Below are 162,072 nucleotides of genomic sequence, written 5' to 3' on the forward strand. Positions count from 1 at the left end.
TACTGCTCATCGGTCTGCCACCCAAGGCTGTGGTGCTCCACGGCCGTGACCATGAGATCCCACTCAGGGTGGTCGTAGCAGAACATCTCGAAGTCGATCAGGATCACACGACCCTGGTCATCCACCATGAGATTCTGCACATGGGCATCCCCGTGCACCGGTCCCTTGGCCGACTCGAACCGCAACTCGGCGTACTTGTCGCGCAGTTCGTTCCACCGCTTCCGCAAGAACACCTTGTCATCGTCCGGGATAGCCGCCCGATCGAGCCTCAGCGCCTGCTTGTCGAAGGGGTCATACGACGGCAGTACAAGCCCGTCCGGCACGGTCATGGAGTGCAGCTCCCGCAGGACACCGCCCAGCTCCCCGTACGTCGCCTTACGGTCCCCCTCGGTGATCAGATGCCAGAACGTCACCGGATGGCCATCGATCAAGAGAGGCTGCTCCAGATCCTCGACGATGCGAGCAGCCGGAAACCCCTCCTCTGCCAGCCACCGTGACACGCCCACTTCTACGCGGGCCTTGGGCAACCACTCCTTCCCCCGCGCCACGCGCACGATGACCGGCGCCGAAGCCAGCCGGAACAGCGCGTTCTCCCCGAGACGGATCAACTCTGCGTCTCTGTCATCGAGCCCCGCAGCCCGGCACGCGGCAGCCATCACCCGCGTAGCCCTCGCCGACGTGAACCCCTCCTGAGATCGAGCAGCGTCAAGCGCCATGCCCGTACCAGCTCCCCTAGTCGCGCGCGATCAACCAGCGCACGCCCACGGGTGACCAACCCGCCGTGCACCAGACACGACCTCGACCGTACCCGGGGCAGCATCAACCTATGACTGCATCACGACATACTCTGACCTTGCACTCATGCAACGATCTTGATCGCCAAGGACGACAGAGACCACCAGCCCAGCGTCAGAATTCTTGATTAAACCAAAGTCGTTCGCTGGCGAGTTTCAACATGCTAAAGTCTCCGACCTTCCGCGAATTTTCTAGCTTAAGTTCAGCCAGCGTGAGAAAATCGACCGGATAAAGGCCTGGATTCTGCAGGATAAGCTCAGCCTCATCTATCGTCATGCGAGACCGCAACGCTGCAAAAATAGTAGATGAGAGGTCGCGCATACCTACAGCCTCACTCCTAGCTAGAGGGAAGTACTGCCGAATGATGTGATGACTCTCATCTCGCCCGCTCCTCCTAGAAAGGCGCTTCATCGCACGCGACACAACGTATCCAGCGGTAAATTCACAATGGACCTCACACATCACTTCCGCTTCAAGGCACGCATCAAGCTCCCATTTGGCGCTCACCCCCATCCGAAATTCCAAGACGGATAGCAAGCAGCTTGAAGGGATATTAGATAGTGAGTGCACATCCTTCACCACTATCCGAACCCTCTTGTGTATGTTATGAGAGAATTCTTGGGACGCAACTGCCTGGACAAACCTCCTCGTCTGAGAAAACTCCCAACTTGCGATGTTCTGACAAACGCCAGGAGTTGCTTCCAGGACACCAGTTAGAACGTCGGCGGGAGCCCACGCCAGCAAACCTGCCATGACTGCCATCCTGCGTCCAGGGTGATCCAATTCATTGAGGCAGTCGTTCCAATACCTCGGGTCCTTCCTGTGATTCCACATGTAAACCGCTCGCCTGGACAGGGATCCTTCATCGCGACTCACATCGGAAGAGCGATTGAAAGGTGCAGCAAACATGGCAATACGCCATGCAACCCAGGGTTCATTATAGAGCTCGCCAATTATGTCCGCTCTTTTCGAGAGACCCGCCGGAGTTTTAGGCAAGTCCTTAAGGGCATATTCAAGCTCATATAGCCTCTCAAGTTCGCCAATGGCGGTCGCGCTCCCTTGAAAGTCCGGAGCAACCCTCTGGGGTTCATCGAAGGTCTCACCTGAGAGTGGACTGGTCACCGTGGAAAGCAGAATTGCATGAGTGAAATAATCGAGGAACTTCATAAAGCGGCCGCGTGATCGTCCGAGAGGACTGTACCCGCGCATCAGAGCATCAACGAAATGAGGCATACGGGAACCAACCAGTGCAACATCAAGCCGACCAGCCTCTACACAGCGAATCCACCGCAACGTGTCAGCCTCTTCTGAGAAGATCGGAAGAAGGTTCTCGACCGGCGCGCCGTCGAAACAGAATCCGATTACACCGCGCCTTAGCCAGACCTCGCGGCCTCCCTCATCCTCAGGTACGCCACCTAGCCACCAATTCCATCTTTCGATCTCCGGTATGTTCCGTATTAGGCGAGCCAGCTCATAAACGATTTCGTCGGGCAGTGGCAGGACGTAACGAGCCTTTACACCCTCCAGTAGGACCGGAAGTCCAGAATCCCGCGGAATCAACTCACCCGCATCCGCCCCTTGATGTCGCTGTGTGTACTGATCATCGAGAAGTTGACGCACGCTCAATGGATCTGTCAGGAAACCCGCCAGTTTCCGTGTCGCCCTAGGTGACGCTGCCGGCACGTAGTCCCTGAGTAGGTAGGCGACGAGTAGGCACACGTGCAATGAATATCGATACTGTTCATCCTCTCTCAGATCCTCGATCCTCTGTACCAGGTCTGCTAGCTCCCCGACGTCATACCATCCGCAGAAAAAGCGCGCCACATTGAGCCAGTAGGGACTTCTAATTAGCGCCTCAAGACGTTCAGGTCGAGAACCGGTTACCTCGACGGCATTCGAATGATAGGGGGCCGTTTTATACAGATGCCGTGCAGCAAAGAACTCACGTAGAGGTTGCACCTGGAACTCGTGCTTGCCCTGGATGCGATCCACAAGGATGAAAACCCTGCGGATACCTTCGAAGACTTTCGATACTGTTTCGCTAGGTACGCTTTCACTTGAGTCTTGTTTCCCTTCCAGATACTCCCAGATCGTGCGCTTCAGGTCAGCTGTTCCTATATCGCCAGCACCAGTACCTTGAGCGCCGTCCTCGCTTCGTGCGTGCAGAAACCAGCCAAGGTAGCCGTGCATCTCAAGGAGAAGATCACGATATTGTCGGACCGTCGGGCTCTTATCGGCTTCCCGGTCGAAAACAGTTCTGACGTATTCTTCGTACAGTGCTGTCCGCTTATCAGGAAGGTTCCACCCCCGTGTATGTACTAGCCATAGCAAAATCGCCAATTGCATCGGCGTGCGCGCCAACTCGGAAATATGCGGCTGGTTCAAACAGCCACCCAAAACACGCTTCAACTCGGAGGCTTGATCGTCCGGAAGTGACCGGCGCTTCACCCATGAATTCGTATATTTTTCAGTCAGCTCGATCGAGAGGTCGGTAAGCTGACAGTACAGAAAATCATTCCGCGCAAAGATTGGGGCTCTTGCTAGCGAGGACGGACGACTCGTCGCTACCACTTGAACTTGAGCACCCAAGGAATTCATGTCCCGAATGAACGATTCCACGGTTGTGACAACGGTTTCCCTGAGCGAAGTATCCGCTACCTCATCCAACCCATCGAGCAGCAACAGCATGGGCGTACGGGAGGCGATGGCCACCAAGTCCTCACTGGTGAATCGCATTCCCGTAACATACTGCACATGGCTTGCGACGTAGCCGTGCAAGGAAGGTACGCCAGCATGATGGGTAATTTTCTCCTCCCGAGACCAAGGAGAAATACCCTGCAACCATTTTCCCAAATGCCGCAATTCGACTCGTATTGGGAGCCGCAAAGCGGATTGCGTGAGGTGAGATGGTAGGCGGTCGAGGTCCTCCGTTCTGTCTAGTATCCGAGCCCTATGGATTTGCCCAATAAACTGAATAAGAGTGGACTTACCTTGCCCTGGCCCAGCCTCGATTACTACTCTATCCAGGCTAATGATGTCCTGATCAATTAGGAGTGCACTTGCAGCTCCCGGCAATTCCATAGATGAATTCGACACGCTTGGCAGGTAGCCGGATTCTTCCTCGGGCTCCGATCCATGCCTTCTGGTGATTTCTTCAGCAAGTCGCCAATACGAAATTCTCATTTCAGGATGTTCACGGAATATCTTCCCGTTCAATTCGAACTGAACATCCACGAATGAGTCAATCAACGGCGCGTCCAGATGAGCTTGCTTGAATCGAAGCGTGGACTCCTCTTCGTATTGACGTGCGAGATAAAGAAGCAACGTCGAAACGGCTGGGTTGCGAGTCGAGTACTCTATGCCGGAGGAATCGGGTTCATCGCGGGAGGGCGACTTATCCAAAATTCTTGCCAAGTAGGCGTGTACAGAGTCGGGGCCACGGAACAGCATAAACCGAAAGACAAGCGCCGGGTTCCGATCTAGCCTTGCGTCGAGGTCTTCGCGCCACCAGATAAATGCAGGCAAGGGAATATTTTGCGTAACCCATTGCTGGACTCTATCTCGAAGGCCTACGTCAAGATGGCCGCTAGCGGGCACGTTAGTGATGAATACGAACTCCCGCGCCCCCCTGTCTTTTAGTTTAGCCAGCTTTTTTCTTTCCGTGCCGAGATGCCCAATGAGCCAATCGTATAGATCATTTGTCGATGGAGTTCCCATCGGGCTTTGCTCTCGATATTTGACCTGGTAAATGACGACATCGCTCAACTTGCCAGTTACGTCAAACTCAAGGCCTACGGCATCGCGTCCGCCGTCTGGACCGGCGATTGGAAGGCACTGGGTCCGCGGTCTCTCGATTGTAATGAGCGACTGTGCCAACCGTTGAAATCGTCGACCATCAAGCTGCTCGTACGGATACGTCTCCCCCACCTGCGCAGCCCTCCTTCAGGGTATCTCGCCATTGTGACGCACAATCAAGATCAAGAAGGGGAAACGGCAGTTTTGTCCCATCGCGCCTATGGGGTGTTGCCACAGCCCTCCGCGCTCTGCATCTCCCTTGTGTGGACGGGTTGTTAAGGGCTGAGCGGATGCGGATCGAGGACGGCACCCTGATCCTTGTCCGGGACCGGAACATGGCGACATCCAGCAGTACCTATCGGTTGTCGGCGAACGTGTGAGTCATCGTGGACGCCGACACCAGGCTGGCGATAGAGGCCGCCCGACCGGTGCTTGAGGCGACGGTGGGTGCCCACGCTTGGCGGGAGTCAGGGCTGAGCCGGCTGCTCGGCTCTCCTCCCACGTGCCCAGCGCGCGCAGCGGGACCGCGGAACCCCTCACCAGGTCTGCGAGCGTGCACGCGGTCGCGAACAAGTAGGCCTACGTGGCGCTGAAGCCCAGCGGACAGTACTCCCCGACGGTGCACCTCGGCGCGGCCTACAGTAGAAGCCGCCTTCCTCTCCCTCTGCGGACACATACCGCAGTCGACGCGGGCGCTTGTGGTACATGCAGTAACGCGTTGACTCCAACGGTTCAGGCGCTACAACTCAACTTGGGGTCATGATCGGCGGGCACGCCTGCAAGAAGCGGACCCCACCCACAGTCTGCGACTTGCAGGCTCGACATCACTGGGCCCCGCCTTGATGAGGGGAAGGCCCTTGCTGCACGCGCTCTATCCCCGATCGTGATCAGTCTTCTACAGGGGCGACCCCGATGGGGCAGGAGACGCCTGTTCCACCTAGCCCGCAGTACCCATCCGGGTTTTTGCTGCTTGAAAGATACTGCTGGTGGCAGTTCTCGATCGGGAAGCGGTTGGTCGCTCCCCGATCGCGGTGTCAAAGGCCGGCGGGGTTTCGGGGGAGCCAGTCTTGGTGGCTGTCACGTATTCGGTCGCGTTCCGCGGAGCTTGTTGCGATGACGTCTGCGCCGCCGTCGTAGGGGTGGTGGATGCGGCTGAGGCCGCTGTCCGTGACGATCACTCCGCTGAGTACGTCGGCTGCGACTTCGCGGAGGATGTTGTCGAGCATGCCTGGTTGCCAGGGGCGGCGGTCGGCGTAGAGGTGTGTGTAGCTGTGCAGTTCGGGGTCGGGATCGTCGTCGTACGCGAGTGTCGTCCATCGGGTGCCTTGGGGGTGCAGCTCGTGCCGCTCCGGCGGGAGTTCCGGTCCGGTCGGCTCCCATGACCAGGCCACGGTGATGACGTAGACGTCGGTGCCTGCGAAGAGTTCGTCCAGGACCGTGTTGTACCGGTGGAGCACGATGGCGTACTCGTCTTCGGACTCCGGGTAGCGCTTCGAGTCCGGGAGACTGTGGAAGCGTATCCAGCGGTCGCTGTAGGCGGTTCGCAGTTCGTGGGCGATGGGAGGCCCTTTCGGATACTGGTGCTGCCACAGTGCGGACAGACGGTCTCTGCCGAGGTCGCTGCTCATCCGGCTGCCGGCGCCACGCCGATCGGGCAGGACACGCCCGTCCCACCTAGCCCGCAGTACCCGTCCGGGTTTTTGCTGCCTGAAAGGTACTGCTGGTGTCTTGGCTCGGCAGTCATGAAAGGAGCTGCTCCCTGATGACGGGGAGGGCGTAGCTGGTGATCGTGGCCATGACGGAGCGAGCCGTGCGGCTCGGGTCGGTCGTGGGGGCGATCGTCCACCAGGTGTCCTGGGCTGTGGGAAGGAGGCTTCCTATGCGGCTGTGCCAGGCTGCTGAGCCGTAAACGACGTTGGGGTTGGGCCGGGCGGGCAGATGCGGTAGGCGCTCGCGCGCCTGCGCCCAGGAAGTCTTGCCGGCGGCGGTGACGTTGACCGTGAACTCGACATGCCCCGCCGTGTTGTACGCGGACTTCTGGAAACCGAGGAGAGCCCACGACGCCGGATCGGGGCAGTTCGAAGATCTGCCCCGATCCCTTGAAGCCGAGCGCCCGCAGAGCAGGGGCGATCTGGGTGCGCAACATGGAGGCGAACACCTCCTGTGCCGTGGGCAGCGAACCGTCAGCCATCGGCCGGTGCCACGCCGATCGGGCAGGACACCCCGGTCCCGCCCAACCCGCAGTACCCGTCCGGGTTTTTGCTGCCTGAAAGGTACTGCTGGTGGTAGGCCTCCGCGGGATAGAAGGGGCGGTCGGTGGCCGGGAGGAGTTCTGTGGTGATCGGGCCGTGGCCGGAGCGGGTCAGGAGGTGCTGGTAGGTCTTGCGGCTTGCCTCGGCCGCGGCCGCCTGTTCGGGGGTGTGGGGGTAGATCGCCGAGCGGTACTGGGTGCCGACGTCGTTGCCCTGGCGGAAGCCCTGGGTGGGGTTGTGGGACTCCCAGAAGGTCTTCAGGAGGCGGTCGTACGAGATCAGCTTCGGGTCGTGGACCACCCGTACGACCTCGGTGTGGCCGGTGAGGCCCGAGCAGACCTCCTCGTAGGCGGGGTTCTCGGTGTGGCCGCCCTGGTAGCCGACGAGCGTCGTCCACACGCCTGCCGGGAGCTGCCAGAACTTGCGTTCGGCGCCCCAGAAACAGCCGAGGCCGAAGTCGGCGACCTCCAGCCCCTCGGGATAGGGGCCGAGGAGCGGGGTGCCCAGGACGGTGTGGCGGGCGGTGGCCTGGAGGACAGGTGTGGGCCGGCCCTTGAGCGCCTGTTCGGGGGTGGGGAGTTGCGGCGTGCGACTGAAGAACATGGGGTCTCCCAGGCGTGGCGGAGCGGAGCGGGGCGGTTGCTTTGCGGCGGCCCGCTTCGAACAACGTGGTGGACTGTCCTTGGATTCCGTCCGCGCCGGACCGGTCACGCCGGCTGCGGGGTCGGCGGGAGCAGCGCCCGCAGGAGGGCGGTGTCGGGGTGGTCGGCCAGGGCGGCCGTCACCGCCGCGCGGAGCGTGGCCTCCGTGCCCGCCTCGCCGTCGAGGTCGGACGCGGAACCGGGCAGCCGTACCGCCGCCGGCCGCGACCAGGAGAACTCCCAGTTAAGCAGCGACCGCGCGCTGAACTCGGCCAGCACCATGCTCTGCAGCGAGTCCCGCAGCACCGGCCGTACGGACTCCCGGAACTCCCGGTCCGCAGTGCCGGCCGTAGTGCCGGCCGCCGCCCGGCCCGGCAGTGGCAGGCACTGCGCCAGCTGCCACAGCCGGCCGTCGTCGATCAGCCGGAGCAGCGCGGGCAGTGTCGGCCGGTCCTCGGTGTGGAGGGCGAGGGCCCGGTGCAGCGGGGTGTCGAGCGAGGCCAGCCCCACGGCCATCGACGAGCTCAGCAACTGCTCCCACTCCCCGGCGCGCTCGAACTGCCGTACCTCGTCGGTCAGTACCGCGTCCTCGAGTGCGGCCAGCGTCCGGGCCGGGTCGGTGAGCAGCGCGAGGGCCGGGCCGCCGTCCTCGGTACCGCGCCCGTCGGCGGGCAGCGCCTCTGTCCTCCGCACCCGGTCGGCGATCGGCGGATGCGAGTCGTACGGGGAACCCGGCTCCGCCGGCAGGTCCGCCCGCAGTCCCGCCAGCTCCGTCCCACGCGCCGTCAGCATCCGGCCGAAACCGCCGAAGAACTGTCCACGCGGCGGCAGTTGCCGGGCCGGCAGGCCGAGTGTCGCGTACGAGTCGAGGTAGAAGTCGTGGGCGGCGGACAGCACGGGGATCTCGCGGAGTGCCGAGGCCGTGGCGTCCCGGCCGGCGATCCGCGCGGCGGCCAGGTCGGCGGCGTACTCCTGCGCGCGGGCCGTCGACAGAGTGGCCCGCATGTAGAGCTTCGCGTACGCCGTGTAGACGGCCGCCATCAGCCGGTACGTGATTCCGGCCCCCGCGGTGTCGATCTCCTTGGTCCGCTTGCCCTTCGCGGTCCGCTTGGCGGCGGCCTGCTCCTGGCGGGCGCGCTCGGCCGCCTCCTTGCCGTCGGCCCGCGCGTGGAAGTGCCCGACGGTCCGCGCGATCTGCACCCGGCCGCGCACGGCGAGCGCCGAGAGCCGGGTGTCGCCGCCGGTGAAGTGCCCGTACTCATGGGCGAGTACGGCCTTGAGCTGGGCCTCGGTCAGCCCCGTCAGCAGCGGCACCCCCAGGTAGAGGCTCCGCGGTCCGGGGCGGAGGCCGAGCAGCCGGGGCTCCTCGCTGACCGCCGCGTTGACGTCACCGGTGAGCACGACGGCCTTTGGCGCGCGCGTGCCCGTGGCCGCCGCGAGCTCCCGCACCAGCGCCCACAGCCGGGGCTCGTCGGCCTCCGTGACCGGCAGACCGGGCGGGTCCTCGCCCTTCGGCGTGCGCAGCATGAACATGCCCCGTACGACCGGGACCGCCAGCAGGAAGGAGACGATCACGATCTTCCCGGCGAGGGCGTCGGGCGCCCACGTCACCGCCGCCACGTCGATGCCGGCCGCCACCGCCAGCAGAACGAGACTCAGCAGATAGAAACCACAGAGCAGGACAAGGGCGCGCAGCGCCCGCAGAGTTGCGCCCATCGGGCAGATCCCCCACCTACGGAAAACGAACGGGACTCAAGCACCCCGTAAGGGGCGCGGGGAACTGCGCGGCCGGCCCCCACCGGCCCGCAGCCGACACGCGACCTGTCTTTTCGTCGGCCCCTTCAGCTGTGCAGCGTCGCCGGGCTGCCCCCGTTCGCCTCGTAGCCGGCCACCGCCAGCGCGCGGTAGAGGGCGAACTCGGCGGCCGGGTTCGCGGACAGTGTCCAGGGCAGGGCCCCCACGTGCCCGTCGACGTGCATCAGCTCGCCCATGGCCTCCGACCAGCGCTCCGAGCGCACCAGGAAGAAGACCAGCAGATGACGGACGTGCGCGAGTATCGGGTCGTCCTGGCGGGCCGAGTGCACCGCGTGCAGGGCACCGTGCACGGCCTTGGTGACGACCTCGCTCTGGTAGAAGCTCGCCACCAGGTTCACCTCGGGCAGGTGCTCGAAGACCGCGAACAGCGGCATCGCGGCCAGCAGCGAGCCCTGCGGGGCGCGGGCGGCGGCGGCCTCGGCGAAGGAGTACGCCAGCTCGCGCGAGCCGTGCCACTTCTCGCACCAGTAGTGCAGCGCGGCCAGGTGCGCCCCCATGTGCGTGGGCGCGCGGTCCAGGATCTTCAGCCACAGCTGCTCGAACTCCGGCTGCGAGTAGTTCAGCCCGCGTGCCACCGACAGCTCGATGACGTACGGCACCGGGTCGCCGGGGGAGAGCAGCGCCGCCTGCCCGCAGGCGTCCCTGGCCTCCTCCATGATGATCCGGAAGTCGTCGGTGCCGGGCGTCGACGTCCGCCACGCCTGCTGGACCAGGAACTCCGCGTGCACGGCGGCACCGCCGGCGTCCTTGGGCTGCTCGGCCCGCCAGACCCGCAGCCACTGCCCGCCCGGCGTCTCGCTCACCCCGCCCGGCCGCTCCCTGAGCTCCAGCGCCGCCGCGCCGGCGAAGGCCTGCACGCGCTGCCAGCGCAGCTCGCCCGCGATCTCCGTGCCCGCCAGCAGCTGCGCGGCCGCGCGGTAGTCCTGGGTGCGCTGCACGACGTCGAGGACGTCCAGCAGGTCCTGGTCGGGACCGGGCATGCGGATGTCCAGGTCCTCCTCGCGCACGAAGCCGTAGTCCGCCGGGTCGGCGGCGTCCGGGTGGCCCGGGTGGACCTGCTCGATCATGCCGCGCCGCCGCCGCAGGACGGGGAGCAGCGCGAAGCCCAGCAGGAGCAGCGCCATCAGGGTCCAGAGAATCGCCATGCGTCAAGCGAACCAGACAGCGCCGACAATTGGCCAACCGGTGCCCTGACCTGTGGACAACCCCGGCCGCGGCCTGTGGACAACGCATGCGGGCCGCCGTAGCACTAGGCTCGTCCACCATGAGCGACAGGCACCACATCAGTCAGCACTTCGAGACGCTCGCCATCCACGCGGGCAACACGGCGGACCCCCTCACCGGTGCGGTCGTACCGCCTATCTACCAGGTCTCGACCTACAAGCAGGACGGCGTCGGCGGCCTGCGCGGCGGCTACGAGTACAGCCGCAGCGCCAACCCCACCAGGACCGCCCTGGAGGAGAACCTCGCCGCCCTCGAAGGCGGGCGGCGCGGTCTCGCGTTCGCGTCCGGGCTGGCGGCCGAGGACGCCCTGCTGCGCACGCTGCTCAGCCCCGGTGACCACGTGGTCATCCCGAACGACGCCTACGGCGGCACGTTCCGGCTGTTCGCGAAGGTCGTCTCCCGGTGGGGCGTGGAGTGGTCCGTCGCCGACACCAGCGACCCGTCCGCCGTGCGGGCCGCGATCACCCCGAAGACCAAGGCGGTCTGGGTGGAGACCCCCTCCAACCCGCTGCTCGGCATCACCGACATCGCCGCCGTCGCCCAGGTCGCGCACGACGCGGGCGCCCGGCTGGTCGTCGACAATACCTTCGCCACGCCCTACCTCCAGCAGCCGCTCGCGCTCGGCGCGGACGTCGTCGTGCACTCCCTGACGAAGTACATGGGCGGTCACTCGGACGTGGTCGGCGGCGCGCTGATCGTGTCGGACCAGACGCTCGGCGAGGAGCTGGCCTACCACCAGAACGCGATGGGCGCGGTCGCCGGGCCGTTCGACTCGTGGCTGGTGCTGCGCGGTACCAAGACGCTCGCGGTGCGCATGGACCGGCACAGCGAGAACGCCACCAAGGTCGCCGACATGCTCAGCCGGCACGCGCGCGTGACGCGGGTCCTGTACCCGGGCCTGCCCGAGCACCCGGGGCACGAGACCGCCGCCAAGCAGATGAAGGCGTTCGGCGGCATGGTGTCCTTCCAGGTCACGGGCGGCGAGGAGGCGGCCGTCGAGGTCTGCAACCGTGCCAAGGTGTTCACGCTCGGCGAGTCCCTGGGCGGCGTCGAGTCCCTGATCGAGCACCCGGGGCGGATGACGCACGCCTCGGCGGCCGGTTCCGCCCTGGAGGTGCCCGCCGACCTGGTGCGCCTGTCCGTGGGTATCGAGAACGTCGACGACCTGCTGGAAGACCTCCAGCGGGCCCTCGGCTGAGCGGTTCACCAGCCGACGATGGGCGGGGTCGTCGTGGACGGCGGCTCCACCCACGGATGGGCCGTCGCCGCCCAGACCGTGAACGCCACCGCCGCCGCGCACAGCAGCAGCCACAGCAGGCGGCGGGCCCGGCGCCGGTGCCGCAGCATCCGGCCGCCCCGGCGCAGGACCTCGCCGTAGAGGTCGGGCGGTACCGGGGGCGGGGTCCGTTCCATGATCCGGCGGGTCGCGGCCTCGCGTTCCAGGCGGTTCACGACGGTGCCACCTTCGCCCCCAGTACCGTGGCCGCCGCCTTCCGCGGCGGATGCAGCAGGGTGGCCGTCGCCCGGTCGCAGAGGGCGTGCACGCGCTCCGTGGGCATGCCGAGCAGCGCCGCCGTCTGCTCCTCGGCAACCCCTTCGTACATCCGCAGCACCAGGATCAGGCGTTCCCTGGGGGTGAGCGCGGCCAGGGCGCTGCGGGGGTGCGGGCGGGTGCGGCTGAGCGGGCCGCCGTACTGGTGCCAGGCGGAGTTCGCGAAGCGCAGGGCGAGGTGCTGACGCGCCCGGTCGTACGGATCCTCGCCGCGCAGCCGGTCCCAGTACGCGTACGTGTGCGCGAGCGCGAGGGTCAGCAGGCGGCGCGCGCGGGGGTTGTCGTCCGGCGCCTCGGCGGTCAGCAGGGTGGCGGCATGCAGCAGCCGTCCTGCCGCGCCCGCGACGAACGCCTCGAACTCCCGGGCCCGGCGGGCGTCCTGCAACGCCTGCCGATCGCGCACCGTGCCTCCCCGACTGCCGGGCCCCGCACACGGGTACGACGGGGCCCGGTCTCATATGAGGCCAGGGGCGGGCCCACGGTCAAGAGCCGCGCGCCACGCGCGCGTGGCGGATGCGCGGATACCGCGGATACCGCGGATACCAGGGGAAGCCCCGGGGTTGTACGTGCCCGCCGAAAGACCGGAAGGCCGAAAGGCCGGGACCGGGGCCTCAGGGCCGGCAGGCCGGGACTGAGGCCGGGGGACCGGAAGTCCGGGGGCCGGAGGGTCGGAAAGCCCGAGGCGGCGTGGAGGGCCGGTCAGGAGGCCGGGGTGGTGTCCGGGCTCGGCGGTACGGCCATCCGCGCGGACAGCGCGCTGTTGAAGCGGGTGAGCAGCGCGCAGAACGTCTCGCGCTCCGCCGGCTCCCAGTCCTGGGTCAGCTCCGCCATCAACTGGCGCCGCGACGACCGCACTTCCTCCAGTCGCGACAGCCCGCGCGGGGACAGCTGGAGCACCACGGCCCGGCCGTCCTCGGGGTGCGAGGTGCGCTTGACGAGCCCGGTGTCGACCAGCGGAGCCACCTGCCGGGTGACCGTGGACGAGTCGATCCCCATGCTCGCGGCGAGCGCCTTGACCCCCATGGGGCCTTCCTTGTCGAGACGGTTGAGCAGCAGATACGCGGCGCGGTCCATGGAGTTGCGCACCTGGCCGACGCCGCCGAGCCGGGTCTGTTCGGCACGTCGGGCGAACACCGCCACCTCGTGCTGAAGCGTGTCGAGAAGACCGCTGTCACCGACGGTCGTCATGTCCATCGACATTTCAGGTGTTGTGGGCATGGCGGGGGGCTCACTTCATGAAAGGAGTGCTGATGTGGGGGACAGAGTACGCGGACAGGGGGCGAGCCGTACCGGCGCTGCGCAAACCGGTCTCGGAGCTTGGTCACACCCGCGCCATCGGCCTGTGAACTGCGAGACTTGAGTCATGAGCTACAGCACGGCTGACTCCTTGCGTCCCGTCACCCTCGACGATGTGCGCGGTGCCCAGAAGATGCTCACGGGCGTGGCGCGGGTGACCGCGATGGAGGGCAGCAGGCATCTGTCCCGGCTGGTCGGCTCGCCGGTGCACCTCAAGTGCGAGAACCTCCAGCGGACCGGTTCCTTCAAGCTGCGCGGCGCCTACGTCCGGATCGCCGGCCTGCTGCCGGAGGAACGCGCCGCCGGAGTCGTGGCCGCGAGCGCCGGGAACCACGCGCAGGGCGTGGCGCTCGCCTCGTCGCTGCTCGGTGTGCACTCGACGGTGTTCATGCCCCAGGGCGCCCCGCTGCCCAAGATCAGCGCAACCCGGGAGTACGGCGCCGAGGTGCGGCTGCACGGCCAGGTGGTCGACGAGACGCTGGCCGCCGCCCAGGAGTACGCGGCCGAGACCGGCGCGGTGTTCATCCACCCCTTCGACCACCCGGACGTCATCGCCGGCCAGGGCACGGTCGGGCTGGAGATCCTGGACCAGTGCCCCGAGGTCGGCACGATCGTCGTCGGTGTCGGCGGCGGCGGACTCGCGGCCGGGATCGCGGTCGCGGTGAAGGCGGTCAGGCCGGACGTGCGGATCGTCGGCGTCCAGGCGGCGGGCGCGGCCGCGTATCCGCCCTCGCTGGCGGCCGGGCGCCCGGTCACCGTGGCGCACCCGGCGACGATGGCCGACGGCATCAAGGTCGGACGGCCCGGTGACGTGCCGTTCGCGATCGTCGAGGAACTGGTCGACGAGGTCCGCACGGTCAGCGAGGACCATTTGTCCGCCGCGCTGCTGCTGTGCCTGGAGCGGGCCAAGATGGTCGTGGAACCGGCCGGGGCCAGCCCGGTCGCGGCGCTGCTCGGCGAGCCCGGTGCCTTCGCCGGACCGGTCGTCGCGGTGCTGTCCGGCGGCAACGTCGACCCGGTGCTGCTGCAGCGGGTGCTGCGGCACGGCATGGCCGCGCAGGGCCGCTACCTGGCCGTGCGGCTGCGGCTGACCGACCGTCCCGGCGCCCTCGCCGCGCTCCTCGGAGTGCTGTCGGTGGCGGACGCCAACGTCCTCGACGTGGGCCATGTCAGGACCGACCCCCGGCTCGGGCTCACCGAGGCGGAGGTGGAGCTGCTCCTGGAGACCAAGGGACCGGAGCACTGCGTCGAGGTCCAGCAGGCTCTGCGCGGGGCCGGATACACGGTCATCGACTGAGGGGCACGTCCAGGCCGGTCCCTGTTCATTCACTCGTTCGAGAAAACCTGTCGACGGACGCGATACATCGCGTTATGGTGTGTCGCGTGGTCGTGGCTGCCCACGCCCACGCCTCCGCCCGCCACTGCTCCGGCGGAAAACCATAGGCGGGCCGAGGGCCGCACATCTACCCCTTTCTCGCAGAGACCCCGACGACGTGGAGACCCATATGCCAGGCGCCATCTATGCCGAAGGCCTGGTCAAGACCTTCGGTGACGTAAGGGCTTTGGACGGCGTCGACCTCGATGTCCCCGAAGGCACGGTCCTGGGACTGCTCGGGCCGAACGGCGCGGGCAAGACGACGGCCGTCCGCTGCCTGACGACCCTCCTGCGCCCCGACAGCGGCAGGGCGGTCGTCGCGGGGGTGGACGTGCTCGGACATCCGGACGCCGTGCGCCGTTCCATCGGCCTGTCCGGACAGTTCGCGGCGGTCGACGAGTACCTCACCGGCCGCGAGAACCTCCAGATGGTCGGCCAGCTGTACCAGATGCGGGCCAAGCAGGCCAAGGCCCGCGCGGTCGAGCTGCTGGAGCAGTTCCACCTCACCGACGCCGCCGACCGCCCCACCAAGACCTACTCCGGCGGCATGCGCCGCCGCCTCGACCTGGCCGCCGCGCTGGTCGTCTCCCCGCCGGTGATGTTCATGGACGAGCCGACCACCGGCCTCGACCCCCGCAACCGCCAGCAGCTGTGGGAGGTCATCAAGCAGCTGGTCTCCGGCGGTACGACCCTGCTGCTCACCACCCAGTACCTGGAAGAGGCGGACCACCTCGCCCACGACATCGCGGTCGTCGACCACGGCAAGGTCATCGCCCAGGGCACCTCCGACGAACTCAAGGCCCGCACCGGCGGCGAGCGCGTCGAGGTCGTGGTGCACGAGCGCGAGCACATCAGCACCGCCGCCGAGGTGCTGGGCGGCTTCGGCAAGGGCGACACCACCGTCGAGGAGCACACCCGCAGACTCACCGTGCCCGTCACCGGCGGCGCCAAGCTGCTCGCCGAGGTCATCCGCGAGCTGGACTCCCGGGGCATCGAGATCGACGACATCGCCCTGCGCCGCCCCACCCTCGACGACGTCTTCCTCTCCCTGACCGGTCACGTGGCCGAGGAGAAGCCCGAGGGCAACGGCGAGCAGGGCAACAAGCAGGGCAACAAGAAGAACACCCGCAAGGAGACCGCGAAGTGAGCGCAGTGAACGACTCCATGGTCGTGGCCCGCAGAAACCTGATTCGCATGGGCCGGATCCCTGAGATGCTCATTTTCGGGCTGATCCAGCCGATCATGTTCGTGGTGCTGTTCACCTACGTGTTCGGCGGCTCGATCACGGTCGGCTCGTCCACCTCCACCCAGGCCTACCGTGAGTTCCTGATGGCCGGGATCTTCGCCCAGACCGTCACCTTCGCCACGGCGGGCGCCGGCGCGGGCATAGCCGACGACATGCACAAGGGCCTCATCGACCGGTTCCGGTCGCTGCCGATGGCCCGTGGTGCGGTGCTGACCGGGCGGACCCTGGCCGACCTGGTGCAGACGGCGCTCACCCTGGTGGTGCTGGCGGTGGTCGCGCTGACAGTCGGCTGGCGCACGCACGAGAACATCGGCAAGGTGCTCGCCGGCTTCGGCCTGCTCCTGCTGCTCGGGTACGCGTTCTCGTGGATCGGTGCGCTCATCGGCCTGACCGTGCGCACCCCGGAGGCGGCGACCTCGGGCGGTCTGATCTGGCTGTTCCCGCTGACGTTCATCTCCAACGCGTTCGTCGACGCGAGCCACCTGCCGACCTTCCTGCGGCACATCGCGGAGTGGAACCCGTTCAGCGCCACCGTGCAGGCGTGCCGTGAGCTGTTCGGCAACCTTCCGCCGGGCTTCAACGCGTCCAGTGCCTGGCCCATGCAGCACCCGGTCTGGGCCTCGCTGATCTGGTCGGTCGTGATCATCCTGGCCTTCCGCACGCTCGCGGTCCGCAAGTACCGTCGGGCGGCCGGCTGAGCACAACTCTCCTGAGAAGCCGCTGCCACTGACGGTGGTGCCTCAGTCGTCGTGGGCGACCGGCTCCGGAGCGGCGTCGCGCGCATCGAGCGCGTCGAGTACCGCGTCGCCGTGCGCCCTCGCCCACTCGGTCAGCATGTGGATCGGATCGATCAGCGTCGCCCCGAGCGGGGTGAGTTCGTACTCGACACGGGGCGGCGCCGCGGCGTAGGCGTGGCGGCGGACGAGGCCGTGCGCTTCGAGCCGTCGCAGCGTCTGGGTGAGCATCTTGCGGGAGATGCCGCCGATCAGCTCGATCAGCTCGCCATGGCGCACCGGGCCCTCGCTGAGGCCGTAGAGCACGACCACCGTCCACTTGTCGGCGATCAGCTCGACCGCCAGACGCGCCGGGCAGTCGGCGAGGAACGGATCACCGGGACCGAAACCGCTCATGGCGCCCAAGGTACCCGCGCCGGAGGCACCTGCCGGTGCCTGTCGGGTTCATAGCCTGGGTTCTCGTCTTCCTCCGCGAACTCCACAGAATCCAGGAGAGTCATGCGAGTCATCACCCAGGAGAGGCTCGGCGGTCCCGAGGTGCTCACCGTCGTGGACGCGCCCGAGCCCCGGCCCCTTCCGACCGAGGTCCTCGTCCGGGTCCGGGCGATCGGGCTGAACCCGCTGGAGGCGCGTCTGCGCGCCGGGGAGTTCCCGCTGATCGGCCGGCCGCCGTTCGTGCTCGGCTGGGACATCAGCGGCGTGGTCGAGGACGCGGCGGGGACGTGGCGGTTCCGCCCCGGCGACGAGGTGTTCGGGATGCCGCTGTTCCCGCGGGCGGCGGGCGCGTACGCCGAGGTCGTGTCGGCACCGGCGTTGCACCTGGTGCGCAAGCCGGCGTCGCTCTCGCACGTGGAGGCATCGGCGCTGCCGGTCGTCGGGCTGACGGCGTGGCAGGGCCTCGTCGACCTCGGCGGCGTGGGGGAGGGAGACCGTGTCCTGGTCCACGGCGGTGCCGGCGGGGTCGGTCATGTCGCCATCCAGATCGCGAAGGCGCTCGGCGCGCACGTGATCACGACCGCCCGCGGGAGCAGGCGGAAGTTCGTCGAGGAACTCGGCGCCGACGAGGTGATCGACTACACGGCGGTCGACTTCACCGAGGCGGTCCGCGACGTCGACGTCGTGCTCGACACGATCGGCGGCGACACCGTCGCGCGGTCGCTCGAAGTGCTCCGACCGGGCGGGCACCTGGTGACGGCGGTCGCCGAGGAGGACGCGGCACTCATCGCCAGGTACGAGGCGGCCGGCATGCGCTTCAGCGGCATCGGGGTCGACCCCGATCCGGTCGCCCTGCGAGGTCTCGTCGGACTCGTCGAACAGGACAGGCTCCGGGTCCACGTGCAGGAGACGTTCCCGTTCGAGCGTGTCGCCGACGCGCACCGGCTGCTCGACGGCGGTCACCTCCAGGGCAAGCTCGTCCTCACCGTCTGAAGACGACATCGGGCAGGGCCGGCCGCGCCAGGGGGACGATCCGCGGGCGCCGCCGGTCAGGGCAGCGTCCAGAACCGCACCGTGACCAGGTAGAAGACCACGGCCCAGAAGACCATCGTCGCCGCGACGACACCCAGGCCGCGGAGATCGCTCCGGACCGGCGCCTCGTCCGGCGGTCGCCGCAGCCAGCGCCCGAGCAGCGGGTTCACGTAGTAGGGCATGGTCAGGAAGCTCATGAGGAAACTCGACAGCAGGTTTCCCACGAGCAGGCCGATCCACAGCCGCAGATGCAGCGGGGACAGGGCCAGCGTCAGCAGCACGACGGTCGGGTAGAGGCCGACCCAGATGGCGAGGGAGGTCCTGGTCTCGGAGGGCGGTGGCGGTTTCTCCCTGCCGTTGCCCTCGAAGGCGAACCAGCTGCCGAACGAGTTGTCGATCGTCCGGAGCTCGAAGTCGCTGAACTTCTCGCCCTCGGCCAGGACCTCCTGCCGCTCGGGCGACGTCAGCCAGGCTTCGAGGTGCTCGGCGCTGTCGTAGCGGTACAGCGTGGTCCAGTCCTCCTGGAGACCCTCGATGGGCCGGAACAGCTCGGTCCCGCGAAACCCCTCGAACCTGCTCTCCGCCTGGACCATGCGCCGCTGCCAGTCGAGGAAGTCGTCTACCTGGTTCGGGCGGACGCGGTGCGTGACCACCACGGTGACCAGCGGATCCAGTGACCGGGTGCCGCTGCTGACCACCTGCTGGGTCGCCGGGCCGTCGAAGTACTGGGCGCCGGCGTCGAGATACGTCTGCCGGGTCCCGCTGTTGATCCACGCCTGCAGATGGGCCACCGAGTTGAACCGGTACACGATGACCCAGTCGGGCTGCAGCGGGGTCGGCGGGGAGATCTCGGCGCCGAGGAACCCGGGGTAGTAGGCGGCCGCGGTGTTGAGGTCCTCCTGCCACGACTCGAACTCCCGCTCCCGTCCCGGCAGGACCTTCTGGCCGATGATCGCCGTCGCCGCGGAGGCCACGTTCTTCTCGGTGTTCATGGTCGTCAGCCCGTCGACACCGACTGCTCCGCAGGGAGTCGGCCGTACACGCGTTCCGGGGTCAGCGGCAGCGCGCGGTAGCGGACGCCCGTGGCGTCGTGCACCGCGTTCGCGAGGGCGGGGGCGACCGGGTTGATACAGCACTCCGCCATCCCCTTCGCCCGCATGGGGCCCACCGAGTCCGTCGAGCCCACCAGGAGGACGTCGGTACGGGGGATGTCGGCATAGCTGGGGATGCGGTAGTTGCGCAGGTTCGGGTTGGTCATGACGCCGTTGCCGTCGATGTGGTGGTTCTCGGTCAGCGCGAAGCCGATCCCCTGCGCGACACCGCCCTCTATCTGGGCCCGGACCTGCGCCGGGTTGATGATCACCCCGGCGTCCGCCGCCTGCACGCTGTACAGGATCCGGATCTCACCCGTCACACGGTGCACGGCGACCCGGAACCCCTGGGTGTTGGAGGTGACGCTCCGGGGCGAGCCGTACGCCTTGCGGGCGGCGGTGAAACGGATGCCGCGCGCGCGGGCCGACGCGACCAGTTCGGCCAGCGACACCCGCCGGTCCCCGCAGACGACACCGTCGTCGTCCAGGGTGCACAGCACGACATGGACGCCGGTGTACGCGGCGGCGAAGTCCAGGATCCGGTCGCGCACGGCGCCTGCCGCCCGCAGGACCGCGTTGCCCGCCACGAAGAGGCCCGCGCTGGCGAAGGCGCCGGTGTCGAAGCCGGTGCGGTCGGTGTCGGACTGCACCAGACGGATCCGGGACGGCGTCGTGCCCAGCTGGCCGGCCGCGATCTGGACCTGGGCCGTGGAGGTGCCCTCCCCGAACTCGACGGTCCCGACGGCCAGTTCGTAGACGAGATCGTCGCCGAGGGTGACCCAGGCCTCGGAGACGTGTTCCGTCGGGGGTGCGGTCTCGTGCAGGGAGCTCGCCGCGCCGGCGCCGACGAACCACTCCGGGCCGGGGGGCGGCCGGCGGGCCGTACGGGCCAGTGCCGCGGCCACCAGGTCGATGCACTTGGCCAGTCCGTCCTCGGTGAAGACCACGTCGTCGGGGCCGTCGTGCAGGGCGACCAGGGGCTCGCCCGGCCGCACGATGTTGCGGCGGCGCAGCTCCAGCGGGTCCAGGTGCAGGGCACGGGCCAGCTCGTCCATCGCCGACTCCACGGCGAACGCCGGCTGTGTCATCCCGTAGCCGCGCAGGGCCCCGCTCGGCACGGTGTTCGTGTAGACGGAGTACGCGTCGTACTTCTTGTTGGGGCAGCGGTAGATCATGACGGCGGCGCCGCCCGCGTACAGGGTCTCGCCGCCGTGGTTGCCGTAGGCGCCGGTGTTCGAGACGTTGCGCACCTGGAACGCGGTGAGCGTGCCGTCGGCCTTCGCGCCGAGCCTGACCGTCAGGGTCATCGGATGCCGCGGCGAGGCCGTGGTGAACTCCTCCTCGCGGGTGAACTCCAGACAGACGGGCCGCCCGGTGTCCAGGGCGGCGAGCGCGACCAGGTCCTCCGTGATCACCTCCTGCTTGCCGCCGAACCCGCCGCCGACGCGCTTGCAGAACACCCGCACCTGGTCCGGGCGGAGCGCGAACAGGTACTCCAGCTTGACCTTCGCGATCGACGGCGACTGCGAACTGGTGCGGACGTGCAGCCGGCCGTCCGCCAGCCAGGCGATCGAGCCATGGGTCTCCAGATGCGCGTGCTGCACCCGCGGCGAGGAGTACGTGCCCTCGTGGATCACGTCCGCCGCGGCGAACCCCGCGTCGACGTCGCCGATGTGCGAGTGGAGTTCGAGCAGGACGTTGTGGACGGGGTCGCGGACGAACGGATCGTCCGAGCCGTGCACCTGGGGCGCGCCGTCGGCCATCGCCGCCTCCGGGTCGAACACCGCCGGCAGCACCTCGTACCCGACCGCGAGCCGCCGGCAGCCCTCCTCGGCCGCCGCGACCGTGTCGGCCAGCACCGCGGCGACCCGCTGCCCGACGAAGCGGACCGTGTCGTCGAGGATGTAGGTGTCGTCCGGGTCGACCAGGTGGTCGGTGTGGATCGCCGTGGTGAAGCGTCTGCGCGGCACGTCCTCCCAGGTGTAGACCCGGTGCACGCCGGGCACCGCGAGCGCGGCGAGCTTGTCGACCGAGAGGATCCGGGCGTGCGCGTGCGGGGAGTGCAGCACCTTCAGGTGCAGCATGCCCTCGATCCGGGTGTCCATGGTGAACTCGGCGTGCCCGGTCACCACGTCACGGCCCGCGGGCGCGCCCACGCTCGTCCCGACCGCCTTGCCGGGTGCCGCCGTCTCCACCCCGCGGACGCCCTTCACGGCGTCCTCGATCGCCCGGTACCCGGTGCAGCGGCACAGGTTGCCCTTCAGCGCCCGGGGCAGATCGGCCTTCTGCTCCTCGGTGAGGGCCGCCGACGTCATGATCATCCCCGCGGTGCAGAAACCGCACTGGAACCCCGGGGCGTCCTCGAACCGCCGCTGCACGGGGTGCGGGGCGCCGGGCCGGCCGAGCCCCTCGATCGTGGTCACCGGCCGGCCGGCCGCGCGGAACGCGGGGGTGACGCAGCTGTGGACGGGGACACCGTCCAGCCACACCGTGCAGGCGCCGCAGTCGCCGGCGTCGCAGCCCTTCTTGACGCCGAAGTGGCCGAGTTCGCGCAGGAAGGTGCGCAGACACTGGCCGGGGGCCGGCTCCCGGTCGAACTCCGCGCCGTTCACGAGATAGCTCATCACAGGTCCCCAGCCTCCGGTTCACAGGTCCCCGGCCATCAGTTCGTGGCGGATCTCCTCGGCGAAGTGCCGGGTCAGATGCCGGCGGTGGTCAGGGGTCCCGTTGGGATCGGCGAACCAGACGTCGGCCGGCAGGTCGTCGATGCTCTGCCGCAGGGTCCGGGCATCGGGCAGGGAGCCGTAGGCGATGCGGACCGGTCGGACGGTGCCGGCGGAGACGGTGAGCAGCAGGTCGTTGCCGCCCGGCCGCTGCGTGCCGACGAGGAACACCGTCGAACGGCCGAGCCGGGTCAGCGTGAAACGGCGGTGCGCGGTGCGCCTGCGCAGGGCGTGCCCGGGGACGACGACGCGCCGCAGGATCTCCCCGGGGGCGAGCACGTTGCGGTGGTCGCCGGTGACGAAGTCGAGGGCGTCGACGAAGCGCACGGAGCCGTCGGGCGCCCACAGCTCGTACCGCGCCTGCAACGCCACCGTCAGCGTGATCATCGGACCGGCGGGCAGGGACAGGCAGATGTTGCCGCCGACGGTCGCCGCGTTCCAGACCTTGAACGAGGACAGGAACGCCTCACAGCTTCTCCGGAAGAGGTCCCCGGCGGTCCAGCTCAGGGGCCACGGGAAGGCGTACAGCTCGCGGATGGTGCAGGTGGCGCCGATCTCCAGTCCGTCGTCCCTCGGGACAAGGGGTTCCCAGCCCAGGGCCGTCAGATCGAGCAGCCGTCGCAGGTCCGGCTGCTCCGTGGAGTAGAGCCACGTACCGCCCGCGAGCCAGGCGTCGCCCTGCCGCCACTGCGTGCCCGGCCGCTCGGGCGGTCGCCGGACGACTTCGGTGATGGTGTTGAGGTCCATGGGAACCCTGACCTACGGGACAGACGGGCACCGAAACCTTTGCCCCAGTTTACCCCCGTGGTACGACAACGCCCCCGGCGTCCCGTGGACGCCGGGGGCAGGTCTCTGTCCGGGTCAGCCCGAGTAGGGCTCGGCCTTCAGGATCCGCACCGAGGCCTTCTTGCCGTTCGGCAGCTCGTACTCCGCGTCCTCGCCCACCTTGTGGCCGATCACCCCGGTGCCCAGGGGGGACTGCGGGGAGTACGTCTCCACGTCGGCGCTCGCGTACTCGCGCGAGGCCAGCAGGAAGGTCATGGTGTCGTCCTCGTCGCCGTCGAAGGCGATGGTCACCACCATGCCGGGCGCGACGGCGCCGTCCGCGGACGCCGGGGCCTCGCCGACCTTGGCGTTCTCCAGGAGCTGGGTCAGCTGGCGCACACGGAGCTCCTGCTTGCCCTGCTCCTCCTTGGCCGCGTGGTACCCGCCGTTCTCGCGCAGGTCGCCCTCCTCGCGCGCGGCCGCGATCTTGGCGGCGATATCCGTGCGCGCAGGACCAGACAGGTACTCCAGCTCGGCCCTGAGCTGGTTGTACGCCTCCTGGGTCAGCCAGGTGACGTTCTCGCTGGTCTGGGTCACAGGTGCTCCTCGTCGGTACTGGGAATACAAAGCATCGCCCTACCCAGAAGCATGTTCCTTCATGGATGGGCGAAACCACGAGCCTAACAATTCAACGGCGGAAGGGGGAGGACATAAGCCATCAGAATCACGTCAACGCAGGTCAGTGCCTACGTATTCAGGCTGACGTCAGTCGGCGTGGCAGCCGAGCAGCTCCGCCGTGGTGCCCCGGGCCGTCGTACGGAGCGTGACCAAACGGTCGATCTCGGTCGCGGAACCGGTGAAGTGGAAGTCCGCCCGGCCCACCTCGGAGCCGTCCGCGGCCTGGGAGCGCAGCGTGCAGTAGCCGGAGGCGCCGGAGTCCTTGTGGACCTCCAGATGTACCTTGACCGCGTTGTCCGAGGCGTCGAAGGTGATGACCTGGGCGCTGATCTTGTTCTGCACCACGTAGTGGTAGGCCAGGTAGCCGACCAGGACGACCAGCAGGGCCCCCAGGACCGCGCCGGCGACCTTGAGTCTGCGGTCGGCGCGCTCGTCCGAGGAGCTGCCGTAACGGCCCTCGGGCAGCCGCGTGCTCGCGGTACTCATGATCGTCCTCCGGACCCCGGAATTATTCGCCCCCCGATTCGGTCACTATAGAAGCCGCCGATCGCCCCCGAGCTACCGGGGCGCCGAGTTACCGAGGATTGAGTCTTGACTGACCAGCTGCGACTGATGGCCGTCCACGCCCACCCCGACGACGAGTCGAGCAAGGGCGCGGCCACCATGGCGAAGTACGTGTCCGAGGGGGTGGACGTGCTGGTCGTGACCTGCACGGGCGGGGAGCGCGGCTCCATCCTCAATCCCAAGCTCCAGGGCGACGAGTACATCGAGGAGCACATCCACGAGGTCCGCAAGAAGGAGATGGACGAGGCCCGGGAGATCCTCGGCGTCAAGCAGGAGTGGCTCGGCTTCGTCGATTCGGGTCTGCCCGAAGGCGACCCGCTGCCGCCGCTGCCCGAGGGCTGCTTCGCCCTGGAGGACGTCGACAAGGCGGCCGGCGAGCTGGTGCGCAAGATCCGCGCGTTCCGCCCGCAGGTGATCACCACCTACGACGAGAACGGCGGCTACCCGCACCCCGACCACATCATGACCCACAAGATCTCGATGGTGGCCTTCGACGGCGCGGCGGACGCCGAGAAGTACCCCGAGGCCGAGTTCGGGCCGGTCTTCCAGGCGCGGAAGCTGTACTACAACCAGGGCTTCAACCGCCCGCGCACCGAGGCGCTGCACCACGCCATGCTGGACCGCGGCCTGGAGTCCCCGTACGGGGACTGGCTGAAGCGGTGGAGCGAGTTCGAGCGCACCGAGCGCACGCTGACCACGCACATCCCGTGCGCGGACTTCTTCGAGATCCGGGACAAGGCGCTCATCGCGCACGCCACGCAGATCGACCCGGAGGGCGGTTGGTTCAAGGTGCCGATGGACCTCCAGAAGGCGGTCTGGCCGACCGAGGAGTACGAGCTCGCGAAGTCGCTCGTCGATACCTCCCTCCCCGAGGACGACCTCTTTGCGGGCATCCGCGACAATGCCTGACATGAGCGCAAGCCTGGCACTGACGCACCTCGTCCCCCTGGCCAAGGAGGTCGACGAGAACAAGGTCACCCCCGGCGTCCTCGGCTTCATCGTCTTCGCGGTGATGGCCCTGGCGGTCTGGGGTCTGATGAAGTCCATGAACAAGCACATGCAGAAGGTCGACTTCAAGGAGTCCGCCCGCAGCGGGGCGGACTCCGGGACCCCGGCCGACCGCAAAGGCTGACCGCAGGGGCCGACCGCAGGGGCTGACCGGCGTCACGCCCCGGCCGGTACCGGCACGCCCATCACCTCGCGGGCGTGCCGGTTCGGCACCATGCCCAGCCGCCAGGCCTGCCAGCCCGACTCCAGGTGCACCCCGCGCTCCAGGAGCACGCCGTACGCGGTGACGTACTCGGTCAGCTTCTCGTCGCGCAGCGGATGGGCGGCGCGGGCGAGCTGGGCCAGCTCCTCCTGGGCGACGGCGGTGCCCACCTCCACGCCGCCGGGCGCGGCGTAGGGGAACAGGGTGCAGCGCAGGAAACGGGCCCAGTCCTCGCCGCGCAGGTCGCCGTACGACGTGAACAGGGCGACCGCCTCGTCGCACAGCGTGAGGGCCTGCTGGGTGCGGGTGTTGCCGGCGTCGACGACGGCCAGCTCCAGGCAGGTCCAGGCCTCGCCGTGCACCACGCCGATGCGCTGGAAGTCGGTACGCGCGTCGACCAGGAGCTGGCGGGCGAAACCGGAGTTGCGCAGCGAGCCGGTCTGGGCGGCCCGCTGGTCGCGGGTGACACGGGCCGAGTGATGGCGGGCGCAGGCCAGGCCGTAGACGTCCCGCATCCGGGAGAACATCGTGCGCGAGCGCTCCAGCTCGCGGACCGCCTGGTCCAGGGTGCCGGTCTCCTCCAGGGCCTGGCCCAGGTAGTAGACCGTCCAGGCCTCGCCCCGCGCGTCCTCGTTCTCGCGGTGCCGCGCAGCCGCCCGGCGCAGGCCGTCGACCGCGGGCGAGGCGTCACCGTCCACCAGCCGGGCCCGGGCCAGCTGGGTCAGCGCCCAGGCCTCGCCCCGGGCGTCGCGGGTACGGCCGTAGCGGTCCAGCGCGGCTGCGAGCTCCCGCTCCGCGCGCGGTACGTCGCCCATGCGCAGCACCAGCTGACCGAGCTGGAAGTGTGCCCAGGCCTCGCCGTGCACCGAGCCGCCCTCCCGGTGCAGGACGAGCGAGCGGGTGAGCAGGTCGAGGGCCTCCGGCAGCCGGGCGCGGTCGCGCTGCACCGCGGCCAGGGCGTGCATCGTCCACGCCCGGTCGGTGGCCAGTTCGGGGACGGCCTGGAGGTCCAGGGCCTCCTGGAGCTTGGCCGCCGCCTCGGTGAGGTTGCCCTGGTGGTGCAGGGTGATCCCGAGCGAGCACAGCGCGCGGGCCGCGCCGGCGTCGTGATGCGCCTCCAGGTAGAGGTCGACGACGGAGGTGAGGGTGGTGCGGGCCTTGTCCAGTTCGCCCAGCTGACGGGCCGCGATACCGGTACGCCACTGCACCGAGCGGACCAGGAGACCCTGGTCGACGGTCTGGGCCAGCTCGCTGATCTCACCGAGCCGGTAGAGGTCGCCGCGCAGCAGGCAGTAGTCGCACAGCGCGCCCAGCAGGTTCTGCACGGCCGCCTGGTCGACGCCGTCCGCGTGCCGCAGGGCCGCCGTGATGAAGCTCGACTCGTCGTCCAGCCAGCGCAGCGCCTCGTCGAGCGAGGTGAACCCGTGCGGGCTGAACCGGTCCGAACGGGTCGACATGTTGCCGTCGACCAGGCGCAGCACGGAGTCGGCGAGTTCCGCGTAGTTCACGATCAGCCGCTCCTGCGCCGCCGTGCGCTCGGCCGGGGTCTCCTCGTCCAGGAGACGGGCCTGGGCGAAGGAGCGGACCAGGTCGTGCAGGCGGTAGCGGCTGCCGCGGACGTGGTCGACCAGTCCGGCCCGGCTGAGCGTGACCAGGTGACGGGTCGCCTCCGCCTCGTCCGCGCCCAGCAGGGCGGCCGCGGCCGCCGCGCCCATCGAGGCCCGGCCCGCCAGCGCCAGCCTTCTCAGCAGCCGGCGCCCGGTCTCCGGCTGGTCGGTGTACCGCAGCCACAGCACCCGCTCCACCGGCCCGACCGGACCGTACGCGCCCAGGTCGGTGGCGAGCCGGAGCGGTGAACGCGAGCCCAGCGACGAGCCCGCCACCCGCAGCGCCAGCGGCAGCCCGCCGCACAACTCCCGGATCCGGTCCGTGGACTGCGCGTCGTACGGTCCCGACGTGTCCTGGGCCGCCGCGTCCAGCAGCTCCTCCGCGCCGGCCGCGTCCAGCGCCGTGACCGGCAGCCGGTGCACCCAGGCCGGCAGGTCTGCGGGGAGGTCGAGCCGGTCCCGGGCGGTGACCAGGACCAGGCTGTCGGAGCGCTCCGGCACCAGGGTGCGCACCTGTTCGGGGTCCGAGGCGTCGTCCAGCACGATCGTCACCGCGAGACCCGTGAGGTGCTGGTGGTACAGCTCGCTCAGCCGCTTGACCTGCTGGTCGGCGGAGGAGCGCTCACGGAACAGCAACTGCTCGCGCGGCGCGCCCAGCCGGTTGAGCAGGTGCAGCAGGGCGTCCCGGGTGGGCAGCGGCGGCTCGTCCTGGCTGTCGCCGCGCAGGTCCACGACGACCGCACCCCGGAAGAGGTCCTTCAGCTCGTGGGTGGCCCGGACCGCGAGGGCGGTGCGGCCGGAGCCGGACTCGCCGTGCAGGACCACGACCGTCGGACGGGTCTCGGTGGCCGCGCGGGCCGCCTGCGCCCACTGCCGGATCCGCGCCAGCTCCTGCTGCCGGCCGGCGAACGGACCGTCCGCGTCGGGGAGCTGGCCGAACGACTGCTGCAGGACCGTACGCCTGCGGGCCGCCGCGCTCTTGTCCGCGCCGCGCAGCCCGGGACTCTGCTTCTTGGGGCCCGTGGAGGCGCTGAGCATCCGCTGCTGGTCGAGGAACGGCCGGATGCCCCGCACCTCCAGCGCGGTCAGCCACTGCAGCCGCAGCTGCTCGGGACCGCCGGGCTGACCGGCCGCGCCCGCGTGGTGATGGGCGGCGGGCAGATGGGAACCGGCGACCTTGACGACCGTGGCGGCCGCGCCGATCACTCCGACGGCCACGCCCGCGCCCAGGGCGGTGGCCGCCCCGGTGCCCAGGGAGAGGTCGGCGACGGTGGCGGCGACCGCCGCGACGGCCGCGACCAGCAGGGGAGTTCCGGCGCCCTCCTTGGCGTAGCGGCGGCCGAAGCTCGGCCGGCCCGCCTCCGTCTCGTCGAGTGCGTGGGTGTACGCCGTGTACTCCTCGGCGGCCGTCCGCTCCATCTCCTCCAGCCCGCCGCGCGCGCGGGACAGCAGCACCTGTCCGTCGACACGGCCGCCCGAACGGCGGACCTCCTCCTCCACGGCCCGCACCAGCAGCCGATCGGCTTCCGCCCGATGGGCGTCCCGCATGTCCCGTCCCCCTCCGGCAGCAACTCCTTTGTCTACAAGTGTCCTTGCGAAGGGTTCCGATGGCGAGGGGGCGACGATCAGGCGATCGGTGAGGGTTCGGTGGTGGTGCCGGCCGCCGGACGTCCCGGCTATCGGGCGGTCTCGCCGGGGCGGCCGGTCATCCGGCCCCATCCCTTGGACAGCGCCAGGTACACGCAGGCCGCCGCGAGCCCCGCCTCCGCCACGGCGCTGGCCAACGCCTCCAGCAGCTCCGTGCCCACCGCGGACGTCGTTATGTCGAACCACGCGTCCAGGAGTGAGACCGATGCCGTCGCCGACGCCGTGAGGCGGGCCCGGGCGTCGCCCCGCAGGCCCAGCACGGCCGTCGCCGCGCAGCCCGCCGCCATCAGGACGTCCAGCCCGATCCAGGCCACCGACCAGTTGTGCACCTCGGTCCTGGTGGGCAGGGTCAGCGCCAGCACCACCATCCACGGCACGAGCAGCACGGCGGACGATCCGAGAAGGATCAGTGCCCACCTCTTCAGCAGCCTCGTCCGCTTCATCCCGTGCGCCTTCGTCGTCGGCCTCCCCGCGAACCACCTCAACATCCGAGCCCCCTCGTCCTGTTCCGGATGCGCGGATGCCGTGGATCACGCGCCATTGCTTTCACGCTAGACCGCAGAGAAAATTCTGCAAAGGAAATTCGGCGAACATCGGGGGAGGCTCAGGGATGTCTCAGGGTTCTCAGGGTTACGGTGGCCGCATGACCGACGGCACGCCCCCGACGGGCGGAGCGCCCGACCCCGCCGCAGACCCCGAGACGCCCGCCGCACCCGCCGAGCTGACCGACGTACCCGGCGAGCTGACCGGCCTGGAGCGCACCGCCCTCTACAAGTCCCTCGGCAACCCCCTGCGCCGCCGGATCCTCGACTACCTCGGCCGGCACGGCGAGGCCAACTCCACGGTGCTCGCCCGCGAACTCGGCGAGAGCTCCGGCACCACCAGCTACCACCTGCGCAAACTCGCCGAGCAGAGGCTCATCGAGGAGATCCCGGAGAAGTCGGGCGGCCGGGAACGCTGGTGGCGGAGCCTGCCGTTCAGGCACACCACACCCGACCCGGCCACGATGGCCCCGCAGGAGTACGCGGCGGCCGAGCAACTCGCCCTGCTGAAGATCGAGCTGGACACCCGCCTGTTCCGCCGTGCCCACCGGGAGTACCGGGGACCGGACGGCTGGGCCCAGGTCCGGCGCGCGGGCACCTGGATGACCATGGACGAACTGCACGCCTTCGTCCGCGGCTACCAGGAACTCCTCGACCGTTACGGCCACCCCGGCGAGACCGCCCCCGGCGGGGCGCGCCGGGTCAACCTGCGCTTCTATGCGGCGCCGGACCCCGTGGGAGAGTGGGAGGGTGAACCGACTGGCCCATGAGACGTCCCCGTACCTCCTCCAGCACGCCGACAACCCCGTCGACTGGTGGCCCTGGTCGGCCGAAGCCTTCGAGGCCGCGCGGACCGCGAACAAGCCCGTCCTGCTGAGCGTCGGGTACAGCTCCTGCCACTGGTGCCATGTGATGGCCCACGAGTCCTTCGAGGACGAGGCCACCGCCGGCTACCTCAACGAGCACTTCGTCAGCGTCAAGGTCGACCGTGAGGAACGGCCGGACGTCGACGCCGTCTACATGGAGGCCGTGCAGGCCGCCACCGGGCAGGGTGGCTGGCCCATGACCGTGTTTCTCACGCCGGACGCCGAACCCTTCTACTTCGGCACGTACTTCCCGCCCGCTCCCCGCCACGGCATGCCCTCCTTCCGGCAGGTGCTGGAGGGGGTCCGGGCCGCCTGGAGCGACCGGCGGGACGAGGTCGCCGAGGTCGCGGGGAAGATCGTCCGTGATCTGGCCCAGCGGGAGCTCGGGCACCAGGGCGGCCGGCCGCCCGGTGAGGGGGAGCTCGCGCAGGCGCTGCTCGGGCTCACCCGCGAGTACGACCCGCAGCGCGGCGGATTCGGCGGCGCCCCCAAGTTCCCGCCGTCCATGGTCATCGAGTTCCTGCTGCGCCACCACGCCCGGACCGGTTCCGAGGGCGCGCTGCAGATGGCCGTGGACACCTGTGAGCGGATGGCCCGCGGCGGCCTCTACGACCAGCTCGGCGGTGGCTTCGCCCGCTACTCCGTCGACCGCGACTGGGTCGTACCGCACTTCGAAAAAATGCTCTACGACAACGCCCTGCTCTGCCGGGTGTACGCCCACCTGTGGCGGGCGACGGGGTCCGAGCTCGCCCGCCGGGTCGCCCTGGAGACCGCCGACTTCATGGTCCGCGAACTGCGCACCGCCGAGGGCGGGTTCGCCTCGGCGCTGGACGCCGACAGCGACGACGGGAGCGGGCGGCACGTCGAGGGCGCGTACTACGTGTGGACGCCCGCCCAGCTCCAGGAGGTCCTCGGCGAGGACGCGGACCTCGCCGCCCAGTACTTCGGCGTCACCGCGGAAGGCACCTTCGAGCACGGCCAGTCGGTCCTGCAACTCCCGCAGCAGGAAGGCGTGTTCGACGCCGAGCGGATCGAGTCCGCGAAGCGGCGGCTGCTGGCCGCCCGCGCGGAGCGCCCCGCACCCGGCCGTGACGACAAGGTCGTCGCCGCCTGGAACGGCCTCGCCGTCGCCGCGCTCGCCGAGACCGGCGCCTACTTCGACCGCCCCGACCTGGTCGAGGCCGCGGTCGGCGCCGCCGATCTCCTCGTACGGCTCCATCTCGACGACCATGCGCGGCTCACCCGCACCAGCCGGGACGGCAGGGCCGGCGCCAACTCGGGTGTGCTGGAGGACTACGGCGATGTCGCCGAGGGCTTCCTCGCGCTCGCGTCCGTGACCGGCGAGGGCGTCTGGCTGGAGTTCGCCGGGCTCCTGCTCGACCAGGTGCTGGCCCGTTTCACCGACCGGGAGAGCCCGGAGAGCGGTGCCCTCTACGACACCGCCGCCGACGCCGAGCGGCTGATCCGCCGGCCGCAGGACCCGACCGACAACGCCACGCCCTCCGGCTGGAGCGCCGCGGCCGGCGCGCTGCTCGGCTATGCGGCCCACACCGGCTCCGAACCCCATCGCACCGCCGCGGAAAGGGCGTTGGGGATCGTCCGGACGCTCGGACCGCGCGTGCCGCGCTTCGTCGGCTGGGGGCTCGCGGTCGCCGAGGCGCTGCTCGACGGTCCGCGCGAGGTCGCGATCGTCGGACCGGGCGACCGGGACGGCGGTGCGATCGCCCTGCACCGTACGGCGCTTCTCGGTACCGCACCCGGTGCGGTCGTCGCCGTGGGGACTCCGGAGAGCGATGAGTTCCCGTTGCTGGCCGGCCGACCGCTGGTCGGTGGGGAGGCGGCGGCGTACGTATGCCGGAACTTCACGTGTGACGCGCCGACCACTGATCCGGAGCGGTTGAGGGCGGCACTCGGGGGCTGATGCCCGCGGAAGTCCGAGGGGGGTACGTTGTCCGGCTGCGGGTGGGTGGGGGTTGCTCGCGCAGTTCCCCGCGCCCCTTTCGGGGCGCGTCTGACGGGGCGTGTCTGACAGCGCCCGTCCGGCGGGGCGATCGTCGTCCTGAAACATGTCATTGATCAGAAGAGTTCACACTCTTCACATAGTCCTCATAGGATCCACCTCGTGCTGTGACGGGTGTGACGCACCATCACAGTTGGGGCGGGGTAGGCGTGAAGACTTCGTGAGTGAAGTTAGCGTCATGTGTGATCGCTGTTCACCCAAGGGCCCCTAGCATCGCTGGAGCAGTGCCCGGTTCTGTCTTGTTTCGGGCCGTGGCAGTCATGTTATGTGGGGGGGGAGAACGCAACAGTGTCCGAGTTCTTCGACCAGGTCTGGTCGTGGATCGTCGAGGCTGTGGGGGAAACATCGTGGCGAGAGCTGATGCCGCTGGGGCTTGCCGGACTGTTCGTCTGGGCGCTCTGGCTGTACCGGGCAGTGCTCTCCCGATTCGCCAAGCCGGTCGTCAACGACTTCCGTACCACCGTCTCCGTCGTGGTCCCGGCCTACCGGGAAGACCCGGAGATCCTGCTGGAGTGCCTGGAGAGCTGGCTCGCCCAGGATCCGGCTGAGATCATCATCGTTCCCGACGTGGAGGACCACGAGGTACTGCACCGGCTGTCGCTGGTGGAGGATCCCCGGGTCCGGGTGCTCGCCTTCGAGCACAGGGGGAAACGTTCCGCCTTGGGCGTCGGCATGCGCGCCGCCACAGGCGAGGTCCTCGTCCTGGCGGACTCCGACACCCGCTGGGAGCCGGGGCTGCTGGACGCCGTGCAGATGCCCTTCGCCGATCCGACCGTCGGCGGGGTCGGCACCCAGCAGAACGTCCACCAGCGCACGACCAGCGTCTGGCGCCGTATCGCCGACTGGCTGGTCAACCTCCGCTACTACGACTACGTTCCGGCCATGGGCCGGGCCGGTGCGGTGGCCTGTCTGTCCGGCCGTACCGCCGCCTACCGCCGCGCGGCGGTCATGCCCGTGCTGGAGAACCTGGAGAACGAGTTCTTCCTCGGCCGCCGCTGTGTGGCGGGCGACGACGGCAGGCTGACCTGGCTGGTGCTCGCCTCGGGCTACAAGACCGTGCACCAGTCCTCCGCGCGGGCGATCTCCATGTTCCCGTCGTCCTTCCGGGCCTTCGTGAAGCAGCGCGTCCGGTGGAGCCGCAACTCCTACCGGTGCTACCTCACCGCGGTGTACAAGGGCTGGCTATGGCGGGTCCCGCTGGTCACCAAGATCACGGTCCTGCAGATCCTGCTGACCCCGGTCACCATGGGCATGGCCCTCGGCTATCTGCTGCTGAGCCGGCTGGACTTCAGCGGCCGCGGCATCGTCCTCACCCTGATCTGGCTGCTGCTGGGCCGTGCCGTCCGGGGCTACTCGCACCTGCGCAGGCACCCGCAGGAGATCCTCCTGCTGCCGCTGACGGCCCTCGTGATCATCATGATCTCGCTGCCGATCAAGCTGTACGCCTTCGTCACCATGAACAAGCAGGGCTGGCTCACCCGCAGCAGCACCAGCATCGGGGGCGAGGGCCAGAGCGCGGCCACCCTCTCCGGATCCGCCGGCGGCGGTCAGAGCCACTCCGCCCTCCAGCCCGAGGTGATCTGACGCCATGGCAACCCCCCGCACGACGGATCCCCTCACGGATCCCCTCACGGATCCCCTCACGGATCCCCTCACGGATCCCCTCACGGATCCCCTCACGGATCCCCTGACTGATCTGGCCACGAAGAGAAGACCCGGCGCCGGCACCCGGCTGCGCCGGGCCGGTGCCGGAGCGGCGGCCGTGCTCGGCGCCTTCGCGGTGGCGGCGACGCTGCTGCTGGGCGCCTCGGCCACGGCCCACGCCGACGGGGACGGCGACAGGAAGCAGAAACTGGCCGGCCAGGACGCCGAGACCCAGGCCGCGCTGGTCGCCGACGAGGACCACCGGCTCAACCAGGTACGGGCCTTCACCTCGGTGGCGCCCTTGCAGAGCACCAAGTGGACCGTGCCGTACCGGCTGGACACCGACAACGGGTACACCCTGGTCCTCACCGAGCGCAGAGCCGCCTACACGGTGGCCGACCTGCTGCGACTCGCCCCGCAGACCTTCGTGCGGCGCAAGGACGGCTCGTATGTGCTGACCGAGAACATCTACCTCAACGTCGGCGCCAAGCTGAAGCTGTCCAACCCGGGCGGCCTCACCCTGCGGATGGCCAGCAACCGCAGCGGCTTCGTCTCCATCGTCTCCTTCGGCGGCGAACTGTCCCTCCAGGGCACCGCGCAGGCCCCGCTGACCGTCACCAGCTGGGACCCGCAGGCCAACAAGGCCGACACCGACGTCCGGGACGGCCGCGCCTACATCCGCACCATCGGCGGGCAGTTCGAGATGACGCACGCGAAACTCTCGAACCTGGGCTTCTGGAGCGGCCGCACCGGCGGGCTCAGCCTCACCGGCACCGACCGGCCGAACACCGGTTCGCTGGAGGACACCGGGCAGGTGCACGGCAAGACCGCGCGCGAGCGCGAGCGGGCCGACGCACAGGACGACCGGAGCACCAGCAGCGGTGACGTCATGGCCATGCCCTCGGGCGCGCTGACCACGCCCGACGCCCGCTTCTCGACCGCCGGTCTCTCCTACGTCTCCGGGTCGATCACGCACTCGACCATCACCGGCAACGCGTTCGGGATCTTCATCTCCAGCGCGACCGGCATCGAGATCAGCGACACGACCGTGGCGGACAGCCTGGAGGACGGGGTGGTGCTGCACCGGTTCGTCTCCAGCTCGCTCGTGCAGCGCACGGTCGCGAAGGACAACGGCGGCGACGGCTTCATCCTCTCCCGGGCCACCCAGCAGGTGCGGATCAGCGGCTCCACCGCCGAGGGCAACGGCGGCAACGGCTACACGCTCAGCGGCAAGCCGCTCGCCGACGGCCCCTCCGCCTCCGGGCAGGCCGTCGACAGCTACGGCTCCAACTCGGTCGCCAACAGCGTGGCCAAGGACAACGGCCGGTACGGCGTCGAGGTGCTGGGCGGTTTCGACGTCGGGGTCCAGAACAACCGCATCGAGGGCGGTGACATGGGCATCGTGGCCCGCCTGGCCGCGGACAAGGTGTCCATCACCGGCAACCGCCTGACCGGCCAGAACCGGCAGGGCATCTCGGTGCGGGACGGCGTCAGCGACGCCACGGTCACCGGCAACATCATCGACGGCCCGGAGACCGGCGTGTACGTCCGCGATTCCGCCGCCGAGATACGCGGCAACACCGTCCAGGACGCCACCAACCACGGCGTCAGCCTGGTCGGGGGCGTGGACGGCACCACGGTCTCGTTCAACGTGATCGCCGGGGTCGGCCCCAGCGCGCTGGACTCCAGCCGCTCGCACGGCGGTGCCTCCATCAAGGAGAACCAGACCTTCGCCTGGTACGACACCAGTTCCTTCTGGGTCAAGGTCAAGCACTACGCGAGCCCGATGACCCTGCTGTGGACGGGCATCCTGCTGCTCATCCTGTTCTCGGCCGCCATGGGCCGGCGCCGGCGCCGGGCGAGCGGGCGGGGCGCCGGCATCGTCCACCCGTACTCCGACAAGGCCCCGCTGCCCGCTCCGCCGCCGGACGAGATCGCCGTGGCAGGCCGCCGACGGGAGCCGGTGATGAGCGAATGAGCGACGACACCCCGACGACACCGGCCGCCGAAGACCCCGGCGCGCCCCACGACGACGGCGCGCCCCGCGATGGCGGTGGCCTGGGCGGCGGCAGTGTGCCAGGCACTGGTGGCGGCCCGGATGGCGGCGGTGTACCGAGTGGCAGCGTGCCCGGGGGTGGGCGTGGACCGGAGGGTGGTGGTCCGGGGGGTGAGTCCGTTGTGGAGCGGTTGCGCAGGGGGTGGGTCACCGGTGGGCCGCCGGTCTGGATCGCCTCGGCCGCTCTGGTGATCTCGGTGGTGGCGCTGATCGTGGCGGGGGTCTCCGCAGGTGACGGCCGGCCCGTCGTGTACGGCGCCGGTCCCACCGCCGGTCCCACCATCCCGGTCGCCGAGCCGACCGACGACACGGACGGAACGAACGGAACGGACGGCGCGGACGGCGCGGACGGCACCGGCGACCCCGGTGCCACCGCCTCCGGCGACCCGGCCTCGCCCACTGCCACCGCCACCGCGACCGGCTCGGCCGCCGTCGTGGCCTCCGGGCCGGTCAAGTGCCCGGCCGCCACCGTCACCGTCGGCGACGCCAAGTCCCTGAAGACGGCGTTGGACCAGGCCCGGCCCGGCGATGTCATCCAGATGCGGGACGGGGTCTACGCGGACCGTTTCACCGCCGCCACCCCCGGTACGGCGGCTCGTCCGATCTTCCTGTGCGGCGGTCCCGGCGCGGTGATCGACGCGGGGGACGTCGACGGCGGCTACGCCTTCCACCTCGACGGCGCCAGCCACTGGCGGCTGATCGGGTTCACCGTCCGCAACGGCCAGAAGGGGGTCATGGCCGACGCGGTCCAGGGCACCGTCATCCAGGGCCTGACCGTCGAGAACATCGGCGACGAGGGCATCCACCTGCGCGACTTCAGCTCCGGGAACGTGGTCCAGGACAACACCGTCCGCGCCACGGGGAAGCGCAAGGAGACCTTCGGCGAGGGCATCTACGTCGGGTCCGCGGAGTCCAACTGGTGCACCGTCACCGACTGCAAGCCGGACAAGAGCGACGACAACGTGATCCGCGGCAACCATGTCAGCGACACCACCGCCGAGTCCGTCGACGTCAAGGAGGGCACCACCGGGGGCTCCCTGCTCGGCAACACCTTCGACGGCGCAGCCCTCAGCGGAGGTCACAACGACTCCTGGGTCGACATCAAGGGCAACGACTGGCTGATCAAGGGCAACGTCGGCCGCCACTCCCGTGAGGACGGCTTCCAGACCCACCAGATCCTCGACGGCTGGGGCACCGGGAACGTCTTCCAGGGCAACACCGCCCAGGTGGACGGCCCCGGCTACGGCTTCCACTTCGCGCCCGCCGAGAACAACAAGGTCACCTGCGACAACAAGGCCACCGACGCGGCCAAGGGCCTCGCCAACGTCGCCTGCTCCTCCTGACGCCGCGGGGCCCGGCCGCACCCGGGCCCCACGCGGCCGCAGTTCCCGCTCCTTCCACCCACCCACACGCGCTTCTTCGGCATGCGCGTCTTCCGCTCGGGAATCCCCTCGGAGGCATCATGGACACTCTTCTCGACGGCACCGCCGCTCCCCGTCTCACGGTCATCGGCACCGGCTACCTGGGCGCCACGCACGCCGTGTGCATGGCGGCGCTCGGCTACGAGGTGCTCGGCGTCGACGTCGATCCCGGCAAGATCGAGCTGCTGAGATCCGGGCAGGTGCCGTTCTTCGAGCCAGGGCTGCCCGAACTCCTCGTCAAGGCGCAGGAGTCAGGCCGGCTGCACTTCACGACCAGCCTCGTGGAGGCCGCGGAGTTCGGCGACATCCACTTCGTCTGCGTGGGCACCCCGCAGCAGCCCGGTTCCTATGCCGCTGACCTCAGCCACGTGGAGGGCGCGGTGACCGAGCTGGCCCGGCATCTGCGCCGCCGGGCCCTGGTGGTCGGCAAGTCGACGGTTCCGGTGGGTACCGCGGCCCGTCTCGCGGAGCTGGTCCGGAACACCGCGCCGGCCGGGGACGCCGTGGAGCTGGCCTGGAACCCGGAGTTCCTGCGGGAGGGCTTCGCGGTGGACGACACCCTGCACCCCGACCGGCTGGTGTTCGGCACCGAGTCCGCGTGGGCGGAGCAGCAGCTGCGCGCCGCGTTCGCGCCCGTCATCGCGCAGGGCACCCCGGTGGTGGTCGCCGACCTGCCGACCGCCGAACTGGTCAAGGTCGCCGCCAACTCGTTCCTGGCCACGAAGATCTCGTACATCAACGCCATGGCGGAGGTCTGCGAGGCCACCGGCGCCGACGTGCACCTGCTGGCGGAGGCGCTGGCCTACGACGACCGGATCGGGGGCCGGTTCCTGCGGCCGGGTCTCGGCTTCGGCGGCGGCTGCCTGCCCAAGGACATCAGGGCGTTCATCCACCGTGCCGAGGAACTGGACGTCGCCCAGGCGGTCGCCTTCCTGCGCGAGGTGGACGCGATCAACCAGCGCCGCCGGGCCCGCACCGTGGACCTGGTCCGTGAGCTGGTCGGCGGCGATCTGGCCGGGACGAAGGTGGCCGCGCTCGGGGCGGCCTTCAAGCCCGACTCCGACGACATCCGGGACGCCCCGGCGCTGGACGTCGCCGCCGCCCTGCACCGGGCCGGCGCCCTGGTGACGGTCTACGACCCGGTGGCGATGGACAACGCCCGCCGCGTCCACCCCGAACTGACCTACGGGACGGACGCGTTGCAGGCCGCGACGGGCGCCGACGTGGTGGTGCTGCTCACCGAGTGGACGCAGTTCCGGGAGATCGACCCGGAGGTGATGGGCGCCGTGGTGAACCGGCGCCGGGTCGTGGACGGCCGGCACGCCCTCGACCCCGCCCAGTGGCGGGCGGCCGGCTGGGAGTACCGGGCGCTGGGCCGCAACTGACCCGGGAACGGGGCCGGTTCGGACGGGCCGTTCAGGCGAACTCGGCGAGGGCGCGCGCCACGATGGCCTCCAGCTGCTGGTGGTGCGCGCCCTTCCAGTACGCGCGACCGCACTCCGCGCACCGCGCGAAGACGTCGTACGACTTCTGGGTCCCGCCCTTCAGCTGGTCCGCCACCTGCTCCTTGGTGGCCTCCTGCAGCAGGCCGTTGCAGGCCGTGCAGCGGGTCCAGGGGCGCAGCTCGGGGGCGAACCGGTCGAGGATGTCGCGGAGCTGCTCGTCGGGTCCGGTGCTGTAGACGTAGGCGCCGGCCCAGATTTCACGGCGGCGCAGCAGGCCCCGGTCGCGGCTCAGCAGCACGCGCCGCTCGGCCGCCGAGCGGGCCGCGAGGGCCGGGTCGCCGATGTCCGTCGACTCGTACGCCGTGTCCACGCCGAGGAGGCGCAGCCGGCGGGCCAGGGTGCCGAGGTGGACGTCGAGGAGGAAGCGCAGCGGAGCGCCGGGCACCCGCTGGGGGCGGGCGACCGGGCGTACGGTCACCCGCTCGCCCTGTGCCGGGACGTGGGCGACGGGGACCTCGCGGCCGTCCACGACCAGGGCGCCCACCTCGGTGAGGGGGACACCCAGGGATTCGATCACGTGGCCCAGTGTCGAGACGCCGTCGACGGCGAGCGGGTGGACGCCGACGCGGCGGGCGTGCGCGACGAACAGGGCCAGCTCGGGGGCGACTTCGACGTGGATCTCGGCGGTGTTCACCTGGTCAGGATGGCACGGGAGAGGGCCGTGACCTCAGTGGTTTTCCGGGGGCAGGCCGTGCTCGATGACGTTCAGGGCGCGGTCGACGAGGGCGTTGAAGTCGGGCTCGTGCTCCTGCTCCGCCCAGTACATCGAGGTCTCCATCAGTCCGCCGACGATGGACATCGCGTAGACCCGTACCTCCAGGCTGTCCGGGTCGCGGCCGGTGCGCTCGCCGATGGCCCGGCGGAGCATGCGGCCGGTGCTCGACATGCTCTCCATCATCCGTGAGCGCACCGCCGGGACCTCGACCATCAGCCGGGTGCGCAGCCGGGAGACCACGGGGTCGTCCTTCGCGCCCAGCCTGATCGCCCGGTGCATCACATGGCGGAGGGAGACCGGCCACGGCTCGTCGGCGGGCCGTGCCCGGAGCTCCTCCAGGATGAGCAGGTCGTACTCGTCCGTGAGGACGATGTCCTCCTTGGTCGGGAAGTACCGGTAGACCGTCGACGGCGACACCTCGGCCCGCTCGGCGATCTGCTCGATCGTCGTCGCGTCGTACCCCTGCTCCGTGACCAGCGCGTACATCGCGGTGCGGATCGCCTCGCGGGTCTTGATCTTCTTGCGTTCGCGCAGGCCGAGCCGGGGGTTGTCGGCGGGGGAGAAGGAGGTGTGCGGTGCCGTCATGCCGGTCATTGTCCGGCATCGGCGGTGGCGGGGGCCACGGCCGGGGACTCGTTCCCTTCGGTACGGCGCTCCACGGGGGCGTTGGGCAGCAGCGCGGCGGCCAGCAGGGCGGTGGCGAGCGCGGCGACCCCGCAGACCATCAGGACCAGGCCCATGCCGTGCACGTACGAGGCGTTCGCGGAGGCGGCGAGGTGGGCGGAGCCGGTCTGCCCGGCGACCAGGTGGGCGGCGACCACCGACTCACCGGCGGTGTGGCCGAGCGGGGCGGGCAGGCCGGTCACGTCCAGGCGGTCGCGGAAGGCACCGGCCAGCAGGCTGCCGAGCAGGGCGATGCCGATCGCGCCGCCGACCTGGCGCGTGGTCATCAGCAGCCCGGATCCGCTGCCCGCCCGGTCCGCGGGCAGGGCGCCGAGCGCGCCGTCCATCGAGGGGACCACCGAGAAGCCGAAGCCGAGGCCGGCGATGGACAGCCACAGCGCGGTGAAGCCGTAGCCGTCGCCCACCGAGGTACGGCTGCCGAGCAGGGCGGCGAAGGTGAGGACGACCAGGCCGGCGGCGACCACGGCGCGGGCGCCGAAGCGGGCGACGACCGGCTGGGCGGTGCGTGCGGCGATGACCAGGCCGCCCATCATGGGCAGCAGGCGCAGGCCGGTGCCGAAGGCGTCGTTGCCGAGGACCGCCTGGAGGTACTGCGGCAGCACGAACAGCAGGCCGGAGAGCACGAACATCACGAGCGTCGCCGCGAGGGTGTTGAGCAGGAAGCCGCGGTGGGTGAGGAGCTCCATGTCGAGCATGGGACGGCGGGCCCGGCGTTCGCGCAGCACCAGGGCGGTGACGAGGACGACGGCGACGGTGAACAGGGCCAGCACCAGCGGGTCGCCCCAGCCGCGGTCGGGGGCCTCGATGATCGCGTAGACCAGGGAGCCGAGGCCGATCGCGGTGAGCGCGGTGGACAGGACGTCGACCTTGGGGGAGGCGGGGTCGCTGGTCTCGGGGAGCAGGAAGACGCAGGCGGCGACCCCGATGGCGGCCATCGGCACGTTGATCAGGAAGACCGAGCCCCACCAGAAGTGGTTCAGCAGGAAGCCGCCGATGATCGGGCCGAGCGGCAGGCCGAGCGCCGAGGCGGCCGAGACGATACCGACGGCCCGGGTGCGCTCGCCGGGCCCGAACAGCGAGGGCAGCACGGACATCGCGAGCGGCATCACCAGCGCCGCGCCGACCCCCATGGCCGCGCGGGCGGCGATCACCCAGTTCACGTCGCCGGCCAGCGAGCCCAGTGCGGACCCGGCCAGGAAGATCAGCAGGCCGACGACGAGCATCCGGCGGCGGCCGAAGCGGTCGCCGAGCAGTCCCGCGGGCAGCATCAGCGACGCGAAGACGATGACGTACGCGTCCGCCATCCACTGCTGCTGGCTGGTGGTGGCGCCGAGCTCCCCGGCCATGGTCGGGAGCGCCACGTTGAGGATCGTCGTGTCGAAGCCGAGCACCAGCATGCTCGCGACCAGGGCGCCCAGGGCCCACCAGCGGCGGGGGTTCTGGTGTGTCTCATCGAGGTGAGTGACAGTAGCCATGAAATGAGAGTAGCTCTCAAAATCTAGTGTCTGTCAATAGCGAGGCGATGTCGTAACATGTTGGAGGGCATGAAAAAAGCGGCCACGGCTCGGAAGCCGTGGCCGCTCGGGTGAGCGGTGCCGGGTCTACGCGTGCTGGTAGGCCACCAGGGAGATGCCCACGTAGTGCACGACGAACGCGGCCAGCGTGAGGGAGTGGAACACCTCGTGGAACCCGAAGTAGCGCGGTGACGGGTTCGGTCGCTTGATGCCGTAGATCACGCCGCCGGCGCTGTAGAGGAGACCGCCGACGATCACCAGGACCAGGACCGCGATACCGCCGGTGCGCATGAAGTCGGGCAGGAAGAAGACCGCCGCCCAGCCCATCGCTATGTAGCAGGGCGTGTACAGCCAGCGCGGTGCGCCGACCCAGAAGACCCGGAACACGATCCCCGCGGCCGCCGCGCCCCAGATGCCCCACAGCAGCCACTGCCCCTTCGCTCCGGGCAGCAGCAGCATGGTCAGGGGTGTGTACGTGCCCGCGATGATCAGGAAGATGTTGGCGTGGTCGAGCCTGCGCAGGATGCCGTCCATGCGCGGGGTCCAGTTGCCCCGGTGGTAGAGCGCGCTCACGCCGAACAGCAGACATGCCGTCAGGGCGAAGATCCCGCAGGCGATCCGGCCGCGCGGTGAGTCGGCGAGCGCGGTCAGGACCAGGCCCGCGACGAGTACGGCCGGGAACATGCCCAGGTGCAGCCAGCCGCGCAGCTTGGGCTTGACCTGTTGCGACAGGGCGGAGAGCGCGGCAGGGGTGTGGCCGGCGGCCGGCGGGTCCGTGGGCTCGTCGGGGGCGGACGCAGTCATGAAGGGCATCGTACCTACGGAACCGTAAGTTACGGATCAGTCTCGCCCGATGACCGTCACGGAGTGGCCATCGTCTCACGAGCCCCGGTCGCGCTCGCGGCGGGTGGCAAAAAGACCTTGAGGCGAACTCAATGTGGACGCAAAGAAACGCAGGTGGGCGCAGAAACCGTGGCCTTCCTCACGTCGCTCATCTGTGACTCCCTCTGGACAGATGGGTGATCGAGTCGGAGGATCAAATGAGTGCGGTCGGCACCGGATGAGCGGCTACGAAGCATCCGGGTCGCGGCCCCCACGGGGCAACAAGGCCTGAATCAGGGCCACAAGATCAAAAAATCCCTCATTTAGGAGCAATCGTGGCGCGCGACAACGCGGCTCCCACCGTCATCCCCACCCACCATCAGGAACTGATCTCGTGGGTCAACGAGATCGCCGAACTGACGCAACCGGACAGCGTGGTCTGGTGTGACGGATCCGAGGCCGAGTACGAGCGCCTGTGCGAGGAGCTCGTGGCGAAGGGCACCTTCAAGAAGCTCGACCCCATCAAGCGCCCCCACTCCTACTACGCCGCCTCCGACCCGACCGACGTCGCCCGGGTCGAGGACCGTACGTTCATCTGCTCCGAGCGCGAGCAGGACGCCGGCCCGACCAACCACTGGAAGGCCCCCGCCGAGATGCGGGAGATCTTCGCGGGCGGGAAAGGCCTGTTCCGCGGCTCGATGAAGGGCCGGACGATGTACGTCGTCCCGTTCTGCATGGGCCCCCTCGGCTCGCCGCTGTCCGCGCTCGGCGTGGAGATCACGGACTCCGCGTACGTCGCCGCCTCCATGCGCACGATGACGCGCATGGGTCAGGACGTCCTCGACGAACTCGGTGACCAGGGCTTCTTCGTGAAGGCCGTGCACACCCTCGGCGCCCCGCTCGCGGCGGGCGAGGCCGACGTCCCCTGGCCGTGCAACCAGACCAAGTACATCTCGCACTTCCCCGAGTCGCGCGAGATCTGGTCCTACGGTTCCGGCTACGGCGGCAACGCCCTGCTCGGCAAGAAGTGCTACGCCCTGCGCATCGCGTCCGTCATGGCGCGCGACGAGGGCTGGCTCGCCGAGCACATGCTGATCCTCAAGCTCACCCCGCCGCAGGGCGAGTCGAAGTACGTCGCCGCGGCCTTCCCGAGCGCCTGCGGCAAGACGAACCTCGCCATGCTGGAGCCCACCGTCTCCGGCTGGAGCGTCGAGACGATCGGCGACGACATCGCCTGGATGCGGTTCGGTGCGGACGGCCGCCTCTACGCGATCAACCCCGAGGCCGGTTTCTTCGGCGTCGCGCCCGGCACCGGTGAGCACACCAACGCCAACGCGATGAAGACCCTGTGGGGCAACGCCGTCTTCACCAACGTCGCGCTGACCGACGACAACGACATCTGGTGGGAGGGCATGACGGAGGAGACTCCGGCCCACCTGACGGACTGGAAGGGCAACGACTGGACGCCGGCGTCCGACACCCCGGCCGCCCACCCCAACGCCCGCTTCACCGTGCCCGCCGCCCAGTGCCCGATCATCGCGCCGGAGTGGGAGGACCCGAAGGGCGTGCCGATCTCGGCGATCCTCTTCGGCGGCCGCCGCGCCACCGCCGTACCGCTGGTGACCGAGTCCTTCGACTGGAACCACGGGGTCTTCCTGGGCGCCAACGTGGCCTCCGAGAAGACCGCCGCCGCCGAGGGCAAGGTCGGTGAACTGCGCCGCGACCCGTTCGCGATGCTGCCGTTCTGCGGCTACAACATGGGCGACTACATGGCCCACTGGATCGACGTGGCCAAGGACAAGGACCAGGCGAAGCTGCCGAAGATCTACTACGTCAACTGGTTCCGCAAGAACGACCAGGGCAAGTTCGTCTGGCCGGGCTTCGGCGAGAACTCCCGGGTCCTGAAGTGGATCGTGGAGCGGCTGGACGGCAAGGCGGACGGTGTGCAGACGCCGATCGGTGTGCTGCCGACCCGGGACGCCCTCGACACCAACGGGCTCGACCTCGACGACAGCGACCTCGACTTCCTGCTGACCGTCGACAAGGAGGTCTGGCGGGAGGAGGCCGCGCTGGTCCCCGGCCACCTCGACACGTTCGGCGAGCACACGCCGAAGGAGCTGTGGGCCGAGTACCGGGCGCTGGTGGAGCGGCTGGGATAGGCCCCCCTCCGAAAGACTCCGCGGCCGGTTGGGGGATGTGCCCTGACCAGCGATCGTCACGACCGGCCGCGGTGTGAACCGGCGAGGCCGCGCACAACGGCGTGTGCGGCCACAGGCCTGCCGTCACCCGCCTCCGTCCGCCCCGACGGCGGCGGGGACGGCAGGCCTTCGCCTGTGTGGGTGGGGTCCCGGTCGCCCGACGGGCTGATTTCCTGCGGCCGGTGGGCGCAAGGCGGCTCGTGGCGAGGCGACCCGGGGACCGGTGCCGGAACGCTGGCGCCCATGTTCACACCTAATGTTCGATCGATCACACCAGGTGTTCGATCGCTCACGGTCCGAGCCGGAGCCGTGACGGCCGCCCTCCTGGCGCTCGTCCTGGCCCTGCCCGGCACCGCGGTCGCCGCCCCCGGCGATCTGGACACGGGATTCGGCAGCGGCGGCACGGTCCTCACCGACGTCGGCGGCACGGACGCGGCGAACGACGTGGCGGTGCAGCCGGACGGCAAGATCGTCTCCGTCGGCTCCTCCGCCGACGACTCGGTGCCGGAGAGCGACTTCGCGCTGACCCGGCACAACCCCGACGGCACCCTGGACCCGGGCTTCGGCGGCGACGGCAAGGTCACCACCCCCGTCAACAACATGATCACGGACGGCGACCTCCAGTGGAGCGAGGCCCACGCCGTGGCGCTGCAGCCGGACGGCAAGATCGTGGTGGCGGGCGGCAGTTGGCGCGGCTACGAGAACTGCTGCTGGTTCACCGTGGCCCGCTACAACACGGACGGCACGCTGGACACCGGCTTCGGCGGCGGTGACGGCCGGGTGTTCACCGACTTCGGCACCCCCGAAGAGGCCATGGACGTCGCGGTGCAGCCCGACGGCAAGATCGTCGCCGCGGGCTATGTCGGCGGCCAGGCCGCGGTCGCCCGCTACAACCCCGACGGCAGCCCGGACACCGGGTTCAGCGGCGACGGCATGGTCACCACCGCCCTGGGCACCTCCTCGCAGGAGGGCGGCGACGTGCGCGCCCTGGCCCTCCAGCCCGACGGAAAGATCGTGGTCGCGGGCCAGGTCGGACAGACCCGCTTCGACTTCGTGCTCGTCCGCTACAACGCCGGCGGCACCCTCGACACCGGGTTCGGCAACGGCGGCATCCAGCGCACCGACTTCGGCGACTACGACACCGCGGAGGCGCTCGCCGTCCAGCCCGACGGCAAGATCGTCGCGGCCGGCGGGGGCGGCGGCGGGGTCGCGCTGGCCCGCTACAACACCGACGGCACCCTGGACCCGAGCTTCGACGGCAACGGCCTGGCCGTCACCCCCGGCGGGTCCGGCCAGGACGTGAAGCTGCAGAGCGACGGACGGATCGTCGTCGCCGGCAGCGGGACCGGCGGGTTCAACGTCTGGCGGTACAACACCAACGGCGGCCTGGACAGCGGCTTCGGCACCGGCGGCCGGGTGGCCACGGGCTTCGGCGGCACCGACGTCGCCCACGGCGTGGCGATCCGGTCCGACGGCAGGATCGTCGCCGCCGGCCAGGGCGGACCGGGCGACGACTTCGCACTCGCCGGCTACCTGGGCGGCGGCGGCACACCCCCGCCCCCGCCCAGCGCCGACCTCTCGGTCACCAAGAGCGGCCCGGCCTCCGTCACCCTCGGCGACCGCGCCACCTACACCGTCCGCGTGACCAACGCGACCGCCTCCACCGCGACCGCCACCGGGGTCACCCTGACCGACACCCTCTCCGGGGCGGGCGCGACCCTGATCTCGGCCACGCCCTCCCAGGGCAGCTGCACCACCACCGCCACCGGCGCCACCTGCGCCCTGAACACCCTGGCCGCGGGCGCGAGCGCGACGGTCACGGTGGTCGCCGAACCCCGGGCCGGCGGCACCCTCCGCAACACCGCCACGGTCACGGCCGCCCAGACCGACCCGGCGACCGGCAACAACACCGCCACGGCCACCGGCACCGCCACCAACTCCCGGGGCTGCACGATCATCGGCACCAGTGGCACCGACACCCTCACCGGCACCAGCGGCACCGACGTGATCTGCGGCCTGAGCGGCAACGACACCCTCCGCGGCGTCGACGGCACCGACACCGTCTACGGCGACTACGGCAACGACACCATCGACGGAGGCAACGGCAACGACACCCTCTACGGCGGGCCGGGCAACGACACCGTGAACGGCTCCGCGGGCAACGACCGGGTGGTCACCACCGACGGCGTCTCCGGCAACGACACGGCCAACGGCGGCATCGGCTTCGACACCTGCACCACCGACCCGGGCGACAGCCGCATCAGCTGCCCCTGAGTCTCCCCGGGGGAAGGGGGGGCCGGGATGGGGCGGTCGTTCGGCTGCGGCGCCGTCGTGGCTGGTCGCGCCCACGCGGCGGAGCCGCTCATCGGACGGGGCCTCGCGCCCCTATGGGGGCACAGGACCCGCTCAGTTGTTCCGGTCCTCCAGATACCGGGTGTGCGTCTCCTGGCGGCAGGCCTCGGCGTCCCTGAGGCCGGCCGCCAGCCGCTCCGCCTCCTCCTTCAGGAGGTCCAGCTGGCGCTCCAGGTGCCGTTCCGGCGGCTCCTGCCCGGGGGCCAGGCGCGTCCACCACCGGGTGCGGACGAAGCTGTCGACCGCCTCCGGGATGTCCTGCCGTACCGTCCGCGACAGGACATGGACGCCCTCCGGGTCCTGGGCCAGGAGTTCGGCGGGCCGGCCGGGGTCCAGCAACGCCGTCAGCAGGTCGGTCAGTTCGGCGAGCCGGGCTTCCGTCGAGGCGGGCAGGCCGACCTCCGCGAGGTAGGTCTCCAGCCGGCCGAAGTCGGCCCGTACCTCCTCCAGTTGGGCGGACGGGGTCGGGAACTCCGGCAGCGGCGGGCGTTCCGGCGGGGCGATCAGCGCGCCCGCGCCGTACAGGCCCGCCACCACTACCGGCCAGTACGGGCCCGCAACACCGGTGAAGGTCAGGACCAGGCCCAGCAGGCCGCCGGCCGAACCGGTGAGGTTCTTGCGGGACTCGAGGTAGGCGAGGGCCTTACTGGTAGCCACGGATCTCCTCGAAGGCGCCGTCCAGGGAACCCTGCCGGCCGTCGAAGAGACGGCCGCCGGTCAGGTCGGCGATGTGCTGGAGTTCGGCACGGGAGGAGTCGCCGAAGAGGATGGGGAAGACCGGGATCTGCTGCCGGTCGGCGGAGAGCTTGTCGTAGAAGTCGTCGAAGTCGCCGACCTTGGCGCCCGTGGTGTTCTCACCGTCGGTCATCAGCACGATCGACGTGAAGGTCTCCTGGGAGGGCTTCAGCTGGGCGTACGCCTTCTCCAGTGAGGTGTAGACGGCCGTGTCGCCGTCGGCGTGCAGGGCGTCGGTGTCCTTGCGGATCGCGTCGAGGTCGGCCTTGTCGTCGACCACATGGGTGCTGACGCTCTTCACGGCCGAGCCGAACGGCATCAGGGTGACCTCCTCGCGGTTGCGGAAGTCGCTGGTCAGGCCGGTGAGGGCCGCCTTCAGGCGGGAGAGGCGGTCGCCCTCCATCGAGCCCGAGGTGTCCAGGACGTAGACCGTGCGGGAGGGCCGGCGCAGGTCGTTCTCGTAGGCCGAGATCAGCCCGTCGGCCACGGACCGGCTGCCGGGGAAGGGCAGTTCGCGGCGGCGGCTGGTGTCCAGACCGGCCGCCGGGGCGACGGAGGCCACGACCGGGCGGCGGTGCGTGGTGTCCGTGATGAGCTTCTGCACGGCTGTGGTGCGCAGGTCCTCCGTCACCCTGCGGACGTCCTCGCGGGTGGCGGCGGAGGTGGAGGCCAGCGAGGAGAACGGGTAGTCGGCGGTGATCACGCCGTCGCTCGGGCGGATCACGGTGAGACCGGGGATGCCCTGGAGCACGGACTCGTAGTTGAGCAGGGCGTCCACGTTGCCGCGCCGCTGGTAGGCCGAGGCCAGCCAGCCGGAGGAACCGGAGGTCAGGGTCTGGCCCTTGAAGAACTTCTTCAGCCGGGGAGTCGCCTTGGTGACATCGGCGTCGGTGAGCGCCGACTGGGCCCCGGAGAGCGCGGAGGCCACCGAGACCAGCGTGGCGAAGCCCGAGTTGGAGCGGGCCGGGTCGGTCATGCCGTACGTCAGCCGGCCCGCCTCGACGGCCTGCTCGACCTGGGACCAGGTGACGTCGGCCGGCTTCCAGCCCAGCGACCGGACGGCGGCCGTCCGCACCCCGATCGCGACCGGGCTGGACATGATCGACGTCTCGGAGACCACCTTCTTCGCCGCCTCCGGGCGCAGCCGCAGGTAGTCGTCGGAGGACAGCCAGAGCGCGTCGTACCTGCCGTCCGCCTTCCCCCGGGCCACCAGGTCGATGGCGTCCAGGGTGCCCATGTAGGTGGGGCGGACGGTGACCCCGGTGTCCTTGCGGACCCGGTCGAGGACGGCCGTCATGTCGCTGAGTTCGGAGGAGGCGAGGACCCGCAGGGTGCCCGCCTTCGGGGCCGTGGAGTCGTCGTCGCCGTGGCCCTCGGAGGTGCAGCCGGTCAGGACGACGGCCGCCGTGGCGAGGAGGGCGAGGAGCGGACGTCTGTTCATGCCGGACCGCCCTCCAGCGCGCCCTTCGCCCGGCTGCGCTCCAGGTAGGCGCTCGCCTGCTGGAGTTCGTCGGTGAGGGACTGCACGGTGTTCGCCATCGCCTCGGTCGCCTGCACCTTGTAGGTGTCGATGGCGTCGAGGGTCCGGTAGATCTGCTGGAACGCGGCGCGCAGCGTCTCGGCGCCCACCGCCGGGTCGGCGGCGATGCGCTGGATCTCCCCGCTCTGGGTCGCGAGCATCTCGGCGTTGCCCCGGATCAGGTCCTCGGTCGTCCCGCGCAACGCGTTGACCTGCTCGATCACCTTCTTCTGATGGTCGAGCGCGGAGGCCAGCATCACCGAGATGCGCAGGGCGGAGACGGTGGTGGTGGCGGCGCGCTCGACGCCCTTGATCAGCTCGTCGTTGTTGCGCCGTACGACATCCATCGCGAGGTAGCCCTGTGCGGACACCGCGAGCTGGGTGAGCAGGTCCTGGTGCTTCTGCCGGACCGGGAAGAGCACGTCCGCCCGTACCGCGTCGGCCTCCTGGGGGTCCGCGAGCCGGCCGGCGTGCTGCTCGACGGCGGTGTCCAGCGCCTGGGTGAGGACGACGTACTCCTGGAGCTTGCCCATGGTCTCCCAGAGCCGTACCCGCTCGGTCTGCAAGGCCGCGTTGTCCCGCCGGAGTTCGTCCTGGCCGCCGCGCAGCGACCCCACGATCTTGTTCAACGTGCCCTGCGCGGAGGCGTACTTGGCGACGTGGTCGCGGAGCTTGTTGCCGCCCGGCAGCCGGGAGAGGAACTTGCGGCCCTTGCCCGCGGGCAGGTCGCGCGGGTCCAGGTCCTCGACGACCCGGCGCAGTTCGACGAGCGAGCCGGCCACCTTGGCCTGGGCGTCACCGCCCTTGTCGGGCAGGCTGCGCACCGCGCGCTCCAGCATGCGGTTGGACTGCGAGGCGGCGGTGCGCATCTCGCCGGCGCCGAGGCCGGTGATCTCGCCGACCTTGCTCGCGAACTCCGGTGACCGGGCGTCCAGGGCGGCGAGATCCCGGACGTAGTCGGAGGCCTTGCGCGCCATGTCCGTGCGGACACCGTCGTCGACGGGCACCAGGCCCCCGGCCCGCTCCCGTGGCACCGGCGCGACCGCCTCCGGCGGGGTCAGCGTGAAGACGTCCTCACCGCTGAGCGTGGGCGGGTGCGCACCGCCGCCCGGCACCGTCTTGTCGAAGTTGCTCACAGGATCCCCCCGTCAGCCGCGCGCCCGGCGGGCCATCTCGTGCAGCACCGCGAAGGTGGGCACGGGCGCCTGCCGGACGCCGGTCAGTGTCTGGTTGAGGTAGGCGGCGCGGTCGGCGGTGGCCCTGACGAACTCCGCGGAGTCGCCCTGGGGCCGGAAGCCGTGCTTGACGGCGAGCCCGCGCAGGGTCGGGTCGGTGCTGAGGAGTTCGCCGAGTGCCCGGCCGGCGTCGTCGAGCGGCACGATGGTGTGGTCGCTGTTGACCGTGGTGTCCGGGTAGAGCACCACGAGGTCGCTGTCGGTGCCGTGCCGCCCGCTCTGTTCGCCGAGCAGCGACACGACCTGCGACTCGTACAGGCACACCAGCGGGTTGCCGGCGCCGCTGATGAAGTCCCTGAACACCGAGTCGCTGCTGGGCTGTTGAGCTCCCTGCACACTGACCAGCTTGCGCAGCAGCGGCGCGGTCCGGGCGACGTCGGCGTCACTCGCGACCACCCGGCCGCCGTTGGCGACGTAGGAGGCGGCGGCGAGGTAGAGGGCGCCGGAATTGGAGGTCTCCGGATCGGTGCTGGTGATGTACAGCGTCCCGGTCAACTCCCCGTGCGCCGCGGCCCCCTTGAGCTGCTGCCAGGTCCGGTCGTGCCGGGCGGCGTCCAGGTAGGCGGCCATCTTCAGGGTCCCCTTGCCCTTGCCGTCGAGCACGGCCAGGCCGCCTGCGGCCAGCACCTGGGCGGCGCTGCGGTGCGCCACGACGACAAGGGGAGAGTAGAAGGGCCGGGGGAGGGGCTGGCGGGCGTGGTACTTCTCGGCCAGCGCGTCGGCGGGCGCCGAGCTGGACGGGAAGGCGAAGTCATAGCCCTTCAGGTCCAGTCCGTCCATGGCCCAGGAGCCCGACGCCTCCGTCTTCACGGTGTAGCCCTTGGCGGCGAGGGCCTTCACCACATCGGGATCGGCGAAGAAGTCCGACTTCTCCGAACCGATCACACCACGCACGGTCTTCGTTGCCGTGCCCTTGTCGTCCCCCTGCCGGCCTGCGACGACGGCAGCCACCACGCCACCGATCAGCAGCACCGCGAGGACGATTCCCGCGATACGTCTCACGAGGTGGAGAGTGCTCCCGGAATCCCTCAGTCCTGGGTGGAACGGGTGAACGGGGGGTGAAGGGGGCGCCCCGGAACGAAACCGGAGCGCTGAGCTCCGCCGGGCGCCCTCGGACGGGGGCGTTCCCGGCCTCGCCGTGACGGCGGAAGGCAGGGGTCTTCACCCGCGTACCGGCATGTGGCAACCCGGTCCGCGCGTCGCTGCGGGAGCGCGCGGACCGGGGCCGTTCGGGGGTGGGTCAGCTCGCCGTGGTGAGTGCGGCGTGCGCGTCCATGCGTTCCGCCGCGAGGATGGCCGCCGCGGTGTCCGCGCGGGACGCCGCGACCACCAGGGCGCGGCCGGCGAGCGCGTGGGCGCGATCGTGGAGCGCGGTCGGCTTCTGGACCGCCGTCAGCGACGCGCGGACCGGTGTGCGTCCGCCCCGCAGTCGGGCCACCTGCTCGGCCAGCCGGGTCGCGGCCGCGTCGAGGTCGGTGGACGGGGTGAGGGCGCGCAGCTCGTCGGTGACGGCCAGCAGCGCCGCGAGATGTCCCGCGAGCTGGATGTCCAGCTCCTCCTCGCGCGTCCGGTGAGGGAAGTCGGAAGGCGTGCCGGCCATCGTGCTGTGGACAGAACCCTTGCGGGGAGCAGGGGTGCGGATCGGTTCGTACATGGGAGATGGCCTCCTGTGCTCTGACAGGAAACCATCCTAGCTTGGATTCCGTCTAAAGTTGACCGGGCTCACGGACGGCCCCGCACCCGGCTGCCTACGGCTGGCCGTACCCGTCCAGGAACCGGCCGATCCGGGTGATCGCGTCCCGCAGGTCCCCGACCGTCGGCAGGGTCACCACCCGGAAGTGATCCGGCTCCGGCCAGTTGAAGCCGCTGCCCTGGACGACCATGATCTTCTCCTGCCGCAGCAGGTCCAGCACCATCTGCCGGTCGTCCTTGATCTTGAAGACCTGGGGGTCGAGGCGCGGGAAGAGGTACAGCGCGCCCCTGGGGCGGACACAGCTCACGCCCGGGATCTGGGTGAGCAGGTCGTAGGCGAGATCCACCTGCTCCTTCAGCCGCCCGCCCGGCAGCACCAGGTCGTTGATCGTCTGGCGTCCGCTGAGCGCGGCCACGACACCGTGCTGGCCGGGCATGTTCGCGCACAGCCGCATGTTCGCGAGGATTGTCAGGCCCTCGATGTAGGAGTCGGCGTGCGCCCGGGGCCCGGAGACGGACATCCAGCCGACCCGGTAGCCGGCCACCCGGTACGCCTTGGACATGCCGTTGAAGGTGAGCGTGAGCAGGTCCGGGGCGACGGCGGCGGTCGGCGTGTGCGTGGCGCCGTCGTACAGGATCTTGTCGTAGATCTCGTCCGAGCAGACCAGGAGGTTGTGGCGGCGGGCGATGTCGGTCAGCCCGCGCAGCACCGCCTCGTCGTACACCGCGCCCGTCGGGTTGTTCGGGTTGATGATGACGATCGCCTTGGTGCGGTCGGAGACCTTGCGCTCGATGTCGGCGAGGTCGGGCATCCAGTCCGACTGCTCGTCGCAGCGGTAGTGCACGGCCGTACCGCCGGACAGGGAGACGGCCGCGGTCCACAGGGGGTAGTCCGGGGCGGGTACGAGGACCTCGTCCCCGTCGTCCAGGAGGCCCTGCATCGCCATCACGATCAGCTCGGAGACGCCGTTGCCGATGAAGACGTGCTCGACGTCGGTCTCGATGCCGATGGTCTGGTTGTGCATGACGACCGCGCGCCGGGCGGCCAGCAGGCCCTTCGCGTCGCCGTAGCCGTGTGCCGTGGAGACGTTGCGGAGGATGTCCTCCAGGATCTCCGGCGGGCACTCGAAGCCGAAGGCGGCCGGGTTGCCGGTGTTGAGCTTGAGGATGCGGTGCCCCGCGGCCTCGAGCCGCATCGCCTCTTCGAGAACCGGCCCCCGGATCTCGTAACAGACATTGGCGAGCTTGGTCGACTGGATCACCTGCATGACGGTGAGCTTACGGGGCGGTAATGCCCGCCGGACGGTGTTTTCCGCCACGTGAGACACATGTGGGGGACACCCGGGGGCGGAACCGGGGTCGGGGTGAGGTCGGGCCCGGGGTCGGTGATTTGGCCTGTTATCGCCGGTAGCTGTCTCAAAGGTGCCTCCGCTCCCTACAATCCGCGTCCATGCCGAGACCTGCCGAGGACGAGACCGGGGCGCCCAGCGTCTACCGACCCGAGGGCGCGCCGGCCCCCGCGTACGAGGAGTACCGGGATCCGGCGACCGCGCACGGCTGGCTCAACGCGTACGACGAGACGCGTGAACTGCCCCGGATCGCGCCCGGCGCACCGGTGGCCGCGTCCGTGCCGGTGGCGGGGCGGGCGGACCGGCGGCGGGCGGCCCGTGGTGCGCGCGGCCGGCGTGGCACGTACGTGGTGGCCGCGGTGGGGGCGGTGGGTGCCGCCTCCGCGCTCGCGCTGATCACCGGCCTGCCCTTCGCCTCCTCTCCGGGCGGCGGCGCGCAGGGCGGCCAGGACCGCACGAAGCGCACGGCCGGCGAGTCGTCGGCCGCGGCGGCGCCGGAGCGGAGTGCGGGCGCCGCGTCCGTCACCGCCTCGCCCGAGTCGGCCGCCCCGGCCGCACCGGCGACGACATCGCCGTCGGCCGGGACCGGCGCGTCGGCGAGCGCCTTGCCCGGCGCCTCCCCGAGTGTCACCGAGACCCGCGCGACCGGCCCGACACCATCGCCGACCGCCACTGCCACCGCCACCGCCGGTACGACACCGACGCCGACGCCGACTCCCACGGGCGGGGGGCACGGGTGGGGGCACGGAAGAGGTGGCGGCGGCGGGTCCCACTAGCGGGTCCCACTAGCGGGTCCCATCGGCGGCACGGCCCGTCGGGGCGCGAGGTGTGCGGGCGGCGCGCCGGCGTGCGCGGCACTCCACCGGCGCGGGATCGCGCCATCACACCGACCGGAAACAGCTCCTTGCCCACGCGTGCGCTTGTGATGAGAATGTGCATGACAAAAACAGGTGACCGGAAGATCTCCGGTCACCTCGTCGTACAGAGGGGACCCCCACATGAACAAGCCTCTCGTCGCCGCGCTCGCCTCCCTGGCCATCACCGGGATGGGTGTGGCACCGGCGGTCGCCGCGCCCCGACAGGCCGCGGCGGTGACCGTCGACTTCGCGGGCACCGTCTCGCTCAGCAACTGCTCCGGCTCGGTCATCCGCTTCCCGAACTCCGCGGACAGCGACCCCGCCCTGGTCCTCACCAACGGCCACTGCCTGGAGACCGGCTTCCCGGACCCCGGCGAGGTCATCACCGGCCAGTCCTCCAGCCGTACCTTCGGCCTGCTGAACTCCGCCGGCACGAAGGTCGCCACGCTCCGCGCCAACCAGGTCGTCTACTCGACGATGACCGACACGGACATCACGATCTACCGCACCACCACGACGTACGCGGCGATCAAGAGCTCCTACGGCATCAGCCCGCTGACCGTCAGCGCCACCCACCCCGTCGCCGGCACCGCCATCAAGGTCGTCTCCGGCTACTGGAAGACGATCTACAGCTGCAACATCGACGGGTTCGTGTACCGGCTGAAGGAGGGCGACTGGACCTGGAAGGACTCGGTCCGCTACACCTCCGCGTGCAACACGATCGGGGGAACGTCGGGGTCGCCGGTCATCGACACCACCACGGGCCAGGTCGTCGCCGTCAACAACACGGGCAACGAGGACGGCGAGCGGTGCACCGTCGACAACCCGTGCGAGGTGGACGAGAACGGGACCGTGACGGTCCGGCAGGGGATCAACTACGCCGAGGAGACCTACCTGATTCCGGCGTGCTTCACGACGGGGAACGTGCTGAGCCTGAGTGCGAGTGGCTGCGCCCTGCCCAAGCCGTAGGGGGTGCTGGTGGTCGGTTTTCGGGTGCGGGTGAGTGGGGGCCGGTCGTGCGGTTCCCCGCGCCCCTAAGAGCATCGGGGTGCGCGTCGGACGGCACGTCCGGCCAGTTCGAGGGTTCTTCGGCCGTCCTCGATCACGAACCGGCCGTCGATCAGGACGTGCGGGATGCCCGTCGGGAGGGTGCGCGGGCGTTCGAACGTCGAGCCCGCCGCCACCGTCTCCGGGTCGAAGAGGACGAGGTCGGCCCGGTAGCCCTCGCGCACCAGGCCGCGGTCCGGCAGGCGCAGCCGGGCCGCGGGGCGGGCGGTGAGATGGGCGACGCACTCCTCCAGCGAGAGGACGCCCAGCTCCCGTACGTAGTGGCCGAGGTAGTGCGGGAAGGTGCCGTAGGCGCGGGGGTGGGGCTTCGTGCCCTGGAGGATGCCGTCCGAGCCGCCCGTGTGGACGGCGTGCCGCATGATCGTCCGGACGTTCTCCTCGTGGCCCACGTGCTGGAGGATCGTGGTGGCCAGCCGGTCGGCGAGCAGGAGGCGGCGGGCCGTCGTCCAGGGGGACTCCCCGCGGGCGTCCGCCGACTCCCGGACCGTACGGCCGACGAGGTCCGCCAGGGCCGGGTCGGCCACGCCCGAGATCTCGATCGTGTCCCACTCGACGGGCACGCCGTGGCAGCCGTCGGAGCCGACGGACTCCAGCTGGTGGCGCACGCGCTCGGCCGTCCCGTCGTCCGCCAGCCGGGCCAGGGCCGCCGCCGGGCCGCCCTCGTTCGCCCAGCTCGGCAGGATCGCCGCGAGGGTCGTGCTGCCGGGGGTGTAGGGGTAGGTGTCGAGCGTGATGTCCGCGCCGGCGGCCAGCGCCTCGTCCAGCAGCGACAGCAGCTCGGGCGCCCGGCCCTCGTTCACGCCGAAGTTCATGGTGGCGTGGGCGAGGTGGAGCGGGCAGCCCGCCTCCCGGGCGAGGGCCACCATCTCCGCGTACGCCTCCAGGGCGCCCGCGCCGTAGGAGCGGTGGTGCGGGCAGTAGTAGCCGCCGTACTCCGCCACCACCCGGCACAGCTCGGTCAGTTCGGCGTCCGGCGCGTACATGCCGGGGGTGTAGGTGAGCCCGGAGGACAGGCCGACCGCGCCCTGTGCCATGCCCTCGGCCACCAGCCGGCGCATGTGGTCCAGTTCGGCGGGGGTCGCCTCGCGGTCCTCCCAGCCGACCGCGAGCGCGCGGACCGTGCCCTGGGGGACGAGATAGGCCGCGTTGACGGCGATGCCGCGGTCGAGGCGGTCCAGGTACTCGCCGACCGACCGCCAGTCGAAGTCGATGTCGTCGCCCGCGCCGTTCCAGCCGGCGATCGCCCGGCGGACCTCAGCCAGCGTGCGGTCGTCGACCGGGGCGTACGACAGCCCGTCCTGGCCCAGCACCTCCAGGGTCACCCCCTGCGCGGCCTTGGCGCTGTGGTCGGGGTCGCGCAGCAGGGCCAGATCGCTGTGGGCGTGCATGTCGATGAAGCCGGGGGAGAGGACCAGGCCCTCCGCGTCCAGCTCGCGCACCGCACGCGGACGCTGGCAGCCCGCCGCCGCTGCCTCCTTCACGATCGACACGATCCGGCCGCCGTCGACGACCACGTCCGCGCGGTAGGAGGGCGCGCCGCTGCCGTCCACGACGTCGGCGTCCCGGATGACCAGATCCTCCACGACAGTCTCCCTAGTCTTCCCTGGGGCCGGATCTAGAAGTAGGTGCGGATGTAGTCGACGACCGTTCCGTCCGCCTCGGCGACCGGGATCAGCTGCCACTTGTCGAACGACGTGCACGGATGCGACAGACCCAGGCCGATCCAGTCCCCGACCTCCAGATCCGCCCCGGGGTCCGTGCTCAGCCAGGCGTGCTGGTCGGACAGGCCGGTGACCGAGACCCCGGTCGCCGGGCGCTCCGTGCCGCCCCGGCGGATCACCTGGGCGACGGGCAGGTCGAGGTCGTGGGCCGCGTCCCGCTTGCCCGCGTTGGCGAAGGCCTGCCCGGGGGAGGGACGGGAGACGATCTGCGCCCAGAGCCGGAAGGCCGGCTCCAGGGCACCCTCCTCGGGGACCCGGTTGAAGGGGGTGACCTCGCGGTAGCGGCCGTCGTCGTGCGAGACGTAGGCGCCCGAGCGGAGCAGCTTCAGGACCGGGAGCGAGAGTTCGGGGATCCCGGCGAAGACGTCCGCGACCGCGTCGAACCAGGCGCTGCCGCCGGCGGTGACGACGACCTCGTCCAGGCCGGCGAACCGGCCCGCCTTGTCGAACTCGACGGCGAGGGCGACCAGCCGGCGCAGATAGGCGTGCACCCGGTCCGGGTCCGCCCGCGGGACCTCGCCCTCGTACCCGGCGACCCCCACCAGCCGCAGGGTCCGCGTCCCGGCCACCGCGTCGGCGACCGCCGTGCACTCCGCCTCGGTACGGACGCCGGTACGGGCACCCTCCCCGGCGGCGAGTTCGACGACGACGTCCACCGGGCGCGAGACCCCCGTCGGCCGCAGCGCCGCGTCCATCAGGCCGACCCCGCGCACCGAGTCGACGTAACAGACGAAGCGGAAGTCCGCGTCCCGCTCCAGTTCGGCGGCGATCCAGCGGAGCGCCGCCGCGTCCACGAGTTCGTTCGCGAGGAAGACCCGCCGGGTGCCGAACGCCCGTGCCACCCGCACCTGGTGCGGCACGGCGAGGGTGATGCCCCAGGCCCCGCGCTCGGTCTGCCGGTGGAAGAGCTGCGGAGCCATGGAGGTCTTGCCGTGCGGGGCGAAGGCGAGGCCGTGCCGTTCGGTGTACGTCTCCATCAGCGCGAGGTTGTGCTCCAGGCGCTCGGCGGACAGGACCAGCACCGGGGTCGGGAAGCCGTCCGTGAACAGGTTGCGGCGCTGTGCGGCCAGTTCGCCGACGGTGAGGCCCTCGGCGTCCGGGGGGAGGCCCTTGAAACGGTGGTCGACGCGTTCCTCCGCGAGCCGGGCGAGTGCTTCGGTGCCGGTGTCGAGGGACACGGAGCCTCCCTGTTCAGGTCGGTTGCACAGGCTGCAACGTTCATTGCGTATATCGCTTACCGCTGTCTAACATCCACGCCAACGCCGGGTCAATGGAGCCCGCAGCGCCCCGGGACGACGAGGAGCCACGACCATCGTGAAGGCCACCGGCGCCGTTGACGCCGTTGACGCCGTCGACTCCACGGACTCCACGGACTCCGCGGACGTCATGGACGTCGTCGCGCTCGGCGAGTCCATGGTCACGTTCCTGCCCACCCGGCCGGGGCGCCTCGCGGACGTGCCGTCCTTCGACCGCGCGATCGGCGGTGCGGAGTCGAACACGGTGTGTGCGCTGGCCGCCACCGGGCACGCCGTGCGGTGGGTCAGCCGGGTCGGCGCGGACGGGTTCGGCGACCATCTGGTGCGGAGCGTCGCGTCGCACGGCGTCGACGTCTCGTACGTGGGCCGCGATCCGGTGCGGCCCACGGGGGTGTACTTCCGGACGGCGGGGGACCGGGCGACGGACGCGCACGAGGTGGCGTACTACCGGGCCGGGTCGGCGGCGTCCGCGATGTCGGTGGCGAACGTGGACCTCGGCGCGGTGCGTGCGGGCCGGGTGCTGCACCTGTCGGGGATCACCGCGGCGCTGTCGGAAGGGTGCCTGGGGCTGCTGCGCGAGCTGACGGCTCCCGCCGGGGGGCGGCCGGTGGTGTCGTTCGACGTGAACTTCCGGCCGGGGCTGTGGGGTTCGGGCGACGGCCCGCACGTCCTGCTGGAGCTGGCCCGCCGGGCCGACATCGTCTTCGTGGGGGAGGACGAGGCGGAGCTGGCGTGGGGGGTGACGGGAGGGCCGTCGGCGGTCCGGGAGCTGCTGCCGGAGCCGGAGGTGCTGGTGGTGAAGCAGGGCGGGGCGGGAGCGACGGCATTCGTGTCGGCCGCGGACCGGTGGGGGCCGCTCGCGCAGTTCCCCGCGCCCCTCACGGGGCGCTGCAGTCGCCGCGTCTCCCCGGCCGCGGGCAGCCGCACAGCTACTCAGCCGCGGGCAGGCGTGCCGCAGGGCGATGGGGGTCCCCCCGCTCGCGCGAAGCCGAGAGTGGGGGAGGGCGGGCGCGGCGGCACCCCGCGAGCGCGGGCGAGTGAAACCCCGCCCCCGGACGACACCCACGGCACCTTCGAACCCGCCCCCGTCGTCGACGTCGTGGCGGCCGTCGGTGCCGGTGACGCCTTCGCCGCCGGGTTCCTCTCCGGCCTCCTGCGCGGCCTGCCGGTCGGACGGACGCTCAGGCTCGGCCACCTCTTCGCCGCCGCCGCCCTCACCACCCCCGCCGACCTCGCCCCGCCTCCCGGCCCCGACACCACCGACCGCCTGACCGCCCTCGACGACAACGGGTGGGAGAGACTTCGACTCGGCCCCGGCTGGACGCAAGCCGACGCGGCCGAAGAGGAGGTACGCACCCCATGAGCCAGACCGTCGACCGAGCGCTCAGCATCCTGCCCCTGCTCGCCGAGGGCCCCGCCGACCTCGGCCAGGTCGCCGACCGCCTCGGTGTGCACAAGTCCACCGCGCTGCGGCTGCTGCGCACCCTGCACGAACACGGCCTGGTCTACCGCCAGTCCGACCAGCGCTACCGCCTCGGCGCCCGGCTCTTCGCCCTCGCCCAGGAGGCGATGGAGAACCTCGACGTCCGCGAGATCGCCCACCCCCACCTGGCCCGCCTCAACGCGGCCTGCGGACACACCGTGCACCTCGCCGTGTTCGAGGAGGGCGAGGTCCTCTACATCGACAAGGTCGAGAGCCGCTACCCGGTGCGCATGTACTCCCGGATCGGCAAGCCCGTCGCCATCACCGTCGCCGCCGTCGCCAAGCTGCTCCTCGCCGACCTGCCCGAGCCCGAGCGGCGGGCCCTCGCCGACAAGCTCGACTACCCCATGTACACGGCCCGTTCGACGCCGAACGCGGAGGCCTTCCGCAGGGAACTGGCCAAGGTCCGCGAACAGGGCTGGGCCACCGACCTCGGCGGCCACGAGGAGTCCATCAACTGCGTGGCCGCACCGATCCGCGGTGCCGACGGGCGGGTCGTCGCCGCGATGTCGGTCTCCGCGCCCAACGTCGTCGTCACCGCCGACGAACTCCTCACCCTGCTCCCGCAGGTGCGCCGTACGGCGGACGCGATCAGCGGCGAGTACTCAGGCAGAACCCCGATCAAGGAAGCCGGCACCCGATGACCGAGAAGACCGCCCTCACCCCCTCGACCCACACCACCCCGCCCGCGAAGTTCTCGCACGGAGTGAAGAAGGGCAACATCCTCCAGGTCGCCGGCCAGGTCGGCTTCCTGCCCGCCGAGGAGGGCAGGCCCCCGACCCCGGCCGGCCCCACGCTGCGCGAGCAGACCCTCCAGACCCTCGCCAACGTCAAGGCGATCCTCGAGGAGGGCGGCGCCTCCTGGGACGACGTGATGATGATCCGCGTCTATCTGACCGACGTGGACCACTTCGCCGAGATGAACGGCATCTACAACACCTATTTCGAGGAGCAGCGCCTCAGCGCCCCGCCCGCCGCCCGCACGACCGTGTACGTCGGTCTGCCCGCGGGCCTCCTCATCGAGATCGACGCCCTCGCCGTCCTCGGCTGAGCCCGGCACTCCCCCCCGACTCCCCCCCCGACTTCCGCACCTCGTACGGCTGTCACGGCACGGCGCCCGCCCAGGGGCCGTGCCGCGATCCCCCCTGCCCGAAAGCACGACGTCCCCGAAGAGGCCCCCCACATGTCGCTACCGCTCGCCGCGACCGCACCTGCCGCGCCACCCCACACCGGAGGGCTGCTGCTCCTCCTCGACGGCACCGCCGGACTCCTCACCGTCGCCGGCATCGGCATCGCCCTGCTCCTCTTCCTCATCATCAAGGTGCGGCTGCAGCCCTTCGTGGCCCTCCTCGCCGTCTCCATAGCCGTCGGCCTGCTCGCCGGTCTCTCCGTCACCGAACTCTTCGGCACGGTCCAGCGCTCCGACGCCGTCTCCACCGTCGAGTCCGGCATGGGCGGCATCCTCGGCCATGTCGCGATCATCATCGGCCTCGGCACCATGCTCGGCGCGATCCTCGAAGTCAGCGGTGGTGCCGAGGTGTTGGCCTCGCGACTCCTCAACCTCTTCGGGGAGCGGCGGGCACCGCTCGCGATGGGCCTCACCGGCCTGGTCTTCGGCATCCCCGTCTTCTTCGACGTCGGCATCTTCGTGCTGGCCCCGCTCGTCTACGCGGCGGCCAAGCGCGGCGGCAAGTCGATCCTCCTCTACTGCCTCCCGCTGCTCGCCGGCCTCTCCATGACCCACGCCTTCCTGCCGCCGCACCCCGGCCCGGTGGCCGCCGCCGCGCTGCTGCACGTCCAGCTCGGCTGGGTCATCCTGATGGGCGTCGTCTGCGGCATCCCCGCGGTGCTGGCCGCGTGGGCGTACTCGGCGTGGATCGGCAGGCGGATCTTCGTCGCCGTACCGCAGGACATGGTCGAGGCCGCGCAGGAGGCCAGGCAGGCGGTGCTGGCGGAGCAGCGGGCGGCCGGGGTGACACCCCAGGAGCGGCCGGTCCCGCTCGCGACGGTCCTGGCCATCATCGGCACGCCCCTCGTCCTCATCCTCGCCGCGACCTTCTCCTCCATCGCCCTGGACCCCTCCACCGGCCGCTCGGTGCTGGAGTTCTTCGGCACGCCGATGGTCGCCCTCACCATCGCCCTGGTCCTCGCCTACTACCTGCTGGGCATCCGGCGCGGCTGGTCCCGCAGGTCCCTGGAGACCGTGTCCACCGCGTCGCTCAAGCCGGTCGGCAACATCCTGCTGGTGGTCGGCGCGGGCGGGATCTTCGGCGCCGTACTGAAGGCCAGCGGCGTCGCCCAGGCCCTCTCCGACACCTTCCACGGCGTCGGGCTGCCGGTGATCGTCCTGTCGTACCTGATCTCGGTGGTGCTGCGGGTCGCCCAGGGCTCCGCGACGGTGGCGATCGTGACCACGGCCGGCATCGTCGCCCCGCTCCTCACCGGGGGCGACCACTCCCAGGCCTTCGTCGCCCTCGTCATCATGGCCATCTCGGCGGGCTCGATCTTCGCCTCGCACGTCAACGACGGCGGCTTCTGGATGGTCGCCAAGTACTTCGGCATCAGCGAGCGCGACACCCTCAGGACGTGGACCGTGCTCGAAACGGTGTTGTCCGTGGCGGGGTTCGGGGTGGCGGGTGTGCTGAGCGTGTTCGTGTAGGCGTCTGATAACGAAGTCGGGGCTGGCTGTGTCCGGCACAGGTTCTTGGACCATACTGCCCGCTGTGGAGCAGCGCATAGGAGCCAACAGCCAGCCCCTGGAAGGCGCCGGATTCGACCCGGCCTTCATCCCCGGGCTCACCTCACCCGCGGCCGCCGAGCCGAAGGACGCCCGGCCGGAGGAGAAGGCCGAGGACGTGGAGGCGGCGGCGGAACCGGTGGCCGTGGCCGAGGCGGAAGCCACGGCGGACGCGGCCGCCGACGAAGCCGCGGACGGCGAGGAGACCTCCGAGGAGACCCCCGAGGGGCCCGCCTTCGAGGCCGCCGACCGTCGTGCCCGGATAGTGGCCGACCACCAGGGCGTGCGCCTCAGCCTCGACGAGGAGAAGTGCGAGTTCCGCTGGGACGAGATCGGCGCGATCGAGACCGAGGCACCGCGCTTCGGCAAGCGCTTCACGATCACCGTCCACACCCCGGACCGCCGCTGGTACCCCATCGAGATCGAGGCGACGTCCCGCTCCCGCTTCAAGGAGTGGGAGGAGCAGCTGGACGAGGTCCTCGACGCGTACTTCGACGACGGCGAGAAAGCGGAAGCCGCCCCGGAGCCGGACGCCGAGGACAAGCCCGAGGACAAGCCCGAGGACAAGGTTCTCGACGAGGAGTAGTCGCCGTCCTGCCGCTCCGGCCCAGGTGGCTGCCCCCTGGGCCGGAGCGGCATTCGGCTCTTCCGCCGACGCCCCGGCCGGCTAGCCGCAGTACTGCGCTTCCTTCCCGATCGACCGGTACATACAGTCCGCGTTCTCCAGCAGCTGGAACACCGCGTCCCGGTTCCGCGAGGTCTCCCGCTCGATCACCTCGTCGGGCGGGTAGAAGCCACCCCCGGAACTGGACGTCGGGTACATCTCGAAGGTGTAGTCGAAGATCTTCTGGGTGCCCCACAGATAGTCGTCGATCGAGCCGTCGGTGATGTACAGGTCGCTCGACTGCTCCGGCGTGTAGCCGTTGCTCGCCGCCATCTTCTGCCCGACCGCCTTGAACGCGGCGGCGTCGTCCGCGGTCATCCCGGTCGCCGTGTCGGCCGTCGTGTACCCGAACGGCCACAGCACCAGCTCGCTGTAGGTGTGGAAGTCGATCCCCGCCTTGATCTGCTGCTTGCCGCCGACGATCCGGCTGCGCACGAAGTCGGCGACCACCTTGACCTCCGGCGCCGACTCGGCGGCCGCACCCCGGTAGGTCTCGGACGACGTCGAGCCCGACGACCCGCCGCAGCAGCCCCACTTGTAGTTCCAGTTCCGGTTCAGGTCCGTACCGACGTACGAGGAACCGGAGTTGGGCTGCCGGTTCTTGCGCCACGAGCGGTACGAGCCGGTGGCGATGTCGTACTCCCCGCCGTCGGGGTTGAGGTCCGGGACGATCCAGATCTCCCGGCTGTTGACGATGTCCGTGACCCGGGAGTCCGATCCGTACCCGGCGCCCAGCTCCCGCAGCAGGTACAGCGCCATCTCCACCGTGAGGTGCTCGCGCGCGTGCTGGTGGAAGGTGAGGAGGACCTCGGGCTCGTTCTCGTCCGTCGCCACGTTGTCGCTGACCTTGATCGCGACGATGTCCCGGCCCTGGTACGACTTGCCGATCACCTGCTTGCTCATGATCGAGGGGTAGGCGGCGAGCCGCTGGTCGATCTCGGCGTTCGCCTCGGCGTAGTTGTGGTACTTCGCGTCGGCGGTCGGGAAGTCGAAGAGCCGCAGCTGGTCGGCGGCGGACGACCGGTCCGGGGCCGCGCCCAGCGGCGTGACCTCGTAGCCGAGGCGCTTGAGCGCGGTGATCTGCGCGGGCCGTCCGGAGACGACCACGGTCTCCTCGTCGGCCTCGTCCACGGAGACGCCGGTCCGCTGGATCGCGGCGCGGGTCACCGGGGTGGTGCTCTGGTGGATCTCGTACTGCCGGACGTCGTCGGCCGAGGGGGCGGAGGGGCGGGCGCTGTCGGCGGTCGCGTGGGTCGCGGTCGCCGAGACGGGGGCCGCGAGGGCGAGGGCCAGCAGGGCGCCGAGCGCGGCGGTCCGTCTGCCGCCGCGGGTGCCGGAGCCACGGGTGCGAAGTCGCATGAAGTCTCCTGGGGGAGAGGTGGGGGTGGTTCAGTGCGACGTGCCTGTGCGGATGTTGTGTGCGGGCTGTGCGGTCCGTGCGAGTGCCGCCCATCGTCCAAGTAATGGCATGAACAGGTCAAGATAGTAAAACCGGCCGCGCAGTGTACGCGCGTACCCGCCACCGCACGCGGCCCTCGCCGAAGTGCACCCGCGCGCGTGACGTCCGTGTGCGTTCTCCGGGTCGGGCGGGAGACGGTGGTCGGACGGCCAAGAGGGAGGGCTGGCTGATCATGGGCGGATCGGCGCCACGTGGGGGCTGCCATCTGCCGGTCGAGACGACCAGCTTCGTCGACCGGAGAGACGAACAGGCCGCGGGCCGGGAGCTGTTGGCCAGGGCCCGCCTCGTCACGTTCACCGGCCCCGGCGGGGTCGGCAAGACCCGGCTCGCGGCGCATGTCGCGGCCCGCGTCGAACGCGCCTTCCCCGACGGCGTCCGCTACGTCGCCCTCGCCGGTCTGTACGACCCGGCCCTCGTCCCGCTGGCCGTCGCCGACGCCCTCGGCCTGCACGACCACTCCGAGCGGCCGCCGCTGGACACGCTGGTGGAGCAGCTCCGTGACCGGCGTCTGCTCCTCGTCGTCGACAACTGCGAGCATCTGCTGGCCGCCTGTGCCGCCCTCGCCGCGGCCCTGCTGCACGGCACCACCGGCGTCCGCATCCTGGCCACCAGCCGGCACCGCCTCGGCCTTACCGAGGAACACCTCATGGAGGTACGGCCGTTGCCGGTCCCCGACCCGGACGGCGACCTCTCCGCCGCCGAGTCCCACTCTGCCCTCGCCCTCTTCGCCGACCGTGCCGCCGCCGTACTCCCCGGCTTCCGGCTCACTCCCGCCAACCGGGCCGCCGTGGCCCGCCTGTGCCGCCGCCTCGACGGGCTCCCGCTCGCCATCGAACTCGCCGCCGTCCGGATGCGCGTCCTCGGCCTCGACCAGCTCCTGGCCCGCCTCGACGACCGCTACCGCCTCCTGACCGCCGGCAGCCCGGCAGCCCTGCCCCGCCACCAGACGCTCCGCGCGGCCATCGACTGGAGCCACGAACTCTGCACCGAACGCGAACAGTCGGCATGGGCCCACCTGTCGGTACTGGCCGGCAGCTTCGACCTGGAGACAGCCGAGTCGGTCTGCCACGACCCCAAGACCCCCCACGACAACCGCCAACCCATCAACCCCCCATCCGAAGCGACGAGTTGGGGACCGAAATCCGCCGAGTGGGAGCGGGGCTCCGCTGACCGGAAGCCGGAGGCCGTCGGCGGGGCGACGGGGCCGGCTGGTCGAGAGCCGGCGGCCGCCGACCGGAAGCCGGGATCCGTCGGTCGGGAGTCGGAAGCCGTCGGCCGGGAGCCGGGATCCGTCGGCCGGGAGTCGGGATCCGTCGGTTGGGAGTCGGGATCCGTCGGTCGGGAGTCGGAAGCCGGCGGTCGGGAGTCGGGATCCGCCGACCGGAAGGCGGGACCCGGCGGTCGGGAGTCGGGATCCGGCGACCGGGAGGCGGTACCCGTCGGTTGGGAGTCGGAAGCCACCGACCGGAAGGCGGAAGCCGCCGACCGGAAGGTGGGATCCGTCGGTCGGGAGTCGGAAGCCGCCGTGTGGGATCCGGAAACCGTCGGGTGGGAGCGGGAGTTCGGCGGTGGGGTGTTCGGCGTTGGTCGTGAGGGGGTGGAGTTGTTCGATGCTCTCGAAGCTGTTGCCGGGCTGGTGGACAAGTCCGTGCTGGTGCGGGAGGAGTCGGCGGACGGGGGCGGGGTGCGGTACCGGCTTCTCGACACCCTCCGGCACTACGGCCTCGACCGGCTCCGTGCGCGGCCCGGGGCGGAGGCCGCCGCACGGCGCCGGCACCGGGACCATGTGCAGCGGCACGCGGCGGCCTGCGAGGCCGCCTGGTTCGGGCCCGGCCAGCGGGAGATCGTCGCCCGGCTCCGCGCCGACCGGGACAACCTGCGCGCCGCCCTGGACTTCAGCCTCACCACCCCCGGCGAGGCCGGCGCCGGGCTGCGGCTCGCGGGCACCCTCTGGTTCCACTGGCACGCCTGCGGCGCCCCGCGCGAGGGCCGCTACTGGCTCGACCGCGCCCTCGACGCCAACCCCGAGCCGACCGTCGGCCGCGCTCGCGCCCTCTGGGTCTCCGCCCTGCTCGCCGGCAGCCCCGAGGACCTCACCCGGGGCCTGCGCCGCGCCCGCGAGGCCCGTGCCCTCGCCGAGCGGCTCGGCGACCCGGCGGAGGCCGCGCACGCCGACTACGTCATCGGCGTCGTCCAGCTCTTCGCCGACGACCTGGGCGCCGCCCGCGCCCACTACGAGACCACCGTCGCCCGCGGCCCCGTCCCCGGCCAGCACCTCAGCCTGCACGGCCTGGACCTGGTCGAACTGGCCTGCGCATACGCCTTCCTGGGCCAGCCGGACCGGGCCACCGCCGTCTGTGAGCGGGCCCTCGGCCTGTGCGAGGCGCACGGCGAGGACTGGGTCCGCTCCTACGTCCTGCGCGTCCTCGCCCTCGCCCACGCCGTCCGCGCCGACTGGCGCCGCGCCGAGCCCTGCGCCCGCGAGGCGCTGCGCCGCAAGCGCGAGGTCCACGACGTCATCGGCATCGGACTCACCCTCGACCTGCTGGCGAGGATCGCCGACGGCCTCGGCGCCGCCGAGCGCACCGCCGTCCTGCTCGGCGGCGCCGACCGCGTCTGGTCCGACATCGACCGCGACCGCTGGGGCTCCTCCGCCCTCAACTCGGCCCGCGTGCGGTGCGAGAGCCACTCACGGGCGGTCCTGGGACCGGGGCCGTACGAGCGGGCGTACGCCCGGGGCGCGGCGTTCGCGCTGGCCGAGGTGATGGCGTACGCCCTGGGGGAGGACCCACAACCCCCGCCCCGACCGGCCGAGTTGCGGGCGACACCCGTCCGGCTCACCCGTCGCGAGACCGAGGTCGCCGAACTCGTCGCCGAGGGGCTGGGCAACCAGCAGATCGCCGACCGCCTGGTCATCGCCCGCCGTACCGCCGAGGGCCATGTGGAACGCATCCTCGGCAAGCTCGGCTTCAGCAACCGCAGCCAGATCGCCGCCTGGGTGACCGCCCGGCGCTGACGCACAGGAGACCCGATGAGTACCAGTACGGGCCCGCGCCCCGCCGCGGCCCAGGGGCAGTTCGACCACCGGATGGCCGTGTTCGGCTCGGACGACGGGTTCGTCGCCGCCGCCCTGCCCTTCCTCGCCGAGGGCCTCGCCGCCCCCGACGAGCCGCCGCCCGTCGCCATCGCCGCCCCCGGCCTGCTGGCCGTCCTGCGCGACGCGCTCGGCACCGACGCCCGGGACGTCGGCTTCATCGACCACACCGACTGGTACACCGGCACGGCCGCCAACGCCGTGGCTCAGGGCGCCGGTTACCTCGCGGCGAACGCGGGGCCGGGCGGCCGGGTGCACCTCCTCATGGAACCCGACTGGGCGGGGCGCGCGGGCCGTTCGCCGCGGGAGAGCGCCGAGTGGATCCGCTACGAGTCCCTCGCCAACCTCCTCTTCGCCCCCTTCGCCACCACGGCCCTGTGCGCGTACGACACCCGGACGGCGGGCCCGGCCGTCGTCGACGCGGCCCGCCGCGCCCACCCGGGGACCGGGGTCTACGAGCAGCCGCCGGTCCTGGTGCGCGAGCTGGACGCCGTGCCGCTGCCCCCGCCGCCGCAGTCGGCGGCCCGGCTGCCCGCGCCGGAGTCGGTCGGCACCTGGGCCGCCGACTGCGGGCTGCCGGCCGTGGACGCCGGGCGGTTCGGCCGCGCCGTCGTGGCGGCGGCGGCCGCGCACGGGCCGGTGGTCGAGATCCTCGCCTGGGGCGAGGCCCCGGCCTGCGTCTGCGAGCTGCGGCTGTGCCGGGCGGTGGCGGATCCGCTGGCCGGGTTCGTGCCGCCGCCCGGCCGGGAGCCGGAGCCGGGGCAGGGGCTGTGGTTCACCCGCCAGGTGTGCTCGTACGTCGATGTCCGGGACGGGGTGCCGGGGGACGGGGCGAAGATCCGCGTCCAGTACGCGTGAGCGAGACGCCGTACGCGCGTACCCCCGCGACGGCGCATACGCGGGTACCGGATCAGGTATTCCTCCCCGTGTGCGGGAAGACGGGTACGGGCACGCTGGAAGGCATGCTGCAACCCTCCGGGAGCCGGTTCCCGGATCCCGACCCTCAGTACGCCGCGTACCCGCAGCCGCCGACCCGGGCGGGCCATCTGAGCGTCGAGTACGACCCTCGGCCCACGGCGGCCGGGGAGGCGCGCGCGGCGGTGCGGCGGCAGCTGGAGGAGTGGGGGCTCGCGGACCAGGACGAGGTGGCGTACGTGTGCGAGCTGCTGGTCGGCGAGCTGGCCGCGAACGTCCTGTGTCACGCGGCGACCCGGTTCCGGCTCACCCTGGCGGCCTCGCACGGGGTGCTGCGCTGCGAGGTCGCCGACGGGGACCGCCGCCCGCCGCGGGTGCTGGACGCGGGCCTCACGGAGGGCGGCAGAGGGATGTACCTGGTGGATGCGCTTGCCCGGCGCTGGGGCTGCCACCGGGACGGACCGGGCAAGACCGTGTGGTTCGAGCTCGGTACCTGCGGGTGCCACGGCTGCGGTCGGCGACAGCCGTAGCACCCCACAGCCCGGGTCCCGGCGGCCGGCCCGGCCGCCGGGACCCACCCACGGGTTACGGCAGGGCGTGCACGTGGGCGCCCACCGAGGACGACCAGGCGTTCCCGGCCGCCGCGTCCCAGTTGGTCGACCAGGTCATCGCGCCCCGCAGGGTGGGGTACGTGGTCGAGGGCTTGAAGGAGCCGCAGTTGGTGGCCTTGGTCAGGCAGTCCAGGGCGTTGTTCACCACGGTCGGCGAGACGTAGCCGCTGCCGGCCGCGCTGGTCGACGCCGGCAGGCCGAGGCCCACCTGCGAGGGGCTGAGTCCGCCCTGGAGCTGGATGCAGGCGAGCGCGGTGAGGAAGTCCACCGAGCCCTGGCTGTACACCTTGCCGTCGCAGCCCAGCATGGAACCGCTGTTGTAGTACTGCATGTTGACGACCGTGAGGATGTCCTTGACGTTCAGGGCCGTCTGGAAGTACGCGTTGGACGTCGACTGCATGTCGATGGTCTGCGGGGCCATCGTGATGATCAGCGAGGAGCCCGCCTTCGACGACAGCGAGCGCAGCGCCTGGCTCATGTACGTCGCGTTGATGCCGTTCTCCAGGTCGATGTCGACGCCGTCGAAGCCGTACGTCTGCATCAGCGAGTAGACGGAGTTGGCGAAGTTCGTCGCGGACGCCGAGTCGCTCACCGAGATCGTGCCGTTCTGGCCGCCGATGGAGATGACGACCTTCTTGCCGGCTGCCTGCTTGGCCTTGATGTCGGCCTTGAACTGGTCGACGGTGTAGCCGCCGAGCCCGGCGGAGTCCAGGGTGAAGCTCACCGCGCCCGGTGTGCCGGTCGCGTCCGCGAAGGCGACGGCGATGATGTCGTACGAGGACGGCACGTCCGAGATCTTCTGGACGGTGGCGCCGTTGTTGAAGTTCTGCCAGTAACCGGTCACCGCGTGCTTGGGCAGCGAGCCGCCGCCACCCGTGCCGGTCGCGGTGGTCGTCGCCGTCACCGCCGTCGACTTCGCCGACTCACCCGCCGAGTTGGTCGCGGTGACCTGGAAGGAGTACGACGTCGAGGCCGCGAGTCCGGTGACCGTCGCCGAGGCACCGGTGACCGCGGTGACCTTGGTGCCGTTCTGGTAGACGTTGTAGCCGGTCGCGCCGGACACCGCGCCCCAGGACAGGGATGCCGAGGACGACGTCGTACCGGAGACCGCGAGGCCGGTGGGGGTGGCCGGGACGGTCGGGGCCGGGTCGGAGCCGCCTCCGCCGTCGGGGCCGTAGACGGAGAAGTCGTCGGCGTAGTAGGCGGGCTGGCCGTACCAGCCGTGCGTCCAGACCGTCACCGAGGTGGTCGAGGCGCCGGTGGTGAAGGTCGTCGACAGCTGCGTCCAGGACGTGTTGGGCGTCCAGGTCGACACGTCCGTGGTGCCGGTGCCGGTGACACCGAGGTAGGTGTAGGAGCCCTGCACCCATACGCTCAGCGTGTACGTGGAGTTGGCCTTCACCGCCACCGTCTGGCTGCACTGGGCGTAGTCCTGCCCGGCCGGGGTCGCCTTGAGCGCGGCGGCACCGGAGTGCACGGGGGAGGAGACGGTCGTACCGCTGCCCGCGGAGCAGGTCCAGTTGGACAGGCCCGACTCGAAGCCGGGGTTCTTCGCGTTGTTGACGTCGGCGGCGGAGGCCGGCGCGGAGGCCAGGCCCGCCATCGCGAGTGCCGTGGCGAGGGTGGCCACGGCCGACCAGGTGCGGATGCGTCGCCGTCCGGTGTGGGGGGACGCCAGTCGGGGGATGAGTCTGAGCATGACAATCACGGTGGTCCAGACCAATTCACCTGTCAATAGGTCCAGACCAAATTCAGAGGCGGGGGTCGGAGGGTGGGGGCGTGGCAGAGGGGTGGCTCAGGCCCCGGTCATATGCTCAACCTGTCCCGGTTTGGCGCCACTTGTGCGGTCACGGATCCCAGACAGCTACACAAACGCTGTTCTCCGGTCACAGAGGCGTGGATACAGTGCTGAGGAAGTCACGCAATGAAGTCGTCCCGGCTCATTGGAGTAACACCGGTGGGCCGCCGGGTGTGAAGAGCGGGGAGCTGCGCGTGCCAACTGCCATTGCCGTGACCAGTGCCGACATGGCGCTGCCCATCCAGGACGAGCGGACCATGCCCGCGGTCGTGCTCCGGGACCTCGACCAGCGCCCGCTCGAACAGACCCTCGCCGAGTTCGTCGCCCTCATCGAGCAGCACGGCCATGTGATCGTCGTCTACTCGGACGCCGTACCCGAGGCCGTGGTCCGGCGCCTGCACACCCTCCGCTCCCTCCTGGAGAGCGACCGGATCGCGCTGTTCCGCCCCGACCTGCCGCCGCTCGGCATCGCCGTCCTGGCCCGGCAGCTGCGGCAGCTGGCCTCCTGCGACCTCAGCCCCGGCGTGCTCGCCTCGGCCGGCCGGCTGCTCACCCACTACATCCACTCCGGTGCCGTCCTCGGCTCCGTGGCCAAGCTGGACCGCGTCCCGGTCGGCCTCAAGGCGCACGCCAAGTCCTGGATGCCCGGCACCCAGTTCGGGGTCGTCGCCCACCCCGAGCCGCAACTGGTCCGGGTCGCCCCGGAAGCCGTCCTGAACGGCCCCGAGTTCGGCACCTGGATGCTGGTCGCCAAGGGGCAGCTGCAGTCGGACTGGATCGGCGGCCTCGCCAAGGCCTGGGGCGCGCACGGGCTGCGCGAGACCCCGCTGCCCGCCGAGTCGTCCGTGTGGTGGGGCACCGGCCGGATGATCGAGTTCACCAGCTACCTCGCCGACCTGTCGGTCCTCTACCAACTGGTCACCTCGGTACGGCAGACCAGCTGCCACTGGTGCGGCATCGACGTCATCGGCGACCGCTGTGTCTTCTGCTCCGCCACCCCGCCCGACTACGACCCGCCGGCGCCCCGCGCGCTGGAACAGCGGACGCCCGCCTGACCCGCACCGCCCACCGCCACCGCCCGGTTCTCCCCGCTTCCCCCACTCTCCCCCGCTTCCCCGATGAGGTCGCACGGTCCATGAACTCCCGTCAGCGCCGCGGCGTGATACTCCTGATCCTGTCGGTGATCTGCGCACTCGGCGCGTTCGCCGGCGTGCTGTCGGTCATCGACAACGCGAAGTCCGAGGTCGGCCCCAAGGTCACCGCGTACGAACTCCGCTCCGACGTCGCGCCGTACACCACGTTGAGCGCGAGCCAGTTCAAGAAGATCTCGATGCCCGAGCGGTGGCTGTCCGCGAACGCCGTCACCAGCCTCGCCCAGATCCAGGGCAAGATCGCGGTCACCACCCTGAAACAGGGCTCCCTGCTCCAGACCGACATGATCGTCGACCAGCCCGAACTCAAGGCGGGCCAGCAGGAGGTCGCGATCATGATCGACGCGGCCACCGGGGTGGCCGGCAAGATCACCCCCGGCTCGCTGGTCAACGTCTACGCCACCTTCGAGGGCAAGCAGCAGACCGACCCCGACGAGTCGAAGATCATCGTCACCAACGCCCGGGTCCTGGACGTCGGCAAGATCACCGCACTGGAACCGGACAGCAAGAACCAGCAGCCCACCGACGCCGTCCCGATCACCTTCGCCCTGTCCACGCTCGACGCCCAGCGCCTCACCTACGCGGAGTCCTTCGCCCAGCGGGTCCGGCTCGCCCTGGTCGCGCCCGGCACCACGACCACCGTGCCGGACAAGGACCGTACCTACGAACTCGCGACGGACAAGTGAGAGGCGCCCTCCATGCCCATCAGGATCCTCCCCGCCGTCGGTGACCCGGACGCCGTCCGCTCCCTGGTCTCCCTGCTCAGCCAGCTCCCGGACGCCGAGCCGCTGGCCCCCGTCGTCGACTCCACCGGGCTCGTCGACACCCTCGCCCGGTCCGCCGCCGAGTCCGTCGACGAACTCCCCGAGGTCGTCGTCGTCCATGAACGCATCGGCCCCGTCCCGGCGTTGGAACTGATCCGCGAGGTCGCCCTGCGCTTCCCCGCCGTGGGCGTCGTCCTGGTCACCACCGACACCAGCCCCGGCCTGTTCGCCGCCGCCATGGACTCCGGCGCCCGCGGCCTGGTCGGGCTGCCGCTGAGCTACGAGGAGCTGGCCGGCCGCGTCCAGGCCGTCGCCCAGTGGTCCACCGGCGTACGACGCCATCTCGGCCACGGCGCCGACGTGTTCGCCGGCGTCGGCGGCACCGTCGTCACGGTCAGCGGCGCGAAGGGCGGCACCGGCGCGACCCTCGTCGCGGTCCAGATCGCCCTCGCCGCACAGGCCTCCGGCCACTCCACCGCCCTCGTCGACCTCGACCTCCAGACCGGGGACGTCGCCTCCTACCTGGACGTCCAGTTCCGCCGCTCGGTCGCCGACCTCGCCGCGGTCAACGACATCTCCCCGCGGGTCATGGCCGAGGCCGTCTTCCGCCACGACTCCGGACTCGCGCTGCTCCTCGCACCCGCCGAGGGCGAACGCGGCGAGGAGGTCACCGACCGCGCCGCCCGCCAGATCCTCAGCGCCCTGCGCTCCCGCTACGAGGTGGTGGTCGTCGACTGCGGCGCACAGCTCGGCGGGGCCGGCGCGGCGGCCGTGGAGACCGCGGACCTCGCCCTGCTGGTCACCACGCCGGACGTGGTCGCCGTACGGGCGGCGAAGCGGACGGTGCGGATGTGGGACCGGCTGCAGATCCGCAAGGCCGAGGAGACGACGGTGGTGGTCAACCGGTACACGCGCGCCACGGAGATCCAGCCGGCGCTGATCCAGCGGATCACCGGGACCGCGCTGGCGGGCACCCCGATCCCGGCGAACTTCAAGGAGCTCCAGGGCGCGGTGGACGCGGGCCGGATGCACGAACTGGACGCGCGCAGCACGGTGAAGCAGGCGTTGTGGGGGCTGGCCGGGGAGCTGGGGCTGGTGCGGTCGGCAGAGGGCACACCGCCCCGCCGCCCCGGGACACGGGCCCGGGGCGGGGAGCGGGCGGCGGTGGGGTTCCGACGACGGAAGGAACTGCCGTGAGAGGCCGCCGGGAGGGTTCGGGGGCGCTGGGCCGCCGGGTGGGTTCGGGTGTGGTGGGCCGCCGGGTGGGTTCGGGCGCGGTGGGTTGGTGGGTGGGTTCGAGGGGGGTGGGCCGTGGGCCGGGTGCGGGCCGGTGGGGGTTGCTCGCGCAGTTCCCCGCGCCCCTGAAAGCAGGGCACCACCGTGAGCGCCCCTTCAGGGGCGCGGGGAACTGCGCGGCCCGCCCCCACGCACCCGCACCCGACCCACGGCGCACCCGCGACCGCGACCGCGGCCAGGTCTCCATAGAGCTCCTCGGCATGACCCCGGTCATCATCCTCACCCTGGTGCTGATGTGGCAGGCCGTCCTCGTCGGATACGCCTTCACCCTCGCGGGGAACGCCGCCGACGAGGGCGTGCGGGCGGCCACGGCCGTCCCCCAGGGGGAACGCTTCGGCGTCTGCGAGCAGGCCGCCCTGAAGGACCTCTCCAGCGCCTGGCGGGAGGGGGCCAGGGTGGACCGGTGCGGCGGCACCGGCACGGTCACCGCGGACGTCTCGCTCCGCGTCCCGGTGCTGTTCCCCGGCTCCATCGACTTCCCCGTCACCGTGCACGGCCACGCCGGCACGGTCGAGGAGGTGAAGAACTGAGATGCGCCCCCGTCTTCCACGTCGGCACCCCCGCGACCGCGGCCAGGTCGCCATCGAGTACCTCGGCTTCCTCCCGATCCTCCTCCTCGTCGGCCTGGCCGGCATCCAGCTCGGTGCCGTCGCCTACGCCGCCGAGCAGGCCGGTACGGCGGCTCGGGCGGGGGCCCGCGCCGCCTCGCTGGAAGAGGACGTCGGCGCCGCCTGCTCGTCCGCGGTCAGTGGCGGGATCGACGTGAGCTGCGCGTCCTCCGGCGGCGGCGACTCGGTCACCGTCACCGCCACGGTCCACATCCCCAAGATCGTCTGGGATCTCGGCAACGCCACCAAGTCCGCCACGATGCCCGTCGACCACTGAACGTCGAGCACTGAACGAGGAGCACGGCACATGAGCCTGCGGGCACGCATCAACTCCCCCGAGGAGAACGGCAGCCGGGGTGAGGACGGCCACCTGGTCTCCTCCTACCGGGCCAAGCTCCTGGAGGAGATCGACCTCGCGGAGATGAGCGCGCTGGCCGCCGCCGAGCGCCGGGCCCGGCTGGAACGCGTCCTCGGCCACATCATCAGCCGTGAGGGCCCGGTTCTGTCGACCGTCGAACGCTCCCAGCTGATCCGCCGGGTCGTCGACGAGGCGCTCGGCCTCGGCATCCTGGAGCCGCTCCTCGAAGACGCCTCGATCACCGAGATCATGGTGAACGGCCCCGACGCGATCTTCGTCGAACGCGGCGGCCGCGTCGAGCAGTTGCCGCTCCGCTTCGTCTCGGCGGACCAGCTGATGCAGACCATCGAACGCATCGTCTCGACGGTCAACCGCCGCGTCGACGAGTCGAACCCGATGGTCGACGCCCGCCTGCCGTCCGGCGAACGCGTCAACGTCATCATCCCGCCGCTCTCCCTGACCGGCCCGACCCTCACCATCCGCCGCTTCCCGCGCTCCTTCACCCTCCAGGAGCTGATCGGCTTCGGCTCGCTCGACGAGCACATGGTGTTCCTGCTGGCGGGGCTGGTCCAGGCGAAGTTCAACATCATCGTCTCCGGCGCCACCGGCACCGGCAAGACCACCCTCCTCAACGCCCTCTCCGGTCTCATCCCCGCCCACGAACGCATCATCACCATCGAGGACTCCGCCGAACTCCAGCTCCAGCAGTCGCACGTGGTCCGCCTGGAGTCCCGGCCGTCGAACGTCGAGGGCAAGGGCCAGATCACCATCCGTGACCTGGTCCGCAACTCGCTGCGGATGCGCCCCGACCGGATCGTGGTCGGCGAGGTCCGCGGCGGCGAGTCCCTGGACATGCTCCAGGCCATGTCCACGGGCCACGACGGCTCGCTCGCCACCGTCCACGCCAACAGCGCCGAGGACGCGCTGACCCGCCTCCAGACCCTGGCCTCCATGTCCGACGTCGAGGTCCCCTTCGTCGCCCTGCACGACCAGATCAACAGCGCGGTCGAGGTCATCGTCCAGCTCACCCGGTTCGCCGACGGTGCCCGCCGGATCACCGAGATCGCGATACTCGACAGCCACGGCAGCGAGCCGTACCGGCTGGCGACCGTGGCCCGCTTCGACGCCCAGCCCATGACCCACGACGGCCGGGTGCACGGCGCCTTCCAGTACTTCCCGCTCCCGCGCCGCACCGCCGACCGCCTCTACATGGCGAGCCAGCCGATCCCGCAGGCCTTCGGCGTGGCCCAGCACTTCGACCAGCTCACCACCCGAGAAGCCCGGTAGGCGGCCCATGTCCCTCCACGACCTCGTCTCCCTCACCACCGGCGTCGCCCTGCTGGCCTGCGTCCTGGCCGTGGTGGGCCTGCACGCCTACGCCTCCGGCCGGGCCCAGCGCGCCGCCCTGGTGGACCGCCTCTCCTACACCGGCCAGGCCCCGCTCACCGGCCGCCGGCGACGCTTTCGCAACCTGGACCGGCGCCTGCGCGGCACGTCGGTCGGCCGTCGCCTGGAACTCCGGCTGGCCGCGACCGGCCTGGACGTGACGCCCGGCGAGTTCCTCGTCTACATGCTCGCCACCGTCGTGGCGCTCTGGCTGGTCGGCCAGGCCTCCCTCGCCCCCTTCTTCGGCCCCATCGCCGGCCTGCTCGGCGTCTTCGCCGCCGTCCAGTTCCTCAACTGGCAGCGGCAGAAACGCATCGAGCGGTTCATCGCCCAACTCCCCGAACTGGCCCGCATCCTGGCCAACGCCACCCATGCCGGCCTCGCCCTGCGCACCGCGATCGGGATGGCGGCGGAGGAGCTGGAGGCCCCGGCGGGCGAGGAACTGGGCAGGGTCGCCGACCAGTTGGCGATCGGCCACTCCATGGACGAAGCGCTCGGCGAGCTCGCCGACCGGCTCCCGTCCCGCGAACTGGTCGTCCTCGTCACCACGCTCGTCCTCTCCAACCGGGCGGGCGGCCAGGTGGTCTCGGCGCTGCGCAACCTGACCGAGACCCTGGAGGAGCGCAAGGAGACCCGCCGGGAGATCCGCACCCAGCTCTCCCAGGTGACGATGACGTCGTACGCCGTCCCGGTGCTCGGCGTCGGCGCGCTGTTCCTGATGAACGGGGTCAAGGACGACACCCTGGCCCGCATGACCGGCACCGGCCTCGGCCAGGCGGCGGTCATCATCGCCTTCGGGCTGTACGTGATCGGCTTCGTCCTGATCCGCCGCCTCAGCCGCATCGACGTATAGGTAGAGGTGGTGGATCACATGGCACTCCTCCTGTCCCTCCTCATGGCCCTCGCCGTCTACGGCGTCTTCGCGGGCATCCGGATGTACCGCGCCGACGCGAAGCTCCCCGCCGACCTGGCGATCGCCCTGGAGGTGGGCGCCACCCGCACCGGCGCCGCCAACTCCCTCATCGACCGCATGGGCATGCGGTACGCCCCCGCGGTGCTGCGCCTGATGGGCCCGCGCCAGGTCGCGAAGTACCGCCGCAGGATCGACCTGGCGGGCAACCCCGGCGGCCTGACCATCGACCGCTACGCGGCCCGCCGGGCGGTCTACGGCGCCCTGGGCGGCACCGGCTTCCTGGTCTTCCTCCTCCGCGGCCAGTGGCTGGTCGCCGTTCTGCTCCTCCTCTTCGGCGCGTTCTGGACGGAGGTCGGCATCTGGTCGGCGATCCGCGTCCGCAAGGACGTCATCGAACGCACCCTGCCGGACTTCCTCGACGTCCTCGCGGTGGTGGTCGGCGCCGGCCTCGGCTTCCGCCAGGCCCTGGACCGCGTCGCCACGCATTACGAGGGCCCCTGGGCCGACGAACTCCGCATCACGCTGCGCCAGATGGACCTCGGCATGAGCCGCCGCCAGGCGTTCACGGAACTCCGCCGCCGCAACGACTCCGAACAGGTGGCGATGTTCGTGACGGCGTTGCAGCAGGGCGAGGAGCTGGGCGCGCCGATCGTCGACACCCTGGTCGCCCTGGCCAAGGACATGCGCCGCACCGACGCCCAGAACGCCCGCCGCAAGGCGGCCCGGGCGGTACCGAGGGCCACCCTCATGATCACCACGTTCATGGTCCCGGCGACGCTGCTGCTGCTGGCCGCGGGCCTGCTGCTGGGCTCGGGCGTCGACTTCGGGTCGGTCACGGGGAAGTAGGGGAAGCAGGGCAAGCAGGCGGAGGCGAAGACGAAGGCGATGACGGTGACGACCAGCGAGAACACGGAGAAGCCCGCGCTCCGCGCCACCGGGGTGGCGGGGGTGTCCGACGCGGCGGACGTGGCCGGCGAGGTGGGCGGGGCCGGCGAGGTGGGCGGGGCCGGCGAGGTGGGTGAAGTGGGCGAGAAGGTCGAGATCCGTGCCCTTCAGGCGATGTGCCGGCAGGTCTTCGGCCTCCGCCTGGCGATGATCGCCGTGGCGACCCCCGCCGCCCTCCTCAACGCCAGCCCCGGCCTGGGCGCCCGCCTGGTCGGCTCGGCCGTGGTCGTCACGTTCATGGTCTCGTACGTCCTCTTCCGCGACTGGCAGCGCTTCGGCCCCCTCCTCCTGCGCCACCCCACCCTGCTGGCCGCCGACAGCCTCTTCGGGTCCCTCCTCCTGATCTCGGCGGGCCCCGACACCACCCTCGCGTACGTCAGCGTCTGCACCCCCCTCCTCGCCGGCCTCCTCTACAGCTGGCGTGGAGCCGCGGTCTTCGCGTCCCTCCAGTCGCTGATCCTCCTCGTGGCGCAGGAGACGCTGAAGCACCACTCCGCGCTGGCCGAGTCCCTCCTCCTGCCCGGCCTCTGCGTCATCACCGGCGCGATGGGCTCGGCCCTGCGCAACCTGATGCTCCGCTTCGGTGCCGCCACCGAGGCCCTGACCGAGACCCGGGCCCGCCTGGCCGCGAGCGAGGCGGCGAGTGCGGCGGCGAGCGCGGCGGCGAGCGCGGAACGCGCCCGGCTGGCCCGCGAGATGCACGACTCGGTGACCAAGACGCTGTACGGCGTGGCGCTGGTCGCCGACGGCCTCGCGGCCTCGGCGGCCGCGTCCCCGGACCGCCTGGACCCGGCCCTGATCCGACAGCAGGCGGAACTGCTCGCGAGGGCGGCACGCCGGGCGGCGGCGGAGTCCCGCGAACTCCTGACGGACCTGCGCGCCGGGGCGGATGCGGACGACGTACTGCCCCAACTGCGCGCGCTGACAGCGGACTTCACCGCGCGTACGGCGCTCCCCGCGGAGTACGAAGGACCGGCTGCCCCGGTCCCGCTCCCGCCCCCCACCGTCCGCCAGTTGCTGGGCATCGTGGCGGAGGCCCTGGAGAACGCGCACCGCCACGCGCACGCGACGAGGGTCGACGTGCGGGCCGCCGCCACCCCCACCCACCTGGTGGTGACGATCCACGACGACGGCCGGGGCCTCCCCGCGGACACGACCCTGGAAGACCTGCGCCGCACCAGCCACTTCGGTCTGCTCGGCATGACGGAACGGGCCGCGTCGGTGGGTGCCCGTATCCAACTGACCACCGACAAGGGCACGAAGGTCCGAGTGGAGGTGCCACTGACATGACCGACACGGCTGATGGACTGCGGGGACTGCGCGTCCTGGTGGCCGACGACAACCCGGTGATCCGGGCGGGCCTGACGGCCGTCCTCTCCGCGGCGGACGACCTCACGGTGGTGGCGGAGGCGGAGGACGGCCGCGCGGCCTACGAGGCGGCGCTGCACCACCGCCCCGACGTCATCCTCCTGGACGTCCGCATGCCCGGCGTGGACGGCATGGCGGCCCTGCCCCACCTGGTCCGCGTCGCCCCGGTGATGATGCTGACGTACAGCGACGAGACGGACCTCGTCCAGGAGGCGGTCCGGCTGGGCGCCGGGGGCTACCTGGTCCACGGCGAGTTCACGACCCAACAGCTCACCCAGGCGGTACGGGACGTGGGCGACGGCCGCCCGCACTTCACACCGACGGCGACGAACGCGTTGCTGGCACATATCAGAGACCATGCAACTGCACACGCAAAACCGAGACTCCGCTCCCTGTCACCACAAATTTCTTCACCAAACCTTTCGCGAATGCAACCGCATGTGGGACAGTCGACACAGTCCCGGTTTCAACTGAGCGGCAGGGAGGCGGAGATCATGGACCTCATCGCGTCCGGCATGAACAACCAGCAGATCGCCGCCGTCTGCTTCATCAGCGAGAAGACGGTCAAGAACCACATCAACCGCATCTTCGCCAAGCTCCAGACCACCACCCGCGCCCAGGCGACGGCCAAGTGGCTGGGGGTGGCCTGAGATGAACAGGATGAACTGGGTCCGCATTTGGGCCCTGGGACCCTCCACCGAAGGGTATGTTCCGCCTTACGCTGCCAGGATCGGAACCGAACCCGGAGGGGAGCACCATGAGCGACCTGATGCTGAGGATGTTTGTCGCGATGCAGCGCCGCACCGACGACCGGGGGCAGACCGCGGTCGAGTACTTGGGGATCATCGCGGTGGTGGTGGCTATTGTGCTGGCCATCACGGGTACGAGTATCGGTCAGTCGATCTACGACGCGATCACCCGGAAGATTGCTCAGATCGCCGGTTGACCAAGACCCACAGTTACACAGACGCAGGGCAGGCCTTCCCCATCTACATCACGGTGGTGGCGGGTCTGCTTTTTCTCGCGCTCGCCTACCTGGCTGTCGGCCAAGCCGCGGTGAATCGCAATGGGGCCCAGACTGCTGCTGATGCGGCGGCCCTGGCGGCGGCCATGAACACCCGTGACCAACTTGCGGACCAGTGGGTGCAGGACGTACTCGACCCGACCAAGTGGCAGGAGATATTCGACGGAAACGTGGCCGTCACCGACTCGTGCTGGCGCGCAGACCAACTCGGGGCACAGAACGACGCCAATGTGCAGTGCAGCGAGCCTGATCCGCTGCGATATGTGGTTGACGCGAGGACCAACAAGACAGTGGGTGACTCCGTCGTACCTGGTACAGAGAACGTCAGGTCGACGGCGCACGCCACCGCCGTGATCGAGTCGCTCTGCACGTTCACACTTTCCGGTGATGACAGCGTCCTGCCCGAACTCATCTGCAGGGATCGGAACTGGAAACTGGACCCGGGGGATCTCACGGATCTCCCGGGACCTCAGGACCTCTTCGACGTCCATTTGGCCGACTGAGAAGCGAATCGACGAGTGAAGAAGGAAGAGGAGCGATGAGCGTTGGGTTCACTACGAAGACCCGCAAGGGTTTGGTCGCTCTGGCCGTTGCGGCTGGTCTGGCTCTGGGCGCGGCCGGTTGCGGTGGTGGTGACGGTGGCGGTAACAGCAAACCGCAGGCGTCGGCGTCCAAGAGCAGCGAGGCTGACCCGAGTACTCAGGAGGGGCAGTCGGCCGCCCCTCTCGCGGAGCTGCAGGGCTCGGACGGTCTTCTCCTTCAGATCACCTCCGCCCAGCGTGACTCAGGCGGATTCGTCACAGTGAACGGCGTCCTGAAGAACGATGGCTCCCAACTCGTCGTCATCCCAGCCGCGCTGAGTGGGAATGAAACGGAGATCATCAGGAACGGCAGGTCACTGGGGGGCGCGACGCTGGTCGACTCCAAGGGAAAGAAGCGGTATTACGTACTGCGCGACACGGATGGCCGGCCGTTGACCACGACTGGATTCTCTACGCTCCAATCCGGCGAAACCCTCGCGGTCTTCATGCAGTTCCCCGCCCCACCCGCCGACACCACCGAGGTGACCCTCCAACTCCCCACCTTCTCCAGCGGCACGATCAAGATCTCCGGGTGAGGCCGAAGTGACCACACCACGACTGCCCCTCGCCCTGGGCGCCGCCACGCTCCTTCTCGTCACGAACCTCTACGGCGCGACAAGTGCCCGTGCCGACGGCGACGACCCGAGCGTCCCACCGGGCACGGAACCCTCCGCCAGTGCCCCGGTGAAGATCGACCCGACCGACCCCGACCTGAAGCTCCCCGAGGGCGCCACCCTCGCCGCGCCCAAGGTCCTGGACATCAAGTCGGTCGTGGAGGACCAGAGCGGTGACGAGCGCCGTACGGACACCAACACGGACGTGACGTTCGCCCTCCAGGCCGAGGTGCTGTTCAGCAAGGACAGCGCGAAGCTGAGCGAGGCGGCGAAGGCACGGATCGGGGCGATCGCGGACGAGATCAGGAAGCAGAACCCGACCCAGGTCCGCGTCTTCGGCTTCACCGACAACCTGGGCACCTCGGCCCACGGAGACGTCCTCTCCCGCCAGCGCGCAAACGCCGTGCAGGGCGTCCTGGACCAGGACCTGAACGACCCGAACATCACCTTCGACGTGCGCGGCTACGGCGAGCAGTACCCGATCGCGGACAACTCGACGGAGGAGGGCAGGAAGAAGAACCGTCGGGTGGAGGTCACGTTCCCGCGGACCGCTTCCTGAGGCTCCTCCAGCGCCTGCCCCCGGACTTCCGCCGTCTCCCTCCCCCCGACCGGCGGCGGAACACCGGTCCCGCCCGCGCGCGCGTACACCCCCGCTCAGTCCTCCTCGACACTCACCCTCGCCCCCACCTCCACACCCCACCCCGCCATGGCCCCGGCCTCCGCCTCCAGCACATGCCGCGACCGCAGCCGCGGCCGGCCGAGCCGCCCCGGCCGCATCGTGCGCACGGCGATGACGTTCAACCGGCGATCCAGATACGCGACGTCGATCGCCATCCGCATCCGAAAGGTGTGGATCCCGTTGGCGGGCGACAACAGGATCGCCCCGTCAAGAGCATCACGCCCCAACAGCCCACGGGTACGCGCCCGATAGGAGACGGCGATCTCCAACGGAACGGCCCTCGCCCCACCCCCACCTCCATGCACGAGCAACGTCCCACGCCCGTCTCGCCAACGCGCCATCTCAGCTGCCTCCGCCCGCCCCGCCCGCTGCCGCATGACATGAACGAACGTACCGGCACAGGGACGTACGAGATTCAATGACCGCTCTTTCGGGTGCTGCGCCCCTGCCATCCGGTGATTTACAAGTGGAACCGTTACAGTTCTTTACTGGTCTCTTACTCGTGCCGCCGGCTGGGGTGCGGGCGAGGGGCCGGACTCGAAAGAAGAGGAAGAGGAAGAGGGGGCGGCGCGTGGCCGACCGGCTGGTCGTTGACGGCGATGAGCTCGCGCACTTCATGAAGTTGCTGAAGAAGTCGAGCAGCTCGCTGAACGGACTGCGAAAGGCGCTGAGCGATGCCACGGTCAGCGGACTCGGTACGGACGACCTGGACGGCGCGTGTCAGTACTTCCAGGAGGAGTGGAAGTACGGCACCGAGCAGATCGGCGAGCAGGCGGATGGCCTTGCCGAAATCATCGGGAAGAGCCGTGACAGCTACAACGAGGTGGACAAGGCGCTGGAAGAAGCTCTGAAGAAGGCCGGGTCGGGTAAGGGGGAGACAGCGAAGTGACCTATCCCCCCGGCACGGAGCGGCCAGCTGGCGTTCTCGACACGCAGACCCGCGCGAACTATGACAAACCGCAGGGTCTCAAATCATGCTCGGGTGTTTCGAGCGCGGACTATCCGAACCTGGGTTTCAATCCCGCACCCGGCAGCACGGACACCGTCCACGACCTCTGCGTCAAGCTCACGAACTGTGCCAGGGTCCTCGAAGAGTCCCATGGCCTGGTCACCAAGATGATGGACGGCAGCTATTGGAAGGGTGACGCCGCTGTCGCCTTCCGGGAGGAACTCGACGGCGGGTCGTTGCCGCTCAACCTGAAGAACGCCGCACACTCCATCCGTAAGGCGGCTCGTCAACTCGACGGCTGGGAAGGAGAACTGGAGGATTTCCAGCGCCGTGCGAAGAAACTGGAGAGCGACGCAAAGGACGCGCGGGATGCGCTGGCTGCGGCGAAGGGGCGGGCGGGCCAGGCGAAGGGCGCCCCAGATCTGCAGAAGAAGGGTTCGCAGCACGAAGCGGCCCAGAAAACGCTCACCCATGCGAACGCAGCCGTGGAGGAGGCCGAGACCGACCTCGACGCGATCATCCGCAGGGCGAAGAAGCTCGCCGAAGAGCACGAGGAGAAGGCCCGCTACCGGGCCGGCAGGATCACTGACGCCACACAGAAACTGGCACCGAACGAGCCCGGCCTCTTCGACGAGGCACTCGACTGGATCACCGACAACCTGCCGGACATCCTCAGCTGGACAGCCGCGGTCCTCGGCATCATCGCTCTGTTCGTGGTCACGGGCGGTACGGCAGCGGCGGTGCTGCTCTTGGCCGCGACGGCACTGAGCGCTGGCGCGGTCGCGACCCGGCTCGCGGATCCTGCCGTGCGCGCCTCGCTGTGGGACGGTTTTCGGCACGGAGAGTTCGACGCCGATTTCTGGAGCAACGCGATCGGCGTGGCAGCGGACGGACTTGGCATGCTTCCCGGCCTCGGCGCCGCAGCAAAGGGCGCCCCCGTGCTGTTCAGGTCGGTAGGCGAAGCCGGTGAAGTGCTTACCGTGGGTCAGCGGTTTGCCGCAGCCGGAGGCCGGACCATGGAATCGGCCAGAGGCTTTGCCGAACTGAAGAACCCGTTCACGGAATGGGTGGTGGCAAAGGCACCACGCCTGACCAACACGGTCGAGGTCGCTGAGAAAGCTGCCCCGTGGGCCGGCTTCACCACAGCTTCCTACGGCCTGACCGCGAGTTTGAGCGACTCGCTGGACAACGACACCGCGGCGAACGTCGGCACCGGCATTGACGGCTTCTTCCTGGGGCCGATTGACACGGCCGAGACCGTCGATCTGCTCCGGCGTCTCTTCAGGCCCCTGTGAGAACCGCCTGAGGCCGAGTCGTCCATCCTCCCTCTCCCGACGAGAAGGCAATCCCTCATGAATCCCACCGATCACCTCACAGCCTGGGACCACGCCCCCACCCGTGCCGCGTGGGCACGGCACATGGCCATGAACGCGGTCGGACTCATCGGATGGCCCGCCGGATGGGTAGTGCTCATCGGCATCTCCACGTACACACCGAACTGGTTTGTCTGGATCTTCATGCCGTACTTCCTCTATGGCTTCTACCGATTCTTCATCCAGCTCACCTACTTCCCCGCGGCCCTGGGCATCCGACGCGTCCTGCGCGCGTACCACTGGCAGATCGTCGACAAGGTGCCGAGCGGGCTGGGCAGACACCCCGGTGCCCGTGACGACGGAATCTGGTTCGAGTTCCGCAACCCGTCCGCACCGGAGGAGAAGATCCCGCTGGTGTTTCTCAAGCACCACCGCTCGTACTGGTGGCTGCGCCGACTGGACGGACCGCGTACGAAGCCTGAGCGCAGGGCACAGATCGAACCGCTCTGGTTCGCGGGCGACCCACGCTTTCTCGGCGTGGTCGCCGCGCCCGGCCGTGGCGGTCAGGCACCGAAGCGGCTGCATCTGCTCTACCAGCGGCCGGTCTTCGACAGCAGGTGCGTCCGGGAGGGCTGGGGTACAGACCTGGGCGCCGTGGAGTGTGCCGGTCGCGCCGGTGCCCGGTACCTCCCAGAGCCGTCACAACCTTCCGCGCAGGGATGAGAAGCGCTCCAACATGACCACCGCATCGGCTTCGAACGTCACAGCCATCCCCAGCGCCGAGGAATCCGGCGACGGCATCTGGTTCGGCGTACCCGCCGGATTCACCACCGTTCCCCTACCGGCCCTCGTCACGTCGGCAGGTGCCCCCGAGGCGGAGCGACTCGGCGAGGCGTTGGCACCCATCCTCGACGCAGCCCCCGACGAGGTGTGCCGGCAGGAATTCGTCGCAACCCTGGCCGCGGTCCAGCGCATGCTGCACAGCTTGTGCACGAACGGGACGGCTCACTGCGCGGTCGGCCTCCACCGGGACGACGCGGAGGGCACAGCAGACCCGGAGGGAAGTTTCCTGCTCTCGCTCTTCACCATCACCTGGGTGGATACCGCCTGGGCCCCGCGCGCAGTCACCGCTGCCCGCGTGCTGTTGGCGGCGGAAGGGCACACGGATATCGACTTCACGGAAGTGCCCTGCGGCCCGGTCGCGTTCAGCGAGACGCTCCGTACGGCGGCCGCCGAGTCAGTTCTTCCCCCGCAGCCCTTGTTGCAGATTCACGGCTACCTCCCGCATCCCGACGGCACCGCCATCGCGCTCCTCACCTTGAGCACCACTGCTGTTCGCCGTCGCGAGCAATACCGTGCGATCCTCCGCCAGATCGCCCACACCGTCACCTTCGAGGATCCCTTCGCGACCGCCGCTGGTGGTGAGCGTTCGTGAGCGCCCCCTCTCCGCCGCTTCCCTGGGCCTCCCAGCCCGCCGTCAAGCACTCGTCCACCCGCCGCGCGATCCACCGTCGACTGATCCGCCAAGCGGTGCTTCTCCTCGTCGTATGGCCCGGCTTCTTCCTGGCGATCGCCCTGGCCGCGGACACCGATGCCCAACAGTTCATACCGATTCTGGTCAGAGGTGTCTTCGTCACGCCGGTCCTGCTGCCCCACAATATTTGGGGTGCTGTCACGGCCCTGCGCATGCACCGCAGACTGAGCGCGCACCCCTGGCGGACGGTGAAGTGCGAGATCGTCGTACCCGGCACACACAGGTGGCGGCTCAGGGAGTGCGACCCTGCCACGGGACGTGAGGTGAGGGTCCCCGCGATCCTCTGCATCGGGCAGGACGTGCTGACATCCACCCCCTTCAAACGTCATATGAGCGTGCGGCTCACCCACGTCTGGTGTGCGGGCCCTCCCGGCCCCGGCGCCGTGGTCTCCGAACCGGGCGGCGCCAGGCCCTTCCGGCTGGCCCTGCGCAAGGACCTCACCGCATCCCTGGCTCGGGCCGACGTAGCTCTTCGGTGACTTGGGCCGACCGTGGGTGGTTGAGGGAGCAGCGACGGCGCTGAATTCGGTTGTGAGGGTGGCCTGCCCCGGGTAAGACCTCCCCCATGACCTCACTCGGCGCCGTCTTTCGTCCCCAGCTTTCTCCTGAGCGGTTGCGGGATGTCGTTCGGGTTGCCGAGGGGGTGGGGCTCGAAGAGTTGTGGTTGTGGGAGGACTGCTTTCGGGAGGGCGGGGTTTCTGCCGCCGCTGCCGCTCTCGCCTGGTCGGAGCGGTTGCGGGTCGGGGTCGGGCTGCTGCCCGTGCCGTTGCGGAACGTCGCCGTCACCGCCATGGAGATCGCCACGCTGCACCGGATGTTCCCGGGGCGCCCGATCGTCGGCGTCGGGCACGGCGTGCAGGACTGGATGGGCCAGGTCGGCGCCCGCGCCGAGTCCCCGCTGACCCTGCTGCGCGAGCATCTCGACGCCCTGCGCGCACTGTTGCGCGGGGAGCGGCTCACCGTCGACGGGCGGTACGTCCACCTCGACGACGTAGCGCTCGACTGGCCGCCCGCCGGCCCCGTCGAGATCCTCGCCGGTGCCGAAGGGCCCCGTACGCTGCGCCTCTCCGGTGCCGCCGCCGACGGCACCGTTCTCACCGCCGCCACCTCACCCGACCGCCTCCGTCGGGCCCTCGGGCTCGTCGAGGAGGGACGGTCGGCCGCGGGGCGGCGCGGCGCGGGCGAGCCGCACAAGGTCGTCGTCTATCTGCTCACCGCCACCGGACCCGACGCCCCCGCCAGGCTCCGTGCCGAACTCGTCGCGGAGGGGCTGGAAGCCGTCCCCGACCTCGGTGTCGCCGGCGACGCGGGTGCCGTCGCCAAGGCGGTGCAGCGGCTGGTGGAGGCCGGCGCCGACACCGTCATCCTCCAGCCGACGGCGGACGAGGCCGACCCCGAGGGCTTCGTACGGTTCACCGCGGAGGAGGTCCGGCCACTGGTGCCGTGACGGTCGTGTCATGACGGTCGTGTCATGACCGTCGTGCCGTGACCCACCGTGCCGTGATCGTCGTGCCGTGACGGTCGTGTCATGACCACCGTGCCGTGACCGTCGCGTCTTGACGGTCGTGCCGTGACCGTCGTGTCCTCAAGCCCGGTGTGCGTCGTGGCCTGAGGTCGGTCGGCCGTCGTTGTCAGTGGTGGGTGCCACACTCGCCGGTATGACGACCAATGATGTTCGGCTGCGGCCCGTACTGGACGAAGACCTTGAGGTCTTCCTCGCCTACGAGCACGACCCGGAGGCCGTCCGGCGGTCGAGGTTCACGCCCCGGCCGCGGGAGGCCTTCCTGCGGCACTGGCGAGAGCGCGTGCTCGGGGATCCGAGCGGCCTGGTGCGGACCGTCGTCGCGGACGGAGAGGTCGCGGGGAACATCGTCGCCTGGTGGGAGGGCGAGCGCCGGTTCACCGGGTACTGGCTCGGGCGGGCCTACTGGGGGAGAGGCGTCGGCAGCCGCGCCCTCGCCCTCTTCCTCCAGGAGGAGACCGTACGGCCCCTGTTCGCTGACCCCTTCGCCGAGAACACCGCCTCGGTACGGCTGCTGGAGAAGAGCGGCTTCGTGCCGTACGACGACCCCGAGCACCCCGTGGACGAGGGGTATGTACTGCTCGTGCTCGGCGACGACGCCACGGAGGAGTCCTGATCCCCCCTCCGCAGCGTCGGCCACCGCCTCGTCACGTCGTCTCGGTGTCGCGCGGATGGTCTCCGGTCGTCCCGTCGATCAGCTCCCGCAGGATGTCCATGTGCCCCGCGTGCCGCGCCGTCTCCTCGATCATGTGCACCAGGACCCAGCGCAGCGAGACGGAGTGGTCCCGCCAGTCCGGGCGGCCCTGCGCGTCCAGCGGGCGTGCGGTGATCACCGCGTCGGCCGCGGCGCGCGCCCGCCCGTAGAAGTCGGTGATCTGCGGGGTCGTCTCGCCGGGGGCGACGGACAGGTCGTCGTCGGTGTAGGGGTCGAACCACAGCGGCTCGACCTCACCGCCGAAGCTCGACACGAACCACCCGTACTCCACCGACGCCAGATGCTTCACCAGCCCCAGCAGGTTCGTCCCCGACGGGGTCATCGGGCGGCGCAGCTGTTCGTCGTCGAGGCCCCGGAGTTTCCACAGGACCGCGTCCCGGTGCCGGTCCAGGCTCGCGTGCAGGATTTCCTTCTCGCCGGCGGTGTACGTCTCATCGGTCGTCATGGCGGGCGAAATTAGCAGCAGGCACCGACAACCCGCTGCGATCATGCGGGCCATGGCAGAGCAGCGGGCACACGAACGCACCTTCGAGGACCTCGTCGCCGAGGGGGCCGCCGTGCCGACCGAGGGGTGGGACTTCTCCTGGTTCGAGGGGCGGGCCACCGAGGCCCGCCCCTCCTGGGGGTACGCCCGCACGGCAGGCGGGCGTCTCGCCCACGCCACCGCGGTGCTCGACATCCAGACCGGCGGCGGCGAGGTGTTCGACTTCGCCCTGGGCGTGGCGGCCGGGAGCGGCTCCACGGACCGTTCCTCGACCCCGGTCACCCCTCACCGGCCCCGGCTGCTTGTCGCCACCGAAGGCTGGGCGCCGAATGCCGTGAAGGCGAGCAACCGGCTGGGGGCTCGTGGTGTCGTGGTCGTCGCGTCGGCCGAGGACGCTCCGTTGCCGTTCGCCGACGGGGTCTTCGACCTGGTTCTCAGCCGGCATCCGGTGCGTGCCCACTGGGCCGAGATCGCGCGTGTGCTGTGTCCGGGCGGCACGTACTTCGCGCAGCACGTCGGGCCCGCCAGCGTCTTCGAGCTCGTCGAGTTCTTCCTCGGCCCGCAGCCGGAGGCGGTCCGGCGCGGCCGTCACCCCGACGGCGAGCGCGCCGCGGCGGAGGCGGCCGGGCTGGAGGTCGTCGCTCTGCGGGCGGAGCGGCTGCGGATGGAGTTCCACGACATCGCCGCCGTCGTGCACTTTCTGCGGAAGGTCGTGTGGATGGTCCCCGGCTTCACGGTCGAGGCGTACGAGCCCCAACTCCGTGCCCTGCACCGGCGGATCGAGACGGAGGGTGCCTTCGTCGCGCACAGCTCCCGGCATCTTCTCGATGCCCGGAAGCCGGTGCGCCGGCCATGATGCACCCGCCTTGCAATGCCAGGCCGCGAAGAATGGCCAAGAAGCGTCGTTCGGGCCTCCGGACGCCTGCTCGGCCGCGGGGGACGGGAAACGATCAGTGTGGGGCATGTCGTGACGTGAGTTGCCAATACGGTCAAGTCGTGCGGTAGGGCGCCGACCTACGCATAAGTGAACGCAAAATCGCTTCGTTCATCCCTCATTTTCACAGCGTTCTCACATCGTTACCCATTTGGCTCCATGTCACCCGGTTGGGTCGCGTAAGTTCAGACCAAGGTAATTCGCGTGAGCAAAGCTGCGCGGGCGGCACCGCGCAGTGGAGGGGGCTGCGCGGTGCCGTGACGCCCCACCCGCTCCCGTCAAGCCGTCGTTCGCACCCGGGGTAGCCCGTCGGGGGGACGGGTGAACGACTCGCCGGGGCGCCCCCGGGACGGCTCAAACCCTCTTGATCTCCCCGTGAGCGGCTGGTTTTCCTGGGATTCCGCCGTGAATCGGCCACTCGGGACCCTTGAATCCACCGTTCCAGGCCCACCGGGGCGTCGTCGGACGACTCCGGAGAGTAGTTGATGCGCGCCAATGTACGCAGCATCACTTACGAAGGGTTATGGTGGAAACCCCCCCTCGGGCCGGTCCGTCTCCCCCCCACGGACCGGCCCGTTTTTCTGTCCGCAGTTCTCACCCAGTTTTCAAGCGCCTTCGGGGCGCCGCCCCGAAGGCGTCCCGAAGCGGTGAGGGGAACGGCGCGACCAGCCACGACCGACCCGCGGCCGGGTGGCGACCGGAACCTCCCGCCCCACGGGGCACCCTCCCTGCCGGGCCTCCCTCAACTCCCCGCGGGGTAGGCTTCGGCGGGCGGACTCCCGCATCCGAATCCCGCGGACTCCCGCATCCCGGTCACGTGGACTCGCGTGTCCCGATCGCGTGGACCCCCGCATCCGAATCACGAGGGGCGGACCTCAAGTGAACCTGCGCGACAAGCTGCGCGGCCTGCTCGTCAGGCTCTACGCGCGCCGGGTGGAAGGCCACCTGGACCACGCTCAGGTGCCCAAGCACATCGGCGTCATCATGGACGGCAACCGCCGCTGGGCGAAGGCCGCGGGATCCAGCACGGTGCACGGTCACCGCGCCGGCGCCGAGAAGATCGAGGAGTTCCTCGGCTGGTGCTCCGAGACCGACGTCGAGGTCGTCACCCTCTGGCTGCTGTCGACGGACAACTTCGACCGCGCCCAGGAGGAACTGGTCCCGCTGCTCGGCATCATCGAGGACGTCGTCCGCACCCTCGCCGCCGACGGTCGCTGGCGCGTCCACCACGTGGGCACCCCCGACCTGCTGCCCTCTCAGATGCAGACCGCGCTGAAGGAGGCCGAGGAGGCCACCGCGCACGTCGACGGAATACTGGTGAACGTCGCCATCGGCTACGGCGGCCGCCAGGAGATCGCCGACGCCGTCCGCTCGATGATCCTGGACGCCCACGACAAGGGTGTCGCGATGGAGGACCTCGCCGACTCCGTCACCGTCGACGCGATCGGCCGGCACCTCTACACCGGCGCCCAGCCCGACCCGGACCTGGTGATCCGCACCAGCGGCGAGCAGCGGCTGTCCGGATTCATGCTCTGGCAGACCGCCCACGCCGAGTACTACTTCTGCGAGGTCTTCTGGCCCGCGTTCCGCAAGGTCGACTTCCTGCGCGCCCTGCGTGACTACGCGGCCCGGCACCGCCGCTACGGCGGGTGACGTGATCGTGACGGCGGACGTCAACGCGGCATACGGCCACCGTCACCGGCGCCACGCTGGATAACCGCGTCGTCACAGGGGATGACCCCACCTCACCCATGAGGCGTAAATCACCCGTATTGGGGCGCGGGTAACACGGAGTTCACCTGCGCGTCGTTGCGGACCGTGGCATGGCGGCGCATGTTCGAGGGCATAAGCCAAGCAGGTCGATGCCCGAACCACGGGCATCGGTTCTCAGCGGGCGGCTCGGGGCCGTCCGCCCGGGAGGCCCTTTTGCACCAGCCCGACCGTGCGGTCACGGCACGGAAGAAGCAGCGGGGGGCCGGTTTTCGGCCCGTGCAGGGCGGCCGTCAACCGGCCGTGTTCTTCTCGCCCTCCCGGCCCAGCTCTGCCTTCGTCGCTCCCCGACCTCATCCGAGGGGGTACGTCCTTCCGTGGTGACCAGCACAACGCGCCGCAAGTCCGACCGGCGCACCTATGTTCTCGACACCAGCGTCCTGCTGGCCGACCCGAACGCCATGGCCCGCTTCGAGGAGCACGAGGTCGTGCTCCCGATCGTCGTGGTCACGGAACTGGAGGCCAAGCGGCACCATCCGGAGCTCGGTTACTTCGCCCGGCAGGCGCTGCGCCTGCTGGACGACTACCGGGTCCGGCACGGCCGCCTCGATGCCCCCATCCCGATCGGCGAACTCGGCGGCACCATCCGTGTCGAGCTCAACCACTCGGACCCCAGCGTGCTGCCCTCCGGCTACCGCCTGGGGGACAACGACTCCCGCATCCTCGCGGTCGCCCGCAACCTCCAGGCCGAGGGATACGACGTCACCGTCGTCTCGAAGGACCTGCCGCTCAGGATCAAGGCCTCGTCGGTCGGCCTCCTCGCCGAGGAGTACCGCGCCGAACTCGCCATCACGGGCGCCTCCGGCTGGACCGGGATGTCCGAACTGACCCTGGCCGGCGAACAGGTGGACATCCTCTTCGAGGAGGGCCATGTGTACGTCCCGGAGGCCTCGGACCTCCCCGTGCACACCGGTCTGACCATCCAGTCGGAGCGCGGCAAGGCGCTCGGCAGGGTCACGGCGGAGGGCAACATCCGGCTGGTGCGCGGCGACCGTGAGGCGTTCGGCATCAAGGGCCGCAGCGCCGAGCAGCGCATCGCGCTCGACCTGCTGCTCGACCCGGACGTCGGGATCGTGTCGATGGGCGGCCGGGCCGGCACCGGCAAGAGCGCGCTGGCGCTGTGCGCGGGCCTGGAGGCGGTCCTGGAGCGCCGCCAGCACAAGAAGGTGATGGTCTTCCGTCCGCTCTACGCGGTCGGCGGGCAGGAACTCGGCTATCTGCCGGGCTCCGAGTCGGAGAAGATGAGCCCCTGGGCGCAGGCGGTCTTCGACACCCTCTCGGCGGTCACCAGCCGCGAGGTCATCGAGGAGGTCACCGCCCGCGGGATGCTGGAGGTGCTGCCGCTCACCCACATCCGCGGCCGCTCCCTGCACGACGCGTACGTGATCGTGGACGAGGCCCAGTCGCTGGAGCGGAACGTCCTGCTGACCGTTCTGTCCCGGATCGGCGCCAACTCACGGGTGGTTCTGACCCATGACGTGGCGCAGAGGGACAATCTTCGGGTGGGGCGTTACGACGGTGTGGTCGCGGTCGTGGAGAAGCTGAAGGGGCATCCGCTGTTCGCGCATGTCACCCTCACCCGGTCCGAGAGGTCCCAGATCGCCGCACTTGTGACCGAAATGCTGGAGGACGGGCACATCTGAGCCATCTGTTCGCTGTGTCCAACTTGGGCTGATAACCCATCCGTTGGTGCCGTCCGGCAAAGGCCCCGAGCCTAGCCGGGCGGCACCTTCGCGTGTGGCGGTTTCCTGAAATCCCCTGGGAGAAACCGGATGTGAGCTTTCACACGCAACTCTGAATTGCCACCCGGCGTCGGGGTACGGCAGAGTCTCACTCCTGTCAGGCCCCGCATACGACACACCTGTACCCCCAGCGGTACAGAACAACAGAAGCAGCACTGCTAATTCCATAGCGACGTCGTATGCCGCCCGAGCACCACGCGGCGCTCCCTTCCGGGAGTTGCCCACCGGGCCCGTGTCTCCCGTGACCCAGTAGTGAGGAGACCAGTGCCGGGGGCACGATTGCGTCCGCCAGGGTCACCGAAGCGGGCGATGCTGGAAGGAAACCGTGTGAGCCGGATCTCGGTCCGGGGATTCGCAGTGGCCTCGGCCACCGCGGTCACCGCCGTCGGAAGCGTCGTGGGCGTGGCATCGGGCAGTGTTGCCCAGCCGAACAACGACGCCGAGGCTACGGCAGCCGACACCACGCTCCTCGCTGACCTGCCCGCCGGGCAGCAGGCCCAGGTGCAGACCGCGTCCCTGACGCAGCAGGCCGACGCCGTGGCGATCCAGGCCGACGCGAGCGCCAAGAAGGACGCCGAGCAGGCGGCCCGGGTGGCCGCGGCCAAGACCGCCCAGGCCAAGAAGGCCGAAGCGGAGAAGGCGGCCAAGGAGGCCAAGGAGCGCGCCGAGGCGAAGACGACGGCCAGCCGTTCGTCCTCCAGCTTCCCGGTCCAGAGCTCGTACACCGTGGCGCAGATCCAGGCGATGGCGCAGCAGATGGTGGCCAGCGGCCAGTACCAGTGCTTCAGCAACATCGTGGACCACGAGTCCAGCTGGAACTACCAGGTGGTCAACGCCTCCTCCGGTGCCTTCGGTCTCTTCCAGGCGCTGCCCGGCTCCAAGATGGCGTCCGCCGGCGCCGACTGGCAGACCAACCCGGCCACGCAGATCAAGTGGGGCCTGAACTACATGAACTCCCGGTACGGCAGCCCTTGTGAGGCCTGGACGTTCTGGCAGGCGAACCACTGGTACTAGGCGCTCCGCTGGGGTGCGGCCGACAAGACGCCTCGCGGTCCGTGGTTCGCCGCGGGCCGAGGGTGGCTGGTCGCGCAGTTCCCCGCGCCCCTGAAAAGCGAAAAGACAAAGACGGGCGCGTTGTAGTGAGCCCCTCTCAACCCTTTGGCAGCCCCTCCCCGTCCTAGGGGGAGGGGCTGTTGCCCTGTACGGTCGGACCGGACGACTCCAGGGGGGAGTGGTGGGGAGAGGGCGGATCATGTCGAGCGTGCCTGAGTGGCTCGGCCGTATCGGTGCCGGACTGACCGAGATGGGCGAGCGGCTGGACGAACGCCGGGCCGAGGTGGAGCGGGAGCACGCCGACCCGGCGCCACCCCCTCCGGTCGTGCCCGCCCCGGCCCCCGCCCCCGTCCCGCAGGCCCCCGCGCCCGTCCGCAAGCCGCTGCCGCGCCCCGATCCCGTGACCGCGGTCCCCTGGGGCGTGCGGGTCGCCGCCGAGGCCAGCTGGCGGCTGCTGGTGCTGGCCGGTGCCGTCTGGATGCTGATGCGGGTCATCAGCGCCGTCCAACTGGTCGTCTTCGCCTTCGTCATCGCCCTGCTGATCACCGCCCTGCTCCAGCCCACGGTCGCCCGGCTGCGCCGCTACGGCGTGCCGCGCGGCCTCGCCACCACGCTCACCGCCATCTCCGGGTTCGTGGTGATCGGCCTGATGGGCTGGTTCGTGACCTGGCAGGTCATGGAGAACATCGACACGCTCTCCGACCAGATCCAGAGCGGCATCGACGATCTGCGCAACTGGCTGCTGAAGAGCCCCTTCCACGTCACCGACAAGCAGATCAACCAGATCGCCAAGAACCTCCGCGAGGCGATCGGCGCCAACACCGACCAGATCACGTCGTTCGGCCTGGAGGGCGTCCAGGTCGTCGTGGAGGCCCTCACCGGCATCCTGCTGGTCTTCTTCTCGACGCTCTTCCTGCTGTACGACGGGGACCGCATCTGGCGCTGGTTCCTGAAGCTGGTGCCCGCCGCCGCCCGCGAGGGTGTGGCCGGCGCCGGCCCGCGCGCCTGGCGCACGCTCACGGCCTACGTCCGGGGTACCGTCCTGGTCGCCCTCATCGACGCCATCTTCATCGGCATCGGCATCTACTTCCTGCATGTCCCGATGGCCGTGCCGCTGGCCGTCTTCATCTTCCTGTTCTCGTTCATCCCGCTGGTCGGCGCCGTCGCCTCCGGCGCGCTGGCGGTGATCGTGGCACTGGTCACCCAGGGCGTCGTCACCGCGGTGCTGACCCTGGCGGTGGTGCTCGCGGTCCAGCAGATCGAGGGCCACATCCTCCAGCCGTTCATCCTCGGCCGGGCGGTCCGCGTCCACCCTCTCGCCGTGGTCCTCACGGTCACGGCCGGCAGCCTGGTGGCGGGCCTGGGCGGCGCGGTGGTGGCGGTACCGCTGGTGGCGGTCGCCAACACGGTGGTCAGCTACCTCCACCAGTACTCGAACGAGCGATACGCGACCACCGACCCCGCCGCCCCAGACCAGCCCCACGAACCGCCCCCTCCCACCCCCGACGAAACCGATCAGCCACACTCTTCGGGCCGTCCGGCACTTGACGAAGCTGATTAGCCACACTCTTCGGCCGGTCCGCACGCGACGACAGCGATCAGCCACACCCTCCAGCCCGTCCGGCGTTTGAGGACGGCGATCAGCCATAGCAATCAGCCCGTCCGGCACTTGACGACGGCGATCAGCCATAGCAATCAGCCTGTCCGGCGTTTGAGGACGAGGCCGTTCAGGCCGAACGGGGGGTCTGGGGGCGCAGCCCCCAGGAGTGCGGGAGTCGCCGCCCACGGGAGGTGAGCAGGGTTCCCGGAGTCACGGCGCCTACTCCACCCCGGCCAGGACGGCTTCGGCCTCCAGCGTGACACCCCACCACCGATGCGATCTCGAACGCCTCCTGGATCACCTCCCGGTCGACCCCGGCCCTGCGCAGCACCCGCTCGTGGGAGTCCAGGCACATCCCGCAGTTCGAACCCGGGGAACCTGTCACCGACAGTGAGTCCACACTCTCCTTGCAGCGCGGAGCGACCCCGGATCGCGGGGCCTGCTCCGACGGGTTGGACGCCGCTGATCGCGGCACAAGGTGCATTGATTCCTGAAATAGCTACACTCGGCAGGGTTGATCGGAGGTGGCTATTAGTGGCTCTGGGTAATCCCCTGGGGAGCGGCGCCGCGGGCAAGCGGCGGCAGCCCAGTCTCGCGCAGCTGCGTGCCTTCGCCGCGGTCGCCGAGCACCTGCACTTCCGGGACGCGGCGGCCGCGATAGGCATGAGCCAGCCCGCCCTGTCGGGGTCGGTCGCCGCGCTGGAGGAGACGCTCGGCGTCACGCTCCTGGAGCGCACCACCCGCAAGGTGCTGCTCTCGCCCGCCGGCGCGCGGCTCGCCGTACGGGCGCGCGCGGTGCTGGACGAGGTGCAGGCGCTGCTGGCGGAGGCCGAGGCGGTGCGGGCGCCGTTCACCGGCGTGCTGCGGCTCGGGGTGATCCCCACCGTCGCGCCGTATCTGCTGCCGACCGTCCTCGGCCTGGTCCACGACCGCTATCCGGACCTCGACCTCCAGGTCCACGAGGAGCAGACCGCCAGCCTCCTGGACGGGCTCACCGCCGGCCGCCTCGACCTGCTGCTGCTCGCGGTCCCGCTGGGCATCCCCGGTGTCGTCGAACTCCCCCTGTTCGACGAGGACTTCGTGCTCGTCACGCCGCTCGGCCACCCGCTCGGCGGCCGCAGCGGCATCGCCCGCGAGGCGCTCAGGGAGCTCAACCTGCTGCTCCTGGACGAGGGACACTGCCTGCGCGACCAGGCCCTCGACATCTGCCGGGAGGCGGGACGGGAGGACGTCCCGGTGACCACCACGGCCGCCGGCCTCGCCACCCTCGTGCAGCTGGTGGCCGGCGGGCTCGGCTGCACCCTGCTGCCGCACACCGCCGTCAGGGTCGAGACCAGCCGCAGCGAGCAGCTGCGCACCGGCTCCTTCGCGGAGCCCGCCCCGAGCCGCCGGGTGGCCCTCGCGATGCGCGCCGGGGCGGCGCGCGGCGCCGAGTACCGGGAGCTGGCGGCCGCGTTGCGCGAGGCGCTGCGGCCGCTGCCCGTCCGGGTCCTCGGCGCCGGGTCCTGACCTCGGACCTGCTATTCGGTGCGCAGCCCGTCCGGGCGCATCAGCCGCAGCAGCGCCGGCAGGCTGAGCAGGGTCACGGCGAGGACGATCGCCGCGCCGACCCCGGTCATCGACAGCACGCTCGGCCAGTCCACGCGCAGCGGTACGGCCGTCATCTTCATCAGCACCCCGCCGAGCGTCAGCCCGACCGTCATGGCCAGCAGCAGCCCCAGGGCGATGGGGATCGCCGTCTGCCAGAGCACGGACAGGGTGAGCGTACGGCGCCGGGTGCCGAAGGCGATCAGCGACGACAGCAGCTTCTTGCGCTCCCGCAGCTGCTCCAGCTGGGAGACCAGCAGGCTCGCCCCGATGAGGGCGAGGACGGCGGCGGCACCCGCGAACAGGCCGGTACGGATGGCGCCGTAGCGGGTGGAGCGCTCGGTCGACTGCCAGATCGACACGTCGGCGAGCACGTCGACCGCCTGGACGGTGGTCCGTATCTCCTCGGTGGCCTCCGGTTCCGGGACCTTCGGGTCCAGCATGACGTAGACACTGCTGCCGAGGCTGGGCCGGGCCTTGGCCGGCAGGGCGGACGGCGTGACCAGCAGGCCCGTCAGGTCGCCGCGCAGGGCGTCCTTGCGGACCTGTGCGCGCCCGAGCTCGGCCGGCAGGGTCCAGCGGGCCTCGGCCCCCTTCGTGTTGCCGGGGTAGCTGGGGTCGACCCAGACCGTGTGCCCCGGTGTCATCAGCTTGCGGGAGGCGGCATCGGTGAACGCGCCACTGGAGACGAAGGCGTCACCCTCGTGGCAGGAGGAGATCCTGGCCAGTTCCCGCAGGGCCGCGCAGTCGCCGACCATGATCTGGATGGTGTCCTCGGTGGTCTCGGGCCGGGCCCCGAACGAGGTCTCCGACAGCGTCACGGTCCGCCGTACGCCCCGGGTCGCGCGCAGGGCGCGGACGGTGGCGTCCGGGGTGGTGGCGGCGCGCAGGTCGACCTCCAGCTGGGTGCGGGACGGGTCCTTCCCGGTCGACTTGGTGTAGTCCGCGTCGACGCCGGCGAACAGCATCTGGAGCGCGATCGCCCCGGCCACCGCCACCGCGATGCCGTTCACCATCCGGGCCGCCGTACCGCTGCTCAACTGGAGCCTGCGGACCGCCAGCTGCCAGGAGACCGGGCCGCCGTCGAGGCGGCCGACGGCCCGCTCCACCAGCCAGGGCAGCAGGGCGGTGATGCCGACCAGCAGGGCCAGCACGCCGAAGGTCACCAGATAGGGGTTGAAGTCGCCGCCGCCGTTGCCCTTCCCGATCATCGGGGTGAGCATCAGCAGGCCGAGCAGCGGCAGCAGCAGCCGCCACCACAGCCGGCGCCGCCCGGGTCCGGACGTGCGCACCACGCCCAGCGGTTCGATGACGACCCGGCGCAGCGAGAACAGGGTGACCAGCACGGCGGTCGCCGGGACCGCGAGGGCCACCAGCAGCGCCAGGACGGGCGACGGGGTGAGGTAGTCCGGGAAGATGCTGACGTCGAACAGCTCGATCGACGAGGCGAGCTGGGCACCGGCCAGGAAGAAGCCGACGCCGAACACCAGCCCCAGCACGGAGCCCGCGAGCGCCTCGCCCGCCGCGATCCGCCGGGCCGTCCCGCCGTCGCAGCCGATCAGGCGCAGGGCCGCGAGCCGCCGGTCGCGCTGCTCGCCGCCGAACCGCACCGCGGTGGCGACGAAGATGGCGACCGGGGTGAGCAGTACCACGAACACCATCAGGACGAGCAGCAGCAGGACCGGGTCCAGCGGTTCGGACCCCTGGGAGGTGGTGTCCCCGAAGCGGTCGATCCGCTCCACGTTGCCCTTGCCGAGCAGCGGGACCAGCTTCTCGGAGCCCGCGTAGTAGGCGAGTTCGCGCGAGCCGATGAGCCCGGACTCCCCGATGGTGCCGACGACCTTGCCGGGCAGCCGCTCGCGCAGCAGCGCGGTGCCGGGGGACCTCAGCAGGTCGGCCAGCGCGGGGGAGACGTACATCTCGCCCGCGGCCGGGAGCCGGTCGATGCCCGGCGGCAGGGGCGCCTTGGCGCCCTCCGGCTGGAGCAGCCGGCCGCGCACGTCCTTGGAGTGCCAGACGGTGTCGGTGTGGGCGACCACGATGGTGTCGTCGGCCGGCTTGATGTCCGTGGAGGAGAACGAGTAGTCCTGCCGGGCGGCCTCGTGCGCGTGCCGGGTGTCCAGGATGCTGGGCATCGCCGCCGTGAGCAGCAGCAGCGCCACCCCGAGCCCGACGCCGACGCCCGTCAGCAGGGCCCGGACCCAGCCCTCGCGTCCGCCGGTGAAGGCGAACCGCGTTCCCATGGCCAGGTCCCCGGCCCAGCGCCGTGCGCTCATACGGCCCGCTCCATGTCCCGGGACCTGCCGTCCCGTACGACGATCTCGCGGTCGGAGTAGGCGGCCACCCGTGCCTCGTGCGTGACGAGGACGACGGCCGCGTTGGTGGAGCGGGCGGCGTCCGTCAGCAGTTCCATCACCCGCTCGCCGTTGAGCGAGTCGAGCGCGCCGGTCGGCTCGTCCGCGAACAGCACCCGCGGCCCGGTCACCAGCGAGCGGGCCACCGCGACCCGCTGCCCCTGACCGCCGGAGACCTCGCCGGGCCGCTTCTTGGCGAGGTCGTCGACCTCCAGGCGCTGCATCCAGCCCAGCGCGGTCTTCTCGGCCTCCTTGCGGGAGGTGCCGTTCAGCCGCAGCGGCAGCGCGACGTTCTCCACGCAGGTCAGTTCGGGGACCAGCTGCCCGAACTGGAAGACGAACCCGAACTCGCTGCGGCGCAGCGAGCTGCGCTCGGCGTCGTTCATGGTCGCCATCTCCCGGCCGGCGTACCGGATCGACCCGGAGTCGGGCGGCACGATCCCGGCGAGGCAGTGCAGCAGCGTCGACTTGCCGGACCCGGAGGGGCCCATCACGGCGACGACCTCACCCGGATGTATGGAGAACCCGGCCCCGTCGAGGGCGACGGTCGGGCCGTAGGCCTTGCGCAGGTCCTCGGCGGTGAGCAGCGAACCGGCCGGTGCGGCGGGGGCGTTCACCTGGCCACCTCCACCCGGAGCTTGTCGAGCCGTGCCGCGGTCAGCTCCAGCCAGCGCAGGTCCGCCTCCAGGTGGAACAGCGCGTGGTCGCAGACGAGCTGGTCGGCGAGGTCGCCGTGGCGCTTGCGGTCGGTGAGGATGCGCATGCTGCGCAGGTGCTCGGAGCGCTGGTTGTCGAGGATGTCGCCGGCGTCGCGGTGCGTCAGCAGCGCGAGCACGACCTTGGTGTACAGGGTCGACTGGAGGTACTCGGCCGGCTTCTCCGGCGTCGCCAGCCACTGCTCGACGTCGGTGATCCCGGCGTCGGTGATGGCGTACCGCTTGCGCTCGGGTCCGCCGCCGGCCTCGATGCCGTCGACTTCCACGAGCCCGTTCTTCAGCAGCCGGGACATCGTCGAGTAGACCTGGCCGTAGTGCAGCGGCCGGTCGTGACCGAACTTCTCGTCGAAGGCCCGCTTCAGGTCGTAACCGTGGCGCGGGCCGGACTCCAGGAGCCCCAGGAGGGTGTGACCGATGGACATGCCGAGCACTCTACACACGGTGTATACGCAGTGTGTATACATGCCGTGTGCGGGGCCTGGCCCACCGTGCGGACATGCAGGTGGGAGCTGATTGTCACGGTTCTGCGACAGGCGTGACGTCCGGCGCCCGGCGCCCGGCGCCGGTCACTCCGGGGCGGGCCCGTGGGCGGTGTCGTGGGGAGGGCGGCCGCGGCGCGGCAGGGGGCCCGGGGCCTCGGGCAGTCGTCCCGCGTCGGCCAGCGCCTGCCGCAGCAGGAACTCGATCTGCGCGTTGGCCGACCGGAGCTCGTCCCCGGCCCACCGTGTCAACGCCTCGTACACCGCCGGGTCCAGCCGCAGCGGCACCTGCTTGCGCCGCCGTGACGAGGCGTCGGATGCGGGCATGGGCACCTCCGGGCAGTGCGGTCCTGTTTGTGGTCGGTCCTGCCGTTTTCGGTCCTACCCGAACGTATCCAAGTGATATCACTTAACCGCACCGGGCAACCCTGCCTCTTCTCCGCTCGTCGGTTCCGTTGGACGGGGTGCTGATTGTCACGTCCGAAAAGGGGCAGATCGTGCGCGCTTCGTCATAGAGAGCGGTGTTAGCTTTCTGGACTGACCTGAGCCACGTACCTGTGTGACACCCGTACACACGTGTGACAGCCGAGACGAAGCGGAGCAGACGGACTCATGGGACGAGCGGACGAGAGAAGAGCGCGACAGCGTGGCGGCCGCCGCGCCGCGCCGCGGCACCGCACGTCCGAGCAGGCCGAGCCCGGCACGCCGACGGCGGCGGAGGGCGGGACCACCACGGTGGTCGAGTCCCCGGACGACTCCGCGGCCGAGGGCGCCACCCGCGCGGAGCGCCGCCGGGCCGCCGGCCGGAAACCCGGCAAGCCCGGTCCGCCGGGGAAGCCCGGTGCGCCCGGCAAGCCCGCCAAGGGCCGGATACGCAGGCTGTTCACCTGGAAGAAGATGCTCGGCGCCTTCCTCACCTGCTGCTTGCTCGGCATCGGCGCCTTCATCGCGCTGTACATGACGGTCAGCATCCCCGCGGGCAACGCGCTCGCCCAGACGCAGAGCAACGTCTACAAGTACAGCGACGGCTCGGTCCTGGCCCGCAAGGGCACCGTCAACCGCGAGATAGTCGACCTCTCCAAGGTCCCGAAGGACGTCCAGCACACCTTCGTCGCGGCGGAGAACAAGGGCTTCTACGGCGACAACGGCATCGACCTCAGGGGCATGGCCCGCGGCCTCTACAACACGGCGCGCGGCCGCGGCACCCAGGGCGGGTCGACGATCACCCAGCAGTACGTCAAGAACTACTACCTGGACCAGGACCAGACCGTCACGCGCAAGCTGAAGGAACTGGTCATCTCGCTGAAGGTGGACCGCGAGAAGTCCAAGGACTACATCCTCGCGGGCTACATCAACACCAGCTACTACGGCCGCGGCGCCTACGGCATCCAGGCCGCCGCCCAGGCCTACTACCGCGTCGACGCCGAGAAGCTCTCGGTCCAGCAGGGCGCCTATCTGGCCGCGCTGCTCCAGGCGCCCAGCCAGTACGACTGGGCGGTGGCGGGCCCCATCGGCAAGAAGCTGGTGAAGGCACGCTGGAACTACGTCCTGGACAACATGGTCGGCCAGGGCTGGCTGGACAAGACCAAGCGTGACGCCATGACGTTCCCGATCCCCAAGGAGCCGAAGGCCGCCTCCGGTCTGGAGGGCCAGAAGGGCTACCTGGTCGAACTGGCCAACACCCAGCTGGAGAACCAGCTGATGAAGTCGCAGGGCGTCACCCGGTCCGAGGCGGAGGCGCTGGTCGTCGACCAGGGCTGGACGATCACCCTGAACATCGACCCGAAGAAGCAGACCAAGCTGGAGGCGGCCGTCAAGAGCCAGCTCACCAGCAAGCTGGACGGCAAGAAGCGCAAGGTCGACAAGAACGTCCAGGCCGGCGCCGTCTCCGTCGACCCCAAGACCGGCAAGATCGTCGCCCTGTACGGCGGCGTGGACTACTACAAGCACTACACCGACAACGCCACCCGCGCCGACTACCAGCCGGCGTCCACCTTCAAGCCGATCATCCTCGCCGCCGCGCTCGACCAGGACGCCAAGACGCAGAACGGCAAGGACATCAACGCCAACACGATCTACGACGGCACCAGCGGCCGTCCGGTCAAGGGCAGCGACATCGCCTTCTCGCCGCCGAACGAGGACGACGCCGACTACGGCAACATCACCGTGCAGACGGCCATGAACAAGTCCGTCAACTCGGTGTTCGCGCAGATGGGCGTGGACGTCGGCATGAAGAACGTGCTGAAGACCGCCGACGACCTCGGTCTGGACACCGAGAACCTCCAGGCGGTGCCCGCGATGACCCTGGGCAGCATGGGCGCGAGCCCGCTGGAGATGGCCGGGGTGTACGCCACGCTGGACAACCACGGCCAGAAGGTCACCCCGACCATCCTCGCGTCGGCGGAGAAGACCGGCCGCCAGGTCGACCTGCCGGACCCGATCGGCGACCAGGTGGTCAGCCAGGAGGCGGCCGACCAGGTCACCTCGGTGCTGACCGGCGTGGTCGACGACGGTACGGCCAAGGTGTCGGTGGCCCAGAACCCGCTGCGCAAGGGCCAGGAGGTGGCCGGCAAGACGGGTACGTCCGACAGCAACAAGTCGGCCTGGTTCACCGGCTACACGCCCGACCTGGTGACGTCGGTCGGCCTGTTCGGCGAGGACGCCAAGTCCCACGCCCAGGTCTCCCTCACCGGCGCGACGGGCCTGATTCCCGGCACCGGCCGTATCAACGGTGGCGGTTACCCGGCGCAGATCTGGGCGGCCTACACCTTCGGCGTCACGAAGAAGGCCAAGTTCGACCTGAACACCGATCTGGGCGCGGCCGTGCAGCCGACGGAGACGCCGAGCCAGAGCGCGAGCCCGTCCGAGACGCCCTCGCAGACCCCGAGCTCGACCCCGACGAAGTCGGCGACCCCGTCGCAGACCCCGTCCCAGACCCCGAGCTCGACCCCGACGAAGTCCCCGTCCCCGACGACCAGCGCCCCGTCGACCCCGGCGGAGTCCCCGACGGACGGCAACACGGACAATCCGCTGGATCCGGGGGACGATCAGTAGTCGCCCGGGTGCGGGTGCGCGGGGGCTGAGCGCGCAGTTCCCCGCGCCCCTACGGGGCGCTTGTGAGGGGCGCGGGGAACTGCGCGACCAGCCACAGCCGGTCCGCAGGTCCCCGACGACCTCAAGCTCTCCGGCGCTATCGGTTGAGCTCGAACCAGACGACCTTCCCGGTGCTCAACCGGGTCGCCCCCCACCGCCGCGCCAGCCGGTTCACGAGATACAGCCCCCGGCCGCCCTCGTCCGTCGCCCGCGCCTGCCGCAGCCGCGGCAGCTGCGGCACGTCGTCGCCGACCTCGCAGCGCAGCACATCCGTCCGCAGCAGCCGCAACGTCACCGGCCGCGACGCGTACCGCACCGCGTTCGTGACGACCTCGCTGACCAACAGCTCGACGGAGTCGGTCAGTTCCTCAAGGCCCCAGCGGGCCAGCGCCCTGCGCGCCAGCCGCCTGGCGCGCCCCGGCGCCGCGTCCTCCGGCTCCAGGAACCAGTACGCCACATCGCTCGGCGCGATCCCGTCGAAGCGGGCCGCGAGCAGCGCGATGTCGTCGTCCCGGTCACCCGGCCCGAGCATGTCGAGCACCTCGTCGCACAGTGCTTCCAGGGGCGGCGGATGGTCCGGCCCGGTCAGCTGCGCGGTCGCGGCGAGCTTCTCCCGCAGCTGCTCTATGCCGGTCCACACGTCCCGCAGCCGGGACTCCACGAGACCGTCGGTGTACAGCAGCAGCGTCGCCCCGGCCGGCGCGTCCAGCTCCACCGCCTCGAAGTCGACCCCGCCGACGCCGATCGGCGCCCCGGCCGGCACCCGCAGCACCTCGGCGTGCCCGCCCAGGTGCAGCAGCACCGGCGGCGGATGGCCGGCGTTGGCGATGGTGATGCGGTGCGACACCGGGTCGTAGACCGCGTACAGGCAGGTCGCCATCCGGTCGCTGCCGAGCCGCTGGGCCTGTTCGTCGAGATGGTGCAGGACCTCCTGCGGGGGCAGGTCGAGACCGGCGAGGGTCTGCGCGGTCGTCCGCAGCTGGCCCATGATCGCCGCCGAGGTCATCGAGTGGCCCATGACGTCGCCCACGACCAGCGCCACCCGGCTGCCCGGCAGCGGGATCGCGTCGTACCAGTCGCCGCCCACCCGCGCGGTCTCCGCGGCCGGCAGATAGCGCGAGGCGAGCCGTACACCCGTCGCGCTCGGCAGGTTCTCCGGCAGCATGGTCCGCTGCAGCTCGTCGGCGATGTAGGCCTCCCGGCCGTACAGCACCGCCTTGTCGATGCCCAGCGCGCTGTGCGTGGCCAGCTGGGCGGCGACCAGCAGGTCGTCGGCCTCGAACGCGAGCCGCTCCGGGCGGCGCAGGAACAGGGCCGCGCCGATCACCCGGCGCCGGCCGCGCAGCGGGGCGAGGATCGCGTGCTGGGCGCCGGGCACGAGGGACTCGTTGCCCTCGCCGAGGAGTTCGGGGAGGGCGGCGCGGGCGGCCGGGGAGTCGGCGAACACCGGCCGTACGCCCCGCAGCACCTCGTTGAGCGCGCCGCCCGGCCGTACCTCGCAGAGTTCCGCGGTGAGCGCGGCCAGGCCGATGTCGACCGGATCCGGTTCCGGGACCGGCACCGGCAGGAAACCGCCGTCGGTGTCCCGCTCCTCCGGGATCCGGTCGGTGCGGCGCAGCCGCAGCACCACCGGGCCGACCGGCCGCTCGTCGCCGACCGGCAGCGGGTCGCGCAGATAGACCAGGATCGCGTCCGAGAAGGTCGGCACGGTCGCCCGGCACAGCCCCATCACGATCTCGTCCAGGTCGATGCCCCGGGCGATCCGCCGGGTCGCGGCGCCCACGAAGCGCAGCCGGTCGCCGTCCCGGCGCATCGGCATCGGCCGGCCGGGCGGCAGCCCGCGTCCGCTCCGGCGCTCCTGCGCGGCCACCGCCCGCTCCGGGTCGGCGCCGGGCTGTGGCGGGATGCCCTCCGGGGTGGGGCGCGGCCGGTGCGGATCGGGCTCAGCGCTGGTGGGCTGGGCGTGCTCGGGGCCGTTGACGGAGTGCTCCTTGGACGTGCTGGTACCGGGACCGGAGGGCGTCTCGCCCGCACGGGCCTGTGCCGGTAAGGCGGTGCCGCCCCGTGGGCAGGGCTGCGGTTGCGCCTGTGTCTGTGACTGCGGGGAACGCAGGAGCGCCCCGCGGGCCTCCGCGGGGTCGACGCCCGGCTGTGGGCGTTCGTAGGAGGTGGGGTGCTCCGTCACGCGTGTCGAATCCGTCCGTCCGGGGCTGCGCGCCGGGCGCGCAGGTGGTCCCGCCGAAGTGCCGATACCCGGATTACGTGTCCCAGGAACGGAATTTCGGCGTGGCTGGAGGCTGTTCCTGTGCCACCGGCGGACGATCTGCGGCCCGCGCACCGTTCGCCGGTGTTGCCCTCGTACCCCTCGCTCACGTCCTGCCGCCCCTCGGTGACGTTCGGTCAAGCCTGGCGCAAGCGCCGGGAGTTGTGCTCACGCTTCCTTGCGGAGGACGATCCTACGGTTGTGCACCCGGGGCGCATCAAGGGTCTCATGAGGACACGTGCGCGGACGTACGGTCCCAGTCCTCCGGCAGTGACGGTACCGCCCAGGACGGGTCCGGGCGCCAGTGCTGCCAGCCGTCCGAGAAAGGCGCCTGCCAGGCCTCGACGGCGGCCACCGCGGCGAGGCCCGCTGTGCGTACCGTAGCGGCCGTCTCCGCGGCCAGCAGCCCGTCCCGCTGCGCCTGCGCGAACTCGTCCTCGTCGAGCCAGTACCAACTGCGGTCCGGGTGGACGGAGATGTCCAGAAAGTAGTCTTCCGAGTCCACCCCGCCGCCCCAACGGATCAGCGGCTGCTCAAGGTTGACGTACCAGTTCTTGAACTCCCAGCCCGGCTCCCAGAACAGCCACACCGACCAGGGCTCGCCGGGCCTGGCCAGCTTCAGCACACCCGTGCCGAGCCAGTGGCCGTGCGCGACCGACCGCGGTTTGGTGTACCGGGACTCCAGCGGCTCCTCGCGCACCGACGAGCCGTCGGCGAGCACGGGCTTGACGCACTCGGTGCCGGGGGCCAGCCAGACGGCGAGCAGTTCCTCGTCGTCCCGGACGACGGTGACGGGGCGCGCGATGTGGAAGCCGTCCCCGGCGTTCTCCCGGTACCGCCACAGGATCTGGCTCCCCGGTGTCCAGAAACCGGTCCCGTTTCCGGTCGCACCGCCCGTTTCCCCGCGCTTCACGCGTCTCACCGCTCCACCGTCTGCCATGCACAGATATTAGGTGCCACAGGCATACGACGCTGCGGCGGACGTCACGGTTCTGGCCGGGCGGCGCGAAACGTTCGCGGGCGGTTACGGACGTGTCATCCGCAGGACATCCAGCGCCTCGTCCAGCTGTTCGACGGTCAGGTCGCCGCGTTCGACGTACCCGCCCTCGACGACCACCTGGCGGATCGTCTTCCGCTCCGCCAGCGCCTTCTTGGCGACCTTGGCGGCCTCCTCGTACCCGATGTACCTGTTGAGCGGGGTGACCACGGACGGCGACGACTCGGCGTACTCCCGGGCCCGCTCGCGGTGCGCGGTGATCCCGTCCACGGTGCGGTCGGCGAGCAGCCGCGAGACGTTGGCCAGCAGCCGGACCGACTCCAGCACGTTCTTCGCGATGACCGGCAGCATCACGTTGAGCTCGAAGTTCCCGGCGGCGCCGGCCACGGCGATCGTCTGGTCGTTCCCGATCACCTGGGCGGCGACCATCAGCACGGCTTCCGGAACGACCGGGTTGACCTTCCCCGGCATGATCGAGGACCCCGGCTGCAGATCCGGCAGCGCGATCTCGGCGAGCCCGGTCCGCGGCCCCGAGGACATCCACCGCAGATCATTCGCGATCTTCGTCAGCCCGACCGCGATGGTCCGCAGCTGCCCGCTGGTCTCCACGATCCCGTCCCGGGCGCCCTGTGCCTCGAAGTGGTCGCGCGCCTCCGTGAACGGCAGCCCGGTGACCCGGGCGACCTCCTCGATCACGGCGGCGGAGAACCCGGGCGGCGTGTTGATCCCGGTGCCCACCGCCGTCCCCCCGAGCGGCAGCTCCGCCAGCCGGGGCAGCGAGGCCCGCAGCCGCTCCACGCCGTACCGCACCTGCGCCGCGTACCCGCCGAACTCCTGCCCCAGGGTCACGGGCGTGGCATCCATCAGATGCGTCCGCCCGGACTTCACCACATCCGCGAACTCCTCGGACTTCCGGGCCAGCGAGTCGGCGAGGTGCTCCAGGGCCGGAATCAGATCCCGGGTGACGGCGGCGGTCGCGGCGATGTGGATGGACGACGGGAAGACGTCGTTGGAGGACTGCGAGGCGTTCACATGGTCGTTGGGGTGGACGTCCCGCCCCAGCCGCTCGGTCGCCAGCGTCGCGATGACCTCGTTGGCGTTCATGTTCGACGACGTCCCCGACCCGGTCTGGAACACGTCCACCGGGAAGTGCTCGTCCCACTTGCCGTCGGCGACCTCCCCGGCCGCCTCCTGGACCGCCCGTGCGACGTCCTCGTCCACCACCCCCAGCGCGGCGTTCACCTTGGCCGCCGCGCCCTTGATCCGGGCCAGCGCCTCGATGTGCGCGCGCTCGATCCGCTGCCCGGAGACGGGGAAGTTCTCGACGGCGCGCTGGGTCTGGGCCCGCCACTTCGCGTGCGCGGGCACCCGGACGTCACCCATGGAGTCGTGTTCGATGCGGTAGTCGCTCATGTCCTTGTCAGCGACCGGGGCACGACGGTTGTTCCGGACGTGGCCGGTGCCTGCTGCATTGGCACCACAGCCGTCACCGGGTCGGGGGACGCCGCCTTCGCTCACCGAGCCGCACATCGTCGGCAAATGTGACGATCACCCCAAGGTGGCAGGGCGATTCCCCGCCGCCACCACGGCTGGCAGGAGGACCAACCGATGAACTTCACTCCCAAGAGCCTGCTCGGCGCCATCGCGGCGGTGTCCATAGGCGCGACGACCCTGCTGGGCATGGGAGCCGGCCCCGCCGCCGCCAACGGCAGAGTCCACTGCGACCGCGCGGAACGGCCCGTCTGGAGCGGCGACCCGAGCCGGAACATGACCGCCCACGGCTGCACCCTGCCGTCCACCGAGCGCCGCTGGTACCGCGTCGAGGTCGAGAACCTGACAGAACCCCACCACAACACGGAGTACCTGAACGGTCCGGTCGACCACACCGGGAAACTCCACGACAGAACCATCAAGTGCATGGGCTACACCACCGACGCCCACACGGTGAACTGGTTCGGCTGCGTACCCCACTGACACCGACCGACAGGTCACCCGGACTGACACCGACCGACAGGTCACCCGGACTGACACCGGCCGACAGGTCACCCGGCTTTTTTCAGCCCGTCCGGCGTTCAGGTTGTCTTTCAGCCCGTCCGGCGCTTGAGGACACCTTCCGTCCGAGGGCGACAGCCGCCCCCGCACCCCCACTCTTTTCAGCCTGTCCGGCGTTTGAGGACGAGGCCGTTCAGGCCGATGCGGGGGTGCGGGGGCGGCAGCCCCCGGAGCGGGCGGTCGAAGGGGGTCCACCCCCTGGAGGACGGGACGGGCAGGGGCGGCGGGGGCGACAAGCGTCCCCGCCGCCCCCGCCGCGCTACGCCAGCCCGGGACCCCGCACCGGAATCGACGTGAACGTCGGAGCCGGAGCCGGATCCTGGAAGAAGTCGTTGCCCTTGTCGTCCACGACGACGAACGCCGGGAAGTCCTCGACCTCGATCTTCCAGACGGCCTCCATGCCGAGCTCCTCGTACTCGACGACCTCGACCTTCTTGATGCAGTCCTGGGCGAGACGCGCGGCAGGCCCGCCGATGGAGCCGAGGTAGAAGCCGCCGTGCGCGTCGCACGCGTCGGTGACCTGCTTGCTGCGGTTGCCCTTGGCGAGCATCACCTTGGAACCGCCCGCCGCCTGGAACTGCTCGACGTAGGAGTCCATCCGCCCGGCCGTGGTCGGACCGAAGGAACCGGACGCGTACCCCTCGGGGGTCTTGGCCGGGCCGGCGTAGTACACCGGGTGGTCCTTCAGGTACTGCGGCATCTCCTCACCCGCGTCCAGCCGCTCCTTGATCTTGGCGTGCGCGATGTCACGGGCGACGACCAGCGGGCCGGTGAGCGAGAGACGGGTCTTGACCGGGTACCTGGTCAACTCGGCGAGGATCTCGTCCATCGGCTGGTTGAGGTCGATGCGGACGACGTCGTCGCCGTCGGACTCCAGGTGCTCGTCCGTCGTCTCCGGCAGGAACCGCGCCGGGTCGGTCTCCAGCTGCTCCAGGAAGACGCCCTCGGCGGTGATCTTCGCGACGGCCTGCCGGTCGGCGGAGCAGGAGACGGCGATGGCGACCGGACAGGACGCGCCGTGCCGCGGCAGCCGGATCACCCGCACGTCGTGGCAGAAGTACTTGCCGCCGAACTGCGCGCCGATGCCGATCTTCTGGGTCAGCTCGAAGACCTTCTGCTCCAGGTCCTTGTCCCGGAAGCCGTGCCCGAGCTCCGAGCCCTCGGCGGGGATCTCGTCCAGGTAGTGCGCGGAAGCGTACTTGGCGGTCTTCAGCGCGTACTCGGCGCTCGTACCGCCCACCACGATCGCCAGGTGGTACGGCGGGCACGCGGCCGTCCCGAGCGAACGGATCCTGGCCTCCAGGAACTTCATCATGGAGGCCTCGTTCAGGACGGCCTTCGTCTCCTGGTACAGGAACGACTTGTTGGCGGAGCCGCCGCCCTTCGCCATGAAGAGGAACTTGTAGGCGCCGCCGTCGGTGGCGTACAGCTCGACCTGGGCCGGCAGGTTCGACCCGGTGTTCTTCTCGTCCCACATGGTGAGCGGAGCCATCTGCGAGTAGCGCAGGTTGAGCCGGGTGTAGGCGTCGAAGATGCCGTGCGAGAGGTGCTTCTCGTCCTCGCCCGAGGTGAGCACGTTCTGTCCGCGCTTGCCCATGACGATCGCCGTGCCGGTGTCCTGGCACATCGGCAGTACGCCGGCCGCCGCGATGTTCGCGTTCTTCAGCAGGTCGAGCGCGACGAACTTGTCGTTGCCCGACGCCTCCGGGTCGTCGATGATCCGGCGGAGCTGTGCGAGGTGGGCCGGGCGCAGGTAGTGCTGGATGTCGTGGATCGCCTCCTCGGCGAGCTTGCGCAGCGCCTCCGGCTCCACCCTGAGGAACGTCCGCCCGTCCGGTCCCTCGACGGTGGACACACCCTCGGAGGTCACCAGCCGGTACGGGGTGGTGTCCTCGCCCTGGGGGAGCAGATCGGTGTACGCGAACGCTGGGCGGGGCGGGGGGGAACTACTCGGCATCTCAGCCCATTCCTCACTCTGACGGACGGCCGCCCGCCGACGCTGGCGGGCGCTCTCCAGCGTAGAACCTGCCACTGACGGGGAGCCTGTGAGGTAAGGCTCAGTTCGGGGCCGTACGGGTTTTCCACAGGTCGCGACGAAGGGTAGTCGCGATCTATCGCGTTTCGGTACGCTGCTGCCGTGGACCTTCAGAAGCAGACCGTTCAGGAGCACGCCGGGGCACCGGTCGCCGAGCTGCGCGCATCGGACGCCGACCGTGACCGCATCGCCGACATCCTGCGGGAGGCCCTCGCCGAGGGGCGCCTGACCGCGGACGAGCACGCCGAGCGCGTGGAGGGGGTGCTGAACGCCAAGACGGTGGGCGAGCTGGAGGTCTTCATACGGGACCTGCCCGCGGCCCACGCCCACCCGGCCGGCCCGGCCTACACCCCGGTGCCGCCCCGGCCGACGCCCGGCTCGATCCCCGTCGAGGCGGACAGCAACGTGGTGGCCGTCTTCAGCAGCGCCCGCCGCCGGGGGCGCTGGCGGGCCGGCCGCAGGCTGCACGCCTACGCGGTCTTCGGCTCCATCGAGATCGACCTCACCGAGGCGATCTTCGAGTACCAGCAGGTCGTCATCAAGGCGATCTCGGTCTTCGGCGACGTCCAGATCCGCGTCCCGGAGAACGTGTCGCTGCGCGGCACCGGCGGCGGCGTGCTGGGCAACTTCGAGGCGGACACACTGGATTCGGTCGACTCCGACGCGCCGGTCGTCTACATCGACGGGTGGGCCGTCCTCGGCAACGTGGAGGCGCGGCCCAAGCGCGGAAAGCTCATCGAGGACATCCTGGACCGGGTTCAGGACAAGGTCGACCGGAAGTTGCGCAAACACCTGGACCGTTGACGGTCGCGAATCACTCCTTGCCCAGCGGCCTCAGGGGTCGTGAACAAGCCGACGGGGTACGGCTGTTGAGGACGCTGTGCATAGGCCTGCGCACAGCGGGTAGGCCTTGCTGCATCGTCTCTCGCTCGCGAAGCCGTCGTCAGGAGTAGACCCGTGCTGCAACCGCCGCATTCGTCCCCGCAGGTAGCTGCCGTTCCGGCCCAGCGGGTGCCAGTGCGGGACAGGGACCAAGACGCCCCCTGGCACACCGAGGCGGTGTGCCGGCGCGACGAGGCAGGCCTGTTCTTCGCACCCTCCAAGGAGCCAACCGCCGCCCGGCTGTCCCGGGAGGAGGCGGCCAAGCGGGTCTGTGCCCGCTGCCCGGTGATGGTCGAGTGCCGCGAACACGCGCTGCTCCAGCCCGAGCCCTACGGCGTCTGGGGCGGCCTCACGGCAGCGGAACGCCGTGTGGTCCTGGCCCGCCGCAGGCGCCGCGACATGGAACTGAAGAAGGCGGCGAGGGCGGCGGCCGCCAACCGCATAGCCCAGGCAGGCTGACGAAAAGGCGCCCTCTCCGCACAGAGGGCGCCTTCGTGCTGCCCTGGGGGGGCAACGCGCCCCTCAAGGGGCGCGGGGAACTGCGCGACCAGCCCCCGCGCACCCGCAGCCGCGCACGACCGGCAGTCCCTCCTCCCCCGGGCGCTACTTCGCCTTGTCGAAATCGACCGTGCTGTAGGCGCGCAGCTTCCGCAGCCGGTGCTCGGAGTCGATCCGCCGCACCGTCCCCGACTTCGACCGCATCACGATGGACTCGGTCAGCGCGGTCTCCGACCGGTACCGCACGCCCCGCAGCAGCTCGCCGTCCGTGATGCCGGTGGCGACGAAGAACACGTTCTCCCCGGTCACCAGGTCCTCGGTGGTCAGGACCCGGTCCAGGTCGTGCCCGGCGTCGAGCGCCCGCTGCCGCTCCTCGTCGTCCTTGGGCCACAGCTTGCCCTGGATGGTCCCGCCCAGGCACTTCACCGCGCACGCCGAGATGATGCCCTCGGGCGTGCCGCCGATCCCGAGCAGCATGTCGACGCCGGTGCCCTCGCGCAGCGCGTAGATCGACCCGGCGACGTCACCGTCGGAGATCAGCTTGATGCGCGCGCCGGCCTCCCGGATCTCCTTGATGATCCCTTCGTGCCGCGGCCGGTCGAGGATGACGACGGTCACGTCCTCCGGCGTGGCCCGCTTCGCCTTGGCGACCCGCCGGATGTTGACGGAGACGGGCGCGTTGATGTCGACGAAGTCCGCCGCCTCCGGGCCCGTGACCAGCTTGTCCATGTAGAAGACGGCGGACGGGTCGAACATGGCCCCGCGCTCGGCCGCGGCCAGCACGGCGATCGCGTTGGGCATGCCCTTCGCGGTCAGCGTCGTCCCGTCGATCGGGTCGACGGCGATGTCGACCTCGGGTCCGGTGCCGTCACCGATGCGCTCCCCGTTGAAGAGCATCGGGGCCTCGTCCTTCTCGCCCTCGCCGATGACGACCACGCCGTTCATCGACACGGTGGAGACGAGGGTCCGCATCGCGCGCACCGCGGCGCCGTCGGCGCCGTTCTTGTCGCCGCGGCCCACCCAGCGTCCCGCGGCCATCGCGGCGGCTTCGGTCACCCGGACGAGCTCCAGGGCGAGGTTGCGGTCGGGGGCTTCGGAGGGGACATCGAGCTCGGACGGCAGGTGATGATGATTCTCGGTCATCGGAGCGCACCTTTCTGATACGACGACGGCCGGATGAGGGTTTCCCGTCGACTCTATCGCCAGGCTGACAAAATGAGCAGGGGACCCCACGGATGAGCGCAGCGGGCACCTGCGACGATAGGGGACGTGGCAGGCACGAACGGCAAGCAGAAGACGGTCCGGGACATGATTCTCTCCCTGGCCCTGATCGGTCTCGCGGCGGGCTTCATCTACTTCCTGGTCCCGCACGACGATCACGCTCCCGACCTCCCGAGGGTGGACTACCGGGTCGAGCTGCTGACGGCACGACGCGCGGCGAGTTACCCGGTGGCGGCGCCCGAGGGCCTGTCCGGCGGCTGGAAGGCCACCTCGGTCCGCTTCCAGGGCGAGGACGGGGACCGCTGGCACCTCGGCTACCAGACCCCCGACGGTCAGTACGTCCAGATCGAGCAGTCCACTCAGAAGCGCGCGGACTTCATCGACGACGCCAGCCAGGGTGCGTCGGCCACGAAGACGACCGAGAAGATCGGCGACCGCACCTGGACGCACTACACGGGCGGCCGCTACGACGCGCTGGTGCTGGACGGCACCTCCGGCTCGACCACGGTGGTGGCCGGCACGGCCTCCTTCACCCAGCTGACGAAGATGGCGGCGGCGCTGAAGATGTCCTGACGCGCGCGTCGCGAGGCGAACACGAGAGGCCCCCGACGCCGGGGGCCTCTCGTGGCTCTGCCTGAGCTCCGCGGCGCACTCCGCGGCGAGCTGTGCGGCGTGGCTCAGACGGTCGTGACGACGTCGTCGTAGGCCAGGCGCGGGCCGCGCGGGAACCAGGCGTCCGGGCCCGGCCTGCCGATGTTGACGACGGCGAACGGGGTGTGGTCGTCGTCCAGGAACTCCTTCTGGACGCCCGCGAAGTCGACGCCGGTCATCGGGCCGGCGGCGAGACCGGCGGCGCGGATGCCGATGATGAAGTAGGCGGCCTGGAGGGCGGCGTTCAGGGCCGCGCTGCCCTCACGCACCGCGCGGTCGCCGAAGACCGCGTCCTTGGCCTGCGGGAAGTGCGGGAAGAGCTCCGGCAGCTCCTCGTGGAACTCGTTGTCCGCGGCGAGGATCGCGACCAGCGGGGCGGTGGCGGTCTTCTTCTGGTTGCCCTCGGACATGTGCCGGACCAGGCGCTCACGGGCCTCGGGGGAGCGGACCAGGACCACGCGCAGCGGCGACTGGTTCATGGAGGTCGGACCGAACTTGATCAGGTCGTAGATCGCCTGCACCTGCTCGTCGGTCACCGGCTCGTCGGTGAAGGTGTTGGCGGTGCGGGCCTCGCGGAACAGCAGGTCCTGAGCGGTGGGGTCGAGAACGAGAGACATCTTGAACTTCCTAGAGGTCGCGTCGCGATACACATCCGGACCATGGTCCGGATAGGTTGACGGCACGACCATACGCGCGACGAGATTCAACATTCAACAAAAACCGGACCGTGGTGATCCGCCTCACACGGGCGGCGTTCCTCAGCCCTCTCCCGCCTCCTCTTCTTCCTCCTCCTCGGTGAGCGCGGCGTCCAGCCGGGCCCGCGCCCCCTCCAGCCATCGCCGGCACACCTTGGCCAGCTCCTCGCCCCGCTCCCAGAGCGCGAGGGACTCCTCGAGACTCGTTCCGCCCGCCTCCAGCCGCCGCACCGTCTCGATCAGCTCGTCCCGCGCCTGCTCGTAGGAGAGCGTCTCCTCCGTCTTGCCGCTCATGCTCATGCGCCCACCTCTCTCATCCGCCCGTACGACATGGCTCTAGCCGTCCACCCGCACCGTGAACTCCCCGTCCGCGACCCGCGCCCGCAACGCCTCGCCCGGCCCGACGTCCTCCGGGTGCCGCACCACATGGCCGTCGCCCTTCTGCAGCACGGCGTAACCGCGCCGCAGCGTGGCGGCGGGGGAGAGGGCCACCACGCGTGCGTGCGTGTGCGTCAGCTCGGAGTCGGCACGGTCGAGCAGATGCCCGAGCGTGCGCCGTGAACGGTCGACCAGCGCGGCGACGTGATCGGCCCGCTCGTCGACCATCCGGTGCGGATCCTCCATGGCCGGCCGCGCGAGCGCCTGCGCCAGCCCCCGCTCCTCCCGCGCCACGAGCCCGTCGACACACCGCCGGGCCCGGTCCCGCAGCATCCGCACCCGCTCCAGCTCCTCACCCACATCCGGTACGACCTTCTTCGCGGCGTCGGTGGGGGTGGACGCGCGCAGGTCGGCGACGTGGTCGAGCAGCGGATTGTCGGGTTCGTGCCCGATGGCGGACACCACGGGCGTACGACACCCGGCGACCGCCCGTACCAACTGCTCGTCGGAGAACGGCAGCAGATCCTCCACGCTGCCGCCACCGCGGGCGACGATGATCACATCCACCTCCTCGATCGCGTCGAGCTCCTTCACGGCCTGCACGACCTGCGGCACCGCGTGCACGCCCTGCACCGGCACGTTCCGCACCTCGAACCGCACCGCCGGCCACCGGCGCCGGGCGTTCTCCAGCACGTCCCGCTCGGCCGCCGAGGCCCGCCCGCACACCAGCCCGATCAACTGCGGCAGGAACGGCAACGGCTTCTTCCGCGCGGCGGCGAACAGCCCCTCGGCGGTCAGCGCCTTCTTGAGCATCTCCAGCCGGGCCAGCAGCTCCCCGACCCCGACCGGCCTTATCTCGGCGGCCCGCAGGGACAGCTGCCCACGCGGCGCGTACCACTCCGGTTTCGCGTGGACGACGACCCGGGCCCCCTCGCCGACCACGTCGGCGACGGCGTCGAACACCTGCCGATAACAGGTGACGCCGATCGAGATGTCGTGCGAGGGGTCCCGCAACGTCAGGAACACGACACCTGCCCCCGGCCGCCGCGAGAGCTGCGTGATCTGCCCCTCGACCCAGACGGCCCCGAGCCGGTCGATCCACCCCCCGATCAGCCGCGAGACCTCCCCCACCGGAACGGGGGCCTCGGCGGACGTGTTCATAGCCATGCGGCGAGACTAACGGCGCGCACTGACAGGACCGCCACTCACCAGCCCGTCCGGCGTTCGAGGACGAGGCCGTCCAGTCCGAAGCGGGGGTCCGGGGGCGGCATGACGCGGCCTTACGATGGGTGCCATGACCGCTTCGCCTGGCCGCCGTGTCCTGCTCGCCGCCCCCCGTGGCTACTGCGCGGGTGTGGACCGCGCCGTGATCGCCGTCGAGAAGGCCCTGGAGCAGTACGGGGCCCCGATCTATGTCCGGCACGAGATCGTCCACAACAAGTACGTCGTGCAGACCCTGGAGAGGAAGGGCGCGATCTTCGTCGAGCGGACCGAGGAGGTCCCGCCGGGGAACATCGTGATGTTCTCCGCGCACGGCGTCGCCCCCGTCGTCCACGAGGAGGCCGAGCGCGGCCGCCTCGCCACCATCGACGCCACCTGCCCGCTGGTCACCAAGGTCCACAAGGAAGCCGTCCGCTTCGCGAACGACGACTACGACATCCTCCTGATCGGCCACGAGGGCCACGAGGAGGTCATCGGCACCTCCGGCGAGGCCCCCGACCACATCCAGCTGGTCGACGGCCCGGCGGACGTCGCCAAGGTCGAGGTCCGCGACGAGTCCAAGGTCGTCTGGCTCTCCCAGACCACCCTCTCCGTGGACGAGACGATGGAGACCGTCGACGCCCTGAAGGAGAAGTTCCCGCAGCTGATCTCCCCGCCCAGCGACGACATCTGCTACGCCACGCAGAACCGCCAGCTCGCCGTGAAGCAGATGGGCGCCGAGGCCGAGCTGGTCATCGTGGTCGGCTCCCGCAACTCCTCCAACTCCAAGCGGCTGGTGGAGGTCGCCAAGCTGGCCGGCTCCCGCGACGCCTACCTGGTCGACTTCGCGAGCGAGATCGACGAGGCATGGCTGGAGGGCGTGACGACCGTCGGCGTCACCTCCGGCGCCTCCGTACCCGAGGTGCTGGTCGAGCAGGTCCTGGAGTGGCTCGCCGAGCGCGGCTACGGCGACGTCGAGATCGTCAAGGCGGCCGAGGAGTCCATCGTCTTCTCGCTCCCCAAGGAACTCCGCCGTGACCTGCGCGAAGAGGCCGCCACCCTGGTCGCCGAGCGCGGCGGCAGCGGCGCCGGGGCATGAGGTCCGTCCGTACGACGGTGTGACCGCGGCGCCGTCCGACGTCGTGACTGTCAGTCGTACGACGTAACGTGGAGCCATGCAGATCTTCGGTGTGGACATCGGTGGTTCAGGGATCAAGGGCGCTCCCGTGGACCTGGACAAGGGCGACCTGGCCCAGGAGCGGTGCAAGGTGCTCACCCCGCACCCGGCGACGCCGGACGGCGTCGCCGACGGGGTCAAGCAGGTCGTCGACCACTTCGGGTGGCGTGGCCCGGTCGGGCTCACCTTCCCGGGAGTGGTCACCGACGGCACGCACATCCGCACGGCGGCGAACGTCGACAAGAGCTGGATCGACACCGACGCGCGCACGCTGTTCAGCGAGCGGCTCGGCGGCCTCCCGGTGACCGTGGTCAACGACGCGGACGCGGCGGGCGTGGCCGAGATCGAGTTCGGCGCCGGCCGGGACCGCAAGGGCGTGGTCGTCCTGCTCACCTTCGGCACCGGCATCGGCAGCGCCCTGTTCGTCGACGGCGAGCTGGTCCCCAACACCGAGCTGGGCCACCTGGAGCTGGACGGGCACGACGCGGAGAAGAAGGCCTCCAGCAAGGCCAAGGAGGACCACGACCTCAGCTGGGAGCAGTGGGCGCAGCGGGTCGACAAGTACCTGGCGCACGTCGAGATGCTCTTCACCCCGGACCTGTTCATCATCGGCGGCGGGGTGAGCCGCAAGGCCGACAAGTTCCTGCCGTACATCGGCGGCATCAAGGCCGAGATCGTCCCGGCCCAGCTGCAGAACAACGCGGGGATCGTGGGCGCCGCGATGCGCGCGGCCCACCACGCCAGATAGCCGACGGCACCGAGGACACGGCCCGCGGGCCGGGGTCAGGCCCTGCGGCGGCGCCGGATCAGGCCCTGCGGCGGCGCCGGATCAGCCGGATCCGGCGGACGACGACGACCGCTCCGGCGATCAGCGTCCCGCCGTAGAGCCAGCCGGCCTGCGTGGACAGGGCCGTCACCAGGCCCATCACCTCGCCGAGGAAACCGCCGCCGCCGTCGTCGGCGACCGCCACCAGACCGACGGCGAAGGCGATCGGGACGACGACGGGGGCGGTCAGCAGGTCGCCCCCGCGCACCCACACCGCGGTGAGCGCGGACACCGGCAGGGACAGCACGCCGTACACGGTCAGGGACGCCCCGAAGAGCAGGTCGTCCAGGAGGCCGAGCACGAGCATCGCGGCCATGCAGAAGAGGCCGCAGCCCAGCCCCGTGAGCCGGGGGTTCGGCAGCCGAGCGGGCCCCGCCACCGGCGCCGGACGCGGCCGTCCCGGAGCGGGCCGGCGCTCGGCCGTCGCCGGCCGCCGGGTCGCCTGCGGCGGCAGCGGCGCGCGGGGGGCACCACGGCTCGGTCCGTGCTGTCGGGGTCGGGTCCTGCGTTGCTCCATCGGACCAACTTAGGTCGGTTTATGTGCCCAGTCGGGGCCCAGACACGCCGAAACCAAGCCGAAGAGCAGAGCTTGTCCAGGTGTTCGACGCGGCCGCCGGCCGAGGGCCGTGAACCCCGTAAACTGGTGGATCGGCCGGCCCGCCGGCACTGGCAGCCCCTGGCCCACTCACCCTCTCACTCCGGGAAGTCGCAACGTGTCGCTCACGATCGGAATCGTCGGCCTGCCCAATGTCGGCAAGTCGACCCTGTTCAACGCCCTGACCAAGAACGACGTGCTGGCGGCCAACTACCCGTTCGCCACGATCGAGCCCAACGTGGGTGTGGTCGGCGTCCCCGACGCCCGCCTCGCCCAGCTGGCGTCGATCTTCAAGTCGGAGCGCATCCTGCCGGCCACGGTCGACTTCGTGGACATCGCGGGCATCGTGCGCGGTGCCTCCGAGGGCGAGGGCCTGGGCAACAAGTTCCTCGCGAACATCCGTGAGTCCGACGCGATCTGCCAGGTCATCCGTGCCTTCAAGGACGAGAACGTCGTGCACGTCGACGGCAAGGTCTCGCCGAAGGACGACATCGAGACGATCAACACCGAGCTGATCCTCGCCGACCTCCAGACCATCGAGAAGGTCCTGCCGCGTCTCCAGAAGGAGTCGCGCATCAAGAAGGACGTGGCTCCCAAGGTCAAGGCGGTGGAGGAGGCCAAGGAGATCCTGGAGAAGGGCGACACGCTGTTCTCCCAGGGCATCCTCCAGGGCTCGGACCGCGCCGAGCTCCTGCACGACCTGCACCTGCTCACCACCAAGCCGTTCCTCTACGTCTTCAACGTCGACGAGGACGAGCTGACCGACGACACCTTCAAGGCCGAGCAGCGCGCCCTGGTCGCCCCCGCCGAGGCGATCTTCCTCAACGCCAAGCTGGAGCAGGACCTCGCCGAGCTCGACGAGGAGGACGCCCTGGAGCTCCTGGAGTCGGTCGGCGCCGAGGAGCCCGGCCTCGCCACCCTCGCCCGCGTCGGCTTCGACACCCTCGGCCTCCAGACCTACCTCACGGCCGGCCCCAAGGAGTCCCGCGCCTGGACCATCAAGAAGGGCGCCACGGCCCCCGAGGCGGCCGGCGTGATCCACACCGACTTCCAGAAGGGCTTCATCAAGGCCGAGGTCATCTCCTTCGCCGACCTGGTCGAAACCGGCTCGGTCCCCGAGGCCCGCGCCAAGGGCAAGGCCCGCATGGAGGGCAAGGACTACGTCATGCAGGACGGCGACGTGGTGGAGTTCCGCTTCAACGTCTAGTCGAAAGTCCGAGTGCTCGCCGGGCTTTTGGAGAGTTCAGGTCAGAAGGGGTTCGTCCGCCAGGGCGGGCCCCTTTTTCGGTGGTCTGGAGGCAACCGCCTCCCGGGGCCCGCTGGGGCGGGCCTCGATTCCGATTCGAGGCTGCGCGCGCACAGTTCCCCACACCGCTGCGCCGCCCGGAGGCCGGAGCGGAGTCACGGACCTGGGGGCACCTTGCGCATCATCGACCTGTCGTCGCCGATCGACGCGGACGGCTGGGAACCCGACCCGATCCGCCACGAGATCATGACGCCCGCGGAGGGCGCCGTGCACATGAGCGAGGAGATGAAGAAGCACTTCGCGCTGGAATTCGATCCCGCCGTACTGCCCGGGGGCGAACTGCTCTCGCTCGACACGCTGACGCTCACCAGCCACACCGGCACCCACGTGGACGCGCCCTCGCACTACGGCTCGGTCGGCGCGTACGGCACGCCCCGGAACATCGACGAGATGCCGCTGGACTGGTTCTTCCGGCCCGGCCTGCTGCTGGACGTGAGCGACGTCGGCACCGGCGTCATCGGCGTCGACCGGATCGAGGCGGAACTGGCCCGGACCGGCTGCCGGCCCGAGCCCTTCGACATCGTCCTGCTGCGTACCGGCGCGGACCGGTACGCGGGCACCCCGGACTACTTCACCCGGTTCGCCGGCCTGGACGGCCCGGCCACGGACTTCCTGCTCGACCTCGGTGTGCGGGTGATCGGAACCGATGCCTGGAGCCTCGACGCGCCGTTCGGATACATGATCGAGAAGTACCGGGAGACGGGCGACCCCGCGGTGCTGTGGCCGGCCCACTTCGCGGGGCGGCGCCGGGAGTACTGCCAGATAGAGCGGCTGAACCGGCTCGACACTCTGCCCGGACCGAGCGGCTTCCGGGTCGTCTGCTTCCCGGTGAAGATCAAACGCGGCGGAGCGGGCTGGACCCGGGCCGTGGCGCTGGTGGACGCATGAGCCGACCCGGCCACCTGCGCTCGTCCCGGCGGACGGCCGGCACCGGGCGGTTACGGCTGTTCTGCTTCCCGCACGCCGGCGCGGGGGGCTCCTGCTTCGTCCGCTGGCAGGGCGTGCTCGGGGACGTCGCCGAGATCGTGCCGGTACCGCTGCCCGGCAGGGGCGGCAGAGCCCGCGAGCCCCGCATCACCACCCCCGAGCGGCTCCTGCCCCTGCTCCTGGAACGGCTCGGGCCGCTCCTCGACCGCCCTTTCATGCTGTACGGGCACAGCCTCGGCGGCCATGTCGCGCACGCGTTCGCACAGGCGGTGGCGGCCTCGGGCCTCGCCCTGCCCGAACGCGTCGTCCTGGGCGCCGTACTGCCGCCGCACCGGCCCTCGCCGCTGCTGCCCCCCTCGCCCGCCCCGCCGTCCGACGAGGAACTGCTGGGGCGTCTCGTGGCGCACGGGATGCTGCCGCCGGCCGCGCTGGAGGCGTCCGCGGGAGGGATCTGGCGGCGCAGCACCCTGCCCGCACTCCGGGACGACCTCAGGCTCTCCGAGGCGCTCCGTACCCGCGGCACCGGCCCGCTCACCGCGCCCGTGCTGGCCGTCGCCGGGTCCCGGGACACGGTGGCACCCGCCGCATGGGTCGCGGAGTGGCGACGGTACGCGCCCACGGGATTCGCCCTGCGGACGGTGCCCGGCGGCCATCTGTTCCTCCGCGAACGGCAGGTGCCGGAGCTGCTCCGGGGAGAGATCCAGCGCCTGACAGGCGGGTTCCGCTGCGGGTCGAGCACGAATTGAGGGTCTCGGCGCACCGTCGACCCCACAGAGAACCGAGCAGAGGGGAAAGGCCCGTGAAGACAGCGCGCGTCCGTCGGCACAGTCGGGCGGCCAGGCCGCAGGCCGGGCGGACAGGCGGTCGCCGATGAACAGGCGGGTGGCCATCACCGGCATCGGCGTCGTCGCGCCGGGAGGCGGCGGAGGGACCGAGGCCTTCTGGTCGCTGTTGTCCGAGGGCCGTACCGCCACCCGGGCGATATCCCTGTTCGACGCCGCCTCGTTCCGCTCCCGGATCGCGGCCGAGGTGGATTTCGACGCCGCCGCGGCGGGCCTGACCCCTCAGCAGGTCAGGCGTATGGACCGGGCGGCCCAGTTCGCCGTGGTCAGTGCCCGGGAAGCGGTCCTCGACAGCGGTCTGGACACCGGAGCGCTGGACCCGCACCGGGTCGGGGTCACCATCGGAAGCGCGGTGGGCGCCACCACCGGCCTGGACGTCGAGTACGACGTGGTCAGCGACGGCGGCGCGCGCTGGCACGTCGACCACGAGTACGCCGTGCCCCACCTGTTCGGCTACTTCGTGCCCAGCTCCTTCGCCGCCGAGGTGGCCTGGGCCGTGCACGCGCAGGGCCCGACCGCGCTGGTGTCGACCGGCTGCACCTCGGGGCTGGACGCCGTCGGACACGCCGTGGAGCTGATCAGGGAGGGCAGCGCCGACGTGATGATCGCGGGGGCGACCGACGCCCCCATCTCCCCGATCTCCGTGGCCTGCTTCGACGCGATCAAGGCGACCACACCGCGCAACGACGACGCCGAGCACGCCTCCCGCCCCTTCGACCGCACCCGCAACGGCTTCGTGCTCGGGGAGGGTTCGGCGGTGTTCGTGCTGGAGGAGCTGGAGAACGCACGTGCCCGGGGGGCCCACGTCTACGCGGAGATCGCCGGCTTCGCCTCCCGCAGCAACGCCTACCACATGACCGGTCTCCGCCCGGACGGCGCCGAGATGGCGGAGGCGATCACCGTGGCCCTCGACGAGGCCAGGATCGACGCGGCCGAGGTGGACTACGTCAACGCACACGGCTCCGGCACCAAGCAGAACGACCGGCACGAGACGGCCGCCTTCAAACGCAGTCTGGGACACCACGCCTACCGGACGCCCGTCAGCTCCGTGAAGTCGATGATCGGGCACTCCCTGGGCGCCATCGGATCGCTGGAGATCGCGGCCTCGGCCCTGGCGATGGAGCACGGCCTCATCCCGCCGACCGCCAATCTGCACGAGCCCGACCCCGAGTGCGACCTCGACTACACCCCGCTGGTCGCCCGTGAGGCGCGCGTCGACACGGTGCTGAGCGTCGGCAGCGGATTCGGCGGCTTCCAGAGCGCCATGGTCCTCACCCGGCCCGAACGGAGGCCCGCGTCATGACCGACTCCCGCACCGAGCCGCCGGTCTTCACCGGCATGGGCGTGGCCGCGCCCAACGGCCTGGGCACCGAGGCCTGGTGGCGTGCCACCCTGGAGGGGCGCAGCGGCATCGCCCCCGTCACCCGCTTCGACGCCTCCGGATACCCGGCGACGCTCGCGGGCGAGGTCCCTGGGTTCGACCCGAAGCGGCACATACCGAGTCGGCTGCTGCCGCAGACCGACCACATGACCCGGCTCGCGCTCACCGCTGCCGAGGAGGCGCTGACCGACGCCAAGGCGGACCCGGAGCAGCTGCCCGAGTTCGCCGTCGGCGTGGTCACCGCGGCGTCGGCGGGCGGTTTCGAGTTCGGCCAGCGCGAGTTGCAGGCACTGCGCAGCCAGGGCGGCCAGTACGTCAGCGCGTACCAGTCGTTCGCCTGGTTCTACGCCGTCAACACCGGTCAGATCTCGATCCGGCACGGGCTGCGCGGCCCCAGCGGAGTGCTGGTCACCGAGCAGGCGGGCGGCCTCGACGTGGTCGCCCAGGCCCGCCGCCAGCTGCGCCGGGGCAGCCGCATGATGGTCACCGGCGGCGTGGACGGTGCCATCTGTCCCTGGGGCTGGACCGCCCAGCTCTCCGGCGGGCGGCTGAGCACGGTGGCCGATCCGGCGCGGGCGTACCTGCCGTTCAGCGGCGCGGCCCGCGGCCATGTGCCCGGTGAGGGCGGTGCCATCCTCGTGCTGGAGGACGCCGGTGCCGCCCGCGAGCGCGGCGCCAGGGTCTACGGCCGGCTCTCCGGGTACGCGTCCACCTTCGACCCGGAACCGGGCCGCGAGGGCGAGCCGGGGCTGCGCCGTGCCGCCGAACTCGCCCTGGACGAGGCCGGGCTGGCCCCGCGGGAGATCGACGTGGTCTTCGCCGACGCGGCCGGTCTGCCGGAGCCCGACCGTCAGGAGGCGGCGGCGATCGGCCGTGTCTTCGGCCCGCACGGGGTTCCCGTGACGGCGCCCAAGACGATGACCGGGCGGCTGGCCGCGGGTGGCGCGGCACTGGACCTCGGCGCGGCTCTGCTGACCCTGCGGCACGCGGTGATACCGCCCACCGTGAACGTCGCACGCCCGGCGGACGAGTACGCGCTCGACCTGGTCACGGCCGCGCGCCCCGGGCCGGTCCGAGCCGCTCTGGTGCTCGCCCGCGGCCAGGGCGGGTTCAACGCCGCCGTGGTGGTGACGCAGTAAGGCGCCGACGCACCGCACTGATCCGCAATCCGATCCGCACACCTGACCGAAGGGCCTTGCCATGGCTGAGATGACCCTGCACCAGCTGACCCGTCTGCTGCGCGAGTGCGCGGGCGAGGAGGAGGGGGTGGACCTGGAGGGCGACGTCCTCGACACCCCCTTCACCGATCTGGGATACGACTCCCTGGCGGTCCTCCAGGCCGCCGGCCTCATCGAGCGCGAGTTCGGCATCAGCCTTCCCGACGAGACCATCGCCGAGGCCACCACGCCGCGGCTGCTGCTGGCCTTCGTCAACGAGTCGCCGTCGGCCGCCGCCTGACCCCGGCGCCCGCACGACGCCGTCCGCCCGGAGCGCGGTGAGCTCCGGGCGGACGGCGTCGTGGTGGGCGGGACCGGGTCAGCCGAGGTCGTCGCGGTGGATGAAACGGTGCTTGACCAGCCACCCCTGACCGTCGCGCACCAGCAGGTCGCGGCAGCCGGTGCTGGCGCGCAGTTCGGGGCGGCCGCCGCGCGGTGTCTCCAGCACCTGCGCGTAGCAGGTCACCAGCACCTCGTCCGCGTCCCGCTGCTCCACCGACAGCATGCCCAGCCAGTGCCGGCGCTGGATGCCGCGGGCCGTGTAGCCGTCGACGGCCCGGCGGGCCGCCGTACCGACGGCGGAGCGTCCGACGGCGGGCTTGTCGAACGCGTTGCCGTCGAAGACGCCGTCCTCGGTGAAGGTCTCGGCCCACTTCTCGGCCTCGCCGTCGTCCAGCAACTGCATCTGCCGCGCGTAGAACTGCTGGATGTGCTGGTAGAGCATGGCGAAACCGGGGTCGACGGGGGTCGTGCCGGTGACGGTCATGTGCGGGCCCCTTCCGGGCGGAGACATACCAACGACGTGGCGACGGTTCCGACGATGGTGGGGCCGCGGCCTCCACGTTCCCTCGACGTCCGCTGGAGCGGCCGCCGTCCGCTCCGGGGGCGTCCAGTGCTCTTCGACCCCCGTTCGAGGCCCTCCGGCCACGGTGGACGCCGACGACGTCCAAAGGGGAGTGCTCAAGATGGCGGCAGAGGAACGGCGGGTCGCTCTGATCACGGGAGCCACCAGCGGGATCGGGCTGGCCGTGGCCAGGGACCTGGCGAGGAGCGGCCTGGCCGTCTTCGTCTGCGCCCGGGACGCGGACGCGGTCAAGCGCACCGTGGAGGAACTGCGGGCCGCGGGCTTCGAGGCGGACGGTACGCCGGCGGACGTGCGCGACCTCGACTCGGTGCGGGCGCTGGTGCGTTCCGCCGTCGAGTCGTACGGCCGCCTCGACGTGCTGGTGAACAACGCGGGCCGCAACGGCGGAGGTGTGACCGCCGAGCTCGCCGACGAGCTGTGGTACGACGTGATCGACACCAACCTCAACAGCGTCTTCCTGGTCACCCGGGAGGTGCTCGGGCAGTCCGGGATGCAGGACCGCGGCTGGGGCCGGATCATCAGTATCGCCTCCACCGGCGGCAAGCAGGGAGTGGTGCTCGCGGCGCCCTACTCGGCGTCCAAGCACGGCGTGATCGGCTTCACCAAGGCCGTCGGCAAGGAACTGGCCCAGACCGGGATCACCGTCAACGCGGTGTGCCCCGGCTATGTCGAGACACCCATGGCCCAGCGGGTGCGCTCGGGCTACGCGGCCGCCTGGAACACCACCGAGGAAGACGTGCTGGAGCAGTTCCGGGCGAAGATCCCGCTGGGCCGCTACTCCACCGCGCAGGAGGTGGCCGGTCTCGTCGGCTACCTCGCCACCGACACCGCGGCGTCCATCACCGCGCAGGCGCTCAACGTCTGCGGCGGCCTCGGAAACTACTGACCATCGACCAGGAAGGGACGGTTCACGTGTCCGAACGGCACGCTGCCCTGCACACGGCCGAGATCGACGCGCCGGCCGAGACGGTCTACGAGATCGTCGCCGACGTGACCCGCTGGCCGCAGTTCTTCACCCCGAACGTGCACGTCGAGCACCTCGCGAAGGGCGAGGGCACGGAACACATCCACATCTGGGCCACGGCCAACGGCTCGGTCAAGAACTGGACCTCGCGCCGGGAACTGGACCGCGAACGGCTGACCGTCACCTTCCGGCAGGACATCTCCGCACCGCCCGTCGCCTCGATGGGCGGCACCTGGGCGGTGCTGCCCGAGGGTGCCGCACGCTGCCGGCTGGAGCTGCACCACGACTTCACCGTCGTCGACGACGACCCCGACGGCGTGGCATGGGTCGACAGCGCGCTGGACCGCAACAGCGCGGCGGAACTGGCCGGCGTCAAACGGGTCGCCGAGGGCGCCGCCGGGCTCGGCGAGGTGCTGTTCGCCTTCGAGGACACCGTGCACGTCGCGGCGGACGGCGACCGGGTCTTCGACTTCCTCAACCGCGCCGACCTGTGGCCCGAGCGGCTGCCGCACGTCGCCCGCCTCGACTTCACCGAGGTGGCGCCCGGGGTGCAGGTCATGGCGATGGACACCAAGGCGGCGGACGGTTCGGTGCACACCACCGAGTCCGTGCGGGTGGTCTTCGGCACCGACCGGATCGTCTACAAGCAGACCACGGTCCCCGCGCTGATGACGGCGCACACCGGGCGCTGGACGATCGTGCCGAAGGACGGCGGTGTCGACGTCACCTCGCAGCACACCGTCATCGTCAGGCCCGAGGCCGTCGAGAAGGTGCTGGGCGCCGGCCGGACCGTGGCGGACGCCCGTGCGTACGTCCGGCACGCGCTGAGCACCAACAGCCGGGCCACGCTCGGGCACGCCAAGGAGTACGCGGAGGGTCCGCGCGGCTGACCCGACGGGTACGGACCGGGCCGGACGGCGGAACGGCCGGGCGGAGGACACCTCCGGCCGGCCGTTCCGCTGTCGTGCACGGCTCGATCCGGGTTCGAGCGGCCCCTGTTGAGCTGGGTGACGACGCCCCGGCAGCGGGGCCCACGGCCCGGCAGACACGAGGAGAGAACTCATGGGTGGTCCGCACTTCTCGGACGACATGCGAAAGACGCTCGCCTGGTACGAGCGCATGCGCCGGGACGAACCGGTCAGTCACGACCCGGCGTCCGGGCGCTGGCGGGTCTTCCGCTACGCGGACGGCCTGAAGGTGATGCAGGACCCGGAGACGTTCTCCAACGACATGAGCGAGTTCATGCCCCCCGTGGAGGAGCTGATCGCGTTCCAGAAGGGCAACTTCCAGAACATGGACATGCCCCGCCACCGTGAGCTGCGCGGGCTGGTCAGCCAGGCGTTCACCCCGCGTTTCGTGGCCGGGCTGGAAACGCGTGTCCTGGAGGTGACCCGGGACCTGCTGGACGCCGTCGACGCGCGCGGTGACACCCTGGACGTGGTCGCCGACCTCGCCCACCCGCTGCCCGTCACCGTCATCGCCGAGGTGATGGGCCTGCCCAGGTCGGACCGTGAGCTGTTCCGCAGCTGGGCCTACGCGTTGCTCGTCGACAACGGGGTGGACGCCATCCGCAGCGAGGCGGGCGTGGCCGCCATGGCCCCGTACATCCGTGAGATGAACGACTACCTCACCCGGCATGTGCGGTGGCACCGGTCCGAGCCGCGCGACGGCCTGATCAACGACCTGATCCGGGCCGAACTGGACGGCAGGCGCCTGGCGGACGTGGAGATCGTCGGCTTCCTGGGCCTGCTGCTGATCGCCGGGTTCCTCACCACCAGCGCGCTCATCGGCAACGCGGTGCTCTGCTTCGACGAGCACGCCGAGGTGACCGCCAAGCTGCGCGAGGACCCCGCGCTGCTGCCCGCGGCCATCGAGGAGGTGCTGCGCTACCGCTCGCCGCTGGTCTGGCTGGACCGCCGGGCCGCCGTGGACACCGAGCTGAGCGGGTACCGCATCCCGAAGGGCGCGCTGGTCAGTGTGGCGCTGGTGTCGGCGGCACGGGACGGCGAGGCGTTCCCCGACCCGGACACCTTCGACATCGGCCGGCGCGCCAACCGCCATCTGTCCTTCGGCAAGGGCGCGCACGTCTGCCTCGGTGCCCCGCTGGCCCGTCTGGAGGCCAGGGTGGCCCTGACCGAGCTGCTGACCCGCTACGAGTCGTTCCGGGTCCCCGGCACCGAAGAGGTGGAGTTCCACGACCCGGAGGGCCTGCTGGCGGCCAGCAGGCTGCCACTGCACGTGCATACGGCATAGCACGCGTGCGAAGGGGCCCCGAAGACCTCGGCGAGGTCTTCGGGGCCCCTTCGCACGCGCCGGCCGGCTAGTCCCTCAGTCCTTCGGCGAGCGAGCGGTAGAAGGCCAGGACACCCGGCTCCTTGGGGCTGAGGTGACCGCGCCGGGCGTAGCGCGAGCCGACCCCGCGCTGGACGGCCTCCAGGCCCGTGCGGTCCTCGGTGTTGACCCGCGCGGTGAACTCCTCCAGCGGTCCGCGCAGGTTCTCCGGGCCGGCCTGCTCGACGATCTGCCGCGGCATCAGCGTGCCGCCCCGCACCACGGTGCGGTCCAGGGCGGCCGGGACGAGGCTGAGCCAGGCGATCGTCTCGCCGAACGTGGCGACGCTGCCGCAGGGGAAGACCCGGAAGCTGTAGAGCACCTTCTGTTCGTCCTCGGTCAGCGGCAGCACGGTCGGCGGCACCGGGTTGCCCGCCGGGCTGAGCAGCCGGGAGACCACGGGCGAGTCGTAGTGGACCTGCATGTCGATGCCGCCGGTCATCAGCGGCTTCACGGTCTCCGGGTGGAAACCGATGGCGTGGTAGTTCTCGTGGCCGTTCTCCACGGCCACCTTCCAGTTGCAGTGCCACTCCTCGGTCCAGCTCGTGACCTGGACCATGTCGTCGAGACGGTAGTTCGCCATCTCCTTCTCGACGACGCTCAGTTCCGGCGCGAGCGGTCGCGCCCCCGGGTCGAGGTTGACGTAGACGAAGCCGTGCCACTCCTCGACGGCGAAGCCGGGCAGGCGGCAGGACGCCGGGTCGAAGTCGGGATTGCCGCGCATGTGGGTCGCCGCGATGAGCCTGCCGTCCACCTCGTAGCGCCAGAGGTGGTACGGGCAGGTGAGGTCCTTGGCGTTGCCCTGCCCCGCCGCGACCAGCGGCATCAGCCGGTGCCGGCAGACAGGTGAGGTGGCGTGCAGGGCGCCGTCCCTGCCGCGGGCCACGAGGACGGCCTCGCCGGCGATGTCCAGGGCCGTGTAGTCCCCGGGCGAGGCGAACTGGTCGGCGTGGCCCACCAGCACCCAGGACCGGTGGAAGATCCGCTCCCGTTCCAGCTCGTACAGGCCGGGATCGGTGAACGCCTTCGGCGGCATGCTCAGTCGGGGCGGCACCGGGGCGAGGTACTCCAGCAGCTGTGCCAGCACCTCGGCGGTGTCGCCGGTGCGGACGGCGGCGGGGCCGGTCGTGACGGTCATCGTGACTGAGCCTCCTCGCGCCCCTCTTCCGGGGTGATCGCGCCCAGCGCCTTCCACGCCTCGTCGTCCATCCAGGCGGGAATGCTGGTCTCGCCGTTCACGCCCTTCTCGACGAAGGCGATGTTGTGGTAGGTGTGCACCCCGATCACCTCCGACTGGGTGATCGTCCGGGGCTCGTCCGGCTTCGGGTCGAACTCCGCGTAGTGGATGTCGTCGAGCAGCCGCTTGAGCAGTCCCACGGAGGTGTCCGGCGCGGTCACCGGCCCCGATGTGCCGCCGAACCGCGGCCAGTACGAGGTCTGCAGATCCTCGATCACGTACAGCCCGCCCGGCCGCACGTACGGGAAGAGCGCGTCGAACGAGACGCGCACGTGCTCGTTCTCATGGCTGCCGTCGTCGATGACGATGTCGAACGGGCCGTGTTCCGCGGCCAGTTCCCGCAGGGCCGTGGGGTCGCCCTGGTCACCGGTCAGGGCCCGGAGCCGGCTCTGGTCCAGCGCGGACTTGTCGAACAGGTCGAGACCGAACACCATGCCGCGGTGGAAGTACCGCTTCCACATCTTCAGCGACGGACCGCCCAGGTCGTCCGCGTAACCGCCGATGCCGATCTCCAGGATGCGCACCGGACGGTCGCGGTACTTGGCGAAGTGGTTCTCGTAGTGCTGCGTGTACCAGTGGAAGCTCGCCCACTTGTCCGAGCCGTACCGCACGGAGAGCGCGCCGAGGCCGGGCGCCTGGGCGGTGCAGCCGGACAGCAGCGTCCCGCCGGCCTGGTGGGTGGAGTCGAGGATGTCCCGCAGCCGGCTGAGGTCGTCCGGCCGGTCCGGCAGGAAGACGTCCGTGAAGTCACCGCTGTGCTGGGCGTGCAGCGGGCCGTACAGGCGGCGCACCAGATCGGTGAGGGCGAACTGCAGATGGCGGCGGATCACCACCGAGGGATCGTCGCCGCCGATGACCCTGATCGGCTCGCCACGGGACATGCGCAGCACCGTGCGGTGCGTCTCCTCGCCGTGGCCGACCTCCAGCGCGATGTCGACGGGAGTGGTGTTCACGGGATCGTCGCAGCGGAACAGCACCTCGTCGACGAGGGCCGCGACGACCCGCTCCAGACCGGTCTCCTTGACCAGTGCGGCTATCTCGGTATCAGGTGCGGTCCCGTACAGGGTGAGGCGCTCGGCAAGGTTCTCCGTGGTCATCTGACGGTTACCCTCTCTGCGGTCGAAACCAGACGAATACGCGGGCGACCGTAGGGGTCGCTGCTTGAAGGGGGGTCAACGCCGGCTCGGGGCGGCGGGCGGGGCGGCGGCCGCCAGCGCCGGGAGGGCCTGGGCCAGGGCCTCGCGCCAGTGCCGGATCGGCCGCAGACCGGCTTCGCGCCACCGGTCGTGCCCCAGGACGCTGTACGCGGGCCGCGGGGCGGCTCGGGACAGCGCCGGGGACGTCGTGGGGCGTACCCGTCCGGGGTCGCTGCCCAGCAGCCGGAAGATCTCGCGTGCCAGCCGGAACCAGGTGGTCTGCCCCGCGCTGGTGGCGTGGTAGACCCCGGGCGGCGCGAAGCCGCGCTCCGCGGCCCGGCCGAGGCGCACCAGCTGGGCGGCCAGGTCGACGGTCCAGGTGGGCTGGCCGCGCTGGTCGTCGACGACGTCGACGGTGCCGCCCCGCCGGGCCAGCCCGATCATGGTGCTGACGAAGTTCGTCCCGTGGACGCCGTACAGCCAGGCCGTGCGCACCACGTAGCCGTCCGCGGGGAGTGCCTCCAGCACCCCCGTCTCGCCGGCGCGCTTGGTGCGGCCGTAGGCGGTGCGCGGACCCGTCGGATCCTGTTCCCGGTACGGGGCCGGACCGTCGCCGGAGAAGACGTAGTCGGTGGACGGCTGCAGCAGCCGTGCCCCGTGCGCGGCGCAGGCCCGTGCCAGGTGACGCGGGCCCAGGGCGTTGACACGGTGCGCCTCGGCCTCCGCCGCCTCCGCGGCGTCGACCGCCGTCCAGGCCGCGCAGTTGACGACGACGTCCGGCCGGATCGCGCGGACCGCCCGGTGCACGGCCCGGGGATCGGCGATGTCCAGTTCGGCTCTGGCCAGGGTCACGGCGGGGGTGCCGGTGGCGTCCAGCGCGCCGCGCAGGTCCCGCGCGAGCATGCCGTTCGCGCCGGTGACCAGCCAGGGGCCGCGCGTCACGGCCGCACCCCGGCGGCCGGCGCACCCGGCACGGCGGCCCGGGACCTGAGCGGTTCCCACCAGGAGCGGTTGTTCCGGTACCAGTCGACCGTCGCCGCCAGGCCCTCCGTGAGACCGCGGCGCGGACGGTACCCGAGTTCCTCCCGGATCCGGCGCCAGTCGAGGGAGTAGCGGCGGTCGTGGCCCTTGCGGTCCTCGACCCGCCGCACCAGCGCCGGGTCGGCGCCGACGGCGTCCAGCAGCAGCCGGGTGAGGTCGCGGTTGGCGAGCTCCTCGCCGCCGCCGATGTGGTACACCGAGCCGGCCAGGCCGCCGGTCCTCACCCGTTCGATGCCCTGCACGTGGTCGTCGACGTGCAGCCAGTCGCGCACGTTGAGGCCGTCGCCGTAGAGCGGGACCTCCTCGCCGTCCAGCAGCCGGGTGATGAACAGCGGTATCAGTTTCTCCGGGAAGTGGTGGTGGCCGTAGTTGTTGGAGCAGCGGGTGATCCGGACGTCCAGGCCGTGCGTCCGGTGGCCGGCCAGGACCAGCAGGTCGGCCGCCGCCTTGGACGCCGCGTAGGGCGAGTTGGGCGCGAGGGGGGAGTCCTCGGTCCACGAGCCCGCGTCGATCGAGCCGTAGACCTCGTCCGTGGAGATGTGGACGAAGACCCGCGGACGGTGGCGCAGTGCCGCGTCCAGCAGGGTCTGGGTGCCCTGCACGTTGGTGCGCACGAACGTGCCGGCGTCGTCCACCGACCGGTCGACGTGCGACTCCGCCGCGAAGTGCACGATCTGGTCGTGCTCGGCGACCAGCGCGTCCACCAGGTCCGCGTCGCAGATGTCCCCGTGCACGAACTCGAACCGGTCCGAGCCGCGTACGGCGTCGAGGTTGGCGGCGACGCCCGCGTAGGTCAGTTTGTCGAGGACGGTGACGTGGACGCCGCCATCGGCGGCGGCGGGTTCCTCGGCACCCAGCAGCGTACGCACGTAGTGGGAGCCGATGAAGCCGGCGCCCCCGGTGACCAGCAGACGCGGCGGCGGCGCGGTGGCCGGGCCGGTCACGGGACCAGCTCCACGCTGCTGTGGTCGCCGAGGACCAGCCGGTGCGTGTCGGGCATCCGGGGCGCGGACACCACCCGCGCGTTCCGGCCGATGAGCGAGGACTGGATGCGGGAGGTGCCCTCGATGAGCGATCCGCGCAGCACGATGGAGAACTCCAGCTCGCTGCCGACGATGCGGCAGTCGTCGCCGACGGAGGTGTAGGGGCCGACATAGGAGTCGGTCACCTCGGTGCCCGCCCCGATGACGACCGGGCCGACGATGCGAGAGCGCACGACCCTGGCACCCTCCGCGATCCGTACCGCGCCGACGATCTCGCTGCCGTCGTCCACCTCGCCCTCCGCGCGGGAGGTCACCGACTCCAGCACGGCCCGGTTGACCTCCAGCATGTCGGCGACGTTGCCGGTGTCCTTCCAGTAGCCGGAGATCTCCACCGGACGCACGTCGCGGCCGGTGTCGACGAGCCACTGCACGGCGTCCGTGATCTCCAGTTCGCCGCGGCCGGAGGGCCGTACGGCCCGTACGGCTTCGTGCACGGCCGGCGTGAACAGGTAGACGCCGACCAGGGCCAGGTCGCTCTTCGGGAACTCCGGTTTCTCCTCCAGGCGCCGCACCCGCCCGTCCGCGTCGAGTTCGGCGACGCCGAAGGCGGACGGGTCGGTCACCCGGGTCAGCATGATCTGCGCGTCGGGCCGGTGCGTGCGGAACCCGTCCACCAACGCGCTGATGCCGCCGACGACGAAGTTGTCGCCGAGGTACATCACGAAGTCGTCGTCGCCGAGGAACTCGCGCGCCACGAGCACGGCATGGGCCAGGCCGAGCGGCCGTTCCTGCGGGATGTACGTCGTCCGCAGCCCGAACCGGGAGCCGTCCCCGACCGCCGCGCGGATCTCCGCCGCGGTCTCGCCCACCACGAGGCCGACCTCGGTGATGCCGGCCGCCGCGATGGACTCCAGCCCGTAGAAGAGGACCGGCTTGTTGGCCACGGGGACGAGTTGCTTGGCGGAGGTGTGGGTGATCGGGCGCAGCCGCGACCCCACGCCTCCGGACAGTACGAGAGCCTTCACGGTTGTCCTGTCCCTCCTGACGGGCTGGTCCTGGTCGCCGGTCCGGTGGCGCGGCCCGCCGGGCGCAGCTGCGCGCATCGCCGGTACGAGGGCAGCAGCCCCCGGGCGCGGGCCTCGGTGAGCGAGGGGGCGCGCCGGTCCTTCGCGGACAGCACCGGCGGTCCCGGTCCGTCCGGCCACGCGATGCCCAGCTCCGGATCGAAGGGGTGTACGCCGTGCTCGTGTCCGGGCGCGTAGCCGGTCGAGCAGAGGTACACCACCGTGGCCTCGTCGGTGACGGCCTCGAAGGTCTCGGCGCGGAACAGCTCGTGGAAGGTGCCCCGGTGGTCGCCGGACACCGCCGGCTCCACCACCCAGGCTCCCGGAATGCTCAGGGCCCGCACGGCACCGGCTCCTTCGTACCGCTCACTGGACGGAGAGGGCGCCGTCGACCGCCACAACGGTGCCGTTCGCGTACTGCGCCTGGGGCGAGGCCAGTTGCACGATCCACCAGGCGATCTCCTCGGGAGTGCCGACGCGGCCGGCCGGGATGCGGTCCTGCATGTCCTTGATGAAGGCCGCGTAGTGCTCCGCGGGCATGCCGTTGCGCGTGGCCATGCCGGTGTCGATGACGCCGGGCGCGAGGCCCACCACGCGGACCCCGCGGCGGGCGAACTCCAGGGCCCAGGTGCGGGTGAGGAAGTCCAACGCGACCTTCGTGGCGCCGTACACGGACATGCCGGGCCAGGCGCGGCGCCCGAGCGAGCCGGCGGTGCTGAGGTTGACCACGGTGCCGGAGTGCGCGGACAGCGCGTCCAGGGCACGCCGGGTCAGCAGGACCGGCGCGCGCAGGTTCGTGGCCAGCTGGGCGTCGAGGTCCGGGGCGCCGAGGTCCTCGAGTTCGCCGTGGATGCCGAGCGCGGCGTTGTTCACGAGGACGTCGAGGCGTCCGTACCGCTCCAGTGCGGTGGTGACGACGGCGTCGGGGCCGTCGTCCGTGGTGATGTCGGCGGTCAGGGTGCTGATGGCGGGGTGTCCTTCGGCGGTCTCCCGGAGCGGCCGGGGGGTGCGGCCCACCACGAGGACGTGCGCGCCCTCGGTGGCGAAGGCCCGGGCCGTGGCCCGTCCGATGCCGCTTCCGCCGCCGGTGACGACGACGGTCCTGCGCTGCGTGTGTTTCGTCTCCTGGGTCACGGTCGAACCGTAGGGAGGCCCGCTCGAACGCCGCTTGACGAGCGCGAGCCCGGCCGGTCCAGCCGGAATCGAGCGCGGACGTGTGGGGTGTGCGGGGCGGCAGGCCCGCCCGAGGGCCGGTCCGACGGAGGGAAGAGGGACGAGATGAACCATGGCAGGCGGCACCGGCCGCCGCTGGGCCCGGTGGCGATCGGCACCGGCGACCCCCGCTACGCCGACCTGGTCAACGGTGTCAACCACCGTTTCACCGGCACCCCCGAGCACATCCGCGTGGTCGGCGACGCCGAGCAGACCGTCCGTGCCGTACAGGACGCCGTCGACGCCGGGCTGCGTGTCGCCGTCCGCAGCGGCGGGCACTGTCTGGAGGACTTCGTCGACGGACCGGACACCCGGTTCCTCATCGACATGTCGCAGATGGACACGGTGTACCACGACCCCGTCCAGGGGGCCTTCGCCGTCGAACCGGGCATTCAGCTCGGGGCGCTCTACCGCGCCCTGTACAAGGGCTGGAACGTCACCGTCCCCGGCGGCTCCTGCCCCACGGTCGCCGCCGGAGGACACATCCTCGGCGGCGGATACGGCCCCCTGACCCGGCTGCACGGCTGTGTCGTCGACTATCTGCACGCGGTGGAGGTGGTGGTCGTCGACGCCGCCGGCACGGCCCGTCGTGTGGTCGCGAGCCGCGACGACGAGGGTGCCCTGGGGGATCTGTGGTGGGCCCACACCGGAGGCGGCGGCGGCACCTTCGGTGTCGTCACCCGCTACTGGCTGCGGGCCCGGGACGCCCCGGCAGGCGCCGCCCCCGGCACGCTGCTGCCGCGGCCGCCGGCCACCGTCCTGGACAGTCTGGTGACGTGGTCGTGGCAGGACATGACCGGCGACCGCTTCCGGCGGCTGATGAGGAACCACGCCGAATGGCACGAGCGCAACAGCGCGCCGGACTCCCGCTACGCCGGTCTGTTCAGCGTGCTGGGCGTGATGCACAGCGCGTCCGGCGTCATCGTCATGAGTACCCAGACGGACGCCACCGTGCCGGACGCCGAGGCGCTGCTGCAGGGGTATGTCGACGCGCTCGCCGAAGGGACCGGCCCGCACCCCGCGCACCTCGTGCGGCGTCGGCCCTGGCTGCGGTCCATGCTCCAGCCCACCCTGCCCGACACGGTGACCGGCATGCGTTCCAAGGGCAAGGCCGCCTACCTGCTCAAGGGGTACGACGACGAACAGCTGGACGTGCTGCACCGGGCGCTGACCGATGCCGACCACGGCCATCCCGGCGCCGGTGTGCTCTTCATGTCGTACGGGGGCCGGGTGGCCGAGGTGCCGGCGCACGCGACGGCGACGGCACAGCGGGGGGCCGTGATGAAGGCGTTCTACGTGGACCTGTGGCAGGACCCGGCGGAGGACGCCCGGCATCTGGCCTGGATACGGGAGCTGTACCGGGACGTGTACGCGCGTACCGGCGGCGTGCCCGTGCCGGACGGGCAGAGCGACGGCACGTACATCAACTATCCGGACACCGACCTGGCCGATCCCGAGTGGAACAAGTCGCCCGTCCCGTGGCACGCGCTCTACTACAAGGACAACTACCCGCGGCTCCAGCGGGCCAAGGCGCACTGGGACCCGCGGGACGTCTTCCGGCACGCGCTGTCCGTCCGGCTGCCGGAGGCCTGACCGGCCGGGCGGAGCGGGCCGGTCCGGTGCACTCCCCGGTGCACCGGACCGGCTGCTGCCCGCAACTCCTCCCGCCGGCTCGCCGACTGCTCAGTTCTCCTTGTTCGCCTTGTTCTCCTTGTTCTCGTTGTACGAAGTCGAGTCGAACGCGCCGGGCTCGGCGAGCGGGATGACCTCGAACGACAGGTGCGGGCTCATCGGGTTGTCGTAGAGGCGGGTCAGCAGCTCCTCGTGCGAGTCCACGTCGTAGACGAGCAGGCCCCCCGCGGCGCCCACGCGGACCCAGCTGTGCCGGATCACTCCCTGCCCGACGAGCTTGCGGGTGTACGCGAAGCCCTCGGGCAGTCGTGCCCGGAACTCGTCGGCGCTGATCCCGGCGGGTGCCTGGGTGGCCAGAACGGCGAAGAGAGCCATGGGAGTTCGTCCTCCTGGGAGTGTCCGGAAAGGGGGGTTCGCCTGATCATGCGGCGGTCGTGCGGTGCCGTGCGGCCAGTTGCTCCAGCACCGGCACGATCTGGTTGGGCGCGGGCTCGGCCGTCATCTCGTCGCGCAGCGCCTGCGCGCCCTTCGCGAACGACGGCTCGTGCAGCAGCCGGTCGAGGGCCGACCGCAGCGCTGCCGGGTCCAGCTCGGCGGGCGGGACGAACACTCCGGCGCCCAGCTCCTGGGTGCGGCGGGCCCGGTGGATGTTGTCCCACATCGAGGCCAGCACGAGCTGCGGCACGCCGTGGATCGCCGCGGTCGCCCAGGTGCCGGCCCCGCCGTGGTGCACGATCGCCGCGCAGGTCGGCAACAGGACGTGCAGCGAGGCGAAGTCGACCACCCGGGTGTTCCCGGGTATGGCAGTCAGCCGGTCGCGCTCGGCGTCGTCCAGGATCGCGATGATCTCGGCGTCGAGGTCGGCCACGGCCGTGAAGAAGTCGTCCGCGGTCACGGCGCGCCCGTCGGGCGAGTCGATGGTGCGCACGCTCAGACCCTTGGTCAGGACGAGCCGTGGGCGCTCGGGCGCGGTGCGCAGCCAGGGCGGCACGGTGGCGGGCACCGGGCCGTTGTACGGGACGTACCGCATGGGTACGGTGTGCTGCCCCGGCGCCAGCCGCATGCTCGCCGGCATCTGGTCGACGCGCCACTGGCCGGTGACCGTCTCCTCGGTGAAATCCAGCCCGTACCGCGCCAGTTGTGCCGTGAGCCAGTCCCGCACCGGGTCCGCGCCGGGAGCGCGGGCGGCCTGTGCACCGTCCCGGGCGTACTGGCCGAGCAGTGCCTGGCGCATGTGCAGGAAGAGGTCGGGCCCCCACAGCAGCCGCGCGTGCGGGACACCGGTGACCCGGGCGGCGATCGCGCCCGCGAAGGTGAAGGTCTCCCAGAGGACCAGGTCGGGTTGCCAGGAGCGGCAGAACGCGACGAGTTCGTCGATCGTCTCCTCGTCGTTGATCCGTGCGTAGAACGCCCCTGTCATCAGCTCGTTGCTGGTGCGCAGGAACTCCGGGTCCACCGTTCCGTCCGGGCCGGCCATGAGGTCCCGGCCCTCGTGGTGGGCGTAGATCCGTGGGCCGGCCTCGGCCATGACCCGGGCGAGCTCCGGGTCCCGGCCGACGGGAACGGCGGTGAGCCCGGCACGGGTGATGCTGTCGGTCAGCGGGGGCTGGGCCGCCACCCGCACTTCGTGTCCCGCTGAGCGCAGGGCCCACGCCAGCGGCACGCAGCCGTTGAAGTGGGCGTCCAGGGCGGGCGCCGCCATCAGTACGCGCATGGGTGCCTCTCCGACGGGGTTGACGTGGCCGGGCCAGGCTGGCCCGGAGCGCTCGAAGACCCCTGGAACCTCGCTGTGCGGGGCGAGGGCGGAAGGGCTTCTCAGGTCTCGGCCGGATCCGGCCCGGACCGGTCTTCCGGGCGGTGGGTGCCCCGCCCGTCCTTCGGCCGGCCCGGCAGGACGAGGAGGGCCGGGAGGACCGTCGCCGCCGCGAAGCAGGCGGCCGCCGTGAAGCCCCGGTCGATGCCGGCGGTGAGGAGGTGGCCGGCGGCCGTCTCGGTGCCTGCCCGGTGCGGCGCGTTCCGCGCGGCGCGCCGTTCGCCTTGGTCGAAGACCGTGACCAGGATCGCGAGGCCGAGAGAACCACCCACCTGCTGAAGGGAGTTGAGCACGCTGGAGGCGGTTCCGGCTTCCTCCGGGGGGACGCCGGAGACGGCGAGCATGGTGAGCGGGATGGTGGAGAAGGCGATACCGCAGCCGTAGACGAGCAGCGCGGGCAGCACGCCCCCGAGGTAGCCGCTGTCCGGACCGAGCCGCGAGAGCCACAGGTCGGCCAGGGCGATGAGGCCGGCGCCGAAGACCACCAGGGGCCTGCCGCCGAACCTCGCGAAGGCCCCGATGACCACCTTCGCCAGCGGCACGACCACGGCCGTGACGGGCAGGAAGCACAGGCCGGCCTCCAGTGGCGTGAAGTGGAGGACCTGCTGCACGTACCGGGACAGGAAGAACAGCACGCCGATCATGCTGCCCTGGACGAGCAGCACGGCGACGTACGCACCGGCCCGGGTGCGTCCGCGGAACAGGCCCAGCCGGAGGACGGGCTGTCGGGCCCTGGACTCCACGACCAGGAACAGCGGCAGCAGCACGACGGCGGCCCCGCAGGAAACCCGGGTGGCCGTGGCGCCCCAGCCGGCGTCCGAGGCGCTGATCACGCCGTACACCAGCGCGGCCATGCCGAGGGTCGAGGTGAGTGCCCCCAGCAGGTCGAAGCGGCCCGGCCGCCGGGGCGTCTCGCCGATGAGGAACGGTGTGAGCGCCAGGACGAGGACGCCGACCGGGACGTTGACGAACAGCACCCACCGCCAGGACGCGACATCCGTCAGAACGCCGCCCAGGATCAGTCCGAGCGCCGCGCCCGCCCCGCCGACGACGGAGTACACGCCGATCGCCCGGGCGCGCCTCGGGCCCTCCTCGAAGACGGAGACGATGAGGGCCAGGGTGCTCGGCGAGGCCATCGCGGCTCCGACGCCCTGGACCGCGCGGGCCGTGAGCAGCCACCAGCCCTCGGTCGCCAGACCGCCGAGCAGCGAGGCCAGGGTGAACAGGGCCACGCCGGAGAGGAACATGGCACGGCGCCCCAGGATGTCACCGGCCCTGCCGCCCAGCAGCAGCAGTCCGCCGAAGGCGAGCGCGTAGGCGTTGACGACCCACGACATGGAACCGGTGGTCAGTCCCAGGTTCCGGGCCATGTCCGGCAGCGCGATCTGCACGATCATCAGGTCCAGGACCAGCATGAGCTGGCACAGCACGATGACCGCCAGGGCCGGGCCGGTGCGCCCGCCAGGCCGCGGACCGCCCGTGACGGAGGCAGCGTCCGGTGCCCTGCCGGACGCCGAATGAGCCGACATACCTTCTCCTCGTGATGTCGCCGAATACGCGGAAATACGCGCGGACCGCCGGGACCGTACACCATTCGGGAGATCGCTTCACATGGAGCTGCGGCGGCTTGACAGAATGCCGGTTTCCTGGTCCTGGAATTGCCGGGGAATAGTGGTTTGACTTTTCCCCGGATATCTGGTCCTGGCGGTATGGGGGGCACGGGAAAGGCGCGGTGTCTTTCGTGCGGGGACTGCCACCGCAGGTCGAGCGTGCCTCGACCCGCCGCTCCTAACGTCGGCACCGCTCGTCCGCGCCGGCGGAACGGGCCCCTGTCCACCCGGCCACGAAGGAGCGCCCATGTCGGCGGAAGCACGCGCACTGGAGAACACCCTCATCGGCCTCGCCGACCGCCCGGACGGCGAGGCCGCCGCCCGGCTGGCCGAGATCGGCGCCGCCCGCTGTGCCGGGGTGCTGCTGCGCGAACTGGCCTCCCGCGCCGCCCTGTTCCCGGAGCCCGCGGGAAAGACGACGGTCCTGGTCACCCTGCTCCTGGGCGGCGAGCCGCTCCGGTACGGGATCACCCTGGGCGGCGGGGTCCACGAGGTGACCGGCGCCCCGGAGACGGCGGTCGCGAGCCTCACCCAGGACCTCGTGGAGCTGCTGCGCTCGCTCCACGGAGCGCCCGGCCGGCACACGGCGACCCTGGACCTCCAGGTGGCGGAGCCGGACCGGCCCCTCTTCGACCCGGCCGACCCGGCCCACGCGCAGCGGGCGTCCGCGGTCACCGCGTTGCACCAGCTGGCCGCCGTGATCAACCGCCGGGAGCACTCGCTCGACGAACTCGCGGTGCGCTTCGGCTCCGACAAGTGGGGCGGACACTGGTACACCCCGCACTACGACCGCTACTTCGCCCCGCTGCGGAACCGCCCGGTGACCGTGCTGGAGATCGGCATCGGCGGCTACGACGCGCCCGACCAGGGCGGCGCGTCGCTGCGCATGTGGAAGCACTACTTCCCGCGCGGCACGGTCTACGGCCTGGACATCCACGAGAAGCACGGCATCGCCGAACCCCGCCTGGTGCCACTGCAGGGGGACCAGGCAGACGCCCGGTACCTGGAGGAACTGGCCCGGGACAGCGGCCCCTTCGACATCGTGATCGACGACGGCAGCCATCTCAACCACCACGTCCTGACGTCCTTCCGGACCCTCCTGCCGCATGTGCGGCCCGGCGGGCTCTACGTGATCGAGGACGTCCAGACCGCCTACTGGCCCGGCTGGGGCGGCAACGACTCGGACCTCGACGACCCCGGCACCTCCATGGGCCTGGTCAAGGGCCTGCTGGACGGGCTCAACCACCAGGAGCGGCGGCCGGCCGCCGACGCGGCCGGTCCCTCGTACACCGACCGCAACATCGCCGGGGTCCACGTCCACCACAATCTGGTGGTGATCGAGAAGGCGGTCAACGCCGAGCAGGGTGCGCCTTCCTGGGTGCCGCGCGACACCGACCCGGAAAGCTGGTACACCGACGCGGCGAAAAACAATTAGTTCCGGTCACGTATCCCGCCCGGGTCCGGGCGGTCACCGCCCACTGTGAAATCGGAGCGGTTCTCGGGGTATCCTGCACAGCGCTTTTCCGAATCCGCGATTTCGAGGAGACAGGATCGCATATGGGCGGACCCGAGCTTCCCGGTCAGTTGCAGGCGACCTTCGTGCCCGACCCCGAGGTGCCCGGGAAAGGGAGAATGGCCTTCTGGGGAACGCCGGATCCGGCGGTCCACGCGGCGGCCCTCGGACTGCGCGTGCCGGACCGCGGGCCGGGCGCCGGACCCGGCGCCGCGCTCCCCGTGGTGCTGCCCGCCGGTGACCTGCTGGTCGGTGCCGAGGTGCCCGCCCTGCTGGTACCGGTGGGTGAGGCGCTGGCCGCCCTGGTGGGCCTGCATCCCGCGGACCCGTCGTCCGGCGGCCGGCGGCCGGGTGCTTCCGTGTACGCCTGGGCCGTCGCGGCGAGGCTGGCGCTGGAACACGTCGTCGCGGGACACCTGACCCCGGTGCTGGCCGCCGGGACGGGCGGCCGGACGCACGCGCACTGGCGCGCCGACTGCGGCGGTGACCCGCGGCTGGCCGCCCTCGCCGAGGCGCTGCCGACCGCCGCGCACGCCCTGCGGGTCCCCGCGCCCGGCACGAGGGCACCGGACGGGGCCGACGAGGTGCGGGTTCGCGCCCCGCACAGCCTGCTCGCCGCCTTCTGCGACGCCGTCGCCGATGTCTGCGCCCGTGCCGCCGCCGGTGCCGCCGCCGGTGCCGCCGCCGGTGCCGGCGACGCGCGGGGGCGGGTGGCGGCCGTGCGCACCGGCACCTGGGCGGAGGCCTGGCTGGGGGCCCTCACCGCAGGGGCCGACGCGGCCGCCGTGGAGGCGCCCGACACCCCCGCGGCCGGCCGGCTGGAGGAGTGGGCCGCCGCCGCGGCCGGGGAGCGGATCGCCGTACGGCTCTGCCTTCGGCTCGGGCTGCCCGCCGGGGCGGACGAGAGATGGCCGCTGACGTTCCACCTCCAGACGGTGGGCGAGCCGGCGCCCCTGGTGCCCGCGCGACGCGTGTGGACGACGCGGACCGACACGCTGGCCCTCGGCGCCGGCGTCCTGGACCGGCCGCAGGAAACCCTCACCGAGGGACTGGCCCTGGCGGCGCGGACCTTCCGGCCGCTCACGCAGGCCCTGTCCCGGAGCCGTCCCGACGGGGTCATGCTGACTCCGTACGAGGCCGCCGAACTGCTCGGCGACGGCGGAACCGCGCTGCGCACGGCGGGGATCGGCGTGCTCGTCCCGGAGGGACTGGACGCGCCGGACAACGTCCTCGGCCCGCGGCTGCGCGTGGGTTCCCGCCGCGGTGGCTTCCCGGAACGGCCGCACGCGCCGGCCCGGCCCGGCCGTACGGTCACGTTTCGGTGGGAGGCCGTCGTCGGGGACGAGGTGGTGCCCCCCGACGAGGTCGTCGCCCTGGCCGAGCGCGGCGAACCCCTCGCCTGGTGGCGGGACCGGTGGGTGCGGGTGGACTGCGAACGGGTCGACCGGCTCGCCGCCCTGGCCGGCGGCGGCGGACGGCTGGCCATGGCGGAGGCGCTGTCCGTCGTCCTGTGCGGCCGCCACCACACCGAGGAGTTCGGCGACGTGCCGGCGCTGGCCGACGGCTCCGTCACCGAACTCGTCGCCGCCCTCCGGGAGGCGGGCCGGGACGAACCCGAGCTGGCCGGGGTCCGCGCGGAGCTGCGCGACTACCAACGGCGCGGCGTGGCCTGGCTGCAGAGCCTCACCGGGATCGGGTTCGGCGCGCTGCTCGCCGACGACATGGGCCTCGGCAAGACCCTCCAGGCCATCGCGCTGATCGCGAGCCGTACGGGCGAACTGCCGAATCTCGTGGTCTGTCCCACCTCCGTGATGAGCAACTGGGAACGGGAACTCGCCCGGTTCGCACCGGGGTTGCGCGTGCGTAGGCACCACGGCCCCCGGCGCGCCGGCTCCGCGGGCGAGTTCCGGGCCGGCGACGTGGTCGTCACCAGCTACGCCCTGCTGCGTCTGGACGCCGAACTGCTCACGTCCGTCGACTGGAACCTCGTCGTCCTCGACGAGGCGCAGCAGATCAAGAACCACACCGCGCAGACGGCCCGCGCCGCGTCCCGGCTCACCGCGCGGCAACGCGTCGCCCTGACCGGCACGCCGGTGGAGAACCGGCTCTCCGAACTCTGGTCGATCATGCACTTCGCCAACCCCGGCCTGCTCGGCTCGCACCGCCGTTTCAAGGAGCGCTTCGCCGACCCGATCGAACGCGCGGGGGAGACCGCGACCGCCGAGCGGCTGCGCGCGGTCATCGCCCCGTTCGTGCTGCGCAGGCTCAAGAGCGCGGTGGCGGACGAGCTGCCGCCGAAGCTGGAGTCGACGGTCGCCTGCACGCTGACCGCCGAACAGACCACGCTCTACCGGGCCGCGGTCGCCGCCGCCTTCGACGCGGACGGCGGGCTCGGCAGCGGCTTCGCCCGGCACGGCAACGTGCTGCGCCTGCTCACCGAGCTCAAGCAGATCTGCAACCACCCCGCCCAGTACCTGCGCCGGGGGGCGCAGCCGGGCGAGGAGCGGCTCGGGGGACGTTCGGGGAAGCTCGCACGGGCCACCGAGATGCTCTCCGAGGCGGTGGCCGCGCGGGACCGCGTACTGGTCTTCACCCAGTACCGGGTGATGGGCGAGCTGCTGAGCCGCCATCTGGCCGCGGAGCTCGGGCTGGACCAGGTGCCCTTCCTGCACGGGGGCGTCCCGGTGGACGAGCGGGACCGCATGGTCGACGCGTTCCAGCACGACGAGAGCGCGTCCCCGGTCCTCGTCATCAGCCTCAGGGCGGGCGGCTTCGGCCTGAACCTCACCAGGGCCTCGCACGTCCTGCACTACGACCGCTGGTGGAACCCCGCCGTCGAGGAACAGGCCAGCGACCGTGCCCACCGACTGGGCCAGACCAGAACCGTCCATGTGCACAAGCTCGTGACGGCGGACACCTTCGAGGAGCGCATCGACGCGCTGCTGGAGAGCAAACGCTCACTGGCGGACGCGGTCGTCGGCACCAGCGAGACCTGGCTCTCCGAACTCGATGACGCGGCCCTCCGTGACCTTGTCCAGCTCTCGGACCAAGGAGTGGACCAGTGAGCCCGGCAGCAGCCCGTACCCCGTCCCGGAGTCGCCGGCAGCCCGCGGCGGCCGGAGCCGCCGCGTGGAGCCGGCGGTGGATCCGCGCCCTGGAATCGCTCGGCGCCACCTACCCCAACACCCGCCTGCCCCGCGGCAGGACGCTCGCGCGCGGCGGTGCCGTACAGGGCCTCGCGGTCCGGCCGGGCGAGGTCACGGCCCGTGTGGAGCAGCCCAAGGGGGCCTGGGAGGTGAAACTGGTCCTGCCGGTGTTCTCCGACGACCAGTGGGCGGCCGGCGTCCGCGCCCTGGCCGGGCAGCTCCAGCACGCGGCGAGCCTGCTGGAGGGCCGAATGCCGGAGAACCTCGACGAGACCCTGGGCCGGGCGGAACTCACCGCCTTCCCGCGCCGCGGTGAGCTCTCCTCCCACTGCGACTGCCGGGACAACGGCGATCCCTGCGTCCACGGCGCCGCCGTGCACTACACCTTCGCCGAGGCACTGCAGGACAACCCCTTCCTGCTGCTCGCCCTGCGCGGCCGCAGCCGGGAGGAACTGCTCGCGGAGCTGCGCGCGGCCCGCAGCGGCGGCGTCCCGGGCGGCACCGCGGGCCCGCCCGGTGTGCCGGTGGCCGAACTGCCCGCAGGAGAGGCGTTCTTCGCCGGCGGGGACTTCTTCGCCGTACCGCTGCACCCGCAGCAGCCGGCCGACCCCGCGGGCCGGCTGCGCCGCCGGTGCCCGCCGCCCGGCTGCACACCGGCCCAGGCGGAGGCGCTCGCCACCGTCGTCGAGAACGCCGCCGGATACGCGTACCGGCTGGCGCAGGGGACGTAGCGCGCCGGTCCTTCGAGTGGTCGTCGAGCGACCGGCGACAGGATCGGGGCACGCACCGAAGTTCGTGCCCCGATCCCCGCCTGGAGAGGCCGCATCGATGATCACGTTTGTCAACCGTTTCGAAGTGCACGGCTCCGTCGAGGAGTTCGAGCGGGCCTTCGACGCAACCTCGGCGTTCTTCACCGCCCGGCCCGGCTTCCTCGGGCATCGCATGCTCCGCCACGCCGACCAGCCGGGACGATACGTCAACATCGCCGACTGGGAGAGCCGCGAGCACTTCGAACAGGCCCTTGCACACCCGGAGTTCGGGCCGCACGCCAAGGCCCTGCGCGCGCTCGCCGGCAGTGACCCGAACGTGTACACCCTGGTGCTGGAGCGAACCGCCCCGCAGTGACGCACGTCCGGCGCCGCCGGCCGGGACCGGTCAGTCCACGGCGAAGGGCAGCTGCGTCCGCAACGTCCTGGGCAGGGACTCCGCGTTCAGAACGGCCTGGTGCATGCGCTGGAGCCGGGGGCTCGGCTCGACACCGAGCTCCCGGCGCACGCAGTCGCGCAGCCTGCGGAACTCCTCCATCGCCCGCCAGGTGTTGCCCGAGCAGTAGAAGGCCGTCATCAGCTGGGCGCACAGGTTCTCGTTCAGCGGGTGCCGTGCGGTGAGGACGCGCAGTTCGGCGATGAGCGACGAGTACCGGCCGAGCCGTAGATCTGCCTCGATGCGCTGCTCCAGCACCTGCATGCGGGACTCCTCCATGCTGATGGCCTCGAGTTCCAGCACCACCCCGCGCGGCACGTCTCCCAGCGCCGGTCCGCGCCACAGGTTCAGCGCTCTTGTGAGCAGGTCGGCCGCGGCGCGGGGATCGCCGGCCTCCAGCGCCGCACCGCCCCGCAACGCCAGGCGCTGGAACTCGGCCGAGTCGTGGCTCTCCACGCCGGGTGTCAGCCGGTAGCCGCCGAAGGACGTGGCGAGGACGTCCTTCGGGGTGAGGGCGGACCCGGCGGGCAGGGTCCCGGCGATCTGGCGGCGCAACTGCAGAATGTACGTCTGGAGCGTGGTGGCGGCGCTGCGTGGCACCGCGTCCCCCCAGACCTCCTCCATGAGGGTGCTCACGGCGACGGTGTGGCCTGCCCGCAGCGCGAGCATCGTGAGCACCTGACGCGGTTTGCCTGCGGTGGGGACGATGGACGAGCAGTTGTGGTCGACGGACAGCGGTCCCAGTACCCCTATCTTCACGAGTACTCTCCGATCCGGTTGTGGCATACACCGGAGCGTTCCATCTGAGCACCGCTGAACCCAGAGCATGGGACACCGATGCCGTGGGAATCCCTCAGCACCGGCATGTGAGTTTTTCACCTCCACCACGTCAGGTGCGTGCCCGGACTTCGTGACCGAGGGGCCGCCCGGCCCTAGCCCTTGGACGCCGCCCGTTCCTTCGCGGCCTCCTGGGCGCCGGCCTTCGCGCGCAGGGTCACCGGCTTCCAGAGGACCAGGACCACGAGGCCGACGACGGCGATGGCGGACGTGATCAGGAAGACCGTGCTCATCGAGTCGGCGAACGCCTGCCGCAGCGGGTAGGAGACGGAGCGGGGCAGTGTCTGCAGCGCCGAGGTGTTGTGCACGACGTCCTGCGCCGCCCCGGTGTCCCCGGAGTTCAGGGCCGTGACCAGCTGTCGGGCGGTGTGGTCGGGGGTGTGCCGCGCGGCCAGGGCGACGTCCTGCCGGTAGGCGGTGTCACGGAGCGCGGAGCTCACATGGTGCGTGATGGCCGACGGCGTGAGCGCGAACCAGACGGAGAGCAGGACCGCCACGCCGGCGGTGCCGCCGATCTGCCGGAAGAAGGTGGCCGCCGCTGTGGAGATGCCCAGCTCCCGGGCGGGCAGGATGTTCTGCATCACGAGGGTGATCGGCTGGCTGAAACAGCCGATGCCGAGGCCGAACGCGAAGGTCACCGGCAACAGGGCGGGCAGGCTCTCCGTCCCCGACAGGACGTACAGGAGGAACATGCTGACCACCGTGAGGATCGCGGAGGCGATCGAGTGCACCCGGTAGGTGCCGGTGCGGGAGATGATCTGACCCGACGTGAGGGCGCCCGCGATGGTGCCGGCGATCATCGGCAGCAGCAGGGCACCGGCGCGGGTCGGCCCCGCCCCGAGCACCACCTGGAAGTACTGCGGCACCAGGCTGAACGGGGCGAGGATGAGCACGCCGAGCACGAAGGCGAGCACGGCGCCCTGGGAGAACCGCGTGTTCCTGAAGACCCGCAGCGGCAGCAGCGCGCTCTGGCCCATCCGCTTCTCCACCCACAGGAACAACAGGGCGCCCACGCCGAACACCGCGAAGCAGGCGACCGACCGGACCGAACCCCAGCCCCATTCCTGGCCGAACTGGGCGACGACCAGCATCGGGGTCAGGGCGACGGTGAGAGCCGCACTGCCGATCCAGTCGATGCGGACGCCTTCGCGGCGCGCGTGCCGGATGTTCAGGACCCGGTACACGACGAGCAGCGCCACCAGACCGAGCGGCACGTTGATCAGGAAGGCCCAGCGCCAGCCGGTGATGCCCGCGATGGTGTGCGAGTCGGACAGGACGCCGCCGATGAGCGGGCCGATGACACTGGAGCCGGTGAAGACCGCCAGGAAGTAGCCCTGGTAGCGGGCGCGTTCCCGGGGAGCCACGATCTCGCCGAGGATCGTGAACGCCAGCACGCTCAGTCCGCCGGCCCCGATGCCCTGCACGGCTCGGAAGGCCGCGAGCTCGTACATCGAGGTCGCGCAGGCGCAGGCGGTCGAGCCGAGCATGAAGACGGTGACCGCGAACAGGTAGGACGGTTTGCGCCCGAAGATGTCGGACAGCTTGCCGTACAGCGGTGTGACGATGGTCGAGGTGACCAGATAGGCGGTGGTGACCCAGGCCTGCTGGGAGTAGCCGCCGAAGTCGTCGGCTATGACCCGGATCGAGGTCGCGACGACCGTCTGTTCCATCGCGATCAGGAAGATGCCCATGAGCAGTCCGGACACGATGTACAGGATCTGCCGATGGGTCAGTGCCGCGGGCGCTGCCTCGGGGGTCTGCTCGGGGGGACGGTCAGCCATGATGCGTACTCACTTCCGGTCGGTCACGGTGGGACATACGCGGTCGGCGGCCGACGGCCGATCGCGGCGGAGCCCGGCGGATCCGGCCCAGGACGGGCGCCGGGCTCCGCCGCCCGACGCCGCCGGTGCCGTCAGGCTCCGCCGTTCACCCGTCAGACGCGTTCGTAGAAGCCGTCCAGCCGGCCGCGTGCGAGCACGTCACCCGCGGCGGCCAGTACCGCCCGCGGCTTCGCGGAGTCGGGCACGGTGTCGCTCTTGCCGATGGTCAGCGGCTTGCCCAGGGCGAACAGCTGGAAGACGTAGCGGTGCGGGCCGTGGCCCTTGATCGGGGCGGGGCCCAGGTAGCCGCGGCGCGAGCCCGAGCTGAGCAGCCGCACGCCGTCCGCGGGGGTCTCGGCGTCGAGGCCGCCCTGCGGGACTCCGGTCAGGGCCGCGTCGAGCAGCGCGATGCCGTGGTTGTACGGCAGGGCCGTCGGAGCGTCGGGATCCTCGATGACCAGCAGCAGCTGTGCCGTCTGAGCGGGCGCGGCGTCCCAGGCCAGGGCCGGTGAGAGGTCCTGCCCGCCCAGGCGCTTGCCGGCGTGCAGGGTCGGGATCGTCGCCTCGTGTGCGAAGTCGGGGCTGCTCAGCTGCAGCGTGTTCGCGCCCGCGAGGTTCGGCGCGTGCCAGGCGAGCCCCTCGTCCCCTGCTCGCTTGTTCTTCAGCAACTTGCCCATCACTGCCATGAGTTGACTCCTTGTGGTGCTGTTGTCGGGTCCGTGTGGTCTTCGGGTGCGTCACAGCCGCCGGGTGTCCGCGGCGGAGAGCAGGGGGGCGGCGAAGCGGCAGATCTCCTCGGCTCCGTCGAACTCCTGTGTGGTCGGTTCGTCCCAGTCGTCGCCGACGGGTGCGCCCGGCCAGTTGTGGCCGCCGCCGAACACCGTCCAGGCGACGACCTGGGTGCCACCGACACCGCCCGGGGTGGTGACACGGCTGGAGAGTTCCGTGGTGCGCCTGCTGTCGGCCCCGGACGGGCACCGGTTCGTGGCGCGCCAGTGCTCGGCCGTCTCGTGCAACGACAGCGTCCGGCCCAGCAGCCGGCCCCGGGGCCCGCGACGCCGGGAGTGTCCGGGGCCGATCGGCGTGATCATGTCGGCGGTGCCGTGGATGAGCAGCGCCGAGACGGCGTGTGTCGGCCGGGTGCCGAGCAGGGCGGCGGGGAGTCCGCCGGCGACGGCCGCCAGGACGGCCACCCGGTCGCTCGCCTCCAGCGCCAGCCGGTGGGCCATGAACGCGCCGTTGGAGATGCCCGTCACGACGGCCCGGTCGGCCGGTGTGCCGTACCGCTCGGCGGACCAGTCGATGATCGCGCGGAGGAAGGCGACGTCGTCCACCCCGGCCAGGTCGGCCCCGGTCACACCGCGGCCGTCCGCCCAGCCGCCGCCGAGGCCGTCCGGGTAGGCGACCGCGAACCCCCAGGCATCGGCCTGCTCGTCGAAGGTGGTCCACTCGCGCATGATCTGTCCGGTGACGTTCCACTGGTGACCGTGCAGCACGAGGACGAGCGGCATCGGCCGGCCGGCCGGTACCGCCCGCGGCAGCCGGACCGCGAAGTCGCGGTGCCTCCCGCCGATCCTCAGCGTGCCGGCGACCAGGTCGCCATCGACTGACATGTGCGCTCATACCCCCAGATATCCACAGCAGGACGGCATGGCTGTGGCGACGTTCGGTGGAAACGGGACGGAGCCCGACCGGGCCGTGGTCGGCGTGCGGGTCCGGCGGGTCGCGGCGGATGCGGTGCCGCCCGGGGCGCCGCGGGGACGGGACTCGTTTCTTATACACCGGGGTCCTGGCGGCTCGCACAGGAAGATTACGGTCAGATCGCCTTAAACGGCGCGGAGTTGTGGCAGTCGGTGCCGCCACGGACCGGGGCCCGGCGGTCGCGGCCCTTCAGAGCCTGCTCGATACATCCTCGAGCATCCCCATAGGCCGCGTCACGAGGATCGGGCTCACTGGATGTTGTCCTTCGCCGGGACGAGAGGGTGCCCTGTGACCGGTACGAGACTTCCGCTGGCCGATGTCAGAGTCATCGACGTGTCCACTCTGCTTGCCGGGCCGTTCGCCGCGAGACTGCTGGCCGACTACGGGGCCGAGGTGATCAAGGTCGAGCACCCGTCGGGAGACCCGCTGCGTGGCTTCGGCCGGTCCAGGGACGGGGTCCCGCTGTGGTGGAAGGTCTTCAACCGCAACAAGAAGAGCGTGGTCCTCGACCTGGCCGACAGCGACGACGCGGCACGGTTCCTGGAACTGGCGGCCGGCGCCGACGCCGTCATCGAGAACTTCCGCCCGGGCACGCTGGAACGCTGGGGACTGGGTCCGGAGGTGCTGGCCGAGGCCAACCCGAGGCTGGTCCTCACCCGGGTCACGGCGTTCGGCCAGGACGGGCCGTACCGGCGCAGACCGGGATTCGGCACCCTCGCGGAGGCGATGAGCGGCTACGCGGCCATGTCCGGCGAACCGGACGGACCGCCCCTGCTGCCGCCCTTTCCGCTCGGGGACGCCGTCGCCGGACTGCACGCCGCCTGTGCGACCCTGATCGCGCTGCGTGCCGCCGACCGGTTCGGGCACGGGCAGACCGCCGACGTCGCGATCACCGAGACACTGATCGGCTCGCTGGGCGCCCAGCTCACCGAGTACGACCAACTCGGCGTCAAACCGGCCCGGTTGGGCAACCGCTCCCACAACAACGCCCCGCGCGGCGTGTACCGGTGCGCGGACGGCCGGTGGGTGGCGGTGTCGGCGCCGGCCCTGTCGGTGGCCGAACGCGTCATGCGGCTGGTGGGGCGGCCCGAGCTGTGCGACGAGCCCTGGTTCGCCCAGGGTGCCGGCCGCGCACGGCACCGGGAGATCATCGACGAGGCGGTCGGGGGCTGGATCTCGGCGCACGACCGCGCCATCGTGCTGGCCGAGTTCGAGCGGGCCGAGGCGGCGGTGGCGCCCGTCTACGAGGTCGACGACATCGCCGAGGACCCGCAGTTCCGCGCACGGTCACTGCTGACCCGGGTACCCGACGCCGACCTGGGCACGGTGACCATGCCGACGGTGCCCTTCCGGCTGTCGCGGACACCCGGCAGCGTCCGGTGGGCCGGCCCGCGGCTCGGCGAACACACCGAGGAACTGCTTCCCCGCTCGCGGAAGGAGGAGGCGGACGCATGAGCGATGTCAGGGCGGAACACCCCGTCTACCGGAGTTGTCTCTACGTGCCGGGCCACCACCCGGACCGGATAGCACGGGCCTACGAGTCCGAGGCGGACGCCGTCATCATCGATCTGGAGGACGCCGTCCCGTTCTCGCACAAGCCGTCGGCCCGGGAGACGGCCGCCGCGATCACCTCGCGACCCACCCCGAAGCCGACCTTCGTCCGCCTGAACTCGACGCGCTCGACGCTGTGCGAGCAGGACGTGGTGGCCGTGGCCGGTATCGGTCTGGCCGGGGTGCGGATGGCGAAGACCGAGTGGCCCGAGGAGATCCGGCAGGTCGCGGACCTGCTGCGGCAGGCGGGCAGCCCGGCCGTCGTCCATGTGCTCATCGAGACCGCGTGCGGGCTGGAGAACGCCTACCGCCTCGCCACCGCCTCGCCCTCGGTGGGCATGCTGGGACTGGGCGAGTCCGATCTGCGCGCCGATCTGTACGCCGACATGGACGGCGCCACCATGGACGCCGCCCGGAGCCGGGTGATCATCGCCTCCCGGGCCGCGGGCCTGCCCAACCCGCTGCAGAGCGTGTTCCCCGATCCGCGCAACCCCGAGGGACTGCTCGCCACGAGCAGGCACGGCAAGCGGCTCGGCTTCATCGGCCGGATGGCCGTCCACCCGGCACAGGTGCCGGTCATCCACCGGGTGTACACCCCGCAACCGCACGAGATCGAGGAGGCGATGGAGATCTGCGCGGCAGCCGCGCTGGCCAGGGAACAGAACCGGTCGATCGTGATCAACGGCAAGGGAAAGATGGTGGGGCCGCCCGCGGTCGCCAACGCACAGCAGACCCTTCGGCTGGCCAACGCCCTGGACTTGGTGGGAAACGCGACGTGACACGCATGTCGGATGTGACAGGCACGACGAACACGACGAACACGGCGGACGCGGCGGACGGTCCGGGGCCGGCCGGCGACCTGCTGCTGGCGGCGGTGACGGCGGGCGTCGAGGCGATCGACCTGGCGCAGCCGCTCGCCAACGGAATGCCCTGTTCACCGAACCATCCCGGCTTTCGCATGATCCTCTCGCGCCGCCACGGGGACATGGTCCGCGAGGACGGCGGATCCGCGGCCAACGAGGTGATCGTGACCGGCGGTCACGTCGGCACCCATATCGACGCGCTCGCCCATGTCTCCCAGGACGGCCTGCTGCACGGGGGCGTGGCCGGCGCACAGGCCCAGACCGGCGGCGCGTTCACGGTCCACGGAGTCGACGCCATCCGGCCGCGGCTGTGCCACGGCGTACTCCTGGACGTCGCGAAGCTGCACGGGGTGGAGCGTCTTCCGGGCGGCTACGGGATCACGGCCGAAGACCTGGCCGCGGCCGCCGACCGGGCGGCGGTGCGTCCTCGGGCGGGCGGGGTCTGCCTGGTCCACACCGGTTGGAGCACACTCTGGCCGGATCCCGGACGCTATCTCGGCCTCGACTCGGGCGTGCCCGGGGTCACCCCGGACGGTGCGGGCTGGCTGGTCCGGCACGAGATCGTGGCGGCCGGCGCGGACACGTCCGCGTTCGAGCAGGTGCATCCGGGCCGCGGCCACGCCACGCTGCCGGTCCACCGGATCCTGCTCGTCGAACACGGTACGCACATCATCGAGCACCTCCGGCTCGGCGAGCTCGCCGCCCGCGGTGTCGCGGAGTTCGCCTTCGTCCTGGCCCCGCTGAACATCGTCGGGGCGACCGGCTCCCCGCTGCGTCCGCTCGCCCTCGTGAGCGGTGCGCGATGAGCGGCGCCGACCGGGGACTGATCGAGGACGTGGCCGCCTTCGCGGGGCACACGGCACGGCACGGCCTGCCGGCGAAGCGGCGGCAGGCGACGGCGCGCGCCGTGCTCGACACCGTGGGTGTCATGGTCCTGGGCTCGGCGCAGCCCGTCCTGCACACCGTGCTCGCCGTGACCGCCCAGTGGGGAGCGCTGCCCGAGGCCACCGTGATCGGGAGCCCGGAACGCCTGCCCGGCGCCTCGGCCTCCTTCGTGAACGGCACCCTCGCGCACTGCATGGACTACGACGACACCCACCTGCCGTCGGTGCTGCACCCCAGCGCCTCGGTGGTGCCGGCCGCGCTGGCCGTCGCCGAGGCCGTCGGTGCCGGTGGCCCGCGCCTGCTCGACGCCGTCGCGGTGGGCACCGAGGTGTGCATCCGGCTGGGCATGGCCGGGTACGACGAGGAGCGCCGCAATTCGGTCTTCTTCGACCGCGGCCAGCACGCGACCAGCATCTGCGGTGCCGTGGGATCGGCCGTGGCGGCCGCGATGGTGCTGTCCGGCGAGGCCGCCGCGATCGCCGCCGCCGGGAGCATCGCGGCCAGCATGTCCAGCGGGCTGATCGAGGCCAACCGGACCGGCGGCACGGTCAAGCGGATCCAGACCGGATGGGCGGCGCACTGCGGGGTGACGGCGGCCCAGCTGGCGGTCGCCGGACTCACCGGGCCGCCGACCGTGCTCGAAGGCCGCTTCGGGTTCTTCCGGGCCTTCTGCGGGGAACGCGCCTGGCCGGAGCGGGTCACCGCAGGGCTCGGCGACCGCTGGCACACCGACCGGTTGCACGTGAAGCCCTACCCCTCCAACCACTTCACGCACACCGTCATCGACGCCGCGATCGAGCTGCGCCGCCGCGGGGTGCGCCCCGCCGACGTGCTCGCCGTCGAACTGGGCGTAGCGGAACCGGTGTTGCGGACCATCGCCGAACCGGCCGCCGACAAGGCCGCCCCCAGGACCGGGTACGCGGCGGCGTTCTCCGGCCCCTACGCCTTCGCCGCCGCCCTGGCCGGCGGCGGCGGACTCGGCGTCCACACGGAGGACTTCGGCGACGCCGCGGTCCGCCGGGCCCACGTACTCGAACTGGCCGGCAGAGTACGCTGCCACGCCGACCCCGAATGCACGAGAATCTTCCCCGACCAGCTGCCGTCCCGGGTGACCGCCCACCTCACCGGCGGCCGGACGGAGCAGGTGTCCTGCCTCACCAACAGGGGCGGCCCGGCCCGGCCGCTGACCGACGCCGAGCTGGACCTGAAGTTCTCCCTCAACACCGGGACCTGTTACGACCCCGCCGACGTGGCCGCGATCAGCCGGGAGATCCGCCGGCTGGCCACCGCCCCGGACGTTCGACCGACCATGAAACTGCTCAGAACGCACCACTGTGGAGGTATGTCGTGACCGGCCTCAGTACGGACCCGAAATGGGCGGTTCTGGACCCAGCCGTCCACCCGACCGACCCCGACGCCTACCTCAGGGCCGCCCTCGACTGGCACTTCGGCGCCGAGACCGGTTCGCCCTTCTGGCTGCGCCGGGCCGAGAAGCTCGACTTCGACCCGCTGCGGGACGTGCACGGCTACGAGGACCTGGCTCTGTTCCCCAACGTCGTCGACGAGCTGCGGCAGGTCGCCGTGGAGGACCTGATCCCGCGCGGCTACGGGCCCAACCCCCCGATGCCGAGGGTGTTCGAGACCGGCGGTACCACCGGGGCACCCAAGCGCGTCATCCTGATGCCGGACTGGATCGAGGCCGCGCTGGACCGGATGCTCGCCGGCCCGGTGTTCGCCGGGCGGGAGGCGGCCAACATCCTGGTGGCCGCGCCGACCGGACCGCACAAGATCGGCTCCCAGTACGACTGGGTCGTCGCGCGGCAGAACACGGTCAAGTTCGCCATCGACATCGACCCGCGATGGGTCAAGAAGCTGATCGGTCAGGGCAAGGACGACGAGGTCAAGGCGTACGTCGAGCATGTGCTGGACCAGATCGAGCATGTACTGGAGAGCCAGCACGTCGGCATGCTCGTGACCACACCGCCGCTGCTGCGCGCGTGCGCGGGGCGGCCACGGCTCGTCGAGCTGATCAACTCCAAGATCGAGGTGGTGTTCTGGGGCGGCGCCCACATGACCGTGGACGAGCGGTTCCAGCTCGCCCACGAGCACTTTCCGAACGTCCGCATGATCAGCAGGTACAACAGCGCGCTGATCCTGGAGGGCGCACGGGAGCGCGAGGGGCTCGGCGCCGACAGCGACATCACCTACGACCCGCGCAGTCCCGTGGTGACCTTCCGGGTGGTCGATCCCGGGACCCGGCAGCCCGTCCGGTACGGCGAGCGCGGACAGGTGGTGATGAACCACATCAGCAAGGGCATGTTCCTGCCCAACAACCTGGAGCGGGACAGCGCCGTCCGGGTCGAGGGCCGACCGGGTCAGATCGGTGACTCGGTGGCCGGCCCGAAGCCCGTCGACCGGTTCGGTGGCGAGCGGGTGATCGAGGGCATCTACTGATCCGCGGCTCCGTCGGGGAGCGGGCCCGCGCGCCCCGCCCCGACGGAGCTCCGGTCACGGCCCGATCCGGTGCGGCACGGGCGCCGCGGGTGACCAGGGCGTCCAGCCCGGCTGCCCGTCCCTCGCCAGTCCCATCAGCGCGGCCTGTTGCTGGGCGCCCACCGCGCGGTCGACGTCGGTGCCCTCCGAGCCCTGCGGGTCGATGAACAGGGTGGGCTGGTCGACCCCGTGCACCGCCTTCCCGGCGAACAGCGGGTTCTGGGCGATCGGCGAGACGGTGGGGCTGTAGTCGTACATCTGCCACCAGCCGCGGCCGCCGGCCTTGTGCGCCGCGGTGAGCAGGCGCTCCGCCGGTTCGTAGTAGAGCTTCTCGGTGAGGAACTCCACCTTCTTGTCGTGGTCCGAGCCGACGTCCGGACCGGAGCGCTCCGCGTACATCTTGTCGACCGTGTCCGGCGAGAAGATGTCATAGGCCCGGGCCTCGTCCGCGGTGACCGAGAGCAGCAGCGGCACATCGGCCATGAGCCCGTCGGCGACGGACTCCAGCGGTGGCCGTGGCACGACCGTGCCGTCGACGAACGGCTCGTAGTGCACGCGTCCGTCGCTTCGCAGGAGCTTGCGGTGGATGTGCCGGACACCCACGTTGGGTACCGCGGCGAGCGCCGACGGGGTGGTCGCCAGCGAGCCCGCCGCGGTCATGAACCGTTCCGCCCGGCGTGCCGCCTCGTCCCCGGACACCAGGGACTCGGCGTTTCCGCTGTAGAGAGCCGCCTTGTGGAACAGGCCCCGGGCCGACGGCGCGCCCAGGAGCGTGCCCACGTCGGAGCCTCCCGAGGACACCCCGAAGACGCACACGTTGCCCGGGTCACCGCCGAACGCGGCGACGTTGTCCCGAATCCAGCGCAGCAACCGGATCTGGTCGAGAACGGGCAGGTTGGCACTGTCGGAGAAATCCGGGTCGAGGTCGCCGAGATACAGCCAACCCCAGGGTCCGAGCCGGTAGTTCGCGGTGACGATGACCGCGTCGTGCCGGGCGGCGTAGACCCAGGCGTCCATCGAGGGGGAGCTGCCGCTGCCGTACACGTGGGCGCCCGGATGCAGCCAGACCAGGACCGGCCGGGCCCCTCCGTCGGCGGCCGGCGACCAGATGTTCAGGTTGAGGCAGTCCTCCTGCTCGACCGAGTCCTCGTACACGACCTGCCACGACATGCCGGAGTAGATGGGCACCTGCCAGCTGATCGGCCCCCACCGGGTGGCATCCGCGCGGGGGCCGGGGCCGACCGGTGCCGCCGGACGGAACCGCCGCTCGATCCGTCCGTACGGCACGCCGCGCCAGTTCGGCACCTCGCGGTCCAGAAATCCGTGTACCGGTCCCGATGTCGTATCAACTACCAGGTCGTTCATGGCCGGTGCTCCTCAGGATCGTCAGTGCTGGCCGGGTACGGTTGCCCGGAATGCTCACAGGGCGCCCTCGACTCCCGCTCAAGAGTTCGTCGACCGCTTCGCGACCACTGTTCCGCTCCTGTAGGCGCAGCTGGCGGACCGGCGGTCAGTTCACGCCATCCTTCGCGACCGGCGCGTCCGGCCGCCGTTGATCTGTAAACGGAACCCTCTTAAGCTCAATCGTCTGCGAGACACCAACGGGCTACGGGGGCTGGACGGGTGTACAAGCGACTGTGCGAGACGACCGGGTGGTTGTACTTATTTCTCGGAATGACCACCGTCCAATGCGGGATCGGGCTCATCGGCCTGTTCGTCATGCTGGACGTCGAGTCGAGACCCGACGTCACCGCCTGGCTCGCGTTCCTGCCCGGCATCGTGGCCCTGCAGATGCTGCACAGCTCCACCGTCGGCCCGCGCCTGGGACTCCGCTGGGGCCTGTGCACGGTCGGTCTGCAGGAAGTGCTCATCTATCTGCCGTCGTTCGCCTTCGGTGTGCAGTGGCCGGGTATGCCCGGGTTCGCCGCGGCCTGTGCCCTGGTCGTGCTGCGAGGCTGGCCGGGTAACGTTGTCTTCGCCGCCAACGTGGCGGGCGCCTGGGCCCTGGGCCGGGACAGCGGCCTGTCGTTCGGCGAGACCGCGTGCGTCACCGCCGTGACCGTGGTCATCGGGCTCGGGGTCTCGGCTCTGATCCAGATGGCCTGGCGGCTGGGCCGGATCAGCCGCATGGAGTCCGGGATCGTACGCGGAGCGGCGCAGGACGAGCGCGAACGCATCGCACGTGACCTGCACGACCTGCTGGCCTCCCGCCTCACCATCGTCGCCCTCAGGGGAGAGATGGTCGACCGCTACGTCGGCGAGCAGGACGACCGCGCGCGCTCCGAACTGCGGCACATGATGGGACTGACGCGTGAAGTGCTGCGCGATGTGCGGTCGATGGCGTACGAATGCTGGGACCTGAGTCCGGGCGAGGAACTCGAGAACGTCCGCCGCGTCCTGAGCGGTGTCGGCGTCGAGGTGTCCGTGGCGGGCGAGGAGGACGTCGCCGACGGCGAGGCGGGGCTCCTGTTCGCGGTGACGCTCCGCGAGGCCATGGTCAACCTGCTGCGGCACAGCACGGCGACCCGCTGTCACATCACCTTCCGCGGCGGTGAGAAGGCGGAACTCCGCGTCCGCAACGACGGTGCCGAGAAACCCACTCGTCAGGCCGGCCCGGCCAGTGGTCTCGGTCTGGGCAACCTGGCCGCCCGAGCCGCCGCCGTGGGCGGTTCGTGCACGGCCTCGATCTCCCGCGACGGCTGGTACACGCTCACGGTGACGTGTCCGGCAGGTGCGCGGCCGAAGCGGACGAGCTCACCAGCCACCCCGCTTCTCGCGCAATCCGCACCGCGTCCACTCGACCCCGTGCCCCGAGCTTCATGACGCACCGGCTCAGGTAGTTGCGGACCGTTCCGGGCGACAGCCTGGTCGCCTCCGCGACGCCCGCGATGTCCAGTCCCTCCGAGGCCCGCACGAGCACCTCAGTCTCCCGCGGAGTGAGCGGGTTGCTCCGGGCCTGCCACGCGGCGAGCATCAACTCCGGTGCGATGACGCGCTGCGCTGCCGCCACCTTGCGGATCGCGGTGGCCAGGGCGCTGGGCGACGCGTCCTTCAGCAGATAACCGGCGACCCCCTGGTCCAGGGCCTGGCGCACGGTGCCCGGCCGGTCGAGGCTGGTGAGGAGCAGGACGCGGCACTGCGGAAGGGCCTCCTGCAGCCGGGCGGTCACTTCGAGCCCGTTCATGTCGGGCAGGTTGACGTCCAGCACGGCCACGTCCGGCCGGTGTTCACGCGCGAGCGGTGTCACCGCCCGGCCCTCGCCGGTGTCCGCGACGACCCGGATGTCCTCCTCGGCGCCCAGGAGGGAGATGAGCGCTCCCCGTATTAAGTGTTCGTCGTCGGCGATCAGAACTCGTATCACGATTCTCCCTCTTGCCGGGCCAGTCCCAGGTCCCCGAAGGCCGGTCGGTACTGATCCACGGCGGAGCCACGATAGTACGGCCGGGAAATGCCGGTTGATCTCGGTCCTCACCCGGGAGCGTCCGGCGCGTGCGCTCAAGGATGCCCACGAGGAGTTCGTCCAGCGTGGCACCGGCCAGTGGGTCGGACCAGAACGACGGGTATGCCGCATCGGCCATCTCGTCACCGCTCCTGCCAGGCGCCGGGTCCGTCCCGGCGGCTGCCGGAACTCTGAGCCCGGGAACTGGAGGGCCGCTGGACCAGTGCTCGCCGCCCGCTCGCACACTCGACCGGTTCTGTAGGGCCCGAGGCTACCTTCGGCGCCTTCGACGGTGACGAGAGGGGATTGAGCCATGGCGGGCCGAATATCCGGCGGGGCGTTCCGTGCGCTGGTTCTCGCCGCTCCCGGGCTGGCGGCGATGGCGGGCATGACGGTACCGGCGGGCGCGGCGGAGGCGCCCGCGGCCGTCCGCTCCACGCCTGTCGGAGTGTGGCAGGGAACGGTCCGGCACGGTGCGGGGACGGACGGCCTGAGCCTGTCGTTCCACGCCGACGGTTCGGTGTGCCTCGCCGTGACCGACGCCCCCGACGGCGGCAGGGCCGAGGGCCGGGGGAGCTGGCGGCGCCTGGGGCCGGACATGTTCTCGTACCTGGTGACGGAGCGGCTGTTCGACGCGTCCGGTGTGCTCACGGGCTCGGTGGACATCGCTCAGCAGGCGGTACAGGACGCCGGGACGTTCGACAGCTCGGGGATCTCGAAGATCTACGACGCGCAGGGCGGCTACGTGGGCTCCACGGCGGCCGAGGTCTCGGCCCGGCGTGGCGGTGCCCGGCCGGACTGCGGCTGAGCGGCTCCGGCCGGTCTCGTCTCCGTCTGCTCTGCCTTCGCACCGATCAGCCCTTCGCACCGATCAGCCAACAGCCGTTGCAACCTGAGGGAGCGTTGTGTCCCGTCGCCTGTTCACCTCGGAGTCCGTGACCGAGGGTCACCCCGACAAGATCGCTGACCAGATCAGCGACACCGTTCTCGACGCGCTGCTGCGCGAGGACCGCACCTCCCGGGTCGCCGTCGAGACGTTGATCACCACC

At 70.8% G+C, this 162,072-nt stretch carries 144 protein-coding genes and 4 pseudogenes (1 of these 148 only partly in view); 81 read left to right on the forward strand and 67 right to left on the reverse strand.

Annotated features, from left to right (window positions below; all coding sequences use genetic code 11):
- From IEZ11_RS35620 to IEZ11_RS35650, 9 genes and pseudogenes are all read right to left on the reverse strand, one after another.
- Nucleotides 1-716 carry the 5' portion of an aminoglycoside phosphotransferase family protein gene (locus IEZ11_RS35620; RefSeq protein ID WP_189267108.1) on the reverse strand. It extends 199 nt beyond the left edge of the window, so the window shows 716 of its 915 coding nt (coding positions 1-716); it begins with the start codon at nucleotides 714-716; its stop codon lies off the left edge, out of view.
- 193 nt (nucleotides 717-909) lie between these two features.
- Nucleotides 910-4,722: an NACHT domain-containing protein gene (locus IEZ11_RS35625; protein ID WP_189267109.1), complete on the reverse strand. Its 3,813-nt coding sequence runs from the start codon at nucleotides 4,720-4,722 to the stop codon at nucleotides 910-912.
- Nucleotides 4,723-5,477: 755 nt separating this feature from the next.
- A pseudogene (locus IEZ11_RS51330) lies at nucleotides 5,478-5,597 on the reverse strand (peptide-methionine (S)-S-oxide reductase MsrA); the annotation flags it as partial.
- A gap of 27 nt (nucleotides 5,598-5,624) precedes the next feature.
- Nucleotides 5,625-6,218, reverse strand: coding sequence for a DUF3885 domain-containing protein (locus tag IEZ11_RS35630; protein WP_229713560.1), 594 nt, complete (start codon nucleotides 6,216-6,218; stop codon nucleotides 5,625-5,627).
- Nucleotides 6,215-6,340 (reverse strand): annotated as a pseudogene (locus IEZ11_RS51335) (peptide-methionine (S)-S-oxide reductase MsrA); the annotation flags it as partial. The pseudogene IEZ11_RS51335 and the gene IEZ11_RS35630, both read right to left, overlap by 4 nt.
- Nucleotides 6,331-6,834 carry a DUF4304 domain-containing protein gene (locus IEZ11_RS52585; protein WP_189267253.1) on the reverse strand — a complete coding sequence of 168 codons (504 nt, stop codon included), beginning with the start codon at nucleotides 6,832-6,834 and terminating at the stop codon, nucleotides 6,331-6,333. The gene IEZ11_RS52585 and the pseudogene IEZ11_RS51335, both read right to left, overlap by 10 nt.
- Nucleotides 6,774-7,445, reverse strand: coding sequence for a peptide-methionine (S)-S-oxide reductase MsrA (gene msrA, locus IEZ11_RS35640; RefSeq protein ID WP_189267110.1), 672 nt, complete (start codon nucleotides 7,443-7,445; stop codon nucleotides 6,774-6,776). Before msrA ends, IEZ11_RS52585 begins: the two co-directional genes overlap by 61 nt.
- Before the next feature lie 104 nt (nucleotides 7,446-7,549).
- On the reverse strand, nucleotides 7,550-9,199 hold the full coding sequence (locus IEZ11_RS35645; RefSeq protein WP_189267111.1) for a M48 family metalloprotease: 1,650 nt from the start codon (nucleotides 9,197-9,199) through the stop codon (nucleotides 7,550-7,552).
- A 125-nt stretch (nucleotides 9,200-9,324) separates the two neighbouring features.
- Nucleotides 9,325-10,443: a hypothetical protein gene (locus tag IEZ11_RS35650; protein ID WP_189267112.1), complete on the reverse strand. Its 1,119-nt coding sequence runs from the start codon at nucleotides 10,441-10,443 to the stop codon at nucleotides 9,325-9,327.
- 119 nt (nucleotides 10,444-10,562) lie between these two features.
- Here IEZ11_RS35650 and IEZ11_RS35655 point away from each other — a divergent pair, with 119 nt between their 5' ends.
- Nucleotides 10,563-11,720 (forward strand): cystathionine gamma-synthase, encoded by a 1,158-nt coding sequence (locus IEZ11_RS35655; protein ID WP_189267113.1) that lies wholly within the window; start codon nucleotides 10,563-10,565, stop codon nucleotides 11,718-11,720.
- A 5-nt stretch (nucleotides 11,721-11,725) separates the two neighbouring features.
- Here the strand turns inward: IEZ11_RS35655 and IEZ11_RS35660 are convergent, their stop codons facing one another.
- The 3 genes from IEZ11_RS35660 to IEZ11_RS35670 form a co-directional block, all read right to left on the reverse strand.
- Complete coding sequence (locus tag IEZ11_RS35660; protein WP_189267114.1) at nucleotides 11,726-11,974, reverse strand: hypothetical protein; 249 nt, start codon at nucleotides 11,972-11,974, stop codon at nucleotides 11,726-11,728.
- Nucleotides 11,971-12,477, reverse strand: a complete 507-nt coding sequence (locus IEZ11_RS35665; RefSeq protein WP_189267115.1) for a sigma factor-like helix-turn-helix DNA-binding protein — start codon at nucleotides 12,475-12,477, stop codon at nucleotides 11,971-11,973. Before IEZ11_RS35665 ends, IEZ11_RS35660 begins: the two co-directional genes overlap by 4 nt.
- A 296-nt stretch (nucleotides 12,478-12,773) precedes the next feature.
- Nucleotides 12,774-13,274, reverse strand: coding sequence for a MarR family winged helix-turn-helix transcriptional regulator (locus IEZ11_RS35670; RefSeq protein ID WP_189267116.1), 501 nt, complete (start codon nucleotides 13,272-13,274; stop codon nucleotides 12,774-12,776).
- Between the two features lie 163 nt (nucleotides 13,275-13,437).
- Here IEZ11_RS35670 and ilvA point away from each other — a divergent pair, with 163 nt between their 5' ends.
- The 3 genes from ilvA (at nucleotide 13,438) to IEZ11_RS35685 (ending at nucleotide 16,689) form a co-directional block, all read left to right on the forward strand.
- Nucleotides 13,438-14,667, forward strand: a complete 1,230-nt coding sequence (gene ilvA, locus IEZ11_RS35675; RefSeq protein ID WP_189267117.1) for a threonine ammonia-lyase — start codon at nucleotides 13,438-13,440, stop codon at nucleotides 14,665-14,667.
- 208 nt (nucleotides 14,668-14,875) lie between these two features.
- The gene (locus IEZ11_RS35680) at nucleotides 14,876-15,892 is read left to right on the forward strand and encodes an ATP-binding cassette domain-containing protein (protein ID WP_189267118.1); all 1,017 of its coding nucleotides are present in this window, start codon (nucleotides 14,876-14,878) and stop codon (nucleotides 15,890-15,892) included.
- A 17-nt stretch (nucleotides 15,893-15,909) separates the two neighbouring features.
- Nucleotides 15,910-16,689, forward strand: a complete 780-nt coding sequence (locus IEZ11_RS35685; RefSeq protein WP_229713569.1) for an ABC transporter permease — start codon at nucleotides 15,910-15,912, stop codon at nucleotides 16,687-16,689.
- A 42-nt stretch (nucleotides 16,690-16,731) separates the two neighbouring features.
- Here IEZ11_RS35685 and IEZ11_RS35690 read toward each other — a convergent pair whose 3' ends face one another.
- Complete coding sequence (locus IEZ11_RS35690; protein ID WP_189267120.1) at nucleotides 16,732-17,121, reverse strand: winged helix-turn-helix transcriptional regulator; 390 nt, start codon at nucleotides 17,119-17,121, stop codon at nucleotides 16,732-16,734.
- Between the two features lie 102 nt (nucleotides 17,122-17,223).
- Here IEZ11_RS35690 and IEZ11_RS35695 point away from each other — a divergent pair, with 102 nt between their 5' ends.
- Nucleotides 17,224-18,153 (forward strand): NADP-dependent oxidoreductase, encoded by a 930-nt coding sequence (locus IEZ11_RS35695; RefSeq protein ID WP_189267121.1) that lies wholly within the window; start codon nucleotides 17,224-17,226, stop codon nucleotides 18,151-18,153.
- Nucleotides 18,154-18,209: 56 nt separating this feature from the next.
- Here the strand turns inward: IEZ11_RS35695 and IEZ11_RS35700 are convergent, their stop codons facing one another.
- From IEZ11_RS35700 to IEZ11_RS35720, 5 genes are all read right to left on the reverse strand, one after another.
- Nucleotides 18,210-19,184: an antibiotic biosynthesis monooxygenase gene (locus IEZ11_RS35700; RefSeq protein WP_189267122.1), complete on the reverse strand. Its 975-nt coding sequence runs from the start codon at nucleotides 19,182-19,184 to the stop codon at nucleotides 18,210-18,212.
- A gap of 5 nt (nucleotides 19,185-19,189) precedes the next feature.
- On the reverse strand, nucleotides 19,190-21,907 hold the full coding sequence (locus tag IEZ11_RS35705) for a molybdopterin-dependent oxidoreductase (RefSeq protein ID WP_189267123.1): 2,718 nt from the start codon (nucleotides 21,905-21,907) through the stop codon (nucleotides 19,190-19,192).
- A 21-nt stretch (nucleotides 21,908-21,928) separates the two neighbouring features.
- Nucleotides 21,929-22,753 carry an FAD binding domain-containing protein gene (locus IEZ11_RS35710; protein WP_189267124.1) on the reverse strand — a complete coding sequence of 275 codons (825 nt, stop codon included), beginning with the start codon at nucleotides 22,751-22,753 and terminating at the stop codon, nucleotides 21,929-21,931.
- A gap of 114 nt (nucleotides 22,754-22,867) precedes the next feature.
- On the reverse strand, nucleotides 22,868-23,368 hold the full coding sequence (gene greA, locus IEZ11_RS35715; protein ID WP_189267125.1) for a transcription elongation factor GreA: 501 nt from the start codon (nucleotides 23,366-23,368) through the stop codon (nucleotides 22,868-22,870).
- Nucleotides 23,369-23,536: 168 nt separating this feature from the next.
- Nucleotides 23,537-23,935, reverse strand: coding sequence for a DUF4307 domain-containing protein (locus IEZ11_RS35720; protein WP_189267126.1), 399 nt, complete (start codon nucleotides 23,933-23,935; stop codon nucleotides 23,537-23,539).
- Nucleotides 23,936-24,040: 105 nt separating this feature from the next.
- Here IEZ11_RS35720 and mca point away from each other — a divergent pair, with 105 nt between their 5' ends.
- Both mca and IEZ11_RS35730 read left to right on the forward strand, forming a co-directional pair.
- Nucleotides 24,041-24,922: a mycothiol conjugate amidase Mca gene (gene mca, locus IEZ11_RS35725; protein WP_189267127.1), complete on the forward strand. Its 882-nt coding sequence runs from the start codon at nucleotides 24,041-24,043 to the stop codon at nucleotides 24,920-24,922.
- Nucleotides 24,915-25,145 (forward strand): hypothetical protein, encoded by a 231-nt coding sequence (locus IEZ11_RS35730; protein WP_189267128.1) that lies wholly within the window; start codon nucleotides 24,915-24,917, stop codon nucleotides 25,143-25,145. Before mca ends, IEZ11_RS35730 begins: the two co-directional genes overlap by 8 nt.
- Nucleotides 25,146-25,177: 32 nt before the next feature.
- On the opposite strand, the gene IEZ11_RS35735 is transcribed toward IEZ11_RS35730, so the two are convergent.
- On the reverse strand, nucleotides 25,178-28,378 hold the full coding sequence (locus IEZ11_RS35735; protein ID WP_189267129.1) for a tetratricopeptide repeat protein: 3,201 nt from the start codon (nucleotides 28,376-28,378) through the stop codon (nucleotides 25,178-25,180).
- Nucleotides 28,379-28,506: 128 nt separating this feature from the next.
- Entirely contained in the window at nucleotides 28,507-28,920 is a 414-nt protein-coding gene (locus IEZ11_RS35740) for a hypothetical protein (RefSeq protein WP_229713561.1), read from the reverse strand.
- Nucleotides 28,921-29,120: 200 nt separating this feature from the next.
- On the opposite strand from IEZ11_RS35740, the gene IEZ11_RS35745 reads away from it, so the two are divergent.
- The 6 genes from IEZ11_RS35745 to IEZ11_RS35770 all read left to right on the forward strand — a co-directional run bounded on the left by IEZ11_RS35745 (nucleotide 29,121) and on the right by IEZ11_RS35770 (nucleotide 38,411).
- Nucleotides 29,121-29,789, forward strand: a complete 669-nt coding sequence (locus IEZ11_RS35745) for an ArsR/SmtB family transcription factor (RefSeq protein WP_189267130.1) — start codon at nucleotides 29,121-29,123, stop codon at nucleotides 29,787-29,789.
- Nucleotides 29,737-31,806: a thioredoxin domain-containing protein gene (locus tag IEZ11_RS35750; RefSeq protein WP_189267131.1), complete on the forward strand. Its 2,070-nt coding sequence runs from the start codon at nucleotides 29,737-29,739 to the stop codon at nucleotides 31,804-31,806. Before IEZ11_RS35745 ends, IEZ11_RS35750 begins: the two co-directional genes overlap by 53 nt.
- Before the next feature lie 387 nt (nucleotides 31,807-32,193).
- On the forward strand, nucleotides 32,194-33,489 hold the full coding sequence (locus tag IEZ11_RS35755; RefSeq protein WP_189267132.1) for a glycosyltransferase family 2 protein: 1,296 nt from the start codon (nucleotides 32,194-32,196) through the stop codon (nucleotides 33,487-33,489).
- A gap of 4 nt (nucleotides 33,490-33,493) precedes the next feature.
- Entirely contained in the window at nucleotides 33,494-35,527 is a 2,034-nt protein-coding gene (locus IEZ11_RS35760) for a right-handed parallel beta-helix repeat-containing protein (protein WP_189267133.1), read from the forward strand.
- Nucleotides 35,528-35,736: 209 nt separating this feature from the next.
- Nucleotides 35,737-36,948 carry a right-handed parallel beta-helix repeat-containing protein gene (locus IEZ11_RS35765; protein ID WP_229713562.1) on the forward strand — a complete coding sequence of 404 codons (1,212 nt, stop codon included), beginning with the start codon at nucleotides 35,737-35,739 and terminating at the stop codon, nucleotides 36,946-36,948.
- A 119-nt stretch (nucleotides 36,949-37,067) separates the two neighbouring features.
- Nucleotides 37,068-38,411 (forward strand): UDP-glucose dehydrogenase family protein, encoded by a 1,344-nt coding sequence (locus IEZ11_RS35770; RefSeq protein WP_189267135.1) that lies wholly within the window; start codon nucleotides 37,068-37,070, stop codon nucleotides 38,409-38,411.
- A gap of 31 nt (nucleotides 38,412-38,442) precedes the next feature.
- Here the strand turns inward: IEZ11_RS35770 and IEZ11_RS35775 are convergent, their stop codons facing one another.
- From IEZ11_RS35775 to trhA, 4 genes are all read right to left on the reverse strand, one after another.
- The gene (locus tag IEZ11_RS35775) at nucleotides 38,443-39,165 is read right to left on the reverse strand and encodes a Mut7-C RNAse domain-containing protein (protein ID WP_189267136.1); all 723 of its coding nucleotides are present in this window, start codon (nucleotides 39,163-39,165) and stop codon (nucleotides 38,443-38,445) included.
- Between the two features lie 33 nt (nucleotides 39,166-39,198).
- The gene (locus IEZ11_RS35780; RefSeq protein ID WP_189267137.1) at nucleotides 39,199-39,840 is read right to left on the reverse strand and encodes a TetR/AcrR family transcriptional regulator; all 642 of its coding nucleotides are present in this window, start codon (nucleotides 39,838-39,840) and stop codon (nucleotides 39,199-39,201) included.
- Entirely contained in the window at nucleotides 39,837-41,405 is a 1,569-nt protein-coding gene (locus IEZ11_RS35785) for an MFS transporter (RefSeq protein WP_189267138.1), read from the reverse strand. Before IEZ11_RS35785 ends, IEZ11_RS35780 begins: the two co-directional genes overlap by 4 nt.
- 126 nt (nucleotides 41,406-41,531) lie before the next feature.
- Nucleotides 41,532-42,248: a PAQR family membrane homeostasis protein TrhA gene (gene trhA, locus IEZ11_RS35790; protein ID WP_189267139.1), complete on the reverse strand. Its 717-nt coding sequence runs from the start codon at nucleotides 42,246-42,248 to the stop codon at nucleotides 41,532-41,534.
- Between the two features lie 353 nt (nucleotides 42,249-42,601).
- Between trhA and IEZ11_RS35795 the strand changes: the two genes are divergently transcribed.
- Nucleotides 42,602-44,425: a phosphoenolpyruvate carboxykinase (GTP) gene (locus IEZ11_RS35795; RefSeq protein ID WP_189267140.1), complete on the forward strand. Its 1,824-nt coding sequence runs from the start codon at nucleotides 42,602-42,604 to the stop codon at nucleotides 44,423-44,425.
- A gap of 348 nt (nucleotides 44,426-44,773) precedes the next feature.
- The gene (locus IEZ11_RS35800; RefSeq protein ID WP_229713563.1) at nucleotides 44,774-46,738 is read left to right on the forward strand and encodes a DUF11 domain-containing protein; all 1,965 of its coding nucleotides are present in this window, start codon (nucleotides 44,774-44,776) and stop codon (nucleotides 46,736-46,738) included.
- A 132-nt stretch (nucleotides 46,739-46,870) separates the two neighbouring features.
- Here the strand turns inward: IEZ11_RS35800 and IEZ11_RS35805 are convergent, their stop codons facing one another.
- From IEZ11_RS35805 to IEZ11_RS35830, 6 genes are all read right to left on the reverse strand, one after another.
- Entirely contained in the window at nucleotides 46,871-47,473 is a 603-nt protein-coding gene (locus tag IEZ11_RS35805) for a hypothetical protein (protein ID WP_189267142.1), read from the reverse strand.
- Nucleotides 47,460-48,992, reverse strand: a complete 1,533-nt coding sequence (locus IEZ11_RS35810) for a substrate-binding and vWA domain-containing protein (protein WP_189267143.1) — start codon at nucleotides 48,990-48,992, stop codon at nucleotides 47,460-47,462. The genes IEZ11_RS35805 and IEZ11_RS35810 overlap by 14 nt, the downstream gene beginning before the upstream one ends.
- Nucleotides 48,989-50,185: a toxic anion resistance protein gene (locus tag IEZ11_RS35815; RefSeq protein WP_229713570.1), complete on the reverse strand. Its 1,197-nt coding sequence runs from the start codon at nucleotides 50,183-50,185 to the stop codon at nucleotides 48,989-48,991. The genes IEZ11_RS35810 and IEZ11_RS35815 overlap by 4 nt, the downstream gene beginning before the upstream one ends.
- Nucleotides 50,186-50,218: 33 nt before the next feature.
- Nucleotides 50,219-51,307: a substrate-binding domain-containing protein gene (locus IEZ11_RS35820; protein ID WP_189267145.1), complete on the reverse strand. Its 1,089-nt coding sequence runs from the start codon at nucleotides 51,305-51,307 to the stop codon at nucleotides 50,219-50,221.
- Between the two features lie 238 nt (nucleotides 51,308-51,545).
- Complete coding sequence (locus tag IEZ11_RS35825) at nucleotides 51,546-51,959, reverse strand: SCO4983 family protein (protein ID WP_189267146.1); 414 nt, start codon at nucleotides 51,957-51,959, stop codon at nucleotides 51,546-51,548.
- 94 nt (nucleotides 51,960-52,053) lie between these two features.
- Nucleotides 52,054-53,265: a pyridoxal phosphate-dependent aminotransferase gene (locus IEZ11_RS35830; RefSeq protein WP_189267147.1), complete on the reverse strand. Its 1,212-nt coding sequence runs from the start codon at nucleotides 53,263-53,265 to the stop codon at nucleotides 52,054-52,056.
- A gap of 182 nt (nucleotides 53,266-53,447) precedes the next feature.
- On the opposite strand from IEZ11_RS35830, the gene IEZ11_RS35835 reads away from it, so the two are divergent.
- Both IEZ11_RS35835 and IEZ11_RS35840 read left to right on the forward strand, forming a co-directional pair.
- Complete coding sequence (locus IEZ11_RS35835) at nucleotides 53,448-54,122, forward strand: hypothetical protein (RefSeq protein ID WP_189267148.1); 675 nt, start codon at nucleotides 53,448-53,450, stop codon at nucleotides 54,120-54,122.
- Nucleotides 54,123-54,344: 222 nt separating this feature from the next.
- Nucleotides 54,345-55,172, forward strand: coding sequence for a trypsin-like peptidase domain-containing protein (locus tag IEZ11_RS35840; protein ID WP_189267149.1), 828 nt, complete (start codon nucleotides 54,345-54,347; stop codon nucleotides 55,170-55,172).
- 65 nt (nucleotides 55,173-55,237) lie between these two features.
- On the opposite strand, the gene IEZ11_RS35845 is transcribed toward IEZ11_RS35840, so the two are convergent.
- Together IEZ11_RS35845 and IEZ11_RS35850 are read right to left on the reverse strand one after the other, a co-directional pair.
- Nucleotides 55,238-56,854, reverse strand: coding sequence for an N-acyl-D-amino-acid deacylase family protein (locus IEZ11_RS35845; RefSeq protein ID WP_189267150.1), 1,617 nt, complete (start codon nucleotides 56,852-56,854; stop codon nucleotides 55,238-55,240).
- A gap of 32 nt (nucleotides 56,855-56,886) precedes the next feature.
- Nucleotides 56,887-58,170 carry an amino acid deaminase gene (locus IEZ11_RS35850; RefSeq protein ID WP_189267151.1) on the reverse strand — a complete coding sequence of 428 codons (1,284 nt, stop codon included), beginning with the start codon at nucleotides 58,168-58,170 and terminating at the stop codon, nucleotides 56,887-56,889.
- A gap of 208 nt (nucleotides 58,171-58,378) precedes the next feature.
- Between IEZ11_RS35850 and IEZ11_RS35855 the strand changes: the two genes are divergently transcribed.
- From IEZ11_RS35855 to IEZ11_RS35875, 5 genes are all read left to right on the forward strand, one after another.
- Nucleotides 58,379-59,611: a sugar kinase gene (locus IEZ11_RS35855; protein ID WP_189267255.1), complete on the forward strand. Its 1,233-nt coding sequence runs from the start codon at nucleotides 58,379-58,381 to the stop codon at nucleotides 59,609-59,611.
- Nucleotides 59,608-60,375 carry an IclR family transcriptional regulator gene (locus tag IEZ11_RS35860; RefSeq protein ID WP_189267152.1) on the forward strand — a complete coding sequence of 256 codons (768 nt, stop codon included), beginning with the start codon at nucleotides 59,608-59,610 and terminating at the stop codon, nucleotides 60,373-60,375. The genes IEZ11_RS35855 and IEZ11_RS35860 overlap by 4 nt, the downstream gene beginning before the upstream one ends.
- Nucleotides 60,372-60,782: a RidA family protein gene (locus IEZ11_RS35865; protein WP_189267153.1), complete on the forward strand. Its 411-nt coding sequence runs from the start codon at nucleotides 60,372-60,374 to the stop codon at nucleotides 60,780-60,782. Before IEZ11_RS35860 ends, IEZ11_RS35865 begins: the two co-directional genes overlap by 4 nt.
- A 132-nt stretch (nucleotides 60,783-60,914) precedes the next feature.
- Nucleotides 60,915-62,390, forward strand: a complete 1,476-nt coding sequence (locus tag IEZ11_RS35870; protein WP_189267154.1) for a GntP family permease — start codon at nucleotides 60,915-60,917, stop codon at nucleotides 62,388-62,390.
- Nucleotides 62,391-62,454: 64 nt separating this feature from the next.
- The gene (locus tag IEZ11_RS35875; protein ID WP_189267155.1) at nucleotides 62,455-63,054 is read left to right on the forward strand and encodes a hypothetical protein; all 600 of its coding nucleotides are present in this window, start codon (nucleotides 62,455-62,457) and stop codon (nucleotides 63,052-63,054) included.
- Nucleotides 63,055-63,135: 81 nt separating this feature from the next.
- Here IEZ11_RS35875 and IEZ11_RS35880 read toward each other — a convergent pair whose 3' ends face one another.
- Complete coding sequence (locus IEZ11_RS35880; protein ID WP_189267156.1) at nucleotides 63,136-64,491, reverse strand: M14 family metallopeptidase; 1,356 nt, start codon at nucleotides 64,489-64,491, stop codon at nucleotides 63,136-63,138.
- A gap of 272 nt (nucleotides 64,492-64,763) precedes the next feature.
- Here IEZ11_RS35880 and IEZ11_RS51340 point away from each other — a divergent pair, with 272 nt between their 5' ends.
- The 3 genes from IEZ11_RS51340 (at nucleotide 64,764) to IEZ11_RS35900 (ending at nucleotide 69,130) form a co-directional block, all read left to right on the forward strand.
- Nucleotides 64,764-67,607 carry an ATP-binding protein gene (locus tag IEZ11_RS51340; protein WP_229713564.1) on the forward strand — a complete coding sequence of 948 codons (2,844 nt, stop codon included), beginning with the start codon at nucleotides 64,764-64,766 and terminating at the stop codon, nucleotides 67,605-67,607.
- Between the two features lie 15 nt (nucleotides 67,608-67,622).
- Nucleotides 67,623-68,543: an anti-sigma factor RsbA family regulatory protein gene (locus IEZ11_RS35895; protein ID WP_189267157.1), complete on the forward strand. Its 921-nt coding sequence runs from the start codon at nucleotides 67,623-67,625 to the stop codon at nucleotides 68,541-68,543.
- A 104-nt stretch (nucleotides 68,544-68,647) separates the two neighbouring features.
- The gene (locus tag IEZ11_RS35900) at nucleotides 68,648-69,130 is read left to right on the forward strand and encodes an ATP-binding protein (RefSeq protein ID WP_229713565.1); all 483 of its coding nucleotides are present in this window, start codon (nucleotides 68,648-68,650) and stop codon (nucleotides 69,128-69,130) included.
- A 55-nt stretch (nucleotides 69,131-69,185) separates the two neighbouring features.
- Here IEZ11_RS35900 and IEZ11_RS35905 read toward each other — a convergent pair whose 3' ends face one another.
- Entirely contained in the window at nucleotides 69,186-70,910 is a 1,725-nt protein-coding gene (locus tag IEZ11_RS35905) for a chitinase (protein WP_189267158.1), read from the reverse strand.
- A 326-nt stretch (nucleotides 70,911-71,236) separates the two neighbouring features.
- Between IEZ11_RS35905 and IEZ11_RS35910 the strand changes: the two genes are divergently transcribed.
- The 14 genes from IEZ11_RS35910 to IEZ11_RS35975 all read left to right on the forward strand — a co-directional run bounded on the left by IEZ11_RS35910 (nucleotide 71,237) and on the right by IEZ11_RS35975 (nucleotide 82,576).
- Nucleotides 71,237-72,064, forward strand: coding sequence for a hypothetical protein (locus IEZ11_RS35910; RefSeq protein ID WP_229713572.1), 828 nt, complete (start codon nucleotides 71,237-71,239; stop codon nucleotides 72,062-72,064).
- A gap of 80 nt (nucleotides 72,065-72,144) precedes the next feature.
- Complete coding sequence (gene cpaB / locus IEZ11_RS35915) at nucleotides 72,145-72,846, forward strand: Flp pilus assembly protein CpaB (protein ID WP_189267160.1); 702 nt, start codon at nucleotides 72,145-72,147, stop codon at nucleotides 72,844-72,846.
- Between the two features lie 12 nt (nucleotides 72,847-72,858).
- A complete protein-coding gene (locus IEZ11_RS35920) occupies nucleotides 72,859-74,121 on the forward strand; it encodes a CpaE/TadZ family protein (protein ID WP_189267161.1) in 1,263 nt (420 codons plus the stop codon).
- 299 nt (nucleotides 74,122-74,420) lie between these two features.
- The gene (locus tag IEZ11_RS35925) at nucleotides 74,421-74,750 is read left to right on the forward strand and encodes a pilus assembly protein (RefSeq protein WP_189267258.1); all 330 of its coding nucleotides are present in this window, start codon (nucleotides 74,421-74,423) and stop codon (nucleotides 74,748-74,750) included.
- Between the two features lies 1 nt (nucleotide 74,751).
- Nucleotides 74,752-75,105 carry a TadE/TadG family type IV pilus assembly protein gene (locus tag IEZ11_RS35930; RefSeq protein ID WP_189267162.1) on the forward strand — a complete coding sequence of 118 codons (354 nt, stop codon included), beginning with the start codon at nucleotides 74,752-74,754 and terminating at the stop codon, nucleotides 75,103-75,105.
- Between the two features lie 30 nt (nucleotides 75,106-75,135).
- Nucleotides 75,136-76,473 (forward strand): TadA family conjugal transfer-associated ATPase, encoded by a 1,338-nt coding sequence (locus IEZ11_RS35935; RefSeq protein ID WP_189267163.1) that lies wholly within the window; start codon nucleotides 75,136-75,138, stop codon nucleotides 76,471-76,473.
- Nucleotides 76,474-76,480: 7 nt separating this feature from the next.
- Nucleotides 76,481-77,425: a type II secretion system F family protein gene (locus tag IEZ11_RS35940; RefSeq protein ID WP_189267164.1), complete on the forward strand. Its 945-nt coding sequence runs from the start codon at nucleotides 76,481-76,483 to the stop codon at nucleotides 77,423-77,425.
- Between the two features lie 18 nt (nucleotides 77,426-77,443).
- Entirely contained in the window at nucleotides 77,444-78,331 is an 888-nt protein-coding gene (locus tag IEZ11_RS35945; RefSeq protein ID WP_189267165.1) for a DUF5936 domain-containing protein, read from the forward strand.
- Nucleotides 78,332-78,544: 213 nt separating this feature from the next.
- On the forward strand, nucleotides 78,545-79,720 hold the full coding sequence (locus IEZ11_RS35950; RefSeq protein ID WP_189267259.1) for a sensor histidine kinase: 1,176 nt from the start codon (nucleotides 78,545-78,547) through the stop codon (nucleotides 79,718-79,720).
- A complete protein-coding gene (locus IEZ11_RS35955) occupies nucleotides 79,717-80,448 on the forward strand; it encodes a response regulator (RefSeq protein WP_189267166.1) in 732 nt (243 codons plus the stop codon). Before IEZ11_RS35950 ends, IEZ11_RS35955 begins: the two co-directional genes overlap by 4 nt.
- A 107-nt stretch (nucleotides 80,449-80,555) precedes the next feature.
- Nucleotides 80,556-80,744: a Flp family type IVb pilin gene (locus tag IEZ11_RS35960; RefSeq protein ID WP_189267167.1), complete on the forward strand. Its 189-nt coding sequence runs from the start codon at nucleotides 80,556-80,558 to the stop codon at nucleotides 80,742-80,744.
- Complete coding sequence (locus IEZ11_RS35965; protein WP_189267168.1) at nucleotides 80,741-81,325, forward strand: pilus assembly protein TadG-related protein; 585 nt, start codon at nucleotides 80,741-80,743, stop codon at nucleotides 81,323-81,325. The genes IEZ11_RS35960 and IEZ11_RS35965 overlap by 4 nt, the downstream gene beginning before the upstream one ends.
- A gap of 35 nt (nucleotides 81,326-81,360) precedes the next feature.
- Nucleotides 81,361-81,939, forward strand: a complete 579-nt coding sequence (locus IEZ11_RS35970) for a hypothetical protein (RefSeq protein ID WP_189267169.1) — start codon at nucleotides 81,361-81,363, stop codon at nucleotides 81,937-81,939.
- Nucleotides 81,940-81,946: 7 nt separating this feature from the next.
- The gene (locus IEZ11_RS35975; RefSeq protein ID WP_189267170.1) at nucleotides 81,947-82,576 is read left to right on the forward strand and encodes an OmpA family protein; all 630 of its coding nucleotides are present in this window, start codon (nucleotides 81,947-81,949) and stop codon (nucleotides 82,574-82,576) included.
- Nucleotides 82,577-82,671: 95 nt separating this feature from the next.
- On the opposite strand, the gene IEZ11_RS35980 is transcribed toward IEZ11_RS35975, so the two are convergent.
- Nucleotides 82,672-83,037 carry a DUF192 domain-containing protein gene (locus IEZ11_RS35980; protein ID WP_189267171.1) on the reverse strand — a complete coding sequence of 122 codons (366 nt, stop codon included), beginning with the start codon at nucleotides 83,035-83,037 and terminating at the stop codon, nucleotides 82,672-82,674.
- Between the two features lie 230 nt (nucleotides 83,038-83,267).
- On the opposite strand from IEZ11_RS35980, the gene IEZ11_RS35985 reads away from it, so the two are divergent.
- The 7 genes from IEZ11_RS35985 to IEZ11_RS36015 all read left to right on the forward strand — a co-directional run bounded on the left by IEZ11_RS35985 (nucleotide 83,268) and on the right by IEZ11_RS36015 (nucleotide 88,630).
- Nucleotides 83,268-83,585, forward strand: coding sequence for a DUF6317 family protein (locus IEZ11_RS35985; RefSeq protein WP_189267172.1), 318 nt, complete (start codon nucleotides 83,268-83,270; stop codon nucleotides 83,583-83,585).
- The gene (locus tag IEZ11_RS35990) at nucleotides 83,582-84,940 is read left to right on the forward strand and encodes a hypothetical protein (RefSeq protein WP_189267173.1); all 1,359 of its coding nucleotides are present in this window, start codon (nucleotides 83,582-83,584) and stop codon (nucleotides 84,938-84,940) included. Before IEZ11_RS35985 ends, IEZ11_RS35990 begins: the two co-directional genes overlap by 4 nt.
- A gap of 57 nt (nucleotides 84,941-84,997) precedes the next feature.
- On the forward strand, nucleotides 84,998-85,681 hold the full coding sequence (locus IEZ11_RS35995; RefSeq protein WP_189267174.1) for a hypothetical protein: 684 nt from the start codon (nucleotides 84,998-85,000) through the stop codon (nucleotides 85,679-85,681).
- Nucleotides 85,682-85,694: 13 nt separating this feature from the next.
- Nucleotides 85,695-86,393, forward strand: a complete 699-nt coding sequence (locus IEZ11_RS36000) for a hypothetical protein (protein WP_189267175.1) — start codon at nucleotides 85,695-85,697, stop codon at nucleotides 86,391-86,393.
- Entirely contained in the window at nucleotides 86,390-86,971 is a 582-nt protein-coding gene (locus IEZ11_RS36005; RefSeq protein ID WP_189267176.1) for a hypothetical protein, read from the forward strand. Before IEZ11_RS36000 ends, IEZ11_RS36005 begins: the two co-directional genes overlap by 4 nt.
- 86 nt (nucleotides 86,972-87,057) lie before the next feature.
- The gene (locus IEZ11_RS36010) at nucleotides 87,058-87,939 is read left to right on the forward strand and encodes an LLM class flavin-dependent oxidoreductase (protein WP_189267177.1); all 882 of its coding nucleotides are present in this window, start codon (nucleotides 87,058-87,060) and stop codon (nucleotides 87,937-87,939) included.
- Between the two features lie 211 nt (nucleotides 87,940-88,150).
- On the forward strand, nucleotides 88,151-88,630 hold the full coding sequence (locus tag IEZ11_RS36015) for a GNAT family N-acetyltransferase (protein WP_189267178.1): 480 nt from the start codon (nucleotides 88,151-88,153) through the stop codon (nucleotides 88,628-88,630).
- A 31-nt stretch (nucleotides 88,631-88,661) separates the two neighbouring features.
- Here the strand turns inward: IEZ11_RS36015 and IEZ11_RS36020 are convergent, their stop codons facing one another.
- Entirely contained in the window at nucleotides 88,662-89,174 is a 513-nt protein-coding gene (locus IEZ11_RS36020) for a DinB family protein (RefSeq protein WP_189267179.1), read from the reverse strand.
- A gap of 52 nt (nucleotides 89,175-89,226) precedes the next feature.
- On the opposite strand from IEZ11_RS36020, the gene IEZ11_RS36025 reads away from it, so the two are divergent.
- The 5 genes from IEZ11_RS36025 to IEZ11_RS36045 all read left to right on the forward strand — a co-directional run bounded on the left by IEZ11_RS36025 (nucleotide 89,227) and on the right by IEZ11_RS36045 (nucleotide 96,273).
- A complete protein-coding gene (locus IEZ11_RS36025; RefSeq protein ID WP_189267180.1) occupies nucleotides 89,227-90,069 on the forward strand; it encodes a methyltransferase domain-containing protein in 843 nt (280 codons plus the stop codon).
- Nucleotides 90,070-91,026: 957 nt separating this feature from the next.
- Nucleotides 91,027-91,800, forward strand: a complete 774-nt coding sequence (locus IEZ11_RS36030) for an isoprenyl transferase (protein ID WP_189267181.1) — start codon at nucleotides 91,027-91,029, stop codon at nucleotides 91,798-91,800.
- A gap of 434 nt (nucleotides 91,801-92,234) precedes the next feature.
- Nucleotides 92,235-93,560 (forward strand): RNA 5'-3' helicase PhoH2, encoded by a 1,326-nt coding sequence (phoH2, locus tag IEZ11_RS36035; protein WP_189267182.1) that lies wholly within the window; start codon nucleotides 92,235-92,237, stop codon nucleotides 93,558-93,560.
- 426 nt (nucleotides 93,561-93,986) lie between these two features.
- Complete coding sequence (locus IEZ11_RS36040; protein WP_189267183.1) at nucleotides 93,987-94,673, forward strand: aggregation-promoting factor C-terminal-like domain-containing protein; 687 nt, start codon at nucleotides 93,987-93,989, stop codon at nucleotides 94,671-94,673.
- 238 nt (nucleotides 94,674-94,911) lie between these two features.
- The gene (locus IEZ11_RS36045; RefSeq protein ID WP_189267184.1) at nucleotides 94,912-96,273 is read left to right on the forward strand and encodes an AI-2E family transporter; all 1,362 of its coding nucleotides are present in this window, start codon (nucleotides 94,912-94,914) and stop codon (nucleotides 96,271-96,273) included.
- A gap of 258 nt (nucleotides 96,274-96,531) precedes the next feature.
- On the opposite strand, the pseudogene IEZ11_RS36050 reads toward IEZ11_RS36045, so the two are convergent.
- Nucleotides 96,532-96,679 (reverse strand): annotated as a pseudogene (locus IEZ11_RS36050) (carboxymuconolactone decarboxylase family protein); the annotation flags it as partial.
- 173 nt (nucleotides 96,680-96,852) lie between these two features.
- Between IEZ11_RS36050 and IEZ11_RS36055 the strand changes: the two are divergent.
- Complete coding sequence (locus IEZ11_RS36055; protein ID WP_229713573.1) at nucleotides 96,853-97,821, forward strand: LysR substrate-binding domain-containing protein; 969 nt, start codon at nucleotides 96,853-96,855, stop codon at nucleotides 97,819-97,821.
- A gap of 11 nt (nucleotides 97,822-97,832) precedes the next feature.
- On the opposite strand, the gene IEZ11_RS36060 is transcribed toward IEZ11_RS36055, so the two are convergent.
- The 4 genes from IEZ11_RS36060 to IEZ11_RS36075 form a co-directional block, all read right to left on the reverse strand.
- Complete coding sequence (locus IEZ11_RS36060; protein WP_189267185.1) at nucleotides 97,833-100,175, reverse strand: FtsX-like permease family protein; 2,343 nt, start codon at nucleotides 100,173-100,175, stop codon at nucleotides 97,833-97,835.
- Nucleotides 100,172-100,870, reverse strand: coding sequence for an ABC transporter ATP-binding protein (locus IEZ11_RS36065; RefSeq protein ID WP_189267186.1), 699 nt, complete (start codon nucleotides 100,868-100,870; stop codon nucleotides 100,172-100,174). Before IEZ11_RS36065 ends, IEZ11_RS36060 begins: the two co-directional genes overlap by 4 nt.
- Nucleotides 100,867-101,391 carry a PadR family transcriptional regulator gene (locus IEZ11_RS36070; protein WP_189267187.1) on the reverse strand — a complete coding sequence of 175 codons (525 nt, stop codon included), beginning with the start codon at nucleotides 101,389-101,391 and terminating at the stop codon, nucleotides 100,867-100,869. Before IEZ11_RS36070 ends, IEZ11_RS36065 begins: the two co-directional genes overlap by 4 nt.
- 144 nt (nucleotides 101,392-101,535) lie before the next feature.
- On the reverse strand, nucleotides 101,536-101,775 hold the full coding sequence (locus IEZ11_RS36075) for a type II toxin-antitoxin system antitoxin (protein ID WP_189267188.1): 240 nt from the start codon (nucleotides 101,773-101,775) through the stop codon (nucleotides 101,536-101,538).
- A gap of 285 nt (nucleotides 101,776-102,060) precedes the next feature.
- Between IEZ11_RS36075 and IEZ11_RS36080 the strand changes: the two genes are divergently transcribed.
- Nucleotides 102,061-104,502 (forward strand): transglycosylase domain-containing protein, encoded by a 2,442-nt coding sequence (locus IEZ11_RS36080; protein ID WP_189267189.1) that lies wholly within the window; start codon nucleotides 102,061-102,063, stop codon nucleotides 104,500-104,502.
- Between the two features lie 136 nt (nucleotides 104,503-104,638).
- Here IEZ11_RS36080 and IEZ11_RS36085 read toward each other — a convergent pair whose 3' ends face one another.
- From IEZ11_RS36085 to IEZ11_RS36095, 3 genes are all read right to left on the reverse strand, one after another.
- Nucleotides 104,639-106,726 carry a SpoIIE family protein phosphatase gene (locus tag IEZ11_RS36085; protein WP_189267190.1) on the reverse strand — a complete coding sequence of 696 codons (2,088 nt, stop codon included), beginning with the start codon at nucleotides 106,724-106,726 and terminating at the stop codon, nucleotides 104,639-104,641.
- A gap of 304 nt (nucleotides 106,727-107,030) precedes the next feature.
- On the reverse strand, nucleotides 107,031-107,744 hold the full coding sequence (fomD, locus tag IEZ11_RS36090) for a cytidylyl-2-hydroxypropylphosphonate hydrolase (RefSeq protein WP_189267191.1): 714 nt from the start codon (nucleotides 107,742-107,744) through the stop codon (nucleotides 107,031-107,033).
- An 84-nt stretch (nucleotides 107,745-107,828) separates the two neighbouring features.
- Nucleotides 107,829-109,214, reverse strand: coding sequence for a class II fumarate hydratase (locus IEZ11_RS36095; protein WP_189267192.1), 1,386 nt, complete (start codon nucleotides 109,212-109,214; stop codon nucleotides 107,829-107,831).
- Between the two features lie 195 nt (nucleotides 109,215-109,409).
- Between IEZ11_RS36095 and IEZ11_RS36100 the strand changes: the two genes are divergently transcribed.
- Nucleotides 109,410-109,775 (forward strand): hypothetical protein, encoded by a 366-nt coding sequence (locus tag IEZ11_RS36100; RefSeq protein WP_189267193.1) that lies wholly within the window; start codon nucleotides 109,410-109,412, stop codon nucleotides 109,773-109,775.
- A 337-nt stretch (nucleotides 109,776-110,112) separates the two neighbouring features.
- Here the strand turns inward: IEZ11_RS36100 and IEZ11_RS36105 are convergent, their stop codons facing one another.
- On the reverse strand, nucleotides 110,113-111,810 hold the full coding sequence (locus IEZ11_RS36105) for a fumarate hydratase (RefSeq protein ID WP_189267194.1): 1,698 nt from the start codon (nucleotides 111,808-111,810) through the stop codon (nucleotides 110,113-110,115).
- A gap of 180 nt (nucleotides 111,811-111,990) precedes the next feature.
- Between IEZ11_RS36105 and IEZ11_RS36110 the strand changes: the two genes are divergently transcribed.
- Nucleotides 111,991-112,692 (forward strand): DUF1707 SHOCT-like domain-containing protein, encoded by a 702-nt coding sequence (locus tag IEZ11_RS36110; protein ID WP_189267195.1) that lies wholly within the window; start codon nucleotides 111,991-111,993, stop codon nucleotides 112,690-112,692.
- Between the two features lie 153 nt (nucleotides 112,693-112,845).
- Nucleotides 112,846-113,229 (forward strand): WhiB family transcriptional regulator, encoded by a 384-nt coding sequence (locus tag IEZ11_RS36115; protein WP_189267196.1) that lies wholly within the window; start codon nucleotides 112,846-112,848, stop codon nucleotides 113,227-113,229.
- A gap of 144 nt (nucleotides 113,230-113,373) precedes the next feature.
- Here IEZ11_RS36115 and glpX read toward each other — a convergent pair whose 3' ends face one another.
- Nucleotides 113,374-114,411, reverse strand: a complete 1,038-nt coding sequence (gene glpX, locus IEZ11_RS36120; RefSeq protein WP_189267197.1) for a class II fructose-bisphosphatase — start codon at nucleotides 114,409-114,411, stop codon at nucleotides 113,374-113,376.
- Between the two features lie 126 nt (nucleotides 114,412-114,537).
- Here glpX and IEZ11_RS36125 point away from each other — a divergent pair, with 126 nt between their 5' ends.
- Nucleotides 114,538-115,062 (forward strand): DUF4245 domain-containing protein, encoded by a 525-nt coding sequence (locus IEZ11_RS36125; protein ID WP_189267198.1) that lies wholly within the window; start codon nucleotides 114,538-114,540, stop codon nucleotides 115,060-115,062.
- Nucleotides 115,063-115,166: 104 nt separating this feature from the next.
- Here the strand turns inward: IEZ11_RS36125 and IEZ11_RS36130 are convergent, their stop codons facing one another.
- The 3 genes from IEZ11_RS36130 to xseA form a co-directional block, all read right to left on the reverse strand.
- Nucleotides 115,167-115,757, reverse strand: a complete 591-nt coding sequence (locus IEZ11_RS36130; protein WP_189267199.1) for a malonic semialdehyde reductase — start codon at nucleotides 115,755-115,757, stop codon at nucleotides 115,167-115,169.
- A 141-nt stretch (nucleotides 115,758-115,898) separates the two neighbouring features.
- Nucleotides 115,899-116,129: an exodeoxyribonuclease VII small subunit gene (locus IEZ11_RS36135; RefSeq protein ID WP_189267200.1), complete on the reverse strand. Its 231-nt coding sequence runs from the start codon at nucleotides 116,127-116,129 to the stop codon at nucleotides 115,899-115,901.
- A 42-nt stretch (nucleotides 116,130-116,171) separates the two neighbouring features.
- Complete coding sequence (gene xseA / locus IEZ11_RS36140) at nucleotides 116,172-117,380, reverse strand: exodeoxyribonuclease VII large subunit (RefSeq protein WP_189267201.1); 1,209 nt, start codon at nucleotides 117,378-117,380, stop codon at nucleotides 116,172-116,174.
- Between the two features lie 118 nt (nucleotides 117,381-117,498).
- On the opposite strand from xseA, the gene IEZ11_RS36145 reads away from it, so the two are divergent.
- A complete protein-coding gene (locus IEZ11_RS36145) occupies nucleotides 117,499-118,512 on the forward strand; it encodes a 4-hydroxy-3-methylbut-2-enyl diphosphate reductase (RefSeq protein ID WP_189267202.1) in 1,014 nt (337 codons plus the stop codon).
- A 76-nt stretch (nucleotides 118,513-118,588) separates the two neighbouring features.
- Nucleotides 118,589-119,338, forward strand: coding sequence for a polyphosphate--glucose phosphotransferase (gene ppgK, locus IEZ11_RS36150; RefSeq protein ID WP_189267203.1), 750 nt, complete (start codon nucleotides 118,589-118,591; stop codon nucleotides 119,336-119,338).
- A 58-nt stretch (nucleotides 119,339-119,396) separates the two neighbouring features.
- On the opposite strand, the gene IEZ11_RS36155 is transcribed toward ppgK, so the two are convergent.
- A complete protein-coding gene (locus tag IEZ11_RS36155) occupies nucleotides 119,397-119,933 on the reverse strand; it encodes a DUF6542 domain-containing protein (RefSeq protein ID WP_189267204.1) in 537 nt (178 codons plus the stop codon).
- A 196-nt stretch (nucleotides 119,934-120,129) separates the two neighbouring features.
- On the opposite strand from IEZ11_RS36155, the gene ychF reads away from it, so the two are divergent.
- From ychF to IEZ11_RS36185, 6 genes are all read left to right on the forward strand, one after another.
- On the forward strand, nucleotides 120,130-121,218 hold the full coding sequence (ychF, locus tag IEZ11_RS36160; protein WP_189267205.1) for a redox-regulated ATPase YchF: 1,089 nt from the start codon (nucleotides 120,130-120,132) through the stop codon (nucleotides 121,216-121,218).
- Between the two features lie 213 nt (nucleotides 121,219-121,431).
- Nucleotides 121,432-122,205, forward strand: coding sequence for a cyclase family protein (locus IEZ11_RS36165; protein ID WP_189267206.1), 774 nt, complete (start codon nucleotides 121,432-121,434; stop codon nucleotides 122,203-122,205).
- Complete coding sequence (locus IEZ11_RS36170; protein ID WP_189267207.1) at nucleotides 122,202-122,990, forward strand: thioesterase II family protein; 789 nt, start codon at nucleotides 122,202-122,204, stop codon at nucleotides 122,988-122,990. Before IEZ11_RS36165 ends, IEZ11_RS36170 begins: the two co-directional genes overlap by 4 nt.
- A gap of 124 nt (nucleotides 122,991-123,114) precedes the next feature.
- Complete coding sequence (locus tag IEZ11_RS36175) at nucleotides 123,115-124,389, forward strand: beta-ketoacyl-[acyl-carrier-protein] synthase family protein (protein WP_189267208.1); 1,275 nt, start codon at nucleotides 123,115-123,117, stop codon at nucleotides 124,387-124,389.
- Nucleotides 124,386-125,606: a ketosynthase chain-length factor gene (locus IEZ11_RS36180; RefSeq protein ID WP_189267209.1), complete on the forward strand. Its 1,221-nt coding sequence runs from the start codon at nucleotides 124,386-124,388 to the stop codon at nucleotides 125,604-125,606. The genes IEZ11_RS36175 and IEZ11_RS36180 overlap by 4 nt, the downstream gene beginning before the upstream one ends.
- A 61-nt stretch (nucleotides 125,607-125,667) precedes the next feature.
- Complete coding sequence (locus IEZ11_RS36185; RefSeq protein ID WP_189267210.1) at nucleotides 125,668-125,925, forward strand: acyl carrier protein; 258 nt, start codon at nucleotides 125,668-125,670, stop codon at nucleotides 125,923-125,925.
- A 78-nt stretch (nucleotides 125,926-126,003) separates the two neighbouring features.
- Here the strand turns inward: IEZ11_RS36185 and IEZ11_RS36190 are convergent, their stop codons facing one another.
- Complete coding sequence (locus IEZ11_RS36190) at nucleotides 126,004-126,450, reverse strand: nuclear transport factor 2 family protein (protein WP_189267211.1); 447 nt, start codon at nucleotides 126,448-126,450, stop codon at nucleotides 126,004-126,006.
- A 199-nt stretch (nucleotides 126,451-126,649) separates the two neighbouring features.
- Between IEZ11_RS36190 and IEZ11_RS36195 the strand changes: the two genes are divergently transcribed.
- The 3 genes from IEZ11_RS36195 to IEZ11_RS36205 all read left to right on the forward strand — a co-directional run bounded on the left by IEZ11_RS36195 (nucleotide 126,650) and on the right by IEZ11_RS36205 (nucleotide 129,766).
- Complete coding sequence (locus IEZ11_RS36195; RefSeq protein ID WP_189267212.1) at nucleotides 126,650-127,435, forward strand: SDR family NAD(P)-dependent oxidoreductase; 786 nt, start codon at nucleotides 126,650-126,652, stop codon at nucleotides 127,433-127,435.
- A gap of 26 nt (nucleotides 127,436-127,461) precedes the next feature.
- Nucleotides 127,462-128,403 (forward strand): aromatase/cyclase, encoded by a 942-nt coding sequence (locus IEZ11_RS36200; protein ID WP_189267213.1) that lies wholly within the window; start codon nucleotides 127,462-127,464, stop codon nucleotides 128,401-128,403.
- A gap of 172 nt (nucleotides 128,404-128,575) precedes the next feature.
- Nucleotides 128,576-129,766, forward strand: coding sequence for a cytochrome P450 (locus IEZ11_RS36205; RefSeq protein ID WP_189267214.1), 1,191 nt, complete (start codon nucleotides 128,576-128,578; stop codon nucleotides 129,764-129,766).
- Between the two features lie 67 nt (nucleotides 129,767-129,833).
- Here IEZ11_RS36205 and IEZ11_RS36210 read toward each other — a convergent pair whose 3' ends face one another.
- The 7 genes and pseudogenes from IEZ11_RS36210 to IEZ11_RS36240 all read right to left on the reverse strand — a co-directional run bounded on the left by IEZ11_RS36210 (nucleotide 129,834) and on the right by IEZ11_RS36240 (nucleotide 136,439).
- Nucleotides 129,834-130,982: an aromatic ring-hydroxylating oxygenase subunit alpha gene (locus IEZ11_RS36210; protein WP_189267215.1), complete on the reverse strand. Its 1,149-nt coding sequence runs from the start codon at nucleotides 130,980-130,982 to the stop codon at nucleotides 129,834-129,836.
- On the reverse strand, nucleotides 130,979-132,178 hold the full coding sequence (locus IEZ11_RS36215; RefSeq protein WP_189267216.1) for a class I SAM-dependent methyltransferase: 1,200 nt from the start codon (nucleotides 132,176-132,178) through the stop codon (nucleotides 130,979-130,981). The genes IEZ11_RS36210 and IEZ11_RS36215 overlap by 4 nt, the downstream gene beginning before the upstream one ends.
- Nucleotides 132,179-132,253: 75 nt before the next feature.
- On the reverse strand, nucleotides 132,254-133,159 hold the full coding sequence (rfbD, locus tag IEZ11_RS36220; RefSeq protein WP_268239946.1) for a dTDP-4-dehydrorhamnose reductase: 906 nt from the start codon (nucleotides 133,157-133,159) through the stop codon (nucleotides 132,254-132,256).
- Complete coding sequence (gene rfbB, locus IEZ11_RS36225) at nucleotides 133,156-134,202, reverse strand: dTDP-glucose 4,6-dehydratase (protein WP_189267217.1); 1,047 nt, start codon at nucleotides 134,200-134,202, stop codon at nucleotides 133,156-133,158. The genes rfbD and rfbB overlap by 4 nt, the downstream gene beginning before the upstream one ends.
- The gene (locus tag IEZ11_RS36230) at nucleotides 134,199-135,266 is read right to left on the reverse strand and encodes a glucose-1-phosphate thymidylyltransferase (protein ID WP_189267218.1); all 1,068 of its coding nucleotides are present in this window, start codon (nucleotides 135,264-135,266) and stop codon (nucleotides 134,199-134,201) included. The genes rfbB and IEZ11_RS36230 overlap by 4 nt, the downstream gene beginning before the upstream one ends.
- Nucleotides 135,263-135,553 (reverse strand): annotated as a pseudogene (locus IEZ11_RS36235) (dTDP-4-dehydrorhamnose 3,5-epimerase family protein); the annotation flags it as partial. The pseudogene IEZ11_RS36235 and the gene IEZ11_RS36230, both read right to left, overlap by 4 nt.
- Nucleotides 135,554-135,671: 118 nt before the next feature.
- On the reverse strand, nucleotides 135,672-136,439 hold the full coding sequence (locus tag IEZ11_RS36240) for an SDR family NAD(P)-dependent oxidoreductase (protein WP_229713566.1): 768 nt from the start codon (nucleotides 136,437-136,439) through the stop codon (nucleotides 135,672-135,674).
- A 144-nt stretch (nucleotides 136,440-136,583) separates the two neighbouring features.
- Between IEZ11_RS36240 and IEZ11_RS36245 the strand changes: the two genes are divergently transcribed.
- Nucleotides 136,584-138,110, forward strand: coding sequence for an FAD-binding oxidoreductase (locus IEZ11_RS36245; RefSeq protein WP_189267221.1), 1,527 nt, complete (start codon nucleotides 136,584-136,586; stop codon nucleotides 138,108-138,110).
- A 90-nt stretch (nucleotides 138,111-138,200) separates the two neighbouring features.
- Here the strand turns inward: IEZ11_RS36245 and IEZ11_RS36250 are convergent, their stop codons facing one another.
- The 3 genes from IEZ11_RS36250 to IEZ11_RS36260 all read right to left on the reverse strand — a co-directional run bounded on the left by IEZ11_RS36250 (nucleotide 138,201) and on the right by IEZ11_RS36260 (nucleotide 141,491).
- Nucleotides 138,201-138,524 carry a muconolactone Delta-isomerase family protein gene (locus IEZ11_RS36250; RefSeq protein ID WP_189267222.1) on the reverse strand — a complete coding sequence of 108 codons (324 nt, stop codon included), beginning with the start codon at nucleotides 138,522-138,524 and terminating at the stop codon, nucleotides 138,201-138,203.
- 46 nt (nucleotides 138,525-138,570) lie between these two features.
- Complete coding sequence (locus IEZ11_RS36255; protein WP_189267223.1) at nucleotides 138,571-139,863, reverse strand: activator-dependent family glycosyltransferase; 1,293 nt, start codon at nucleotides 139,861-139,863, stop codon at nucleotides 138,571-138,573.
- Between the two features lie 101 nt (nucleotides 139,864-139,964).
- A complete protein-coding gene (locus tag IEZ11_RS36260) occupies nucleotides 139,965-141,491 on the reverse strand; it encodes an MFS transporter (RefSeq protein WP_189267224.1) in 1,527 nt (508 codons plus the stop codon).
- A gap of 328 nt (nucleotides 141,492-141,819) precedes the next feature.
- Between IEZ11_RS36260 and IEZ11_RS36265 the strand changes: the two genes are divergently transcribed.
- The 4 genes from IEZ11_RS36265 to IEZ11_RS36280 all read left to right on the forward strand — a co-directional run bounded on the left by IEZ11_RS36265 (nucleotide 141,820) and on the right by IEZ11_RS36280 (nucleotide 147,356).
- Nucleotides 141,820-143,007 carry a class I SAM-dependent methyltransferase gene (locus IEZ11_RS36265; RefSeq protein WP_189267225.1) on the forward strand — a complete coding sequence of 396 codons (1,188 nt, stop codon included), beginning with the start codon at nucleotides 141,820-141,822 and terminating at the stop codon, nucleotides 143,005-143,007.
- A 122-nt stretch (nucleotides 143,008-143,129) separates the two neighbouring features.
- A complete protein-coding gene (locus IEZ11_RS36270; protein WP_189267226.1) occupies nucleotides 143,130-146,150 on the forward strand; it encodes a DEAD/DEAH box helicase in 3,021 nt (1,006 codons plus the stop codon).
- On the forward strand, nucleotides 146,147-146,962 hold the full coding sequence (locus IEZ11_RS36275) for an SWIM zinc finger family protein (protein ID WP_189267227.1): 816 nt from the start codon (nucleotides 146,147-146,149) through the stop codon (nucleotides 146,960-146,962). Before IEZ11_RS36270 ends, IEZ11_RS36275 begins: the two co-directional genes overlap by 4 nt.
- A 97-nt stretch (nucleotides 146,963-147,059) precedes the next feature.
- Nucleotides 147,060-147,356: an antibiotic biosynthesis monooxygenase family protein gene (locus IEZ11_RS36280; protein WP_189267228.1), complete on the forward strand. Its 297-nt coding sequence runs from the start codon at nucleotides 147,060-147,062 to the stop codon at nucleotides 147,354-147,356.
- A gap of 30 nt (nucleotides 147,357-147,386) precedes the next feature.
- Here IEZ11_RS36280 and IEZ11_RS36285 read toward each other — a convergent pair whose 3' ends face one another.
- From IEZ11_RS36285 to IEZ11_RS36300, 4 genes are all read right to left on the reverse strand, one after another.
- Nucleotides 147,387-148,193, reverse strand: coding sequence for an AfsR/SARP family transcriptional regulator (locus tag IEZ11_RS36285; protein ID WP_189267229.1), 807 nt, complete (start codon nucleotides 148,191-148,193; stop codon nucleotides 147,387-147,389).
- A gap of 173 nt (nucleotides 148,194-148,366) precedes the next feature.
- On the reverse strand, nucleotides 148,367-150,052 hold the full coding sequence (locus IEZ11_RS36290; protein ID WP_189267230.1) for an MDR family MFS transporter: 1,686 nt from the start codon (nucleotides 150,050-150,052) through the stop codon (nucleotides 148,367-148,369).
- A 152-nt stretch (nucleotides 150,053-150,204) separates the two neighbouring features.
- Nucleotides 150,205-150,777: a YbhB/YbcL family Raf kinase inhibitor-like protein gene (locus IEZ11_RS36295; protein WP_189267231.1), complete on the reverse strand. Its 573-nt coding sequence runs from the start codon at nucleotides 150,775-150,777 to the stop codon at nucleotides 150,205-150,207.
- A gap of 51 nt (nucleotides 150,778-150,828) precedes the next feature.
- The gene (locus IEZ11_RS36300) at nucleotides 150,829-151,704 is read right to left on the reverse strand and encodes a CE1 family esterase (protein ID WP_189267232.1); all 876 of its coding nucleotides are present in this window, start codon (nucleotides 151,702-151,704) and stop codon (nucleotides 150,829-150,831) included.
- Nucleotides 151,705-152,047: 343 nt separating this feature from the next.
- On the opposite strand from IEZ11_RS36300, the gene IEZ11_RS36305 reads away from it, so the two are divergent.
- From IEZ11_RS36305 to IEZ11_RS36325, 5 genes are read left to right on the forward strand one after another with little or no spacing between them, the layout of a single operon-like run.
- Nucleotides 152,048-153,247: a CaiB/BaiF CoA transferase family protein gene (locus IEZ11_RS36305; protein ID WP_189267233.1), complete on the forward strand. Its 1,200-nt coding sequence runs from the start codon at nucleotides 152,048-152,050 to the stop codon at nucleotides 153,245-153,247.
- Nucleotides 153,244-154,122, forward strand: coding sequence for an HpcH/HpaI aldolase/citrate lyase family protein (locus IEZ11_RS36310; RefSeq protein ID WP_189267234.1), 879 nt, complete (start codon nucleotides 153,244-153,246; stop codon nucleotides 154,120-154,122). The genes IEZ11_RS36305 and IEZ11_RS36310 overlap by 4 nt, the downstream gene beginning before the upstream one ends.
- A 5-nt stretch (nucleotides 154,123-154,127) precedes the next feature.
- Nucleotides 154,128-155,012 carry a cyclase family protein gene (locus IEZ11_RS36315; protein ID WP_189267235.1) on the forward strand — a complete coding sequence of 295 codons (885 nt, stop codon included), beginning with the start codon at nucleotides 154,128-154,130 and terminating at the stop codon, nucleotides 155,010-155,012.
- Complete coding sequence (locus IEZ11_RS36320) at nucleotides 155,009-156,442, forward strand: MmgE/PrpD family protein (protein WP_189267236.1); 1,434 nt, start codon at nucleotides 155,009-155,011, stop codon at nucleotides 156,440-156,442. The genes IEZ11_RS36315 and IEZ11_RS36320 overlap by 4 nt, the downstream gene beginning before the upstream one ends.
- Nucleotides 156,439-157,545, forward strand: a complete 1,107-nt coding sequence (locus IEZ11_RS36325) for a phenazine antibiotic biosynthesis protein (protein ID WP_229713567.1) — start codon at nucleotides 156,439-156,441, stop codon at nucleotides 157,543-157,545. The genes IEZ11_RS36320 and IEZ11_RS36325 overlap by 4 nt, the downstream gene beginning before the upstream one ends.
- 54 nt (nucleotides 157,546-157,599) lie before the next feature.
- Here the strand turns inward: IEZ11_RS36325 and IEZ11_RS36330 are convergent, their stop codons facing one another.
- On the reverse strand, nucleotides 157,600-158,949 hold the full coding sequence (locus IEZ11_RS36330) for a carboxylesterase family protein (RefSeq protein WP_189267237.1): 1,350 nt from the start codon (nucleotides 158,947-158,949) through the stop codon (nucleotides 157,600-157,602).
- A gap of 309 nt (nucleotides 158,950-159,258) precedes the next feature.
- Between IEZ11_RS36330 and IEZ11_RS36335 the strand changes: the two genes are divergently transcribed.
- A complete protein-coding gene (locus IEZ11_RS36335; protein WP_189267238.1) occupies nucleotides 159,259-160,407 on the forward strand; it encodes a sensor histidine kinase in 1,149 nt (382 codons plus the stop codon).
- Here the strand turns inward: IEZ11_RS36335 and IEZ11_RS36340 are convergent.
- Nucleotides 160,295-160,945: a response regulator transcription factor gene (locus tag IEZ11_RS36340; RefSeq protein ID WP_189267239.1), complete on the reverse strand. Its 651-nt coding sequence runs from the start codon at nucleotides 160,943-160,945 to the stop codon at nucleotides 160,295-160,297. The genes IEZ11_RS36335 and IEZ11_RS36340 overlap by 113 nt on opposite strands.
- A 391-nt stretch (nucleotides 160,946-161,336) precedes the next feature.
- On the opposite strand from IEZ11_RS36340, the gene IEZ11_RS36345 reads away from it, so the two are divergent.
- Nucleotides 161,337-161,831, forward strand: a complete 495-nt coding sequence (locus IEZ11_RS36345; protein WP_189267240.1) for a hypothetical protein — start codon at nucleotides 161,337-161,339, stop codon at nucleotides 161,829-161,831.
- A 97-nt stretch (nucleotides 161,832-161,928) separates the two neighbouring features.
- Nucleotides 161,929-162,072: S-adenosylmethionine synthetase N-terminal domain-containing protein (locus IEZ11_RS36350; RefSeq protein ID WP_308426565.1), on the forward strand; the 144-nt coding region annotated here is incomplete at its 3' end.

Origin of the sequence: Streptomyces fuscichromogenes (assembly GCF_014645815.1) — a bacterium.
In the GTDB taxonomy this organism is placed as follows: domain Bacteria; phylum Actinomycetota; class Actinomycetes; order Streptomycetales; family Streptomycetaceae; genus Streptomyces; species Streptomyces fuscichromogenes.

Bases quoted from the DNA above. Each gene is read 5' to 3' on its own strand.
- IEZ11_RS35695 (WP_189267121.1), top strand. From the start codon at position 17,224: ATGCGAGTCATCACCCAGGAGAGGCTCGGCGGTCCCGAGGTGCTCACC.
- IEZ11_RS35700 (WP_189267122.1), bottom strand. From the start codon at position 19,184: ATGAACACCGAGAAGAACGTGGCCTCCGCGGCGACGGCGATCATCGGC.
- IEZ11_RS36250 (WP_189267222.1), bottom strand. From the start codon at position 138,524: ATGGCTCTCTTCGCCGTTCTGGCCACCCAGGCACCCGCCGGGATCAGC.
- IEZ11_RS51340 (WP_229713564.1), top strand. From the start codon at position 64,764: ATGGGCGGATCGGCGCCACGTGGGGGCTGCCATCTGCCGGTCGAGACG.
- IEZ11_RS35945 (WP_189267165.1), top strand. From the start codon at position 77,444: ATGGCACTCCTCCTGTCCCTCCTCATGGCCCTCGCCGTCTACGGCGTC.
- IEZ11_RS36265 (WP_189267225.1), top strand. From the start codon at position 141,820: ATGTCGGCGGAAGCACGCGCACTGGAGAACACCCTCATCGGCCTCGCC.
- IEZ11_RS36245 (WP_189267221.1), top strand. From the start codon at position 136,584: ATGAACCATGGCAGGCGGCACCGGCCGCCGCTGGGCCCGGTGGCGATC.
- IEZ11_RS35980 (WP_189267171.1), bottom strand. From the start codon at position 83,037: ATGGCGCGTTGGCGAGACGGGCGTGGGACGTTGCTCGTGCATGGAGGT.
- IEZ11_RS36335 (WP_189267238.1), top strand. From the start codon at position 159,259: ATGACCACCGTCCAATGCGGGATCGGGCTCATCGGCCTGTTCGTCATG.
- IEZ11_RS35630 (WP_229713560.1), bottom strand. From the start codon at position 6,218: ATGAGCAGCGACCTCGGCAGAGACCGTCTGTCCGCACTGTGGCAGCAC.
- IEZ11_RS35735 (WP_189267129.1), bottom strand. From the start codon at position 28,378: ATGCGGGACGCCCATCGGGCGGAAGCCGATCGGCTGCTGGTGCGGGCC.
- IEZ11_RS36130 (WP_189267199.1), bottom strand. From the start codon at position 115,757: ATGTCTCTCGTTCTCGACCCCACCGCTCAGGACCTGCTGTTCCGCGAG.
- IEZ11_RS36260 (WP_189267224.1), bottom strand. From the start codon at position 141,491: ATGTCGGCTCATTCGGCGTCCGGCAGGGCACCGGACGCTGCCTCCGTC.
- IEZ11_RS36295 (WP_189267231.1), bottom strand. From the start codon at position 150,777: ATGGCAGTGATGGGCAAGTTGCTGAAGAACAAGCGAGCAGGGGACGAG.
- IEZ11_RS36190 (WP_189267211.1), bottom strand. From the start codon at position 126,450: ATGACCGTCACCGGCACGACCCCCGTCGACCCCGGTTTCGCCATGCTC.
- IEZ11_RS35830 (WP_189267147.1), bottom strand. From the start codon at position 53,265: ATGCAGGTGATCCAGTCGACCAAGCTCGCCAATGTCTGTTACGAGATC.
- IEZ11_RS36170 (WP_189267207.1), top strand. From the start codon at position 122,202: ATGAGCCGACCCGGCCACCTGCGCTCGTCCCGGCGGACGGCCGGCACC.
- IEZ11_RS35855 (WP_189267255.1), top strand. From the start codon at position 58,379: ATGGACGTCGTCGCGCTCGGCGAGTCCATGGTCACGTTCCTGCCCACC.
- IEZ11_RS35905 (WP_189267158.1), bottom strand. From the start codon at position 70,910: ATGCTCAGACTCATCCCCCGACTGGCGTCCCCCCACACCGGACGGCGA.
- IEZ11_RS36145 (WP_189267202.1), top strand. From the start codon at position 117,499: ATGGGTGCCATGACCGCTTCGCCTGGCCGCCGTGTCCTGCTCGCCGCC.
- IEZ11_RS36100 (WP_189267193.1), top strand. From the start codon at position 109,410: ATGAACTTCACTCCCAAGAGCCTGCTCGGCGCCATCGCGGCGGTGTCC.
- IEZ11_RS36305 (WP_189267233.1), top strand. From the start codon at position 152,048: ATGTTGTCCTTCGCCGGGACGAGAGGGTGCCCTGTGACCGGTACGAGA.
- IEZ11_RS36290 (WP_189267230.1), bottom strand. From the start codon at position 150,052: ATGGCTGACCGTCCCCCCGAGCAGACCCCCGAGGCAGCGCCCGCGGCA.
- IEZ11_RS35650 (WP_189267112.1), bottom strand. From the start codon at position 10,443: ATGGCGATTCTCTGGACCCTGATGGCGCTGCTCCTGCTGGGCTTCGCG.
- IEZ11_RS35680 (WP_189267118.1), top strand. From the start codon at position 14,876: ATGCCAGGCGCCATCTATGCCGAAGGCCTGGTCAAGACCTTCGGTGAC.
- IEZ11_RS36330 (WP_189267237.1), bottom strand. From the start codon at position 158,949: ATGAACGACCTGGTAGTTGATACGACATCGGGACCGGTACACGGATTT.
- IEZ11_RS36095 (WP_189267192.1), bottom strand. From the start codon at position 109,214: ATGAGCGACTACCGCATCGAACACGACTCCATGGGTGACGTCCGGGTG.
- IEZ11_RS35940 (WP_189267164.1), top strand. From the start codon at position 76,481: ATGTCCCTCCACGACCTCGTCTCCCTCACCACCGGCGTCGCCCTGCTG.
- IEZ11_RS36215 (WP_189267216.1), bottom strand. From the start codon at position 132,178: ATGACCACGGAGAACCTTGCCGAGCGCCTCACCCTGTACGGGACCGCA.
- IEZ11_RS35690 (WP_189267120.1), bottom strand. From the start codon at position 17,121: ATGAGCGGTTTCGGTCCCGGTGATCCGTTCCTCGCCGACTGCCCGGCG.
- IEZ11_RS36060 (WP_189267185.1), bottom strand. From the start codon at position 100,175: ATGAGCGCACGGCGCTGGGCCGGGGACCTGGCCATGGGAACGCGGTTC.
- IEZ11_RS35710 (WP_189267124.1), bottom strand. From the start codon at position 22,753: ATGGACCTCAACACCATCACCGAAGTCGTCCGGCGACCGCCCGAGCGG.
- IEZ11_RS36205 (WP_189267214.1), top strand. From the start codon at position 128,576: ATGGGTGGTCCGCACTTCTCGGACGACATGCGAAAGACGCTCGCCTGG.
- IEZ11_RS35995 (WP_189267174.1), top strand. From the start codon at position 84,998: ATGAATCCCACCGATCACCTCACAGCCTGGGACCACGCCCCCACCCGT.
- IEZ11_RS36015 (WP_189267178.1), top strand. From the start codon at position 88,151: ATGACGACCAATGATGTTCGGCTGCGGCCCGTACTGGACGAAGACCTT.
- IEZ11_RS35685 (WP_229713569.1), top strand. From the start codon at position 15,910: ATGGTCGTGGCCCGCAGAAACCTGATTCGCATGGGCCGGATCCCTGAG.
- cpaB (WP_189267160.1), top strand. From the start codon at position 72,145: ATGAACTCCCGTCAGCGCCGCGGCGTGATACTCCTGATCCTGTCGGTG.
- IEZ11_RS36135 (WP_189267200.1), bottom strand. From the start codon at position 116,129: ATGAGCGGCAAGACGGAGGAGACGCTCTCCTACGAGCAGGCGCGGGAC.
- IEZ11_RS36070 (WP_189267187.1), bottom strand. From the start codon at position 101,391: ATGTCCATCGGTCACACCCTCCTGGGGCTCCTGGAGTCCGGCCCGCGC.
- glpX (WP_189267197.1), bottom strand. From the start codon at position 114,411: ATGACCGAGAATCATCATCACCTGCCGTCCGAGCTCGATGTCCCCTCC.
- IEZ11_RS36270 (WP_189267226.1), top strand. From the start codon at position 143,130: ATGGGCGGACCCGAGCTTCCCGGTCAGTTGCAGGCGACCTTCGTGCCC.
- IEZ11_RS35910 (WP_229713572.1), top strand. From the start codon at position 71,237: ATGGCGCTGCCCATCCAGGACGAGCGGACCATGCCCGCGGTCGTGCTC.
- IEZ11_RS35870 (WP_189267154.1), top strand. From the start codon at position 60,915: ATGTCGCTACCGCTCGCCGCGACCGCACCTGCCGCGCCACCCCACACC.
- IEZ11_RS35895 (WP_189267157.1), top strand. From the start codon at position 67,623: ATGAGTACCAGTACGGGCCCGCGCCCCGCCGCGGCCCAGGGGCAGTTC.
- IEZ11_RS36345 (WP_189267240.1), top strand. From the start codon at position 161,337: ATGGCGGGCCGAATATCCGGCGGGGCGTTCCGTGCGCTGGTTCTCGCC.
- IEZ11_RS35935 (WP_189267163.1), top strand. From the start codon at position 75,136: ATGAGCCTGCGGGCACGCATCAACTCCCCCGAGGAGAACGGCAGCCGG.
- IEZ11_RS35740 (WP_229713561.1), bottom strand. From the start codon at position 28,920: ATGAAGCGGACGAGGCTGCTGAAGAGGTGGGCACTGATCCTTCTCGGA.
- IEZ11_RS35880 (WP_189267156.1), bottom strand. From the start codon at position 64,491: ATGCGACTTCGCACCCGTGGCTCCGGCACCCGCGGCGGCAGACGGACC.
- IEZ11_RS35840 (WP_189267149.1), top strand. From the start codon at position 54,345: ATGAACAAGCCTCTCGTCGCCGCGCTCGCCTCCCTGGCCATCACCGGG.
- IEZ11_RS35670 (WP_189267116.1), bottom strand. From the start codon at position 13,274: ATGTCGATGGACATGACGACCGTCGGTGACAGCGGTCTTCTCGACACG.
- IEZ11_RS36105 (WP_189267194.1), bottom strand. From the start codon at position 111,810: ATGCCGAGTAGTTCCCCCCCGCCCCGCCCAGCGTTCGCGTACACCGAT.
- IEZ11_RS35955 (WP_189267166.1), top strand. From the start codon at position 79,717: ATGACCGACACGGCTGATGGACTGCGGGGACTGCGCGTCCTGGTGGCC.
- IEZ11_RS35835 (WP_189267148.1), top strand. From the start codon at position 53,448: ATGCCGAGACCTGCCGAGGACGAGACCGGGGCGCCCAGCGTCTACCGA.
- IEZ11_RS36255 (WP_189267223.1), bottom strand. From the start codon at position 139,863: ATGCGCGTACTGATGGCGGCGCCCGCCCTGGACGCCCACTTCAACGGC.
- IEZ11_RS35745 (WP_189267130.1), top strand. From the start codon at position 29,121: ATGACCGACGGCACGCCCCCGACGGGCGGAGCGCCCGACCCCGCCGCA.
- IEZ11_RS36320 (WP_189267236.1), top strand. From the start codon at position 155,009: ATGAGCGGCGCCGACCGGGGACTGATCGAGGACGTGGCCGCCTTCGCG.
- IEZ11_RS35970 (WP_189267169.1), top strand. From the start codon at position 81,361: ATGAGCGTTGGGTTCACTACGAAGACCCGCAAGGGTTTGGTCGCTCTG.
- IEZ11_RS36020 (WP_189267179.1), bottom strand. From the start codon at position 89,174: ATGACGACCGATGAGACGTACACCGCCGGCGAGAAGGAAATCCTGCAC.
- IEZ11_RS36175 (WP_189267208.1), top strand. From the start codon at position 123,115: ATGAACAGGCGGGTGGCCATCACCGGCATCGGCGTCGTCGCGCCGGGA.
- IEZ11_RS35750 (WP_189267131.1), top strand. From the start codon at position 29,737: ATGCGGCGCCGGACCCCGTGGGAGAGTGGGAGGGTGAACCGACTGGCC.
- trhA (WP_189267139.1), bottom strand. From the start codon at position 42,248: ATGACTGCGTCCGCCCCCGACGAGCCCACGGACCCGCCGGCCGCCGGC.
- IEZ11_RS35730 (WP_189267128.1), top strand. From the start codon at position 24,915: ATGCCTGACATGAGCGCAAGCCTGGCACTGACGCACCTCGTCCCCCTG.
- xseA (WP_189267201.1), bottom strand. From the start codon at position 117,380: ATGGCTATGAACACGTCCGCCGAGGCCCCCGTTCCGGTGGGGGAGGTC.
- IEZ11_RS36045 (WP_189267184.1), top strand. From the start codon at position 94,912: ATGTCGAGCGTGCCTGAGTGGCTCGGCCGTATCGGTGCCGGACTGACC.
- IEZ11_RS35760 (WP_189267133.1), top strand. From the start codon at position 33,494: ATGGCAACCCCCCGCACGACGGATCCCCTCACGGATCCCCTCACGGAT.
- IEZ11_RS36000 (WP_189267175.1), top strand. From the start codon at position 85,695: ATGACCACCGCATCGGCTTCGAACGTCACAGCCATCCCCAGCGCCGAG.
- IEZ11_RS35720 (WP_189267126.1), bottom strand. From the start codon at position 23,935: ATGAGTACCGCGAGCACGCGGCTGCCCGAGGGCCGTTACGGCAGCTCC.
- IEZ11_RS36315 (WP_189267235.1), top strand. From the start codon at position 154,128: ATGTCGGATGTGACAGGCACGACGAACACGACGAACACGGCGGACGCG.
- IEZ11_RS35860 (WP_189267152.1), top strand. From the start codon at position 59,608: ATGAGCCAGACCGTCGACCGAGCGCTCAGCATCCTGCCCCTGCTCGCC.
- IEZ11_RS36300 (WP_189267232.1), bottom strand. From the start codon at position 151,704: ATGTCAGTCGATGGCGACCTGGTCGCCGGCACGCTGAGGATCGGCGGG.
- IEZ11_RS36195 (WP_189267212.1), top strand. From the start codon at position 126,650: ATGGCGGCAGAGGAACGGCGGGTCGCTCTGATCACGGGAGCCACCAGC.
- IEZ11_RS36210 (WP_189267215.1), bottom strand. From the start codon at position 130,982: ATGACCGTCACGACCGGCCCCGCCGCCGTCCGCACCGGCGACACCGCC.
- IEZ11_RS36075 (WP_189267188.1), bottom strand. From the start codon at position 101,775: ATGCCCGCATCCGACGCCTCGTCACGGCGGCGCAAGCAGGTGCCGCTG.
- IEZ11_RS36180 (WP_189267209.1), top strand. From the start codon at position 124,386: ATGACCGACTCCCGCACCGAGCCGCCGGTCTTCACCGGCATGGGCGTG.
- fomD (WP_189267191.1), bottom strand. From the start codon at position 107,744: ATGGCAGACGGTGGAGCGGTGAGACGCGTGAAGCGCGGGGAAACGGGC.
- IEZ11_RS36010 (WP_189267177.1), top strand. From the start codon at position 87,058: ATGACCTCACTCGGCGCCGTCTTTCGTCCCCAGCTTTCTCCTGAGCGG.
- IEZ11_RS35645 (WP_189267111.1), bottom strand. From the start codon at position 9,199: ATGGGCGCAACTCTGCGGGCGCTGCGCGCCCTTGTCCTGCTCTGTGGT.
- IEZ11_RS35785 (WP_189267138.1), bottom strand. From the start codon at position 41,405: ATGGCTACTGTCACTCACCTCGATGAGACACACCAGAACCCCCGCCGC.
- IEZ11_RS35950 (WP_189267259.1), top strand. From the start codon at position 78,545: ATGTGCCGGCAGGTCTTCGGCCTCCGCCTGGCGATGATCGCCGTGGCG.
- IEZ11_RS35825 (WP_189267146.1), bottom strand. From the start codon at position 51,959: ATGTACGAACCGATCCGCACCCCTGCTCCCCGCAAGGGTTCTGTCCAC.
- ppgK (WP_189267203.1), top strand. From the start codon at position 118,589: ATGCAGATCTTCGGTGTGGACATCGGTGGTTCAGGGATCAAGGGCGCT.
- IEZ11_RS35770 (WP_189267135.1), top strand. From the start codon at position 37,068: ATGGACACTCTTCTCGACGGCACCGCCGCTCCCCGTCTCACGGTCATC.
- IEZ11_RS35925 (WP_189267258.1), top strand. From the start codon at position 74,421: ATGACCCCGGTCATCATCCTCACCCTGGTGCTGATGTGGCAGGCCGTC.
- IEZ11_RS35705 (WP_189267123.1), bottom strand. From the start codon at position 21,907: ATGAGCTATCTCGTGAACGGCGCGGAGTTCGACCGGGAGCCGGCCCCC.
- IEZ11_RS36310 (WP_189267234.1), top strand. From the start codon at position 153,244: ATGAGCGATGTCAGGGCGGAACACCCCGTCTACCGGAGTTGTCTCTAC.
- IEZ11_RS35920 (WP_189267161.1), top strand. From the start codon at position 72,859: ATGCCCATCAGGATCCTCCCCGCCGTCGGTGACCCGGACGCCGTCCGC.
- IEZ11_RS35930 (WP_189267162.1), top strand. From the start codon at position 74,752: ATGCGCCCCCGTCTTCCACGTCGGCACCCCCGCGACCGCGGCCAGGTC.
- ilvA (WP_189267117.1), top strand. From the start codon at position 13,438: ATGAGCTACAGCACGGCTGACTCCTTGCGTCCCGTCACCCTCGACGAT.
- IEZ11_RS35865 (WP_189267153.1), top strand. From the start codon at position 60,372: ATGACCGAGAAGACCGCCCTCACCCCCTCGACCCACACCACCCCGCCC.
- IEZ11_RS35780 (WP_189267137.1), bottom strand. From the start codon at position 39,840: ATGACCGGCATGACGGCACCGCACACCTCCTTCTCCCCCGCCGACAAC.
- IEZ11_RS36280 (WP_189267228.1), top strand. From the start codon at position 147,060: ATGATCACGTTTGTCAACCGTTTCGAAGTGCACGGCTCCGTCGAGGAG.
- IEZ11_RS36025 (WP_189267180.1), top strand. From the start codon at position 89,227: ATGGCAGAGCAGCGGGCACACGAACGCACCTTCGAGGACCTCGTCGCC.
- IEZ11_RS35900 (WP_229713565.1), top strand. From the start codon at position 68,648: ATGCTGCAACCCTCCGGGAGCCGGTTCCCGGATCCCGACCCTCAGTAC.
- IEZ11_RS35655 (WP_189267113.1), top strand. From the start codon at position 10,563: ATGAGCGACAGGCACCACATCAGTCAGCACTTCGAGACGCTCGCCATC.
- IEZ11_RS35960 (WP_189267167.1), top strand. From the start codon at position 80,556: ATGAGCGACCTGATGCTGAGGATGTTTGTCGCGATGCAGCGCCGCACC.
- IEZ11_RS35810 (WP_189267143.1), bottom strand. From the start codon at position 48,992: ATGAACAGACGTCCGCTCCTCGCCCTCCTCGCCACGGCGGCCGTCGTC.
- IEZ11_RS36155 (WP_189267204.1), bottom strand. From the start codon at position 119,933: ATGGAGCAACGCAGGACCCGACCCCGACAGCACGGACCGAGCCGTGGT.
- msrA (WP_189267110.1), bottom strand. From the start codon at position 7,445: ATGTTCTTCAGTCGCACGCCGCAACTCCCCACCCCCGAACAGGCGCTC.
- IEZ11_RS36080 (WP_189267189.1), top strand. From the start codon at position 102,061: ATGGGACGAGCGGACGAGAGAAGAGCGCGACAGCGTGGCGGCCGCCGC.
- IEZ11_RS36185 (WP_189267210.1), top strand. From the start codon at position 125,668: ATGGCTGAGATGACCCTGCACCAGCTGACCCGTCTGCTGCGCGAGTGC.